Raw genomic sequence first — 230686 nt, 5'->3', positions numbered from 1 at the left:
TTACCTCGCGAAAAGGGAAAGTGATTTTTACGAGTTTGAGTTATGAGTTGCGATTTGAGTGCGAAGAGGATATTGAAAAATTCAAAACGTCAATTGATCTTGCGAAGTTTTTGAAGTTCAAAGGTTCTGGTGGGAAGTATTTCTTTAAATTGATGTTGGGTGAGGTTCATTTTGCGACAAGCCGTAAATACAGTACGGAATTGCTTTTGCAGAAAGGAATAAAGGAAATTGTAACGTATGCGTCAAGGGCCGAAATTTTGGATTTTTCTTCAAATGAAGCGATTTTTGAAGACGAGGCGGTTGAGGAAGAAGAAGAGGTGTAGTAATGCTTGTGTATAATATGAAAAAAAAGTGTCTGCTTTCGCGGACACTTTTTTTTATGTGTTATGCCGATTTTGAAAATCGGCATAAAAAAAAACCATCGCTATGATGGTTTTAAAATTTTTAGAACTTAGGTTCTAATTATTTTTTTACTTCTTCTACTTTAGCAGCAGCAGAATCAACTTTAGCAGCAGCAGAATCAACAGTTGCAGCAGCAGAATCAACAACAGCAGCAGCTGAATCAACAGCAACAGCAGCAGAGTCTACAGCAGGAGCTTCAGCAGCAGCGTCAGCTTTTTTACAAGATACAACAGTTAATACAGCAACAACAGCTAAACTTAAAAATACTTTTTTCATCTTACTTTATTATAAAAGGTTAATTATTAATTCGTGGCAAAGATATAAATTTTTTAATATGTAAAATATTTTTTCACTTTTTTTTTAAAATATTTTCGTTGCTCACGATTATCTTAGTTATCAAAAAACATGCCAAAATACGAAAAAATTATTATATTATTGTATTTTTCGAGGAAATTATTTTTTGTTGCATAATCAGCAAAAAAATAAGGGGTACTTAATCGTTTGCTTGCGGTTTGTTTTGTTTTTTGTGAGATATTCTTCGGGCTGATAAGTTCGAAATTAGCTCTTTTAAGACGGTTTTTGGATTGCAATGACCTCCAAACAGGTTTGTGGTCTTTTAGACTGTTTCTGAAACGATTTGCATAATGCAATTTGTGGCTCCTTCATTATCACGAATAAAAGATTTGCATATTTGGCTTTTTTCTTCAAAATAGTCTTTGTCTGTAAGCAATCGGTCGAAAACCTGCTTTAATTCGTCATTGTTCGAAATAGAAATGCAACCTCCTAATTGTACTAATGAAACGGCTTCAGCGAAATTCGAATAATTCGGTCCAATTAAAATTGGGATTCCGAACGTAGCTGGCTCTAAGGTATTATGGATTCCTGGGTTTCCAAAACCACCTCCAACATAAGCAATCGTTGCGTAGCTATATATTTTGGTCAATAATCCAATTGTATCAACGATAAAAACATTGTAATTTGATAAATCACCAGCTTGATCTTTTTCTGAAAATAAAACGGTCGATTTTGTGATTTGGGTTTTTAAACTCGAAATTTGATCTTCTTTGATGTTGTGAGGCGCAATGATGAATTTTACATTCTCAGAAGCTTGGTTGATATATGCTGCAAGTAAAGTTTCATCTTTTGGCCACGAACTCCCTATGACTATTGTCGGGGTGTTGTTTTTGAATTTCTCAATAAAATCAACGTGATTGTCTCTTTCTAAAATTGCTGCTACACGGTCAAAACGCGTATCGCCAGAAACAATAACATTTTGAAATCCGATAGCTTCAATTTTTTCTTTGGATTTTTCATTTTGAAGAAAGAAATAAGTAAATGCTTTCAGTGCTTTTCTGTAGAAGCCGCCATACCATTTAAAGAACATTTGATTGTCTCTAAAAATACCGGAAATTAGATAAGTAGGTGTTTTGCTTTTTTCTAATTCTTTTAAATAGTTTAGCCAAAATTCGTATTTGATAAAAAATGCGATTTCTGGATGTGCTAATTTTAGAAACTTTTTTGCATTGCTTTTTGTGTCTAAAGGAAGGTAAACAGTAGCATCTGCAACTGTGTTATTTTTACGCACTTCGTATCCAGACGGAGAAAAAAAGGTTACAATAATTTTATGTGAAGGATATTTTTCTTTGATTTTTTCAATTACTGGAAGCCCTTGCTCGTATTCGCCTAAAGAAGCCGAATGAAACCAAATGGTTTTGTCTTCGGGTTTGATTTTTTCTTTTAAAATAGAGAAAACGTCTTTTCGGCCTTCGACAAAAAGCTTAATTTTCGGACTAAATAGCGCAACGATTCTTAAGAAAAATCCTGCTAAGTGCATGGCGAAATTGTATAAAAAAAGCATCTGATAATTTTTGCAGCTAAATTACATTTCTTTCGACTATTTTCATTGGTGTGAAGCTATTAATAACTATTTTTGTTCCTCCTTTTAGAGATTCTGTTAAAAAACAGGTCTTTATTTTAAATGTTATTCAAAATGAAAAAAATACAAATGGTTGACTTAAAAAGTCAATACGAAAAAATAAAATCTACTGTAGATGCTTCAATTCAAGAAGTTTTAGATACAAATACTTATATCAACGGACCTTTAGTTCACCAGTTTCAAAAAAATCTTGAGGATTATTTAGGAGCAAAACATGTTATTCCGTGTGCAAATGGAACAGATGCTTTGCAAATTGCTATGATGGGACTTGGTCTTCAGCCAGGAGATGAGGTAATCACTGCTGATTTTACTTTTGCAGCCACTGTTGAGGTTATTGCTTTATTGCAATTAACTCCGGTATTGGTTGATGTTGATATGGTAAATATGAACATCGACATCGATGCTGTTAAAAAAGCAATTACGCCAAAAACAAAAGCAATTGTTCCAGTACATTTATTCGGTCGCGCTGCCAATATGGATGCGATTATGGAAATTGCGGCCGAACATAATTTGTATGTAATTGAAGATAATGCACAGGCAATTGGTGCTGATTATATTTCTAAATCGGGAGCAAAAACTAAAGTTGGAACTATCGGTCATGTTGCGGCGACTTCTTTCTTTCCATCTAAAAATTTAGGATGTTATGGAGATGGTGGAGCAATTTTTACTAATGACGATAAATTGGCGCACATAATCCGCGGAATTGTAAATCACGGAATGTATGAGCGTTATCACCATGACGTAGTGGGAGTAAATTCTCGTTTAGATAGTATTCAGGCTGGTGTTTTGAATGCAAAACTACCTTTGCTGGATGAATACAACAAAGCACGTCGTTTAGCGGCAACAAAATACAACGCGGCTTTCGCTGGAAATAAACACATTATTACGCCAGATTTTGACGCTAATGAAAATGATCACGTTTTTCATCAATATGTTTTGAGAGTTATTGATGCAGACCGAAATGCTTTAATGCAACATTTATTGGATAAAGGAATTCCTTGTGCAATTTATTACCCGATTCCGCTTCACTCTCAAAAAGCATATTTAGATCCGCGTTATAAAGAGGAGCAATTTCCAGTAACGAATCAATTAGTTCAAGAAGTTATTGCTTTGCCAATGCATACGGAACTTGATGATGAGCAAATTAAATTTATTACGGACAGCGTAATTGAATTTTTGAAATAATAATACAAGCCAAAAAACAACAACAAAACAACCAAATAATGAAAGTATTAGTAACAGGAGGTTTAGGATTTATAGGTTCTCACACTGTAGTCGAATTGCAAAATGAAGGCTTCGAAGTTGTGATTATTGATAATCTTTCAAATTCTTCAGAAGATGTTTTAAAAGGAATTACAGCCATTACAGGCAAAACGCCTTTGTTTGAAAAATTAGATTTAAGAGAAAAAGCGTCAGTTCGTGATTTCTTTAAAAAACATAATGATGTTACGGGAGTAATTCATTTTGCTGCTTCAAAAGCTGTTGGAGAAAGTGTTGAACAGCCTTTATTGTACTATGAAAACAATATCAGCAGTTTAGTTTATCTTTTGCAAGAATTGCAGCAAAAACCAGAAGCTAGTTTTATTTTTAGCTCTTCTTGCACGGTTTACGGTCAAGCCGAAAAAATGCCAATTACAGAAGATGCTCCTGTTCAAGCGGCAATGTCTCCTTATGGAAACACAAAGCAAATTGGAGAAGAAATTATTACAGATACGGCTAAAGTGACTAATATCAGCGCTATTTTGTTGCGTTATTTTAATCCGGTTGGAGCACACAAATCTGTAGAAATTGGAGAATTACCTTTAGGAGTTCCGCAAAATCTAGTGCCTTTTATTACACAAACAGGAGTTGGTTTACGCCAAGAATTATCTGTTTTTGGAAATGATTATCCAACGCCAGACGGAACTGCAGTTCGTGATTATATTCATGTTGTCGATTTGGCAAAAGCGCACGTAATTGCTTTGCAACGTTTGTTAAATAAGAAAAATTTAGCAAAAGTCGAAACTTTCAATTTAGGAACTGGAAAAGGAAGTTCTGTTTTAGAAGTCATTCACAGTTTTGAAAAGGTAAGCGATAAAAAATTGCCATACAAGATGATGCCTCGTCGTGAAGGTGATATTACTGAGGCTTACGCAAATACAGATAAGGCAAATAATGTCTTAGGGTGGAAGGCTGAATTAAGTCTTGATGAAGCAATGGCAAGTGCATGGAAATGGGAACAAAAAGTGAGGAGTAAATAATTCGTTACTTTAAAATTATAAAATTTTAAGATCCCAAATTATAGCAATATAGTTTGGGATTTTTTTTAGCTGATAAATTATCATGAAACAAACTTTAGATTATAAATTGATTTTTGCTTTAGCGGCAGTTGGAATTGTTTGGGGAACAACGTTTTTAGGAATTCGTGTTGCAGTGGAAACGATTCCGCCATGGTATGTAACTTCAATTCGTCAAGGTTTGGCGGGTTTGATTATGATGACCATTTTGTTGTTTAAAAAAGAATTAAAATGGATTGGTTGGGGGAATTATAAACAACAGCTTATTCCGTCGGTATTGATGATTGTAATTGCGAATGGCTTTACGACGATTGCAGAGAAAACTGTGCCAAGTGGACTTGCGTCTGTAATAAGTGCCTTGTCTCCAATATTAATTTTTCTTGGAAGCATTTTGGTTGGATTGCAGAAAATGAGCTTTAAGGGATTTGTTGGAGTCTTGATTGGATTTTCTGGAGTCGTTTTTATCTTCAAGGACGGATTAGGGTCATTTTTAGATGCTGACTATAGAGCCGGAATGATGTTTATGGGATTTGCAATTTTAGCTTGGGCCATTGGAACAATTTATACTAAAACGCATGCCAATAAATCAAATAATATTGTGCTTAATTTGTTTTATCAATTTACATCTGCGTCTTGTATTCAGTTGGTTTTGGCATCAATTTTTTCGCCAAATCCAGATTTCAGTTCGTGGACTTCTAGAAGCATTTTAGCGGCTTTGTATTTATCGATTTTTGGATCTGTGATTGCTTTTTTCTGTTACAGTTACGCCTTGAAACATGTTACAGCGGTTCAAGTTTCTATTCTGGCTTATATAAATACGATAATTGCAGTTTTCCTAGGCTGGTTGCTTTTAGACGAAGTCATTACAATTGACTTTTTAATTGCTACGGCACTGATTATTCTTGGTGTTTTTATTGTGAATTACAAAAAGAGGGAAAATAAAGCTTAGATAAAATAATCATTTTTGATTTAATTATTTTTGTAAATTTGTAAGAATAAAAAGTAGGAATTATGGACTCGGACAAAGAAAATAAAAAAGATAATAAGGTTGAAGAACCTGCAACGGAATACGAAATCCAAAAACCGAAAAGGCAAGGTATAGATCGCGAGACCTTTGATTTTGATGCTGAGTTTGCTAAGGGATTAACTCTTGAAGAAGCAAAAGCGGAATCAATTAGAAGAATCCGAGAATGGTGGGGGAAATAGAAGTTGTTTTTACGCCAAAAGTGTTGGGTTTTCTAGATGATTTAGTAATTAAATTATATAAAAAAGAATATTTTGGATTTCTTGAATCTGCAGAAAATTATGTTTTAGTAATGTATAATGCAATTCCAGATAGAATAAAGAAGACAAAGCATAATCAAACACCTAATTCAATTAAATATTTAGGAGCGAATTATATTTTTTATAAAGCTAGTAATAGAACAACTTGGTATATCTTTTTCGAAAAAAGAGAAAAAAATTATTTGATAACAGCGATTGTAAACAACAACTCTACTGAAGTTGGATATCTATAAAACAAAATCCTCATAAACTGTTCAAAGTCTATGAGGATTTTTTATTTATCGAGTCAGTAACTGAAAACTACGACTGAAAACTAATTAAGCATTAGCAGTAGCAGCTTCTTTATCAATTTTATTGATCAATCCAGTTAAAACTTTTCCAGGACCAACTTCAGTAAACAAAGTTGCGCCGTCAGCGATCATTTGCTGAACAGACTGAGTCCATTTTACAGGAGCAGTTAATTGAATGATTAAGTTCTTTTTAATTTCGTTTGCATCAGAAACTGCATTTGCAGTAACGTTTTGATACACGGGACAAATAGGAGTAGAGAATGTAGTCGTTTCAATTGCAGCGGCCAATTCTTCTCTTGCTGGCTCCATCATTGGCGAGTGAAAAGCACCTCCAACAGGTAAAATTAAAGCACGTTTTGCTCCAGCAGCTTTCATTGCCTCACAAGCTTTTTCAACAGCAGTAGTTTCTCCAGAAATTACCAATTGACCTGGGCAGTTGTAGTTTGCAGCAACCACAACACCGTCGATAGAAGCACAAACTTCTTCAACAACATTGTCAGCTAAACCTAAAACCGCAGCCATTGTAGACGGAGTGATTTCGCAAGCTTTTTGCATAGCCAAAGCACGTTGAGAAACCAATTTAAGACCATCTTCAAAAGATAAAGTTCCGTTTGCAACTAAAGCAGAGAATTCTCCTAAAGAGTGTCCTGCAACCATTTCCGGTTTGAAATCTTCTAAAGTTTTAGCTAAAATAACAGAGTGTAAAAATACAGCTGGTTGCGTTACTTTAGTTTCTTTTAGTTCTTCGGCAGTGCCTTCAAACATGATATCTGTAATTCTGAAACCTAATATTTCATTAGCTTTTTCGAATAATTCTTTGGCTAAAGCCGAATTTTCATAAAGGTCTTTACCCATTCCTGTGAATTGTGCACCTTGACCCGGAAATACGAATGCTTTCATTTGTCTAACTTGTTTTTTATTTTTTTTGAAATTGAAAATTAGCTTCAATTGAAAGGCAAAAATAATACTTTTTTATTTCGTATAATCCTTAAACATGTAAATCCATGCTAATCTTGAAAAGCGGAGATTGAAAGAAGTAAGCAAAGTAATCACCACAGCGATAATGGGAATGATTCTCAAATCGAAATTTTTCTCGAAGAAAAACTGTGCAATACAATATGTCGCAATTCCCTGAGCCACTGTTAATCCATAGTTTACATACATTGCTCCAAAGAAGTAGCCAGGTTCTTTTTGGAATTTATAATGGCAGTGACTGCAATATTCATTCATTTTTGGTAAACCAAAATTGAAGAAAATATTTTTGTCTGTAAAAACTTTTCCTTTATGACAAATAGGACATTCGTTGCTTAAAATATGAGTTAATGCGCTTGACATGACTTTATTGTTTTTTGTTTATACAAAGGTAATTCAGAGGTTTATAAAAGTCTTTTTTATATCTTCGCTTATTATAGCACAATAAAGACATTTTGTTTGTTTTTTTGCTTGTATGTGAAACTCGATATAAATGGCACGCGGATGACGCGGGTTAAGCGGATTTCCACGGATAATATAAAAAAATCAGTGCAAATCTGTATAAACCCGTGTCATCCGCGTGCAATAACTCTCATTTCAAATGAAAAAATATCCCATTTATAGTGTTCAGAATTTTAGTTGTAACGATATTCACCGCGATTTTTACGTAAATACTTTTGCAGAGCATTTAAAAAGTCACAGTTTTGTCGAAGAACCACATCGGCATGATTCCTATTTAATGGTCTTTTTTACGAAAGGTTCGGGATTGCATGAAGTCGATTTTGACCAGTTTGAAATTAAAAGAGGAAGCCTTTTTGTGCTGCAACCTGGACAAATGCATCATTGGAATTTATCTGAAGATATCGAAGGTTTTGTGATTATCTTTTCTCAGGAATTGTACAATTTGTACTTCGGACAAAAAAAAATCAACGATTATAATTTTTATCATTCGATTCATAACCGACCAGAAATGGTTTTTGAAGAAAATGAAATTCCGAAAATCCTTCCATATTTCAATTTATTGATTCAAGAAAATAGTCAAAACAACAAATATCAATTAGATAAATTGTTGAACTTGCTTGATTGCATTCACATTGAAGTTACTAGAAAATACAGTGAAACGTATTCGCATCAAACGCATTCGTACAATATCAAAATCAATACATTCGAATCGCTTTTAGAAGAATATTTCAGAACCGAAAAACTGCCTTCCTTTTATGCGGAAAAATTAAATATCACGCTGAAACATTTAAACAGAATCTGCAATGAAATTCTCCAAAAAACAGCAACAGAAGTAATCACAGATCGTGTTGTTTTAGAAATTAAAAGAATGCTGATCGACAAACAACTAGCCGTCAATGAAGTCGCTTTTAAAGTCGGCTACGAAGATTACTCCTATTTCTCTCGATTCTTCAAAAAACAAACTGGAATGTCGCCGACAGAATTTAGAAATACAGTGCGTTGAGTTTTATGGCCACGAATTCACGAATTTTTTATACGCAAAGGTTATAAAAAAATAATTCGTGAATTCGTGGCTAATAAAAAAAGCCCTGCGAGTAAACGCAGAGCTTTTAACCAACCAATTAAATCTAATCTAAAACCAAAAGATTAAGCTTGTTTTACGAATTGTAACTCAATGTTCAATTTTACTTCTTCGCCAACTAAAACTCCACCAGTTTCAAGAGCTGAGTTCCAGTTTAATCCCCAATCTTTACGATTGATTTTTCCTTCTATGCTTAAACCAACTTTAGTATTTCCCCAAGGATCAGTCATGATTCCGCTAAATTCAACTGGGAATTTTACTGTTTTTGAAACACCTTTGATGTCTAGATCTCCAGTTAATTCAAATTCGCCATCATTAATTTTTTTGAAAGCAGAAGATTTGAAAGTTAATTTTGGATGATTCTCAGCATCAAAGAAATCGCCGCTTCTCAAGTGTCCATCACGATCTGCATTTGCAGTGTCGATTGAAGCGATATCCGCAGAAAAACTAAAATCTGCATTGTCAAAGCTTTCTCCTTCTGTGATTGCAGAAGCATCATAAGTTCCAAATTTTCCTGAAACATTAGTAAACATCATGTGTTTAACTTTAAAACCAATTTCTGAGTGAGTTGGGTCAATTGACCATTTTGTAGTTGCCATAATTTTATTTTTTTAAATAATTAATTTGTTTCATTTTGATAGGACAAAGTTACGTTGACAGTTGTCCTGAAGCACTTAACCTAGATTAAGAAATAAAAAATGTGATAATTTTTTGATTATCACATTTGTATAATTGTTTGTTTCTCTGAGCGAAGTCGAAGAGTTATTTAGCATTATTCATATAAAATGTCAGCGCTCCAGACGGACATTTATTTACAGTCGAAATTATTTTCTCAGTTGTAGATTTTTCGGGGGTAATCCATGGTTTTTCTTTCGGGCGGAAAACATCAGGATTGTTTCTAACGCAATTTGTCGAATGAATGCATTTTCCAGATTGCCAGACAATCGTTACTTCTCCGTTTGTATATTCTTTAGTTAAGTTGTCAGGGTTCATGATTTTCAAATTTTAATGATTAGCTTGATTTTACATTCAGACCAATTTTCTTATTTATAAAGTTAGTCTTTCTTTTTTGGTTTTCTGAAAAATAGAGCAAAAAAATAAACGATAACAATCTGAAATTCAGATTGATTATCGTTTATCGAAAAAAAGTATTAACTGTAGTTTGTAAATTAATAATTCATCGGAATGTCCATTAATAAAAATTCAGAATCTGTATTCGCTTTAATGTTTAAAGTATCAGTTCCTGAAATTCCAACCGCGTCACGAGAGTTTAATTCTTGACCGTTGATGGTTACATTTCCTTTTAAAACGAAAGCGTAAACTCCGTTTCCTTCTTTTTTGATTTTATATTCAGTTGTAACTCCAGAATCGAAGTTACCCATATTAAACCAAGCGTCTTGGTGAATCCAAACACCTTCATCATCTGCATTTGGAGATAAAACCTGAGATAATTTGTTATGTCTGTCAGCAACATCCAGAGTAATTTGCTGATAACGTGGCGTAACATTTCTTTTATTTGGAAACAACCAAATCTGCAATAATTTAGTCTGTTGATCTGCATTCGGATTAAACTCACTATGTTGAATTCCAGTTCCTGCGCTCATTACCTGAATATCACCATTTTTAATGATTTCAGTATTTCCCATGCTATCTTTATGAGCCAAATCACCTTCTAACGGAATCGTAATAATTTCCATATTATCATGAGGGTGAGTTCCAAATCCCATTCCGGCAGCAATCGTATCATCGTTCAAAACACGAAGCGCCCCAAACTGAATTCTATCTGGATTGTACCAGCTTGCAAAACTAAAGCTATGATAAGCGTTTAACCATCCGTGATTTGCGTTTCCTCTTGTGTCTGCTTTGTGCAATACTATATTTTCCATGATTTTGTCCTTTTGTTATTTTTATAGTACAAAGATACGGTCATGGTAAAGGAAAAGCACTTAACCTAGATTAAGAAAGATTGTGAGGTTCTGAGATGCTAAGATTCTAAGGTTTTCTTTTTAGATGCAAAGAAACAGAGTGGCAAAGGTTTAAAGGTTGTTTTAAACGTTCCAGAGGAACAAAAGATATTGTAGGGATGGATTTTAATCCATTCTACGCATGCAAAATCGCCAATTTTTGTCATCTCGACGAAGGAGAGATCTCCGCAAGTAGCTCTGTAAAGATTGGTAGTATTACTATAGGAGTTTCTAGTATTCTAATCATTGGTTAGTTTACCGTCGGGATATTTGTAAAATTCAAGATCTAATAGATAAAGACTTGCATTTATTTTTTCACTATCAAGTTCTTCAACTTCTTGATCTCTTAATTTTCCAATTAAAGTATTATTTGGTACTTTTTTAGGATTGATTAAAGAAATTGCATCTTCAAGAATTTTTGCGGTTTTAGTTTTGCCATTTCTTTTTAATGCTTTTAATGTTTCAAAACAATTTTGTCCGCAATTAAAAAAGTATTGATTAAATCCGCCATTATTGACTTCCATTTCTAATTCTTCAATGTTAGCAGTTGGTTTAGAGTTTTTGCTTCTTTCTTTACTAAATGAATTTTGGCTGAAACAACTTAGAGATGTTATTAGAAGAAATAAAATTAATAGATTGGTTTTCATTTAAAATTATTGTGGTAAATACTTATTGTGATTTTAAAAAATAAACTATTTTATTCTAATCAATTTCCCTTTTCCAGTTGTTACATCTAAGTAATTAGCATCATTCCTATCATGCATATAAAACTCAATAGTATCCTTTTGAATTTGATCTATCGGAATAGTTATAACTAAATCCATATTTATGAAATTCTCTAATAGTATTGAATTTTTTCCATAAGAAACCTTTCCTTTAGGGACATATTTGTTGTCAAAAACAAAAATACTATCCTTAAAAGTGATTTTATCTTTTTGGATATATTGATTTTCGTCTTCTATTAAATAATTGTAACGGCCATTAAGTTTGTCTGTTTTCTGATTGAAATTGAAAGAAAGCAGAACTATAAGTAAAGATAAATAATGCATAATATTCTAACTGTATTGATTCATAAACTGCTGTACAACGGCATCTGTATTTTCGTGGCGTTTCTTTTTCTCCAAAACAATCGGCGGAGCGCTTCTTTCTAAACAATCTTGTACGGCGCAGGTTTCGCAAGTTACACCTACAATTCGTTTTACCAAAGGTTTTCCGTCAATGAATTTAAATTTCTTTTTCATTGCCGGATTTATTAGAATTCCAACAGAAATGCTTCTGATGTAATTTTCAGCAAAAGGATCCTTTGTAGCCGATGAAAAAACCAAATATTCGTTGCCACTATTGGCGTAACTCGAAATCTGAGCATCAAAAAAATGAGGTTTATTTTGTCTGATGGCTTCGTCAATGGTTTTTACCGAAACCCATCTTCTGCAATAATGTTCATTCGTTTCGTTGGCGTGCGGTTCCTGCTGATGCGTAATATGTAATTCTTTATTAATTTGATAAAAATCCGATCCAGGACGATGTGATAATCTCAAGAAAAATAAGTTTTTCAATTGAAAATCTTTTGGTAATAAATTGGTCAATCGCTGATAAAAAGATTCTGGCGAAACTTCAAAACTTTCAATTAAAGCGACAAATTCTTCCGGTTTCGGATTTTCGTTTTCTAAAAAAGCATTGATTTTATTGACAACCAATTTTCTTGGCAAAAGTAAAGCGCCAGCAAAATAAGAAGCATAAAAATTATTCAAAACCTGATCAAAATTTTCAAACTTAATCCAGCTGAAAGTCAGCAGACGATCTGAAATTTTCAAATAATTATAAGCGATTTCTTTGGCTAAAATAAAAGCTTTTTGAGGATCGTCTAATTCGGTTGAAAGCAATAAAGTTCTGCTTTTCGGAACATAGATCGAACGTAAATCGTCTAAAGCTTCCTGATCGGTAAAAGCAATTTCTTTTATGTTGTATTCGTATTCTTCTTTTAAAATCGCTTCCAGTTCTTCAATGCTGATTTTCGAATCTAAATTAATCTGAAAGGACTTCGAAAAAGCGATTACTTTTTCTTCTAAATCTTCAAAATAATTGCTGTGCGCTTCCTGATACGATCGTAAAGCAGCAAGAAAAAAACTTTCTCGGCTTAAATTATAATGCTGTGCAATTTCAATAATCGTACTAATAAATGCATTGACTTTTGCCGGAGCATTCGCAATAATATCAATTAAATCAGCTTCCTGAATTCCGAAAAGCTCTAGCGGAATCTCTTTTAAAATTCCAGATTTTAAGATTTCGCCAATCGGAGCGAGATTGTTATCGAGTTTTAAAGACACCATTTGGTCGTAAGTCACGTCCAAATGTTCGCATAAAAGCAAAATTTTATCTGTTTTGGGATATTTTTTTCCCTTTTCAATCTCGTTTAAATACGATTTTGAAAGATTCGTCAGTTTGGCCAAACCAAAAAGTGACAAGTTCTTTTGCGTGCGAACTTGCTTCAACTTTAGCCCAAAAATCAGCTTTATATAGTCTTTTTCGATATCCATAATGTCAAATATAGAAATTCTAAAAACAATCGCAAAATAAATATTTTTTAAATTTAGCGAACGTTCGCTTGTTTTGTAAAAAACTTTTTTATAACATTGTACTGTCGAAACGAATTAATTATGAGTTAGTTATGATTTATTGGTTTTGATAAAATGAAAAAGGATTAAGAAGAAAAACTTTTTAGTCCAATAAAAATTAAAATCTGCAGCTATGAAAAACCAATTAGAGATTACTGAAATGGCTATAGAATTCCTAGCCGACAAAAAGCTTGCTTATCCAAAAATCTGGACCGAAGAAGCGACTGCGTTTATTACCGAATTGCACAAAAAATTCGAATCGCAAAGAAAATTACTGCTTTTGCAAAGAGATCAAAAACAAGTTGCTTTTGATCAGGGCGTCATGCCGGTTTTTACTCCAGAAACAAAAAGCGTCAGAGAAGGTAATTGGACGGCTGGAGAAATTCCGAAAGATTTATTAGACAGAAGGGTAGAAATTACTGGACCAGTTGATCGCAAAATGATTATCAATGCTTTGAATTCGGGTGCGAAAACGTTCATGGCTGATTTTGAAGACAGTACTTCACCAACTTGGAAAAACCTAATGGATGGACAAGTGAATTTAATTGATGCGGTGAACAAAACCATTACATATACCGATTTGGTAAAACAGAAATCATATCACTTAAATCAAAAAATTGCAACATTAATTGTTCGCCCTAGAGGTTTGCATCTTCCTGAAAAACATGTTTTGATTGAAGGAAATGAAGTTTCAGGATCGCTGGTAGATTTTGGTTTGTATGTTTTTCATAATCACAAAAGACTTTTAGAAAATAACTCTGGACCTTATTTCTACATTCCGAAATTGGAACATTATCTGGAAGCAAGATGGTGGAACAGCGTAATTGATTTTACCGAAGATTATTTGAAACTGAAAAGAGGAACGATAAAAGTGACGGTTTTAATTGAAACAATTACGGCAAGTTTTCAATTGGATGAAATCATTTATGAATTGAAAGAACATATTGTGGGCTTGAACTGCGGGCGCTGGGATTATATTTTCTCATACATTAAAAAGTTTAGAAAAAATCCAAAATTCATTGTTCCAGATCGCGATCAGGTAAATATGACTTCGCCTTTTATGAATGCGTATTCAAATCTCGTAATTCAGAGATGTCATAAAAGAGGAATCCATGCAATTGGCGGAATGGCAGCACAAATTCCGATTCGGAATAATGATGAAGCCAATGCAATTGCTTTCGCAAAAGTAAAAACCGATAAAGAACGCGAAGTTCGAAACGGTCACGACGGAACCTGGGTAGCGCATCCAGATTTGGTTCCGCTCGCAAAAGCTGTTTTTGACGAAGGAATGCCAAGCCCAAATCAGATTCATATTAAAAGAGAAAACCGCAAAATAACAGAAGAAGATTTAATTGAACCACCAATTGGCTTGATTACAGAAAATGGTGTTCGAAAAAACATCAATGTTGCGGTTTTATATCTGGCTTCATGGCTGAACGGACAAGGTGCTGCCGCTTTGCATAATTTAATGGAAGATGCTGCCACTGCCGAAATTTCAAGATCGCAGTTGTGGCAATGGCTTCAGAATAAAGTGATTTTGGATAACGGCAGAAAATTAGATTTGGTTTATTATCACGAATTGGCTTTGGATGAATTCCAAAAGATCAAAACAGAATTAGGCGAAGAAAAACACGAAGAACAGCAATTTCCATTAGCAGAAAAGGTATTGGAAAGATTAGTTGTAAATGCAGATTTCGTTGATTTCTTAACGATTCCGTGTTACAAATATCTATAAATCAATTTTTAAACACATAGAAACATAGGTTTTAGTTTTAATAAAAAAGGTAAAAGAAAAACAAGTTTTCACACATAGCTATGTGCATTGAAACTAGTGAAACGCCTTTAATCGCAATCCCGATAGCTATCGGGAATGATTCTATGTGTTAAAATTTAACTCGCGCAGTATTTCAAGTTTCAGTAAAAAACTGAACACTGATCCCGATAGCTATCGGGAGCGACTGTAAACTTACTAACAAACCACTTAACTATACTATTTATGAAAACAACAGAAGACAGAATTCAGGAATTGATTAACGATTGGATTACGAACCCGAGATGGAAAGGAGTGGAGCGTCCTTACACTGCGAGTGAAGTAGTGACGCTTCAGGGATCGTATAAAATTGAGCATTCTATTGCAAAAATGGGTGCAGAGAAATTATGGAGAAAGTTAAAAAGTCAGGATTATGTAGCGGGTTTGGGAGCTTTAACAGGAAATCAGGCGATTCAGGAAGTTGATGCCGGTTTAGAAGCGATTTATTTGAGCGGATGGCAGGTTGCTGCTGATGCAAATTTGGCGGGCGAAATGTATCCAGATCAATCGCTGTATCCTGTAAACAGTGTTCCGATGGTGGTAAAAAAGATCAACAATGCTTTATTGCGTGCCGATCAGATTCAGACTGTAAATAAAATTGAAGATAGAAAAGATTATTTAGTGCCAATTGTGGCTGACGCCGAAGCAGGTTTTGGAGGAAATTTAAATGCTTTCGAATTAATGAAATCAATGATTGAGGCTGGAGCTTCTGGCGTTCATTTTGAAGATCAATTAAGTTCTGCTAAAAAATGCGGACACTTAGGAGGAAAAGTTTTGGTTCCAACACAGGAAGCAATTAACAAATTAATTGCGGCTCGTCTGGCTTCAGATGTTATGGGAGTTCCAACTTTAATTGTTGCGCGAACAGATGCTGATGCAGCTAATTTACTGACAAGCGATGCAGATCCAAGAGATCGTAAATTCTTAACAGGAGAAAAAACTGCTGAAGGTTTCTTCTATGTAAACAACGGAATCGATCAGGGAATTGCAAGAGGTTTGAGTTACGCTCCCTATGCCGATTTGATTTGGATGGAAACCAGCAATCCCGATTTAGATTACGCGAGAAAATTTGCAAAAGCAATGAAAAAAGAATTCCCTGATAAAATGTTGGCGTACAATTGTTCACCTTCTTTCAATTGGGCTGCAAAATTATCAGTTGCCGAAATGGAAACCTTTAGAGAAGATTTAGCTGCAATGGGATATAGTTTCCAATTCATCACTTTGGCAGGATTCCACGCTTTGAATACAAGTATGTTCGAATTGTCAAAAGCCTATAAAGAACGCGGAATGGCAGGTTATTCTGAATTGCAGGAAAGGGAATTCACTCTCCAAAAAAACGGATTTAGAGCTGTAAAACACCAAGCTTTTGTGGGAACTTCTTATTTTGATGCCGTTCAAAACACGGTTATGATAGGGAGATCATCAATAACGGCAATGAAGCATTCTACAGAGGTTGAGCAATTTTAATTTTTTTCCGCCACGAATTCACGAATTTTTGCTTTCAAAGATTGTCAAAAATAATTCGTGAATTCGTCGCGGAAAACTTTATTTCTTCAAAAGGCGAGCTTTCATTTTGCTGAAAAATTCAGGTGTTACACCAATGAAAGATGCGATTTGTTTTTGAGGAACTTTATGAACCAATGTTCCGTATTTTTTAGTGAATTTTTCAAAACGTTCTTCAGCAGGCAAACTTAAGTTGTCCATTAATCTTTGCTGATTCGCAACTAAAGAATTCTCAATTAAAATTCTGAAAAAACGTTCCAATTTCGGAATTTCAAGATACAATTGTTCCTGATTTTCTTTCGATAATGAAACGACTTCTGCTTCTTCCAAAACTTCAATAAAAAGTTGTCCCGGTTTTTGCGAAAAATAACTGTACATGTCGCTCATCCACCAACCCTCGCAGGCAAAAGAAAGAACGTGTTCAACAATATTATCGTTGATATTGAAACTTCTTAAAATGCCAGAATTTACAAAATACGAATGCTTGCAAACTTCGCCAGCATTTAATAAAAGCGTTTTTGTTTTGTAAGTATTTGTTTCTAATTTAGATAAAAAAAGCGCCTGTTCTTCTGGAGTCAGAGAAACGTGTTTGGCAATATTTTCGAGAATTAATGCCATTATTTTTTGTCTTCTATTAAAGTAAATGAAGTTGCTTTAAAACGATTGCCTTCGATTTTTCCCGTAACAGAAGCTTTTCTGATCGCATTGCAAAAACCATCTTTCGCGTGAGCATCACCATGTTGGTCAATTTTTGTTCCGTCAACAAAATAGCTTTTTCCATCAATTCGAACAGCTAAATCACAGCTTTCGCCTTTCATTCCGAATTGGCATTCTCCGCAAGATGCTTCAACGACTGTTGGTTTATCAAATTTCTTTTTGCTTTGTGCTTGTACAGCGATTCCGATAAAAAGGAATGTCGCTAATAATATATTTTTCATGGTTAAGAATTTACAGTTATTAATTTCGCGGTTTCTTTAGCGCGTTCCGTTACTTCGTTAATTGGAGTTGAAAGCGTATCGTGACTTAAAACGACTCCCATTCTTCGGTAAGGTCTTGAAGTTGGTTTTCCGAAAATCCTGAAATCGGTTTTTGGTAAGGCGGCTACTTTTTCGATTCCTGTAAAAGTTGGATTCGTAGAATCTTCTGAAGCTAAAATTACAGCGCTAGCTCCAGCTTTTTCTAAAGTAATTTCGAAAATTGGAAGACTTAAAATTGCTCTTAAGTGCAGTTCGAACTCGTTGAAATTTTGTGTTCCTGCCAAAGTTACCATTCCCGTATCGTGTGGGCGTGGTGAAAGTTCAGAAAAGTAAACGCCTTCATTAGTCAGGAAAAATTCAACACCAAAAAGTCCGGCACCGCCAAGTGCTTCGGTAATTTTTTCGGCCATATCCTGCGCTTCGTATAAATCTTTTTCTGAAACTAAAGCAGGCTGCCAGCTTTCCTGATAATCGCCTCTTTCTTGTCTGTGGCCAATTGGCGAGCAGAATAATGTTGGATTGCCATTTTGAGTAATCGTTAAAAGCGTAATTTCTGAGTGGAAATCTACAAAAGCTTCTACAATCACTTCGATAACGTCGCCACGCGAACCTGCAACAGCATATTGCCAAGCTTTTTCGATATCACTTTCAGATTTAATTGTTGATTGTCCTTTTCCAGAAGAAGACATTAAAGGTTTTACCACACACGGAATTCCAACTTCCTGAACGGCTTTTTGAAGTTCTTCTGCTGATGTCGCGTATTGGTATTTTGCTGTTCGTAATCCGAGTTCTTTTGCGGCTAAATCGCGGATTGCTTTACGATTCATGGTAAAGTTGGCCGCTTTCGCAGAAGGAACAACAGTAATGCCTTGTTTTTCGTAATCGTAAAAACGTTCGGTGCGAATGGCTTCTATTTCGGGAACGATGAAGTCTGGTTTGTGTTTGGCTACGATTCGGTCAAGTGCTTCGCCGTCAAGCATATTAATGACTTCAAACCCATGTGCAACTTGCATTGCTGGTGCATTTTCGTAACTGTCAACTGCGATTATAGTTTGTCCGATTCGTTGTGCAGCGATTACAAATTCTTTGCCTAATTCGCCTGAACCTAGGAGTAGTATTTTCATTTTGGAGTAGTGTATTGTTGAGTAGTAAAAGTAAAGAAAAAGCTTCTTTTAACCGCAAAGTTCGCAAAGATTTACGCGAAGAACGCTAAGTTTTTGTTTTTAAGTTAAAAGTATGCTTGTGAATGGTTCTCTCGCAGATTTTGCAGATTCGGCAGATTTTTTTAAGATGAATTGCCTCCAGCTTTAGCTGGAGGAATGAAGGTTGGAATGTTCAAGGCTTTAGCCGAACTTATTTTTTGGGCTAAAGCCTTGTTGAGGATAATTATTTAACCTCCAGCTAAAGCTGGAGGCAATTCACTCTAAGATTGTGTGTTTTGATTGATTTTAACAATTATTAAACTGCTGAAAAAGACAAGAATCATTAAAATAAATGATAAAAATAAAATCGTGAGTATTGAGAAAATGATTTGATCTAAGAATTGTGAATGTAATGGTGCTGAAATTCCATTAACAAATTTCTCAATAATGTAAATGATGAAAAGCGCTATAATTATTTTTGAACTTACTCCAAAAGAAAATTGAGAACAGGCTTTAAAATAAGAGATTTGATTTAATGAAAAACTGATTTTTTTCGCGGTATTCCAAAAGAGAAACACAATAAATAATGGAAATAGAATTCCCCAAAATATTGGATTCCAAAACATACCAAAATCACATATTTGAATGCATAAATCAATAAAAAAGCTTTTTGAAAAAATAAGAAATGGAAAAAATGAACTCACAAAAAGTCCTGCAATGATTGCGTGTTTCTGAATATTAGTTTTTGATTCCATCGAATTTTTTAGAGTAAATATAAAGAAAATTATTCTTTCGCAGATTTGGCGGATTCGGCAGATTTTGTTCGATTTTAAATTTGATTTTGCAATAAGTAACCACAACGTTTGTCATTTCGACGAAGGAGAAATCTACGCGAGTAGCTCCATACAGAATGGCGCCAATCTTTGTAGAGTTTCTTGCGGAGATTTCTCCTTCGTCGAAATGACAAGACTGCGGAAAAATGTCATAAAAAAAGTTCGCAAAGATTAATTTAAAAATCTTTGCGAACTTTGCGTAATTCTTTGTGCCTTTGCGGTTAAAAAACCTTTGCGGTTTAAAAAAAAATTAATGAAAATGATCTTCTTCAATCTCAAATTCAGCATCTTTTTCCCAGATTTCCATTTCGCAGGGTTTGCAGTTGAATTTTAGTTTGTATTCTAACTCGCCCTGTTTTAAAACCAAAGGTTCTTTTACCTTAACACCAACAATGTCTTTTTGGTGAATCGGACATTTTTTTAATTCGTATTTGATACAATATTTAGTCGTCATTACACGAGATTTTCCTGGATCCCATTGCAATTCGAATGCTTTTTCGATTTCGGTAACACCGTGGCGTTCGTAGAATTTACGAGCAGTTTTGTTCGAAACATTGTACATGAAATCCAGTTTCGTTTCTGGATAAGGATGTGACGTTTTTACCAATTGATGTTCTTCACGTTTGTAATTTGCTAGACGAATTTCTGATAATTGTTCGAAAACATTTCTTCTCATTTCGTTGATTTTAGAAATAGGAAGGAACCAGTTTTGAGAGAACATTACATTAATTTCATCAGCACTGTAAGGTGTGAAACCTGTTTTTGCCAATTGAACTTTAATGTTTTCTTCGATTGATTCGCCAGTTTTAGTCGGCTCTTTTGCGTGCTCTAATTTTACGGTACTTACGTTTCCATCTTCGTCGGTTGCGATTAATTCGAAACCATTTTCGTTTTCGGTAAGCAATAAAGTAGTTCCAATTTTACGGATCGCACTGTCTTCTCTTTCAACAATTTTGATGAAAGCAGTATCGTTGTTACGGTAAATGAAAGTTCCGTCTTTGATTTCTTTTAGAACGTTTGGATACACTTTTCCGTTTTCGGCTTTGTTTACGTAAATTCCGTCGGCTTCGTTGTTTTCGTTGATGAAACAAAGTCCGTCACCGTTATTTAACAATTCGCCGTTTTCAATTTCGTAAGCGTCTCCGATTGTACGGATTAATTTACCAATATATTGCCCTTTTGATTTTGGGCTTTCCCAAGAACCAATACTAGCGTGTCTTTCGTTTACGAAATAATCGGTATAACCACGATTGAAAGTTCTGCTTAAAGTAGAATCGAAAGTATAAGTACATTTTCCAGAAGAAGCTTTAGTGTATTTATCGCTTCCTTCTAAAAAGCTGTCTAATTTTTGGCGTAAATAAGAAACGTTGTTTTTAACGTAAGCTACATCTTTAAGACGTCCTTCGATTTTGAAAGAAACGATTCCCGCTTCGATCAAATTAGGGATTTGATCTGAAACATCTAAATCTTTAATCGAAAGCAAGTGACTGTTTCTGATTAAAGTATCTCCGTTTCCGTCGATTAAGTTGTAAGGTAAACGACAGTTTTGAGCACAAGAACCACGGTTCGCGCTACGTTCTCCATTTGCCACACTCATATAACAGTTTCCACTGAAGGATACACATAATGCTCCAGTTACGAAGAATTCTAGTTCAACATCAGCATGATCGTAGATGGTTTTAATTTGATGCAGGTTTAATTCACGTGCTAAAACCACACGTTTGATTCCGGCATCTTTCAAGAATTTGATTTTATCTGCGTCACGGTTATTGGCTTGTGTGCTGGCGTGAAGTACGATAGGAGGCAAGTCCATTTCCATAATCGCCATATCTTGAATGATCAAGGCATCAACGCCAATATCGTACAATTCCCAAATCATTGCACGACACGTTTCTAATTCGTTGTCGTATAAAATGGTATTCATTACCACAAAAACCTGAGCATTAAATAAGTGCGCATATTTTACTAATGCGGCAACATCTTCAATAGAGTTGTTGGCATTAGAACGTGCTCCAAATTGTGGCGCACCAATATATACTGCATCGGCACCGCTGTTAATAGCTGCCATTCCGCCGATTAAATCTCTTGCTGGAGCTAATATTTCTATTTTCTTCTTCATTTCTAAAACTTTAGCCTTTTGTGGTATTCACGAAAAAAAGTGTGCAAAGGTCTGATAAATTATTTGAGTTTACTAGAGATGAAGCGATTTTTTTGAAATTGTTAACTTAATATGGAATGTTTGAAAACTTATAGATTATTTATCTGACAACCAACTCCAGCGTTTTGCCCAATCCATTAGTATGTCATTTCTCCATTTTAAAATTGTTTTTCCTCCTTGTATTTTACCGTCATATAGGTTTGGATCTGCTTTATCAGTATACCAGTTGTCGCCTAATTTATAGTCAGTATCATGTTTTTTTCCCGGCCATAAATTTTCTACAACAAGCACTCCTTCTTGTGTAGGGAAATCTGGCATGTTTGAAACAAATTTGTAATGCAATATTTCCGCTTGCTTTGGCACGTACTTAATGGCATATTCTCCATTTCCTAAATAGTACCCAGGCCATTTTTGGACTTTGCCTTTAAGGGTGGTCTCCATCCAGAAGCAAGATGAATCAGCGGGGATATTTTTAATAGGGCCTTTCAAATGAAATTCTGTAATGGTACAATACGCCACCGTATCTTTTGTGGTTGTTATTCCATTGAAAACAACTCTTGGGCTTTGACTGAATTTTTCAAAACTGCCACCCCAGCTTTCACGTGTTGGATCATTTGGATTTCCGTCCATCATATAAAGAAGTGTAGGCGTGTCTCCCATTTTGACATTTCCATCATAATAGTTTTTAAAGTCTCTGCCTAAATTGCCTGCATTCTTCATGTATTTATCGTAGTAATCGGTGGTTTTTACGCTATCAGGTTCATTGCTGTTAGAGAAGAAACCATAATAAGAAGAGTTGTTTTCAATAAACCAAAGGTTTGGAAAATGTTCAACGATGTATGCGTAGCTGTTCGCACTCCATTTTTTGTTTGGACCGCCGATCCATACTACTCGTATTTTGCTTTGAATTTCAGGAGCATCATGTAAAGCTTGAGCTAAATCTTCTAGTCCTCCCCAAACCAAAACCCATAAAGGCTGCGTGCTTTCTTTTTTGGCACATTTTATAATCCAGTCAGAACCTTCAGTCGATTTTGTGTAGCCTCTATACGGAGCAGCGCCGTGGCGTCCCTGTTTTGTGATAGAACGTAAATAATCTGGAGAAAGTAATCCTTTTTGATGTTTTTTTAGTTTCGGCAGATCTTTTTCATAAAGATTTATCATATGCAAAATCTCTTCTTTGTTTCCATCTCCAAAAGAGGGTGACGAAACAAGTCCTTCAATGTTGAATAGTTCACTATACATGAATAGGTGAGTGAAGGATTGATTATCATCGGGGTCAGTGCCACCAATGTCACTACTAATTAGAATTCGAGGTTTTGCCGGTACTTTTTGTTGGCCAATTGTATTAGATGAATAAATGAAAAGTAGAGAAAACAAAATACATCTGATCATAATGGACATTTGCTATTAAAGAATTAGAAATAGTATTGAAACTGAAATATAAGATTTATTTTAGTTTTTATAAACAAAAAAACCACCCGATCCTAAGACCGAGCAGTTCTCAAAAAAAAGCATGAATCATCGATCGATTAATTCATTCTCATTTTAATTTGTGACAACGTATTTTGAATACTGTTTAATTGTTTTGAAACGATGTAAATTTGATCGTGTTCAAGATTGTTTTCTTCGAGCGCCATTTTGTATTTTTCGATAGCAGCTTCTTCTCCTGTAACGCAGGCATTAATGATTGCTTTTGTATCACCTCCTGTGAATGATGATTTAATGTCAATCCAAGTTCTATGTAGGGCGCCAAGTGGGCCTCCGCCAGAAGTATCTGTTGATTTTCCGAGTTTATTGATTTGGTCTTGTAATTCTACAATAAACAATGCTCTTTCTCGGGCGTAATCAAGAAAATCGGCTTTTATAGCTAGATTTTCCACATGTTCGGCGGCGTTGGTGTATCCTAATTTACCGTCTTCAAGAATTGAAATTAATCCTTCTAGAGTTTTAATTGTATCTGTCGTGGTTGCATCTGTATGTGTCATGACATATGTTTTTTGAAATTAATATATTACAAAGTTTCAAAATTATAAGATGTTATGTTTTACAGGATTACAACTCTAGTTTTATAATATTCTGGAATGGGAATTTTGAAAATGGTACTTCTCATTTGCCGTTTGGGTTAGGGATAGAAGCGACATCCTTTTGTTTTTTTCTTTAAAAAACAAAAGATATAGCGGATAGCCCGGCCGGAGGCAACCCCATAAAAAAACAGCTTAAAGTATAAAAGTGATGAAACTTTTGAACCTTAAGCCGTTTTAGTAAAACTTAGAATATTGTTATGCAGTCAAAGCTTCTTTGATTCTGCGTAATGCTTCTGTTAAAATGTCGTTGCTTGTTGCGTAAGAGAAACGAATACAGTTTGGATTTCCGAAAGCGTCTCCAGTTACTGTTGCAACGTTTGCCTCAGCTAAAAGATACATCGAAACGTCGTTTGCATCTTTAATTTCGTGACCTTTTAAAGTTTTTCCGAAGAAAGAAGAAACGTCTGGGAATACGTAGAAAGCTCCTTCTGGAACGTTGATTTTTACGCCTGGAATTTCTTTTAATAATCCAACTACTAAATCTCTACGTCCGTGGAAAGCTTCAACCATGTGGTTTAATGCACTTGGATCAGCATCTACAGCTGTGATTGTAGCGCGTTGTGCAACAGAGTTTGCACCAGAAGTTACTTGTCCTTGAATTTTTGTACACGCTTTTGCGATGAATTCTGGAGCTCCAATGTAACCAATTCTGTATCCTGTCATTGCAAATGCTTTTGCAACTCCGTTTACAGTGATTGTTTTTTCTAACATTCCCGGAATAGATCCGATACTGCAGAAAGTTCCTGAGAAATTAATGTGCTCGTAAATTTCATCTGAAACTACGTAAATATTTGGGTGTTTTTCTAAAACTTTAGCTAAAGCTGTTAATTCTTCTCTGCTGTAAACAGATCCAGATGGGTTACATGGAGAAGAAAACCACATCATTTTTGTTTTTGGTGTGATTGCAGCTTCTAATTGTTCTGGTGTCATTTTGAAATCTGTTTCTACAGATGTTGGAACTTCAACAGGAACTCCGCCAGAAAGTTTTACGATTTCGAAATAAGAAACCCAGTATGGTGCTGGTAAAATAACCTCGTCACCATCGTTCAACATTACTTGTGCGATGTTGTATAATGATTGTTTTGCTCCTGTAGAAACTACGATTTGAGTTGGTTTGTACTCTAAATCATTGTCTCTTTTGAATTTTCTGCAAATTGCTTCTCTCAATTCTAAGTAACCTTCTACTGGAGAGTATGTGCTGTAATTTTCGTCTACTGCTTTTTTTACGGCCTCTTTAATGAAGTCTGGAGTGTTAAAGTCTGGTTCACCTAAACTTAAACTGATAATGTCTTTTCCTTGTGCTTTTAATTCTCTTGCCAAAGCAGCCATTGCTAATGTTTGCGAAGTCGCAAGGTTGTTGATTCTGTCCGAAAGAATATGATTCATTATAAAAATTTTGAATGTCCTTAAATTGCTGTGTTGTTTAAGGAAGGTTAATTATTAATAGATTTTTTTTTAGTTTTAAACTGCTAATTCTGGTTTCATTCCCAATTCGCGTAAATGTTTGAAGTGAGCAACAACGGCACTTCGCATTGTTTTGTATTCATAATATGGCAAATTGCATTCTTTTGCTGTTTCCTTTACGATTTTTGCAATTTTGCCATAATGAATGTGGCTTATATTTGGGAAAATATGATGTTCAATTTGATGATTTAATCCTCCTGTGTACCAGTTTACGATGGCGTTTTTAGGAGCAAAATTAGTAGTAGTGTACAATTGGTGAACCGCCCAAGTATTGTCCATTTCTCCTAATTCATTTGGTTCCGGATTTGTTGTATGATCTACAACGTGTGCCAATTGGAAAACAATACTCAAAATTAATCCCGCTGTATAATGCATTACGAAAAAGCCTAAAAGTACTTTCCACCAAGCGATTCCAATTACGATTGGTAAAACAATCCAGATAGAAACATAAATGATTTTGGTAATAATAAGAGTCGTCCAAAGAATTTTTGGGCTTTTTGGCTCTCCATAAGATAATTTTCTTTTCAAATAAGCGCGCATTTGTCTGAAATCTGTTGTCAAAGCCCAGTTGAATGTCAATAATCCGTATAAGAAAACAGAATAATAATGTTGAAAACGGTGAAAACTATGCCATTCTGCATGTTTTGTAAAACGGATAATTCTTCCGGCATCTAGATCTTCATCATGTCCAGGAATGTTAGTATAAGTATGGTGCAATACATTATGTTGTACTTGCCAGTTGTAAACATTTCCAGCCAAAACATAAATGGTACCGCCCATGAATTTATTGATCCAATTTTTATTTGAATAAGAACCGTGGTTTCCGTCATGCATAACGTTCATTCCAACGCCCGCCATTCCAATTCCGATCACGATCGATAAAAGCAACATTACCCAAAAAGGCATGTTTAATGTAAGGATTAAAAAGTATGGTGTTAAAAATACTGCAAAAAGAATAACAGCTTTTAAATGCAGTTTCCAGTTTCCAGTTTTTTGAATGTTATTTTCTTTGAAATAATTGTTTACGCGAGAGTTAAGAGTTCTGAAAAACTTCAAATTGTCTTGTCTTGCAAATATAGGCGCAGGGTTATTCATAATTATTTTAAATAGTTTTCAAAGGTAATTATTATAAATTTTCAATTTGCAAAATTGAGTTAAATATTTCAATCGTAAAGTAGTACTTTTGTTAAAAATTTACAGCAATGGATGAGATATTGAAATATTTTCCTGATTTGACCGATCTTCAAATCAAACAATTTCAACAATTAGACTTTTTATACCACGATTGGAATGAAAAAATCAATGTTATTTCTAGAAAAGACATCGATTCTTTATACACAAAACACATTTTGCATTCGTTAGGAATTGCTAAAGTGATGAAATTTGAGCCGGGTACAACTGTTTTGGATGTTGGAACAGGAGGTGGTTTTCCGGGAATTCCGTTAGCAATTCTTTTTCCTGAAACTCGTTTTTATTTGATTGATGTTATTGCCAAAAAAATAAAAGTAGTTCAAGGCGTTGTTGATGCATTAGAATTAAAAAATGTAAAAGCAGAACAAAAACGTGCTGAATTAGTAAAAGGCGATTTCGATTTTATTGTAAGTCGTGCGGTGACTAATATGCCTGATTTTGTTTCTTGGATTCATGATAAAATTAAAAAACAGCATAAACACACTTTAAAAAACGGAATTTTGTATTTGAAAGGTGGTGATTTGGCAGAAGAATTAAAAGATTTTCCAAATGCAACTTTATACGACTTGGCTGGCTTTTTTGAAGATGAATTTTTTGAAACTAAAAAAGTAGTGCATTTGCCCTTAAAGTTTAAGCCATAATTTTTTATAAAAGAATAATAAACCCGATAATGTTTGCCGCAAAAGCTGTGTTATCGGGTTTTGCATTTTAAATTGAATTATAATTAAGATGCTTTTTCGATTGGATTTAAAAATGGATTTTTTTCATAATCCAGATTTTTAACAAAATTATTGATTGCGTTTTCTGATGCCTCTGCAGAATATTCAAAATCTTTATCAAAGAAAAATTCTCGACATATTAATGGCTCATTTGATGAGTCATAGACCTCTTCATCAGATACTGTATTTGTATCAATAGTATAAGCACAAGGATAAAAATGGCTTAATTCAATAATGATGTCGTTAAACCATTTGTCAAAAACTTTCTTTTTTGGCGTCAAATGACGAACTAATAAAACTAATCCCGTAAGCTCGCTTTGTAAAAAGTAAGAACCTTTTTTATAATGAACATCTATTAATCGGGCGTTCATCAATGCAATCCATATTGGTCCGTTAACGCTTCCAGTTGCAGGAAAATTTAAATCAAGATCAAATTCAATTGGTTTTGTATTTTCCGGATTTAAGGTTGAACACCATAAAGCTTCAATTCTTTCTTGAATGTCATTTGTGGCTTTGCTGTATCCTGAAAAGCGACAAAGCACCCATTCTAATAATGCGGCAGTCAATGCAACCGAAGCTTTATGATTGATGTGTGATAACGCATTTTCTAGATCTTCATTGTCTTCTAAACAATCTAAAAATTGCTCCGTTTTTTTTCTATTCCATTTAAAGTCAATTTTATGACCAATGCTTTTTGATTTTAAAATAATTGATGGTGTATTCAAATTCTTCATACGCTTTTATGAATTTTAAACTTTTCTTTCGATGGATTTTATAACGGAGCAAATGTATAATGATGCCAATCGTTGAATTATTCCTAAAAGTTTTAAAAATGATAAAATAAGGTTTTTTCAATATGCAAGTGATTGAAAAACAGTAATATAAGAAAAAGACTACAAATTAATAAATTGTACTAATGTAAAATCAAAAAGCCGATTCTCATATAGAATCGGCTTTATTTATGTGGTCAGATTTATAGCTTAAACCTGAAACTTTAAACTAATATTAACCTAAGAAAGGGTATCTGTAATCTTCTGGCGTTACAAAAGTTTCTTTGATAGTTCTTGGAGAAGCCCAACGCAATAAGTTCAATGCAGAACCTGCTTTATCATTAGTTCCAGAAGCTCTTGCTCCACCAAACGGCTGCATTCCTACAACAGCTCCGGTTGGCTTGTCATTAATGTAGAAGTTACCAGCAGCGTTTTGTAATTTAGTTGTAGCCACTTCAATAGCATAACGATCTTGGCTAAATACAGCTCCTGTTAAAGCATATTCAGAAGTAGTATCAACTAATTCAAGAGTTTCTTCCCATTTCGCATCTTCGTAAACATAAAGAGTGATAACTGGTCCGAACAACTCAGTTTCCATTGTAGTGTATTTTGGGTTTGTAGTTACAATAACCGTTGGCTCAATAAAGTATCCAACTGATTTATCGTAATTTCCTCCAACGATGATTTCAGCATCAGCATCTTTTTTAGCTTGGTCAATATAGCTAGCTAATTTGTCAAAAGAACCTTCGTGAATAACTGCTGTAATGAAGTTTCCAAAATCTTCTGGAGAACCCATTTTCATAGATTTAACATCAGCAATTAATTGTTCTTTTACAGCTGGCCATAAACTTTGTGGAATATAAGCTCTTGAAGCAGCAGAACATTTTTGTCCTTGGAATTCAAATGCTCCACGAGTAATTCCTGTAGCTACTTGTTTTACGTTTGCACTTGGGTGAGCAATGATGAAATCTTTACCTCCAGTTTCTCCTACGATTCTTGGGTACGTTTTATAATTGTTGATGTTTGCACCAATTTTAGCCCAAATATCTTTAAATACGTGAGTTGATCCTGTAAAGTGAACACCAGCAAAATCGCGGCTCGCTAAAACAGTATCAGTAATCATTAAAGCATCTCCGAAAACTACGTTGATAACGCCGTCTGGAACTCCAGCTTCTTTGAAAACATCAACGATAACTTTTGCAGAAAATACTTGGCTGTCACTTGGTTTCCAAACTACAACGTTACCCATCATAGCAGCACTTGCAGGAAGGTTTGCAGCGATAGCAGTAAAGTTGAATGGAGTAATTGCATAAACAAAACCTTCTAATGGTCTGTACTCTACACGGTTCCAAACAGTAGAATCTGATTTTGGCTGATCGTTGTAGATTTGAGTCATGAACTCAACATTGTAACGTAAGAAGTCGATTAACTCGCAAGAAGAATCGATTTCTGCTTGGTGAATATTTTTTGATTGACCAATCATTGTTGCTGCGTTGATACGAGCTCTGTATGGTCCTGCGATAAGTTCTGCAGCTTTTAAGAAAATAGCAGCACGTTGTTCCCATGCCATGTTTGCCCATGCTTTTCTTGCTTCAAGTGCATTTGCAATTGCTTTTTCGATATGTTGTTTTTCAGCTAAATGATATTTCCCAACAACGTGTTTGTGATTGTGTGGAGCTGTAATGTTTCTTGTATTTCCAGTTCTAATTTCTTCGCTTCCAATATATAAAGGAACGTCAATTTGAGAATTCCACATTGTGGTGTAAGCTGCCTGAACTGCTGCTTTTTCTGGTGAGTTCGGTGCGTAGCTTTTTACTGGCTCGTTTACCGCTTTTGGTACATGAAAGAATCCTTTTAACATGGGATAAATTATTTTTAAAATTACGATTTGTTTAATTTTTTACAAAAGTACAAATGATAATTTGAATTTATCACAATACAATATTAAAAAGTTGTATTTTAATAAATGGATCATTCAAGTTGCAGAATAATTAACATTTTAATTGCAGAAAACCGAAATGATTTACGCAAAAAATAAAGGTTTGCTTGAATTTTATAAATGAAAAGTAATCTAAACTATAAATTAGTTTAATGCAAAAGGAGCACACATTCTAAAAGTAGGAACAATCACTTTGAATGTTTTAGTTGTAGTGAAATTGATCATATTAAAATGACCTTTCATAGCGCCATAAGGAGACGATAATAAACAACCAGAACTGTAAGTGTGATTTTCACCTGGTTTTAAAACCGGTTTTTTTCCAATTACGCCTTCGCCATCAACAATATCTAAATCGTTTAGAGAATCAAAAATTTCCCAGTGGCGAGAAGTCAATTGAACAGAATCTTTACTATGATTTTCAATTGTAACTACATAACTAAAAGCAAAATGAATCTTGTAGTTTTTGAAGTAAGTTCCTTCAAAACTAGTTAAAACTGATATTTTTATGCCTCTTGTTATTTGAGAAACCATACTAAAGTAGTATATATGTGTGCGTTATACGTGCAAAGCTACGAAAAAAAATGATTGAAGTGAAAACGTTAACATTGTTTTAATTTACGATGTTTATTGAGTTTCCGTTTCCTTTTCCGATCACTCTTTGGTAACGATCAGAACTTTCTTTATAATAAACCAAGATGGTGTATTCATTTTCAGTTTGATAGAAATTTCCATCAACCGCATTTTCGTAATCAATGTTTCCTTTTCTGTCTACGGTTCTGTATTGATAGTTCGTGAAGCCTTGCTTGATCATCACTGCTTTTTCAAAGATTGCTTTGTCTGGATTATAATCCATTTTATATTCTGGTGAAAGACTGAAATTATTGAACATTCCCACAATATAGATGTCTTTGTTTAACTGAAAAGCCGGCGCCGAAAGAGTGAAATAAACCCAAGCATAATCGGCTTCGATTTCCATTTTGAATCCGTTGATGTTTTTCACGACAAAATTTCCATTTACGTCTTCATACAGTGTGTAAATTTGGTTGCCTCTTGCGTGATTTGGATATAAATAAGAACTATAAACATCGTTGTTTGAACCCATTCTGGCAACATTATTACTAGCTGCGCGAATATCTTTGTTTTCAAAATACAAAAATTCATTGCCTCCCCAAAACTGCGTTTCTTTGTCGTATTTATAAACCATTTGATTTCCAATGGTATATTGTGGCGGAACATTTTTAATGCTAGTTTTGAAATCACCATTTTGCAATAAAAGCACTTTTATGTTTTGTAAAGGCGTCTGAAAAGTGATATCGTTTGACAAAATAGTAAATTCAAGATTTTGCTTGTAATCAATATTGCTGAGGTTTCGAGTGCGTTTTACCAAACATGCTACAGTTGAATGATTTTCATACAGAACAAATTTTCTTGAAAAAACAACTTCCTTGTCTTCATTTAAGATTTTCAGCATATAATTTCCTGAAATACGCAACTGCGTTGTAAATTGATTCGGAAACGTTAATGTATAATGTGTGTAACCTTGAAGTGTGTTGAATGAATTCGAAAAATCAGTAATTCTTTGATTGTCAAAACCGCGAATGTATTCTGTTTTTGGAATGTCAGACGGAATCCAATTGTAATCGCAATGCACTAATTCAAAATAATAATTGGCTTCGTTGCCAAATAAATCATCAAATTGAAATGAAAATACGGATCCCAATTCAAAAATTGGAACCACATTCGTGTCATTTTGAACAAATGAAGCAGTTTTGATATTATATGGAGGATCTACTTCGTTTTGTACTTCTTGGGCTTTCGCCGAAGTAAAAATTAAAAACAAAAAGAAGCTTATAGATAAAAATTTTGGCATTTGATACTTTGTAAGATTTGTAAATATAACAATTTTATACAACGAAAAATATGCCAATCTATTGGATTTAACTATTAAGAGCCTAAAATGTATTCCAGATTGCCTTCAATTTCATCATTGATATAACTTTCCTCTAAAAGCGAATCCGACAATAATTTTTTGTTTTCCTGCAATTTGATGATTTTTTCCTCAACTGTATTTTTCGAAATAAAACGAATGACGTTTACTTTATTCATTTGCCCGATTCTATGCGCTCGTCCAACGCCTTGTTTTTCTGCGAAAGGATTCCACCACGGATCTAAAAATAAAACATAAGAAGCTTTCGTAATATTTAAACCAACGCCTCCCGCTTTTAATGAAATAAAAAATAACAACGGATTTTCATTTTCCTGAAACTTTTTGACTTCTTGTTCTCTCTTGCTTGCTGGTGTTTCTCCTGTGATTTCACAAAAATCAATTTTGTTTTCTTTGCACCAATCGGTGTAGAAATGCAAATTCGTGACAAACGAACTGAAAATGATTACTTTCTGTTTTGCTTTGACTAAATTTTCCAGATAATTGGTAACTGCAATATATTTTCCAGAATCAATTTCTGAATCGGCATCGACCATTTTCGGGTGATTACTCAATTGACGCAGTTTCATCAAAGTATTGATAATACTGATTTTATCTGGACTTGAATCGGTTTTTAGAAGGAAATTACGAGCTTTAGATTTTTCTTTCTCGTATAATTTCTCCTGTTCTGGATCCATGTCGCAATAATAAACCTGCTCGGTCAATTCGGGCAAATCTTTTAAAACTTGTTCTTTAGTTCGTCTTAAAATATAAGGCTGAATAAGGTTTTTTAATTCAGATAAAACTTCCTCATTTTGCTTTTTCTCAATCGGATTTTTGAAATTTTCCATAAAAAAAGCATAACTGCCCAAAATATCCGGATTGATAAACTGCATTTGCGACCATAAATCGTCAAGCGAATTTTCAATCGGTGTTCCACTTAAAGCAATTTTATGTCCGGTGCTGATTTTATTTATGGCTTTAAAAATCTTAGAATTTTTGTTTTTGATGTATTGACTTTCGTCCAAAATCAAATAACGGAAATCGTATTTTTCTAAAATCGAAATATCGCGATGAATGATGCTGTAACTCGTAAAAATCAAATCAGTTGAATTGATTCTGCTTGTCAACATTTTTCGATCATTTCCCACGTATTGCATTTTCGAAAAGTGAGGCGTGAATTTTCCAGCTTCGTTAAACCAGTTAAAAACCAAAGAAGACGGAAGAACAATTAAAGCTTTTAATGGTTCTCTTTCGATCGTAGTTTCATTGGCAAATAAATCAAAGTTTGTGGTTTTTGTTGTAAAGCCTAATTGTTCCTGAACGGAAACCAAAACAGACAAAGTTTGCAATGTTTTTCCAAGTCCCATATCATCTGCCAAACACGCGCCCATATTAGAATTAAAATGTCCCAAAAGCCATTTTACGCCATCAATTTGGTACGGTCTTAAAGTTGCTTTTATTAAATCTGAACTGGTAAATTCAGCTTTGTAAATTTGGTCTAAATCATTATTAATTTCTGAAATTCCGTCTAAAGCAGTGAAATTGCTTTTACGTAAAAGTAAAGCTCCATTTTCTGTCTTAGCCAATTTCGCCAAAGAACCATATTTGCTAAACCATTCTAACGGAATCAAAAAGTAATTTCCGTCAGGCAATTGAAAAAGTCTTTCTTTGCTTTTGATATTCGGAATGATTTCACTGAAATTGATTTTATAATTGCCAATTGTAATAATGATTTTAATATCAAACCAATCGGCTTTTGTCTCTTTTGCAATCGAAATCGTATTACTTTCAGTTATGATTTCCTTGCTTTCGAGTTTTAAATTTTGAATCGTAAAACCTAGATTTTCCAGTTTTTCTTTGTTGTCAATAATCAATTGAATATTGATATAAGGATCAGTAGTTTCTGCATCTGATTTTAATCCAAACAATTCATTTTTGATTTTTTCTAAACCAATTTCGAGTAATTTTTCTGTATATGAATTTTCATCTGAACTTCTTTTAAACTGAATTATGCGAGGTTCATTAGCAACACTGAAATCGACAAATGAATGTGTTTTTTTAGTTTTGCTGGCATCAAAAACATATCCATTATAATCAAAATAAAGATTTAAATAATAGCAGTTTTTAAAGAAATCAAAAACAGGCTGAATCGTGCAGGAAACAATTTTATCGCGAAGTTCGATTTCGAAACCATTGGCTTCAATGTCGATTTTTTTAGCAATTTCCGGAATGAAATTCTTAAAATAATCATCCACTAATTTTGAAGGAATTTCAATTGATTTTTTCTTCAAAAAAGGCGTCAGTTTTTTACCATTTAGTTCTTTTAATTGCCCTAATTTTTTGTTGACAATTAACCAGCCTGGTTCATCTAAAAGAATATCTACATTATTCTCCATTGGAAGAAATGTAGTTTCGTTTTCTTTTAATGAAAGGGTGTAAGTAATGCCTTCAGCGTGTTTGTCGAATTGAATCTGAGGTTCAAAATCCAACGAATCAATACTTACTCGAGAACGATAAAAATCTTTTTCTGGCCCTAAATTGATGGACAACGGGAATTGTTCTTTTACAATCAGATCGTAAAACGGACCTAAATTAATCTTTAAATGCTGACGAATGGCAAAATCAATTTTAGAATCTTTCTGCAAATCAGCAATGGTTTTGGCGGATTTGATTTTTGCGCCAAATTTTTTGAAAATAAACTCAGGTTTTAAAGATTCACAAATAGTTAGTATCCTTTTGGAATTTGGTTCTAAACTTTCGAAATCAATTCCGAAACTTTCAATAATAGCTTTTGTTGCTTTTTTGTCCAGATATTTGATTTCACTGGTGTTCTCAACAATATATGCGGTTGGGATATAAGCATTCAGATTTTTTTCAAAACTGATGTCAAAACAGAACTGAAATGATTTTGTAGGTTCCAAGGGTTTAGGATTTGGTTAGGCTTGTAATTTGGGATTGGGGCAAAAAAATAAAAGGAGTTTCAAAATAATAATAATTTGAAAACTCCTTTTAAATGAACTTGTATCACTTATTTGGTGAAAAATTAGTTTTCCTGTTTGAAGCAAAGCGGGATAATTTCGCCTTTTGCCAAACAGTATTTTTCAACCAATTCTGGTGCAATTTTGTTAGTGTAATCTTCTTCGATAACAATAAATCCAATGCTTCTTAATTTATCGAAATAATCGCGTCCGTAAACACGCACGTGATCGTATTGTCCGAAGATTTTAGCGCGTTCTTTTTGATCTGTAATCGAATCATCTGCAAAAGTAACTTCGCGAGATAAATCCTGTGGAATTTGCAAAATCGCCATTCCGCCAGGTTTTAAAACTCTGTATAATTCCTGCATTGCTTTAGTGTCATCTGGAATGTGTTCTAAAACGTGATTACATAAAATAACGTCATATTCGTTGTCTTTGAAAGGCAAATTACAGATATCTGCTTTTACATCTGCCAAAGGCGAAAGTAAATCGGTTGTCGTATAATCGAGGTTTTTCTGCTTGCGGAATCTTTTGTAAAAAGCTTGTTCTGGAGCAAAATGCAATACTTTTTTAGGCGCTGTAAAAAAATCAGTCTGATCGTTTAAATACAACCAAAGCAAACGGTGTCTCTCTAAAGAAAGCGTACTTGGTGAAAGTACATTGTTACGTTGTTTTCCGTATCCGTAAGGCAAAAACGATTTAAAGCTTTTTCCGTCAATAGGATCTGTAAATTTATCTCCTCTTAAAGAGAAAGCTAAAATGGGACGCGCTACGTAACTCAAACGAATTAATAATGGACGCGGAATTGTATTAAGTACGAATTTAAAAAGTTTCTTCACTGGTTTGATTCGGGTTGTATTAAAGTACTAATGGGATTTTTCTAAATTCGTCTTCTTCGTTGCTTTCGATTCCTAAAGCTTTGTAGATGTATTGGAAAGTCGATAATAATTCTGGTTTTCCATCCACTAAAGCTACGTCGTGCTCAAAGTGTGCACTAGGTTTTCCGTCAGCAGTTAAAATTGTCCAGCCGTCTTTTAGTTGTTTGATGTTTCTCGTCCCCATGTTGATCATCGGTTCGATTGCGACCACCATTCCTTCAACAAAAAGTTTTCCTCTTCCTTTTTTACCATAATTTGGCATTTCTGGTTCTTCGTGCATTTTCTGCCCAACACCATGTCCTACCAATTCACGAACAACTCCATAACCGTGAGCTTCAGTATATTTTTGAATCGCATTTCCAACATCTTCAACGCGATTTCCAGCTTTAAATTCTCTAATTCCAACGTAAAGAGATTCTTTAGTTACCTGAAGAAGTTTTTTAACTTCTGGCGCAACTTCTCCAATTTCGAAACTGTACGCGTGATCTCCGTGGAAACCATTTTTAAAAGCACCACAGTCAACTGAAATTACGTCACCACTTTTAAGAGGAACATTATTAGGAATCCCGTGAACAACCTGAGCATTTGGGCTCATGCAAAGCGAATTCGGGAAGTCGTACAATCCAAGGAAACTTGGAACCGCACCGTGATCACGAATAAATTCTTCGGCTAATTTGTCAAGATATAATGTAGTAACTCCTTCTTTAATTTCAGAAGCAATCATTCCTAATGTTTTTGATACGATTAAAGCACTTTCGCGCATTAATTCGATTTCCTCTCTAGTTTTTTGGATAATCATATTTTTCCCATTTTCAGTTCGCAAAAGTACAATTTTTATCTCATTTTTTGACTAAAAATTTTTAGCCACGAATTCACGAATTAATACAAATCAAAATTATATAAAATTGAATTCCACCAATTTTAATTTTTACAGATGAAAAAGAGAAAATTCTTGAATTTGTGGCGATTAAACAATCGATAGAGTTAAAGCGTTTCAGAAAAAAGGCTTAAATTAGTAGTAAAAACCGTTGTAATCATGGAAACTATTACAGATAAAGATATAGCTAAAGTAAAAGCGCTGCAGAAAATGAAGCGAAATGCTTTGGGACTTTTGGGTGTTGCAGTGTTGTTGTTTTTAATTGCTATTTATTTTAAAATTCCGATGTTGCAGGCTTTCAGTGAAGCGGCAATGGTAGGTGGAATTGCCGATTGGTTTGCTGTTGTAGCGCTTTTTCGTCATCCAATGGGAATTCCGATTTGGCATACAGCCATTATTCCGACCAAGAAAAATGAAATAGGCGAAAATCTTGGAAATTTTGTTTCTGAAGAATTTCTCGACCGCGAAAAATTAGAAGTTAAATTGGACGAATTCAATTTTGCGACTAAAGCTTCGGATTGGCTTTCACAGGAGGAAAATGCCAATAATATTGCCAATTCGGTTGCAGTGAGCGTTATTCCTGGAATTTTAAGAACCATAAAAGATGAAGATGTAAAGCGATTCATTCAAGTCCAGTTTGCAGCAAAAATTGAAGGGATAAATTTTGGAGAATGGGTGGCATTGGCATTAGAACCTTTGCAAAAAGGAGATTTGAAAAATCAGATGCTGACTAATCTGTTGGAGGTTATGAGTTCTGAATTGACGAATAACAAAGATTTAATCAGACAGAAAGTAAAAGCTTCGACTCCATTTCTGAGTTTCGGATTGGCAGATAAAAGCATTACAGAAGGTGTTTTTAATGGCTTGCAAGATTTTTTGAATGAAGCCAAAAAGCCAGAAAGTGCAGTGCGATTAAAAATTGACGAGTATATTTTTAATTTCTTGGAAAAAGTCAAAAACTCCGAAGAAATGCGAATAAAGATCAATAATATGATTTTGGGCTTTGTTGGCAAAAAAGAAGTTCAGGATTATATCAACGGAATTTGGGATGAAATTAAACTTTCCATTACAAACGATTTAAGCCGTGGTGATGATTCTTCAATAAAAAACAATATTGCAGATTTGATTCAAACTTTTGGAAATGGAATCAAGGAAGATGCCGTAATGATCGATAAAATCAACGGATTTATTAAGAACGATTTATTGGAGATGCTTTTAAATAATAAAAAAGTAATTGGGGATTTGATTTCGTCAACCGTAAAAAGTTGGGATGGAAAAGAAGTTTCTGAAAAATTGGAATTAGAAATCGGTAAAGATCTTCAATATATTAGAATCAACGGAACACTAGTTGGTGGATTTATTGGCCTTGTAATTTATGGTGTTGAGCAGTTGTATCATTTGATATTATTTTGATATAGCTATAAAAATAGTCTCGCAAAGTCGCAGAAGCGCAAAGTTTATAAATTACTTTGCGACTTAGCGTCTTTGCGAGATTTTTTTGAGTTCAATTTAAATGAACTTATATTGCTTATATGGTGTAAACTACAAAAGCGAATGGCAAGTCATAGCATTTGGTTGCTGAACGCCCATCAATTCTAAAATTGTTGGAGCAATATCACCTAAAACGCCATTTTGAATGTTTTTCAATTCTTTGTCTACTAAAATAATTGGCACTGGGTTTGTTGTGTGCGCTGTATTTGGGCTTCCGTCAGGATTGATCATCGTTTCACAGTTTCCGTGATCCGCAATTACGATTGTTGTATAACCATTCGCAAGAGCCGCGTCGATCACTTTTTTCGCGCAAGCGTCAACAGCTTCACAAGCTTTAATTGCAGCTTCCATAATTCCAGTATGGCCAACCATGTCTCCATTTGCGAAGTTCAAACACACGAAATCAACTTCACCTTTGTTCAATTCAGGAACAAGAGCATCAGCTAGTTCGTAAGCGCTCATTTCTGGTTGTAAATCGTAAGTTGCTACTTTTGGCGAGTTTCTCAAGATTCTTGATTCGCCTTCAAAAGGAGTTTCTCTTCCTCCAGAGAAGAAGAACGTTACGTGAGGATATTTCTCAGTTTCAGCAATTCTGATTTGTTTTTTGCCAGCTTTTTCTAAAACTTCACCAAGAGTTTCTGTAATATTATCTTTATTGTAAACTACTTTTACGTTTTGGTACGTTTCATCGTAGTTGGTCAATGTTACATAATATAAGTTTAATTTATGCATGTTTTGCTCGTGGAAATCTTGCTGTGAAAGCGCTTCAGTAAGCTCGCGTCCTCTGTCTGTTCTAAAGTTGAAGAAAATTACAACATCGTCTTCAACAATTGTAGCAAGAGGCTTTTCGTTTTCATCAACAATAACAACAGGCTCAATAAATTCGTCTGTTACATCTTTTGAGTAGCTGTCAAGAACACTTGCAACTGCATTTTTAGAAGGAGTTCCAACTCCGTTAACTACCAGGTCGTATGCTAATTTTACACGCTCCCAACGTTTGTCACGATCCATTGCGTAGTAACGTCCAACGATTGAAGCGATTTTAACTGGAGTGTTTTTAATATGATCTTCAAGATCTTGAATGTATTTTGCTCCAGATTTAGGATCAACATCACGTCCGTCTGTAAAAGCGTGAACATAAACTTGATCTAAACCATATTCTTGCGAAGCGTCAATTAAGCCGCGTAAGTGAGAAGTATGTGAGTGAACACCTCCGTCAGAAACTAATCCTAAAAAGTGTACTTTTTTATTGTTTGCTTTAGCATAAGTAAATGCATCAACTAAAACTTGCTCTTTTGCAAGCGTTTTGTTTGCTACAGCTAAATTAATTTTGGCTAAATCTTGATAAACAATTCTTCCAGCTCCAAGGTTCATGTGGCCAACTTCACTGTTTCCCATTTGACCTTCTGGCAAACCAACATTCAGACCATCAGTTCTAAGTTGAGCGCTTGGGTAATTTTTGTAAAGACTGTTTATAAAAGGAACATTTGCATTGTCTATTGCAGATACTTTAGGGTCAGGAGATTTTCCCCAACCATCTAAAATCATAAGGATAACTTTCTTGTTCATTACTTTTTGTTTTCTACAAAGATAAGTCATTTCTAAACTTTGCAAGGGAACAGCGATACATTTATATTTAATAAAATGAAGCGTGTCAAAAAATAATAATTTAATTGCAGAAGCCTTTATTTTTTAAAATTAATTCACGCTAAGCTCTCTTTCTGAGCTTATTTTTGACAGCATTGTAGTCAATAAAATATTTGACACTGATTGAAAAAGCATGTTTTAAAGCGTCATTATTAAGTAAAGCAGTTACGTTGTCCTTATATTGTTTATCGATAATGCGCTCAAAATTATCGGCATTGTTGCGATATAGCACCGAAACCTGACTTCCTGGAGCAAACCACCACGAATACGATAAGTCAGCATTCCAGGAATAAAAGCTTGAATTTTTGTTTTCATCATAATCAGGATAAGGCGTTAAAGTGCCATCTTCCTGAAGTTGTAAAATGTCTTTGTTTTCGGCATAAGACCAATATTGCCTTACCGATAAATTAAACGTCATCGTGCTGTTTAAAGCATATTTTCCGCCTAGCGTATTTGAGTAAGTAACAACATTTCTATTGGCAAAAACAATAGTATTTGGAGTTGCTTCATTGTCATCTGCATCAACGCTATCAATGTATCCTTTGTTGTTGTTTTTTCTGAAAAAACTAAAATAATACGTCAGCAATAATTTGTCGTTAAAACGGTATCTTGGTCCAATATCAATTCCATATGAAGTTCGCCCAGGTTCATCTAGAATCGCAATCGACGGATTCAAGTCAATTGCGAATTTGTGATTGTAATTAGTAGAAACGCTTCCCCAAGCTTCAATTTTTCTCGGAATAATCACATATCTATTGTCGGCTCTTGGTTCATAATAATCATGAGATTCCATAGGATAGACTGTTATTCCGCCACCATAATAATTGTTTTTTACGGTTGTCAGGTTTACGTTTGCATTAATGCTGTTATCTTGTAGCAATCCAGATTCCTTGTTGAATTCGGCATACATATTATAATTGATTCTAAAGCTATTGAAAAGCTTTGTTGGGTTTAGAATTCTATAATTTGCATTTCCATAAAAGTTGTAATAATTCGTGTAAAAATTGATTCCGAGGTCATTCGGGTCATAACCTTTGGTCACAAAGTCAGAACCTACACTATAACGGTATTTTCCGCTAGTTTCTGCAAAACCAATTGTTGTAAAAACACCATTTTTATCTTCTTCCATGTTAATATGGCTGTATTTGGCATTTCCATATAAACTGTAAGTATTTGCTTTTGTGTTTAAATCCCAAGCAAGCCCAGTTACGTTGGCATCTCTGTAATGACCATTTCTCGTCACATTGGTATTAATAAAGGTAACTGATGAATTTTTGCGAAAACGCTGATCAAGCACCAAAACATTATAATTAGTCAGAGGCTCGACAATGACACGACGTGTTTCGTTTGAAATCGTGTCTTTTATTGTAGCAAATGTTTTTTCAGTAACAGCATTCAAAACTCCAATTCCCAATCCTTTTTTTGTTCTTCCAGAAACTTTTAATGCATTAATAAGACTAACGTTTTGAACATTTTCAATGATTTCTTCATTGTCATTTAAGTCTGGATCGATGGATGGGCTTCCGCCAATTCTTCTTGAATAAAAAATATTTCCTTTGTTAAACAAGTCGGTCCCTTCAGTAAAAAAAGCGCGATTTTCATTAAACTGCTGTTCAAACGGACTAAGATTCAAAATTCGGTCATCGTATTTTGTTTGTCCAAAATCGGGAATCAAAATAGCATCAAGTGTGAAAGCATCATTAATTCCGTACTTAATGTCCATTCCGCCTTTCATTGTGCCGTACGTTTTTTGGCCGTCTGCTGCATTTAGATAATAAGAAGCATACGGCAAAAAGAACAATCGAGTAGGAGGTTTGATGTTTTCAATTCCCGCCAATTCTCCATTTTGCTGGGTAAATGTTCCTATTTTGGTATCAATTAAATTCCAAGTATATTTTTTTCGTTCGCGTTTTATTTCTCTAAAAAAGTTGATGCCCCAAGTTTGTTTGTTTTCTGCAGAAAAACGAAGCGCAGCATACGGAAGCTTGATTTCTACAATCCAGCCTTTATCGGTAATTCTGGCTTTGCTCAACCAAACAGCATCCCACGAATAGTCTTCTCCAATGGCATCAGTCATAATGCAATCGCCTTGAACATCTGCCGCTGAAACAAAAAACTCAAAATTTTGTTGGCCGTCATTAAAGCCATTGACAAAAACACCAAAAATATCAGCAGTTCCAAAATTATCGCGCTGAGATATTTCTTTTAAAATTTTGGTGGGTTCGTCGTCATACATCATTGCACCAATATAAATGGCGTCATTGTTATAAAGAACTCTAATTTCGGTTTTTTTGGCTTCGGGAATTTGTTTGCCATTGTCAGGTTCAAACATGATAAAATTAGTTGCAATTGGTGCGTTTTCCCAAGCGTCCTCATCCAGTTTTCCATCAATTGAAATGGATTCTGTGGTGGTTTGAGCCTGTAGCGTTTTTTTCTGGCTATGGCACAAAAAACAGGTTAGAAGAAGACTTAAGAAAACTAAATTTTTCATGAATTTTTTAAAATGGTAAAACTAAAATGGTGTTTGATGCAGTAATAGACATTCTTTTGTTTCGAATGTTACAGTTTCAAAGGCCAAAAATACTATTTAATTGTATTTTTTTTAAGAAAAAGTAAGAAAACATTTAGTTTTTTACCGTAAATAAAAATCTTACAAAAACTTTTGTTTTTTGCTTAAAATGCAAAATTTTTACTATTATTCTGTTAAAGTTTCAGTAAAAAAGCACTGTTTCAGCATGTTGCGTTTAAATCGCTATGAATTTTTTATATTTTTGCCCTACCCAAATTTAAATATTAACCTAAAGAAATTCAATGATTTACAAAATTTATCCCCTGTTTGTGTTTTTCCTGTTGTCTTTTGGTAAAGATTCAAAAAGCACTCCCGAAATTAAAACTGCAACAACAAAAAGCATTGCTAAAGTTGAAAAACTTACGGTCGATGCTAAGATTGAAAGTGTGTACAGTAATTTAAATGCAAATCATTTTCAGTTGCCAGAGCTTAAAACTTTTTCTGAAGCTTTGAAAGGATTTTATCTTTTGAAAGAAAAAGGAATAGTGCAAAAAGATATTTTGACTTTGATTGATTTTAGTTTGTCATCAAACATGAAACGTCTTTGGGTAATTGACTTATCGAGTAATACTATTTTGTTTCAGTCGCTAGTAGCGCACGGAAGAAATACTGGTGAAGAATTTGCATCTTCGTTTTCAAATAATAATTCGTCATTTAAAAGTAGTTTAGGATTTTATGCTACTGGCGAAATTTATCAAGGAAAACACGGCACGTCATTACGTCTTGATGGCTTAGAAAAAGGATTTAACAGCAATGCCCGTGAAAGAGGCGTTGTAATGCATGGCGCTGATTATGTGTCAGAATCATTTATAAAAGCACACAAAAGATTAGGCAGAAGCCAAGGTTGTCCTGCAATTCCTTTTGAATTGCGAGATGAAATAATTGAAGCTATTAAAGGAAAATCGTGTTTGTATATTTATCATCCATCAAGAAATTTCTCAATGGAAGAAAAGCTAATTTCTTAATTTAGCATACAAATCCGAATCTAGATTATAAATATCAGCTCTAAAAATGAGCTGATTTTTTTTGCTCCATGCTGTCCAATACCATTGATATAAAGCATATTTTTTGGTGATTTTGATGCTGGTTGTTTTTTTAGAAGCAATTATGGTGTCGATTTTTATCTTCGAAAAACGTACAGAATCTGCCAAAATATGTTCTGCTAATTCAAGCGGATTTTCAACTCGCACACATCCAGAACTTAATGATCGATTGTTTCTTCCGAAATAATTTCGGTGATTCGTATCATGAAGATAAACACTATGGTGATTCGGAAATAAAATTTTCATTACACCAAGTGAATTGTTGTAGCCAGGACTTTGAATGTATCTGTAGTTATGAGGTTTGTTTTCATTCCATTTATTTGGCTCAACTACATTTCCTGAAGTATCATATATCGTTATGTTTTTATTGGCCAAATAATTTCGATTTCGCTTCATGGCCGGTACAACATCTTCTTTTAGAATAGTAGGCGGAACAGTCCAAGTTGGATTAAAAACTACTGTTCTTAACGTCGAAGTGATTATAGGTGTTTTTCTTTTGCTTGTGCCCACAACAATATTTCTCACCAAGGTTGTGTCTTGATTTTCAACCACATTTAAGCTGTAATCGGGAATGTTGATAATGAAATAGTTTTCAGCAAAATCAGTGGTAAACCATCTCCAACGTTCTAAATTGGCAATAATTTGCTGTTTTCTTTTTTCTTTCGAATAATTTAAAGCGCTTATAGTTCCTTGTCCAATTACACCATCGGCGGCCAAACCGTGGCGTTCTTGAAATCTTTTTACAGATTCAAATGTTTTATTATCATATATTTTCGTAAAACTGCTGTCTTTTCCAGTCATGTCGCCCCAAAATAAAAGCCTTTTTTTGATGTTGATTAAAGCATTGTTTGTGTCTTTTACTGTGATTTTTTCCAATGATTCGATGGTGCCAATGTTATCATCCGGAAAAGTATTAATGATTTCAAGCGCTTTTAAAAGCTCTTTGTAAGTTTCAGATTTTGGTTGGATATTATCGACAATGCTGTCTAATTTGTTTTTGTTGAAGGCTTTAATCAGCACATCGTTTACATCAAGAACTTTTTCATCCAGATCCCAATCAGTATAGATTGTTTTAGGATCTAGTTTTCCTTTGAAAAGATGATTCAGGTATTTTTCAAAATTATAGGTCAGCAAAATATCATAAGTTGCCAAATCAGTATCGCTTAGTGAACTAATTCTTTTTTCGAATTTTAGCAATTGCGAAGCTTTATAATCTTCTGGTTCTAAACCTAGTTTGTCGGCGTTTTCCAGTTGTGATAAGACATAAGTTCGTTTTTTAAGATTGCCCCAAACAGTTTTATTTTCAGATGAATTATAAAACTGTTTAAGGGTCTCACTTTTGTAAGCGCCAATTACAGCGGTATCAATTTCAACCTTTCTTTCATCAGTAAGTATGATTGCTGGTGCCTTTTTTTTGACAACAGGAATGATTTTTGGTTCTTCTTTTTTGCAACCAAAAAACAAGCATATCACTAAAAGAAAGTAAAGTTTTTTCATTTTATAATTTTTTATACATCAAATAATGTTCTCCAACATCCTTAATGTCAAAAGGTTCTCCTAAAACCTCGTAATTCATTTTTTTGTAAAAGCCAACAGCGGCAGTTCGTGCGTTAAACCAAATCAATTCAACTTTGTTTTGATAGCAGTAATTTTCGCAATGTTTGACAAGAGCTTCTCCAAATCCTTTTTTCTGATGCGTATCTAAAACGGCCATTCCGCGAATCTGAGCTTGATTTTTTGCGGCAAATATAGGGTTGATTTGTGAAAATAATGAAATTATTCCTGTTAAATTTTCATTTTCAAATAAACCAAAATGATGTGTAGTGTCTAAATCATCGCCTTCAAAGATGCAACTTTCAATAGGTTTTCCTGCTCTTAAAACAGGTTGACGAACGGCATAAGTCTCTTTTGATGGGATTTCTTTAATAATAGTCATGATTTTTTTTAATTTTTTTCAATTTATAACTTTTTAATTTTAAATGTGTTATAAATTATTGTTGTTTTTTATTGAATTTTTTTGCCCAAAAGCTTGTTTTGAACTTAACTTTCTTTCTATATTTGCACCACCAATGCGAAAGTAGCTCAGTTGGTAGAGCTCCAGCCTTCCAAGCTGGTTGTCGCGAGTTCGAGCCTCGTCTTTCGCTCTAAAATAAATAATTTTAGATTTTGTTTTTTTAGAAATTAAAATTATTTATATTTGCAGCACAAATGCGAAAGTAGCTCAGTTGGTAGAGCTCCAGCCTTCCAAGCTGGTTGTCGCGAGTTCGAGCCTCGTCTTTCGCTCTTCAAAAGCCTCAAACATTGTTTGAGGCTTTTTTGTTTTTATTCTTTCTTATTTTTTTTGAACCATATAAGTTATATAAGAAAATGTAAGTTGTTTTTTGAAGCTTCATTTAAATGAACTTATATAACTTATATGGTTTTGAAAATTATTTCAGATTGCTCAGATCACTTTCGGTTTCCAACTCTACCGGCGTTTCGTTTCGTTTGAACAAACGTGCTGTCAGATTTCCTTTTAAAGTGACTTTTTCTCCTTTTACTTCTAGCCAGCTTCCTTCTCTTAAGCCCAAAACGGGAATGGAATTGAAAGCATGAAATTCTTTAATTCTAGTTTCGCGCGTTTCGCCCATGTGCTTAGACTGCAAATCTGGATCTAAATAATGCGGATTTAAATTAAAAGGAATTAATCCTAAAGTCTGAAAACTTGGCGGATAAATGATAGGCATATCGTTTGTAGTTTGCATTGACAAACCGCAAATATTGCTTCCGGCGCTTGTTCCTAAATAAGGCGTACCATTTTTTACGGTTTCAGAAAGAAGCTGCATGATGTTATTTTTGTAAAGCTGAGTTACCAGCAAAAATGTATTTCCGCCGCCTGTAAATATTCCTTCTGCATTTTTAATTGCATCTTGCACGTCTTCAAATTCGTGAATTCCTTTTACTGAAATGTTAATAGTTGCGAAAGCCTGTGAAACTTTTTGCGTGTACTCGTCATGCGAAATGCCACTTGGGCGTGCATATGGAATAAATAAAATGCTTTTGCAATTTTTAAAATGAGATTGTAAAGTGGGTAATAAATACTCTAAATAACTGCCTTCGTGTAGAGTAGAAGTGCTGGCAATAATGACGCTTTTCATAATTTTTTAAAATCAGATTCTGTACGCTAAAGATATTAAAAACTCTCTTTTTTGTGAAGATTGCAAAGGTTTAATTAACATATTTTTACCAAGTCCTTAATATTAAATTTTGAACACATTAAGATATTTTTACGGCTTTAAGAATAATTTTAATTTTTTATCATTTTGATTAATAAAATTGCTTGTTTTTTGTTGGTGTTTTGCGGGCAGAATGCCATTTCGCAAGTTGAAGAACGAACGGTCATCAATGGGAAAATTGTTTCCAGCTGTGCCGATATGGAAGGAGTTTATGTAGTTAATGCGCAAACAGAGGCAATGACAATGACAGATGCATCGGGTGGTTTTTCTATTTTTGCAAAAGCGGGAGAAACGCTTGTTTTTTCATCAATACAATTTAAAGAAAAAAGAGTTTTATTGACAGGTGACAATTTTTCAGATCTTAATTTTACTGTAAAATTGAGCATGGTGATGCATCAGCTCCAAGAAGTTGTGGTTCGGAATTATAATGGAATTAATGCAGAGTCGTTAGGAATTGTTCCGTACGGACAAAAAACATATACGCAAGCAGAAAGAAGACTTCGTACGGCAACTGGTTTAGATGCGCAAGCTGGCGGAGAAAATGGTATGGCGGGCGGATCGATTTCTGCAGATCCTTTGCTGAATTTCTTCTCAGGAAGAACAGCAATGCTTAAAAAAGAAGCTGAGGTCGAGAAGAAAGAAGCTTTTATGAAGCTTTTGGAAAAAATGTTTACTTTGGAGCATTTTATAAATGTTTTGAAGATTCCGAGTGAATATGTAAAAGGGTTTGAGTATTATGCGGTCGAGAATGATAAGTTTACAATTATTTTGGACTCAAAAAATAAAACTTCCACAGAGTTTTTATTGGCTGAATTGGCAACAAAATATAAAGAAATGATTGCTAGTGAAATCAAATAATACTTTACATATAATCTTTTTTTTGTTGCTGATGCAGTTTGGCTTTGGTCAAAATTTGGTCAGAAAAGAAATGCTTGGGCAAATTTTAGAGCAGTCGACTTCTGTTGATGGCGTAAATATTGTCAATAATACAACACAAGTTTCTACAATTTCAGATGCAAACGGAATGTTTTCTATTGCCGTAAAAGAAGGCGATGTGCTTGTTTTTTCATCTGTAAATTTAGATCCGTTAAAACATAGAATTACTGCCGAAGATTTGAATTTGGATAAGCTTCTGATTAAAATGACTGCCAAAGAAATTGAATTGAAGGAGGTTGTTGTAAATGAAAATCCATATATCACAACCGAAAACCTCGGAATTGTGCCACATGGGCAAAAAACATACACGCCAGCTGAGAGAAAAGTGTATACTGCAACTTCAACTTCGATAGATAAATTACTCAATAAGATTTCTGGCCGAACTACAATGCTAAAAAAAGAAGTTGCTGTAGAAAAGAAGGAAATGCTTTTCAGAAAATTAGAATATCTTTTTGAAGAGAATTATTATACTGAGCGATTGAAAATTCCTGTAGATGATATTAAAGGATTTCAATTATTTTGTGTGGATGATGCTCAATTTGCCGTATCTTTGAATACAAAGAACAAAACAATGAGTATGTTTTTAATCACAGATTTAGCCAGAAAGTATTTAATAATTCTCGAAAATGAAAAATAAATTAGGAATATTCGTTGTTTGCTTGTTTTGTCAAATTGCATTAGGGCAAAACACTAGGTTGTCACTTCATGGACAAGTGGTAAATTCATCATTAACAATTGAAAGCGGGTATGTAATGAACATTAATGCCAACAGCAGAACGTTTATTGGTTCTGGCGGATTGTTTGATATTTTGGCAAGGCCAAAGGATACTTTGGTTTTTACCGGGATGGCATTTCAGTCTAAAAAAATTGTTTTAACAGAAAAAGATTGCGCTGAAATTTTATTTAAAGTTCAATTGGATTTGGTTAACAACCAATTAAAGGAAGTTGTCGTTCATAAAGATTTAAAAGTAAAAACACTAGGAGTTGGCTCACAATCAATTGTCGATATGCAATTTGAAGATGACAAACAGTCAACGGCAAAAAATACAGCAATGTATTCTGATCAAACTATAAAATACGGAACTGATTTTGTCCGAATCTTTAAAGACGTCAAGAAACTTTTGAAGAAAAAAGAAGATGTAAAAGAAGAGGAAATATCAGATATTGCTTTTGTTGCTTATGCAAAAGATAATTTTAAGCCTGATTTTTTTACTAAAACATTAGGGTTGAAAGAAGACGAAATAGATTTGTTCTTAATGTATTGTTCTAATGATCCGGAATCTAAACGACATGTTGATCCAGATCAAAAATTTGAATTGATCGATTTTCTGATCAATAAGAATAAGGAATTTAAAAAATCGAATGTCACTGAAAAATGAAAAAAAGATTGATTTACCCCTTAATTGGGGTTTTATTTTTATTGCTCTCCGCATTTGCCTTCCATAAGTTTTATATGGGTGTTTTTCAGGTGAATTACGCCGCCGAAAAAAAAATGATTCAAATTACATCTCGAATTTTTGTGGATGATTTGAATAACGGAATAGAAAAGAAATACCATAAAAAAACCTTCATTGGTACTGAAAAAGAAACTCCAGAAGATGTTGAGCTTTTGAAAAAGTATCTTGCTGAGAATTTTACCATGAAAGTTAATGGCCAGCCAAAAGTGATTACATTTTTATCTAAAGAAGTTGAATCTGGAGATGTTTTGGTTTGTTATTCAAGAATAAAAGATATTGATAAATTCAAGACGCTCGAAATTTCAAACACGATTTTAGTGGATTGGAATGCTGAACAGCAAAACATTACACATATTTCAGCGTTTGGTACAAAAAAGAGTGTGCTTTTTACAGAATCTTCAAGGAAAGAAGTGTTAAAGTATTAATGGATGGGTGAAATTATCATTTTAATTGTTATTTTCACACCCTGATAAAATTACCATTAAACTTTTATGAAAAAACTTTCGCTATTATTACTTTTTCCTGCGATGTTGGTTGCTCAGGAAAAAGCAAATACCCCACCTGTTCCAAGGCAACAAGGAAAGTATGACACAAACAAATTCAACCAAATGTATGATTTGTTGGCTACTCCAAATATGTTTCGTACTGCATCTGGAGCACCAGGGCCAGCTTATTACCAGCAACAAGCAGATTATAAAATTGATATCGAACTAGACGATAAAAATTCAAAAATAGCAGGATCTGAGGTTATTACATATTCTAACAATTCACCAGATAGTTTAGAATATTTGTGGATTCAATTAGATCAAAATCAAGCGAGAGCAAATACACAAAGTACTTTAGCGGAAAGCGAAAAAATCAATCAAGTATTGCCTCTTGATGGTTTTTCAAGCAAATATTTGAAAAAAGATCTTGAGCGCGGTTTTAATATCGAGCAAGTAAAAGATGCTAAAGGAAATCCAATGTCGTATACCATCAACGAAACAATGATGCGTATTAATTTGGCGACTCCTTTAAAACCAGGTGAAAAAATCTCTTTAGCTATTAAATGGTGGTACAACATCAATAATTACAGAAAAGAAGGCGGACGTTCTGGTTATGAATTATTCGAAAAAGACGGAAATAAATTATATGTAATTGCGCAGTTCTATCCAAGAATGGCAGTTTATAATGATGTTGAAGGATGGCAAAATATGCAATTCTGGGGAAGTGGGGAATTTGCTCTTCCTTTTGGAAACTTCGACGTAAATATTACAGTTCCTGCTGATCACGTAATTGATGCAACAGGAGAATTGATGAACAGAAGCGAAGTTTTTACTGCAGAACAAGTTAAGCGTTACGAACAAGCTCAAAAATCATTTGACAAGCCTGTTGTAATTGTAACTCAAGCTGAAGCTGAAGCTGCTGAAAAAGGGTTTTCTGAAAAGAAAAAAACTTGGAAATTCAGTGCTAAAAATGTTCGTGATTTCGGAATTGCTTCTTCTAGAAAATTCATTTACGATGCAATGGCTGTAAAATTAGGAGGGAAAGTGGTAATGGCAGAATCTGTTTATCCAAAAGAAGCAAATCCGCTTTGGGGAGAAACTTCAACAATGACAGTTGCACATACTTTAAAAAGCTACTCTTCTCATACATTTGATTATCCTTATCCAAAAGCAGTTTCAGTTTCTGCAGAAGATCAAGGTATGGAATACCCAATGATTTGTTGGAACTTTGGTCGTCCTGACGAAAATGGAGTGACAAGCAAAGAAGTTAAAAACGGAATGATTGGTGTTGTTATCCACGAAGTTGGACACACTTTCTTCCCAATGATTGTAAATTCAGATGAGCGTCAATGGACTTGGATGGATGAAGGTTTAAATTCATTTTTAGAATATTTGGCTGAACAAGAATTAGATCCAAATTTCCCTTCAAGACGTGGACCAGCAAAAAATATCGTTCCTTACATGAGCGGTGATCAAAAGTTTTTAGAGCCAATTATGTCTAACTCTGAAACAATTCAGCAATTTGGTAATAATGCTTACGGAAAACCAGCAACAGGTCTTAATATTTTAAGAGAAGTTGTAATGGGAAGAGAATTGTTTGATTACGCTTTTAGAACGTACGCAAACAGATGGAAATTCAAGCACCCAACTCCAGAAGATTTCTTCAGAACTATGGAAGATGCTTCGGCTGTTGATTTGGATTGGTTTTTCAGAGGATGGTTCTATTCAACTGATTTTGTAGATATCGGAATTAAAGATGTAAAACAATATTATGTTTCTGAAACTCCAACTGCTGATCTAAAAGATGTGAAAGTTAGAAAAGGACGTTTTGGTTTAGACAAAGGACCGTTTGTATATTTAGTTTCTGGAGACAATGCTGAGGTTAGCGCATCAAGCAAAAAAGCGTTAAAAGTTGAAGACGTAAAATTATTATCAGATTATGTGAATCAAACTTTTACAGCAGAAGAAAAAACAAGTTTGAAATCGCCTAAATATTTCTACGAAGTTGAATTCAACAAACCAGGAGGTATGATTATGCCAATCTTAGTTGAAATCACTTATGAAGATGGTTCAAAAGATAATTACCAGTACCCAGCACAAATCTGGAGAAAAAATAATGATACTGCGAAAAAAGTTTATGCAACTTCAAAAGCAATTAAAAGTATCCAAATTGATCCAAAATTGATGACTGCTGATATTGATGTGACCAACAACTCTTGGCCAAAAACAGAAGAAAAATCAAAATTTGATTAAGAATAAACTAAAAAAGACTCTGAAAAGAGTCTTTTTTTTTAAGTAAATTTTAAAACTCTACGCATCAAAATTTAATATCTTTGTGACCACACAAAATTTAAAAAGATATGTTCGGTATAGGAGGAGGAGAATTAGTTTTCATACTGTTTATAGTATTAATGCTTTTTGGTTCAGATAAAGTGCCAGAAATTGCTCGTACGATGGGTAAAGCTATGGCGCAATTAAAAAACGCCACCAATGATATTAAAAGCGAGATTCAAAAAGGAGCTGAAGCAAACGGACTTGATACAAAATCTCTTAATAGTATAACAGGCAATATCAACGCTCAAATCAATGAAGCAAAATCGAATATTTTAGGAGATTCAGGAAATCTTTTAGGGGATTCGGGAAATCTTTTAGGAGATACGGCTAAAGAAATTGATCAAGTAAAAGAAGATATTGATTCGCTTTCGGGACCTATAAAACGTCAAATGTAATATGCTTGAAAAAATACAAGAATTAGACACAAATCTTTTTGTGTATCTTAATGGATTAGGTTCTGAAACATACGATAAATTTTGGCTAATCATTACCAGTCAGTTGAATTGGACGCCTTTTTTCCTTTTGCTGTTCTATCTTATTTTTAAAAAGATAGGAGGAAAACAAACCTTGTATTTATTGCTTTTTATAGCAGTTTTGATTGCTTTTACAGATCAGACCTGCAATTTGTTTAAACATACTTTTGAGCGTCTTCGTCCATGTAATAATCCGGAACTTAAATCATTTATCAGAATCGTTCAGGTTCGACAGTCTTATAGTTTTTTCTCTGGACATGCTGCGAATACAATGGCAGTTGCAACCTTCTTGTTTTTGGTTTTGAAAAAACGTTTCAAGTACTTAGGATTCTTGTTTTTATGGCCTCTGGTTTTTGCTTACAGCCGCATTTATTTAGGTCTTCATTATCCAGGTGATATTCTTGCTGGATATTTCTTTGGTGCTCTTTTCGGATCTCTAATTTATTTAGTTTACCGAAAATTAAAACCGCAATATTTCCCAGAGTAAATTTTTAAAGGTGCTGAGGTACTAAGTTTTTTAATTAAATAATTAATCAATTTTTGAATTGCCTCTAGCTTAGCTGGGTTTTTTATAAAAGCTATATTGAAAAGGCTTTAGCCAAAATACAAAGTATTTGGCTAAAGCCTTTTTATATTAAAAGATAAAAACTTAGAATCTTAGCTTCTCAGCATCTTTAAAGTACCCTTGAAACTGTCAGTCCATCACGAATAGGCAGTAAAACCGTTTCAACACGTGGATCATCTTTCAAAAGTTGGTTGTATTCTAAAAGAACTTTTGTGCTTACATCATTCGGGTGTACTGGCTCTAGGATTTTTCCGCTCCACAAAACATTATCAGATAAAATAATACCGCCTTTGTTCATTTTTGGCACAATCATTTCCCAATAATTCAGATAGTTTTCTTTATCGGCATCAATAAAAACGAGATCAAATTTTACATCCAAAGTTGGTATGATATCAATGGCTTCGCCCAAATGCTGAAAAATCTGCCTTCCCCAAGGCGAGGCATCAAAATATTTTCTTTGAAAATCAACTAATTCTTCTTTGATATCAATAGTGTGTAATTGCCCGTTTTCCTGCATTCCTTCGCAAAGACATAAAGCAGCATAGCCAGTATAAGTTCCAATTTCAAGAATGTTTACAGGGCGAATCAGTTTAGAAAGCATACTCAAAACGCGTCCTTGAAAATGACCGCTCAACATTCTTGGCAAAAGAATTTTTTGATAGGTTTCTTTGTTGAGTTTTGCTAGTAATGCCGGTTCGTTTTCAGAATGTTGTTCGATGTAATCTTCTAATTCTTGTGATATAAAATGCATTTGCAGAGTCTTAATAATTTGAAGCAAAAATACAAAATTATAAACTCAATTTTTGGGAATAAAAAAACCATTCGTTTTAGGCGAATGGTTTTGAGTTTGATTTTTAAATGAAATTATTTTTTCAAAGCTTCATTTACTTCTTTTGCTGTTTTTACAGTTCCGTCTTTTGCTGCTTTCGCTGCATTTTCAACTTTTTCAGCCCCTTTTTTAGTGGCATCTTTTACGTCATCTGCAGCTTTTTTAGTTGCATCTTTCACATCGTCAGCAGCCTTTTTAGTTGCATCCTTAACATCCTGAGCCGCACTTTCAGTTTTGCTTACCGCGCTGTCTTTTACTTCTTCAATATCAGTAGTTAGAGAGTCAACTTTGTTTCCAAGAGTTAATTCGTCATCTGCAGGTTTTGGGTCTTTATTCCCGCATGATTGTACACCGAATGCTAATAAAGCAACAACAGCTAAGCTTAAAATTTGTTTTTTCATAATGAATTGTCTTTTTAGGTTTATTAAAATAATAAAGGTTATATCGTCGAAAACATAAAATTACAAATTTTAAAATTAGTGCGCGCTTTGTAAGATTATTTTTCCTTAAATGTGCAAGACAATTCTTGTGCCAAAATTTTCTATTAGAATGAAAGCCGATTTACTTTATGATTTTTTTAAGTATTTTTTTTCAAATCACTTTGTATTTATTTGATTACCAAAACATTTTCATTTCGTGCAAAATCAGTTAGGGTAATATTGAAAAGAACAGTTATTTCCTTGCCAGCGCGCACTACTCCAAGAGCTGCTGATGGAGGCGTCATTTCAAAATCAGTAAAAGTCATTTTGTTTGTGCCTTGCAGTACAAAAGTGTCGTTGTCATTTGTTGTTGCTCTTACTTGCGTTTTAAAGTCTTTATTTACGCCTGCAATGGTATAAGTTCCAGTGAAAATCCAAGTTGTTTCATTTACTTTTTCAGCTGATTTTAAAGTATATTTTATGTTTTTATGTGTTTTGGTATCTAAACATTCATAAGCGACATCATCCATGCTGGTTTTGCTGCTTTTTATGCTTTCAGCTGGCAATGTAATCGTTAGGTTTTTAATGTCGACAAGTTTTGAATCGGTAATAGTAAAAACAGCGCTTCCGGTACCATCTGAAGATCGCATTACCCAATCATGTATATTAGAAGTTCCTGCAACCTCAAAAGTTGATTTTGTGAGAGAATATCTTTTTTGTGCGTTTGCTTGTAGAGCTAATGTAATTACTACGGCTAATAAAATTGATTTGATCGTTTTCATTTGAATGTGGTATTTAGTTAAACTAGATAGTTTATGATTCCTATCTTTTTCTTGATTCAAAGGTATTGTGAACAAATCGCACAGGAACTGATAAAAATCATGGTTAAGATTTTATTAAAATCATATAATAAAAAGGATTCTCATATCGATATAATTGTTTTTATGATGCAATCAATTGGTTTTTTAAAGATTGTACGGTGGTTTATAACATTAGAAATGAACAAATAACTTAACTTTGCAGCATGCAAATCGAGAAAAAAGACATAAGAGCCTTATCAAAAGAACAATTGCGTGATTTTTTTGTGGCAAATAATGACAAAGCTTTCCGCGGAAATCAAGTTTATGAGTGGCTGTGGAGCAAAGGTGCACATAGTTTTGAAGACATGACGAATGTTGCCAAAACAACGCGCACTATGCTTGAAGAGAATTTTGTAATCAATCACATCAAGGTCGATACCATGCAGCGTAGTAGCGACGGAACGGTTAAAAATGCTGTCCGATTGCATGATGGCTTGGTGGTAGAATCGGTTTTGATTCCGACAGAAACTAGAACTACAGCTTGTGTTTCTAGCCAAGTAGGTTGCAGTTTAGATTGTAATTTTTGTGCCACAGCGAGATTGAAACGCATGAGAAATCTGGAGCCTGGCGAAATCTACGATCAGATTTTGGCAATTGATAAAGAAAGCCGTTTGTATTACAATCATCCGCTTTCGAATATTGTTTTTATGGGAATGGGAGAGCCTTTAATGAATTACAATAATGTCATTAAAGCGATTGATATGGTCACTTCTTCTGAAGGTTTAGGAATGTCACCAAAACGCATTATGGTTTCGACTTCTGGAATTCCGAAAATGATCAAAAAAATGGCCGATGATGACGTGAAATTCAAATTGGCAGTTTCCCTGCATTCTGCAATTGATGAAACGCGTGCGAAGATTATGCCCTTCAGTAAAAATTTCCCTTTGAAGGATTTGCGTGAAGCATTGGAATATTGGTACAGAAAAACAAAAAGCAAAGTCTCATACGAATATGTAGTTTGGAAAGGAATAAACGATGATAAAGCTTCAGTTGATGCATTGGTCAAATTCTGCAAATATGTGCCTTGTAAAGTCAATTTAATTGAATACAATCCTATTGACGATGGAGAATTCCAACAAGCTTCAGAAGAGTCTATTATGGCTTACATAAAAGCGTTGGAAAATATTGGAGTAGTAGTAAAAGTAAGACGCAGCCGCGGAAAAGATATTGACGCTGCTTGTGGACAATTGGCAAATAAAGAAGCTTAATTTTTATATTTCAAAAAACAAAAAAGCATTAAAAACGAGAAATCTTGTTTTTAATGCTTTTTTTTGGGCAAAAAGGATTCTTATTTTTTCAAATCAACTTCTTCTGTTACGCCGTCTTTTGTAATTGTTGCAAGTGTATCACATGTTCCGTCGCCGTAATCAACAACAGCCGTAGCTCCGTTTTTGGTTACAGACAATACTCCTTTTACAGGAACAGATCTTTTGCATGATGCTTTAAATTGTAATGGAGTTGTAATTTCAGCAGAGAAAGTATCTCCGTTAGGGAAAGTAGTTGTACCGCTTCCAGTTACTAAATATGCATTGTCATCCCAGTTGAACCAAGTGTCAAAACCTTCAACTTGTTCTTTAACCAGTGTGCCTTTTCGAGTATAAACGCCTCCGTCATCAAAAGTGATTGTCATATCGATTGCTGCTGTAAAAACAGGATGTGCAGTTGCAAGCAAATCGGTTGCTTTTACAGTTCGCACTATGCTTTTGCTTCCTTGAAGTTTTTTTCCATTGTGATAAAATCCATCAAAAGTATAACTAATTGTTTGTGTGGATGAGGCAAAATCATTGGAGAAAGAAATAACCATTTTTCCTTTTACCGTATTTCCGTTTTCAAGCGTACAGCCGTCTACGCCAAAATCGACAGTTCTTGTCCAGGTGTTATTAGTTAATACTGTTGTTATCGTAGCACAACTCGGAAGGAAATTTTTTACCGGTCCGCTTGGTTTTGAAGTTACGTTTTGTTGTGCGCTAAATTGATCTTCGGCAATATTTGTTACATCATCAATTGAGGCATCAATTTTTGAATTTTTGATGATTTCATCTTTTGTAATTGCCGAAGATGATGATCCGTCATTTGTTTTTTCGTCAGAGTTACAGCTGGCAAAAAAAGATAAAGCGACTAATGTTCCAATAAAGAAAATTTTTGTTTTCATAATAAATTAGTTTTACGTGATTTTAATTAATTGAATTCAAATTAGGCTTTAAATAAATTTGGTGTTTTTTGGTGTGAATTTATATTAGTGTACAAATTGTTGATATACTAACATAAAATTGATAACGTTTTTTTATTTAAAATAGTATATTTGGAATCGAAATGAATATTACTTCCCAAATAAAACAGCCCATTTTTAACGAGATGGAACTTTTTGAAAAAAAGTTCCATGAATCGATGACTTCAAAGGTTGCATTGCTAAACCGAATTACATACTATATCGTAAATCGAAAAGGAAAACAAATGCGCCCAATGTTTGTCTTCTTGACGGCAAAAATGGTTTCTGGAGGGACTGTAAATGAAAGAACTTATAGAGGAGCTTCGGTAATCGAATTGATTCATACCGCAACTTTAGTTCACGATGATGTGGTCGACGACAGTAATCGCCGTCGCGGATTTTTCTCTATCAATGCACTTTGGAAAAACAAAATTGCCGTTTTAGTTGGAGATTATTTGCTTTCAAAAGGATTGTTGTTGTCCATCGATAATGGTGATTTTGATTTACTCCGAATCATTTCTGTAGCCGTTCGCGAAATGAGCGAAGGGGAATTGCTTCAAATCGAAAAAGCCCGAAGACTTGATATTACTGAAGATGTTTATTACGAAATCATTCGAAAGAAAACGGCAACGCTTATCGCAGCGTGTTGTGCGCTTGGCGCGAAAGCTGTAATTGAAGATGATGCTCAGGTTGAAAACATGCGTAAATTCGGTGAATTGATAGGAATGGCTTTTCAAATCAAAGACGATTTATTCGATTATAGCGAAGAAGCCATCGGAAAACCTACCGGAATAGATATTAAAGAGCAAAAAATGACTTTGCCTTTAATTCACGTTTTGAATACTTGCACACCACAAGAAAAAAAGTGGCTGATCAATTCCATCAAAAACCATAACAAAGACAAAAAACGCGTAAAAGAAGTGATTGCCTTTGTAAAAAATAATAATGGTTTGGCTTACGCCGAAAACAAAATGGTCGAGTTTCAGCAGGAAGCACTTTCTTTACTTCAAAACTTCGAAGATTCGGAATACAAAGACGCTTTGACTTTGATGGTGAATTATGTTATTGAAAGAAAAAAATAATTTTTTTAATTAGAGAATTAGAAAATTTGTCAATTAGATGATTGACCAACTATAAAATAAAAAACCTCTTTTAAAATTTTAAAAGAGGTTTTCATTTATAATAAAGCAAATTTTATTCTGCTGGTTCGATTTCTGTTTCAGGTTGTGGCTTTTTCTTAAATTCATCAATTAATCCCAAAAGCATTAATAAGGCAAATACTCCCCAGCCAATTGCCCAATATAAACTACTGTTTGAGGTGTTTTTTTCTTTTTCTAAATCTAATTCGGCTTGAGGATTGTGCAAGTTAAAGTTTGGATCATCTTTTAAATAATAAATTTTTAAAATGTTTGATTTTGGCAAATCAGTGCTAAAAGAATGCTCTCCTTCATATTTGTTTCCCTCCACTTCAAAATGGTATCTGAATTTATAAGTGTTTACCGGTATTCCAGCAATTTTCACCGTAGTTTGTTTGTATTCCGGATATAATTCGGCTTCTGCTGTAGACTTGTCAAAAATCATTTTTTCATAATTGGAAATGGCTTTGTTATCTCCTCCTTTAATGTATTCAGATGTACATTGTTTACAGCATGCAATTGCAACAAGAAGGACTATAATTCCTCCAATTTTGTCTTTTAAGCTCTTCATTTAAATTAGATTTAGGGTTGTTTTTGGTAAATTTTCGAACTTAAATATAATAGTTTTAGTACGTAAATGAATATTAATTTAAATAATTGTTGAAATAACGCTTTTAAGCTTTGCTTGCACATGTTTGCACATATCGAGAAGAATTTTGTTTAAGTTTACATGGAATAAATTCCAAGAGATTCAGCTTGGAATTTAAAATTTGAAAATTTTTGGATTTTTTTTCACTCCCATGCAACCATTTCAAATCGACAATCGTCTATGCTAATAGAAGTCTGTTTCTAAAACCAAAACCGAACGCTTATAAATGAAAATTATTCCGTTACATCAAGAAGAAACCAAAATCATAAAGCTGGCTGTCGAAAACAATCGTCAGGCGCAGCAGCAGATTTATGGCAAGTTTTCTTCAAAAATGTTAAGCGTATGCCGACAATATATAAAGGACATTCAGCTTGCGGAAGATGTAATGATAACTGCTTTCATGAAAGTGTTCACCAATTTAAACAAGTTTGAGCACAAAGGAAGTTTTGAAGGCTGGATCCGCCGAATAATGGTTAATGAATGTATTTCTTATTTAAGAGTTCAGAAAAAAGTAAAGTTTGCCGAAGATGAATTTTTTACAGAAGAAAGTTTCAACGAAATCGACAGTCAATTTACAGTAGAACAGATTCAGTTTTTAATCGACGCTTTGCCAGACGGCTATAAAATGGTTTTCAATTTATATGCAATCGAAGGATACAAACACAATGAAATTGCCAAGATGTTAGGAATTAATGAAGGAACATCAAAATCGCAATTATCGCACGCTAGAAAAATGCTGCAAACACAAATTACTATTTTAAAAAAACAAGATAATGGAACCGAATAATTTTGAAAAGGATTTCCGTGAAAAACTAAATCAGCGTGAAATTGAGCCAAGCAACAAAGCTTGGGATCGATTAGATGCGATGTTGAGTGTTGCAGAAGAGAAGAAAACAATCCAACTGACATCAGAAAAAAAATCGAGTAAAAAATGGTTATACATCGCGGCGAGCGTTGTTGGATTTTTATTGGTTGGAACTTTCTTTTTTAACCAAAAAGAAAATGCAGTTGAAGCGCCTACAAATTCAGTCGTGGTAAAAGATGCTCAAAAAGATTCGGTTGAAAAACCAATTTTAAATAACATAGACGCTTCAAAAACTGAAATTGCAGTTTCAGAAAATCAATCAAAAGAAAGTTTGAATCAAACAGCAAAAATCAATAATCAGAAAGTAGATAAAATCAGTAAAAATGTATCAAATCAAATAGCGGAGTCTTCAATCATCATCAAAAACAATCAAGAAAAACAATCAAACAACAATCAAACTGCAGTTGCCGAAACCTCTAAAAAAGAAAGCGTAGATCAATTATTAGAAACGGCAGAAAATAAAGTGGTAGCTGAAAATTCTGCTAAGCCAAAAGCAAAAATTAAAGTCAATGCAAACGATTTGCTGAATCAAGTCGACGGCGAATTGGAAGAATCCTTTCGAGAAAAAGTAATCACAAAAGTCAATAAAAATTACCAAAGTGTAAAAGTGGCTTTAGCAAACAGAAATCAACAAGAATAAAACAATTAACTATTAATTATCAATTAAAATAATCATCATCAATCACAATCAATTTAAAAAATCAATCATGAAAAATTTTACCATTCATCTCGTAATTTTAATCTTTTTATTTGTCAGCAAGGTTTTCAGTCAGGAGACTTTCGAATCAAAAGCGAAGAAAATTGCCAATAAAATAGAAAAGGTTACTAAAGAAGAAAAAGAAACCTTAAAACAAGAAGTGGAAGCCGTGAACGTGCAATTGTCTGAAGGGAAAATTACACAAGAACAAGCGGATAAACGCAAAAAAGAATTGGCAGAAGCCAGAGCTGTAATTATTGAAGAAAAAGTGACTTTGGCACAAAATGAGCTCAATGATTTGGTACAACAAAAAGTAGACGGAAAACTGAAAGAACAAGATACTACAAAAAAAAGCAAGATTGTTATTTACTGGGATAAAAACGACTGGAACCACAATAAACGCAAGGATTCTATTCGTGGAGAAAAAAGAACTACTTCGCAATTTGTTTTTGCAATGGGTTTGAATAATATGATGGTTGACGGAAAATATCAGGATTCAAATTACAGTTTTATAGGTTCGCATTTTTATGAGTGGGGATTTACATATAATTCAAGATTAATGAAAAATGATAATTTGCTTCATGCGAAATACGGACTTTCATTAATGTACAATAATATTCGCCCGACAGACAACCGTTATTTTGTAGTAAACGGCGACCAGACAAATCTTGAAACCAGCGCTGTAAATTTAACAGAATCACGTTTTAGAAATGTGTATTTGGTAGCGCCAGTCCATTTGGAATTTGATTTTACAAGGCCAACAGTAAAAGATGGAAAAACGTATTTCAAAACACATAAAAGTTTCCGTTTTGGAATTGGAGGTTACGCTGGAATAAACGTAAAATCAAAACAAATTTTGAAATTCGAAGAAGACGATTTGAAATATAAAAGCAAAGCAAAAGGCGAATACAATGTAAATAATTTCATGTATGGCGTGAGTTCATATATTGGATATAGAGAATTAAGCTTGTATGTAAAATACGATTTGAATCCGTTGTTTCAGGACAATTTAGTTAAGGAAAACAATATTTCAATGGGATTGAGATTAGATTTGAATTAAGTATGACTTGAGTTTAGTTAGTAGAAAAAGTGCTTCGAGAGAGGCACTTTTTTTAGTTTAAAAGAACAAATTTCAAGCAGGATTTATGTACTTTTACAGGCTTTCAACTTTAAAAAATAAATTTACGTTTTGATTTCACAAAGTACAATTGATGCTGTTTTTGAAACTGCTCGAGTAGAGGAGGTTATTGGCGATTTTGTTAATTTAAAACGTGCAGGAAGTAATTTCAAAGGATTGAGTCCATTCTCAGATGAGCGTTCGCCATCGTTCATGGTTTCGCCTGCAAAAGGAATATGGAAAGATTTTAGTACAGGAAAAGGTGGGAACTCGGTTAAATTCTTAATGGAGCATTCGCAGTTTACTTATCCAGAAGCCATTCGCTATTTGGCTCGAAAATACAATATTGAAATCGAAGAAACCGAACAGTCAGATGCAGAAAAAGCAATGACGGATGTTCGTGAAAGTATGTATTTGGTTTCGGAATTTGCAAAAGATTATTTTCATAAAACGCTTTTAAATTCGGAAGAAGGAAAAGCGATTGGGCTTTCTTATTTCAAAGAAAGAGGTTTTACAAATGAAACCATCAAAAAATTTAGTTTAGGATATTCGCCAGAAACCTGGGATGCACTGACAAAAGAAGCATTAGGAAAAGGCTACAAACTGGAGTTTTTAGAAAGTACAGGTTTGACCATTCCTCGAGAAGACCGTCCATTTGACCGTTTTAAAGGCCGTGTAATGTTCCCAATTGAAAGTATGTCGGGACGTGTTTTAGGTTTCGGAGGACGTATTTTAACCAATGACAAAAAAGCGGCAAAATACCTGAATTCACCAGAAAGTGATATTTACCATAAAAGTAAAGTTCTCTACGGAATTTTTCAGGCTAAACAATCAATAGCTAAGCAAAACAATTGCTATTTGGTTGAAGGTTATACCGATGTGATTCAGTTCAATCAGTCTGGAATTGAGAATGTTGTAGCTTCTTCGGGAACTGCTTTAACGCCAGATCAAATCAGATTGATTAATCGTCTTACTCGAAATATTACTGTGCTTTTTGACGGTGACGCTGCAGGACTTCGTGCAGCTATTCGTGGAATCGATTTGATTTTGGAAGAAGGGATGAATGTGCGAGTGTGTGCGTTTCCTGATGGAGAAGATCCTGACAGTTTTGCTAGGAAAACGCCGCACGATGAATTAGTAGCTTATCTAGAAAACAATAGCAAGGATTTTATACAGTTTAAAGCTTCGATTTTGATGAATGAAGCTAAAAACGATCCAATCAAGAAAGCCGATTTGATTCGCGACATGGTTGCGAGTATTTCTAAAATACCAGATCGTATTCAGCGTGAAGTATATGTTCAGGAATGTGCCAGAATTATGGATATTTCGGAGCAGGTTTTGGTGAGTACATTGGCACAGCTGATTCAAAAAGATATTGCTGAAGCAAATAAAAAGCAAAAACAAGAGCAAAAACCATTTGAGGTAGTTCGAAACCAAAACCCCAATGCGGGAAGTTTTTCGGGAGGAGATCCAGAAGATCCAAGGACGGGTCCGCCGGAGGGTTACGATTATCCCGGAGATATGGGGTACGAAGAACCATCTCAAAAAGTCGATATTTTATATGGTTTCGAAAGAAAAGTTATTGAGATATTGTTGCTATACGGAAGTGTAGAAGAAGATTTTGAAGATGTTTTCTTGAAAGCTGATGAAGAAGGAAATGTCAAAGAAGTATCGGAAAAACGAAAATATAGAGTTTTTGAAAAAATATATTTGAGTTTACAGGAAGATGAAATCGAACTTTCGAATCAACTGTTTCAAGACATTTTCAAAAATTTGATTAATTTTTTCAATCAAAATGAAGTTTTCAGTTTAGATAAATATTTGATGCATTTGCAACCAGAGTTTGCACAGGAAGTAACCAATATTTTAATGGAAGATGAAAAAGTGGTGATTCACGATTGGGAAGGACAAAATATTTTTCCGAAACATAAAAATGTAACTATTGAACAAAATGTTTCCGATACTATATTTTCATTGCGATGGTTTTTGGTTTCAAAAATCATTCACGATTTGAAAAATTCATTGGTGACTGATCCGCAAGATGACAATTCAGAAGTTTTGTCTATGGTTGTAGATTATTCTAAACTGCTGAATAATTTTTCAAAGAAATTAGGAAGAGTAGTGGTTCCATACCACTAAAAATCAAAAAGCTCTATATTGATAAACAATACAGAGCTTTTTTATTACTGATGATTGCCGAAGCAAATCAACATTAAATTAAATAATTTCTAAAGTCTTGGCTTTGTTTACTAAGTCAACTAAATTAGTTACGTTTAATTTAGTCAATAATCTTAATTTGTAAGTACTGATCGTTTTTTCGTTCAGATTTAAGATTTTAGAAATTTCATTGTTTTTCTTACCGTCACTTAAGTAACGTAAAACTTCAATCTCGCGATTAGAAAGTTTTCTGTACAAACGTTCGCTCTTGCTTTGTTTAGCAATAAGGGCCATGTTTTTGCGAACTGTTTCGTTGATAATAATTTTTCCTTCGTGTACTTTAATAATAGAAAGACCTAATGTTTCAAGTTTTTCTGTTTTGTGTACATACCCTGAAACCCCCGCTTTAATTGCATTTGGAGCATACATTTGTTCAGCGAGGTCACTAAAAATTACAATTTTTGTTTTTGGGAAGTTTTTCAAGATAGATTTAACTTCAAAGATGCTTGAAAGACCTTCTAACTCTAGATCTAGAATTAGGATGTCGATCTCCTTCGTCTGAAGAATGTCTCTAACCATTGAAAAATTGCCTACGTTGGCAACAATTGAAATTTGATCGTGGTCTTTGAAATAAGACTTAACGCCAAAGTGCGTCACAGGATGATTGTCTGCTAGACATACTTTAATCATAATTTTTACCTTTTTAGAATTGTTATCATGTTTTTGGAACGGTAAAATTAATAAATAAATTCTGTAGTTTATAGCTGACAAATGTTAAAACTTTGATTTTAACGTTTTTGGAATCAAACAAACAGGAATTGCTTCCATTTTATGCTTGTTGCTGGTGTTTAATCGTTTATAAATTTCAAAGACTGTTTTTTCTCTTCCATCAAAGTCAAGTGCCGTCTTTCCTGACTCCGCTGCTAACATCGCCCATTCTAGTTCATCATAACTTGCTCCAAGTTGATCTTCATCGGTACGATTATCGCCAAATAATCCGTCTGTTGGTGCCGCTGTTAAAATTGATTGCGGAATTTGCAAAAATTCTCCTAAAGCGTATACATCAGACTTCATCAAATCGGCAATCGGACTCAAATCGACCCCTCCATCTCCGTATTTTGTATAAAATCCTACGCCAAAATCTTCAACTTTATTTCCAGTTCCGGCAACTAAAAGTCCGTGAATTCCAGCCAAATAATATAAAGATGTCATTCTGATACGAGCACGAGTATTTGCTAAAGCAAGATTGACTTTGGCTTCGTTATCAGTTTTTGGGACTGCACTTTTAAAAGCTTCGAAAGTAGCAGTCAGATCAGTTTGCACGCTAGAAACGTTTGGGAATCGGTTTTTTAATTGTTCAATATGTTCTTTTGCTCTTGAAACTTGGCTTTCAGCTTGGTGAATTGGCATTTCAACACATAAAACCTGTAAACTGGTCTGCGCGCATAATGTTGAAGTAACTGCAGAGTCAACTCCGCCAGAAATTCCAATTACAAAACCACTTACTTTTGCGCTTTCAGCATAACTTTTAAGCCACTCTACAATGTGGGCATTTACTTTTTCTGTTTGAATAGTGCTTTTTTTAGCCATAATAGTTCAAGTTTTAAGATGCAGGGATGTATATTTGCACAAATATTTTTAAGTATGTATTTATTTAAATTTATGCAACACAAATCTAATTAAAATAAAATGAAATTATATCGCTTTGCAGTGCTTCTATCTTTGTTTTTTTTGTCTTGTGAACAAAAAAGCAAAGTCGAAAAACAAGTTGAAGAAATTCCAGTAGATATTAAAGTTGAACGTTTTGATAAAGCCTTTTTTGAGGCTAAGCCAGAAGATCTTGGAAAATTAAAAAAACAATATCCATACTTTTTTCCAGCAGGAAATGACGATGCTGTCTGGATTCAAAAAATGCAGGAACCAATTTGGCGTGAAGTATATGCTGAGGTACAAAAAAAATACTCCAATTTTGAGCCAGTACGCGAAGAGTTCAATTCGCTTTTTCAGCATGTAAAATATTATTTTCCTAAAACCAAAACGCCAAAAGTAATTACAGTAATTGGTGAAATGGATTATAATGCCAAAGCAATTTATGCAGATAGTTTAGTTATCGTGGCTTTGGAATTATATTTAGGAAAAGAACATAAGTTTTATGAGTTTCCTGCTTATTTGAAACAAAATTTTGAAGAAAAACAAATCATGCCAGATGTGGTTTCTAGTTTCACGTATAGAAATATTCCGGCTTTTCCAGACAGAAATTTGATTTCGCAGATGATTTTTGAAGGAAAACAGCTTTATGCTAAAGATTTGCTTTTGCCTGAATATACAGATGCTGATAAAATTGGTTACACGCCAGAGCAAATAAAATGGTGCGAAGAGAATGAAGCTTATATGTGGCGTTATTTTCTGGAAAAAGAAATGCTTTACAGTGATGACCCAAAGCTTAACACTCGATTTATTGCGCCAGCACCGTTTTCTAAATTTTATTTAGAGATTGATAACGATTCTCCAGGAAGAGTAGGTGCGTGGCTTGGATGGCAAATTGTGCGTTCGTATATGAAAAATAACAATGTATCTTTGCAAGAATTGCTAAAAGTAAATGCAAAAGAGATTTTCGAGAAGTCAAAATATAAACCTAAGAAATAATGTCAAATACAATAAAATCAGAAATTAAATTCAATATAGAATTAGACGAAAACCGTGTTCCAGAAAGATTGTCTTGGAGCGCACAAGACGGTGGAGTGCAAGATGAAGAAGCAAAAGCAATTATGTTGTCTATTTGGGACAGCAAAGCCAAAGAATCAATGCGTATTGATCTGTGGACTAAAGATATGCCAGTGGACGAAATGAAAATCTTTTTTCACCAAACGTTAGTGGCAATGGCTGATACTTTCAAACGCGCAACTGATGATGAAAAAATGGCTGACACGATGAAGGATTTCTGCGATTACTTTGCAGAGAAACTGGAGTTAACGAAATAAGAAATTCCAATAATAAAAAATTCCAATAATAAAAAATTCCAAATTCCAAATTCCAAATTCCACGGCTTTGGTGGAATTTTTGGATTTCGAGCTAAACCCGACAGGTTTCTAAAACCTGTCGGGTTTGTTGTTTATGATCTCATGAGTCTCCTTTGTCGAAATGATTTGAGGTTGGATTAAAAGAGAAAAATTCCAAATACCAAGTTTAAAATTGGAATTTGGAATTTTTTTATTGTGTATTTTTTAAGTTTTCTATTTTACTGATCTTTTGTCCAAATCTTGGAATATTTTTTTTAAAGATTTGGTCATTAGTTTGTTGGCGCTTTTGTAAAATGCGATATTGTCAATGAGTTTGTCTGATTTTTCAGTTTGCCACATAGGTTCTTCAGCTGATTTTCTTGATACGCCTACTACATTTTGGGAATAAATAATTTGTTGAAGGTTTAAATCGTAGATTTCGACAATTACTGAAGCTTCATTTTTTCCTGTTTCGCTCTCGCTTTGATACAATTCAATTGAGGAGAAATCACTTTTGTTCTTTTTTGTAGAAATATTAATAAAGAAGTCAAATCCGGTGCCGTCTTTAAGTTCTTTTAATCTTGTTTTATTCGGATTTAAAGGGATTTTTCTCGGAACAAGTAATCCGTTGACATCGTGAATATATGATAGGCGTTCACCCAAATTCTTTTTGAAAAACTGAATAGATTCAGTGGTCAATTGATCTTTTGAGTTTTTGGGACAGTCTATTTCATTTAAAAGCCATTTTCCTGATGCAAAATCAACACCAGTTCGCTGAGGGGTTAAAAACATGTACGAAGGCGCATTGCATGAAAAGAAAAGGACAAAAGGCAATAATAGGAAGAGTAATTTTGTTTTCTTTATAAACAATCAGTTAATTCATTCAAAAATAGAAAAAGAAATTCCAATAAAAAAATCCCAAATTCCAATATTACGATTGGAATTTGGGATTTTTTTATTGTGTATTTTAAAATTTGGAATTTAAAATTCGGTATTTATTTTCTAAAATCCCGAGTTGTTTTTAAAAACTTCCTGATTTACTTCGTCTATGTAAGATAAAAGTTCTTCTTTTCCAATTGATTCTGTCGATGAGGTTACGAAATAATGAGGCATTTCGGCCCAGTTGTTTGCATACATTTGCTTTTTGTAAGCCGCGATATGCGAATCAACTTTTGTTCTGCTGATTTTGTCTGCTTTGGTAAAAATAATGCAAAATGGAATTTCGCTTTCGCCCATATATGACATGAATTCAATGTCGATATTTTGAGCTTCATGGCGAATGTCAATTAATACAAAAGCGCAAACAAGCTGTTCTCTGTTTTCAAAATAATCAGTGATGAATTGCTGAAAAACAGATTTCGTTTTTTTAGAAACTTTTGCATATCCATAACCTGGCAAATCGACTAAAAACCAATTGTTGTTGATTTTGAAGTGATTGATCAATTGCGTTTTTCCAGGCCTTGACGATGTTTTTGCTAAGTTTTTATTATTGGTAATCATATTGATCAAAGAGGATTTACCAACATTTGATCGGCCTATAAAAGCGTATTCCGGAAGAAATTCAGCCGGGCATTTTGAAGCATCAGAATTACTGACAATAAATTCGGCGGTATTAATTTTCATGTTTTTTTATTTTTTAAAACCTCCTTAAAATCGAAAGTTAGAATGCTATAATTTTTGCTCAGTAAGCCATTTTTCAAGAATCTCGTTGAATTCATCAGGATGTTCCATCATAGCGGCGTGTCCACATTTGTCAATCCAATACAAAGTTGAATTAGGCAATAATTTATCAAATTCTTCGGCAACATTTGGAGGTGTTACAGAGTCGTTCTTACCCCAAATAATGCAGGTTTCTACAGTCATTTTTGGTAAATCTTTAGCCATATTGTGACGAATTGCGCTTTTGGCAATCGTTAAAGTCTTGATTAATTTGATTCGGTCATTAGCAGTAGCATATACTTCGTCGATAAGCTCTGGAGTAGCGATTGCGGGATCATAAAATACATCCTCAGCTTTCTTTTTGATGTATTCATAATCGCCTCTTCTTGGATAGCTATCACCCATTGCGCTTTCGTAAAGTCCAGAACTTCCGGTAATTACAAGCCCTGCAACTTTTTCAGGATAAAGCTTTGTGTGGTACAATGCGATATGTCCTCCCAATGAATTTCCTAGTAAAATAACTTTGTCGAAACCTTTAAAAGCGATAAAATCTTTTACGTATTTGGCAAAACTTTTTACGTTAGTTTTTAAAATACTCTGCGTGTAGATTGGCAAATCCGGGATTACCACTTTGTATCCTTTCGACGGGAAATATTGCGCTACACCATCAAAATTACTAAGGCCTCCCATTAACCCGTGTAAAATTACGATAGGAGTTCCTTCTCCAGCTTCAAAATAGCTGTATTTGCCTTCTTTTTTGTAGTGTTTATCCATTTAATCTAATGCCAATTTCAATTTCGACAAATATAGGGTTAAATAAATAAAAATGAATTTTTGCTGCCGTTTTTTAACTAGATAATTTATGTAGAATTTATAAATGGCTAAAAATCAGCTTTTAGGGTGGTTTTTTGGGGAAATGCCAAATGTTAAGAAATCGATATAAAAATCATTTTTTTAAGAAAAATAGTGCTTAATTTTTTTGAATGATTAGCGTTATTAAGAAAACGCTAATAATAAGTTAAACTATTGATTTTCTATTGCTTAGTAAAGGTGGTAGAAAAGTGGTTAAACTTATTAACAAAGTGGTATATTGTGGTAAAATGTGGTAATATTTTTTATATTTTTGTCCTATAACATCTTAATTGATTTTTTTTGAACACAATTGTTGGGACATACGAGTGTAAAGTTGATGCTAAAGGAAGGCTTATGATGCCTGCACCTTTGAAAAAGCAATTGGCTTCATCACTTCAAGACGGTTTCGTTTTGAAACGCTCCGTTTTTCAGCCGTGTTTAGAATTGTATCCAATGGAAGAATGGAATTTGATGATGCAAAAAATCAACAAGCTTAATCGCTTTGTGAAAAAAAACAATGATTTCATTCGAAGATTTACTGCTGGAGTTAAAATGGTAGAGATTGATGCATTAGGAAGATTGCTGGTGCCGAAAGATCTGGTTGCTTTTTCAAGTATTTCTAAAGATGTTGTTTTTTCTTCTGCGGTTAATATTGTGGAAATTTGGGATAAAGATTTATACGAAAAATCAATAAGCGGCGAAGATATGGATTTTGCTGATTTAGCCGAGGAGGTAATGGGAAATATTAATGACGACGACAATGGAATATCATAATCCGGTTTTGCTTCATCCAACAGTTGATGGTTTAAATATTAAGCCAGATGGTGTATATGTAGATGTGACCTTTGGTGGTGGCGGACATTCAAAAGAAATTTTGAGACGCTTGGGGCCAAATGGAAAACTGTTTGCTTTTGATCAAGATGAAGATGCACTTGCAAATGCATTGCCAGATGAAAGGTTTACTTTAATTAATGAGAATTTCAGATTTATAAAAAGGTTCTTGCGTTTTCATGGTGTAAGAGGAGTTGATGGAATCTTGGCAGACTTAGGGGTTTCATCACATCAGTTTGATGTTCCTGAGAGAGGTTTTTCAACAAGATTTGATGCCGAGCTTGATATGCGGATGAGTCAAAAAAATGATTTGAGTGCTTATCGGGTGGTTAACGAATATGAAGAACAGGATTTACGTCGTGTTTTTTTTGATTATGGGGAGTTGAAAAACGCACCAGCTTTAGCCAGAACAATCGTTGAAGCTAGAAGAGATTACCCAATCAAAACAACAGACGAGTTGAAGGATATCTTGAAAAAATATCTGCCTGAGAAAGTGAGAAATAAAGTATTGGCTCAGATTTATCAAGCAATCAGAATTGAGGTGAATCAAGAGATGGACGTTCTAAAAGAATTTATTGAGCAATCATTAGAAATTTTGAATCCTGGTGGAAGGCTTTCGGTAATCTCTTATCATTCTTTAGAAGACAGATTGGTAAAAAGATTCATCAAAAACGGAATGTTTGAAGGAGAGCCAGAACGTGATTTTTACGGAAATTTTTCAGTTCCGTTTAAAACTGTCGGAAAACTGATTGTTCCAGATGATGCTGAAATCAAAATCAATAATAGAGCGAGAAGCGCAAAATTGAGAATTGCTGAAAAGATATAATATATATAGGTAGAAATGAAAAGTGGAGTATTTGGCATATTAAAAGCAAGATTCTTGATCAATGACGACGCAATTAAAAACTGGCGTTTCATTGTTTTCATCATTTTGTTGGCCATTTTGATGATTGCAAATACACAGCGATACGAACAAAAGGTTTTTGAAATAGCAAAACTGAATAATGAAGTAAAAGAATTGAGATCAGAATTTGTGGATCGACGTTCAGAATTGATGAAATTAAAAATGGAATCAACGATATCGGATAAAATGCTTGAAAAACAGATTTTTCCATCAACGGTTCCTCCAATAAAAATAGAAGTTAAAAAAGAAGAAGAAAAAAGTTTCTTTAAAAGAATATGGCAGTAGACGATAAACATATATCCTACAGAATTTACCTCGTAGCAGTTTTCATCTTTTTGATGGCAATTGCTATTGTTGTTAAATTGACTAATATTCAATGGGTTCAAGGTGATCATTACAGGCAATTGGCGAAACAGCGAACGGTTAGAAATTTTGTGATTCCGGCAAACAAAGGAAATATTTATTCTGCTGATGGAAGTTTGTTGGCAACATCAATCCCGAATTATGAGATTCGTTTTGATGCAAAAGCGCCAAAAACAGAAACGTTTGAAAAGTATGTAAAACAATTGTCAGATTCATTGGCAACTGTTTTGGATCGACCAGCAGGTTATTACGAACAAGAATTAAGAAGAGCCAGAGCAAATAAAAATCGTTATTATTTAATTGCGAGAAAGCTGAGTTATACTGAATATGTGAAAATTAAAGGTTTTCCATTATTCAATTTAGGCGCTTTTAAAGGCGGAATCATAATTGAGCAAGAAACTGTTAGAAAGCATCCAATTGGAAAAATTGCCGAAAGAACTATTGGTTACGACCGAATCGATCCTGCAACGGGAATTGAAGTTGGAAAAGGAATTGAGTGGGCTTTTAAAAGTTATTTGAACGGAAAAGACGGAAGAATTTTAAAACAAAAAATTGCAAAAGGGCAATGGAAACCTATTCGTGATGTAAACGAAATAGATCCTGTTGATGGTTACGACGTGATTTCAACAATTGACGTATTTATTCAAGATATTGCGCACCATGCTTTGTTGAAACAGCTTGAAGATTATGAGGCAGATCACGGTTGCGTTGTCGTAATGGAAACGGAAACTGGTTATGTAAAAGCGATTTCAAATTTGGGTAGAGGTGAAGATGGAACGTATACTGAAACGACTAACTACGCTGTAGCAGAATCTCATGAGCCGGGATCGACTTTTAAATTGGTTGATTTAATGGCAATTTTGGAAGATAAGGTAGCGGATACAAGTACGGTTTACGACAGCCACGGAGGTCAAGTTAGATACTACGGTCGTCCAGTTAATGATTCGCATCATGGTGGTTACGGCAAAGTTTCACTAGCGCGAGGATTTGAACTTTCATCCAATACAGTAATGGTTCAGGCGGTTTATGATAATTATAAAAGCAATCCGTCAAAATTTGTAGATCATATCAGGAATTTTGGTTTGGATAAACCTTTAGGATTGCATTTTAAAGGAGAAGGAAGACCAATTATTCCGCATCCTGGAGACAAGAGTTGGTCAGGAATTTCGCTTCCATGGATGGCTTTTGGATATTCGGTCGCAGTTACGCCAATGCAGACATTGGCATTTTATAATTCAGTTGCAAATAATGGCGTAATGGTAAGGCCACAATTTGTATCAGAAATCAAAGAATGGAACAAAACAATTAAAAAGTTTGATACAGAAGTAATTAATCCGAAGGTTTGTTCGCAAGAAACTATCAAAAAATTAAAAGCTGTTTTGTTAAATGTGGTTAAAAAAGGAACGGCTTCTAAATTGTATTCGAAAGATTTTTCAATGGCAGGAAAAACAGGAACTGCTCAGATGAATTATGGTGGAAAAGAAGGGAAATCGGCATTGTATTATGCGTCATCTTTCGTTGGATATTTTCCAGCAGACCATCCAAAATATTCTTGTATTGTAGTGGTTCATAAACCAAATACAGCCAAAAATAATTATTACGGAGCAGACGTTGCAGGGCCAGTTTTCAAAAGAATTGCCCAAAAAATATTTACTGATGCGCCTTCAACAAATAAAATAAAACAGTTGGATTCTAAAATTCCAAAACAGGAAATTAGTTATGCCAAGTTTGAAAAAGAATCCAATACAAAAACAAATGTAATTCCGAATTTGAAAGGAATGCCGGGAATGGATGCAATTGCTTTGCTGGAAAATTTAGGTTTGAAAGTAAAAGTAAATGGAATTGGGAAAGTGAAGAATCAATCGATTCAAGCGGGTCAAAATATTAGCAAGAACGCAACAATTGTATTAGAATTATCGTGAAAGTATTAAAAGACATATTATATAAAGTAGCTATTGAATCTGTAAAAGGTTCAACAGATGTTGCTATTGCAAAAATTGAATTTGATTCGCGCAAAGTTGAAACGAATGATATTTTCGTGGCAATTCGCGGTTCGCTTTCTGATGGGCATGATTACATCGAAAAAGCAATTCAGCTTGGAGCAAAAGCAATTATTTGCGATACGTTTCCATCGAATATTGCAAATGATGTGACTTATATTCAGGTAAAAGATACTAATACAGCGTTGGCTTTTATGGCAGCTAATTATTTTGAAGATCCATCTGCAAAATTAAAATTAGTTGGAGTAACGGGGACAAACGGAAAAACAACAATTGCTTCTTTATTGTTTCAATTGTTCAAAAAAGCAGGTTTTAAAGTTGGTTTGCTTTCAACTGTAAAAATTATGGTTGATGAAACAGAATATCCTGCAACTCATACAACGCCAGATTCAATTACAATCAATCATTATTTAAATGAAATGATTGAAGCGGGAGTGACGCATTGTTTTATGGAAGTGAGTTCACACGGAATTCATCAAAAACGTACTGAAGCTTTGCATTTTGTTGGCGGAATTTTTACGAATCTTTCGCACGATCACTTAGATTATCATCCAACTTTTGCTGAATATAGAGATGTGAAAAAATCATTTTTTGATTCGCTTCCAAAATCAGCGTTTGTTTTATCAAATATTGATGATAAAAACGGATCTGTAATGCTTCAAAATACTGTTGCAAAAAAACTGACTTACGCTTTGAAATCTTACGCAGATTATAGAGCACAGATTTTAGAAAGCCAATTATCAGGTTTGTTGTTAAAAATCAATGATAATGAAGTTTGGGTAAAGCTAATCGGTACTTTCAACGCATACAATGTTTTAGCTATTTATGGGACGGCTGTAGAATTAGGAATTGATAGTCTAGAAGCGTTACGATTACTGTCTGATTTAGAAAGTGTTTCGGGTCGTTTTCAATATATTGTTTCTAATGAAAAGATCACTGCGGTTGTGGACTATGCTCACACGCCAGACGCGCTTGAGAATGTTTTGAAAACGATAAATGATATTTGCACAAAAAATGAGCAGTTAATTACTGTTGTAGGTTGTGGCGGAAATAGAGATAAAACAAAAAGGCCAGTGATGGCAAAAAGCGCTTCAGAATTGAGCGATAAAGCAATTTTGACTTCTGATAATCCAAGAAACGAAGATCCGGAAGTGATTTTAGATGAAATGGAAGCAGGAGTTGAGGGGCAGAATTATAAAAAGATTCTAAGAATTACGGACAGAAAACAAGCGATAAAAACCGCTTGTCAATTGGCGCAGCCAAATGATATTATTCTTATTGCAGGAAAAGGACACGAGACATATCAAGAGATAAACGGTGTTCGCCATCATTTTGATGATATGGAAACTGTAAAGGAAATTTTAGAACAATTAGGAAAATAATAATCACTTTTAAGTTCAAATACCACCAGAACGATTGGAATTTGGAGTTTCAAAATTGGAATTAAAAAATAGAAAATATGCTATACTACTTATTTGAATATTTTGACAAAACATTAGATATACCAGGAACTGGAGTGTTTCAGTATATCACTTTCAGATCAGCTTTAGCTTTAATGCTTTCGTTGCTTTTGTCTACGATTTACGGGAAAAGAGTAATCAACTTTTTACGTCGTCAACAAGTAGGTGAAACGGTTCGTGAGCTTGGTCTTCAAGGGCAAAATGAAAAAGCAGGAACTCCAACGATGGGAGGATTGATTATCATTTTTGCAACTCTTGTCCCTGTTTTGTTGTTTGCACGTTTGCATAATATTTATATCGTATTGCTTATTGTTACTACACTTTGGATGGGGACAATTGGTTTTATTGACGATTATATCAAGATATTCAAAAAAGATAAAGAAGGTTTAAAAGGTATTTTTAAAGTAATTGGACAAGTTGGTTTAGGGGTTATCGTAGGTACAGTTTTGTATTTTAATCCTGCAGTAACCGTGAGAACGGATACAGGAAGAACGGATGTTTTTAAAACATCACAAAGTACAACTGTTGTTTTGCCTGCGCCTGTTGAAGAGAAATCAACAGCAACTACAATTCCTTTTGTAAAAAACAATGAATTTGATTATGCTGAATTATTAGCTTGGACAGGTGATGGATATGAAAAATGGGCTTGGTTGATTTTTATTCCAGTTGTAATTTTTATCATCACAGCCGTTTCTAACGGAGCTAATTTGACAGACGGAATCGATGGTCTCGCGGCAGGGACCTCTGCGATATCGGTGCTCGCACTCGGGATATTTACGTTCGTTTCGGGAAATATTATTTTCTCTAATTATTTGAACATTATGTATATCCCAAATTCGGGAGAAATGACCGTTTTCATATCTGCTTTTGTTGGGGCTTTGATTGGATTTCTTTGGTACAATTCTTATCCAGCATCTGTTTTTATGGGAGATACGGGAAGTTTGACAATTGGAGGAATCATCGCAGTTTTAGCAATTGCCGTTCGAAAAGAATTATTGATTCCATTATTATGCGGAATCTTTTTAGTGGAGAATTTCTCAGTGGTTTTACAAGTGAGTTATTTCAAATTTACTAAAAAGAGATACGGTGAAGGACGCAGAATTTTCTTGATGTCACCTCTTCATCATCACTATCAGAAGAAAGGATATCACGAAAGTAAAATTGTGACCAGATTCTGGGTTGTTGCCATCATGTTAGCCATTTTGTCAATTGTTACTTTAAAGTTGAGATAAATGAGATTGGTGGTTTTAGGAGGAGGAGAAAGCGGTGTAGGTACTGCGATCCTTGGGAAGAAAAAAGGATACGACGTTTTTGTATCTGATTTTGGAAAGATAAAAGAGAGTTATAAAGAAGTTCTTATCATTAATAAAATTGCTTGGGAAGAAGAACAGCATACGGAAGATTTAATTCTGAATGCCGATGTAGTAATGAAAAGCCCTGGAATTCCAGAGAAATCGCCAATCGTAAAAAAGCTGATTGCAGCGGGAATAAAAGTGATTTCGGAAATTGAATTTGCTAAGCCATATACAGAAGCGCTTACTGTTGGAATTACGGGAAGTAATGGTAAAACGACCACAACAATGTTGACGTACCACTTATTGAAATCAGCAGGATTGAATGTAGGATTGGGAGGAAATATTGGAAAAAGCTTTGCTTGGCAAGTTGCCGAAAATAAGTTTGATGCATACGTTCTTGAATTAAGCAGTTTTCAGTTGGATGGAATCATAGATTACAGGCCAGATATTGCCATAATTACAAATATCAGCCCAGATCATTTGGATCGATATGAATACAAATATGAAAATTATATCAATTCGAAGTTCAGAATAACAATGAATCAGACAGAAAGCGATTATCTGATTTATGATGCCGATGATGAAGCGAGTACAGAATGGTTAAGAAACAATACAACAAAAGCGAAATTAATTCCTTTCTCATTGACTAAAAATCTTGAAGAAGGAGCTTCTATAAATAACAACAAAATGGAAATAAAGATCAACCAAGAAGAGTTTACAATGGATACAGAACACATTGCGTTAGAAGGAAAACATAATATGAAAAATGCAATGGCAGCAAGCTCTGTAGCAAAATTGATGCAGATTAGAAATGCAACAATTCGTGAAAGTCTATCTAATTTCCAAGGTGTTGAACACCGTTTAGAAAAAGTATTAAAAATTCAGAATGTACAATATATCAACGATTCAAAAGCAACAAATGTAAACGCTACTTTCTTTGCTTTAGACAGTATGAATGTTCCAACAGTTTGGATCGTAGGTGGAGTTGACAAAGGAAATGATTACAACGAATTAATGTCATTAGTTCGTGAGAAAGTAAAAGCAATTATTTGTTTAGGAATCGATAACAGAAAAATTATCGAAGCTTTCGGAAACGTTGTTGACATTATGGTTGAGGTTAACAATATGAACGACGCAGTAAAAACTGCTCAAAGATTAACAGAAAAAGGTGACGCTGTTTTATTGTCTCCAGCTTGTGCAAGTTTCGATTTATTCGAAAACTACGAAGACAGAGGAAAGCAATTTAAACAAGCGGTTCACAACTTGTAAAAATAGTTTTAAGTTTCAAGTTTCACGTTTAGGTGGAACTTGAAACGTGAAACAAGAAAAACTTGAAACTAAAAACATGAAGGAATTAGTCAACAAATTAAAAGGAGATAGAGTAATATGGTCATTCGTGGCTTTATTAGCGCTGTTTTCGTTTATGCCTGTTTTTAGTGCGAGTAGTAATTTAGCATACATTGGTCACGGAACAGGAAATACGCTGGGTTATTTGGTAAAACATTTAGCGCACGTTTGTATTGGTTTCTTGATTATTTATTGGGTTCACAGAGTTCCATATCACTATTTTAGAGCTATTTCTAAAATTGCTTTGCCAGTAGTTTGGATTTTGTTGCTTTACACATTGTTGAAAGGAACGGTTATTGCCGGAGCAAATGCGAGTCGTTGGATACAGGTTCCTTTCATCGGAATTACGTTTCAGACTTCGACTTTGGCGGCTATCGTGCTGTTTATTTTCGTTGCCCGATATTTATCAAAAACTAAAGAAGAAAATGAGCCTTTTCAGGTGTCATTTATTCAGCTTTGGATTCCGGTTTTTATAACATTGGTATTGATTTTGCCAGCGAACTTTTCGACTACAGCGTTGATTTTTGCAATGGTTTTGATGTTGACGTTCATTGGGAAATATCCCTTAAAGCATATTGGAATTATTATTGGTTCGGGAGTTGCGATGTTGGCATTTTTCCTTTTGGTAGCAAAAGCTTTTCCAGATTCACGATTCTTTAGCAGGGTTTCGACTTGGGAAAGCCGTATCATGAACTTTACCACGGATAAGCCTGATGAAGATGATTATCAAATCGAGAAAGCAAAAATTGCAATTGCATCGGGAAGACTTGGCGGATTAGGGCCTGGGAAAAGTGTTCAGAAAAACTTCCTGCCACAATCTTCTTCCGATTTTATTTATGCCATTATTGTTGAAGAGTACGGATTAGTTGGTGGGGTTGCAATCGTGATTTTGTATTTGTTGCTTTTGTTCCGATTTGTAATCGCATCACATAAAGCCAATACACTGTTTGGAAAACTTGTCGTCGTTGGTCTCGGTTTCCCGATGATATTTCAAGCGATGATTAACATGGCAGTTGCAGTAGAATTATTGCCAGTTACAGGACAGACATTACCATTGATAAGTTCAGGAGGTAGTTCGATTTGGATGACGTGTTTAGGGCTTGGAATTATCATCAGCGTTACAAGGAAAGAGGAAGAAATTGCTGAAGAAAAAGAAGAGAAGGCAAGAAGAAAAGAAGCACTTCAAAGATTAATCGATAAAGAATTGTCTGAAGAAGATTTGCCAGCAGATGAAGTTTATGAAGAAGAACCAATGTATTCTATTGAAGATAATTCAAGAAATCCAATGAATGCGGTTTTAAATAGATAAGATTAAAATATAAGAATTTTTTAAAAAGTTGTAATTTTTAGAACGATGACAAAGTATAAATTCATACTTAGCGGAGGAGGAACAGGAGGTCATATTTATCCTGCAATTGCGATTGCAAATGAATTAAAATTACAATTCCCTGATGCCGAATTTCTTTTTGTTGGAGCCAAAGACAAAATGGAGATGCAAAAAGTGCCTCAGGCTGGTTATGAAATAAAAGGTCTTTGGATTGCGGGATTACAACGCAAATTGACTTTGCAAAATATGATGTTTCCTCTAAAATTGGCAACAAGCTTATTAGAGTCAAGAAGAATCATTAAAAAATTCAAGCCAAATGTAGTGATCGGAACCGGCGGATTTGCTAGCGGACCATTATTACAAGCGGCAGGATCGGCGGGGATTCCAACTGTTATACAGGAACAGAATTCTTTTCCGGGAATAACAAATAAATTGTTGAGCAAAAAAGCAAATGCTATTTGTGTTGCTTATGATAATTTGGAGCGTTTTTTTCCGGCAGATAAAATTGTTTTGACGGGAAATCCAGTGCGTCAGGATTTAATCGATATCAACAGCAAACGCGACGAAGCAATTGCGTTTTACAGTTTAGATCCAAACAAAAAAACATTGTTGGTTTTAGGCGGAAGTTTAGGAGCAAGAAGAATCAATCAGTTAATTGAAAAAGAACTGCAAAATTTTCTTTCACAAGATGTTCAGATTATATGGCAATGTGGAAAATTATATTTTGAAGATTATAAAAAATACAATCAGCAAAACGTACGAGTTGTTGATTTCATTGAAAGAATGGATTTTGTTTACGCCGCAGCCGATGTGATTATTTCAAGAGCTGGCGCGTCATCAGTATCAGAATTATGTATTGTTGGAAAACCAGTAATATTTATTCCGTCGCCAAATGTGGCCGAAGATCATCAAACAAAAAATGCTCAAGCAATTGTAGATGCGAAAGGTGCAATTTTGTTGAGGGAATCTGAATTGGATGGGGAATTCAGTATTGTTTTTGAAGCGTTACTGAAAGATGAAGGAAAACAAAAACAGTTGAGTGATAACATTAAAAAACTTGCAAAACCGAAGGCAACACAAGATATTGTGGCTGAGATTGTGAAGTTAATTAAATAGGCTGTAAGCCGTAAGCAATAAGCTTTAAGCTTATTGTTTTGAAAAAAAACCGCAGTAGTCAGCTTTAAGCCTAAAGCGTACTGCCTAAAGCAAAAAAAAAATGAATTTAAATCAAATACAAAACGTTTATTTTATAGGTATCGGAGGCATCGGAATGAGTGCTCTGGCTCGTTATTTCAAATATATTGGAAAACAGGTTTCAGGTTACGACAAAACGCCATCAATGCTTACAAGTGAATTGATTGAAAGCGGCATTGATATTCATTTTGAAGACAATATTAATTTGATTCCTGCTGATTATTTTGTTGAAAATACATTGGTGATTTTTACTCCAGCAGTACCAAAATCACATTCAGAGTGGAATTATTTTATTGAAAGAAATTATGAAATTAAAAAACGTGCCGAGGTTTTAGGAATTATTACTAAAGACACTTTTAGTTTCGCTGTTGCCGGAACACACGGAAAAACAACAACATCGAGTATTCTAGGTCATATTTTATATGAAAGTGGTGCTGATGTTACGGCGTTTGTGGGCGGAATTGTAGAAAATTATAATTCAAATTTAATTGGAACCGGAAAAACGGTAACAGTTGTTGAAGCAGATGAATTTGATAGATCGTTCTTGCATTTGCATCCAAATATTGCGTGCGTAACCTCTATGGATGCAGACCATTTGGATATTTATGGAACGAGCGATGCGATTCAAGACTCTTTTAGAGAATTTGCCTCAAAAGTAGAAGATAAAAATCATCTTTTTATCACCAAAGAATTGCCTTTAGAGGGCGTTCAATGCGCGATAAATGAAGATGCTGTATATAAGGCGTATAATGTTCGAATTGAAGATGGAAGCTATGTTTTTGATGTTCAAACTCCATCAGAAATAATAAAAGATCTTCATTTTGGATTGCCTGGTAAACACAATTTGATGAATGGATTGATGGCTATTGCGATGGCTAAAACGTACGGCACCCCGACCGACTCTATCGCAAAAGCCATTGCTTCATTCAGAGGGATCAGAAGACGTTTTTCTTATCAGATAAAATCAGATAAGTTAGTTTATATAGATGATTATGCACATCATCCAACAGAAATAAATGCTGTTCATCAAGCAGTTAGGGAGTTGTATCCGGGCAAAAAAGTTTTGGCTATTTTCCAACCGCATTTGTTTAGCAGAACGAAAGATTTTGTGGATGGATTTGCAGAAAGCTTGTCTCAGTTTGACGAAGTATTTTTAATGGATATTTATCCTGCAAGAGAACTTCCGATGGAAGGTGTAACTTCAGAGTGGCTTTTGGGCAAAATGACAAATTCGAACAAAAAAATTGTTGCAAAAGAAGATTTATTGGCAAAAATCAAAGCCAATGATGCACCAATAATTGTAACAATAGGAGCAGGTGATATTGGAGAAATGGTACCATCAATTAAAGAGATGCTAAATGAAAATATTTAATTGGACAAATATTAGATTAGTACTTATTTTCGGACTAGTTCTTTTTCTATATTCCTTCGCGCAACACCGAAATGGAGATAGAAAATTGAAAAAATCTGTGGTTGTTTTTGTAGGAGAAAATGCTCTTTTTGTCAAAGCAGAAACGGTTAATAAATTGTTGATAGAAAATAAAAGAGACGCTTCCAGTATTAGAAAAGATGAAGTAGATTTGAATAAGATAGAAAAAACCCTTGATTCGCAAGACATGATTGAGAAGTCAGATGTTTTTGTAAGTATCGACGGTGTTCTAAAAGCGGTAGTAAAACAGAAGACACCAATAGCAAGGATTCTTGATGGTGACCGATCTTTTTATATTGACTATGAGGGTGGTAAAATGCCCTTGTCAGACAATTTTACGGCGCGAGTTCCTCTTGTTTCAGGGGCAATAAATGAAAAAAATAACGAAGATTTAGCTGCTTTATTTCGCACAATTTATGACGATGCGTTTTTGAAAAAAAACATCATTGCAATACAAATTATGCCTAATGGCAGCCTAAAAATGTTTAATCGAAATTATGATTACTTCATAGATTTCGGTAGAACGATGAATGTTGATAAGAAATTTAGAAACTATAAAGCGTTTTTTCAAAAAGCAGTTTTAGATAGTTCGTTATACAAATACAATAAGATTGACCTTAGGTTTACGGAACAAGTAGTTTGCACAAAATAATAGAAAATGGAAAAAGATAACATTGCAGTAGGTCTAGATATTGGAACGACAAAGATAGTTGCCATGATAGGCAAGAAGAACGAGTATGGCAAATTGGAAATTTTGGGTATTGGAAAATCCAAAAGTCTAGGAGTTGCGAGAGGAGTTGTAAACAACATCACGCAAACTATTCAATCAATCCAGCAAGCAATACTTGAAGCAGAAAACAATTCAGGTTATAAAATAAAAGATGTAGTTGTTGGTATTGCCGGTCAACACATCAGAAGTATTCAACATACAGATTACATCAGCCGCAGTAATCCGGAGGAAGTAATTGGCGAAAAAGATATTCAGCTTTTAATTGATCAGGTAAATAAATTGGCAATGTTGCCAGGTGAAGAAATCATTCACGTTTTGCCTCAAGAATTCAAAATCGACGGACAATCTGAGATTAAAGAACCAATCGGAATGTACGGCGGAAGATTGGAATCTAGTTTTCACGTTGTAGTTGGACAGGCATCTTCAATCAGAAATGTGGGAAGATGTATTCAGAGTTCAGGAATCGAATTGTCTGGATTGACATTAGAGCCATTGGCTTCGGCAGATGCAGTTTTAAGTCAAGAAGAAAAAGAAGCCGGTGTTGCATTGATTGACATCGGAGGTGGAACGACAGATTTAGCCATTTTCAAAGATGGAATCATTCGCCACACTGCTGTAATCCCTTTTGGAGGAAATGTAATTACAGATGATATTAAAGAAGGCTGTTCGATTATCGAAAAACAAGCTGAACTTTTAAAAATAAAATTCGGATCGGCTTGGCCAGGAGAAAATAAAGACAACGAAATTGTTTCTATTCCAGGTTTAAGAGGACGAGAGCCAAAAGAGATTTCGCTTAAAAATTTATCAAAAATCATCCATGCACGTGTGGTGGAAATTATTGAGCAGGTTTTTGCAGAAATCAAAGCTTACGGACACGAAGATCCACGCAAAAAATTGATTGCCGGAATCGTTTTGACAGGAGGAGGCGCTCAATTGAAACATATAAAGCAATTAGTAGAGTATATTACTGGAATGGACACCAGAATTGGATATCCAAACGAGCATTTAGCAGGAAACTCCAGTGAAGAAATTTCGAGCCCATTGTTTGCAACAGCTGTTGGTTTAGTAATGAACAGCATCGAAAACAGTACACAAAGTGCTGTTAGAATGGAAATTGTAAATGAACAGCCGAAAATTGTATACAGAAATGCACCACCGCCAGTTCAACAACGATACGAAGTAGAAGAAAACTACGTTGAAAGAGTAGAAACTATTGAAGAGCCTAGAGAAACAGTTAGGGCAAACAAGGTGGAAGCAGAATCTACAGAAACAAAAATTAGAAGATCATTTTTTGACAGATATGTCGATAAAATCAAAGATTTTTTAGACAACGCTGAGTAATATAATAAACGAAAAGGATTACTTTTTGCCCCAAGTCAAGAAGTAAAAAATGTACTAAATAAGAATTAAAAACCAAAAAGATGATGAGCAACTCAGAATTTGGAAGTATTTCATTTGATTTACCAAAAAACCAATCAAATGTAATCAAAGTAATAGGTGTAGGTGGAGGAGGTAGCAATGCTATCAACCATATGTTTAAACAAGGTATTAAAGGCGTTGATTTCATCGTTTGTAATACTGATCAGCAAGCGCTTCAAAATAGTTCAGTGCCTAACAAGATTCAGTTAGGTATGAATTTGACTGAAGGTCTTGGTGCAGGAGCAAATCCTGATGTAGGACAGCAGTCTGCTATTGAAAGTATTGCCGATATCGAAAAAATGTTGGATCGCAATACTAAAATGGTATTTATTACTGCTGGTATGGGTGGTGGTACAGGTACAGGTGCCGCTCCAGTTATCGCACAATTAGCAAAAGAAAGAGAAATCTTAACAGTAGGTATCGTGACGATTCCGTTTCAATTTGAAGGGAAAGTTCGTCAGGAGCAAGCGCTTTTAGGAATCGAAAAATTACGCAAACAAGTTGACTCTTTGATCGTAATTAACAATAATAAATTAAGAGAAGTTTATGGAAATCTTGGTTTCAAAGCTGGATTCTCAAAAGCTGACGAAGTTTTGGCAACTGCCTCAAGAGGTATTGCTGAAGTAATTACGCACCACTATACTCAAAATATCGATTTACGCGATGCTAAAACAGTTTTGGCAAACAGCGGAACTGCGATTATGGGATCTGCGGTGTCTGAAGGTGAAAACAGAGCAAAAGATGCTATTGTATCTGCACTGGATTCTCCATTGTTGAATGACAATAAAATTACAGGAGCCAAAAACGTATTGTTGCTTATCGTTTCTGGATCTAATGAAATAACGCTTGATGAGATTGGAGAAATCAACGATCACATTCAGGCAGAGGCTGGTTACAATGCAAATATTATCATGGGAGTTGGTGAAGACGAAGCTCTTGGTGAGGCTATTGCTGTAACTATTATTGCGACTGGTTTTGATGTTGAACAACAAAACGAAATCGTTAATACAGAGCCAAAGAAAATTATTCACACGTTAGAAGATGAACAAAGAAGCGTTCACAATTTAACAAACAAACCGCTTGCATCTTTTGATTTGAATGCAGAAACACCTATTGCAAAATCTGAAGATAAAGTTGTTTTTGATCTAATGGAAGATACGGTTGCTCCCGTAGTTCAAACTCCAGTTGCTCCGGTAACACCACCAACAATCAATCAAGAAGAATTGGTAGTGATGTCTGAGTTTATCAAGAATCTTGATGTAACTTTTGAAATCGTTTCGCCAATTACAGATATCGATTTTAAAATTTCTACTCCAGAAGTGCCAGCTTACCAAGAAGTAAAACCGGTACAGCAAAGAACTTTTGAAAAAGAAGAACAAACGACTTTTTCATTTGATTTGCCACTTTTTAGAAGTGAGCCTGAGGTGAAAAAAGAACCAGTTGCAGAGCAAGAGACTAAAATTATGTTTGAGTTGACAAACGAAACTCGTAACATTAAGGTAAATGATCCAGTTTCATTTGTTCCGGTAACTGAACTTTCTGATAACGGAATCATCAAATATTCTCTAGAAGAATATATGGAAGTGGAAAATGATTTAATGGCGTCTAAACCAGTTGAAAAAGTGGTTGAAGATACTGTGCCAGAAGAATTGAACATTACTTTGAAACCAAGAGTTGATTTTGCTAGTCAAGCAGATTATACAACAACGGCTGAAGTTTCTCCAATGGAATTGACAATTGAAGAAACATTGCGTTTGCGTGCTGAAGAGAGAAGAAAGAAACTAAAAGAATTTAATTATAAATTCCACAATAATGTTTCAAGAATTGATGAGTTGGAAAAAGAGCCAGCTTACAAAAGATTAGGAATCGATTTGTCAAATTCTCAATCTAGCAACACTAATTCTAGAATTTCTGTTGGAACAGACAGCAACAACGATTTGCAATTGCGTTCAAATAATTCATTTTTGCACGACAACGTAGATTAGTTTTCAAAATCTTAATATAAGGATGACCCGAAAATTGGATTTAATTTTCGGGTTATTTTTTTTATCTTCGCACAGAATTTAGAAATTTGACTTCCTAAACAGATTTTTAGAGTGAATCTTAATTTCGGTTCGAACGGAGTCGAGAACAAATTCCAAATTAATACAACAATTAATAGGCTTTGGCTTATTTTAAATAAAACATAAACATGAGTTTACAAACACAAATCATGGACGAAATCAAAACGGCCATGAAAGCAAAAGATACTGTAGCTTTAGAAGCTTTAAGAGCTGTTAAATCTGAATTATTATTAGCTTCAACTGCTTCTGGATCTAAAGAAGATTTATCTGAAGATGATGAAATTAAATTACTTCAAAGATTGGTTAAAACTCGTAAAGAAAGCGCAAGAATCTTTACAGAGCAAAACCGTCCTGATTTAGCTGAACCAGAATTGGCTCAAGTAGCAGTAATCGAGAAGTTTTTACCAGCTCAATTAAGCGAAGAAGAAGTAGAAGCTGTAGTAGCAAAAATCATTGCTGAAACAGGCGCTTCTGGAATTGCTTCAATGGGTAAAGTAATGGGATTAGCATCTGCTCAATTAGGCGGAACTGCTGAAGGGAAAACCATTTCTACAATTGTGAAGAAATTACTTTCGTAATAAATTCCAATATTGGAAATTCCAAATTTCAAATTGGAAACTCAATAAAAAAATTCCAAATTCCAAGTTTAAAATTAGAATTTGGAATTTAAAAAATTGAAATTTTAAATCATGACCTCGTAGTTCAACTGGATAGAATATCAGATTTCGGCTCTGAGGGTTGGGGGTTCGAACCCCTCCGGGGTCACTATAAAAAAAATGAAAGCCTGCAAAGTGTATACTTTGCAGGCTTTTTTTGGTTCGAAAATTATTATCTAAAATTTTATTTTTTTGCAATATCAATGTTTACGGCAAATTTTGGTTCGAATGCCGTCAAGTCTCCAAATTTCTAATTATTTGCATATTGAAGATAAAGTTATTAAGTTCACTTTATCAAATAATAGTCTGCTAGATTGATTTGACATAAACTGACTCTGTTTCACAATAAAAAGTAAATGCAAAAAGAATATTCTACAAACTTAACATATCACTATAATTCCTATTTTGGAATTGTTGGAAAAAAAATGAAATGGGAAATAGGTCCTACATGGAAAACCCATCCTGAGTTCTTCGTTTTAGAATTTACTCCAAATAAAGTTCACAACATGTGGACATATTGTAGTGTTGGAATGTCAGCTGATTTAATAGATGATAACTTAATTGAGTTAGTTATTTATTCTCCCAGACAAGATAACTCTTTGGTTGAATTATTGACTGTTCATGCCTCTCATCATCATAGACTGACACCTTTTAATATTCACCATACCTCTAATATTGGAAGACCTTGGCTTGAAAATTCTATCTGTGACCATGCATTTATTTCGTTACCTTATCATGATGGAGAGAATCTAGAAATTTTTCAATTTGAAAAAAAGGTAATTCATTGCTATTGGCTTATTCCAATTACACAAATGGAAAGAGATTATAAAATTGAGCATGGTTGTGAGGCATTAGAAGAATTGTTCGAGGAGAAACAACTGGATTATTTAAATCCATTAAGAAAATCCTTAGTTTAAAAGATTATAATCAGAAATTTTAAATAAAAAAAAATTATGCTATTTGGACTATTTAAAAGTTTAGATGAAAAAGTTAGAGAAGATAAAGAAAACTTGATTTCTAAGTTAAAATCTTCTGATGCAAAGACTCTAATTATTGAAATGGGAAGCAAAAATTTTATTTCAAATAATATCATTAAAAAGCAGAAACGAGACCAATCTCTTGGAAGTGAAGATTATTCTAGTTGGTTTGCTTACAGGATTTCGGATGAATTAAGTGACCCATCCTTAAAGCCAGAACTTATCGAATTACTTAAAGACAAAGATTTTTTTCAATATAAACAATACGTTTTAAGATGTTTAAGCAGTTTGTGCGTAAACTGTAAAGATTATGAACTTTTTGACTTTTTGATTTCAGAACTCGAAAAAACTGACAAAGAAGAAGTAATTACAACCGTTTTAAGCAGACTGAATGAATTAAGAAAACCAGCCACGCTCAATATTGATTATCTTAAACAATTACTATTAACGGGAACTTATCAGAATAGGATTGATGCACTTAATGCCTTAAAAAACTCAGAACATAAAGATTTAGAAGAGATTTTAATATTAAAACTGAAGACTAGTGATCAGCATACTAAATGTATGATTTGTGCAACCCTTAGATCTACTGGAACAACAAAATCATTAGAAACGTTGAAGGCAGAATTTAAAAGAACAAGAAGCAATGATTTAAAATATTTCATTGAAAGTGCAATAGATGAAATAAATGAGCGAGAAAATAGTAGAATCTAAACATTTAAGTACCAACCAAAATCTTTAAATCTTCTAACAAAAGGTTCGAATTCTGTACCGTAAAGGTCACTAAAAAAGCCTATTTCGTTTTGAAATAGGCTTTTTTTTATGTTTTGTCTCGTCCATTTTTTTAACAAAGAGAACTAAATAAATTTATCTTATTTTTTTTACTAGACTTAATACAACTGTTTTATTTTTCCATCTTTTACAATATACAACCCATCTTCACACATGATATATACATTAAATTTGGTTTTTTTAATATTTGCAAACCAGCCAGGGAGTTTATATTGTTTCAATATTTTATCATCTATTAACTGCCCGTAATATCCATATTGCATCCCAGTTTTCCCATCTGTTCCATTTCCTGAAATATGCACAATGTTGTCTTTTTGAAGAATTTCACTAACTTCACTGCATAAATCTAGATAAGCTAATGTGTCAGTTTTAGTTTTATTTTTTTTGTAGAGCTTCAAATTATCACTTACACCATATGGATAATTAACTACATCTCTTCTATATTCCGTTTCTGGTATCGTTTTTACATATACCCAATCTTTCATATAATCAGTCCCTTGAAATTTGTAGACTTTATTTTCATATGTACGAATACAAAGCTGCTCCTTTGGATTTGAAATTATTTCCATTGGAAAAAAAATTCTAGTATCAAAAGTTATTGTTTCCCAAGAATTTCCAAAATCTTTTGAAATATGCATTCGAGAATAATCCGATTCGTGAATTCCTATCCAACTATCAATTCCAACAAGAATCTTTTTGTCAGTAAAAGTTATATCCTTAAACATCAATGATGTTTTAATATTTTTCCAAGTTTTTGCGCCATTTATCGAATACATTAATTCAAAATACCTACAGGCAATAACAGAGTCTTTTGAAATATCAATAATATTATTGACATACCTATTTTCCTTTTTTGAAAGTTTAGCAGTTGTATCCCCTATAGTTTTTACTATATCAGTTGTACTTTTAAAAGTTTCTTTTTTAACTTCCAGTTCATTTATTGCGTTCTTTTTACAACTAATTGCAAAAAACAAAATAACTAAATATACCCTATATTGTCTTTTCATAAAAAAACAGTTAACCTATTTATATAGCTAATATATCACTATTTTAAAAGATAAAACTAATAAACATTATTCAAGATTTTTAAATCTTCTCGTAAACGGTTCGAATTCTGTACCGTCAAGGTCACTATGAAATTGAAAAGCCTGAGAATTTATATTCTCAGGCTTTTTTATTGATTAAAAAAATCATATTTCCATTAAAACTATTGCCCAAATCCATTGTAGTTGCTTTTATGTGTTCAGACTTTCATTTAGTTATCTCTCAATTTTCGTCAATTTAATACTATCTGTGACGCTTCTAAATCCATGTAAATATTCATTTTTTATATGATATTTTGTGGAATCGGTTGTCAAATAATACTCGTTACCTTTTGTAATAAATTTGCCATCCAAAAAACTAGTTGATGAACCTGGATTTACACTTTCACTAATGCTAAAAGTATTTTCTAGTTTCCAATGTGTTATTTCAAATACTGTATCTTTGATACTAAATGTCCAACTTTCAGCTATTTTTTTTGTGTGTCTCTCAATTCCATTTTTAAATAAGAAATACATTAAGACAGCAGAAATGATAGAGTTAATTACAAAAATCTTCGAATACTCTTTTTTGATAAAATATAGAAGAAAAGCAATAACAAGGTTTATTATGATTACTGCCGGAACGACTAGTATTATTGCTATGGAAATACTCTGATCTGGGTCGTTTTCTTTTACCCAAAACCAAATAACGATAAAGTCAATTATCGTTAGCAATAGTATTTTTATAAATAACTTCATTTTTCTTTTTTAAAAGTCAATGTTTACAAATAATTTCGGTTCGAACCCTGCCATATATTTCCAATTTCTGAAATTATATTTTTGTTTATCCTGTAGGGAGATGCAAAATCTTGTTTTAATTTTAAAAATAAATTTGAATAGAGGAAGTTTTATTTTAAATCTCACCTCTCTTATTATTCGATATTTTCAATTTGTCCACTTTTATATAGTTTGTTAATTATTACTTGTAACTCTTGCCATTCTATATTTTTTGCTTCGTTTTTATACCTTTCAGTTGATCGCATAAAAGACCAAAGAAACCAAGCATTGATATGGCCAAATTCTGGAGGGTTACTTAAAACAACTTCGACTGTTTGTTGATGTTTTTTGTTGTAAAAGCGACATTCTCCACCATGAAAACAATAATTCCAACGTTCTGATAGTTTTCCTTTTCTTGGAATATTTTTATTACTTCGAGATATTAATTGGGTATAATCATCTATTTTATTTATGTCAAGATCAAATTTTTTTCCAAGTTCAAACATTAAATTTTTCCCTTGAATTCGATAATCAACAATGGCTTGTTTTATGATATTAGAATCAACTTTGGTTGTGTTGAAAAAGTTTTTAAACCAATTTTGTATCATTTTAAAATAAGTTGTTCGATTTCCATTTTTTGAGAAAAAGTCGGGTATAAGTTGCATGTATGCAATTTTAAGATTCTCAAAAATAAGATTTTACTTTATTTTCATCCATTCAAATTTCCCTTGTTGTTCTACAATAATGCTTATGACTTTTCCATTTGTAATTTTGAACTCGCATTTAATATCAAGGAGATTTTTTAGTTGAAATTGTGTTTCAGATTGAAAAATTAGCGGAAAAGAACCCTGTCCTGAGATATTAGCGCTTAAACCATCCTTTACCTTTGTAATAGTAATGGTTCTTTTGGGCTCAGAAGTCAAACTATAAACTCCGATGTAGGTTTTTAAAACATCGTCATTCAAAATGGTTTCTTTTTGCAATGATTTTCTCAATAGAATTTCAGGAACTTTTATTGAAAGTTCATCCCTTGGTGCATTTTCAGAATTGAAAAGTAATACAATGTAAAGTTGTTGATCCGGAAAATAGGCTTCGTAGGTAAGGAAACCGTTTTTAGCGCCTCCATGATCAATTCTTTTCAGGCCATTTATTTCGGTAATATTCCATCCAAATCCGTAGTTTGTTGATGTTCCATCTTTAAGTTTAAAAGGGGTAAAAGCCAAATCCAGTAATTCCTTTTTTAGAATTTTATAAGATAAAAGACCAGCTTGCCATTTTTGTAAATCTATTGATGTGGAAAGCAAACCACCAGCAGCATAACCAATAGTTGCGCTCCAAAATTCAACTTTTCCGTATTGATCTCCAGCTTTAAAATATCCAGATGAGCGATTATTTATAATTTTTTCATCGCTGTCATAATATGTATCTGTCATTTCCAATGGAATAAAAATATTTTCAGATAAATATTCTGAGTAAGTTTTGCCGCTGACTTTCTCAATTATGTATCCTAAAAGAATATAATCGGAATTGCAATAGGCATATTTTGTTCCTGGCTCATATTCCAAAGGAATGTTCTTGAAAATGTTTATCAATTCACTCGGTGTATAATCAAGTCTTTCGCCATATTTCTGTCCTGTATCGACATGTAGATAGTCTTTTAGACCAGACGTATGAGATAATAAATTTTCGATTAAAATATTGTTTGCAGGAAAATCTGGAATGTATTTTTGGACATTATCGGTCAATGCAATTTTTCGCTGGCTTACTAACTGAAGAATGGAAATTGCGGTGAATTGTTTGGTAATAGAAGCTAAGCTGAAGACAGTTTGTGGCTTTGCTGGTACATTTAATTCTAGGTTTGCACTACCAAATGCCTTTTCGTAAATTATTTTCCCATTTTGCGATACAAGTACAGAGCAACCTGGCGTTTTAGAAGAAAAATGCGATGTGAAAAGTTGATCCAGTTCTTTTTCTGATTGGAAATTTTGACAATAACTGTTTAGGCACAAGAAAAAGAAAACAGTCTGAGTGAATAATCGTTTCATTTTTGTTTCGTTTTTTGCGTTTAACACTTTGTAGATGTCTCTAAATATATTGCAAGAGAAAATCTTTCATATGATTGTTTCAAAAATGTTATGAATAAACAAGTTACTTTCTAAACTCATTTTTATTTAAGATTGTTTCTTAGAATTCTTAAACAAAATAAAAATCGAAAAGAAAAATACAGCAAGGTAAACAAATGCTAAGGCTGGCTTCTCAAATTTTAATGTTTCAAAGTCGAATTGCTTAAACAATACGACCCCCAAAATGATTGCGATAATCGAAAAAGTAAATCGTAATGCACCTTTATTTTCCATGTTTAAATGTTTTAGTAGAAATTAAAATTCTTTTCTGGTTATAAAGCTAATATAATGAAATATTTAATTCTGTTTTTATATTTTAGCAAAGTAGAGAATATTGAAGTTTCTGATCCCCAAATCAATTTTAAAATATGCTTGCATTCTTTTTTATCGGAATTTTGATTGCTCTTGCTTTGCTAGTAATTGTATTCAGAATTATTGAACCTATTTATTTATTGATATTCAACAAGCCCCTGTACTTGTTTTGGTATCCAATTTTGCAACATATCGATCCGAAAGATAAAACCATCTTAGGACGAGAATTTCCGTATTATTTAAATTTATCGGACAAAAAGAAAAGGTATTTTGAGCACCGTGTGAAATGTTTTATCAAACATTATAAGTTTGAAGGCAAAGACATTGAAGTTACACAGGAAATGAAAGTAATTATTGCGGGGACTTATGTAATGTTGACTTTTGGAATGCGGAATTATCTGCTAGAATTGTTTGAAAATATTATTATTTACCCAACATCCTATTATTCGAGAATTAATGACGCTTATCATAAAGGAGAATATAATCCGAGGATGAAAGCGGTTGTTTTTTCTTGGGAAGATTTCCATAGCGGACATTCAACAAAAGATAATATTAATTTGGGATTACACGAGTTTGCGCATGTTTTGCATTTTTATTCCCGAAAAAGCTCAGATCCAGGCGCAGTTATTTTCTATGATGAATTTAGCGAAATAGAAAAATATTTCGATGACGAATATTTGTCTAATATGCTTAAGGAAAGACATTATTTTAGAGATTATGCTTATACCAATAAGTTTGAGTTTCTGGCCGTAATTCTAGAGCATTTTTTTGAAACTCCGGAAATTTTTAAAAAAGAATTTCCAGAGCTGTTTGAACGTGTCAGATTAATGATTAATTACAAAGAAATATAGAAGCTTTATTTCTTTGAAAAAATATTCTCTACAACCCAAGCCGGGCCAATTAGTAAAAACTGCAGATCTTTTAAGAAAGAAGGTTTTTTGCCTTCGATATTATGACCATAAAATTGTCCAATCCAAGCGATTACAAATACGCCAATTGAAAACATCCATAAAGGCACAAACTGACCGATGTAATAATTTAAAACCAAACAAATACCCGAGAAAATGGCAATTTTAACCGCCATGGTAATTGATAATCTAATATAAAAAACAAGAACAAAAAGTAAAATTACAAAAGCCCAGTTTTCGATTATAGGCATTTTTAAATTTAAAGAATTTGAGATAATTCCGCTTGGAATACTCATTAGCAGACCAACAATCGAAAAGAAAATTGCCGGTACGCAAACGTAATGTATTGCTTTGTTTTTTGGGTTTTGATGACTTACGGCATATTCAGCAAACCATTGATCTAATGTTCTCATTTTTTGTGGTTTTAATAGTTAGTTGACGTAAATCTAATGAAATTTCTTTTTGCTTTTTCGTTTGGTAATTGTAGAAAGGAATTTCTCTCGCAGATTCTGCACATTTAACGGATTTTCTTTTTTAGATTAAAATCTGCTACATCTACAAAATCGACGTGAAATCAAATTTAGATTTTTTGAGGAACGTTATACTCAAAAACATTATCCCATAATTCATCAATTGTAATGAGTGATTCCCTAACTGGAAGAACAGTCCATTTTCCGTTATTTTCAATACCAAGACCAATGCTTTTTAATTTAAATAAAGCATCATTGACATCAAAATCCAAATCGGTTTTTAATTGAGTTTTAAACCAAGATTCAATCTCATCATCAAGCTCTTTGGCGGTTAGCGGTTTGTCGCTTTTGTATAAAAATGAATATGCCAAAATAGTTTCTTTCATAACTTCTTCTTCAGAAGAATTTAAGAGCGAATAAAATGCACCACTGTTATTTCCGAGATTCTTGAAGTACAAGCTATCAGAAAGCAATTTAGAATAGCGGATTTTTTTGTTTATAAAATTATTGTATTGACGAAAACAATATGCAGCTAAAATTCCCAATGCAATCAAACCTTGATTTAATGAAGTTTTACTGTTTAATAGATCTATAGTTTCGCCTGTTTCATAAGCATTAGACATGTTGATTAAAGCAGGAATTACTTTGGCGCTTAACAATGAAATTCCACCAAAGATCCCTGGAACCCACAATAACATTTTATCCTTGATTGACATTCTCGGAATTGCATTTGGGAAAATCGTTTCAAGATCATTTTTTGGAACACGCTTAAAGATTTTCAATGCAATCGAACCGGGATCAATTGGCATTTTGCCTAATTTGACTTTCTTTTTGTTTAGAAAATCTTCGTCGCTGTAGTTCAAATAAACCAAGACACGATCGTAATATTCAATTTCGATTTCTTTTTTCCAAAAGAAATATTTTTTGATTTTTTCCTTTGCTTTATGATGCCCACGTGCATAAAGTTCGAAATCTTTGAAAGCGTTGAAATCAATAGAGAGATTCAATCCAATTAAATCAGAATCGTTGAATGCCTCATCCAGTGCTTTCTGATCAATTTTGTAATAATTCCCGCGTTCTAAAACCTGAAGTAGTGTTTCTTTGAATACCGAAAAATCAATTTTACCAATAAATTGCTTACGCTCTTTTTTGCTTAAATCTGGATCAAACAGAGCATAGTTTTGTTTTAAATTCTTGTTGAGATTAAAAGATTCGTAATGATAATAGTGTTCGATAATGTCAAACAATTTTTTTAAATCAGTTTCTTCTTCAGCGTTTTTAGCAAAAGCAGCGATTTGCTGTTCCAATAAAAAATCTTTGTTGAACGGAATATAATGTTCTAAGGTCATGTTGATTTCTGGGCTTTTATGCGTGGCATTTACAGAACACAAAAATACTGCCTGAAATTCGATTTCTAAAAAGTTTTTTAGTGATTTTACTTTTTGAATTGTAAAGTTTTAAGTTTTTTTTCTCGCAGATTCAGCAGATTAGAAAAATTGTAAAGTATTAAAATATTTTTATTAGAAAAATCCGCTACAGTTGCTTGAATCTTTGGGAATATTTAACAACATCAAAATAGTTGAAATAAAAAAGTGAGATTTAAATCGGTTCCAGCGATTTAAGATCCCACTTAAAAGTTCCAAAAAAAAGTGACAAAATTTACCTGATTTCTTTATCAGAAATCTTATTCTACAAGAATAAATGATTAGGCAAGTTTAATATAAAATAAAATTGTGACGATGCGTATTTATACCTGTTTTTGTGATTGAACGTAAAGTATTAGTCATTGAATTGATTTTTGATAGTGAATAGCATTAAAAATCAAATCCCGAAAAGATAGGTCTTTCAGGATTTGAATCTCAAAATAACATTCATTCATATTTTAAATTATTCGATATAAAATAGAATTCTTTTGGCTCTGTTAAATCGCACTATATCTAGTTTAATGTTTTTTTTATAAGATGCGAAACAATGTCGCGATGTGCTTTCTCCATCAATAAATAGTCTTTCTTTATATTGTCTGCTTTAATTCCTTGTACAGTACCTTTTACGCACTGTCTAATATAATATTTTGAGACTCCATATTTTAAAAACAAAGCCTCTAGTATAGTAGAATTGTAGGAATTATAGTTTTTTGTCTTACTTTTGTCCATTGTTTAGTTTGTTTTAAATAGTGAAACAAATATAGATGATAATTTTCAACAAAAACAATTATTTTGAAAATAATTTCGTACAAAAATGAGTGCAGTTCTAGATAATATAAAATGTTTGGCTGATAATGAAGGGATTGGAATTACAAAGCTAGAAGAAAAAATTGGTGCTAGCAAAGGTGTCTTATCGCGTGCTATTGCTAAAAATAGCGATATTCAAGTAAAATGGATCAGTAAAATTGTTGAAATATATCCACAATATAGCTGTGAATGGTTGATAAGAAATGAAGGCCCTATGTTAAGACGAACTGCAAATTTACAATCTGAAACTACAAATCAAGATTTTTCATCACATTATAAAGATCTCGCTGATTCCCGAAAGGAAACCATCGAAAGTCTGAAAAAAGAAATCTTGTATTTAGAAGATAAGGTTGCCGTTTATAAGAAAAAAGAAGAATAATCTCATTTGACATTAATTCTTAGTCTTTTTTTTCATTAAATAATAATAGACATTTGAGTCTCCTTCCGTCAAAATGTTTGCACTTACAAAATCATATCCATTTGCAGACATGAAATTTAGAGCGTCAATGATTGAGTTGAAAATTAAAACTTGTCCGTTTTCATCTTTGATGCGCGAAATCTCGGCATTGTTCGAAAGAAGTTTTGTTTTTTGCCCGATGTCGATTGAAATATTCAATTTTGAAGTCATAAATCGGGAAGTTCCAATAATCTGTAAATAATCAACATTAAGTTCTTTAATCGGAATGCCGTTTATGGTTTGTCCAAAACTTGCCAAGCTGCATGATAAAGCGAAAAAAAGTAGTAGTTTGTTCATTTTCTTTAAATTAAGATTAACATGTTTGTTAATCTCAAAAAAGATGCCGATTTGTAAACTAAATCTGTAATTCTAACCAATTAGTACATTTTGATAAAAAAAAGCTGCAAATTAAGATTACAGCTTTTTGGAAATTCTTTTTGTGTTTAATTAATTGGCTATATAAACATTATCTTGGTTAATTTTAATCTTATTTTCAGGTTTTTTGTACCATTCGGCAAAAGTATTGTATGCGTCTTCATTTTCAGATTTCCAATCGTTGAATTCAGTTTCGGCACCCAATTGAAAAAGATATCGGCTGTAAATATCCAAAAAGTCAAGATCAAGCAACTTTTTTTGATATTCTAACAACACGTTAGGATATTTTTTGAAATCTTTTTTAAAATAAAGCTTGATGAACTCTGTTCTTATCCTAGCGAGAGAATTCAGATTAATTTCATTTTGCCCCACAGTAGCCAATATAAAGTTGCTGCCGAAATAACTGCAAAAAGGAAGTTTCGTTCCTTTATCATTTATGGTATTTGCATCGATTACAATATTGCAAAGATCAATTTTAGTGTTATTACCATTAAAAGTTATGCTGTTTTTATAAGTTTCATAAAGCTTTTTACTCATGTTTTGTGTACGTTTTGTTGTTCGTTCTAAATTCATGAAAATTTCGCCATATAGTAAGCCGGTAAGTTTATCATTTGAGTTTAAATATAAAAGTGCAGCTCGGTAATAATTAGAAGGATACATAGGATCGACTTCGATTCCTTTTTCGAAATAAGAAATAGCATTTCCATATTTTTCTTGTCCCTCCATAACGACTCCTTTTTCTAAGTATAATCGTCCTGCATTTGGGAATTTTTTTAAGCCTTCGTCATAAACACGTATCGCTTTTTCAGGCTGTCCGACATAATCATAAGCATTTCCCAATAATTGGTAATAATCAGCTTGCAGTCCGTTGTAGTTTTTGATTTTTTCAAGTTGATTTACAGCGTTTTGATATTCTTTTTTGTAGGTATAAGCTAATGCGATTTCGTATGGATAAGCATGATCTGTAGGATCTACTTTTTCACATTCTTTTAGCATTGCAATACTTTCGTCATATTGGCCAGCATCCATAAGTTTTACAGCGGTGTAGATTTCTTGGCATTTGAATTCTTTCTTTTGAGCCTGTAAGTTTAAAACAAAACAAAATAAACTGAATGTTAAAAGATGTTTTTTCATTTTTAAAGGTTAGTGGTTAGTTAAACAAATATGGATATTTTCTGCGTCTTATTTTTACGGAAAAACATAATTTTTTTGTTTGACTTTTTTTTTGAAGAGAAAAATAATTTTAGAATGTAAACTCTTATAGAGATTTAATTCTTTACAAGATTTTTTTTATTATTTGAATACAGAAAAAATCGAAAGAATTTACTTAGATAAAAATTTCAATTCTGAAAGTTTTTACTTAATTTTAAGATTATAATACTACATCATTCTTTTTAAGAAAAAGAGAAATAAAACTGGCCCCATGATAGTTGAAGTTTTCAAAACAAATGTGCAGAAAGAAGCCGACAAAAACTACGTTGTTGCCGTAATACAATCTCAATTCCCAAATTATAAAATTAACTTTGATTTAGAAGACTGCGATAAAATATTGCGAGTTGAAGGCGTTGACGTGGAATTTGACAATATTATCGATTATGTGAATTGTTTGGGGTATACTTGCGTGAGGTTGGAGTAGATTTTATTTCAAGCTTTGAATCAGTTTTTTTGTTTTGTTCTCTCATAAATTTCTAATTTCTTTATAAAGCAGTACAATTTAATTATGTGATTAGAATGTTTAGAAGTCTCTTTTAATTTTTTATTTTCTCTATTTTCAGTTTGATTAAATCAGGTGTTTATACTTATTTTTACAGGATTTTTTTTTACTTAATTTCGAGCCGTAAATAGTAATTTTATGTTTATTCGACCAAAAAACTTTTAGTTAATTTATTATGGGGAAAACTAATATAACAACAGCTTTTAATGCCAGAGAAGAACGAATTTCGGCTAAAATTATTGAAATTCTCGGAACCGACCAATATTTTGATTCAAAATCAGAATTGTACACCATTGATGAAGGAACTCTTAAAGGTTTTTTTCCTAGAGAAGCAAGCCTAAAAACGATCGCTGATATAACTTCAAGGTCATCTTTATTTAATTATGAAGAAGGAAGTATTGCTTTGAATCAAACTATACCTGTCTTAATTACTTATACAATTCAGGGAGCTTCTTCCTTGCAAATTAATGGCGCTAATGCTGGTATTAATGGAGAAAATACAATACCTACAAAATTGATGCTACCTAATTATAGATTCGAAATATCCGTGAAAACACCAACTCCTCTAGGGCCTTGGACGTTTTCGGTTTCGGAAATCCAAATGCCATATGGTAAACCACGCAAGATGTCTCCCGCAATTATACAAGGTAGTGGTACTGCTATTAGTGTGTTAATTTATACTGTTTAAACTACTTAAAGATGAATTACAAATTGTTTATCATTAGAGCGATTGTTGTATGTTTTATGCTAGCAGGAGTTTCTCGTTTGAATGCTCAAACATTAGGCCAGGATGCGGATGGCTATAGTAGTATTGTTGTTCCGGCAGCGGCTTTTAACTTAGATATTAGTAATAATACCTCTGCTGTTTTTACCTTAAATAAAGAGTTTTCAAAAATAGTTGAAAAAAGTATTCCAAAATCTATTTTAGAATGTTGGCCAAGTGATGAAATAAAGATTGATGAGTCAAAAAGCCAAAAAGTTAAAAATTGTATGTCAGAGATCTTAAAATCAAGATTTAGGGAAAGCAGTTGGTTATGGGGTGCAGAAATTAAAGGTGGTATAAAAGACGGAATAGGAACGTTGTTTTCTGGAGAAAAAGTGGCCTCTTCTGCAACAGTTGGAGGATTGATTGGATGGAAAAAAACATGGCCTTCTTTAAAAAATGATGGTATTGATAAAATATATGTGGCTTTTGAAGGAGATGACCAATCTAAAAAAATAAGCAAAATTAAGGCCGAGATCACCAAAGAATTGCTTACGACTGTACTCAATCAAACAGGAGCGAACAGAAGTTTGCTTGATATTGATACTACAAAGATAAAACCTGATGATTATGTTCAATTTTATGAGAATGCAATCCAAACTCTTGATCTTTTTAAAGAAGAAGAAATAAAAAATCTAGAAAAAAAAAATCTAGAAATAAAAAGTAAGTATTTGGAATCGATTACATATTTAGATGGACTGATTGACGGTGGTTTAGAAGAAATAAAAATTTATTTTGAACAGAAAGATTTTATTGATGAGCTGGAAAATCTTAAAAAACAATTTTCGATAGAGGAAAATGCTACTAAAAAGGAAAAAATTGCAAAGCAGATTGCTAAAGTAAAAATAAACATAAGTAATAATGAAAAGTGGTATGGAACAAGAGAGGCTTTAAGAAATCAAATCTATAAAGATTGTTTTATTGTTGCTAAAGAAAAAATTGAAATTGTTTACCCTGGCTATTCGTTTACCGAACCATTTGATAAAGCAAATTGGGACAACGTTTCTGAAAAAGTAAAGAAAGATCTGGAAAAAACCACAGCTGAAGTAGCTTATCTTAACGGAGCTCATACAAAAACTGTAACAAAAGAAATTACGACTCTTAAGGGTATTTTTAACAAATTAGTAGAGGAGTACAAATCGCAAAAAGAGGTAAATAAAAAGTTAGATGCCCTTAATACAACAATTGCAAAAAACATTTCTTTAAATTCTTTTCTTTTATATTTAAGACCCAGCGTTAAAGGAGATTCGTACAAATATGATTTGGCTAATGATAGTACTTCAGTTGCAGACAGATTTGTAGATCGCACATTTAATGGCTATACTATTGAAATTGGCAGTACTTATAATTTTCGTAAATATCATTTTATGGGACTAAGCACTAGTGTAAATTATACTAATAATATAAGTGCATTAACCACTACGACCTATAAATTAGAGAAACAAGACACGTCAATCACAGATGGTGAATTTACAACTTCTGAAGAAATTAAAGCTTTATCTGGAGCTTTTGATTCTTATATGCGATATGATTTTAATTTCGATTATGTTTATTTAATGCCTATGAAAGAAAGTTCAGATAGTGAAAAAACAAGTGCCATATATTTATCTATCAATCCTTATTTAAGGCACCGAATCTATGACAAAAGTGATACGCTAAAAAACAATACAATTTTCGGGCTCGGACTACATGCCTATAATAGCAGCGATAATAAATTAATGGGAGGTCTTTTTGTACAAACTACTGATTTATTTGGAGTCCATGCAGGAGATGATAGCTCTTTAGGAAAAAGAATTGTTTTTGGTATTATAGCAAAATATAGCATAACTGGGCTTAAACTAGAAAAAAACTAAAAAATAGATCTTCTAAAAAGACTCCTATACGAAGAAGTTGAAAAATCATGGTTTTAAAATAAAAAAGCTGTAAAACCTAAATTTTACAGCTTTTCGGGTATTATTTTTTACCTTTGCGCCCTATGAAAAAAGCGTTCCAACTCTTCGATTTTACTCAAAAAGTCAATTATAAAAATGAAATATTAGCCGGTTTAACCGTTGCTATGACGATGATTCCAGAATCGTTATCGTTTGCGATTTTGGCTGGTTTTCCGCCGTTGGTTGGTTTATATGCGGCGTTTATTGCGGGATTGGTAACGGCAATTTTTGGAGGAAGACCCGGAATGATTTCAGGTGGAGCAGGAGCAACCGTTATTGTTTTGATCGCTTTGATGAAATCTCACGGAATTGAATACGTCTTTGCGGCCGTTGCGCTCGGCGGTGTCGTTCAAATCTGTATCGGACTTTTTAAGCTTGGAAAATTTATTCGGTTAGTGCCTCAGCCTGTTATGTTTGGTTTTGTAAATGGTTTGGCAGTTGTGATTTTCATGTCGCAATTGGAACAATTTAAAACAATAATAAACGGACAAGTTTCATGGCTTCAAGGAACGCCTTTGTATATCATGCTTGGTTTAGTGGCATTAACTATTGCGATTGTTTTGGTTTTTCCTAAAATTACAAAAGCAGTTCCGGCTTCTTTGGTTGCTATAATGGTGGTTTTTGCTTTGGTGATTGTTTTTAATATTGAAACCAAAACGGTTGAAGATATTGCCTCAGTTCAAGGAGGATTTCCGCCGTTTCATATTCCGAATATTCCGCTTTCTTTTGAAACTTTAAAAATCATTTTTCCTTATTCTGTGATTGTTGCGGCAGTCGGTTTGACCGAAGGTTTGCTGACACTGAATTTAGTTGATGAAATCACCGGAACTCGCGGAAACAGTAATCGTGAGTGTATTGCACAAGGAAGTTCAAACATTTTAAATGGCTTTTTTTACGGAATGGGAGGTTGTCCAATGATTGCTCAAACATTAGTAAACTTGGGAGCGGGATCACGCGCGCGACTTTCAGGGATTATTGCTTCCTTGACCATTTTGGTGATTATTCTTTTCGGTGCTCCTGTAATTGGAAAATTACCAATGGCGGCTTTGGTAGGAGTAATGATGATGGTTGCCATTACAACTTTTGAATGGGCGAGTTTCAGAATTATCAATAAAATGCCAAAACATGATATTTTCGTTGGAATTCTGGTGGCGGTAATTACAATTCTGCTTCACAATTTGGCTTTGGCGGTATTGATTGGCGTTATAATTTCAGCTTTGGTTTTTGCTTGGGAAAGTGCCAAAAGAATCCGTGCAAGGAATTATATTGACGAAAACGGAATAAAACATTATGAAATTTATGGTCCGTTATTCTTTGGTTCAACCACTACTTTTTTGGAGAAATTCGATATTCAAAATGACCCTAATCATGTTATTATAGATTTTAAAGAAAGTCGGGTTTCTGACATGTCTGCGATTGAGGCTCTAAATAATCTGACCAAAAAATACAATCAAACCAATAAAATTGTCGAACTAAAACATTTAAGTGAAGACTGCCGACAATTGTTGAAAAATGCCGATGCAGTTATCAATGTTAATGTAATTGAAGATCCAACCTACAAAGTGGTGTCTTAATTAAATTAGATAATGTGGCAATTAGTCAATTAGAAAATTGTTGAATATATTTAAACCCGACAGGTTTGGCTATCCTAAGTTTTTTATAAAATGCTGTTCAATCCCGAAAGATTTTGTGATTGCACAGCATGCTGATTGAATACTTAAAAGTTCAGGAAAATAAATTGCAAGATCATTCAGAGTGCACGCACTTTAAAAAGCAAGCAGATATTTTTAAACCATAAAACTAACTCCTAGATTTCTATTATTAAAACGATTCATAAATTCATTATAAAAGAATTTATCATCTACTATTTTAAAGCCTTTTTCTAGATATTCTTTATTTATGTATCCAACTAAGCTCCTCCAATCGAGCACAATGTCCTCATTAGTATTTATCCATTTAAAATAATGAGATAAATAACTAAATATATACAGATAGTCTTCTTTTTTACTAAGTTCTATCAAAGAATCGGTAATGGCTTCTTTTTTAAGAATACCATTGTCGATTAAAACATAAAAAATTGAAAAAAGACTTACAACACATGTATCTTCATAAGGCATATTATAATTATTTGGCCGAACATACCCGAAAGTACTATATTCTTTATCTCCTTTTATCACGTTTATTAGATGACCATCTTTAATGTGTTGATTAATACCATTAAATAATTTTGTTTCCCTATTTATGTAGCTATCTTTAAATCTAAATTCTGGCGAATTCCTCGATGAGAAATCTAAATATTTATTTAAAATTGATTCCATTTTATCTATTTTAATTTAACATATTTTATTTGACTAAATCTGTTTTTTAAAACCTGTCGGGTTTATTTTTTTAGAAGAAAATGAGAATTATCAAATTTGCAAATTGCCACATTTTCTAATTGTTTACTTCAACAGGGATTTTTTTAACTTCGGATATTAAATATCCGTCGTCAGTAAAACCTTCGATAAAGACCTGTATTTCTTTTTGTTTATTCTTAGGAATTTTAATTTAAAAGTCTGAATGATTGATTAGCTCAATGTTTGGTGACCAGTTCAGAGTGCCGAAATAATTAAATTCATTCTGATCTTCAATTGCTGCAGTTTTGTAAGTGAAATTTTTTGCAAAACCTTTTGTCACGATTAATGAGGTATGTTTTACTTTGAAATGCTCATTTTTCTGATTCTTGTTCATGAAAATTTTAATTGTGCCATGTCCTCTTAAAGCTGTAATGTCAGAGCTTCCAATCCTATCAATGTATATTTCATCTATTTGATCTAACGTGAGATAGTAAAGATCGTTAAAATCAAAAAGCAAAAAATTGTCAAGATATACATTTGGAGGAGTCGCTGTGGTATAAGAGCCAGGTGCCCAACCTTGATAAGCATCTCTATTATCTATGATATATACGTTATTTTTTTTGGGATCGATACCTGTCTTATAGCCATTTGCAGATAGAAAACTTAGTAAGGTTCGGTGTGCTTTGCCATCAATTTTAAAGGCTTTCGCCATATGGCTTGCTTCTGCTTTATGAATGAAAACTTCTTTTTTCGCAGTGTTTTTTACTTCTACTTCTTTTAATACAGCAACTTTCGTTTTTGGCGGCGGGAAATTAAAAACATTTTCAGGAGATTTTATTGCAGGACAAACTTTTTTATCGAATGATGGCCCTAAAACAAATCGCGGTTCATCTCTGGCAATCCTCGCTTCAATTTTGGTCGTTAAAGTGTTATTTTTTTCATTGTTCATTTGTATAGCTAAAACAGTCGAATCCTGAACAAAAAAATGTTCAAATTTAAAATCATTATTCTGATCGATATCAGTTTCCTCAAATACATTGCTTTTTAATGCAAGGAGAGAAATTTTGTTTTTAGCATTTGGTTTTTGTTCTCTTTCGACTTTTCCATTTATGGTAACTCCTTTTTCAAATTCGTAATTGATTTTTGGTGGTCCTGTCTTAATATTTTCCCATAAGTATTTGCCTTTGCTTTGCGTAGCTAGTAAGAGCTCAATATCTTGTTTTCTGGTTTTATTGTCAGGATTAAAATAAAAATAAGTCTCACTTACCGGTTTGTCCAAATAGGCATTTAAATAAAAAGTGCCCAAAATTGATTTTTTCTGATTGAGGCAGATACTTTTTTCAGGAAGTATGCTGATGCTTAAATGTGTTTTTTGTAGGTCTGTTTTTCCTGATAATATAATACTGTCGTTAACTGTTGTGATCGTTTGAATTGTGTTTAACGGATTTGCATCTTCTTCAATATAGGTCAGCTTTTCAGTAATTTCATTCAAATCTTCATCTAATACTCTAATAGTATGAATGCCGTTTGATAAAAGGCTTTTGTCGAAGAAAATGGGTTGTTCGATTCTGTTATTGTCGAAGGTTGCCTCTTGTTGCACCGAATTTCCATTTTGCTGAATGAGCACAATAAATTTCTTATTTTGAATGGCTTGCAGTCCTTTTTTATTTGTCTTTAAAACAACAAGTAAATTGTTTTTAGCGGGATACTCTTTTTCGGTTAAGATTAATCCAGTTTCTGCAATTTTGCCTAATGGTTGCGTTATTTTTAATTTGTCGGTATTTATTTTGAGCGTATATTTTTCGTTTAATTTCGCTTTTAAATAAAAAACACCATTGGTATGAAAGTTTGTAATTTCATTTGATTTGGAGTCTAAAATAACACCATCTGCTATTTCAATCCCTTTTTTATTGCAGTCCGTAATCTGGATTCCGATTTTATTGACAATATCACTTAGTATAATTCCTCCTTCGGGAAATAAGCTTATTTCTGCTGTTCCCCAATTCGGTTCTTTGGTTTCAAAAACATATGGACAGTTTTTGTCAATAATTTCAATGGTTTGATTAAAAGAATCATCTTCCTTGAAATTATTCATCCAGTTGGTATAAAAATGGAAATGATATTTACCAGGTTCAATTTTTTCATTTAAATGAATGCCACCTGAAAAAATACCGTCTTGTGCAAAAAGTAATTGTTTTTGAATGATTTGGCTTTCATTATTGTAAACTACCAATTGAACATTTGTAGTGGCAACGTTTGGGATATTGTAGTTTTTGCTAAGAATATATCCTTTGAAGGCAATATCTTCAGTATTGGTGAAAATATTTTTATTGAATTGTACATGGATAATCTCTCGATCTTCTGAAAAATAATCTGCAAGGTATTTGGTGATTTTGTCTTGATTGCTAATTGCCTGTGAGTAGGATTGTATACAGAAAAGAAAGTTAAAAAACCGAATGATTAATTTCATACAAAAAATATTAGGAATAGTTTTAATTGCCATACAGCTATAAAATTAATTGTAGTACTGATCTTTAATAATCAAAAAAACAGAAGTTTTTGAAAGTTATATGATTAGTGAATTTTCAACTCTATTTTGCAACCCCAAAAGTTTTTTTTTAACCTATCGGATTTATTTTTTAGAAGAAAAAAGAGAATTATCTAATTGGCAAATTGACACATTACCTAATTGTTTACTCCCACAGGAATTCTTTTAACTTCTGAAATCAAATGTCCTTCATCTGTAAAACCTTCGATCAAAACCTGTATTTCTTTTTGATGATTCTTTGGAATTTTAATTTCATAGTGGGAATCGTTTAACTCGATGTTGGCAAACCATCCCAAAGTGCCAAAATAATTTAATTCATCTTGATTTTCAAATATGGGCGTTTTATAAATAAAGTCTTTTGCAAAACCTTTTGTCACTATTAGCTTTGCGAATTTTATTTTGACATGATCATTTCTTTTTCCAGGTTTCATGAAAATTTTTATTGTGCCTCGGCCGTTAATTGTAATGTCGGAATTTCCGGTTTTATCAATATAGATTTCATCGACTTGATCCAGAGTGATATAGGAAAGATCAAAGAAATCAAGGAGTAAAAAATTGTCAAGATATACATTTGGAGCTGCTGCTGACTGGCCCATAAAAGACATTCTGTTGTCTCTTATATATATTGAACCATCAATTGAATTATAACCAGTATTATAACCATTTGTAGACAGAAAATTCAATACGGTTCTGAAATCTGTACCATCAAATTTAAAAGCTTTGCTCATAAGACTCATGTCTGCTTCTGCTTTATGAATAAAAACATCTTTTTTGAAAGTGTTTTTAACTGTTACTTCCTTTAAATTCGTTTCTTTTCTTATTGAAGGTTGAAAATTAAAAATAGTGTCAGAAGCTTTTACTGTGGGGCAAACTATTTTTTCAAATGATGTTCCCAAAATAAAACGAGGCTCATTTCGAGCAATTCGAGCTTCTATTTTAGTAGCTAAAGTACTGTTTTTTTCATTGCTCATTTGAAAGGATAAAACGGTCGAATCTTGAACAAAAAAATGTTCAAATTTAAAATCATTGTTCTGGTCTATAGTGGTTTGTTCAAATAGTTTCTTTTTTAATTCAATGAGGAAAATTTTATTTTTTGCATTCGGTTTTAGTTCTCTTTCTACTTTTCCATTTATTGTTACTCCTTTTTCAGATTCGTAACTGATTTTTGGAGGTCCTGCCTTAATGTTTTCCCATAAGTATTTGTTTTTGTTTTGATTCAGCAATAACATTTCGATATCTCGTCTTCGGGTTTTATTATCCGGATTAAAATAAAAATAAGTATCAGCTTCTGGTTTATCTAAATACGCGTTTAGATAAAAAGTGCCTAAAATTGATTTTTTCTGATTGAGGCAGATACTTTTTTCAGGAAGCACATTAATACTTAAATGAGCTTTGTCCACTTCAGCTTCTCCTGATAATATAATGCTGTCGTTAGCCGTTATTTTTGTCGTTAATGTTGTAGATGGGCTTGCGTCTTCTTCAATATAGGTTAATCTTTCTGAGATTTCATTTAAATTTTCGTCCAATACTCTAATCGTATGCACCCCATTTGATAAATATTTTTTGTCGAAATAATAAGGTTGTTCCGTTTTGTTATTGTTGAAGGTAACTTCCTGTTGCATGGAGCTTCCGTTTTGTTGAATAAGGACAATAAATTTTTTATTTTGATAAGATTGAAGCCCTTTTTCATTCGTCTTTAAAACAACAAGTAAATTGTTTTTTGCGGGATTATTTGGAGCACTTACAATAATTCCAGTCTCTGCAATTTTGCCTAATGGTTGCGTTATTTTTAATTTGTCGGTATTTATTTTCAGTGTATATTTTTCATTTAAGTTGGGTCTTAAATAGATAACACCATTTCCCATCTGGTTGGTATGAAAGTTTGTAATTTCATTTGATTTAGAGTCTAAAATAACACCATCTGCTATTTCAATCCCTTTTTTATTGCAGTCGGTAATCTTAATTCCAATTGAATTGACAATATCGCTTAATATAATTCCTCCTTCAGGAAACAAGTTTATTTCAGCCGTTTCCCAATTCGGTTCATTGCGTTCGAAAGAATATGGGCAATTTTTATCCAAAATTTCGATAGTCTGATGAAAAGAATCATCTTCCTTGAAATTATTCATCCAGTTGGTATAAAAATGGAAATGATATTTACCTGGTTCAATTTTTTCATTTAAATGAATGCCACCAGAAAAAATTCCGTCTTGCGCAAAAAGCAATTGTTTTAGAGCAATTTGGCCTTCATTGTTATAAACTATTAATTGAACATTGGTTGTAGCACTATTTGGAGTATTATGATTTTTGCTAAGAATATATCCTTTGAAGGCAACATCTTCATTAGTAGTATAAATATTTTTATTGAATTGTACATGAATTATTTCCCGGTCTTCTGAAAAATAATCAGTAAGGTATTTGGTAATTTTGTCTTGATTGCTAATTGCCTGTGAGTAAGATTGTATACAGAAAAGAAAGCTAAAAAACCCGATGATTAATTTCATACAAAAAAGATTAGGAATAATTTTAATTTCAATAAGCTATAAATTAATTGTAATACTAATCTGTAATTCACAAAAACCGTGCAAATTTTTGTGAGTGATAATTAGATAATTGGTCAATTAGATAATTCTTTGCTTTCGTCAAAAAAAAATAAACCCGACAGGTTTTTAAAAACTGTCGGGTTTAAATATAAAGTATTAAGTCTGTCAAACTGAGTGAAGTCGAAGCCTACGTGCCAGTTAGAGTGCCTTGTGATTTCGCTCAAGGTGAAAATTGTCTAATTATCTAATTGACAAATTTCCTAATTAGCAAGCGTCGATTCTACATCGCTTAATTTTCCGTCGATTTCGCCAATTTGCAAACCTAGAATATGTGCTATTAAAGGATAAACCGAAACATTCTGAAATGTTTTAACTTTTTTGTTTACTTTGAAAGCTGGTCCTTTTGCGTAAAAAATGGCATGCATGTCTTTTTCATTATTGTCGTAACCATGTGTTCCGCCTTTTATTTTTTGAGATTCTTTTGTTACTAAGCTCCATCCTTTATCAGCTTCAATAACAAAATCAAGCGCGCGTGAGTTTGTTCCGTAATGCAATCTTTTAGGAACTTCAGATGATTTCCAAAATTTGATATGTGGCACTTTTTTCAAAGCGCCAGCAATAGAATCTTGATAGCCAGATTTTGCTTGTAAACTCATAATTGGATTTACAACATCTTTGTACCCTAGCCATTCTGGTTTTAAATAATCTAACACAGCCACTTTTTTGTCATTGCTGATATCAGCCATTCCGTGATCTGAAACAATGATTAAATTGATTTGTTTTCCAATAGGCAATTGATCCAATTTTCTAGAAATTTCTCCCATAATTGAATCCATTTTTTGAACCATTTTTTTGTTTTCTGGCGAAAGCGGACCAAAATCATGTCCGGTATGATCAGGTTCGTCGAAATATAAAGTAATGAGATGCGGTCTTTGTTTTTCAGGAAGCTGTAACCATTTCATCACCGTATCGATTCTGGCTTCGTACGGAATTTTATTATCGTACTTTTTGAAATAACTCGGATTTCTTTTGTCAATATCAGAACCAGGCCAGAAGAACGATGCTGTTTTTACACCTTGTTGCTCGGCTAAATTCCAAATCGGATTTCCGCCGTAAAATCTTGAATCATTTTTTGCATCGCTTGACAATGAAAAAGATTGGTTTAAAGAGGTGTCATAAAAAACATTATTAACGATTCCGTGATGATCTGGATAAAGTCCCGTTACAATTGAATAATGATTTGGAAAAGTTTTGCTTGGATAAGAAGGTTTCATTGATTTAGCGTGAACGCCTTCTTTTTCAATTTGTTTTAAATTCGGAAGATTGAATTGCTTTCCATAATCCCAACGAAATCCATCCATAGAAATTAAAACAACATAATTGTCTTTGTTGTTTTGGGCTTGTAAAAAAGTTGTAAGAAGTAAGAATGTAAAAGATAAAAGGTGAGTAGTGAATTTTCTCATTTTGCAATTTTAAATAGAACTGCAAAGGTATTAATAACACATTTTTTAAAGAAAAAGAGAATGTTAAATAAAAAAGTTTGCCACGAATTACACGAATTTCCACTAATTTTTTTGTACTTGATAGGAAAACAATTCGTGGAAATTCGTGAATTCGTGGCAAACAAAAAAAGCGCCAGATAAAAATCCAGCGCTTTTAAGTTTTAAGAAAAGAATGAATTACATCATTCCTGGCATTCCGCCACCCATTGGCATTCCGCCACCAGCGTTTTCTTCTTTAATATCAATTAATGCACATTCTGTAGTTAAGATCATTCCAGAAACAGATGCAGCGTTTTCAAGAGCTACACGAGTTACTTTTTTAGGATCAATAATTCCAGCAGTAAGCATATCTACATATTCATCAGTTTTTGCGTTGTATCCAAAATCTCCTTTTCCTTCAGAAACTTTTGCTACAACAACAGAACCTTCAAGACCAGCGTTTTCAACGATAGTTCTTAATGGAGCTTCAACCGCACGAGAAACAATTTGGATTCCAGTTGCTTCGTCAGCGTTGTCTGCTTTTAAGTCAGCTAAAGCAAGTTTAGCTCTCAATAAAGCAACACCACCACCAGCAACGATTCCTTCTTCAACAGCAGCACGAGTTGCGTGTAAAGCGTCATCAACTCTGTCTTTTTTCTCTTTCATTTCAACTTCAGAAGCTGCACCAACGTAAAGAACTGCAACACCTCCAGCTAATTTAGCTAGACGCTCTTGTAATTTTTCTTTATCGTAATCAGATGTAGTAGTTTCCATCTGACCTTTAATTTGGTTCACACGGTTTTTGATGATATCTGCTTCACCAGCACCGCTTACGATAGTTGTATTGTCTTTATCGATAGAAACTCTTTTTGCGTTTCCTAACATTTCGATAGTTGTATTTTCAAGTGTATAACCTCTTTCTTCAGAAATTACAGTTCCACCAGTTAAGATTGCGATATCTTCTAACATTGCTTTTCTTCTGTCTCCAAAACCTGGAGCTTTTACAGCAGCAATTTTAAGAGCACCTCTTAATTTGTTTACTACTAAAGTAGAAAGTGCTTCACCATCAACATCTTCAGCGATAATCAATAATGGTTTTCCTGATTGTGCAACTGGCTCTAAAACTGGAAGTAATTCTTTTAAAGAAGAAACTTTTTTGTCATATAATAAGATGTATGGAGAGTCTAATTCAACTTCCATTTTCTCTGGATTTGTTACGAAGTAAGGAGAAAGGTATCCTCTGTCAAACTGCATTCCTTCAACAACGTCAACGAAAGTATCAGTTCCTTTAGCCTCTTCAACAGTGATAACTCCTTCTTTTCCAACTTTAGCAAAAGCTGTAGCGATTAATTCACCAATAACATCATCATTGTTAGCAGAAATAGAAGCAATCTGCTGAATTTTATCAGAATCACTTCCAACAACTTTAGCTTGTTTTGCTAAGTCAGCTACGATAGTTTCAACTGCTTTGTCGATCCCACGTTTCAAGTCCATTGGATTTGCACCAGCCGCAACGTTTTTCAAACCTTCTTTTACGATAGCTTGTGCTAAAACTGTAGCCGTAGTTGTTCCATCTCCAGCTAAATCATTGGTTTTAGAAGCAACTTCTTTCACCATTTGCGCACCCATGTTCTCTAATGCGTCTTTTAATTCGATTTCTTTTGCAACAGAAACACCATCTTTAGTAACAGTTGGTCCACCAAATGATTTTCCGATGATTACGTTACGACCTTTTGGTCCAAGAGTTACTTTTACAGCATTTGCCAATGCATCAACACCACGTTTTAAACCGTCACGTGCTTCAATATCAAATTTTATATCTTTTGCCATTTTTTATATTGCTTTAGGCAGTAGGCTTTAAGCTTTAGGCTTTTCTACTGCTGATTAGTATTTGTTTTTATTGCTTTAAGCTTTAGGCAGTAAGCTTTATGCTTTCTTGGAGCCTATAGCTTATTGCTTACAGCTTATTGCTGAGTAAGCAACTTTTTAATTTATAGATTTTGCTTTTGATATTATTAATTTTTTCCAATTGACTTTCTGCAATTTCATTGTTTAGATATTGCAAATCTTTGGCTAAAATCAATAAATATTCTGTTTCATTGGCAGAACCCAAAGCTATGTTGAGAAATTGATTAAATTCTTTGTCACTACTTCTTCCGCAACCTTCACTAATATTATTTGGAATTGATGAAGACGCCCTTCTAATCTGACTTATTAATCCGTATAATTCTTCTTTTGGAAATAAAGAAGTCATTTTATAGATTTCTAAAGTTAAAGAATGACTAAGTTGCCAAATGTCATATTTTTTTAAAATCTCTCATTTCAATTTTGGCTTTAAGCTTTAGGCAATAGGCTATACGCTTTTTTAGGAAAGCTTAAAGCTTATAGCTTACGGCTTATAGCAATTTAGATAATTGCCAAGATGTCGTCTTCGCGCATAATCAAATAATCAGTTCCTTCAAGTTTCAACTCAGTTCCTGCATATTTACCGTAAAGAACAGTATCGCCAACTTTTACAGTCATTGTGTGATCTTTAGTTCCGTTTCCAACTGCAACTACAGTTCCTTTTTGTGGTTTCTCTTTGGCAGTATCTGGAATAAAAATACCTGAGGCAGTTTTAGTTTCAGCTGCAACAGGCTCGATAAGTACGCGGTCTGAAAGCGGTTTAATGTTTAAAGCCATGATTTTATATTTTAATTAAGTTATACGTTTTTTAATGTTCAATAAACTTTCAGAAATTGTGCCATGCTCAATAAACTGACATTATTTCTTAAAAAAAATGCCAGCTTTGACAGGCTGGCATTTTAATTTATATCAAAATTATTATTTAGCTGGAGCTGCTGGTGCAGGAGTTCCTTGAGCTGGAGCTGCTGGCGTAGTTGCAGGAGCTTCTGTTTTTTCAATAATTTTAGATCCAGTATCGTTTAATGAACCTGTAAAGCTTAAGCTTGAAAGAATTACTAAAACGATCAATACAGTAGCTAGTGTCCAAGTACTTTTATCTAAAAAGTCTGTTGTTTTTTGTACACCACCTAACATTTGAGTTCCGCTGATAGTAGAAGATAATCCTCCTCCTTTAGGGTTCTGTACCATAATTACTACGATCAATAGAAAACAAACTATTGTGATTAAAACTAAAAAAATTGAAAATGTGCTCATTACTTAATTATTGTTATTGTTATTTTGTTGTAAAATCTTTATATCCGATATGCGGTCTGCAAAGAAAGTAATTTTTTCTGGATATTTCAAAATTAATATTTCATATGCTTGAATTGCCTTTGTGTATTTTTTTTGTTCCAAATATACTCTGGCTAAAGTCTCTGTCATTAAGTATGAACTGTCGTCTTTATTGATGTCAAGCTGTGCCGAGGCCGTTATTGCAGTTTGCTTTATTGGAGAGATTTTTGGGTTTGCTTCAATGAATCGGTCGATTATGTCGGCTTTTTTCTTCTTCTCTTCTTCTGCTTTTTCTTCTGGATTAACTGTTCCTAAAGTTTGTTCTGCAATCTCAACAGGATTTTTCGTCAGATTATTTTCCATTGGCGCTTCTTTGGTTCTGTCAATAGGTTCAGTTCTTGCTAATTGCAACCATTCTTGAAATGAATGTGTTTCATTTCCTGAAAAATCCAAAGGTTTTCCGATTTCGAGATTCTCTTCTGCAGTTTTTACGGCTTCTGGAATTTCGATTTTTTCTGGTTCTGAAATTGTTTCAGTTTCTGGAGTTGCAATTATAATTTCTGGAATCTCGATTTCTATTGATTCTTCAATTGCTTCAGTTTCTTCAACAGGTATTATTGTTTGCGGAATTTCTATTGTTGTAGGTTCTTCCGATATAGTTTCTTCGGCAATAATTGTTGTTTCTGGAATTGAAACTATTGTTGGTTCTTCAGCCGTTTTAGCTTCTTCAAAAACCACATTTTCTGCTTGTTTTATAGCATTGAAAACCGATTCTTCAATTGGATCAATTCGAACACTCGGAATTTCATCGTCTAATCTATCTTCTAAGAAAGTTCGGCTAATCGGTGTTTTTTCAACAAGTGGAATTTCTTCTTTAAAAGAAATTGCAATTGGTTCTTCACTAACAGATTCAATTGGTTTTTCTTCAACTTTTATTGGTTCTTCAAAAGTAACAGTTGTAGCTTCTTTGATAGAATCTAAAATTGATTTTTCGATTGGATCGATTCTGACTTCGGCAAGTTTCTTTTTTTCTTCGTTCGAAATAATTTCGACATCAAAAACAGTAATATTTAAAAGGTCTCTCAGTTTGCGTTCATAATATGCGCTCTGAATAGGAGTGAATTCTTCCGAAGTAATGAAATCAAACAAAACCGAACGGTCAGTCGTATGTGCAGCCGTAACCTTTAAAGCATAATTATACTTAAAGCTGTTTTGTTTGTAAAGCCCTTTCAATCGCAATGCGCGCGCACTTTGAAAATACGGGAATTCATTCAAAACACTTCCTAATGTTTCGGCCTGTTTTTCTGTAACGGTATCAGGTTTGTTTATTAGGTATGTATAATCGGTTACGTTCATTTTTTTGGTTAATCTTTATAATTGTTTATTCTTTGTTTTTTTGCTTGTTTAATTGATTTCAACAATCAAATTACCATTTTGCCAATGACTCGTTAAAAATATCCTGTGTAATTCTTTCAAAAATAACCTGAATTGCATTGTTTAAAACAGCTCCCGTTGGAAGATCTGTTCCTGCAAAGTCATTATAAAATTCGAATGTTCTTTCAAAATCATCGGTTTCTTTTTTCTTGTTTGAGAAACGAACATTTACACGAATCGTTAAACGGTTTTGTGCTGCGCCAACTTCGCCATTTGCTCCTACAGCAGTTGCCGTCATCGGGCTTATTCTGTAATCTACGATTTCACCTTCATACACTAAATCACCACTATTGCTTACCAAATTCAGATTGGTTTGATTCATAATCAAATCTTGAAGTGCCAATGTAAATTGTCTGTCAATTCCAGGCTCAACCAAATCAGCATTGTTTTGAAAAAAGTTAACCTGAAATGTTTTGGCATCAATATTTCCAGTTCCTGTAAAGTTGTAAACATTGCATCCGCTTAACAAGAACAGACTTAAAAGTGCCAATAAAGAATATATTTTTTTCATAATATTTAAGAGGAAATCCCAATGTTTTAAATCTCAAATTCCAATTCTGTCCAAATATAGGTAATTGGAATTTGGAATTTCAAAATTGTAATTTAATTATTTTATAAATCGAATTGTTTGATTTTGCGGTATAATGTTCTTTCAGAAATACCTAATTCATCGGCTGCTGCTTTGCGCTTTCCTTTATTTTTCTCTAATGATTTTTTGATCATTTCGATTTCCTTTTGTTCCAAACGCAAAATCTCTTCTTCTTCGATCGTTTCAGCAAATAAATAATTGTCTTCTGGAATTTGATAGTTTTCTTCGCGAACCGCTGGAGTTGTCATTACTGCAGTTCTTGGTTCTTCTTCAAAATCTATTTCGCTGTCGTTTTGCTGATTTCCGTAAATCTTCTGAATTAAATTCGGATTGATGTCCTGTACTTTTGACGAACCATTTTTCATCAATTCTAAAGTCAGTTTTTTCAAATCGTTCAAGTCGCTTCTCATATCAAAAAGCACCTTATATAATATGTCTCTTTCTGTACTGAAATCACTTTCTTTTTTGCTGTCGCTAATTACAGAAGGCAAGTTGCTTCCTTCAGCTGGCAAATAAGATTGTAAAGTAGCAAGATTGATGTCGCGATTCGTTTCTAAAACGGAAATTTGTTCCGCCACATTTCGCAACTGACGAATATTTCCGCTCCATCTGAATTTCTGCAAAAGCTGAACCGCATCGTCATCCAGTCTTAAAGGTGGCATTTTGTATTTATGAGCAAAATCGGCCACAAATTTTCTGAACAACAAATGAATGTCGTCATTTCTTTCTCTCAAAGGAGGTAAAGTAATTTCTACAGTACTCAAACGATAGTACAAATCTTCACGGAATTTACCTTTTTCAATAGCATTAAATAAATTCACGTTGGTGGCAGCAACGATACGAACATTCGTTTTCTGAACTTGAGACGAACCTACTTTAATAAATTCACCATTTTCTAAAACACGAAGTAACCTTACTTGAGTTGTCAATGGCAATTCACCAACTTCATCTAGGAAAATTGTTCCGCCGTCTGCCACTTCAAAATAACCTTCACGTGTGCTTGTTGCACCTGTAAAAGCTCCTTTTTCGTGACCAAAAAGTTCACTGTCAATTGTTCCTTCCGGAATCGCTCCGCAGTTTACGGCAATATATTTACCATGCTTTCTGTGTGAAAGCGAATGTATAATTCTTGGAATATTCTCTTTACCAACACCACTTTCCCCGGTTACCATTACTGAAATATCAGTTGGAGCAACCTGAATGGCTTTTTCGATAGCACGATTTAATTTTGGGTCATTACCAATAATCTCAAATCGTTGTTTTATTGCTTGAACTGTTTCCATTTGCGTTTTGTTTCAAGTTTTTTATTTGTTTCAGGTTTCAGGTTTTACCACTTTGACCATAAACTTTAAAAGTTGGCTTATAATTTTGTTTCAAGTTTGAAGTTACAGAAATAACCTGAAACTTGAAACCTGAAACTTCAAACAATTTTAATTCATGCTACTCAAACCAACAGCTTCACCCTTAAGAGTTCCACTAGTACAGCTTGTGATTTTTACGTTTACAAAATCTCCGATTTTATAATTTTCTTTTGGGAAAACAACCGTTATACTTTGAGAGTTTCTTCCAGAAAATTCATCTTTTGATTTCTTAGAAACTTTTTCTACTAAAACTTCCACCGTTTTCCCAACAAATTCCTCGCTTCTAAACCAAGCATGTTTTTGTTGTAAATCAACGATTTCTTGTAATCTTCTGGCTTTGGTTTCTTCTTCAACATCATCTTTCATTTTTCTTCCAGCCAAAGTCCCAGGACGTTCAGAGTACGAATACATATAACCGAAATTATATTTTACGTATTCCATTAAACTCATAGTATCTTGATGATCTTCCTCAGTTTCTGTTGGGAAACCAGCGATCATATCTTGCGAAATTGAAGCATCTGGAACAATTGCTCTGATTTTATCAATCAAAGCCATATATTCTTCGCGAGAATGCAAACGATTCATTTCTTTTAAAATTCTATTACTTCCAGATTGAACTGGCAAGTGAATGTGTTTGCAGATATTTGGGTATTTCGCAATAACATGCAAAATGCTTTCGTGCATATCTTGTGGATTCGAAGTCGAAAAACGAATACGCATTTTAGGAAAACCAACAGCAACCATTTCAAGCAATTGATCAAAATCAACAGCAGTCGCTTTTTCCATTTCAGAAGCGTTTACAAAATCCTTTTTCAGTCCGCCTCCGTACCAAAGGTAACTGTCGACGTTTTGTCCAAGAAGCGTAACTTCTTTATAGCCATTATTCCATAAATCCTGAATTTCATTCATGATGCTTTGCGGTTCACGGCTACGCTCACGTCCACGTGTAAAAGGTACTACGCAGAACGTACACATATTATCGCATCCACGAGTAATCGAAACCAATGCGGTAATTCCGTTGCTCATTAAACGAACAGGCGAAATATCTCCGTAAGTTTCCTCTTTCGATAAAATTACATTGATGGCGTCGCGTCCTTCTTCAACTTCCGCCAATAAATTTGGAAGATCTTTGTAAGCATCTGGACCAACAACAAGGTCAACAATTTTTTCTTCTTCTAAAAACTGACTTTTCAAACGTTCAGCCATACAGCCTAAAACACCCACTTTCATTTTTGGGTTTGTACGTTTAACGGCGTTGTATTTTTCAAGGCGTTTACGAATCGTTTGTTCGGCCTTATCTCGAATTGAACAGGTATTTACCAAAACCAAATCGGCTTCTTCTAAAACTGAAGTGGTATTGTATCCTCCGTCAGATAAAATGGAAGCTACGACCTCACTGTCTGAAAAATTCATTGCACAGCCGTAACTTTCTATAAATAGTTTTTTAGTATTCTCAGGTTTATTTTCTAAAACAAGACTTTCGCCCTGTTTGCTTTCTTCAATAATCTTTTCCATTGTAAAAATTCAAAGTGCAAAGATAGGGTAATTGCGCTTAATGTGACAAGATGGCAGGGAAAGAATTAACAAATTTAATTTGTGATTGGAGTGTACAAATTTGAGGTTATCTGATTTTCTTCATTCTAAAATCTTAAATCGTAAATGAAAATAAAAAGCGATTTCTCGGTCATTATCATTTAAAAATTACACCTATATATATAATAGGAGAGATTACAGATAAATCTGCAATTTTGGGAAACATAATATTAAAATAACTCAAAAATGCATTCATAAGGTTGATATTTAAAAAAAATAAATACTTTTGTTGCAGAAAATAAGAGCAATGGCAAAGAATTTAGTAATAGTGGAGTCACCTGCAAAAGCGAAAACGATCGAGAAATTTCTTGGTAGTGATTTTCAGGTGGAGTCAAGTTATGGTCACATAGCCGACTTACCATCAAAGGAAATAGGAGTAGATGTAGAAAATGGTTTTAAACCAAAATATGAAGTTTCTCCGGATAAAAAAGCCTTGGTAACAAAACTAAAATCACTTTCTAAGAATGCCGAAACGGTTTGGTTAGCGAGCGATGAGGACCGCGAGGGAGAGGCTATTTCATGGCACTTGGCGGAAGAATTAAAGCTAGATACTAAAAAAACCAAACGAATTGTTTTTCATGAGATTACAAAATCTGCGATTCTTAAAGCAATCGAAAATCCAAGAGAAATTGATTATAATTTAGTAAACGCACAGCAGGCACGTCGTGTTCTGGATCGTTTAGTAGGTTACGAATTATCTCCGGTTTTATGGAGAAAAATCAAAGGCGGACTTTCTGCTGGTCGTGTACAGTCGGTTTCTGTACGTTTGATTGTAGAAAGAGAACGCGAAATTCAAAGTTTTAATGCAGTTGCAACGTATTCAATTGTTGCCGAATTTGTAAACGAAGCCGGAAAAGCTTTCAAAGCAAAACTGCCTAAAAACTTCAACACTAAAAAAGAAGCCGAAGATTTCTTAAATCAAAATATCGGATCTAAATACAAGGTAGCAGATTTAGAAACTAAACCTACCAAAAAATCTCCAACAGCGCCTTTTACAACTTCTACGCTTCAACAAGAAGCAGCAAGAAAATTGTATTTGCCAGTTGGAATCACGATGCAGTTAGCACAACGTTTGTACGAGGCGGGACTTATTACTTATATGAGAACCGATTCTGTGAATCTTTCAAGAGAAGCAATGGACGCTGCAGAAGCTGAAATCATTAAATCTTACGGAAAAGAATTCTCTAAACCGAGAGTTTTTGCTAATAAAAATAAAGGAGCGCAAGAAGCGCACGAAGCAATTCGTCCTACTGATATGTCTCGTCATTCAGTAAATATTGATCGTGACCAAGCTCGTTTATACGATTTGATCTGGAAAAGAACTTTGGCTTCGCAAATGAGCGATGCACAGTTGGAAAGAACAAACGTAAAAATCGAAGCCGATAATCACAGTGAAATTTTTACAGCTTCTGGAGAAGTTTTACTTTTTGAAGGTTTCTTGAAAGTGTATTTGGAAGGTCATGATGACGATGAAGAAGAGCAAGAAGGAATGCTTCCAGCTTTAAAAGTAAATGAAAAGTTAGCAAATAACTATATTACAGCCACAGAGCGATATTCAAGACCACCGGCTCGCTACACAGAGGCATCTTTGGTTAAAAAGCTTGAGGAACTTGGAATTGGGCGTCCTTCTACTTATGCGCCAACTATTTCAACAATTATCAATAGAAATTATGTTGAAAAAGGAACTTTGGAAGGTCATGAGCGTAATTATACACAACTTACTTTGCAAAACAGTAAAGTTGGTGAAAAAGTATTAAAAGAAAATACAGGTTCTGATAAAGGAAAATTAGTTCCAACAGATATTGGAACAATCGTGACGGACTTCTTAGTGAAGAATTTTGAAAATATCCTGGATTATAATTTTACTGCAAAAGTAGAGCAGGATTTTGACGAAATTGCCGAAGGAAATATCGATTGGGCTAAGATGATGCAAGATTTTTATAATCACTTTCATCCAAATGTAAAAGAAGTTGAAGCAAATGCTGAACGTGAAAGCGGAGAGAGAATTTTAGGAAAAGATGCTGACGGAAGACAAGTTTCGGTTCGTTTAGGGAAATTTGGGCCAATGGCTCAAATTGGAGAAGCAGATGATGAAGACAAGAAGTTTGCCAGCTTGATGGCTGATCAGAATATTGGAAATATTACACTTGAAGAGGCTTTGAACTTGTTCTTGCTTCCAAAAAGTTTAGGTGAATATAAAGGAGAAGAAGTAGAAGTAAACAATGGTCGTTACGGCCCTTATGTGCGTCACGGAAGCGTTTTTATTTCATTGCCAAGAGGAGAGGATCCGCTTAATGTTTCTAAAGAAAGAGCTCAAGAATTAATTGACGAAAAAGCACTTGCTGATGCGCCAATTGCAGTTTATAAAGGAGAAGCAGTTCAAAAAGGAGTGGGACGTTTTGGACCATTCATAAAATGGAACGGTCTTTTTGTAAATGTGAGCAAAAAATACAATTTCGATAATTTATCGCAAGCTGATGTTGAGGAATTGATTGAAGATAAATTGCAGAAAAACATTGACAAAGTACTACATAACTGGGAAGAAGAAGGAATTGTAGTAGAGAAAGCACGTTGGGGACGTTCTGTAATTCTGAAAGGAAAAATCAAAATTGAATTAAGCAAAGATGTTGATGCGACAAAATTGACATTGGCTCAAGTTCAAGAAATGATTGCAGCAAAAACTCCGGCAAAAAAAGCTCCGGCAAAAAAAACAACAACAGCAAAGAAAGCTCCGGCTAAGAAAACAGCCGCTAAAAAGAAATAATTTAAGCACAATAAATGGAATTTGATTTTCTAGAACCAGTTAACGACGGAATTGTAAATTTTATCAATTCGTTGTCTTCTCAAGAATTGGGCAGTAAAATAGTCTTGCATACCCACGATCAATTTCCTGATATCAGCAAAATAAATATTGCCATTATTGGTGTTTTAGAAGACAGAAGAAACATTAATATGGTGAATGAGGTTAATCTGACTTCGATTCGCAAGAAGCTTTACGGTATGTTTCCGGGAAATTGGGATGCATCTATTGCTGACCTTGGAGATATCTTGGCTGGTGATTCGGTAGATGACACTTATTTTGCGCTTAAAAAAGTGGTAGCTTCTTTAATAAAAAATAAAGTCATTCCTATAGTCCTAGGAGGTTCTCAGGATTTGACCTATGCTTTATATCGTGCATATGATGATTTAGAGCAGATGGTGAATTTGGTTTCAGTAGATAATCGTTTTGATTTTGGGAAGGAAAACGAATCGGTTTCTGCTAATTCTTATCTGACTAAAATCATTATAGATGAGCCGAATAACCTATTTAATTATTGTAATATAGGATATCAGACCTATTATAATTCTCAAGAAGAAATCGATTTGATCGAAAAATTGTTTTTTGATGCTTATAGATTAGGAGAGATTTCAACTAATATTGCATTGGCAGAACCTGTTTTTAGAGATGCCGATTTGGTAAGTATTGATTTAAATTCTGTAAAGTCGTCAGAGTCAGGTAATTTGGTTTCTTTTGAGCCAAATGGTTTCAATGGAAAAGAAATTTGTTCACTGGCTAGATATGCTGGAATCAGTGATAAAGTTTCTGCTTTTGGAGTTTTTAATCATAATAGTACTGTGCATGAATCAGTTTTGATTGCTCAAATTGTATGGTATTTTATAGAGGGGTATCACTATCGTTCGAAAGAATATCCATTTGGAAGCAGAACAAACTATTTGAAATATATTGTTCCTCTAGAAGATGAGGAGCTAATTTTTTACAAAAGCGACAAAACAGAACGCTGGTGGATCGAAATTCCATTTGTTTCAAACGGCAGCAATAAATTGAAAAGAAATACGTTATTACCGTGTTCTTATGATGAATATTTGTGTGCATGCAATCAAGAATTGCCAGAAAGATGGTGGAAAGCACAGCGAAAAAACGCTTTGTAGAAGAAAATTTCAATTAAAATCTTAATTTTTTAGAATTCTAAAAAATTATTTAAGAAATATTAGTAAGAAGTAGATTACATATTATAAAATTTGATGTTTTTGGTCGATTTTTTACGTTAGTTTATCGATGAAATATTTTTTTTTTATTTTATTTAACATTATTTTTGAACGGTAAAATAAAATTCGCAAGTAGTATTGTTTTTTAGATAAATAATAAATACGTTTACGGACTTTTAATAATGAATAGATAATCCAAATTTATATGAAGAAGTTTATTGCATTTGCAGCAATGTTAACACTGGTAATTGGCTGTGGTAAGTCAGGTGACAAAGGTGAATTAGTTGGTGTTACAGGAGGGAAATGGCATCCTGAAAAACCTTATGGAATGACTTTGGTTCCAGGTGGATCTTTTATTATGGGTAAAGCTGATGCAGATTTAGCTAATGTGGAAGATGCTCCAACTAAAACAGTAACGGTTCGTTCATTCTACATGGATGAAACAGAGATCACTAACAGTGAGTACCGTCAATTTGTGGAGTGGGTAAAAGACTCTACGATGAGAGTTCGTTTAGCGATTTTGGCTGACGAAACAGGTCAAAAAGCTACTGGAGACGGTAAAGGGAAAAAAGGTGGCAGTATTGCTGATTATGCATTTAATGATTCAGAGCCAGATAAAATGACGGCTTATGATAAATATATGTATGATAACTACTATAGCGTAGGGACAAAAGATGATCCATATGCTGGTAGAAAATTAAACAAAAAAGTTAAGTTGATTAAGGATACAAAAGCTTATCCAGATGAGTACTATACTGAAGTAATGGATTCATTGTATTTGCCAATTGAAGAGTCTTACAACGGTTTAAGAACAATGGATGTGAATAAATTAAAATTCCGTTATTCTTGGATGGACATTCAAGCAGCTGCAAAAGCTAAAGTTGGAAAAAGAAAAGATTTCGTTAAAACTGAACAAGTTAGCGTTTATCCTGATACAACAGTTTGGATTAAAGATTTCGCTTATTCATATAATGAGCCAATGCACAATGATTATTTCTGGCACAAAGCTTATGGAGATTATCCTGTAGTTGGTGTTACTTGGAAACAAGCAAAAGCTTTCTGTGCTTGGAGAACATTAAATAAAAACAGTTATATTAAATCTAAGAAAAAAGGACGTGACTTAGTAAATGCTTTCAGATTACCTACAGAGGCTGAATGGGAGTATGCAGCAAGAGGAGGTCTAGAATCAGCAACTTACCCTTGGGGTGGTCCTTACACGAAAAGTGATAGAGGATGTTTCATGGCAAACTTCAAACCTAACAGAGGAGATTATGCTGCTGACGAAGCTTTATACACTGTTGAAGCTAAATCTTACGAACCAAATGGTTACGGATTATACAATATGGCAGGAAACGTTGCAGAGTGGACAGATTCAGCTTATAATCCAAATGCATATGAGTATGTTTCTACAATGAACCCTAACGTAATTGATGGAAACAACCAAAGAAAAGTTGTTCGTGGTGGATCTTGGAAAGACGTTGCTTATTTCCTACAAGTAAGTACTCGTGATCACGAATATGCTGATTCAGCTAGAAGTTACATTGGTTTCAGAACTGTACAAGATTACATGGGAACTCAAGTAACTGGAGGCACTAAAAGAAAGTAATTTATAATTTAAATTAAATATAATAACCAAATCGAATCTATTTTAAAATTAAAACCTAAAAAAAAATTATTATGGCATTATTAAGTAAAAAAGCAATGAATTTCGCTTATGGTATGGGAGCGGCAGTAGTAATCGTTGGAGCTTTATTCAAAATTACTCACTTTGAAATTGGACCATTAACAGGAACAGTTATGCTTTCAGTGGGATTATTAACTGAGGCGTTGATCTTTGCGTTGTCTGCTTTTGAACCAGTTGAAGACGAGTTAGATTGGACTCTTGTTTACCCAGAATTAGCTAACGGACAAGCTAGAAAAAAAGAGGCTAAAGCTGAAACTCCAGGTGATGCTCAAGGATTATTATCTCAAAAATTAGATTCATTATTGAAAGAGGCTAAAATTGACGGTGAATTAATGTCAAGCTTAGGTAACTCAATCAAAAACTTCGAAGGAGCTGCAAAAGCAATTTCTCCAACTGTAGATTCAATCGCAGGACAAAAGAAATATGCTGAAGAAATGTCTATGGCTGCTGCACAAATGGAATCATTAAACAGTTTATATAAAGTTCAATTAGAAAGTGCTTCAAGAAATGCACAAGCTAACAGCGAAATTGCTGAAAATGCTGCTAAATTAAAAGAACAAATGGCGTCTATGACTGCTAATATCGCTTCATTAAACAGCGTTTACGGTGGTATGCTTTCTGCAATGAGTAACAAAGGATAATTAGTTTATAACTATTATATTAAATTTATTAATAAGAACTAATTAGAAAAAAATGGCAGGAGGAAAATTAACCCCTAGACAGAAGATGATCAACCTGATGTATCTGGTTTTCATCGCAATGTTAGCAATGAACATGTCCAAAGAAGTTTTATCTGCTTTTGGATTAATGAATGAAAAATTTGAAAGTGCTAATACGTCTTCAGAGCAAACAAATGCAGGTATGTTGATGTCGTTAGATCAGAAAGCAGCTGAAGCAAAAGGAGAATTTGCTACTGCAGCGGTTACGGCTCACAAAGTTGAAGCGGCTTCAAAAGAATTTTATGCATACGTAGGTTCTTTAAAAGCAGATGTTTTAAAAGGTTTTGAAACTGATAAGGAAACTGGTAAATTGCCATACGAGTCAATGGACAAAGGTGACAATATCGACAACTGGTTTACTGGTGACGGTTACACTAAAAAAGGAAATGAAATCATTTCTAAAATTGAAAAATATAAAGCAGATATGAAAGCTGCTTTGTCAGACAAAAAATACGCTGCAATCTTAGCTGAGGTTGAAAAGAAATTTGATCTTTCTGATGTGAAAAACAAAGAAGGTTTGAAAGATAAATACTTAGCTTACCACTTTAAAGGTTTCCCTGCAGTTGCTTCATTAGCTAAACTTTCTGCTTGGCAAAATGACGTTCAAAAAGCTGAATCTGATGTTTACAGTGCTGCTTTAGGAAAAGCTGCGGTTGCTGCTGCTTCTTATAGCAATTACCAAGCAATCGTTGTTTTAGATAAAAATGCTTATTTCCAAGGGGAGAAAGTTACAGGTAAGGTAGTTTTAGGTCGTTATGACGAAAACACTAAACCAACATCTTTCCAAGGTCCTGGTCAAATCGTAAACGGACAAGCTGTTATCTCATTAACTGCTGGAGGAGTTGGAGAACAAAACATTAATGGACAATTTACTTTCTTAGAAGACGGAAAAAACATTCCACTTAAATTCGCTGGAAAGTATGTTGTAGTTCCAAGACCAAACTCTGCTACAATTTCTGCAGACAAAATGAACGTAGTTTATAGAGGTGTTGTTAACCCAATCTCTGTATCTTTTGCTGGTGTTGCTGACAATAAAGTTGTTGCTAGTGCTCCAGGATTAAGTTCAGCTGGTAAACCAGGTAAATATAACATGAGCCCAGGTGCTGGAACTGAAGCTACAATTTCTGTAACAGGTACATTACCAAACGGAGATAAAGTTTCTGATAAGAAAACATTCAGAATTAAAGGTATTCCTGGACCAACAGGTACAATTAGAGGTGAAGTAGGAGTTGTTAAAGGTCCTAAATCTAACTTGGAAATTGCTACTATTGGTGCTAAACTTCAAGATTTTGATTTCGAAGTAGGTTTAGATGTTGTTGGATTTAATTTGAAAATTGCTGGACAACCAACAGTTGTTGTTACAGGTAACAAATTGAATGCTCAATGTAAAACAGTACTTTCTAAAGCTGGAAGAGGAGATCAGGTAACTATTTCTGAGATTAAAACTAAACTTGTTGGAGCTGGTAGTTATTTATTACCAAGAACTGCTCCGGTAATTTATGAAATAAATTAATAAAGTAGGTAAAACTACGTTCAATACCTTATAATAATACCACGATGAAAGTAAGAAATTTTTTAATAGCTATTGTTTCTATCGCTGGAGGTTTGTCTTCTAATGCGCAATCTAATTTGCTTAATGCGAAAACACCTGCTCAAATAGGACTTAAGACTCCTGCGCAACTTATCTCAGATAATGATAAGCCTTTGGCTTACGGTTATGTTGATGATAGAGATATTTTGATGGGGAAAACAACTTGGGAGATTATTGACTTAAATGAAAAAATCAATTTTCCTTTGTATTTTCCTATAGATACTGCCAATATTGGTGCTGATAGACGTTCGCTTTACGACGTTTTGACGAAAGCTATCAAAAAAGGTAAAATAACTGAAGTTTATACAGACAGTTATTTTAATACAAAAAAATCTATGAAAGACATCGAAGGATCATTATCTCGTATTGATACAACAGATGCTGGTAGAGAACTTATCAACCAAAACCCAGACGACTATAAAACACGTGTAGTGAAGAAAAAAGTGGTTACTGGAACTGGTAAAAAGAAAGTGGTTACTTATGTTGATGAAACGGTACCACCTTCAAGAACTGTACCTTCAGAGTATATCTTAAAACAAGATTTGACAGCTCAGGATGTTACACAATACAAAATCAAAGGATATTGGTATTTTGACAAACGTCAAAGTGAATTGAAATATCGTTTACTTGGAATTTGTCCTGTAACTCCAGACGTTTATACGATGAATAGTGATGAGAAAGATTATATTGAGTTGTTTTGGGTTTTCTTCCCTAACTCAAGAGAATCATTGCATGAAGCAAAAGCTTTCAATGACAATAACTCGGCATTGCCTATTTCATTCGATCAAATCTTAAACTCTAGACGTTTTAATGCGGTTGTTTACAAAGAGGAAAACCTTTACGGGGACAGAGCTATCAGTGATTATATGAAAGATAACGCTCAAAACCAATTATTAGAATCTGAAAGAGTAAAAGAAAAGATTCGTAATTTCGAACAAGATATGTGGAACTACTAAGTTGAAACATAACGTTATAAGAAAAACTCTTACTACCTTTGTAGTAAGAGTTTTTTTTTGGAAAAAACTCTTTGACGGTCAATGAAATCGCTATGATTTTTATTTTGTAAGAAAAATTACAATATTTTTTAAAATGTTACGTTTGGTTTCTTATACAATTAATTATGATGAAAGTGAGAAGTTTTTTAATCGTTATGTTTTCTGTTGCAGGAAGTTTAGTTTCCTATGCTCAGCCCAATTTGCTTAATGCAAAAACTGTTTCCCAAATTGGCATCAAGACGCCTGCACAACGTATAGCTGATAATGATAAACCATTAGCTTATGGCTATATTGAAGATCGAGATGTTTTGATGGGAAAAATGACTTGGGAAATTATTGATTTAAATGAAAAAATCAATTTTCCTCTTTATTTTCCTGTAGATACTGCCAATATTGGTGCAGATAGGCGCTCTCTTTATGATGTTTTAACGAAAGCGATCAGAAATGGTAAAATAACTGAAGTGTATTCGGATAGTTATTTTAACACCAAGAAAACTATGAAAGACATAGAAGGTTCGCTTTCTCGTGTTGATACGACTGATGCGGGTAGAGAATTGATTAATCAAAATCCTGACGATTATAGATCTCGTGTTGTAAAGAAAAAGGTTGTTACGGGCACTGGGAAGAAAAAAAGCGTGAGTTACAAAGAAGAAACTATTGGCCCTACACGCACAGTTCCTGCTGAATATATTTTAAAACAAGATTTGACAGCGCAAGATGTTACACAATACAAAATCAAAGGATATTGGTATTTTGACAAGCGTCAAGGTGAATTGAAGTATCGCTTAATTGGTATTTGTCCCGTTACTCCAGATGTCTATACAATGAATAGTGATGAGAAAGATTATATCGAATTATTTTGGGTTTTCTTTCCAGATGCACGAACGGTATTGCATGAAGCAAAGGCTTTTAATGATATAAACTCCGCCGCATCAATTTCGTTTGATCAGATTTTGAATTCGAGACGCTTTAACGCTATTATCTATAAAGAGGAAAATGTGTATGGCGATCGTGAGATTAAAGATTACATGAAAGATAACGCACAGAATCAATTGTTGGAATCTGAAAGAGTAAAAGAAAAGATTCGTAATTTCGAAGAGAATATGTGGAATTATTAAATACCGGAATTAATTTATAAAATAAACTCTTATTATCTTTGTAGTAAGAGTTTTTTTATTTTACCTATATATTGTACAATGCTTGACTATTTGATCGTCGGGGCTGGATTAGCCGGAATTTCTTTTGCCGAAGTGGCCCTTAAAAACAACAAATCTATTTTACTTGTTGATAATAAATCACAGCACTCCTCAAGAGTTGCTGGGGGCTTGTATAATCCTGTCATTTTAAAGCGTTTCAGCGAAGTTTGGAATGCTAAAGAGCAATTGGTTTTTATGAATGATTTTTATGATAGGGTAGAAGATAAATTGAACGAGAAATTCAATTTTAAGATGCCAATCTTGCGAAAATTTTTCTCGATTGAAGAACAGAACAATTGGTTTGCCGCTTCAGATAAAATAAATCTGGCTCCTTTTTTATCTACAAAATTAATTACAGAGAAATTTAACGGAATTGACTCGCCTTACGATTATGGTGAAGTTTTGCATACTGGATATGTTAATACAGCATTATTATTAGATTGTTATCAAAAATATCTGATCGAAAATAATTTATTATTAGAAGAATCTTTTGATTGCAATGACATTGAATTTTTAGAATCGGGAATTCAATACAAAAACATCCAAGCACGTCATATTATTTTTGCAGAAGGTTTTGGAATGCATAAAAATCCGTTTTTTAATTATTTGCCTCTTGACGGTACAAAAGGCGAATTGTTTATTATTAAAGCACCCGATCTGAATTTGGATTTGATTGTAAACACGAGCGTTTTTATATTGCCTTTAGGAGATAATCTATTTAAAGTTGGAGCAACGTACAATTGGTCAGACAAAACCGACGCTCCTACAGAAGAAGGTAAACAAGAACTCTTAGAGCGTATAAGAGAAATTATTACCTGCGATTTTGAGATTGTAAAGCATTTTGGAGGTGTTCGCCCGACAGTGGCAGACAGAAGACCTTTGCTGGGAACTCATGAGGTTCACAAAACCTTGCATATTTTGAACGGATTAGGCACGCGCGGTGTAATGCTTGGACCTGCGATGGCACAAGCTTTATATGATCACATCGAAAATCAAGTTCCTTTAGATAGAGAAGCCGATATAAAACGCTTTCATAAAAGATATTTAAAATCTCTTACTTCTGACCAGCCTTTGGATCATAAGAAATAAACATATTGATATATAAATTTCGGGAAAGCCTAAGTACAAAAGGAAATAAAACTATAAGCGTTATTATAATTGCAATAAACGATTGACTGATACTTGCGCCAAAAAAGACAAAAGAAACGATAAAAGCAGCAATTCCTACGGCAACATTTAGAGCATAACTTACATACATTGCACCATAAAAAAATGAAGGCTCAATTTGATATTTTAAACCGCAATGATGGCAATTTTCATTCATTTTTAGGACTTTGGTCAAATGAAGCGGATTTTTATCCTCATACATGCTTTCATTTTGACATCTTGGACAGCTTCCGGTGAAAATACTGTTTATTTTGGACCCTTTTTTAAACATTTTAACGCTGCTAATTTTTGAAAAAAAATTGTAAAATGAGATTTAGTTTCTGCTGAAACCATCTGAAATAACAAATTTTCAATTTAAGAATAAAGTGTAAATATAGTGATTATGTTTGTCTTTATTAATCTTCGCATCTTCATTAATTTTAGTGGATGCTTTTTGATCTTGTTTTGATCTTAAGGATTAATCTGGCTAGAAATCAAATCGTATTAATTTTAATAGAATTCTTGTTTAATTTGTTGATAAATTTTCTCCTTTTACGGTTTTCCACATTATTAATGGTCTTCTTTTTTGTATTATTGTGGAGATAAATTTTTTAATTTAAAATAATATAATGGCAATAAATTTACAAAAAGGACAAAAAATTGATATTGGATTGTCTCAAATTACTGTTGGTTTAGGATGGGACCCAAATGAGGGAACCGGCCATGATTTTGATTTAGATGCGTCAGCAATTATGATCAATGCCGATAGAAAACTTTTAGGAGAAAGCTATTTTGTTTTTTACAATAATTTATCATCTCCAGATGGAGCTTTGTTGCACACAGGCGACGATCCAACAGGAGGAAATAGCGATGGTGATGATGACGAAGCGATAAAAGTCGATTTAACTAAAATTGAAGAAACGGTAGAAGAGATTCTTTTTGTCGTTACAATTGAAGATTACGAGCGCAGAAAGCAAAATTTTGGGCAAGTTAGAAATTCTTATATCAGAATTGTCGATGATTCTAATGGTCAGGAAATTGCCAAATATGAATTAGGAGAAGACTTTTCCATAGAAACTGGTGTTGAATTTGGAAGATTATACAAAAGAAATGGCAACTGGAGATTTGAAGCTTCAGGAATTGGTTACAGAGCAGATTTGGGCTTCTTTCTAGAGAAATATTATTCAGGAGAAATAATTAAATAAAAGGAACTCTTGAAAATAAATCATGAAAATTATAGTCATTTTTCTTTTGATTTGTGGCTTACGTTAATAAAATCAAATCCAGAGTTTAAGCAAAAAAGGAATTTATTGTTTAAAGACTTTTTTGAGATTCAACACGGAATTGAAAAGGTAAATGAAGTTGTACGATATTATGATGTTTTGTGTAATAATATTAACGAAAAAACAGGATTAAATATAGATACATACGAAATTTATTACTTAATTTTAGGCGCTTTAGACGTTGATTTTGAGAAAAATGGAACAGATCGTTTTAAGGAGTTTTACAATCACACAGAAGAACTGTTTTTAAAATACAAGCCAGTTTTAATTTATTCTGATATTGAAAAAATGTTTAAGGAAGTTACCAATCAAGGTAAATCGATAAATATTCTAAGCAACACAGCATTTATTAAAGGAAAAGTTTTAAGGAAAATATTAGAACATTACAATCTGTCGGAATATTTAAAATTTCAGATTTATTCTGATGAAGTTGGATTTTCGAAACCAAATGCTGAAATTTTTAAATTGGTATTTGATGAAGTTAATAAATATAAAAAAATAAATAAAAAAGATGTTTTGCATATCGGCGATAACAGTATTGCTGATTACAATGGAGCATTAAAATTTGGTTTTGATGCGCATCTATTAAAAATATAAAAGTGAATATAAGCTACAGTTTACATAAAATCGTTGATGAAAATAATTGCCCTTTTAAAGAGGCAGAATACAGCAGATTTAAATTTGGAGATAAATTTTTTGCAGAGAAATTTGCAGAAGACCTCTTCGACGGATTTGTTGCTCAACACAAAGATTTGATTTTATCAGATAGAGACATTGTTATTTTGCCAAGTCCTTATTTGTCTATTCCAACTGCATCCAACTTTTTGTGCTATTATTTTAAAAAAGAGCTAAACAGCTATTTGTTTAAAAATGGAAAAAAAGCTTGTATCGAATCTAAAATTTATAGAAATCAGACTTACGTAACAGATTACGGAAATTTGGATTTTGAGCAAAGAGTAAAATTAATATCGAATGATACCTATTATATCGATCGTAATTTTATTGAAGGCAAACTATGCATTTTTGTAGACGATATTAAAATAACAGGAAGTCATGAGCACACTGTAAACAAAATCTTAGATCAGTATAATGTAAATGGAGACTTTCTATTTGTTTATTATGCCGAATTAGCAAATAAAGAAATTCATCCAAAAATAGAAAACCACTACAATTACTTTGCAGTAAAAAATGTAGAAGACATTGTTTCTGTTGTAAATAGTGAAGATTTTCAATACAATACTAGAATTGTGAAATTTATATTAAGCCTTGATGACAAGCAATTTGCTTACTTGGTATCAAATATTTCTAGGAAAAAGAGTAATGAATTATTTCATCTGGCAATTAGTAATAATTATCATCAGATTTTGGAATATAAAAACAATATTAACGTAATAAAAATAGATTAGATTATGGCTATTAATTTGCAGAAAGGACAAAGAGAAAATATAAACGCACCAAAGTTTACAATTGGTCTTGGATGGGATACAAACAACAGCAGTACAGGTTCTAGTTTTGACCTTGATGCTTCGGCTTTTATTGTTGGTGCGAACGGAAAAATATTATCTGATTCTCATTTTATCTTTTACAATAATCTAAAAGCTCCAGATGAGTCTGTGATTCATACCGGAGACAACTTGACTGGAGACGGAGACGGTGATGATGAGCAAATTAAAATCGATTTGACTAAAATAAATTCTGCTGTAAAAGAAATTTGTATTGTGGTTACAATTCATGATGCACAAAACAGAAGACAGAATTTCGGACAGGTGCGTAATTCATTCATTCGTATTGTAGACGATTCTAATAATACAGAAATGGTGAAATATGAGCTAGAAGAAGATTTCTCTATTGAAACTGCAGTTGAATTTGGAAGAATTTACAATAAAGACGGACAGTGGAAATTTGAGGCAATGGGTGTAGGAATGAAAGGCGGATTAGAAGATTATTTAAATAAATATAACTAAGATATGGCAATTAATTTAGAAAAAGGACAACGTATTAATCTTGAAAAAAGTAACGGCTCAAAATTAGTAAACATCTGTGTAGGTGTAAACTGGGGAGCAATCGAGAAAAAAGGATTTTTTGGAACAAAAAAAGAGCCAGTAGATTTAGATGCAAGCTGTGCTGTTTATGACGACAAGAAAAACCATATTGATTCGGTAAACTTTAGAAAATTAATTTCTAGTGATCGTGCTATCAAACATAGTGGAGATGATTTAACTGGAGACTTAAATGGAGATGACGGGTTAGACAATGAAGTCATTACTTTAGATTTTTCTCAGTTAACACCTTCTGCTAGTTATGTTGGGTTTTTTATAAACAGTTTTAGAGGACAGGATTTTAAAGATATTCCTTTCGCATCTATCAGAATATATGAAGGAACTCCAACTAAAGTATCGCAAGAATTTGCACGTTACGACATTGCAAACGATGCTTCTTTTGCTGGTAATGTTTCTATGGTTTTAGGTGTTTTTTATAAAAGAAACGACGAATGGAAATTTAACGCAGTAGGTGTGCCAACAGCCGATAAAAAATTAGAACAAACTATTGTTACAATTCAACAGAATCATTTATAAAAAATCATGGAAAATCAATTAATTACTCAGGAGAATACTGCTTTGATTGATAAAGATGGGAATGTAAACTTAGCTACAATTACTGAAGCAGAAGTAAATAGTTATAAAAGCATCTCAAATCAATTGAATGAAAATGATGCCAATTCGATTCTGAATTATGGTGCTGAGATTCAAAATTCTATAGCCAAACAAAGTGATAATTTCTTAACGAATGTAAGAACTTATAATTCTGGAGAAGTAGGAGGTTTGATTAATGATTTATTGACTGAATTGAATTATATAGACGTTGATCAATTAAATCAAAGTCCGTTTAAAAGATTCATTTCAAAAATTCCATTGCTTAATAAGTTTATTATTGATGTAAAAAAGTTATTCCAGGAATACGACAGGATTACTGTAAATATTGATAAAATCAGTAATAAAGTAAAAGCTGGAATGATCAATTCTGTGAAAGATAACAGCGCACTTCAAACCATGTTTGATGGGAATGTGAATCTGATCAAAGAAATGGAAAAACACATTATTGCAGGACAAATTCGTTTTAAAGAATTAAACGAAGAACTTGCTGTAATGGAAGCAAATAGTGCTCAATATCAGGATTATCAAATCTCAGATAAGCGAACTTTCATCAATCGTTTAGACAAACGTCTTGCTGATATGAAGATTGTACGTTTTATTATGTTGCAATCTTTGGCGCAAATTAGAGTGGTGCAAAACAACAACACTTCTATTGCTGAAAAAGCACAGTCTATCTTGACTACAACAATGCCAGTTTGGAAAAACCAGCTTACGCTTGCAGTAGCGCTTCAAAGACAAAAGCAAAATATTGAAGTACAAAGAAAAGTTTCTGAAACTACGAATACGATCTTGCAGAAAAATGCTGAAATGCTGAAACAAAATAGTATTGAAGTAGCCAAAGAAAATGAAAATACAGTCGTTTCTCTTGAGACACTGAAGATGACAACAAAATCTTTGATCGATACTTTGACAGAAGTAAAACAAATTCACGAACAAGGTGCAGAAACTAGAAGACAGCTTGATGCCGGTTTACAAAGTCTTGAACAAGAATTGAAAAAAGGCGTTGTAAGCTAAGAATAATAAAAATTGAATGTTTGAAATTAGATAATGCAGGAGGAAGAGGAGAGATATATTGAAATAATAAAAGAGAGTAATAGAAAACTTGTGGTTTTAGAATTGTTATCCAATTTCTTTAATCACAAGGATCTTGTTGGGGTTTTAGTACGAACAAGAATTATTCATAAACTCTTTGAACACAACAGAATTTTAGATATCAATAAATTGGAACTCTTTCATATTCAGTACACTAATAGTTTAATTGATTTGTTTCAAAAGCTAAAGAAATCAAAAGAACAGCAGTATGTTTTAATTTCAGATGAGATTTATATTAACGAAGATATTTTAGCGAAATTAAAGTCTGAAATCGGGGAGACAAAGCTTGCAAAACAACTGCAACTTCATGCACAAAACATGTCGCGAAAGATAGAAGAGCTCTATCAGTTGTTTGTGACAGAAAAAGATGTTTTCTTCAATTGGAATGATTTGTTGACGTTCTCACAAAGTATTCAAGCCGAGTATTACAGAGAAATTACAATTGATCAGTATGAGAAGCTTTCGCAGTTTAACAAAAGTGTATATGAAAATGCATATGCAAGATTTGAAAGAAAGCTTTTAGGACGATTAAATATTCTAGGCTTTAAGATCAAATTTTCGTGTGGACTTGTTTGCAATAATGAGATAATTGAAGTCTATGAATTTAGGGACTCTAATGACAAATTTGTTTTTGTTGCTAATGAAAAAGCATTTTATTTCTTAAATGAAGAAGCAGTTAAAGGAATTGATCTTTCTAAAAATGATTCGTCTAAACAAATCATTATAAAAGGATTGAAAAATAAAAATGCAGAACTAAAAAATGAACTTAGTACCATAAAAACAACACTGCCCGAAAGTGTTCTTGAAGTGCTAAATGAATATTTGGAAAAGATTTCGTCTGTAGATTTTCTGGATGAATTGCAGAATGTCGACGAACAGACTAATATTTTGAAAACAATGTTGAATATTAATATTAATTAAAAAAAATAAAATGGCAATTAACTTAGAAAAAGGACAAAGACAAAGCATCAATGCTCCAAAATTTACTGTTGGGTTAGGATGGGATAGTAATTCAAGTAGCACAGGGTCAAGTTTTGATTTAGACGCTTCGGTTTTTTTAGTTGGTGCAAATGGAAAAATCCCAAATGATAACCATTTTATTTATTACAATAATTTAAAATCTCCAGATCAAGCGGTTACTCACGCTGGTGATAACCTAACAGGAGATGGCGACGGTGATGATGAAAAAATCTACATTGACTTATCTAAAATTTCTCCGGAAGTTCATGAGATCTGTTTTGTAGTTACGATTCATCATGCTGATACAAAAAGACAAAATTTTGGTCAAATAAGAAATTCATTTATCAGAATCTTAGATCAGTCAAATGTTGAGCTAGTTAAGTACGAACTTGATGAAGATTTTTCTATAGAAACTGCGGTTGAATTTGGCCGAATTTATAAAAGAAATGACGAGTGGAAGTTTGAAGCGGTTGGTATTGGAATGAAAGGCGGATTACAAGATTACCTAAATAAATATAACTAATTAAACAACATTTACAAGAATGGCAATTAACTTAACCAAAGGACAAAAAATTGATTTAAGAAAATCAAGCGGAGAAACGTTGACTAATTTTTGTGTTGGCGTAAACTGGGGAGCTATTGAAACAAAAGGTTTTTTAGGATTATCTAAAAATGTAGTTGATATCGACCTAGATTTAAGTTGTATATTAATTGATGATCAAAACAAACTTTGTGATCATTTGTATTCTCCTTTATACAGAGTAGAAGTTTTGCAACAATTTGGTTTGCCAAAAGGTAAATTAGTAAGTGTAGATGGAGGTTTAAGACATACAGGTGATGATCTTCAAGGAGACACTGGAGGAGATGATGGCTTGGATAACGAAATTATCACAGTTGATCTTTCTAAAGTTGATGCTAAAGTAAATCAGATATTTTTCTTTTTGAATAATGCAGGAAAAGAAGATTTCTCTCAAATTCCTTATGCAAAAATCAGAATGTATGAAGGAACTCCAACAAGAGTAGTTTCTGAATTTGCGTCATATAATGTAGCTGCAGACCGTCAATACGTGAACAAACGCTCTATCATTATGGGGAAATTGTATAAACGCAACGGAGAATGGAAATTTAGTGCAATTGGAGATCCAACAGACGATGTGTTTTTAGGACAAACAATCCACAAAATTGTTCAATCTTACCTATAATCAAAAACAGTAATAGACTACGAGTTTCTCAGGTTAGAATTTTGTTGATCAAGCTGAGGAACTTGTATTATTGTACGGTTTCATTTAAAACTAGTTCTATTCTTTATAGCACTTCTGAGACGCCAGTTTATAATATTCCTGTATAAATAATTACATTATGAGAAGACTGCCTGTATATTTACTTTTAGATACATCTGGTTCAATGACTGGTGAACCTATTGAAGCTGTTAAAAATGGCGTACAAATGATGATCAGTTCACTGCGTCAAAATCCGCAAGCCATAGAAACTGCTTTTTTAAGTGTAATTACTTTTGATAGTACTGCGCAGCAAATTATCCCTTTAACCGATTTGGCTTCTTTTCAAATGGTAGATTTAAAAGCGACCGGAGTAACAGCTTTGGGAGATGCTTTAAAATTAACGGCTCAGAAAATAGAAACTGAAGTTGCAAAAACAACAACAGAGCAAAAAGGCGATTGGAAACCATTGGTTTTTATTATGACCGACGGAATCCCGACGGATAATTGGCAAAACGGACTTGCAGAATTCAAAAAAGTAAAAACAGCTTTTACTGTTGCTTGTGCGGCAGGAGGCGGGGCAGACACTAATGTTTTAAAACAAATTACAGACAATGTAGTGAGTTTGGAAAATGCAGACAGTTCTAGTATTGGCAAGTTTTTTCAATGGGTAACAGCTTCAATTGGAGTAACTTCAACAAAAATTGAAGATTTAGGAAAAGAGTTTACAAACTTCAAAGAATTACCTCCGCCACCATCGGAATTAAACATTGTAGTTTAAATTTATTAAAGGCAGAGTTTAGCCATTTTAATGGCTTTTTTCATTGTTTTATTAGTTTAAAAAAAATGATATGAGAAGACTACCAGTATATTTTTTGCTAGATACTTCAGGTTCAATGTACGGGGAACCAATTCAAGCTTTGAATAATGCTTTGAGCGGTATGATTAATACACTTCGTTCTGATGCTCAGGCACTAGATTCTCTTTGGATCAGTATAATAACATATGATAGAGAGGTTAAAGAAATTGTACCATTAACAGAATTGGTTCATTTTCAACTTCCTGAAATAACTTGTCCGCAAAGTGGTCCAACCAATACCGGTGCAGGATTAGATTTCGTAATTCAAAAAGTAAAAGCAGAAGTTATCAGAGGGTCTGCAACCCAAAAAGGCGACTGGAAACCATTGCTTTTTGTTTTTACAGATGGGAAACCTTCAGATATTCAATTTTATAGAGAAAAAATACAAGAAGTTAAAACCTTGGATTTTGGTGCTGTTGTAGGTTGTGCCGCTGGTCATATGGCAAATGATAGTATACTAAAAGAACTTACTGATAATGTAGTTCATTTGGATTCTGCCGATAGTTCGACTTTAAAACAATTTTTTAAATGGGTTTCTGAAACTATCGAACATGGAAATAAAAGTCAAGGAACCGGAGAAAGTGTAACACTGCCACCGCCGCCAAGCGAAATAACGGTTGTGATCTAATTTTAAAATGCTCGATATGCTATTTACATTTTCTAAAGCTTTAATTCATGTGGCAACCGCAATTGATGAAGCTTATCAAGAAGGACAAGAAAATGAACTTGAAAATTTAGAATTAAGTTCTGATCAGATATTAGAAACAATGAACATAGACGACATAACAATGTGTTATGGAACTACGGGAATCGAGAATTTCAATATTAAAAATGTCGGACAGCTTTTAAAACAAAATTATCTTGAAAAAGAATTTGATATACAAGATGTTATTGTGCGTAAAAATTGTGCTTACTTAAAAGTGAAATACGGTATTCCAGTAAGTGGAAGAAATAAATGTTATGGAGCTTGTTTCGCTATAAATTTTATGGAACCTAATAATGGAGTTGCTGTTTACGGATTTCCAACAAAAAACGCTGACGAAAAACAGGCTTTTAAAGACATAGCAAAAGAGCTAATTAAAGCCCTTGTATAATGCATTTTATAACACTATTTATTCAAATTCTAATTGTTGGGTTGTTTTTGTATTCCAAATTATTGCCTTATAAAGACAAATTGAATCCTCAATATAAAACGATTTTCGATTTCTTTAATAGTATATTTTCACCCATATTCAATTTTCTAAAAACATTCATAAAACCGTTTCAGGTTGGAGCGGGATTAGCGGTTGATATGACACAAATAATATTATTGATTATTTTTTTAATGCTACTAAAATTCCTTTAAAATGAGAAGATTACCAATATATTTTTTAATTGATATTTCTGAATCAATGGTTGGAGAACCAATCCAGCAAGTTGAAGAAGGTTTGGCTACTATAATTCAGGCATTAAAAACAGATCCTCATGCTTTAGAAACCGTTTATGTTTCTATAATTGTTTTTGCTGGTCAGCCAAAAACCTTAGTGCCTTTGCAGGAAATAGTGAGTTTTTATCCGCCTAAATTTCCAATTGGAAGCGGTACATCTCTAAGTAAAGGTTTAGGTCATTTAATGTATGAATTAAGAAGTAATATTGTTAAAACAACTTACGAAGTAAAAGGAGATTGGAAACCAATTGTCTTTCTATTTACAGATGGAGTTCCAACAGATGATACACAGGCAGCGATAAACGAATGGAAAAATAACTGGCAAAGAACAGCAAATTTAATAGCGGTTTCATTTGGAAATGAAACAGATACGAAATTGTTAGGTCAGCTTACAGAAAACGTACTTCACTTTAAAAATACGAATGTACAATCGTACAAAGAGTTTTTTAAATGGGTCACAGATTCTATTAAAACAAGTAGTATCAGTGTTGAAAATAATTCATCTGGATTTGAATTGGCAAAATTAGATGGAGAAACGCTTTCTAAAATAGATTTGACAAAAGAAGAGCCGATCAAGCAATATGTAGATGATAATTACGTGGTTTTAAATGGAAAGTGCCAAAATACAAAAAGACCGTACTTAATGAAATATCGAAAAACGATTGCAGAATCAATTTATGCGGGGATTGAATTATCTTCAAAAAATTACAAATTGGTTGGCGCTTATCAAGTTGACAATAATTATTTTGAACTGGCAGATAATACAAATTTTAATACTAAAGTAAATACAGAAGAATTATTCGGTGCTCCAACTTGTCCTTGTTGCGGTAATCAAATTGCTTTTGCAGTTTGTGTTTGTCAAAAAATACATTGTATTGGAGACGAACAAATAAGTACATGTCCGTGGTGTAATAATCAAGGATCTTACGGTTGTGGTGAAGGTGGTTTTGACGTAAATAGAACACAAGGATAATTACGTATGGAGGAGACCAAAAGATATCTTCAGTCTTTTTTATTCCAAAATAAAATCGATATTCCAAAAAGCAAACAATCGCTTTTTGAAGATTTTATTAGCGACGAAATCAATATTACGGCAGTAAAAATAATTAAAGAAAAACAGCAGATGATGATGAAAAATTGGAACTTAATAAATCGAATAGATGATATTACGAATCAATCTGTTTTTCTGCCAAATGGTACAGTAAATAAGGCATACGAAGCGAAAATTGATTTTATTCAATTGGGCTGGGATGATATTATTTCGTACGAAATTCAAAATTTAGAAAATACAGGACTTTCATTTGACAGCGAAAACGAATTGCTTTCAGGAAATCCAAAAATTAGTGGCGATTTAAAAATTAAAATGCTTTTTAAAATTGATAGCGAAGCTGAAGAAACGCCTCTAAACGAAAAAGTATTTACCGTAATTATAAATCCTGATCCGAAATCACTTTGGAAAAATATAGAAAGTGATAAAAATGCGCCTTTTGCAAAAGAAGATAATGTGGCTATTGCGAGTTCATTTTTAGATAAAAAAATTGTTGTTGCTTCAAAACGAGGACGAAGCCATGCCAACGTAGGTTCTTTTAGAGAAGACGATTTTGCATTCAAAAACTTTACTTCAAATGGCTGGAGTGTTTTAGCAGTTTCAGATGGCGCGGGCTCAGCTGCTTTATCGAGAAAAGGTTCAAAATTAGCTTGTGATACCTTGATTGAATACTTTGAAGAAAATCTTGATAAAGAAAATTTAAAAGAATTTGATGAGATTTTATTCAATCATTACAACAAAACAGACTCAGATTCATCTAAAAAAATATCTCATTTTGGATATAATACTTTATTAAAAGCGGCTCATTTTGTTAATCAAAAGATTGAAGAATTTGCAGCTGAAAATAATGAAGAATTGAAAAAATTTCATGCGACTTTAATTTTCGCTTTAGTTAAAAAATATGATTTTGGATATGCCATTCTAACTTTCGGAGTTGGCGATTGTCCAATAGGTTTGTTAAGTAAAGATTTAACTGAAATTACATTGATGAATGTCATTGATGTTGGCGAATTCGGTGGAGGAACTCGTTTTATTACAATTCCTGAAATTTTTCAGAGTGATAAACTTTCATCACGTTTCGGATTTAAATTGGTAGACGATTTCTCTTATTTGATGCTGATGACAGACGGAATTTACGACCCAAAATTTGTGGTTGAAGCCAATCTGGAAAAAATTGAAAAATGGAATGAGTTTCTGTCCGATTTAAAAGGGAATAATGAAGACGGATCTAAGGTTGATTTTGAAAATGAAAATGCAGATATTGCAACACAACTTTCGACTTGGATGGACTTTTGGAGTCCAGGAAATCATGATGACAGAACGCTTGCTATAATTTACTAAACATGAGTACAGTTACAGTAAAATCAATGAACGACGCTACAAAAACGTATCAATTTGTTGATAACGGCGAACCAATGCGTGGTGGTGTGAAAGACGTTTATTTTAGCCCAGACCGAAAATATGTTGTCGCTATTTTTAGAGATAAATTAGATTTCAACCAAAAAGAGAGACTTCAAAAAATAACCAACAAATATTATACTCAAATCCAAAACGGAGAAGCTGGAGATTATTATTTGAATGAAGTTTTCAGATGGCCAACAGATGTTATTGAGCACAATGGTTTAACGGGAATTATTGTACCAGTTTATAAACCAAAATTCTTCTTTAAAAAAGGATATCAGACAAGCGATTTAATTCAGGGAAAAGAAAAAAACGGAAAATGGTTTGCTGGACCAAAATTTAGGAATCCGCATTTTCCATTGCGCGTCGCAACTTCAGAATTAGGAGATTGGCTGAGTTATTTTCAGGTTTGCGTAAATCTTTCCAGAGGTGTAAAAAAAATGCATGCTATGGGATTGGCACATTCTGATTTATCATACAATAATGTTTTAATAGATCCAATAGAAAGATCTGCTTGCATGATCGATTTGGACGGATTAGTTGTTCCAGGATTATTTCCAGCTGAAGTAATTGGAACAGCCGAATTTATTGCGCCAGAAGTGCTTTCAAGCAAGCATTTAGATAAAAATGATCCAAACAGAAAATTGCCAAACAGATTAACAGATCTGCATGCGCTTCCAGTTTTGATCTATATGTTCTTATTGCATAGACATCCTTTAAAAGGCGGAAAAGTACATGATTTAGATACCGAAAAAGACGATTTGTTATCTATGGGGGAAAAAGCGATGTTTATCGAACATCCAACAGATGCAACCAATCGACCAAAAATGAATCAGGTTTCTAAATGGGATTTGCCTTGGGCAGATATTACAAAATTGCCGTATACCATAACAGGACCTTATTTAAAGACCTTGTTTGATAAAGTTTTTGTAGATGGATTACACAACCCGATGCAAAGACCAAATGCGGAAGAATGGGAAATAGCATTGCTTAAAACAACCGATTTAATGCAGAAATGCCACAACCCAACCTGTGAACAAAAATGGTATGTTTTCGATAATACCAATACGCCGAAATGTCCTTTCTGCGGTACGGCACATCAAGGTACGCTTCCTGTTTTAGATCTGTATTATCAGTTTCAGGAAACGACTTGGAAGCCCGAGAATCATCGATTAATGGTTTATAATGACCAATATTTGTTTCAATGGCATGTTAATCGTAATATTGTCAGAAATGAGAAATTAGCGCCACAACATAAAGTTCCAGTTGGCTATTTTACTTTTTTTAATGGTAAATGGGTTTTAGTCAATCAAAAACTAACTTCGCTCAAAGATTTAACCGAAGACAAAGAAATTCCAATAGGTACAATGGTCGAGCTTACGCACGGAAAAAAAATACTGCTTTCTAATGAAGAAGGAGGAAGGGTCATCATGGTAACAATGGCCAATACATAATTTAAAAAATTAACTTAATTAATATCTAAAATGAATCAACACCCAATCTTTTCGGAACATCCCGGTTTAATTGTCGTTTTTGCGGTTGCAGTTGTTATTATGCTGTTGCTAGATTTAGGAATCTTCAACAAAAAAAGCCATGTCGTAACAAACAAAGAAGCTATCACTTGGTCTTTAGTATGGATCAGTTTAGCCATGATTTTTAGTGGTTTAGTATATCACTATGCGGGAGCTGCAAAATTCTATGAGTTTCAATCGGCATATTGGATTGAAAAAGCGCTTTCTGTTGATAATCTTTTTGTATTCATATTAGTGTTTAAGTTTTTTGATGTTGCCAATCAAAACAAACATAAAGTATTGTTTTGGGGAATTATTGGAGCATTGGTTTTAAGAGCAATTTTCATTTTCTCTGGTGCTTTCTTAATCGAATTGACCTATTTGAACAAACTTTTAAGCCTTGCAGGATTTGAAGGATTTAAATATGATATTAACCTAATCATGACAGCTTTCGGATTGTTCTTGGTATATGCAGGTATTAAATCTTGGTCTTCTGGAGACGATGACGATGAGGAAGATTACAACAATACAAGAGGAGCAAGATTAATTAGAAAATTCTTTAATGTAAGCGACAAATATGATGGAGATAAATTCTTCACGTTTGAAAATGGGAAAAAATTAGCAACACCACTTTTAGTAGTTGTAGCCGTAATTGAGTTTACAGATTTATTGTTTGCAGTAGATTCTATTCCTGCGATTTTTGCAATTTCAAATGACCCGTTTATTCTTTATACCTCTAACATTTTTGCCATTTTAGGACTTAGAGCATTGTTCTTCTTATTAGACAACTTTATTCACTTGTTTAGTAAGTTGCAATATGGTTTGGCAATTATCTTGTCATTTATCGGAATAAAAATGATTATTTCTCCATTCTATCATATCGAATCTATGTACTCTTTATTGGCGATTGGAGGCGTGCTTTTAATTTCTGTAGTAGCTTCTATTTTAATGCCAGAAGCTGAAGAAGCAAAAGAAGCTTAAAAGTTTAAATAAATTAAAATGTAAAAAGGATTGAAATTCAATTGAATTTCAATCCTTTTTTTGCTTTAGAATATTGTAAGAGCTATTGTTTTTCAGTTTAAAACTTTCAATTAAAAGTTATACTTTTGCACTTTCAAAATTGTAACAGGCAATTTGCTTATTTACAATGTATTTAATTTCTAGATTTTCAGCAATACATTATGCTTAATATACACAATCTTTCAGTTTCTTTCGGTGGGACATATTTATTTGAAGAAGTTACATTTCGTTTAGGCGCCGGCGACCGCGTAGGTCTTGTTGGTAAAAACGGTGCAGGTAAATCGACAATGCTTAAAATGCTGGCTGGTGACTTCAAGCCAGATTCAGGAGTTATCTCTCAAGAAAAAGATATCAAAATGGGATTTCTTCGTCAGGATATTGATTTTGAACAAGGAAGAACTGTTTTGGAAGAAGCATATGAAGCCTTTACAGAGATTAAAATTGTAGAGAAAAAACTGGAAGAAATAAATCATCAATTGGTCACTAGAACCGATTATGAAAGTGAAGAATACGGACAAATCATTGAAGATTTATCTGATTATACACATCGTTTTGATCTTCTTGGTGGTTACAATTATGTTGGAGATACAGAGAAAATTCTGTTAGGACTTGGGTTTAAAAGAGAAGTTTTCAATAATCAAACGGAAACATTTTCAGGAGGTTGGAGAATGCGTATCGAATTGGCTAAATTATTATTGCAGTCCAATGATGTATTGCTTCTGGATGAGCCTACCAACCACTTAGATATCGAAAGTATCATTTGGTTAGAGAATTTCCTTCGTAATTATCCTGGAGTAGTGGTAATTGTATCGCACGATAAAATGTTCTTGGACAATGTAACAAACAGAACAATCGAAATCTCTTTAGGAAAAGCATACGACTTCAATAAACCGTATACACAATATTTGGAACTGCGTCATGAAATTCGTGAGAAGCAATTAGCAACTCAAAAAAATCAGCAGAAAAAGATTGAAGAAACAGAAAAATTAATCGAGAAATTCCGTGCAAAAGCTTCAAAAGCTTCAATGGCGCAATCGCTCATTAAAAAATTAGATAAAGTAGAAAGAATCGAAGTAGATGAAGATGATAATTCGGTAATGAATATCTCTTTTCCGGTTTCTAAAGAACCAGGAAAAGTGGTTATCGAAGCAGAGCATGTAACGAAAGCTTACGGCGATAAAACGATTCTAAAAGATATTAGTTTATTAGTTGAAAGAGGAAGCAAAATTGCTTTTGTTGGTCAAAACGGACAAGGAAAATCGACTTTCATTAAAGCGCTGGTAAACGAGTTTGAATACGAAGGAAACATCAAATTAGGCCATAATGTTCAACTAGGATATTTTGCTCAAAATCAAGCCGAATATTTAGATGGAGAAATCACTTTGCTTCAAACAATGGAAGATGCAGCAACAGACACAAACCGTATGAAAGTACGTGATATGTTGGGTTCATTTTTGTTCCGTGGTGATGATGTGGAGAAAAAAGTAAAAGTACTTTCTGGAGGTGAACGTAACCGTTTGGCGCTTTGTAAATTGTTGTTGCAACCTATCAACGTTTTGCTGATGGATGAGCCTACGAACCACTTAGATATTAAATCGAAAAACGTTTTGAAAGCGGCACTTCAAAAATTCGGTGGAACTTTATTATTAGTTTCTCACGACAGGGATTTCCTTCAAGGAATGTCGAACATTGTATACGAATTCAAAGATCAAAAAATTAAAGAATATCTTGGAGATATCAACTTCTTCTTGGAGCAACGCAATCTTGAAAATATGCGTGAGGTTGAGAAAAAAGATGTTGTAAAAGTTGCTGCTCCAAAAGAGAAAGAAGTTGCGAAAGTATCTTATGAAGATCAAAAGAAAACAAAAGCGCTTCAAAACAGATTAAGCAAAATCGAAAGCCAGATTCAGCAATTAGAAAAAGACATTCAGCATGATGATAAAGCGTTAGAAACGAATTACGATAAACATATCGAAGATGCTTCGTTTTTCACAGCATATAATAAAAAGAAAGCTGATCTAGACCAATTATTGATTGATTGGGAAGTTGTTCAGGAGGAGATTGATAACTTTAATGCTTAAAAAAGTTTTCAAGTTTCAAGTTTCAAGTTTCAGGTTTTCAAGTTTTTTTAAGCCATATCGACCTTTGTCAAAGTTTCAAACTTTGACAAAGGTTTTTTAGTTAATAAGCATTTTCAAGTTTTTTGGAAACCTGAAAACTGAAACTTGAAACCTGAAATTTGAAACAAAAAACCTTACTCAATAATCCCAATAGATCGAGAATGCTCAATGGCTTGACTGCTTTCTTTAAAATAACAAACCGAAACATCCAACGTTTCTAGGTTTTTCATGATTTTTTTTACTTCTTCTTTCTGAGATTTTCCGGTTTGTCTGATGTAAACCGCAATTACAGTAACTGGAAATATTTTGCAGATTCTCTCGTACAAAACTGGATCATGCTGCGAATCATCTCCCAATAAAATATATTTTAAGTTGGGATAAAACTCCAAAACATGTTTTATCTTTTCAAACTTGTGATCGTGATTGCCACGTCCGCTCATGAAAAAATCCGTGATGCCTCTTTTAATGTCTTTTAGCAAAATAACTGCTCTAGGTAAGTGGTGAATTTTGGTAAACTGAACAATAAAACGGTACAAATTCCATTCGCTGCTTGAGATGTAGAAAAAAGCATTTACCTCTTCTTTGTTTTTTCTCCCTGCCGAGCTTAAAGCTTGATAATGTGCAACAACATCTTTAAAAACTTTTCGGTCGTTTACATTCTTAAACAATAAAATGTAGATTTTTCGGAAGATATTCTGCGTATGCGAAATCAAAAAAGTATCATCAATATCGGAGATAATGCCTAATCTTCCTGTGTGTGGATGTATAAAGCTTCCTTTTGAAGTAATAATTTGAGAGTCATATTTAATGCTGACTTCGTAATTCATCCAGCCAAAATGAGTTTCATTTTCAAGCGGAATACAAAACTTAAAATGCCCGTCATCTAAAGTTTTGGTGTGAATTTCTTGATCGGCATATTTCAAATAAACATCAAAATTTTCGACTGTTTTGATCCGAAATTGGTTGATTATAGACTTTGCATTTTTTAAATTTTTCTTCTGAAAATCATAATCGTACGTTCTTTTGAAAACATGTCCCATTACAATTAATTCTTCTTCATTGGCATAGCCACGATATAATTGTAAGATTGGTTTCATTTATTGCGTATATTTATGAAACTGTAAATTACTTAATTTAATTGGTTTTTAAAGCTAAAATTTTGAAAAAGAACATTCTATTTATTGTAAATCCGATTTCAGGTGATCTTGATAAAAGCAGTTTAATCGAGACTGTCGAAGAATTTGCTTCTATAAATTATTTTAATCTAGAAGTTTATGAAACGTCAGGAAACAATGATTTGGGTAAAATTCAGATGATTTATAATCAATTTCTCCCAGAACGAATTATCGTTGCAGGAGGAGATGGAACAATTAAAATGGTGGCTGAAGCTGTGGAAGATTTTGATGTCATAATTGGAATTTTGCCTGCCGGTTCAGCAAATGGATTAGCTGTCGATTTGAATTTGCCAACAAGAATAGATGAAAACTTGAAAATTGCTTTTATGAATCGTTTTATCGAAATGGATATGATTTGCATCAACGGCAAAAAAAGCATTCATTTAAGCGATCTAGGATTGAATGCCAATTTGGTTAAAAACTATGAACAAAGTGATGTGCGTGGATTTTGGGGATATGCATTGCAGGCTTTTACAACATTAACGGAATCTGAAGAACCTTTTGTAGCTACAATTGATGCCAATAATGAAACCGTTAAACATATCGCGAGAATGATTGTAATCGCCAATTCGCAGAAATATGGGACAGGTGTCATTATTAATCCAAATGGTGCAATGAATGATGGAAAATTTGAACTCGTGATTTTAAAAAATCTTGATTTATTATTAATCGGAAAAATTATTACCGGAAATATGCCAATTGATTCTGATGACGTTGTAATCATCTCGACGGATAAAGCTTCTATCAAAACAGATTATCCAGTGAATTTTCAAATTGACGGCGAATATTGTGGCGCACAAACGGATTTAGACATTTATATTTTGCACAAGCAAATGAAAATCGCCGTTCCTTAAAAACAAAAATTACTTAAACGGATTGCGTTCTTGCCATTCTGTTTTTGGTTCTAAATATTGAAATAATTTTGCGATATTATGATTGATCAAAGCATTGCTGTGTGTAATCAATCCGTACATGTTTAATGGTTTTGCACCAACAGAACTTTTGATTTCGAGTGCCGTTCTGGCAAAAACAACTGCTTCAAAACCATGATTGATTGAGTAAGCAATCATGTCATAAAGCATATTTAGATACAACATTTTTTCGCGTTGCAAATTTTCATCATAACCAAGAAAATACGTATCCATAACGTTTCCGTTTTTGATCAAAGTATTGAATCCGATTAATTTTTCATCCAAAAAATAACCATAGAACAAAAAGTCATCTTTCATGATTTCTTTAAAAAAGCTGAAATGATTTCGCGCTAGAAAAAAGGTATTGAAAGGCGCATTTTTTGCCACATGAAAATACAAATCATAAATAACATCTTCGTACTGTTTAATATCAGACAAAGACATTTTCTTTTTAATGATTCCCTCCGATTTTTTGCGAGCGCGCTTGTATTGGTCTCTATATTTTTTGGATAAAGCATCAATATAACCTTGTTCGTTTTTCCAATTTTCATTGATTTCAAAAATCATATTGGGCTGTGTCGAAAAGGTGTAATTGTTTTTGAATTCCGCTTGAAGTGGTTTGATTTCTTCAGATGTAAAATCTTTTATGCTGGTAATATGAACTTTTTTGCCAGAAGCTTTTAAATCTTTTTTAAGCTGATTGATCGCTTTATGAAGTGTTTTGACTGCTTTTGAAACTACCGCAGTTTTAGAAAAAACAAAAGCATTTTGTCCTGTAAGCATATTATTGCCTACGAATAATACATGCGAAGCAAAGTTTTTGAAAGCAAAATTACGTACAGATGTTTTTAAACATTGATCGCGTTCGCCAAAGGATTCTAGTTTTTCAGCAAATAAAAACTGAGTCAAGGCAATTCCTGCCAGTTTTTCTTCTTCAAAAATCCCAATAAAATGACAAATCATATTGACCGGACAAGAATTTTCCAGTACTTCGAGATATTCTCGTGTCAAAAAAATGTTTTCTGCAGCAAGCGAATTCCATTCGGAAGGGAGCAAAGCCGTTTGATTGTAGATTTGAAAAGAATAAGTTGTATTCAAAAGTGTCTGCTAATTTCTTCAAAATTAGATAATATTTGCCATAACTTACTTGCTTTAAGTTATTATTATGAAAAACCCGTTTGAGTTTTATTTTCAAACGGGTTTTATATGTTTTTGATTTATGCAAATGCACAGATAATGCCACCCATTAGCATAAGTGTCAGCATCCAATAGCCTGCGTGAATGAAGATGTATTTCCAAGATTTTCTTTCAAATAAACCATTGATTCCCACAATCGGGAAAGCAAAGAATAGTCCTGACATGAAGCCATGAAGCGCTCCGTGTTTGAAAGTTCTGTAAGCAGTTCCGTAATCGGCCATGAAAGCGGCAAATGATGGTTTTGCATTGGCCAACATCGGCGGTCCGCCAACCATTCCTACAGCACCAGACTGGTGAATTGTCAAAGCCATTAAAATCATTGTAATCATTAAAGAAAAAATATACGTCAATCCGAAGATTTTAAGCATATTTCCCGATCTAAGTTGTTCTTGAGTGAAATTATTTTCTCTCATCCAGATTGTTCCGAATACTTTTGGGTGGTACCAAATAAATCCAGTTAATAAAGTAACAACAGCTGCTACGAATAAAGCAACAAAGTTAATTTCCATAATATGAGGTTTTTAGATTAGTTGAGTCAAATTTAGTTAAAAAAAAGACTGATTTTACATTTTAATGTTAAGTAGTAAAAAGGTTATTAATTGTATTTTTATTAACACTTTATCGACATTTAGTGCATTATGTCTAGAGAATTATATAATTTTATACCCGTAACAAACCCCCAAATCTGTTATGAAAAGCTTTATTACTTTTTTTTTAGCATTCGCTTTTTCGGTCAGTTCTTTTGCAGATACTGTTTCAGATAAAGAGAAAGAAGCTTTAATAAAATTATATCATGCAACAAATGGCTTGCAATGGAAAACAAAGTGGGATTTATCGCTTTCGGTTTCCACATGGTATGGCGTTCGCGCTGAAAACGGAAAAGTAGTAGCTTTAGATTTGTCAAATAATAACCTGCAAGGCGAATTGCCTTTGGAATTTTTTGATTTGATAAATTTGGTTGAGGTTAATTTTCAGAAGAATAAATTAGAAGGAAATTTGCCAAACAAAATTCAAAATCTCAAAGAGCTTGAAGTTTTAAATGTTTCTGATAATCAATTTTCAGGACAAATTCCGGCAGAAATCTGTGAATTGCAAAAGCTGAAAGACTTGGAGCTTTTTATGAATAAAATTTCCGGAGAACTGCCTACAGATCTTGGAAAATTAAAACAATTAGAAGTTCTTGCATTGTTTAATAATGAAATTCAAGGTTCGCTGCCAAGTTCGATTTATAAAATTTCGAACCTAAAAATATTGCTTTTAAACGGCAATAAATTATCAGGGAATTTGAGCAGAGAAATTGCGAATTTCAGAGCTTTGGAAAACTTAAGCTTGTTTGACAACAGTTTTGAAGGAGAAATTCCTGATGGACTTGGAAAGCTGCAGCATCTTTCTGAAATGAATCTTTCTTATAATAAATTTAAAGGAGGAGTTTCGAGAAAAATTGCGTTATTAGATGCTTTAAATATGACAATGTTTGATGAAAACGGAAATCTGTTTTTATTGGAAATAAATACTGAAAGACAAAAAAATATTACCGAAAATTAATCGTGCTTATGGAATGAATTTTACTCTGAAAAAAGTTGATTAAATATATTTAGTTAATTGCCGAAAACCGTAATTCGTTACGGTTTTTTTTGTTGCTGTTTTTTGCGATTTATTGTATTATTTTTGTGAAAATATTTTAAAAATCTTTTAGTTTTTTTCTTTAACTTTAAAATTAGATTCGGCCGTTTGGCTGAAGCCGGAAAGAGAAAAATAATTAACCTTTTAATGTTAAAATTATGACACTGCAATATCAAGGCGAAGAATACGGAAAACCAACAACATTCACATTGAGAATCATTGGAAACAACTTGTCAAAAAGTAGTTCAAATTATCAAATTGATCTTTTGGTAGGAGATAAGAGATTGCCAACTTTTACAACTGAAATTCACCAAAGTCTTTCTAATTGCTTGAAAGAGATTTATTTGTTTAGAAAACACCACGGAATCAAATTTGATGCGTCTTCAGAGAAAATTGTTTCGCTTTATGTTCCTTATGACAGAGTTTTGTTCAATTACAATAAATACGCATTGTTTAGAACTTAATTTTAAACTGAAATAAAATAAAAAAGACCGTTCATTTGAGCGATCTTTTTTGTTTCGATGGAGCTAAAATTATGGTTTTTGTTTTCTTTTTTCAGTCAAATATTTACGGATTGGCGTATCAATATAAGTCATAACTAGATAAGCGAACCCAATTAAAACTAATGTTCCTGCAGCAACCACTGAATATAGTTTCAAACCAGTAAGCTTATATTCTAGATTATATGAAAAGAATATCCACATAGCGAAATAGTGCGTCATATATAACGGATAAGATATATTTCCGGAAAAAACACAGATTTTTTCTGTTCGTTCTGAAGTTATTGCGCCCGCTCCCAAAGCTACTATAAATGGAAAATAAAACAGTACAATAAGAGGTTCTGTAATGAAATTTATTTCTTGGTTGAATGGATATATAAATGTTGGAAATAAAAGTAATGAAAGGCTGATGAATCCAAGCTTTGATCGAATAATCCATTTGAATCTATAAACTGCCATTCCAGCTAAAAAAGAGTAGGAAATACGTGCAGCACCATGCCAAAAAGTATCACCGCCCCAACCACCAGAAATACCTTTTGCGTGGATGGAAACATAAACTAGTGCAATTCCTGCAATGAAAGTCAATAGCAAAATGATTTTTCGAGACAAACGATATAAAATTGTGCAGTAAAAAATATTAGCAATATATTCCCAAAACAAAGACCAAGCCGGTGCATTCAATCCAAAATTATTGCCAAAACGCTCCTTCATGATTGGAAGCGGAATCATTAAAAGTGAACAAATAAATAGCAGTACTATTTCAGAAAAGCTTCTATTAGCAATATCTCCAAACGGAAAAACGAAATATCCGATAAAGCCTAAAATTGACCCAAAAATTACTAGAGGATGCAATCGTATTAAACGCAGTTTCAAAAATTCGAGAACACCAATTTTTTCCATTCTATCGTCATAGGCGTATGCAATTACAAATCCCGAAAGACAAAAGAAAAAATCGACGGCAAGAAAACTATGCGCAAATAAATTTTTGCTGTAATCAGAAATTGCGATTTCTAGAAAATGGTAAATTACTACTGCAATTGCAGCAACGCCTCTTAGGCCATCAAGAATTTGAAAATGTTGTTTGGGTTTAATTGGCTCAGAATAGTTCATGTAAAGTTGGGTTGTAAATGAATTGGAATTATGTGATTAGTATTTTATAGCTTTTTTTGAATGTTTATTTTCCCATCGCATAAATAATTCCGCCAAGTAAATGCTGTGTAAAAAGCGGGTCACTGTAACTCTCAGGACTATGCCCTAAGGCTGTGTAAAACGCTCTTCCGCCATCATAATCATGATACCATGCGAGAGGATGATTATTGCCGTGTTTGCCACCTTTATACGATGATTCGTCAATTTTGATGAGCACTTTTACAGTGGGATTTAAATATTTGAAATTATACCATTCGTCTTTTCTTTCCCAAATTTCAGGAAGGTGTTTTGTTGATGGATGTTTATGGTCTACTACTATAAGTCTTGCATTTTGAGGCTCGGGATGCCCTTCAAAAATACCGCCGATCATTTTGGTATACCAATCCCAATCGGGTTCACAATTTGTAGCAGAATGAATGCCAACAAAACCATTTCCTTTTTCAATAAATTTCTGCAAAGCCAATTTTTGTTCTTCGCTTAAAACGTGACCAGAAGCGCTCAGAAATATAACGGCTTGATATTGTTTTAAGTTTTTTGAATTAATAGCTAACGAGTCCTCAGTCGCATCTACTGAAAAATTATTTTCTAGTCCTAATTTTTTAATTGCGGCTATTCCTGCCGGAATGCTTTCATGTCTAAAACCATTTGTTTTAGAAAAAATCAATACTTTTTTTGTTTTTCCAGAAATGGTCAGTTCTGTGTTTTTTTGATAAAAAGAGACTAAAAAACAACTCATAAGCACAATTGCAATGCATGAAATTGATTTTTTTATTGAAGGCAAAATATTCATTTTGAAGGTTTTTATTTTTGGGAAGATAGAAAAATAATTAATTTCTGCGAGAAATATTTTGTGTTGAATGTCACAGTAAAATTTGATTTTGAAAAAAAATCTGCAAAGGAAAGAAGCTTCAAGAAAACTTGAAGCTTTTTAAATAACGAACATAAACAGAAATTTAAATTTTACTGATCGTTACGGAGTAACTTCTTAAACTTTAAAAATCAATTTCTTTTTATAGAAAATCCACAAAATAAATGACCAAAAAACAGCGTATAATAATGCATAAGCCAACGATGCATTTAACGGATTTTCGAAACAAGGAACAATTCCGTGATTATAAATATAAGCTTGAAGACCAATTTCTTCTCCAGCAGTTTTTGGATCGGCGACTTTTATCGCACTTAAAGCTCTCGGAATTATCCCAGAAAAGAAAAATACAATCATTGGGTTTACACCCCAAATCAAAAATAATTTGGTCCATTTTTTATATCCTTGAATATCGATAATGTAATACAAAAGTGTTAAGCAAATTGTTGCAATTCCAGCGGTATATAAAACATAAGAACTTGTCCAAAGCGATTTATTGATTGGGAAAAAAATATTCCAAAATAAACCTCCAATTAATAAAGCTGTTCCGGCAATAGTGGTCTTTTTCACAATTTCGATTTTGTCAATTGGCAAGTTTAGAAATTGTCCGATGTACATTCCTAAAATTCCTGTTCCAATGGCTGGCAACGTGCTTAAAATTCCTTCCGGATCCCAAGTTTTAGACGATGCCCATACATGTCCGTTTAAAAGCGTATCATCTATCCAAGCGGCTAAATTGGTTCCTTTATCGAAGTTGGCTGGACCAAATCCGGGAACGGGAACAAAAGCCATCAAAATCCAGTATCCAATTAAAAGTGCTGCTAAAACTAAAAGCTGTGTTTTTAAATTGGTCTTTAAATATAAAATAGAAGTAAAGAAATACACAATTGCAATTCGTTGCAAAACGCCTGGAATTCTGGTGTCTTCAAAATGTTCTAATCCGCTAAAGGATAGAGAAAGTAGTATGATAAAAATTCCGACTGCAAGAATGGTTTTCACTTTCATCGAAAAATTTCCTAAAAGCGCATAAGCAACTGCAAAAGCAATAATCAATCTCACACTTAATAACGGAATTCCTTCTAAACCAAATAAATGAATTCTGCTGAAAACGCTTAAAAACAATCCCAAGCAGAATATTCGAAGCGAACGAACTACAATTTTATTAAAAACACTTCCGTCAAAATGTTTTACAGGCATTGCAAACGGAATTGCAGTTCCCATTATAAAAACGAAAAACGGAAAAACTAAGTCGGTAGGAGTACACCCATGCCATTCAGCGTGTTCTAACGGTGCGTAAATAGAATCCCAACTTCCGGGATTGTTGACAATTGTCATTAAGAAGATGGTAAATCCTCTAAAGACATCAAGTGAGGTTAAACGTTCTTTTGTCATTGGGTTTATTTTTTGGTTGTTAGATTTTTTTAAAGAAGAAAGAAACAAGAGGAAAGATTTTTTATGCTTTCAGATTTCAGATTTCAGATTTTGGAATTTGAGATTTGAAGGTTTATTTCACTATTGCATCTTGAATTATTTGTTGGATTTCTTCTCTGATTTTTCCTTTGGCTAATTTGTTTTCGTCGTTAACTACTTCTGGATACGTTCTGTTAGAAAGAAAAACATATACAATTTCGGTTTCTGGATCGGCCCAAGCCATGTTTCCTGTGAAGCCTGTGTGTCCAAAGCTTGCTTCAGAAACGCAATCGCAAGTTGGTCCTCCTTTGTGCACTCTTTTGTCAAATCCTAAACCTCTCAAAACACCTTGATTTTTGTAATAACAAGTATTAAAAGCATCAAAAGTTTGAGGAGAAAAATATTGAATGCCACCATAATTTCCTTTTTGTAAATACAGCTGCATCATTTTGGCAACATCCATACTATTCGAAAAAATTCCAGCGTGACCCGCAACGCCACCTTCCATCGCCGCCGCCATGTCGTGAACATAACCTTGAATAACTTGATGTCTGAAATAATTATCGATTTCAGTTGGCGCAATATTGCTTTTGTCAAACTTCTCTAGCGGATTGTAAAGCGTATTGGTCATTCCTAACGTGCTGTAGAAATTTTCTTTACTCAAATCTTCCAGTTTTTTATGCGTTTTTTTCTCCAGATATTCTTTTAGAATGATAAATGTAAAATCGCTGTATTTGTATTCTTTTTTAGGAGATACAGGACTTTTTGCTATGATTTTCATAATCGTGTCATGATAATCATTTCGAATGTAAAGGTTCTCAGCCACTTTTGTTGTAAAATTAGGACCTGCTACTTTGCTATAATATTTTTCAGAAGGCTGATTGTTGCTGTCTAAAGTCGCTTTGTAAAACGGAATCCATGCTTGAAGTCCCGCGTAATGATTCAGCAAATCTTTGAAAGTGATGTTTTCTTTGTTGGTTTTAGCAAAATACGGCAACATGTCTTTCAGTTTGGTATCCAGCATTACTTTATTTTTATCGTATAATTGCATCACATTTGGCAGTGTAGAAATCATTTTTGAAATTGAAGCTACATCATACAAATCAGAATTGGTTACCTGTTTTCCATTCTCATAAGTTTGCGCTCCGTATGATTTCTGAAAAATCACATTTCCTTTTCTTGCGACCAAAACCTGCATTCCCGGCGCCATTTTGCCATCAATTGCTTTTTGAGCTACAGCATCAATTTTAGATAAAACAGCAGGATTCATATTTACATTTTCTGGAGCTGTAAAAGCTAAACGATTTAGTTTTTCTGTCGTTAATCCGTCGTTGACATGAAAGGAATCATTAATCGATACAGGCAATTTTCCTTTAGCAGCAATAGCTCCAAAAAGCAATTCTGCAGCAACTACTTGACTAATATCTGAGTTTTGATACGAAACTACTAATCCTTCAATATCGGTAAAATCTGAAATAGATAATAACGAATATGGTTTTGCAAAAACATCTAAAATCACTTTGTTGTGTTTTGCAATTTCTTTCAGCCAAAGCATTTCTTGTAAGGTAAAATCTTGTTTTTCCCAAGCTTTATTTACTTTGTGAAAACTGATAATAACTTTGTCGAATTTTCTCAATTCTTTATTCAGACTGTCAAGATTGGTGTCTTTAACTTCTGTGATTTCAGTGTATTTTTTTAAGGTAGAAACAAAAGTGCTGTTGGTATCTTCACCCAGTTTAACGTAAGCAATTTTTTCACTTAAATCTTTTATAGGAAGAATTTCTTTTTCGTTTTTTAAAACCGTAATTGCATTTTCATATAAAGTATACTGAAGTGCATCCTTATCAGAACTGTTGAGATCCTTTTGTAAGTTAGTCAAATCAGCAGGTTTGTATTTGTTTAAACCCGCTTTGAATTTGTAATGAAGAATTTTTTTAACGGAATGCGCTAAACGCTCTTCGGTAATTTCGCCATTAGCATAAAACGTTTTTAATTTTTCTAAAGCTGCAGGAACATTGTCTGGACAAAGAAAAATGTCATTTCCAGCTTTCAAAACTGCTAATTCAAGATCACCTACAGGTTTGAAATTACTAGCACCTTTCATGCCCAAACCATCTGTAAAAATCAACCCTTCAAAGCCTAATTGTTTTTGAAGTAATTCGGTGACCACATTATAAGAAGCAGAAGAAGGAATGTTTTCTCCAGATTCTAAACTCGGAATGTTGAGGTGAGCAACCATTACAGAGGCTAAACCTTCATCAAAAAGCTGTTTATAGGGATATAATTCGACTTCATTGATTCGCTCTTTGGTCAAAGTAACAGTTGGAAGGGTTTTATGAGAATCAACCGCCGTATCGCCGTGACCTGGAAAATGTTTTCCTGTACATAAAACACCCTGACTTTGAATTCCGCGCATTAAAGCAGCTGCTTTATTGGCTACATTTGTTTTGCTTTCGCCAAAAGAACGATTTCCGATAATTGGATTAAGCGGATTTGTATTGATATCTAAAACAGGAGCGAAGTTAAAATGGATTCCCATTCTTTTGCATTCGCTACCCATATTTTTTCCCACTTTTTCAATTAGTTCTAAATTCTGAATCGCGCCTAAAGTCATGTTCCAAGGATAAGCATAAGTCGAATCTAAACGCATGCTTAAGCCCCATTCGGCGTCAAGGCCAATGAACAATGGGACTTTGGCTTTTGCCTGATATTCATTCGTTAATCTAGCTTGACGAACAGGCCCGCCTTGAAAGAAAATAATACCTCCAACATTGTATTTTGAAACAAGTTCTTTTACTTTATTTACATGAACAGAATCTTTATTGGAATAGGCATTTACAAAGAATAATTGACCTAATTTTTCGTCTAAAGTCATTTTGTTGTAAATACTGTCTGTCCATTGATTTTCAGCATTTGAATCCTCGAGAAATGGTTTTTTTTGTGCTTTAGTTTTTGGGATATAAACTTCTTTATTTTCTGTTGTAATAGGCTTGTTTACTACAGTTGTTGTTTTGCTTTTTTTAGAAACACCACAATTGATGATAAAAAAAAGCATAACTGCAAACAGTCCTATTTTGATAACATAATTTTTCATGAAATGTTTTTTGGCAATTAAAATGAGATTCTTTCTGCTGAGCGTTTACTGGTAATATAAATTCCGAAATAAGTGAGCAATCCGTTTAGTACTATTAATTCATTATCAAAAATATATCCTGCAAATAGCAGTTTTGAGTTTTCATTAATTAAATAAGTGAAAAATGGCGACAATAAACAGATTAATGGTACGAGTTTATCGTTTACATGTCTTGATTTTTGGAACAAACCAAAAGCGTATAATCCTAATAATGGACCATAAGTATAAGAAGCAACTTTAAAGATCATTCCAACAACCGAACTGTCGTTTATGGCATTAAAAATCAGAATGATAAAAAAGACTAAAACAGAAAAACTGATGTGTACCAAATGTCTAATCTTCACTGTGTTTTTCTTGTGACTGTTTTCGGCTTTGTCCATTCCTAAAAAGTCAACGCAGAAAGAAGTTGTTAAGGCGGTCAAGGCAGAATCTGTGGTGGCAAATGTGGCTGCAATAATTCCCAATAAAAATACAATTGCAGGAATTAATGCTAAATGATTTAGGGCAATTTCTGGAAATAATAAATCGGTTCTTGGTTTTCCGGTCACTAAATCTGTTGGAATTGCGATTCCATTTTTGTTTGCATAGATGTATAAAAGCGCACCAACACTTAAAAAGAAAATATTGATTACCACAAAAATTCCTGTAAAAGTGAACATGTTTTTTTGTGCTTCGCCGATGTTTTTACAGCTGAGGTTTTTTTGCATTAAATCTTGATCTAAACCAGTCATGGCAATGGTTACAAACATTCCGCCCAAAATTTGTTTTACGAAATGAAATTTGCTTCCCATAAAGTCATCAAAGAAAAAGATCTTTGAATAATTACTGTTTTTTACTTCTTCAAATGCACTGATGGCACTCAAATCCATTCGGTCACAAATGAAATAAATGGTCAAGAAAACTGAAGTAACTAAAAAGAACGTCTGTAAAGTATCGGTAATAATAATGGTTTTTAAACCGCCTCTGTAAGTGTAGGAGAAAATAAGAAGCAATGAAATCAAAACGGTAAAAGCAAACGGAATATGGTAGTAATCAAAAACAAAACGTTGCAAAACAATAACAACCAAATAAAGTCTGAATGCCGAGCTAATCGTTCTACTAATCAAGAAAATAGAAGCAGCTGTTTTATAACTGAAAACGCCCATTCGATGTTCGATATAACTATAAATCGAAGTCAGATTCATTCTGTAATAGAGTGGCAACAATAGTTTTGTAATCACTATAAAACCCAGTGCATTACCTAAAACAAATTGAAAGTATTTGAATTGCTCACCACTTGCGGCACCAACTTCTCCTGGAACGGAAATAAAAGTCACTCCAGAAAGTGCAGTTCCAATCATTCCGAAAGCTACTAAATACCATTTTGAATTTTTATTGGCAGTAAAAAAAGCTTCGTTTCCGCTGTCTTTCTTGCTCACTCGGTGTGAGATATAGAATAATGTTCCGAAATAAATGATAATTAAGAGAAGGATGGTGCTTGGTGTCATTTTATTTTTTGGTGTTTGATTCTTTTATAAAACTATAAAAGATTTTAAATAGTTTTGGTTTTGCAGTTTTATTTTTGTGCCAATAAAACTGCTCGTACACTTTTGTGTTTGTGCAATAATTCTTCTGCTAAATCATATTCAATAGCAAGTTCTTCCATAATCATTTTGATGCCTCGCTTGACCAATTTTTCGTTTGAAAGTTGCATGTCAACCATTTTGTTGCCTTTTACTTTTCCTAATTTAATCATTACCGAAGTAGAGATCATGTTTAGTGTCAGTTTTTGAGCCGTTCCCGATTTCATTCTAGTGCTTCCAGTTAAGAATTCTGGGCCAACAATTAATTCAATTGGATAATCAGCTTCTTGAGCAATAAGTCCATTGCTGATGCAAGAAATACTTCCCGTTTTTACATTGTGTTCTTTTGCTTTTTTCAAAGCTCCCAAAACGTATGGTGTATTTCCAGAAGCCGCAATTCCGATAATAAAATCTAAGCTTGAAATCTCAAATTTTTCTAAATCTTTCCATGCTTGTTCTGTATCGTCTTCGGCATTTTCAACTGCTTTTCTAATAGCAGTATCGCCGCCAGCAATAATTCCGATAATCATATCATGTGACACACCAAAAGTTGGCGGACATTCTGATGCATCTAAAATTCCGATTCTCCCTGAAGTTCCTGCTCCGATGTAAAATAATCGGCCGCCCAGCTGCATTTTTTTGACAATTGCTTTAACCAGTTTTTCAATTTTAGGAATTTGCTCTTCAATAATATTCGGTACTTTTTTGTCTTCTGTATTAATGTTTGTAAGAAGTTCTTTCACGCTCATTTGATCCAAATCTTTGTACAAAGATTCTTGTTCAGTTTCAGGATTTTTATTTTTCATTTTTCTTTTTTTTTGAATTTTGAAACCAAATTCTTCCGAATAAAGATTTCGTTTTTGTGCATTAATAGTCTCTATTTTATCGAAAAAATAGTAGAATTTGAGTAAATTATTGAATTAAGGGATTATTTGTAAATCAGGTATTTTGTTCGCATTTTTTTGAAAGCTTCAAGGTCTTTCTGCCAAGTTTTTCTAATCTCGATTTCAGAAACACCGCTTTCAATTTGCTGTTGTAATTTTTTTGTTCCCGCAAGCTTCGTAAAAAAAGCGTTGAAGAATTTTGTTTTGTCACTGGTATTTTGATAGGCTTTAATCAGCCATTTTAATTCGAGTTGTTTTAGTTTTGGATATTTCGTTAAATCCTCGCCAAAACATTCTTTTCCGTTGTATAAAGGATCTTTTGCGCCAAAATTTGGTTTTGGCGTAAAACTAAAATTGGTTTTGGTTAGATAAGGTGAACCATAAATTTGAAATTGCGTTTCCGTTCCTCGGCCTACGCTTACATTTGTTCCTTCAAAAAGGCATAAACTCGCATAAAGATTGATCGATTGATCATTTGGCAAATTCGGAGATGGTTTCACCAATAAACTGTAAGGCATATTTCGTTTATAATCCAAACATGGAATGACAGTTAATTTGCATTGCGCACCATCTTTTAGCCATTTTTCTCCGTTTACCATTTGAGCATATTCGCCAATTGTCATTCCATGCAAAAGCGGAATAGGGTGCATGCCTACGAAACTTGTAAATTCTTTTTCTAAAAGCGGGCCGTCAACAATAGAACCATTCGGATTTGGTCTGTCAAAAACAATAAGCGATACGTTATTTTCTGCGCAAGCTTCCATCACATAATGAAGCGAAGAAATATACGTATAGAATCGGGCTCCAACATCTTGCAAATCGAAAATCATCACATCAATTCCGGCTAATTGCGCTGGTTTTGGCTTTTTATTATCGCCATAAAGTGAAATAATCGGCAAACCTGTTTTTTGATCTTTTCCGTCAACAACGTGTTCGCCCGCATCAGCAGTTCCTCTAAATCCATGTTCAGGAGCAAAAATAGTCTGAACGGCAATTTTTTTCTCTAAAAGAAAATCAACTACATGTGTCTTGTCAGATAAAATTCCAGTTTGATTCGTCACAATTCCGACTTTTTTATCTTTTAAAATCGGAAGATATTTTTCGTAATTATCTGCTCCAGTTTTGATTACAGAAGCATTGATTCCAACTGAATTCTTAGTTTGAATTGTTGAAGAATGAGACGGAATACAAAATAGAAATGCCGTAACAAAAACGCTTTTTGCTATAAATTTTATCATTTTAAATACAGTTAATGGTTAAGACAAAAAATGGACAAAATAAAATTAAAAATTTTATCGGGATGTATATGAATGTTTTAGGTAGATTGGGGGAAATCTTAAAACTGATATTGTATAGTCTGAATTATTCAGGTTGAAATTTTATTTTGTCGTTTTGTCTGTCACGATGCGTTTAAAAAAGAGTATTTTTTAAATACTGCCTCCAAAAACACAAAATTTTGGAGGCAGTTTTAGTATTGATTTTTCAGTTTTTACTGAATTACCAGCCAGGATTTTGATTTAATGTTACTCCTTCAGCTGCGTATAAACTGATGTCATTTGTTGGAATTGCACTTAAGTAATTTTTTGGTGAAACAAATAATCTTGATACACCTGCTGCGTAAGGGATTACATATCCGTCTGAATTTACTTTTGTTTTTGAGTTCGTTCCAATCAAAGCGATAATTCTAGCTCCTAAAACAACATCTGGATTAGAATTACTATCTAGATAATCTCCTTTTTTCCAACGCATAAGATCTTCTTTTCTCATGGTTGTCCAGCTCATAAACTCAATTCTGCGTTCACGGCGAATCTCCCAGATAATTGGATTTACAATTCCTGCTTTTAGTTCTAATGCAGTCGTTCTTTGTGGATCATCTATTTGTACACCATTAGCAGAAGCATTTGTACCATCTGTAGTCAAAATAGCGATTCCTGCACGCGTACGAACTTTATTGATAGATAAATTTAGATCGTTGTTGTTAACCGTACCCAATTCTGCACAAGCTTCAGCATAATTCAAATATACTTCACTTAAAGTGAAAACTGGCGCGTCAATTTGGTTTTGTCCAATTGTTGTAACCTCAGTACCTGATGTAGCAGGATTGTTATACAATTGAAACACATAGCCTGTGATAGAAGTTAAACCATTATAAGGTTTGTCAGAATAAGCATAATCAGCTGTACTGAAAGCTTTAGCAAATCTTGGATCTCTGTTAGCAAAAGTATTTGCAATAGTGTTATCACCTAAATATTGCGCATTGCCAGCTTGTTTGATAGGCAATCCGTTTGTAGTTACATAACTTTCCGCTGCAAATTTTGTCAATCCGTTTTGGATAGTAGAGGTGTTTGTATAGGCTTGTACTGAATTTGCTAAAACACCTTTTATGTATCTTTTTGCCAAAATAACTTCAGTATTTCCTAATAGCTCAACTGAGTTGTAAAGTGCTTTCCAATCTGCATTTAGTTTGTATGAATTGTTGTTCATTACAGCTAAAGAAGCATCTTTTGCTTTTTGAAGGTAAGTATTTCCGTTTTGTCCTAAATTGTACTTTCTGTAAGTACCTTCACTTAAACATACGCGGCTCAATAAAGCATAAGCAGTGTACTTGTTTACGGTAATATTACTATCATCAACGTTTAATAACATTGGAATTGCTTCTTCCAAATCTTTAATTACATTGTCTATAACTTCAGCTCTTTTTAAAGCTGGTTTGTATACGTTAGGATCACTTTGTGCTAAATACATATCTGTATAAGGTACATCGCCAAATTGCTGTGCTAAGCGGAAATACGTATGTGCTCTAAAGAATTTTGCAACACCGATATAGTGATTTTTCTTGGCTTGATCCATCGGAACATTCGGCATTCTTTGCAACATAAGATTGCAACGACGAACCAAAGTGTAGTATTCGTTCCAGTTTGTATTCGTTGCATTTGCAGCCGTTGGAAAGTTCGTAAAAACGTTATTAGCTAAATTGTCATCGATTAATCCTGTTGCTGCATGAAAGTAAAAATCAGCAGTGACACCAGCATTGTTTCCGTAACCGTTGAAAGTGTTATAGTTCAGCCAAGAATATGTTTTTACGTTATTTTCTGAAGTCCAAAAATTGTCATCAGTAAACACATCTTCAGGAGGTGTATCCAAAAAATCTGAGCAACTAACCGCTAGACTTGCAAAAGTAAGCAAGGCAACTGATAGTTTTATCCTAGAGTTTATTATTAATTTTCTCATTTTGATTATTTTTTAATTTTTAAATACCTTATTTAGAATGCAATTTGAACACCAAATGACCATGTTTTAGAGTACGGGAAAGTTCTTCCCCATGCTGCTTCAGTTTCATTGATTTCAGGGTCTACTGGCAATTTGCTGCTCTTCCAAGTAACTAAGTTTAATGCTGAAATGTACGGTCTGATTTTGTCAATTCCAGCTTTTTGAGTAATGCTCTTAGGAATTGTATAACCAAGCGTCACTGATTTCAAACGCAAATAAGACATGTCTAATAAATAACGTGATTGTGCAACAAAGTTATTTGATCCTGGTGCATAAGCTCCAAATGCGTTACCAGAATGTCCAGGGTATGGATTAGGGAAATAGGCATCTGTATTTGTTGGTGTCCAGTAATCATTTTGGTTCACATACATCGCATCTGTTCTGTTGTAGAAAGGCAAAACTAAGTCAGAAGATGCCCAATATTGACGTTTACCAACTCCTTGGAAGAAAGCATCAACGTCAAATCCGTATAACGCACTTCCTAAACGAATTCCATATTGATAACGAGGTGTTGTATTACCAATCACTTTTAAATCTCCTGGATTAAGAGCTGTTCCATCTCCTCTTGAGATTACACCGTCTCCGTTTATATCCTTGTACATTACATCTCCAGCACCATATTTAAAAGTACCTGTTCTTACGTTTTTATAGTCAACTCCATTTACAATTAATCCAGTTGCATCAATCTGATCTGTTGATTGAATCAAGCGATCTGTTTCTAATCCCCAGATTTCGCCCAATTTTTGACCTGCATAAAAAGATCCTAAAAGTTTAGAAGAGTTGTTCCATTCTGTTACTTCTGTAGTGTTGTCAGAAAGCGTAAGATCTGCATAAACGGTAATGTTTTGGTTGATTGCTTTGTTAAAGTTAAGTGCTAACTCCCATCCAGTAGTTCTTAAATTTCCTGAGTTTGTATTAGCGGCAGTTTGACCAAATGAACCCGGAAGCGTTTTACCTGGCGCTAACATTCCTTTTGTATCACGTTGGTAATAATCAAAAGTCAAACCTAACATATTAAACACTCTGATATCGATACCAACATCTTGAGTAGTTACTTTTTCCCAAGTTAAATTCGGATCAACATTTGTTGGTTGATTGACAGAAGGCGGTACAGTTGAACCACTTCCTAGCCAAAATGGGTTAGAGCTAGTCATAGTTGGTAAAAAGGCATTAGCTTTAATATTTTGATTTCCGATAGAACCAACAGATCCACGAATTTTCAAATCATTTAACCAGCTTCTAGTGTTTTCCATGAAGCTTTCTTCAGAAATTCTATATCCAACAGAAGCAGAAGGGAAGAATCCCCATTGTTCATCTGTAGGGAATTTTGATGAGCCGTCGTAACGTCCATTTATCTCTAGTAAATATTTTCCTTTGTAATCGTAATTCACACGTGCAAAGAATCCCGCAATTGCATATTGTGATAAACCAGGATTCAAAATATCATTAGATGAAAGAGGTGAAGTAAATTGATCACCGATAGCTAAATTAAATTCTGGTTTGCTTTTATCTAAAAGTGTATTTCTACGAGCATACGTTCTTTCAAAATCATACCATTCTGAGTTCAAACCACCTAATACTTTAAAGTTGTGGCTTTCGGCTAAAGTTTTGCTGTAGTTTGCATAGATGTTTGCTACATTTCTTCTGTAAGAAGATTTAGCTTGTGCAACAAAATCATTTCCACTTTCCATCATTGTAGGTTTTCCTGCAACTAAGTCGGCAGCGCTTGTCCACCAGTCCCAAAGCGGTACTTGACCACCATTCATTTTTAAGCTTGAAAAATTGTTGTTGATGCTGTATTCTCCAATAACATTAAAGTCTTTTGTGATTTGAGCAGTAAGTTTCCCACTAATCCTCATGTCATTTGACTTGCTTTCATTTTGGGATGCATTTGCCATATATCCTGGCGCATGTCTGAAATAAGTACCATTGTATGTACCATAAGGGAAATAAGAACCCCAACGCATATAATATCCAAAATATCCATTACCAGCAGTATCAAGACCACTATTGTAGTAGTTGAAAGGAGAATCATATTCTTGGAAAGTTCCTAATACTTTGAAATCTCCCGTAAGCCAGCTTGCTAATTGTGTTGTAAAGCCAAGATTTAGGTTGAATCTTTGGTTGGTTTCAGTATTGATTTTCATTACACCTTCTTGATTAGCAAGTCCTAACGAAACAATAAATGAGCTTTTGTCGCCTAAAGAACCTTGAGCTGATAAATTGTGAAGTGTTTGTAATGAATTCTTTTTCAACATTTCATCATGTGGATTCCAAATTCTGTAGAAATATTCCTTTCCACCAATCACGTCGAAATCTTCTCCCAAGATCATGTTTTTGTCATTGCTGTTTCTTGTTGCAGCATATTTTTCTTTCCAGTTGATGATACCAGGCAATAATGTTTTGTAGTTCATACCGAAAGATTCTGGATTTGCATTACCAGCTCTAGCTTGTGCATCGATCATTGCAGGAAGCTCTACAGTAGGATCATTAAATTGTACTAAAGAAATTGGGTTGCTTACTGCTACGTTGTTACTGTAAGCGAATCGTACTTTTCCTTTAGCATTTTTACCGCTTTTAGTAGTAATTAATATAACTCCAAATGCGGCACGTGCACCATAAATAGAAGCAGAAGCCGCGTCTTTAAGTACAGACATCGATTCTACATCTTCTGCATTTAACATAGACAAATCACCAGGAACACCATCCACTAAAATAAGTGGTGATCCTGTTGCTACTCCATCTATAATAGTACCAGCTCCACGAATGTTTACATTTGACCCTTTGCTGATATTACCTGAATTGTAAGTAATGTTAAGTCCAGGAGTAGTTCCTTGTAAACCTTTTGTGATATCTGTAATAGGAATACTTCCTAAAGCTTTTTTTACATCTACCTTAGCAACAGCACCTGTAAGATTTGCTTTTTTCTGAGAAGAGAACCCCACTACAACTACTTCGTCCAATTTTGCAGTAGCTGATGCAAGAGAAATGTTCAGTTTTTGTTGTCCTTCAATTTTTACTACCTGAGTTTCAGATCCCATGTAGCTAAAAACAAGAGAACGTCCCGGTGCTACACTGATGCTGAAATTTCCATCAAAATCAGTAGTTGTACCGTTTTTTGTTCCCTCAATCACTACGCTGACTCCCGGTATGGGAAAACCGTCAGCTTTGTTTTTTACAGTTCCAGTAATTGTTTTTGTTTGCCCAAATGTCACTTGAATGAACAAAACCAACAATGAAATAAGGAATAATTTTTTCATAATAATCTGGTTTTTTTTATGGTTGTTGAGCAAATATATTTATTTATTGCATACAAATGCATTTTTTAGTCTTTTATTTCTAATTTTAACTTAAATAACGCAACAAAACGCAATATTTTGTGTTTTAATTAATCGTGATTATTATTTTTTAGCTAAAATTTGCGTACTGTTGCAGATTGAGGTGTGTTTTTAACTATAAATTGAAATATTTGATATATTTGTCCTGAATTTTAACTTTTCTAAAAAATGCTGAAAGCCGAAAGACATAAATATATAATGACTAAGCTTATTGAGGACCAAAAGGTTGTCACAACAGATTTGGCTTTGGCTTTGGATTTATCTGAGGATACAATTCGCCGAGATTTGAACGAACTTGACAGCAAAAAGCTGTTGGAGAAAGTATATGGCGGGGCAGTTCAAGTATCAAAAAAATCGGCCAATGTATTTGATATTTATATTGCGGCAGAAGAAGAAAAAAAGAAAATCGTAACAAAAGCATTGTCTTTACTTCATGACGATCAAGTTATTATTATGAGTGGCGGAAGCACAAATTTGGTTTTTGCAAAGTTGATTCCGGCCAATTTAAAAGCTACAATTTATACCTATAGCCTTCCAATTGCAATGCAATTATCACAGCATCCAAATATTGATTTGATTTTTATTGGAGGAAAAATGCAGAAAAACGCAATGGTGACCATTGGTATGGATGTGATTCAGGTCGTGTCTAAAATTAAGGCCGATATTTGCTTTATTGGAGCGAGCAGTATTAATGTAAAACAGGGCTTGACCGAAATTGGATACGAAATTTCAATTGTTAAAAAAGCAATGATAGAAGCATCTGACAAAGTAGTTTCAATGTTTTCTTCGGATAAATTAAATACTAAAATGCCACATAGCGTATGCGATCTTTCCCAATTGGATACGATAGTCACTAATTTAGATCCTGAAGATGCGAGATTAGAAGAATATAGAAAATCTGGCGTATTTGTGCTTTAACTTTAATTGTTGAAATTTATTTTTGCATGTTTTTGCGTTTTTTAAAATTTATTTTGTTAAATAACGCAAAATAATGTAATGTTTCTCTTTTTTGTATATATATTTGTTAAAGCTAAACCTTTGACATAATATGAATGTTATTACTTCATTATTTTACGGTCTATTGGTTAGGCCAATATTGATTTTCAATATTGTAATAAACAACCAAAAGCAATAGAACCAGTAAAATGCCCGATTCTCAACAATTAAACGAACTGTCAGCTTCATTAGAAGGAAATCTTTTTTATGATGAACTTCATAAAAAAATATATTCGACAGATGCTTCTGCCTACAGAATTACGCCGATTGCGGTGGCAATTCCGAAATCAGAGGAGGATATCGTTAAAATTATTCGTTTTGCCTCTCAAAATAAAGTTTCAATAACACCAAGAACAGCAGGAACCTCCTTAGCAGGACAAACAGTTGGTAACGGAATAATTGTAGATGTTTCAAAACATTTTACTAAAATTGTTTCTTTTGATGCCGAAAAAAAAACCGTGACCGTTCAACCCGGAGTAATTCGCGATGAGCTGAATTTGTTTTTAAAACCGCACGGATTGTTTTTTTCACCAACAACATCAACTACTAATAGATGTATGATTGGCGGAATGGTAGGGAACAATTCCTCAGGAACAACTTCAATTCGCTACGGTGTTACTAGAGATAAAATTGTAGAAATAAAAGCCGTTTTAAGCGACGGAACTCTTGCTGTATTTAAAGATTTAACTTCAGAGGAATTTATTGCCAAAACAAAAGGCGATTCTTTAGAAAGTAAAATTTATAGAACGATTTACGAAGAACTTTCGAACAGAGAAAATCAGGAAGAGATTTTAAGAGAATTTCCAAAACCAGAAATTCACAGACGAAATACGGGTTATGCAATTGATGCTTTGTTGAAATCGGAACTTTTTTCGGGAACAGAAAACACCATCAATTTAGGAAAACTGCTTTGCGGAAGTGAAGGAACTTTGGCATTCACAACAGAAGTTACTTTGAAAGTAGATGATCTTCCGCCAACGAATAATATTATGGTCGTGGCGCATTTTCACACCATTCAAGAAAGTCTTGAAGCTGTTGTGGTTGCGATGAAACATCATTTGTATACTTGCGAAATGATGGACGACACGATTTTAGATTGTACCAAAACCAATAGGGAACAAGCCAAAAATAGATTCTTTATTGTAGGCGAACCAAAAGCTGTTATCATGCTCGAAGTGGGTTCGCACATTAGTATGGAAGATGCCGAATTACAAGCCGATGCATTGATTAAAGATCTTGAAGCTAATAATTTCGGATATGCATTGCCAAAGATTTATGGAGCAGATATTGAAAAAGTAAATGAAGTAAGAAAAGCGGGTCTCGGACTTTTAGGAAGTATCGTGGGAGACGACAAAGCCGCCGATTCTATTGAAGATACGGCCGTAGAATTAAGTGATTTGCCAAATTATATCGCTGATTTTGCTGCCATGATGGAAAGCCACGGACAAAGCGCAATTTATTATGCGCATGCCGGAGCGGGAGAGTTGCATTTGCGCCCTAAAATCAATTTGAAAACAAAAGAAGGTTTACATCAATTCAGAAATATATCTACTGAAGTCGCTCATTTGGTAAAAAAATATAGAGGTTCACTAAGTGGTGAACATGGCGACGGAATTTTGCGTGGTGAATTTTTGCCATTTATGATTGGCGATAAAAACTACGAACTGCTAAAACGAATCAAAAAAGCATTTGATCCTGATACGATTTTGAATGTTGGGAAAATTGTAAATGCTTCTAAAATGGATGAAAATCTTCGTTTCGAAGCAGGACGAGTGGAACCAGATATTAAAACGATTCAAGATTTTTCAGACAGTTTAGGAATTTTGCGTGCTGCCGAAAAATGCAACGGTTCTGGCGATTGCCGAAAAATGCCTTCGGCGGGCGGAACTTTATGTCCGAGTTATCGTGCGACTAGAAATGAAAAAGATACAACGCGCGCACGTGCCAACGCTTTACGCGAATATTTAACGAATTCTGAAAAAGAAAATAAATTCGACCACGAAGAATTATATAAAGTTTTTGAATTGTGTGTAAGTTGCAAAGCTTGTGCAAGCGAATGTCCGAGTAATGTGGATGTAGCGACTTTAAAAGCCGAATTTTTATACCAATATCAAAAGGCAAACGGTTTTTCTTTCCGAAATAAAATATTTGCTTTTAATTCGAAATTGAATGAATTGGGAAGTATTGCGCCTTCTGTTACCAACTGGGCTTCGAATCTTTCTTTCGTTAAAAAAAGAATGGGAATTGCGCCTGAAAGACAAGTGCCATTATTGGCTCCAAAATCGTTTAGAAAATGGTATCAAGTCAACAAAAAACTTTATGAAAACAACTCTTTTCAAAACGGAAGCGTTTATCTTTTTTGTGATGAATTCACCAATTATTATGATGTTTCAGTCGGAATTGATGCTTACGAATTATTGACAAAATTAGGATACAAAGTAATCGTAATGGATCATGAAGAAAGCGGAAGAGCTTTTATTTCAAAAGGTTTTCTAGAAGAAGCACAGGAAATTGCAAATAAAAACATCAATACTTTTAAAAATATAGTTTCTGAAAATACACCTTTAATTGGTCTTGAACCTTCGGCGATTTTGACCTTTAGAGATGAATATCTACGATTGGCGGGAGATAAAGAGAGCGCTGAGAAAGTTGCGAAAAACACTTTTACAATTGAAGAGTTTTTCAAAAGAGAAATTTCAGACGGAAAAATTCACGCAGGTCAATTTTCTGAAAAAGAGAAAAATATAAAGATTCACGGACATTGTCATCAAAAATCATTGAGCAGTGTTGAAGCTTCTTTTGCCATGCTAAATGTTCCAAAAAATAATACGGTTACGATTTACAATTCGGGTTGTTGCGGTATGGCGGGTTCATTTGGTTATGAAAAAGAGCATTACGAAATCAGTATGCAAATGGGAGAAGATACTTTGTTTCCGAAAATCAGAGCAACCGAATCAACAACAGAAATTGCAGCCGCAGGAACAAGTTGCCGTCATCAAATTTTTGACGGAACGAGCAGAAAAGCAATGCATCCGGTCACTATTTTAAAAGATTGTCTAAAATAGCATTTCAAAAAACATCAGTTATGAAAAAATCAATTTACACACTCTTCTTGCTGTTTTTAGTCTGTACAGCGCAAGCTTCAAAAGTTGATACTTTACAGGTCTTCAGTACTTCGATGCAGAAGAATATCAAAACTTGTGTGGTTGTTCCGGACAATTATAAAAAGAGCAAAAAGGCATTTCCTGTTGTGTATCTGCTTCACGGACACAGCGGTAATTATGCTTCATGGGTGAAAGGTTTTAAGGAGCTTGGAAAACAAGTAGATCAATACGGTTTTATTGTAGTTTGTGCTGATGGAAATTATTCAAGCTGGTATTTTGACAGTCCGATCGATCCGAGTTTTAAATATGAAACGTATGTGGTAAAAGAGTTAGTTCCTTTTATTGACAAAAAATACAAAACAATTGCCGATCGCACGGGAAGAGCCATTTCAGGTTTGAGTATGGGCGGGCACGGCGCTTTATATTTGTCGTTCAAACATCAAGATGTATTTGGGGCAGCAGGAAGCATGAGTGGCGGAGTTGATATTCGTCCGTTTCCTAACAATTGGGACATCAAAAAACGTTTGGGAGCCATAACGGAATTTCCTGAAAATTGGAATCAAAACACGGTTACCAATATGCTTGATTTGGTAAAAGACAACAAATTAAAATTGATTATCGATTGTGGCGTTGACGATTTTTTTATGACTGTAAACAGAGAATTGCATGCTAAAATGTTGGCACTAAAAATAAATCACGATTATATCGAGCGCCCAGGCGAACATAATCTTAAATACTGGGAGAATTCTTTAAAATATCAACTTTTGTTTTTTCATGATTTCTTTAATGAAAATGTAAAAACGAAGTAATAGTAAAGTGTATTTCGGTTCTCACACATGATCGGAATACATAAATTTTGGTTGGTTATCCTAACAGGTTTTTTTTAAGCCTGTTAGGTTTTTTTCGCCACAGATTACAGGATTAAAAGATTTTTTTTGCCACAAATTTCACAAATTAAATCTGCTAGATCTGCAATCCCGATAGCTATCGGGAGCGAGAGAAAAACTTTGCGAACATTGCGTAAATCATTGCGCGCTTTGCGGTTAAGTAACACAGTAAATTTCGAAATTAAAACTGTTTAAAATAAACTATTGCTAATAAACTAAAAAAGAACCATGAAACATTTATTTTTCAGAATACTATTGCTATTTGTGATAACGTCTGGATTTTCACAGAACGCAGAGAAAAAAGACATTATAAAATTTGTACAACTTACAGACTTGCACGTTTCTGTGGGAAATGACAATGACTTTTTGTTGCAAAATATCGTAAAAGAAATCAATAATTCAGACAATGAATTTGTTGTGGTAACCGGTGATTTAACCAATCGCGGTGCCGATGACGAATTACAACAAGTGCATTTGATTCTTTCAAAATTAACCAAACCATATTATGTTATTTCGGGTAATCACGAAACAAACTGGAGTGAAAGTGCTGGTTTGACGTATAAGAAAATATTTGGCGAAGATCGCTTTGTGTTTTCAAAAGGAGATTATCTTTTTATTGGATATCCATGCGGACCCTACATGAAAATGGGGGATGGTTTTGTAAAACATGAAGACGTTTTATGGCTAGATAAAACGCTGAAAGATAGTCTTAAAGGAAATAATAAAAAAGTACTCAATTTTGCACATTATCCTATGGACAACAGTGTGAGCAATTATAAAGAAGTGCTTTCTGTTTTGCAAAAATACCCTACTGTTGCCAGTTTTTGTGGCCACGGACATAGCTTGAGAAAATATGATTTTTCTGGCTTGAGTGGCTTAATGGGAACATCTATTACTTCTTTAGATGGCAAAACTCAAAGTTATAACGAATTAATCATCAATAATGATAGTATCAGTATTTATCAAAAAGAAATAGCTAAACCAGGTGTTTTCAAATTTTCAGTCCCGACAAAACCATCAAAAATTGAAATTCCAAAGGATGATTTTCCAGCAGTTACTCCTTTTTTGAAAGATGACGCTTCGATTTACAGCCTTCCTTCATTTGATAAAAAGAATTTTTATTTTGCCAATTCACTTGGTGAAATACAATCCGTAAATTTGAAGGACAAAAAAATAAATTGGAAAACAAAAACAGGAAATGCCATTTATTTTTCACCAATAACTGTAAAAAATAATCTCGTTATTGGAACGATCGAAGGAAAGCTTTTAGGATTTGATTCACAATCGGGAAAACAAAAATGGGATGTTGCTGTTGGCGGTGTTTTAGTAGGTTCTCCAATTGCTGAAAATAACAAGATTTATACAGCGAGTTCGACTGCATTTGTTTCTATTGATGCTTTAAATGGGAAGATAATTTGGAAAAAAGAACTTCCACAATCGTATTCGCAAGGAACGCCTTTGATTCAAGGAGATAAAATCATTTTTGGAGTTTGGGATACGTATATTTATTGTTTGAATAAAAATACGGGCGAATTAATCTGGAAATGGAATAATGGCAACGACAAACAAATTTTATATTCGGCTGGAAATGTGAATATGGTTTCAACAAAAAACCGCCTTTATTTTGTAACGCCACAACGTTTTTTAACTATTTTGGATATTGAAACAGGAAAGACGCTTTTAAGAACTTCGAAGTGGAAAATTAGAGAATCGATGGGCAAAAGCCAGGACGGAAAATGGTTTTATGGCAAAACTATGGATGGATTATTGTTAAGAGTGCCGCTTTCTGATGATCTTGAACTGACAGAAGAAAATGTGGAAAAACAAAGTAAAATTTTGGATTTGAAATTAGGATATGAACACAATCCGGCAGGAATTTTAGAAAAAGACAACAAGATTTATATCGGAAGCCGAAAAGGTGAGGTTATAATCGTTGATGCTGAAAAATTTGAAATCATAAAGCAAATCACTTTAGGAAGTTCAAGTGTAAATGGTTTCACAATCGACGCCCAAGGCAGAGTTTGGACCTCTCTTATTGAAGGCGGAATTTATTTGTTTAATTAATTATTAATGATTTTTTAGCCACAAATTCACGAATTAAATCGGCTACTCTGCCATCCCGATAGCTATCGGGAGCGAGAGAAAAAAGTGACCGATTGAATTACACAAATTAACCCAAAACAATATTATGAAAAGCATAAAAATTATAATTCTAGTTTTGCTGATTCATACCAAAATTTTCAGTCAACAGTCTCCAAAAAGAGAAATGCGCGCGGCTTGGATTTCAACAGTAGAAAATATCGACTGGCCATCGAAACCTGGTTTATCTGACAAAGAAATGAAGGCCGAAATGATCGCCCTTTTGGATAATCTGCGTTCGTATAACTTGAACACTGTAATTTTTCAAATCCGCCCAACTGCCGATGCTTTTTACAAATCGGCGAAAGAACCAGCTTCACATTGGATAACCGGAACTCAAGGCGTTGCGCCGGGTTTTGATCCATTGCAAATGATGATTGATGAAGCAGGAAAACGTGGCATGAACGTGCACGTTTGGCTGAATCCATATCGTGTTCAGAAAGATACGGTTAGAGATGTTCTTTCAAAAAATCACTTATATTTTAAAAGACCAGACCTTTTTCTAACGTACGGAAAAACGAGATATTTTAATCCAGGTTTACAAGAAACCAGAGATTTCGTGTCTTCTGTCGTTGGCGAAATTGTTCGTAAATATGATATTCAGGCGGTGCATATGGACGATTATTTTTATCCGTATAAAATTGTTGGACAAGAATTTCCAGATGAAAAAGCATTCGCTAAAGAACCGCGTCAGTTTAAAGACAAAGACGATTGGCGTAGGGACAATGTTGATTTGATCATCAAGCAAATCAGAGATACCATTATTGCCAATAAACCAGAAGTCGAATTCGGAATTTCGCCTTTTGGTGTTTGGAGAAATATTGCCAAAGATTCTCAGGGTTCAAAAACCGTAGCTGGAGCAACAAATTACGATGATTTGTATGCCAATATTTTAAAATGGCAAAAAGAAAATTGGATCGATTATGTTACGCCTCAAATATATTGGCACATTGGTTTTGACAAAGCAAATTTTGAAGTTTTGGCAAAATGGTGGGCAGAACATAAATACGGTGCAAATGTGTATGTTGGTCATGGTGATTATAAAATTTCAACTTCGGCTAAAGAACCAGAATGGAGAAGTCCGGATCAAATTGTAAAACAAATTGAAATGATTCGTAAACTGCCTCAAATTGAAGGTTCGATGCATTTTACGGCTTCTAATTTTCTGAAAAAAGGAGATACATTAAGAAAACCACTTCTTCAAAAAGAATACAAATACATTGCTTTAACACCAGAAGCAAACAGAATTACAAGATTAAAGCCAGAAGTGCCAACAAATGCAATGCTCGCGAAAAAAGGGAATAATGCAGTTTTGACTTGGAAAGCAGCGATTAACGACAAGAAATATGTGATTTACAGATTTCCAAAAGGAAAAATAACCGATTTCTCAAATCCTGAAAACATCTATTACGTGACAACAGCGCTAAAATTAGAAGTGCCAAATGCTAATTTGGAAAACTACGTTTATGCACTCACTGCTTTGAGTCAGACGCAGACAGAAAGCAGTCCGATAGAATTTACGTCAAAGTAAAAATGTATTTAAGACTTAAAAATCCATAGCAATATGAAGAATATATTGACCAAGATTGCAATTGTTTACCTGATTTTTTTAGGAATAAAAGGTTATTCTCAGGAAAATTCTAATAAATCTTTTGATGTTAAACGAAATGAAGTTTACATCGATTCCATGATGACCAATGCACTTGAAAAAGGCTTTTTTCCCGGAGCACAAATTATTGTTGGAACTGGAGATTCTAATTTAATATCCAAAAATTATGGCTATCATGATTACACAAAAAAGCAAAAGGTAAAATCAGAGGACGTTTTTGACTTGGCTTCGATGTCTAAGGTTTTGGGAGCAACATTAGTAACGATGCGTTTGGTTGGCGACGGCAAATTAAAACTGACAGATCAAGTAGGCGAAATCGTTCCGATGTATAAAAATACTGCAATTTCTGATTTGACCCTTTTTGAATTGTTGGCGCATACTTCTGGATTAACGCCGAGTATCACTTTTTATCAGGCATTGCTTTCTACACCAGATAATTCGCCTTTATTGAGCAATCAAAAATCAGAGCAATATCCTATGCAATTTGATAATATGTTCGTCAACAAAAACATTGTTTATGATTCAAAATATCTTGTTTTTGAACCAAAAGAAAATTGGATTCAGGTTTATAAAAACATGTGGCTGAACCCAGAGTTTTATCCATCGGTTTATGAAAGGATTGCGAAGGCGAATACAAATCCGAGAGGGAAATATTTATACAGCGATTTAAATTTGCTTTTGGTGAAACAAATGATTGAAACTAAAACCGGAAAGAAACTCGATCAGTTTACAAATGAAATTTATACAGAATTAGGCATTTCGAAAATTGGATATAATCCGCTAAAATGGACCTCGATAGATAATGTAATGCCAACTGAAGTGGATAATTTTTTCAGAAAAGATACTGTAAAAGGCTATGTGCATGATGAAGCGGCGGCAATTTTTGGAGGGGTTTCTGGAAACGCAGGTTTATTTGCTAATGCAGAATCGATAGCCGTGATCTGCAAAATGTTGATGAATAATGGGAATTATAAAGGAAAACAAATTCTAAAAGCCAAAGTGGTAAAAGAGTTTACAGAATCGCCACTTGCGAAAGAAGGTATTTATCGCGGTTTAGGTTTTGACAAAAGAAAACCAGACGAATTTTTTACAAAAGATGATTTTGGGCATACTGGTTTTACAGGAACATTTTTCTTTGTGAATCCGAACACAAACCATTTTTTAATTATTCTGACGAATCGCGTAAATCCAACGCGAACAAATAGATTAATGTACAAAGATGATTTTAGCACTAAAATCTGGAGACAAATTAATAAATAGTTTTAGCCACAGATTAAAAGGATTACCGTGATTTTGTTTCACGCAGATTCTGCAGATTTTAGCAGATTTATTTTAAAATTTATTTGCGTTGATCTGCTTAAATCATTTTAAATCTGCGTGAAATATTAATCAGAAGTTTGTAAAAAATAAATTTTTTAAAAAATGAAACAAGCGATTATCAATGCAGTCGTTCACACAGGAAAAGAAATAATCAATAATGGAGTTATTGTTGTTGAAAACGGAGAAATTCTTTCAGTTCAAAAAGAAATTCCAAATGCTATTGAAACGATTGATTTGCATGGAAAAAACATTGCGGCTGGATTTATCGATATTCAAATAAATGGGGGAGAAAGACTTTATTTTAGTCAAACTCCTACTGAAGAAACCATTCAGGATATTTACGATGCTAGTCGTAAATATGGGACAACACAAGTGCTTCCGTGTTTGATATCATCTTCAAACGAAACTATTCTGCAAGGAATTGAAGCTGTTCGCGATTATAGAGCAAAACATAATAATGGCGTAATCGGAATGCATTTAGAAGGACCATTTTTGAATCCGTTGCGAAGAGGTGCGCACAGTATTGATCAAGTTCGAAAACCAACAAACAAAGAGCTTGAAGAAATTATTAAATACGGGAAGGACGTTATAAAAGTTATCACTATTGCACCTGAATGTTTTACTGAAGAACAGCTTGATATGCTGTTGGAAAGCGGTATGGTAATTTCGATCGGACATTCGACTATTTCATATAATGAAGCACAGCCATATTTTGCAAAAGGAATCAATTTGGTTACGCATTTGTTCAATGCAATGACTCAATTTGGACATCGTGAGCCAGGTTTGGTGGGAGCATCTTTCGAAAATGAAAACGTCTTTACGCCCGTTATTTTAGATGGTTCACATTGCGATTATGCGGCGGCGAGATTGGCATATAAATTAAAGCAGGATAAATTCTTTTTGATTAGCGATGCGACATTTTTGGGGCGAAAAGTAACCAATTTTAATTGGGATAATTTTGATGCTCATCTTGAAAATGGTTTTTATAGAAATAAGGACGGCAATTTGGCGGGAGCATCCATTTCCATGTTAGAAGCGGTACAAAATGCCTATAATCATTTGAATGTTTCTGCAGATGAAGCGCTAAAAATGGCCTCTTCGCGTGTTGCAAATGCAATTGGTTTAGGCGATAAATTTGGGAAAATACAAACAGGATTTCCTGCAACTTTTGTCAAATTCAATGATGATTTGTCTGAGATTGAAACCTTTGATTTTTGTAAAGGTTAATTATGAAATAACAAAAGCTTCAGAGAGATCTGAAGCTTTTATTTTTGATCAATAACTTCAAAATAAAGTTCAGGTAAAATTATTTTTATTTCTTCCAAAGCTCCTTCCTTATGCCAATACAGTATAAAATTCACATATACACTTTTTAGTTCGTAGTGTTTTGACTTCATTAATTCAATTTTCTCAATGAATTTCTTTGAGAATTTTAGCACAGATTGCCCGTTAGAATTTAAGCATTCGTAGCCCTCAACATGTAATTTTTCTCCACACGTAAGTTGAGAAATTGGAATTTGTCTGTTAATAAAATAATCTAACCAGACATCTTCGAAAGTGGCATGTCTGGCAATTTTATCAGGTGCAGGATAAATTTCAAAATTGCTTAGTTGTTCAAGATTTTCTGTGGTCAAATGATTGAGATAATGGTCATTTAGATGGATGTTTAGATTTTGTTTAGCTCTGGTCATTGCTACATATAATTGACGCTTAGCTGCATCTGTATCCATATTAAACTTCTCAAGCAAAAGGAATACATTATCAAACTCTTTTCCTTTAGCTTTATGAATCGTAGATACAAAAATAGTTTCGCCATTTTCATTATAAAAATCCTCTAGTTTAGATTCCCGAATTAAAACTTCTAAATCAGATATGTACTTTCTATTTGGATTAGTGGTTTCAAAATCCTTGATGATATTCAGGCAGATTTCTAATTTAGTACTGTTGCGGAAAGTTTCGATCAGTTCTTTTTTAGCTTCATTCCATATTTCATCGCTAATTGTGTAAATATCTGGACCAGAATTTACTTTATTTAATAAAAACCGAATTTCGACAAGGTTATATAAATTAAAACCATCATTAGATTGTATAAGTTTTGCTTTTATGCCATTCTTTAAAAGCAGTCCCGCAACTTTTACAGCTTCATCGTTAGTTTTTGTGATTACACATGTAGTTCCTGAAAGACCTGTGTTAGTAACATCAGCTACAAGAGGAGTGATGAGATTACAGCTCTGATAACTGACAATTTTGATTTTTCCGTTATCGGTTTGATTAGCAATAATCGGTGTTTCTTTTAATCGGTGTTGAATTTGTTTTACAAATTGATTCGAAAAAGCAACCAGATTACTTTTGCTGCGATAATTTTCGACTAATTCATGTTTTACAGCTTTATTGTCGTAAATGAATTGTTCAAGATATTTAGAACTTGCACCTCTAAATTCATAAATATTTTGGTCATCATCTCCGACAGCAATAATCCTCATTTCTTCATTCTGCTCCATGAGTGCATTTATAAGAGCGAACTCTTCTGCATTCATATCCTGTGCTTCGTCAATTACTAAAACAGTTTTGGTAATTTTATTAGCTTCAACATCACCGTTTTTAATTCTTTCAACGGTAATGTTTAGAATATCCGTCGATTTTTCTAAACTACCTATTTTTCCCAAAAGATCAAAACAGTACGAATGAAACGTCTTGATTTCAATAAAATTTGCCGCGTTACCAATCAGGTTTAATAGACGTTTTTTAAATTCAGTAGCCGCAGCTCTTGAAAATGTAAGCATTAATAACTGCTCATGCTTCACGTCTTCCATTAATAGGAGAGAAGCCAGTTTATGGACTAATACCTTTGTTTTGCCACTACCCGGACCGGCGGCGACAACGATATGCTGTGTTTCGTTGTCTTTTATAATTTTTAATTGTGTTGGAGAAAGCTCTCCAAATAACTGTTTGAATTTTGCGGGAGTAATATTTCTCCTAATCTCGTTTTGTCTTTCACTGCCTTTAAAATATTTGTTTAGAAAAGAGTTATAGTTAAGCTGGAAATAATCTTCTACAAATTGAAGTGCATTCTTGTAGTCATTAAGCATTCTTTGAGCGTATTCGCCTATGATATGGATTTGCTGGACTTTATTTTCGTAAAACTGATTGAGCTTTTGATAATCGTCTTTAGTATATCGTTTTTTATTGTCTTGTTCGATTCGTTCAATGGTTAAAGCGTTATAAACAACAAGAAAACCACCTTCTATTTTTATTGCCTCGATTCGTGAAAGATAGAACAGTGTATCTTCAATGTCATAAATATTTATTTCTTTTTTGAAAAGATCTGAGCTGTTATCATAAGCATACTTTAGTTCATGTACAGAAAACTCAACTAAAATTTCATCTTTGTCCGTTTGGCCTTTTGCTTTTTCAGTCATCGTTTTTTCATAAAAGAATTCAACGATAAATGTTGCAAGCTCATGACGTATTTCAAGTTTATCTTTTAATTGCTTTCTACTTTGAAGACAGAGTATAGCAATGTGGTTCTTAAAATGGTCCAGATTTTTTCTTTTAATCCAGTTTTTAATAGACCAAAAGTTTATTATTGTTTTTATTTTATTGGTGTTTACGCCATCACAGCCATTTTTTTCAATCTCCTCATTTAATTCTTTCAAATGAAAAATACTTTCTTCTTCTTTAAAAACAGAAAGTAAAAAGTTTTCGATTTTGTTGTGTAACTCTACGATAGCAAGAGAGCGATTTTTATTTTCTGTATTCTTTATAAAAGCAGTCAAATCCTTGGTGTCGGCCAGAATGTTTTCTTCGCGCAATAAGTTTATCACATTAATTACCTCTTCTTTTACTATGCCTAAATGATCACTAATATAGTCTACTCTTGATTCAGGAGTTTCGTTGCTGGTTTCTTTTCTGCTTTTACTTGAAAAGAGTTTCTTTATGATGCGAACACCTTGTTCTTTTTGATTTTCTTCAAATTTTTTCGAGGCGTTTATTTTTTCAATAGCTTCCAGAGCATTTTCAGATAAAATGCTGCTGGCAAACACCCTTGGCATATTCTGTCCACGTTTTAAATATCCTGCATCTTCTAAAGCTGCTATTGCTGTAGTTACACGTGTTTCTATTTCTCCGATACTATCATCCCAGCCTGCTTTTCGGGCAATTTCCAACGCAGAATTAGATATTTTCGACCGAAATCTTGTGATATCCTTTATCGCTTTCCATACCTGCTGGATTTCTTTTATTGAAAGTTTAGTTTGGTTAAGCAAAATAAAATGTTTGCTAAGATCTTCTTCGTTAAATAACACAAAACAATCGGCAGAAATGTTTTCATCTCTACCTGCACGTCCTGCTTCTTGAACATAATTTTCAAGTGAATCTGATATTTCATAATGAATCACCAAACCGACATCTTTCTTGTCTACTCCCATACCAAATGCTGAAGTAGCTACCATAATTTGTGTGTCGCCATTTAAAAAGGCATTTTGGTTCTCGGTCTTCTCCTTCTTATCCATTTTGCCATGGTATGCTTTTGCATTAAAACCATCTTTTGATAGCTGATCGGCTAGTTTATAAGCTCTGAGTGTTCTGGAGACATAGATAATTGTCGGACAGTTTTTCTCTTCAATTAAATCTCTGACAGTCAAATATTTTTCATCTTCATTTTGCTTTTCAAAAACCTTGTAATGAAGATTGGTTCTTGATGCTTTTGAAGTGAATACTTGAAGATCTAGTGATAGCTTTTCACGAAAATAATCTCGAATGTCTTCAATTACCTTTTGTTTGGCTGTTGCAGTAAAGCAGGATACCGGAATACTTTCTTCGAGATTTTTCTTTTCTTGAATTAATTTTATAAAGTCGCCAATGTATAGATAGTCTACCCTGAAATCTTGTCCCCATGATGAAAAACAGTGTGCTTCATCAATCACAAAACGGGCTGTTTTTCTGCCTAAAATTAGTTTTTCGATAGTTTTTGAGCGGAGCGATTCTGGCGAAATATATAGGATGGAGGCAGAGCCGTCTTCAATCCTTTCAATTGATTTTGCTCTTTCAATTGGATCTAATAATCCGTTGATAGTTACGGCTTCGGTTATTCCGTTTTTTTCGAGGTTATCGACCTGATCTTTCATTAACGACTGAAGTGGAGAAATTATGATCGTTAATCCTTTAGAGTTTTCAGCACTCATAAGCGCCGGAACTTGAAATGTAATTGATTTTCCGCCACCCGTTGGAAATACAGCTAGTACCGATTTGTTATTTACGGCAGCCCTAACAGCTCTTTCTTGAAGGGGTTCTCCGCCATAAGTTCGGTATGAATTAAAACCGAAGAATTTTTTTAAACCTTTGTAGATATCCAGTGCATTGCTGCAGTAGTTGCATCCGGTTAAACAAGGTTTGCTTCGTAGTAACAACATTACACGTTCCACTTCGGGATAGTTTTTAAGAACCCATGGAGGTGTTATAGAATGAACTTTTCTATGAAGTATAAACGAATTAATTAGTGATAAGCAGTAGGCTAATTCAATCGGATTTTCGGATATTATTTTGGTTAAATCTGAATTTTTGCAAATTTCACCTTGAAATTTTAATCTTATCTGCGATTCTGTATCAGACTTTGTATTCTTATAATTTATAAACCGAAAAAAAGCTCCAAATTCTTTTGTACGATTCAAAAGGAGATAAAAAATTTCTTTAAGTGTTTCATCAATCTGCCAAAAAGCGGCGACTTCACTGTTGAATAAATCTTGTGCTTTAATAGAGTCGTTTAATGGATTATTTCTGTCGTCCGTTTGAAGTTTGTCATCTTTTAACAACGAATGGTAAGGTCTTGTTGGAAATAATAAAGGAGAAAGGTATAAAGTATCAATGACATTCAAAGGATTAATGCCAGCGTCAATAATTGCTCGCCCTATATATTTAATGTCATGATTTAAAATGTTATGCCCACACACATATTCGCTGCCTCTCAGGAATTGGGTAAAATCTCCTAAAGATGCGTTATGAAAAGGATTGCCGTTTTCTTTAATTGCACCTATATCAAGGATTCTACCTTTAACCGATTCGATTTCAGTATCTATAAATGTAATTAAACGGGCATTTTTTTGTTCGTCTATCAACATTAAACTCAACAAGATTACGGGTTGGTCTTTTAATAAGATTTAAATATGTAAAAGTTTAAAGGCGAGTATGATACATAGCTAATTTAACATTTAATTTTTAAAATTAAGACACTTTTATTGAAATATGACTTTTATGTTAAATTAGGACATCTCGTGAGACGAGTTTTGGAGTTCAAATAGCAAAAGCTTCAGAGAGATCTGAAGCTTTTGTTTTAATAGTCCTAAGGACACAATTTACAAACCGTTTTGTGCATAGCTTGAAAAAATAAACGTCATTCACATTCTTTTTTCAGTTAAATATTGAAAAGTTGAATTATAACTTCTGGTATTTAATTTATAATGAGAAAGTTATATATTTGAAATAAACGAGTAAAAATGGCAAATGCAAAAGAAGACGTAATATGGATAACCGGTGCTTCATCAGGTATTGGGAAATCGATGGCTTTTGAATGGACAAGATTAGGCTATAAAGTGGTTCTTTCCTCACGACGAAAAGAATTATTGGATCAAGTTGCAGAAGAGATCAGGCTTTCAGATGGAAAAGCATTGGTGGTTGCGTGTGATATAATGCAAGAAACCGCTATTGAAAATGCAGTCCAAGAAATCATTAAGGAATGGGGGCGTCTGGATGTTGTGATCGCTAATGCGGGTTTTGGTGTTTTTGGGAGTATCGAAAAGTTAACTGCCAAGGATTGGAATAGGCAATTGCAAGGTAATGTCACTGGTTTGGCCTTAACAGTAAAATATGCATTACCGCATTTAAAGAAAAACAAAGGCCGAATTGGCTTAGTTGGGAGTGTGGCCGCCTATCTTCCGAATCCGAATGTTGGTGCATATGGGGCTTCAAAAGCGGCGGTAAATTCTATTGGTCAGACTTTACAGGTTGAATTAATGGGGACTGGCGTGAGTTGTACGACTATGCATCCTGGATTTGTAGTTTCAGAAATTGCCCGAATTGACAATGATGGCATTTGGCATCCTGATGAGCCAGATCCTCGGCCATCAAAATTAATGTGGCCAACTGAAAAAGCGGCGAAAGTAATGGTAAGGGCAGTTTTAAACCGAAAAAGGAATTACGTTTTTACTGGTCACGGCAAACTGGCGGTATGGTTGCAAGGATGGTTTCCTGGAGTGATGAGGTCAATTATGTCAAAAGGGCCAAAGCCTGATTCGTGATTTTTACTTTTTTTGACAAATGTTTATGATTTTTGCTTCTCAAATTGATTAAAATAAAAAAGCTCCAGATTTCTCTGAAGCTTTTGTTTTAGTTGCGGGAAGCATTCAAATATCTAACCAGCTAAAACATATAAATAAGCTATGGCCAGGCTAAATAAAAATCAAAACTAAAATGAAAAAGATGATAAAGTGGATTTTACTTGTGGGAATCTTAATTTCACAAAATGGATTTTCACAAGCTTGCGGTGGAGGAATACTAACATTCAATATATATACACTAAATGGAGTAGAAATTGAGGGATTTAATTATGAAATTTTCCCGGTTTCAAAAGAATTATTACAAGAAAAATTTTATAGTAAAGTTGTCAATAAAGTAAATCTAAACAATCCAAATTATTCTATTTTTCAAGAAATTAATGAAGCTGGCGGAATTATTATGCAACAATATGCTAATGAAATAATTGATACAAAAAATAATGAACTAAATAGTACTTTAAAGAAAATGTTGGATTTAAGCAAAATAAATCAAACAGGAAATATAAAATCTTCCTTATCTTTTAAAACATTCGAGCTCGCTAATTTTCCAATTATCTTGAAAATTAGTCATAAAGAAAAAACTATTTATATTTTGGGTAATTATTTTGGTGGTTGTACTAGAGAAGCATCATTGATATGGAATAATGGAAATGGTAAATTGAAGTAGAGATATTAATTAATAGAGGTCGAGCTAATCTGATGTTTGCCTATGTTTTTTAAATAGTTTTCTTTTAATTTTTTATAGAATACGGAAGGAATCTCCGTCAAAAAAGAACTTTCCTGAGTAAACCTTTTTCTTTGTTTGTTCGTCATTGAGGTATCTCCAATATTTATATTCTAAAATATTTGTTTTTGGATCAAATTTTAAGAAATAATCTTTGTTTTTTTCATCTTCAGACATTTTATCTCTAATAACACTTATGCTCTTTAATTTTTCTGATGTAGGTAAATCAGGAAGGACGTACGTTTTTCCAATGCTAATCTTTTCGCTTTTTAATTGTATGAGTGTTGCTATTTTATTTTCATTTAGATCTATTCCACCACCATCAACACCGGTTTGCAAAACTAAATAAGTATCATTTTTTAGTTTCAAAATAGCATCAATAGGAAAAAAATCTGCCTCTAAAGAATTTGGGATTTTCTTGTCAAGATTGAAATGAATAAATGATTTGTAATAGATATTACAATGTGCTCCGCACGATTCGGCTTTGAAAACAAATATTCTGATTTTATGATCAGACGAGTGATAAATTTTTCCATCATCAATAATATCATTTTCGCCAGCTTCCGATTCAGATAAGTAGGTCTTATATTTTTTTAAAATTAAAGGTTCGTTTAGAGTTGCAATTACAACTAGCTGATTTTCCTTTTTTGCATTAAAATCATCGTCTTTTATACCATATCTTAATTTTAATTTTTTTAATTCAGCATAAATAGGGTTTTCCTCGCTGTTGTAAATGTTTTTAGGCAATATTGATAGGATGTAATTGTAGTAAGTTGATTTACTATTTTTAAAATCCAACAGCGTTGTTACTTCATTATCGACAATAAAAGTTCCTTCTTTAAAGTCTAAATGATCCACTTTAAATTTTAATCTTTTGGCTCCTTTTGTTTTAAAAATAAGCTGCATGGTGTCTTTTTCATGCACTATAAACAAATGAACATCATTATAAACAATAGTTTCTGATATTGTATATGTTTTGCTTGGATTATCATAGCGATAGTCTGTTGGCTTGTGCTTGTCAGAGCTATATGTAAATAATTTATATCGGTCATTCATAACTTCTTTTGAAACCTCTTGCGATTTATCATAAAATCTGAAGTGTACTTCTGCCATACGAGAAGGCTGAGTAAATCCATAGTAAGGTAGTAACGACAGAATAAAGATTTTATAAAGATTATGGAAGGTTGATTTCATAATGGATTTCTTAAAAACATCTCTCATTTGCATTTATTTATGAGAACTTCTATAGCTCTTTTGTAGAAAATTTAAGTCATAAAATATCCTCTTATTAATGCTAATATAGAATTATTTTTTCAAGAAAATAATTACCGCTTATAAATACCAAATTTAAATATTACAATCATTCACAGTATAAGAATTTTATATGAATTATGAAGATTTGATTTTGGATTTGAGTTAAGTAGCTGTTTTTTATAAGTTTGAACTTTACGGGACTCGAACAAAATTTTCTTGCAAATACAGGAGTTTAAAAGTTGAAGCAATTGAAACAAGATTTTTAGAACCACAAAAAAAGCCTGAGAATACAGATTCTCAGGCTTTTAATTTTTTTTTAGTAGCGGGAACAGGACTCGAACCTGTGACCTTCGGGTTATGAGCCCGACGAGCTGCCTACTGCTCTATCCCGCGATGTTTCGGGTGCAAAGATAAGCACTAAATACAGTTTTACAAAGAAATTAGTGAAAAATTTGCTTAAAATTAAATTTTAAGTAACTATTTATTAATCAGATCTTTAAATTTGTAAAAAGACAAAATCAGATTTTATAATCCAATAATTCTAAATAAGGATCATTTTCTAAGCCCAATAATTTGCCAAAAGCAGGCTCGGTTTTGTAACCGTTTTGTTTGAGTTTTATAATTTCTTTCCTGAAATTTTCGTCCCTTGATTGCAGGATTTGATATTCGATAATCATATGTCTGTATCCATTTTGATTTTGAGTCGGAATGTTTTGTCCGAAGACTTCAATTTCGAAATCACCTAATCTGAAACTTGCAATCACAGATTCGTGTTGATTTATAATGGTTTCAGTGATTTTGAAATTATTTTTCTCTTTAAAAAGAAAAGTGATTTTTTCGATAAAATGATTTTTATTTTGCCAATAACAAACAATATCTAAATCGCTGTTTTCAATATCAATATTTATTGGAATCGTACCCACTAGAATCGGATCAAATTCTGCCAGAACTTCTAAAACCTTATTTTTTGTCAAGGTTTCATAAGCTTCGGTTTGCCTTTTATTTCCAGACTTTAAATATTCAATATTTTTGAAATCGATCATCGGTTTACTTATCGTAATTTGTTTCTTCTTTGATTTCTTGCTCTAATCTCTTGTTGATGTTGATTTTGGCTTTGGTGAAAACAAAAAGCGTGGTTCTGTATTCACGTGCATATTTGTTGGTGATTTCTCCGCCAATCTTGGCTTTTTCAAAGAACGGACTGCTTTCTGTAATTTCAGTATTGTTTTCATCAAAATCCTTTACTCTGATGAGGTTGGTGTAATAAATATTCAGATTAAACCAATTAACATAATCGGCATTAAAAGAAACAGCTTTGATGCCTTTTTGAGTGTAGTAATTAATGGCGCCTGCCTGGCCATAATTGTCGCAAAGTACTAAAGTGTTTTCAGATTTTGGAAACAAGGCATAAATCGAATCTGTTTTGCGGGCAAGTTCTTTCCATCCCAACATATCGGCAAAATCTTGTGGTAATTGATGATCCTTTCCGTCTTCCCAACGCAACATTCCTAGTTTTTTATATTTTTCTGGTTTTGCAGTTATTTCCTCAGGAGTTTTATTTGGAAACGCAACATTATAAATCGGGATAAAAAGCAAAATCGGAATTATAAGAAAAACGGGTTGTAAAAAACGTTTCCATCCACTTTTTGAAATTTCGCCCAAAAATACAGCGCCAAATGCAATATAAATTGGATACAAACCAATAGCATAATAGGCTTTGGCTTTGAAATAAATAAAGACTAAAAGCGTAAAAATGATTGAAGTAAAAAAGAATCGGAATTGTGCGAAAGGCTTGTAAAAAAGCAAAGCATAAAAGGAGGAAAGTATAACCAAAATTCCTCCAAGGAAAAACAGTATTTGTTCTTTTAAAAACCCAACACGGTCAACATTTACAAGTTGAGTTTCTGCCAATTCTTTCATGTGGTGCACAATCGGAAAATGGTTGTTGAATTGCCATAAAAGATTTGGCAAAATCAAAATGAAGCCTAAAATCAGTGCAAAATAGAATTTCTTTTCGGCAAATATTTTTCTTTGTTTTGAAAGTAATAGAGCAGGCAAGAATCCGATTAAAAGAAAAAGAATGTTGTATTTGTTTAAAAATCCAAAGGCAAAAATTACGGCGCCAACGAAAAGCCATTTTGTTTTTTCGCTTAAGATATATTGAATGACAGCGAAATAAAAAGCAGTCCAGCATAAAATATCTAATGAATTGGGCTGAAAAAGCATGTTGAGTCGCAATAATGATGACAACAAAATACATGTTGCTCCCAAAATCAATGCGTATAAATTTCCTTTTAAAACTTCGATTGTTTTCCAGACAACAACAAGTGTCATTGCACCAAAAAGAGCCGGGAAGAACTTGACCCAAAACACAGAATTTCCAAGTAAAAATATAATATACGAAAACCAAGAAGTCACAGGCGGAACAGACAAATAGCCCCAAGCCAAGTGATGCGCTTGATCTAGGTGCAAATATTCATCACGTTGGAGGTCATATTCTGGTCCTAATAAAACGTACTGTAAAACAAATTTTAAAATGATAAACGCAATTAAAATTACTGTTTTTTTAGTCATGAAGCTTTTGGTTTAGGTTAAGTGTGGTTTTGTTTCAGTTGCATAAAATTATAACGAATATAGGATTTATTTTGATTTGAAAATGCACTTAATACCACTGTTTCAAAATAAAAAAAGCTCCTGATTTCTCATGAGCTTTAAATGAATTTATTCTTCTATTGCGGTTTCAAATTCCATGTGGTCAATGATTTCCTCATCTGGTCTTACAGGTTTTGAGGCCTTCAAGGCATTGAATCTTTCCAGCATTTCGGTTTCTTCTTCTTCACCACTGAAATATGGAAAAACATCCATGATTGGCGATTCAGAAATTGCAGGAATCGAGTATTCGCCCATAGTATTTTTCATTACGTGAATGGTGTTGTCATAGGCTTCTCTAACATCGTTTGCTTGAACGAGCATATACATGTTTGACTTTCTTTCTTTGCCGCTTTCTTCATCATAAGCAATTAAAGAAACTTTTGATTTGAACCAGCGATCAGCATTTTCAAACGGATGAATCTCGGCAAAATTTGCCACTTTTATATTGGTGATTTTAAATTCTTCACTAATATAAGCGGCCATTTCTTCATTAATTCTTTTTTCAGCTTCTGTGTAAGATATTGCATCCACTAAATACGGTTCGGTTAAAACTTTTTGTCCTCCCGTTTCGTCAGTTTTTCTATATTTTACTTTGCATTCGTACCAAATTGCGCTCATTTTCTATCTAATTTTTAAGGATGCCAAAGATAGATTTTACCATGAAAATAGAAGCCAAATTCGGAAATAGATATTCACAATTTGAAATAAGCTTCGATTTATGGATTTTTTTTGTTTAATGTTTGAGTGAAACTTGATTTTTGTGCTGTTTTTGTAAATTAACTTTGTTAATTGTGTAGTTTGTCGTTTATTAATGAAGATGGTGTGTTTTATTTGTTAAAAATAACAAAATATATTAAATTTATTAACTTTTGATTTGCGATTTTTTTGAAGTATTTTAGTACTTTAGCTTAAACAAAATTTAAATTTTGGAAGAAAGTATTTGTTGAAGATAAACTCTAACATTTTAACTATGAATAATATTCAGGATTTAAATATAAAGGAAGAAGTACTGCCTATCTTTGATTATTCATTAAATAGCTTTACTAGAAAAAAGATTCTTAATCTATTGGAAACTTCTTTGTCAGCCGAGGCTCAAGTTGTTGAGAGACAAAATATCCTGAAAGGATTCATTCAGAACAAAGAGGTTTTAAAAAGCTACTCTTATACAGTTTTGTATTTAAATGAAGTGCACTATTTCTTGAACAATTTTAAAGAAGGCGAGTTGAACTGGAAGCGCTTTTTGTTTTTTGGGCCAACTGCAGATGAGATTTTGACGCATAATAAAATCCATCAGTTAATCCTGTTTTTTTATCGCTTAGAATCAACTTGTTTTTCCAGGCTTAATCTTATTCATTTTCCAAAATCGTACCGAAAAGATTTGAACAGAATCTTGTCTTTTCTTTCTTTTTTTGAGCTTAAAAAATATCAATATATAATTAGAGAAAAACAGCTCAAAACCAAACATGTAAAAAAATTATTGGCGAAAATTTCAGTTTTAAAAGAAGAAGGAAGGATTGAGTGCTTTTGGGAAGATTTGTTTTTGTTTGAATCGTATTTGTCTATAAGCAAAGCTATAATTAATCGTGAATTTGTTTTTCCAGTGTTGTCGGAAAAAAGTTTTGTGATAAACGATTTTTATCATCCATTAGTTGAAAATCCTGTTAAAAACAGTTTTAAGGCTGTAAACAATGTGATTGTGTTAAATGGCCCAAATATGTCTGGCAAATCGACATTTCTTAAATCGGTTAGCTTGTGTATTTACTTAGGAAATTTGGGATTTGGAATTCCTGCTTCTGCTGCAGAAATCCCATTTTGTACGGATTTTTCAGTCGGAATAAATAAACGTGACGATATTTTGAACGGTTACAGCCACTTTATGACAGAGGTTATTAATGTCAAAGATGTTGTCTTGAAAGCCGCTGACGGAAAAAGATGTTTTGTTGTTTTCGACGAACTTTTTAGTGGAACCAATGTTGAAGATGCGCTTGAAATTTGTACCAGAACGATAAATGGTGTAAGTCTTTATTCTAATTCCTATTTTTTAATTTCAACGCATATTCAAGAATTGAAAGATGTGACAAGCGAAGCGGTCTCGACATATTATCTGGATTGCGAGCTAATTGATAATATTCCGACTTTTACTTATAAATTGAAAAAAGGCTGGTCAGATATTAAAGTCGGACGTATTTTGTTTGAAAAAGAAGGTTTGAATAAGCTGTTGAAGGTTGGTTGATTTTACTGTATTTTAGAGTTTACTATCTTTAAAAACTCCATTTCGTTATCAATGTAAAGAAGGATGTTTATTGGTTTTTTTTTAATTCCGAATGGAAGATCGATTTCTAGTTTGTCTTTAAGTTTAAGAGAAACATTGTGCGGCTCTAATTTTCCTAGTAGCGCAAATTTGACTAATGAATTGTTTTTTTCGTAGTCGCCTTCAAATTTGTTTATCTTTTCAATTAAATCAATGGGGATTTTTAAAGTGTTGAAAAGTCCGTAGCGAATTATGATTTCTTCGTCTGAAATAAAATGATTTCTGAAAAATATGGCTTTTAAATGCCCGGTGAGATTTATTAATAAATAGATATGAAGAGTGAGGAACGTGATTGCAAAAATTCTATTCCAGGAAATCAATAAATAATGCAAGGTAACAGCTTCGGCTATGGAAACGAACATTAGTCCGAGATATAAAGCTGTTATGCCATTATTTTGGTAGCCGGTAAAATATTTTTTTTCATTATTGTTTTTTTTCCATTTGAAAAAGCAATAATAAAAGGAACAAGCTTCAAAAGCGATCATTTTGCCTAGTCTTTTGAATTTTATCAGTTCTTCCAAAGCGCTTGAAATAAGTGAATGGTCATCATTTTCTTCAGCTCTTTTTAGGCTTAAATTCTTTCTGAAATCGATAATAAATTCTCTTGTCTTGAAAGTTAAATAAAGAAGGAATAAAATATTAAAAAGGATTTTATAGCGAAATGCGGGTTCAAAAAAATTATCTTCCATGGTGAATGCGAAAGGCGTAGTCTTAAAAGCGGAATAGAAAAGAAGCCAAAAGGTAATGTCTGTTCGTTTTTTGCGAATAAGCAAATAATAGGAAGAGGGTAATCCAAATAAGAAAAGAGCAGTTATTATAGAAAGAGAAACTGAATTTTGTAAAAAAGAAAAAGAATGATAAAGAAATATTAGAAAAATTTCCAAGCTAATGAAAATAATAAGCGAGTAGTATTTTTTTATCATTTGGTTGTGCGGTTTGAAAAAGAAACAGGTTTTAATTGTTTGAAATGGGTGTTTAAATTTAGGAAATTGATATTGAAAAGTGGAAGTTCACCTTTTTAAAATGTCGGCAAAAACAACAGCAAAAGATGGTTAAATTTTAATTTCAGTAGCTTCTCCATAACCAGCGAAAATGGCTTTGTTGAAATCAAGTTCACTGTCGTTTATCAAAGTTTGATCTTTTACAATTGCCACATTTACTACCGTTTTGTTTGCTCCCGGTTTTAGCGGTTGTTCTGCAAATCTTCCTCCAACAATAAGGTAGTCGGTTTTTAAAAGCGGTTCTTTGTTCAGTTCTCTATATTCTAAAGTTTGGTGTAGTTTTACTAAATAATATTCGCTTCCGTCTGAGCCATTCAGTCGTTTGATTATTTTTCCTGAAACTTCGCTTGCGTCCTTAGCATAATCTTCTAAACCATTTTCACCGTAAATTGTATTGAGCTTGATGTAAAAAAGGTCGTCTTCATTTGAGGTCGGTGCCACGCTGATTTCTTCTTTAGTTTCTAGAGGTTGTTCTTCTTTTATTTGATTTTCAGTTTTGTTTTGGCATCCAATTAATGATAAAAATAAAGATAGTGCTAATGACAATTTTTTCATGCTGGTTTGTTTGAGGTTGTAGTTTCAAATGTAGTAAAAGTCGGTTGACTTTTTAGATTCTGTTTTTAAAATAATGTTGGAAAAATCTGTGAAAATATAAAGCAAAAAAAACGCCACTTGCTAGAAGTGGCGTTTGTATTTGTTGGAAAGATTCTTAAAAGTTCGTATTTACTTTTTTAGAACGATCGGCAATGTATGAAATCAACCAGATTACTTGTCCTTCTTTTACAAAGTATACTTTCTTTGATTGTAAATTCGGAATGCTTTCTAGGCAAGTTTGCAAAATGTTGTTTGCCGAAATAAGATATTGTTGATCGTAAGTGCTCAAAACTCTTGCAATTTCTTTGTTCGTTTTAGCAAGGTTGGTGAATTTTACGAAATTGTTTTTCAAAATAGCATCGTAATTGATAACATCCTCTAAAGTTAAAGAGATATAATGTTCTTTTGCGTCTTCATTATAATATAATGTTGCAAAAGCCCATACAGCGCCACCAGATAAATAGATTTTGTCTTTTTTAGCCAATGGAGGATTTGCATCCAATAATGCTTTTACTTTTTTGCGCAAAATTGGGTTGAAGTCAAATGATTTTTCTTGGTAAGTTGACATATCATTTGCTTGGTTTGGGTTTACAACCGTTTTTTTAACAGCATCAGTAAGTGTCATTGTGCCGAAATCAAGCTCTAATGGAATGAATTCTAATTTGTCGTCTTGTTCGTCAATGTAGCCTCCTTTTGTAGTTTGAGCGCCAATATCAAGTAGGAACGCATTAGCGAAATCGACTGGAGGCATTGCGCCTTTTACAAGTGTTTTTGCTTCTTCGTTTACGTTTAGTACGTCAAGATTTTTGCTTGTTAGTGTGCTGATTTTGCTTCTTAAAACCTCAACATTGCGAGCTTGTGCAAAAACTGGAGCTGCAACGATAAAAATGTTTTCTTCAAGAAGTTTGAATTCTGTCTTGATTTTTTTTAACTGATCAACAACCGTAACGCTGATTTTGTTGATGTCTTCCTGCGGAAGTTCCCCTTTGTCAGCAATATGTGCGGCAAAATCAATTCTGTCAGTTGCGAAATAAAGGATTTTGTAATCTGCTTTTCTGATGTTGTTTACATCTACAACAGAAACTTTTATTGCTCTTCGGCCAATTTCAATTCCGCCATAAAGACTTTTTTGAGCAAATGAAGTGATGGAAAAAAATAAACTTAGAAGGGTAAAAAATAAAATTTGGGGTTTGTTTTTTGTAAGCATTGTGGATTTTAATTGTTGTTGTAATATAGTTTTAATAAAGACTTTTCAGAAATGATGTGAAAATCATAATTTTAGATTGGAAATAGTAGGTTTCTTAATCAGATTGCAAATTTATGAAAACATTTACTAAATATAAACTCAGTTATAAAGAAAACATATTATTAAATTATTAAGGTCTTGTTTTGAAGGGAATAGCGATTTTTTTATGCTATTTAACGTGTAGAAAAGGCGTTTAGTATAGTGTAGAATAAAAAAAGCTCCAGATTTCTCTGAAGCTTTATTAAGTAGTCCGTGGGGGAATCGAACCCCCCTTACCAGGATGAAAACCTGGCGTCCTAACCGATAGACGAACGGACCTGCTTTGTTATTGCGGGTGCAAAAGTGCAACTATTTTTGGAATACACAAAGGTTTTTTGGAAAAACTTTTTGAATTATTTTAGGAAGGAAACACTTTTGGCAATTTTTAATATGGAATAATCGGAGTTGATGTTAACATATTTATTTGATTAATAATAGGTTGTTTTGTTTGAAACAAAAGGAATAAGGTGGTTTTGTTAAAATGAAAAAAAAACAATAAAATTCAAGCTTTTTTATTTTTGAAAGAATATTCTTGTGTTGTTTTTGCCTGCTTTAGAAAATAGTAAAAGCAAAAAAGCTCAAGATTTCTCTAGAGCTTTTGTAATTATAACTGAAAGTGTCTTTATTTCGACAAATTATTTTATTCCAAGATTCCCGTCAAAGGTGTTAAAGTCGTCACTTCTTTTTGGTTTGACAATCAATAAATGATACAGTTGATTACAGACTGATTTTAATTCGGGAATATTAGCATTGTCTAATGCTCTTGCTCCAAGTTCTATTAATTTGCTATGCTTAGAACTGTCATTAAAATCGCTTGGGTCTTTAAATCGCAACATATAGAAATAATTGATGTAGCTTTCATCCTGATTGACATAGATATTCTCTAAAAGACTTTCCAATTCTTTTTTCTTTTTGCGAATCAAATACTTATTGTTTGATTGAAGAAATTCCTTTTCGTTTTTTGTGATCTTTTCGTATTCTTCCTTTTGGCGCGGCGATCCTTTTTCTAGATAAAAAGTAAAAGTTTCTTTTATGCTGTGGTATTCGTCGAGCTCAAATAATATATGTTTGTGGCGAACAAGATCATCAAATTCCTGAATGTAGATTTTTTTCAATTCATCAATTTGATATTTTTTATCTGTTACTGCATCATCCTTATTTTCCAATGCTTCGTTGTAAAGGATTGTCAACGATTCTTGAGATCTTTTTAATTTGGCTAAATATTCATAATTCTCTTCCTGCTCTTCGCGTCTTATTTCTTCTAAAATGGTGTCTAAAGCATCTTTGATTTCTGCTACTAATTTCTCAATAGAAATTTTTCTTTGGTGCGGATTAAAGACTTCGTTTATTTCCAAATCAAGAGCGCCGATGTAAACATCAATACTAAGGTCGCGCGATTCCGAAACTTTAAAATTCAATTCAATATCCATTCCTTTCAGGAGGTCCTGCTCAAAATTACTGCCACAGATTTCAATATAACCGATAGAAAGATTACTTCCGACCATACTTCCTGCATTGCCTTCAACAACATTTATAATAAGTTTTTGATCGGAGTTTCGTAATATATTTTTAGAACAGGTTTTATAAATAGTCTTTTTTAAGGGCAGAATATCGTTTTTCTTAAAGATAATCTCCATGTGGCTTTTTCCGGTTTCTTCGTCTAATTCCAAGCAAATGTCATTCGGAATTGGCTGTCCCAGGATACTATATAAACCGTTTGTTATTTGAATATTCGGATTGCTGAATATTTGTTTTTGTTGATTGTCGAATAAAAATAATGTGAATTGATTGGTTGTTTTTTCTAACAACGGAACAAATTCAGCTATTTTTTTGTTTGCTTTTAAAAGTCCTGTATCAAAACCTCCATCGGCGCGGGTAATTCTGTAATAACCTTCAAATGATTCTCCCAAAAGAGCAACAATTAGTTCTTCAGAATCTTTAGAATGTGGCTCGTAGATTATTTCAACTTCAATATTGTTTTCTAGTGCAATAGGTTGTTGCGCAATTTCTTCATCAATTAATTCTGAAGGTTTTGAACCTGCATAATATGCTGCGCCAATCATTACGGCAGTTGTAGGATCTAAATTCGTTTCAATGTGAATTTGAGTTCGCTCTTGCAATTGCTGACGTATGTAGGGAATGTAAGTTGTACCGCCCACAAGTATAATGCGCTCAATATCTGAAAATTTCAAGTGATTTTCTGAAATTAATTTTTCAACCAAATGAAACGATTCTTCAAATTTAGGCTTAACAATTGATTCAAATTCTTTTCGGCTGATATCAATATCTAGCGAAATTGAAAGCTCATCAAAATCAATTTCAATGCTTGAAGTTTCTTTTATCGAAAGTTCTTTTTTTGCTTCTTCCGCTTTGTAAAGCAGCTCAAAAAATAGTTTGTTGTAAATCGGGTTTTCTTTAGCAATTATTTTCGACCAAAGATTATTTTCTTGAGTCGCTTTTTCGATTTTAGCACAAATGATTTTCTCTACAAATAATGTGTCTAAATCGACGCCTCCTAAGAAATTATTTCCCTTATGATCAAATACTTTAAGATCGCGTTCGTTAATGTTTACCAAAGCAATATCGAAAGTTCCGCCTCCAAAATCATAAACCAACCATTTTTGATCAGAAGTGATTTCAAGGTTTAAAGAATTAGAATATGCTAAACAAGCTGCGATGGGTTCTTGAAGTAAAACAATTTCTTCAAAACCAGCTTGATAACCTGCTTTTTTGGTAGCGTTGGATTGAATCGTATCAAAAGAAGCCGGAATCGTAATAACCGCAGATTTTAAACTTTCGCCTTGAGCGAAATTGATAAGTTCGTTTAAAACCATTGAAGACAATTCAATCGGGCTGATGTTTTTATCTAGATCTTTGATGAAATAAAGTTCGTCAGATCCCATTTTTCTTTTGAAAGATGAAAATACATTTTCGGCATTTATAACACTATGTTCTCTTGCTTTTTCGCCTATTTGAATGCGTCCTTTACGAAATGAAACTACTGATGGAATTGTATCCTTGAAACCAACAGGATTCTTATAAATACTGATTTTTCCATTATCATATTTTGCAATTCCTGAATTTGTTGTTCCTAAATCAATTCCGATATTGATATTCTTCATAATGCTATATTATTCTACTATAACTACTGCTTTTTGAACGAGTTGTAGCGTGTCGTTTTCTGTTTTGTAAATTGTGGGTCTAATAACTTTGGTTATTTTCTTCGAATTTGAATTAAGAATATTGGCTTCAATTGAGCTGTCTCTTTCATCATAATTTGTTCCAATTGGATTGATGATTTTATATCCTTTTTCTTCTAATTCGCTGTAAATTCTTTTCAGATTACGCTCAAAACCACCGAAGTTTTGTTCTGACGCCTTTTTTTCAATTTCAAACAGTTGGTTTATAATGACATTCATTTTTTAAAATCGGATTTTATGAATTAGCAATTTACAATTTATTTAATACGATATTAATTATCAATATTATTTTTTTATCATTGCTGTACTTAATTTTTTACAAGATGAATATCATTCAGTTGTTTTCTTTATTGGATTTGGAAAGAGATAAAATATTAGAATTTGGCTCTGAAGATTACATCCGAATTGAGAAGAAAATAAATTTCGAAAAAAAGATAAATCCAGAAATAGATGCTAAAACAAGCGAAAATTTAATTTTAGCATTGAAAGAATACAAAGAAGAGTTTTTGTTTGTGCTGTCGAACCGCATTCTCTTCAATTTTTTCACGCACAATGATTTTGCTAGAAATTATTTTTCAAGTTACAATTTGACGGTTTCTGATGAAAAAATGAAGCATTTTATTGCTGCTTTTTTAGCGGATGATTTGTTGTCTTTTTTCAGTTTTAAATTATCAAAAAATTGGTATCATTATTTTGAAGAACTTAGTCTTCTTTTAGATTTAAAAAGATATTTTCCTGAAGACACTATCTATAAAATGAATTTGCTTGTTTTTTCTAAAATTGATTTTGCAATTTCTCAATTAAATACGTTGAAAGGAAATGAAGTTTCAACTATTGTTTATATTAAACATGGATCATTTTATGGTTTATTATCTCATTTTGCAACAATTGACTTAGATCAAAAAATAAGTAATCTATTGTCGTTCGTCAGTGAATTTTATAATAAAAAAAAGAATGACGTTTTTTTTACTCATGTGATCGAATCAATGGTGTTTTATAAAGCCTTTAATGAACGCATAAATGAAGTTTTGATCAAAAATAAAAAAGCTGTATCTGTGAATAAAGGGGATGCAAGCAACGATAAACCACATCCAACATTTACAATAATTATGGCAATAGTTATTGCTTGTATTCCTTTTTTAGTGAGTAAATGTTCCTAAATTTATTTTTTATTTAATCTTTTGCAGAAGCGTTAAAAAGATTATGTTTGTGTTGTAAATTAACATTTAAGAATGAATATAATAGAGTTATTTGAGGAATTAAAAATAGATAAAAACAATGTTCTATTATTTTCATCCGAAGACATTATCCGAACAGAAAAACAAGTAAATGTTGAAAAAAGAATAAATCCGGATATAGACGTTAATGTGGCTAATAATTTGATTTTGGCCTTAAAAGAATATCGACAAGAGCTTTATTTTATAGTTTCAAACCGAATTTTATACAATCTTTTTTCCAAGAAAAATTATTCCCGAAATAATTTTCCTGCTCCTCAAAGAGAATATGATCCTGAAAAAATTAAATCTTTCATGTATCAGTTTCTTAATGATGATTTGGTATTGTTTTTTGATCAAAATTTGTCTCAAAATAAATTTGATTACATCAGTGATATTTTTGATTTCAAAGCCTATTTTCCTGAAGACGCGCTTTTTCAATTGAGTAAAAAGCTAAGTGGTAAAATGGATTCTATATTGGCAAATTTGAGCCAAATTAACTCCGTAAATATGTCGGCAATTCCGTATGCCGAATACAGGAGCTTTTACGTTTTGCTGTCTTATTTCAATTCTATCGAAATGGATAATAAAATCAGAAGTCTTGTAAATATAGCTTCAGGACGTTATAATGCCAATAGACAGTCTAATTTTTATACTACTTGCCTAATCGCAATGGAAGGATATGTTGCTTATGATGCAGATTTAAGAGGTATTTTGGTTAGTAATAGAGAGGTAGTGCTATCTAATATTAAAGACAGCGATTCGTCATCAAGTAGTTCAAGTGGAATATCTGGAAAAACCATATTTTTTATCATACTTGCTGCTTTAAAAATACTGTCATTATTTGCTAGGTGTTCACATTAATTTTAAGAATCTATAAAAAATAAAGCCTCAGATTGCTCTGAAGCTTTATTGGTAATTTTATATTATCTAGTATCAGATTTTTAAGCTGTTAAACAGATCGATAAGTTTTGGATCTGATGGTTTTGGTGCTCTTGGTGTCACAATATTGCCGTTGGGATCGATAAGAATAAATGTTGGGACTCCATGAACACCGTAATCTTTGATGATTTTTGAATTCCATTCATTTTCTGCCAATAATTGAATGCCAACTAATTGCTTTTCAGTCACAAATTTACTCCATTTCGGTTGATCCTTCATAGCATCAATTGAAATACTAACAAATTCAATATTTTTTTCTTTGTATTGTTCTTCGACTTTCTGAAGAAATGGAATTTCCGCGCGACAAGGACTGCACCATGTTGCCCAAAGATCAATGTAAACGTATTTTCCTTTCAGGCTTTCTAAAGTCGTTTTTCCACCTTTTTGATTTTCATAATTGAATGTTGGAGCCGGTTTTCCAGGTTGTGCTGAATTTGCTGCATTATAATTTGTGGTCAACGTTTGTTTGATATTTGGATCGTTTGTAATTGCTGAAAATTCCTGATATACTTTTTCATAATTTGGAATTTCAATACTAATATCGTTTGTTGAGTATTCAATTAATCGATTTTTTATGCTTTGACTTTTTAATGCCTTAATTTTTGGAATTGCATTTCTAGCTGTAACAAAAAAACTGAATTCATCTCCTTTTACATTTTCATAGAATTTTTTCAGTACGATTTCTTGATATTCACTTGAAAATAAGAAATCAGAATCGTTATCCAGATCTATTGTTTCGTCAATCTTCGGGTATGTTTCAGAAACTTTAAAATTATTTAATTGGGCATAATTGTAATGGTCTTTTTCATAGTAAAACAAATGCTTTTGTTCTAAAAAATAAATGCTTCGAGCTTCTTTTTCTTTGAAACCGGCGTCAGTAAATTTTGTTTTGCTGTACAAATTATGGACTGAAGTTTTTATGGACTGAAGTTTTTTCAGGAATTCATTTTCGTCAAGCTTGTAAAGTTCCCAATCTGGAATTGCAGAAGTTATAATCTGTTTTTGAGTTAGATATTGATTTTCGACGTTTCCTTTTCCTGTAAATTTTAAGGTTGGTGCCAAGTTTGAATCATCAGCATTAATTACCAATTTAGAATCTTTGGATAAATATATTGAAAAGTTGTTTCTCGTAGTTTCAATTTTGTAAATGCGATCAGGTTCTAAAGCCAAGTTTTCTGAAAAACTGCCATCTGGTTTTAGCTTGATTTCCTGGTCAAATAATTCTCCTTTAATTCTTATTGTTTTGTTTTCAGTATTTGTGATTTTGCCTGAAATGGTTGTTTTTTCTTCGGGAGTCATGAAGGAATATAAAACAACAGTTAGCAATAAAAGCAAGTTTTTTTTCATCTTTGGTGGTTTAGATAGTGGTCTTTTGGAATTAAAATCTTGTTAAAATTAACAATTAATTTTTTATAAATAAAGTAATAAAATGATATTTGTTACGGGTGGTGAGATTGGATAGTGGCGAAGAAATAAATATGTAAAAACCTTTAAACCAAAATTGAATATATGAAACCATTTTTTTCAGCGATTCTGTTTTTTCTATTGTTTAATGTCTACGCCCAAGATAAAAAAGCCGTGACTTGGATTAATGAAAATGCTATTAAAATTGAAGATGCGAATCCAGATACAAATCTTGCAATATTCAATGACAAAATCCCACAGAAATTTGCTAATGCGAAAATATTTGGATTTGGAGAAGCAACGCATCAAGGGAAAGAATTCTTTGATTTGAAGGCCAAATTCTTTAAATATTTGGTTGAAAACCATGATGTAAAAGTATTTGTAATGGAGGAGTCATACCCAGCCGAAGTTGCAATAAATGAATGGATTAGTGGCGGAAAGGGAAGCATCAAAAGTATTTTTAGCAATTTTAGTATTGGATTTTGGTGTTGTAAAGAGGTGGCAGATCTTTTGGAATGGATGAGAAATTATAATCTTAATAAAAGCAAGGACGAGCAAATTCGCTTTTATGGTATGGATGTGCAGTTTGTGAAAAATGTCAATCAAGAAATTAGAGGTTTAGTAAAAAAATATAATATTCCTGTAAGTGAAGAACTTCTTTTGGAAGTTGATAAATGTGCGGAAAAAAAAGTAGAATATGGTGTGCGTAATGATTGGGCGGACATTCAAAATCCAAAGCTTAACACGGTTGCTGCTATTTTACTTGATTTTAGAAAAAATACTAAAGAAGAGAATATTGATGAGATCAACGCTGCAATTAGAGCTTTGACTTATTTGTTACAATATACAGACTATGTACAACATCCATATAGCAAAGAAAGAGATTTAAAAATGTTTGAAAATGTCAAATGGATAACAGAAAATAAATCAAAAAATGGAAAAGCTTTTATTTGGGCGCATAATGCACATATTGATTTTGACGGATTTGATAATCCGGGCAGATTAAACAATGTCCCTAATCTTGGTAAAAATTTGAAAGAATATTATAAAGATGATTATTATAGTGTAGGATTTGATTTTGGAAAAGGTACGCAGGGTGGATATTTTTCAACAAATGGCGAAAAACCAGGTTGGAAAAAAATTGAATTAAATGAGCCATCATCAGGGACTTACGCCAAAACACTTATTGAAGCAAAAGATGAAATATACTTTATTGATATGTCTAAAGCCTTAGAGGGCTCTTCTTCAGATTTCTTCAAAAAGAAGTCTAAAATAGTATTTGCAGGTGGCGGAGGTTTTAATCCAAAAAATAATTATTTGAGGATAAAAAGGTTTTCAGAAACATATGATGGATTAATCTTTGTAAAAAACATTTCGCTCTCTACTACTAATTTGATTCAGAAATAAGGGTTTGCTCCAGAGAAGTCTGGAGCTTTTGTTTTTTTAGGTCTAAAAGAATATTTGTGAATTGTTTTATTGGCAATTTTTAAATTTTTCTGCTACTGGGAATTCTATAACATCTCTCTGAAATTAAATACGTTACATTTTGATCTCGTTTGTAACTTTAATATGAGTTAAAATATTCATATAAAAACTAAAGTTATGGCAGAAATTAAAATAGAAAAAAAGAAGCGAGTTTGGCCATGGATTGTCGCACTGCTTTTAATAGGGGCATTTGTTTATTACGTTTTTTTGAAAGATGATCAAGCGCAAAGAGAAAATACCATTGAAATTGAAAATGCTTCTGGTGACAGTTTGCAATAATGATAAGCAGAAAATATAAATTGTAAAATTGAGAAGAAACATGGAAAAAGATAAAAATTTATACAGATTAGATGAACTCACAGATTATAAAATAGCTTCAAACTATTCTGATGTAAGAGGATGGAAAATAGTCGACGCAGATAACCGTACCATTGGTAAAATCGATAACCTGTGGGTAAATAAAGATATGCAACGCGTGGTTTATCTGGATGTGAAAGTTGATAAAGCCTTAATTGATGATAGCCGTAATGAGGTGCACGATACAATTGCCTATGATAATGGAAGAGAATTTATGTACAAAGAAGGTGACAGCCATTTGATTGTACCAATTGGATCTGTGAACATTAATAGCGACACAAAAATTGTGATGGCTAACAATATTAGTTACGAAACTTTTAGAAGAACAGGAAGATATAATACACAGAATAATTTTGACAGAAACTATGAAAGAAGTGTATTAAAATCGTATTATGATGATGAAGAGTTTCGATCTGATTCTAAAAATGATGATGACACTTTTTATAGCCGAAGAGAATTCGATAATCGGTAATCAGGTTTACAGCAGGAAATTTTAAAAGGCCAGACATTTAATTATGTCTGGTCTTTTTAATTAGAAACAAAAGTTTTTATATTGATTCATATAATTGTCAATCAGATTAAAAAATCCTTTCAATGATTTATAATCTAAAAATTATAAATTTGAAAATAAAGGTGTATTATATTTAATTAGTTGCATGACTCAAAAATTACTAGAATGAAAAGACTCTTTTTGTCTGTATTATTATATTCATTTCAAATTTATGGACAGAATGCTGATTTTGTAAAAATGATAAATTTGATAATTGAGGAAATTAAGCCTCCTAATTTTAGATATATAAATCTTGAAGAGGAGAATTTAATTGAAAAAGAATTTGATTATAGTATTCAGGATTATCAAAAAAGAGAAATATTAGTTAAAGACTCACTTTTTCCGATTGAATTAATTACAGCACCAAAAAAAGAAAAAAATAGAATAAATTGGAAAAACTTTAAAATTAATAATTGTAAAATATGTTCTGAAAAAGATTGTGAACGTATCGTTACAAATTCAAAATATTTTATTGAAGTAAAAAGCAAATCAAAATATGACAGCATTGTAAATCTAATGATTCCGAATGTTGTTGTCTTACTTATAGATCCTAAATGGGGGAAACATAAAAAGGAATTGGAAATAAAAAAAGCTACTCAAGAAACAGAACGAATAAAGCAAAATATTGAAGATAAACTTTATTATAGTTTTTCAATTCCTGTTTTTTCAGAAAATAAAAAATATTTCAGGATTACAATTTATGAAGATAAAAAAAATAAGGGAGAAGGTAGTACAAAAATATATAAAATTGAAAATGATAAATTAGTAGAGATATTTGAATATAATCGATGGTCAACTTTGAGGACAACTGTAAACTGAAATTTGGTAATCACAGCTACTAAAAAGAAGATTTGAGTATTTTGAAAATAAAAAAAATGAAGAAAATAATTCTAATAGTAATTAGCTTAATATTCGCTTCTTGCGATTTTGTGAAAAAACAAAACAACAGCAGGTTTGATTCGATTTCAGAAAAAGATACTACGTGTTTAAATGATGTTAAAGAGGCGAAAAAGGATATTCAAAAAGGGAAACTAGTTTACTGTTATGTAATGGGAGGCCTTTTGTATCATGGATTACGTTCAGAAAAAGAGCTAACTTCAGTTTTAAAACAAAATAACATTGAATTTAGAGGTACTATAGTTTCTGATATTGTATACAAAGATCAAACACACTGTTATTGTGAGTTTATGGAGGAAAAGATTGTCGAAAAATATGGCAAGAAATTCATTGATTCTTTAAAAGATATTTCAGAAAAGATGTATCTGAAACGTATCGTAAATGATACGATATATTATGCCGACAGTGACAAATACCCGAATTATCCGAACGACAACGATGAACATCAAAATGAGTTTAGCGAAGTATTGCAAAAAGAAATACAAGATAAAATTACTTATCCAAAAGGCTATGTAAACAGAAAAAAAAGTGATGATTCAGCTTTTGTAAATATCCATTTTTACGTTAACAAAAAGGGGGAGGCTAAAATATTAAGTTTCTGGTTTGTATTTGATGTGAAAAGCAATTACGATTTTAAAAGAGATTTAGAAGCAGAAATTAAAAAATATATTAAAACAGAAAATTGGAAACCTGCACAAATAAGAGGAGAAAATGTAAATTCAGACATGATTTTTAGATTTTTTCTAAAATGAAAATAATTGCTCCCAATTGTGAAATTTTAAAAAGCGACAATGACAAAAATACGTTATTCTGAAATTGAAATTGCTGGCGGATTAATTTCTGCTTTAAATTTTGCATTTAAGAAAATGGGATCTGAATTAAGAGTCTCCAACGAAGATGATCCTAATTTTTTTCCTGGAGCTTTCGCCCAAATTGAGAAAAACAATAAGTTATCACAAATTTATATTGCTTCAGAAGAAAAACTTTATTTGCCTGACTTTTGGCGAGATGGGGTTTGTCTTGCCAATGGTGGTGTTAATGATATTGATCTACTTGTTGAATGCATTGATTATTGGCTGAATTCACAAGAAAGTACAAAGCAACTAGCAAATAATTTTTCCTTTGTTACGCCATATAAAAATGCAGCAGTTTTTGATGAAGGAAAAGAAGTTGAATATGCATGGAAATTAATTCTTAACAGCGAGTACAGTAAGGAAATTAGAAGTTTTGTTGAATTGGCAATAAATGACGAAATTTTATCTAAACTTTATCCGTTTACAAGTTTAATGACATTATGTTTTAGTCGTTGTACAGGTTATCCTTATACAGGTGATACGCCAACAATTACTCCAGTTTTTGAAACCGACAGATATCTTGTGAGAAATAGTGACGGTGATGAAATTGGTTCAGGTTCTGCAAGTGAGGCATTAAAAATGGTGCTTTGTAATTTACCCACAGATATTGGTCCTGCAGTAAAAGGAACAGCGGATGACTTGTAAAAAAAACTTGTTCTTGAATGCAATAGATATAAAAAAAACAATAAAATCTTTTTAATAAAAAAGCTCCAGATTTCTCTGAAGCTCTTGTTTCTTAGTAGCATAGCGGAAAGTATTCAAATATCTAATCAAATTTTTGGAGATTATTAAACGATTTTTGCATTAGCATCTTAAGTACAAAAAATATTTTCCATTAAGTTAATTACCCAAATCCGTTATAATTGCTATTAGCTAAAGTTTTTATTTTCTCTTTTCTAATTTAAGTATGACATTTCGATCTTTTGATTGATAATATTTCAATCTAATATAAACGTTTTCATCTATCACGCCTCCTTTTGATTTAGCGTTATTGTATCCAAAGTCAGTTAAGTCAAAATCTGAAAATTCGAATTTTACATTTCTAACTTTAAATCGCTCAGTATCGTGTCCAGATGACGGCATTCCATGAAAGTCAGTCACATAACCTTCTATTGATTTTAATCCATTGTTCAAAATGCTATAAGTTCGGTATATCTTTTTTGTTTGTAGAATGACCAGAAACACAAAAATGATGATTAAAGCATATTTGATTATGTGCGCTTTTGTTGTATCGAAGCTTTTGCTTTGCGATAAAAGATTCTGAATCAAATTTCCTTCTTTATCTTCTTCATTTCGGAGTCTATTAACTACTAGCCAATAAAAAACATAGGTATAATTATGAACCATGATTTTCGTATCACTTCCAAAATTCCAAAATCGTATATTATATCAAATTGCTTCATTAAGCTTGATTTTAAATTTTAACCGCTAGTGCGAGCGTCCAAGTTCGTCAATTCAAAGTTATTAAAGAATAGTCTAAACAAAAAAAAGCTCCAGATTTCTCTGAAGCTTTTGTTTTAGTAGCGGGAACAGGACTCGAACCTGTGACCTTCGGGTTATGAGCCCGACGAGCTGCCTACTGCTCTATCCCGCGATGTTCGGGTGCAAAGATACGCCGATTTTTGAGAATTCCAATGAAAATTTTAAAAAATCTTTTATTTTCCGTATTCAGTTGATATGACTACCTTTGCAAATTAAATATTATGCAAATGTCACATAAAGCAGGTTTTGTAAACATCATCGGGAATCCAAATGTTGGAAAATCAACATTGATGAACGCTTTCGTTGGAGAGCGATTATCAATCATTACATCAAAAGCACAAACTACTCGTCATAGAATTTTAGGAATTGTAAACGGAGAAGATTTTCAATTAGTCTTGTCTGATACGCCTGGAATCATCAAACCCGCGTATGAAATGCAGGAATCGATGATGAACTTTGTAAAATCGGCTTTTGAGGATGCTGATATTTTAATCTACATGGTCGAAATAGGCGAGCAAGATCTTAAAGACGAAGATTTCTTTAAGAAAATCATCTATGCTAAAATTCCGGTTTTATTGCTTTTAAATAAAATCGATAATTCAAACCAAGAACAATTAGAACAGCAAGTTTCTTTCTGGAAAGAAAAAGTGCCAAATGCAGAAATTTTCCCAATTTCAGCTTTGCAGAATTTCAACGTTCCAGAAGTTTTTGGAAGAATTATCGAATTATTGCCAGAATCTCCAGCTTATTACCCAAAAGACCAATTAACAGACAAACCAGAGCGTTTCTTTGTAAACGAAACGATTCGTGAGAAAATCTTATTGAATTACAGCAAAGAGATTCCGTATGCGGTTGAAATCGTGACAGAAGAATTTCATGAAGATGAAAATATTATCAGAATCCGTTCGGTAATTATGGTAGAGCGCGATACGCAAAAAGGAATCATCATTGGGCATAAAGGTGCTGCTTTGAAAAAAGTAGGAACAGATGCTCGTGCTGATTTGGAGAAATTCTTCGGAAAACAAATTCACATTGAACTTTACGTAAAAGTGAACAAAAACTGGAGAAGCAACGCTAATATGTTGAAGCGTTTCGGATATAATCAATAGTTTTAAATTGTTTCAAGTTTCAGGTTTCAAGTTGAATACCGAGCCTAAAACTTGAAATTTTAAACCTGAAACAAAATAAAAACTTAGGTGTTTAGAATCTTAGCGACTTAGTCACTTTTTTAACTACCTTTGCAAAAAATTTGAACAAAGCATTTTGGATTACAAGCGATTAGGTTTTTAAGGAATTAAAACCTAAAATCTGAGATCCAAAATCTAAAATTAAAAAAAATGAGTAATAACATTGTTGCGATAGTAGGAAGACCTAACGTGGGGAAATCAACCCTGTTTAATAGGCTGATACAAAGAAGAGAAGCTATTGTAGATTCAGTATCTGGGGTTACCCGTGATAGAAACTATGGTAAAAGCGAGTGGAACGGAAAAGAGTTTTCTGTCATTGATACAGGTGGATATGTTCGAGGGTCTGATGACGTTTTCGAAGGTGAAATCCGTAAACAGGTAGAGCTTGCTATCGACGAAGCCGATGTTATTATTTTTGTGGTTGATGTTGAAGAAGGAATTACGCCAATGGATGAAACGGTTGCTAAATTGTTGCGCAAAGTAACAAAACCAGTTTTATTGGCCGTAAATAAGGTTGATAACGCAATGCGTGAGAAAGATGCAGTTGAGTTTTATAACCTTGGTTTAGGTGATTATTACACTTTCGCGAGTATTTCTGGAAGTGGAACGGGAGATTTATTGGATGCTTTAATTGAATCTTTCCCAGTAAAACCAGAACCAGTTACGCCAGAAGTTGTTTTGCCTCGTTTTGCTGTAGTTGGTCGTCCAAATGCTGGAAAATCAAGTTTTATCAATGCATTAATTGGGCAGGATCGTTTTATGGTAACCGATATTGCTGGAACAACTCGTGATGCGATTGATACTAAATTTGACCGTTTTGGTTTCGAATTCAACTTAGTTGATACTGCGGGAATTCGTCGTAAAGCAAAAGTAAAAGAAGATTTAGAATTTTATTCTGTAATGCGTTCTGTTAGAGCAATCGAGCATGCAGATATTTGTATATTGGTAATTGACGCAACTCGTGGATTTGAAGGTCAAGACCAAAGTATTTTTTGGTTAGCTGAGAAAAACCGTAAAGGTGTTGTAATCTTGGTAAACAAATGGGATTTAGTTGAAAAAGATACCATGTCAACTCGTGATTACGAAGAGAAAATCAAAAAAGAATTAATGCCATTTACAGATGTGCCAATTCTTTTCGTTTCGGCTTTAACAAAACAACGTTTATTGAAAGCATTAGAAGCTACAGTTCAGGTTTTCGAAAATAGAAAACAAAGAATTCCGACTTCAAAATTCAATGAATATATGTTGAAAGTGATCGAAGCGTATCCGCCACCGGCAACAAAAGGTAAATACGTAAAAATTAAATATTGTATGCAATTACCGACAGAAGTGCCTCAGTTTGTGTTTTTTGCGAATATGCCACAATATGTTAAAGAACCATATAAAAGATATCTTGAAAATAAAATCAGAGAAAATTGGGACTTTTCAGGAGTGCCAATTGATATTTATATCAGAGAAAAATAAAAATAGTAATCCCCGTTTATACGGGGATTTTTTTTGCTCATTTCACAAAAGCAAGCCTAATTGTTAAATATACAATTAAACCTTTAAGAAGCGTTGTGGTCTAAATAGTACTAACTGACCATTTATGACCAAATATTTTTTATATCTGCTGTTTTTTCTTTTTTGCGTTTCTGCCAATGCGCAAAATGATATTATCCTCAAAGGAACCGTTGTTGATCTTAATACACAAGTTCCGCTTGAAATGGCGACCGTATATTTTACAACCGTAAAAGATTCTGCTGTAATTGAATATGCTACGACTGATAAAAACGGCGTTTTTAGAATCAATACCAAAAAAATCAATAAACCTGTTTATTTGAAAGTCAATTACATGGGCTATCAGACTTTTGTTGAAGAGCACAAAGAACTTATCGAAAGCAAGGATTTTGGAAAATTATATTTGGCCGAAAACATAAATGCGCTGGAAAATGTGGTCATCAAAACCGAAGCACCGCCAGTTGCCATTAAGAAAGATACCTTAGAATTTAATGCATCGGCTTTTAAAGTGAGGCCCGATGCGAATGTCGAAAATCTCCTAAAACAATTGCCTGGAGTTGATGTTGACAACGACGGAAAAGTTACTGTAAATGGGCGAGAAGTCACGCAGTTTTTAGTCAACGGAAAAGCTTTTTTTGATAAAGACGGTCAAATGTTATTGAAAAACATGCCGGCTGAAATCATCAAAAAAGTTCAGGTTTCAGATTATAAAACGAAGAAAGAAGAACTGGCAAAACAAGAATCGAGTTCTGATAATTCATCAATTAACTTTACGGTTGATGAAAAGAAAAATAAAGGTTTCTTCGGAAAAGTGTTGGGCGGATATGGTTCTGATGATCGCTATGAGAGCAGTTTGATTATGAATTTCTTCAATAATAATCAGAAAATTAGCGTTTTGGCATCTTCTAATAATATCAATTCAACCGGTTTTTCGATGGATGATGTATTTGATAATATGGGAGGCGGGCGAAATAATAATGCCAACAGAGATAATTCTACAAGCGGAAAAGGTATTATTCAGTCTAATTTGGCTGGTATCAATTATTCAGATGAATGGTTTAAGGATTTCTCGGCTTCTGGAAGTTATAATTTTTCGAATAATATAACCAACAACGATAGCAAAGCCAATCAGTTGAACTTTTTGCCAACAGGAAATATCATAACGGAATCAGATGCGAAAACAAGAACTGAAAACACGGGAAATAAAGCCAATTTTGAGTTCGAATACAAGCTTGATCCAAGCACGCGAATTGTTTTTACGCCAAAATTCAATCAAACGCGAGTAGATAGCGACTCCGATTCGTCAAGCGCTTCTCAAGACGAAAATGGCCAAGCTTTAAATGAAAGTACAGCGTCTTCTCGTCGAGAAAATACGACGACTAATTTTGCCAATACTTTAAATTTCAATAAAGCATTTGAGAAAAAAAATCGTAACCTGAGTTTCGTTTTTGACAATAATAACACAGACGCGATTACGGATGCATTGAACATTTCGGAGACTATTTTTCATCAAGACAATAAGCCAAATGATACACGAAATCAGACGACTAGAAATGATAATGTGAACGATGCATATTCATTAGACATTGAATATACAGAGCCTATTACAGATTCTTTGCGAATTAGATTTGGTTCTGATTTTGATTGGCAAAATGAAATAAAAGATCAAAAAACATTTGATTATGATGCTGATACACAATCGTATTCTCAAATAAATCAATCTTTGACGACTTATACAACTTCAAAACAGAATTCGGTTAGTCCTAAAGTTGGAATTACGCTTCAAAAAAATAAATACACTATAAATCTTGACACCAAAACTTCGATTATTGATTACGATAATCATGCTTTTTATTTAGGAAAACCAACGGATTTGAATCAGAAATATGCTTTGCCTTTTGCGACGGCTCAATTTCGATATAAATTCAGTCGTTCAAAAAATATGACTTTTAAATATGATTATTCGAATACGCTTCCGGCTTCAAGCTTTTTATTGCCAGTTGCTAATTTGAGCAATCCGCTGAATACAATTATCGGAAATCCGAATTTGACGCCAATAGAAAAAAGCAGCGTGAATTTTAGTTTTAGAAATTTTGATTTCCGTACGCGTTCTGGCTACAGCGTGTATGCAAGAGGAGATTATTATACAGATGATATTTCTTCTACTTCATTTTATGATGATAGTGGAAAAAGAACGACAACATATGTGAACATTTCAGACACATACACCTTTACTGTTGGCGGAAATTGGAATCAATCGATCAAGAAAGATGCAAATACATTTCGATATGGTTTGCAGTTGAACGGAACTTACAGTTTTGATAAAGGTTTCACAAATGGAGTTTTGTACAATGCAAAAGGAACTGCCGTAACGCCAAAAGTATATTTGTCATACGAATATGGAGAATTGCTTGTAATTGCACCATCGTATAGCTTGTCATACAATGAAACAAAATATGAAAACTACACGCGTGATGCGACTTCAAATGTGGTACACCGAATTAATTTGCAGACTACGAGTTATTGGCCTTCTAAATTTATTTTCGGAAATGATTTTGGCTACACATACAATTCTAATATTTCGAGTGATTTCAAAAAGGACTTTTATTTATGGAATACCAGTTTGTCTTATGGCTTTTTAGACAAAAAACTATACGCAAAAATTAAGGTATATGATGTTTTGAATCAAAATCAAAGTGCTACAAGAACGATCTCGGCAACTTCAATCCGAGATGAGGAAAATACTGTTTTAAAACGTTATGTCATGTTTTCATTAGCTTACAAAATTGGAAATTTTGCAGGAAATGAAAAAGGCAAGAGACGAGGCCGAGAAAGAGAGGAGTAGGTTTTCTCTTTCTGGAGAGGCGTACTTTTGGTGCGTCTCTTTAAGGCTTTTTTCTTAAGATTCTAAGGTGCTGAGGTTCTGAGGTGCTAAGGTATAGAAAAAGCGTATAATCAAATTTTAATTTGATTATACGCTTTTAATCTTTATTGGAAATGCCCCTTAGCATCTTAGCACCTTAGAACCTCTTATCAATTCTATGATAAATCGTGAAACGAATAATATCTCGGTCATAAAAATCTACGCCACTGGCGCGTCTTTGGAAGTTTTTGATGTAACCCAACTCTAATCCGATGTTGGGGTTGAAATGATAGCGAAGTGCAACGTAAAACCTATTTTGGTCAAAAGTATTCAGTTTGTTGTCTTTTCCAAAATTGAACATGACTTCGTCTGAAATTGTACCTTTTAGACTTCTGCCTTCTTTTTTCCAAAGATCAAAAGTAGACTGCAAGCGGTAACGAAATCTCAAGGCAAATGAAAATTCATCTAACAATTCTGTTTTCGAAGCTTTTTCTATAAAACGTTCTTCGAGCTGAAAACGATTGTGAAAAGTGATTTTGGCAATATCGTTAATCAAAGTAATATCTTGCTGAATGCGATATTCAGGAACAGAGAAATTAGGATCTACGTATGGATTTTGTGTGTTTACGCTAAAAAAAGCAAATCCGCCACCTAATTCGGCAAGTTTGCTGGCACGATAACGTCCCTGAGTTCTAATGACAAAAAGGTTTTCATGAACAGGATTCAAGAATGTGCGATTGTCAAATTCAGAATGAAGAGCCCATTTTTCAGATAGAGGCAAAATATTATAGTAACGAGTCCAGGTCAATGTTTGCTGGTCGATTTTCCTTTCTTGCGCAGATAAATTTGTGCCAATTAAGCCAATTAAAAACAGTAGTTTGAAAAACTTCATCTAATCTCCATAAATTCAGGCTGCGAATATATAGAAATCAGAGTTGATTTTAAGCAGATTAAAATTTGGTTTGAATATAATTTTGTGATTTCAAAGAATAAAAAAACGAGACAAATTTAAAAACTTGCCTCGTTTTAATGATTTAAACTAACTAACTTAACCGCTTACAGTGAATACTTTAACGTAATTCCGTAAGTTCTTTGATCACCAAGAACTCCTGCATATTGTCCTGCGTTACCACCAGCAGGCAATAATTGTTCGTAATAATCTTTATTGAATAAGTTTCGTCCCCAGAAATGAACTGAAAGTCCTTGAGAAGCACGGAAACCTAAACGTGCATTAAAAATAGCATAACCTTGCACGACTAAATATTTTGAAGCCGATGGGCTTGAAGAAAATTCAGAACGAGCATAAGAATCAGCTGCCACAAATATTTTCCCTCTGTTTCCAAAGAATGTTGCATTGTCAGAAAGTTCACCTCCTAAAGATCCTGCCCATCTTGAAGCTCCTGGCAAATCAGTTCCAGAAACATCTTTGTATGCTACTGGAGCACCAGTTTCTTCTAATGGAAGCGGAGCGTTTGTAAATTTCACATATTTACCATCTGTATAAGTTGCAGCGGCGTTTACTGTCAAGTGTGTACTGAATACAAAACTTGCATCTAACTCAGCACCTCTTACACGTACTTTATCAGCATTTGCCAAATAACCGCGGTTTACACCTAATTCAGCTGCTTGAACGTTTGTTTGAAAATCTTTAATATCAGTGTTAAAGAATGTCAAGTTCAAAATTGAATTTTTAAACGGAGAAGTTTTTACTCCAAATTCATAATGATATACTTTTTCAGGTTTGATCACTGCAAGATCAAGCAATGGATTTCCTTTTGCGTCAGATGGAAGTCCGGCAACGTTCACACCAACTGGTTTGTAGCTTTTTGCAAAAGTACCATAAGCGTTGATTTTGTCTGAAACCTTGTAAGTAAGCGTAATATTTCCTGAGAAGTCTGTTTTGTCAGTATTTGAGTCAAATGCTTGATCAGAGTAAACCGATTTTTTCAAAGCAAGCAACGCTGGATCTGTAGTTTGCAAACCTCCGTAAGTGGTACGAGAATAATGCGCATCTTTTTTATCGAAGTTGTACCTCAAACCTGGCAATACGTGAAAACGTTCTGTGATTGCCCAATCAATTTGGCCAAATACTGCAGCACTAGAAGCTCTGATATTTGCATCTGTTTTGATTCCGTATCCTTCAAAAAGTCCTGGAGTTTTCCATAATGGGCTAGTCGTACTTTGAGAGAATCTCCATTGTGCATTTCCAGATTCTTCTGTTCCATCTGTTTGCGAAGTTTGATCAATAAAGAACGCACCTACAACACCGCTTACTTTGCTAGAAAGCTGACCAGCATAACGAACTTCTTGAGTTACTTGTGTCTGTCTGGTTGGATTTTGAGATTTTGCCAATACTTGCAATCCTGTAAAATCTCTGTCATTTGATGGATCCCAGTTCCAGAATCTCCAAGCTGTAGTCGAAGTCAATGTTCCAGGGCCAATTTTTGTGTCAATATTAAGCGAAATACCTCCCATGTCCTGATTAGAGCGCCATGGCGTATCATGATCTATTTTGCGATCAAAAGCATTTAAGCTTGGCAATTGATAATTCAAATCTTTGATAATAGCATCAAATTGACGATAAGCCGCTCTTTGAGTTGGCGCAACACCAGCAACCACCTGTGCGTATCCGTCAGGACGTTGTGTAGTAATATCCGCTGCTAGAATAATATTTGTATTTACAGATGGAGTCCAAAGCAACTGACCTCTTAGTCCTTGATTGTTTAGCGTATTAGTTGGTCTTCCTGTAGCGACATTGTCAACTAAACCATCTCTTTGTGTTCCTGAAAAAGAGATTCTTCCAGCAAGTTTTTTGCTTATAGCTCCAGTAACCGATGCTTTTGCTTGTAAAAAGTTATAATTTCCATAACTAACTTCAAAATCTGCTCCTGTAGAGAAACTTGGTTTTCTAGTCGTAATATTAAAAGCACCTGAAGTCGTGTTTTTTCCGAATAATGAACCTTGTGGTCCACGCAAAACTTCAATTTGCTCAACATCAATAAAATCTAAAGTTGTTGCCGCTGGACGAGCATAATAAACACCGTCAACGTAGAATCCAACTCCAGGATCGATTCCGTCATTTGTTAATCCGAATGGAGAACCTAAACTACGAATGTTGATTCCGGTATTTCTTGGGTTTGAAGAATAAAGCTGTACTGAAGGAACCAATTCTTTGATACGGTTCACGTTGAAAGCTCCCGTTTGTTCTGCTTGTTTTCCTGTAATTACAGAAATTGCAATTGGTACATCTTGAACTTTCTCGATTCTGCGTCGTGAAGAAACCACTACCTCAACAAGCGCGTTTTCTTCATTTAAAACAATTTGCAATGGAGTTGCTGGCAAATCGTCGATTTCAATTTCTGTTGTTTTGTAACCAACGTATTGAATTAAAAGCGTAACAGGAAGTTTTCCCTTTGTATCAATTACAAATTTTCCTGTACCATCTGTAATTGTATTTGAAGTTGTTCCTTTAATAACAACGTTTGCTGCTTCTAATGGCGTGTTTTCAGTGGTTTTAACTACACCTTCGATGTTTTGTGCGAATGAGATTGAAAAAGTTAAAACTGCTAGTATTGTGAGTATATTTTGTATCGAATTTTTCATTTTTATATTAAGTATATATGATTAGTAGAGTTTAAAAATAAATTTTTTTTACCAACACATACACATCATACAAGAACTGCTTTTTACAGTTTTGAACTGAATACCATAATTTGCCTGCGATAGATTTTTTACATCTAATAAACCGAAATGTACTTTCATGAGTTAAAAATTTGTAAATGGTTTGTTAATTATTTTTGGCAAATATATGTATTAATTCTATAGATTTACTAGGAATTAGAAAATATTTTTTTATTTCTTCACTAATGAAGCGATTGTGATGCCTTCCATAGCCTTCAAAGTTTTGTCTCTAATCAGCATCAAACCGTGACGCAGACTGCATTCAGACTCGGTTTTGCAATCGGAGCAAGGCTCGTAAAAATTTAAAGAAGCGCATGGCAAAAGTGCAATTGCACCGTCAAATAATCGGTGAATTTCTGCCAAAGTGATGTCATTTTTTGATTTTATCAGATAATATCCGCCAAATTTTCCTTGCTTGCTGCTCACAAAACGTCCTCGTTTTAGATCTAATAAAATTTGTTCTAAAAACTTTTTAGGAATATTAGCGCCATCAGCAATTTCTATAGTTCTAGAAATGTGATTTTCGTCTTGTTCTGCTAAATAAAGTAAGGCCTTAAGGGCGTATTTTGCTTTATGTGATAACATCTATATTAAATTGTAAAATGTAAATGTATGATTTTTTAAACTTGAAACCTAAAACTTGGAACCTGAAACCAATAAAACTTGAAACAAAGTAATGTTTACCAGCTTCCGCCAGAACCTCCACCAGAGAATCCGCCACCGCCAAAACCTCCACCGAAGCCTCCGCCACCGCCGAAACCACCTCCAGATGATCCGCCGAAACCACCAAAACCTCCTCTTCCGCCACTTCTTCCAAGATTACTCAAAATAATGACATCAAGCAGGCTAGGGCCACCGCCACTGTTGCCTGAATTTCCTCCTCCGCCTCGTTTGTTTCGAGACATTAAAATCAGAACAATAACAACAATTACAATGAAAGGCAAGACAGGGAAGCCTTGTCCTTTGCTTTTTTTGCGTTCTCCTTTATATTTTCCTTTAAAGACATCAAAAAGCGCATCAGCTCCTTTGTCTAAACCTCTGTAATAACTTCCAGCTTTAAATTCGGGAATAATAATGTTTCTGGTAATTTCTCCACCTATACCTGCGGTTAAACGATCTTCGAGTCCGTATCCAGGTGAAATCCAGATTTTTCTTTCGGCTTTAGCCAATAAAATTAAAACCCCATTATCTTCATTCTTTTGTCCAATTCCCCATTCGTGTGCCCATTTTGGAGTAAGAATACCAATATCTTCTCCTTTTAGGCTTTCAATGGTAATAACAACAATTTGGGTTGAGGTTGAATCTGAGTATCGAATTAATTTTTCTTCTAATTGTGTTTTTTCAGAAGCACTTAAAACATTCGCATAGTCGTAAACAGAAGTTTGAAAATCAGGTTTTTTGGGAATATCGAATTGTGCAAAAGTCGCATTGCAGATAAATAACGTGATAAACAAAAGAGTAATTTGAAAAATTCGATTGGAATTTGGAATTTGAGATTTGGAATTTTTCATCATTTATCCTTTTGAAATTTCGTTAGATAATTCGTTTGTGTCATCTTCCTGAGATGGAAAATATTTTTTGAGCTGTTCGCCGGCATTCAAAATACCATCAACAATTCCTTGCTTAAAATTTCCAGCTTTAAAATGATTCGTCATAACGTCTTTGGTGCAATCCCAAAAATCATCAGCAACCAAATCATTAATTCCTTTGTCTCCACAAATCACAAAGTTTTTGTCTTCAACTGCAAAATAAAGCAAAACGCCATTTTGCAATCTAGTTTCATTCATTCGCAATTCATGAAAAACTTCTAAAGCTCGGTCAAAATGAGCTTTAGAAGTTGTTTTTTCTATATGTACTCTAATTTCGCCAGAAGTATTATTTTCAGCCATACGAATAGCTTCAACAATTTCTTGCTCTTCTTCTTTGGTTAAAAAATCTTCTACTTTTGACATCTGATTAATTTTAGAGTTTAGATTGCTGATTTTAGATTTTTTGTCTAAAACCTATTAGAATTTTACTTCAACAGGTTTATCTGCTCCAGTAGAAGCTTCAAAGTATGGTTTTTCTTTGTATTCACTTAAGAACCAATTGTTTGGAATTTTTAAAACATATCCGTTGTAAACTTGAACAGCTTCGTTGAAACGAGTTCTAGCAGTTAAAATTTGGTTTTCAGTACTAGCTAATTCGTCTTGTAATTTCAAGAAATTCTCGTTTGCTTTTAAAGTTGGATATTGCTCAACAGAAACCAATAATTTTGATAATGATGAAGTTACACCACTTTGCGCTTGATTGAATTGCGCTAATTGCTCAGGTGTTACGTTGCTTGGATCTATAGTTACTGAAGTAGCTTTTGCACGAGCTTCGATTACTGCAGTTAAAGTTGATTTTTCAAAATCTGCAGCACCTTTTACAGTGTTTACTAAATTCCCGATAAGATCATTACGTCTTTGGTAAGCCGTTTGAACATTTCCCCATTCTTTATTTACAGCTTGGCTATGTTGCAAAGCAGTGTTTTTAATACCAATCGACCAAAATGCGATAATAGCAATAAGTGCTACAATAATTCCTACAGGGATTAACCACTTTTTCATATTTGTTTTGATTTAAGTTTATTTCAATTTTTAATTACAATTCGTTTTTTATGTCGTTTAATTGTGTTTTTATCGATTCTAATTTACGTATAATTTCGAATTTATCTAATGTTTTCTTTTGTCCCTCTTTCAAATGTATTTTGGCACCTTCTAGCGTAAAACCTCTTTCTTTAACGAGATGATAAATTAACTGCAAATTGGTAACATCTTCGGGTGTGAACATTCTGTTTCCTTTGGCATTTTTTTTTGGTTTCAGAATGTCAAATTCGCTGTCCCAAAAGCGTATCAAAGAGGCATTGACATTAAAAGCTTTGGCAACTTCGCCAATACTGTAATATCTTTTGTCTTTTGAAAGTTCGATATGCATGATTCGTTTTTTTCTATTTTATTCCAAAAATACTATTTTTTGTACTATTAATCTAATGATTGGTTTTCTTGATTTGCCATTTGTGAAATTGCCACATATTCGGCAGCTGAAATATTTCCATAATAGAAATTCAGCGGATTTACGACTTTTCCGTCTTTATGAACTTCATAATGGCAATGCGGACCTTCGGATCTTCCTGTACTTCCCACATAGCCAATGACGTCTCCTCTTTTGACATGCTGTCCTGGTCGGCAATTGTATTTGCTCAAATGCGCATACAAACTTTCATAGCCAAATCCGTGCCGTATTACAACATGATTTCCAAATCCCGAAGCAGCTGCATCAGCTCTCTCAACAACACCGTCGCCAGTCGCATAAACAGGAGCTCCAGTGTTGGCTGTAAAATCCATTCCGTTGTGCATTTTTCTCACTTTCGTGAAAGGATCAATACGGTATCCAAAACCTGAAGCAACTCGTTTTAAACTTTCGTTCTGCACAGGTTGAATTGCTGGAATGGCTAATAATAAATTCTCTTTTGCTCCAGCTAATTTTAAAATCTCATCTAATGATTTAGACTGAATGGCCAATTGCTTTGAAAGCTTGTCAATTCGTTTTGTCGTATTTAAAACCAATTGCGAATTGTTATAGCCTTCCAATTTTTTATATCGCTCAGCATCTCTGAAACCTTCTTTCCGGATCGAATCTGGAATTTCAGTTTTATTAAAATAAATTCTGTAAATATTATTGTCTCTGTCTTCGAGCGATTCGGCAACATCATCAATTTCATCCATTTTTTTATTCAAAATCGCATATTGCAGCTTTAAATTTTCAATTTCGCGAGCCTGCAAACGATCTTTTGGTGTTTCAAAATAGGAGGTATTGATTAAAAGAACAAAAATTAAAAAGCCAAATAGCGCTGAAGCCAACAAAAACAGGAAAGCATAACCAATTTTTGCCCTTTTTCTGGTTTTTATTTTCGTATAAGCCAGATTTTCTGAGTCGTAATAATATTTTACTTTCGCCATATTTTAAAATACCCTATTTTTGCAGCTTGTAAAATAAGTTAGTCGAACAAAATTAAAAAATGTTTCAGTTGTTCGAGACTTTTTTTCAAGAATAAAAGCAATTAGATAATGTGTCAATTTGATAATTAGATAATGTAATAAAAACGAGATTTATTGTTTTGAATTTTAAGTTTTTAATTAAAATTTTCTAATGGTCACATTTTCAGATTGGTTAATTGTCTAATTGACACATTTTCAAATTATCTCATTATAAAACATGAAATCACAAGACGTACGTAAACAATTTTTAGATTTTTTTGAGAGCAAAGGGCATACTATTGTCCCATCAGCTCCTATTGTCCTTAAAGACGATCCAACTTTGATGTTCAATAACTCGGGAATGGCCCAGTTTAAAGAATTTTTCTTAGGGAACGGAACTCCAAAAAGTCCAAGAATAGCCGATACGCAAAAATGTCTTCGTGTTTCTGGAAAACATAATGACCTTGAGGAGGTTGGTATTGATACGTACCACCACACGATGTTTGAAATGTTAGGAAACTGGTCTTTTGGTGATTATTTCAAAAAAGAAGCAATCAACTGGGCTTGGGAATTATTGACTGAGGTTTATAAAATTCCAAAAGAGAATCTTTATGTTTCTGTTTTTGAAGGAAGTAAAGAAGATAATGTTCCGTTTGACCAAGAAGCTTGGGATATCTGGAAAACTTTAATCGATGAAGACCGAATCATTTTAGGAAACAAAAAAGATAATTTCTGGGAAATGGGAGATCAAGGACCATGCGGACCTTGTTCTGAAATTCACGTTGATTTACGTTCGCCAGAAGAAAAAGCTGAAGTTTCAGGAAAAAGTTTAGTGAATAATGATCACCCTCAAGTAGTTGAGATCTGGAATAACGTATTCATGGAATTCAACCGTAAAGCTGATGGTTCTCTAGAAAAACTTCCAGCACAACACGTTGATACCGGAATGGGATTTGAGCGTTTGTGTATGGCGTTGCAAGGAAAAACATCAAACTATGATACTGATGTTTTTATGCCATTAATTAGAGAAATCGAAACAATTACTGGAGCAAAATATACTGTAAAAGCATCAAACGAAGCGGAAGAAAAAGTAAATATTGCAATTCGTGTAGTTGCAGATCACGTTCGTGCGGTAGCTTTTGCTATTGCTGACGGTCAGTTGCCTTCTAACACTGGCGCTGGTTATGTAATTCGTAGAATTTTACGTCGTGCTATTCGTTACGGATTTACTTTCTTAGGAACAAAAGAACCTTTTATTTTCAAATTGGTTGAAACACTAAGCGAGCAAATGGGAGATTCTTTCCCAGAAATCAGAACGCAAAAAGCGCTTTGTTCAAATGTAATTCGTGAAGAAGAAAACTCATTCCTAAAAACATTAGATCAAGGATTGATTCTTTTAGATGCTGTAATTTTAAATAACGTTGGCGATACAATCGATGGTAAAAAAGCTTTCGAATTGTATGATACATATGGATTCCCAATCGATTTAACGGCTTTGATTCTTTCAGAAAAAGGATTGAAATTAGACGAAAAAGGTTTCCAAGAACAATTGCAATTGCAAAAAGAAAGATCTCGTGCGGCTTCAAAAGTAACTGCTGGAGATTGGAACGTAATTATTGAAGATGATATCCAAGAATTTGTTGGTTATGATAGATTATCACAACAAGTTAAGATTACAAAATACCGTAGAGTTGAAAGTGCAAAAGATGGAGAAATCTTCCAATTGGTTTTCAATGCAACTCCATTTTACGGAGAAAGCGGAGGACAAACTGGAGATAAAGGGTATTTAGAAGCTCAAAACGGAGATATTATTTATATCATTGACACCAAAAAAGAAAACAACCAAACGATTCATTTGGCGAAGTCATTGCCTGAGAATCTTACTGGAACCTTCAACGCTGTTGTTGATGCCATTCAAAGAGCTAAAACTTCTTCAAACCACTCGGCTACGCACTTGTTGCACCAAGCTTTGCGTAAGATATTAGGAACGCATATTGAGCAAAAAGGTTCGATGGTAAGAAATGCTTCATTGCGTTTTGACTTTTCTCATTTCTCAAAAGTTACAGATGAGGAATTGTTAGAAGTGGAAAACTTTGTAAACGCAAGGATTCGTGAAAGTTTGCCATTAATCGAAAAAAGAGCTATCCCAAAAGATCAAGCTCTTGAAGATGGCGCAATTGCATTATTTGGAGAAAAATATGGTGATTTAGTTCGTACCATTAAATTCGGAGATTCTGTCGAATTGTGTGGAGGAACTCACGTGGCAAATACATCTGATATCTGGCACTTTAAAATCATTTCTGAAGGAGCTGTTGCAGCTGGAATCAGAAGAATTGAAGCGATTACAAGTGAAGCAGCAAAAGAATATTTTGAGTCTCAAGCAATTTCTTTCAGCGAAATCAAAGAAGTGCTTAAAAATGCTCCAGATCCTGTAAAAGCGATTCAAGCATTGCAAGACGAAAATGCGCAATTGAAAAAACAATTAGAAGCTTTATTAAAAGATAAGGCTAAAAATATGAAAGCTGATTTGGCTAAAGAATTACAGGAAATCAACGGAGTTCGATTCTTAGCTAAACAAGTAGATTTAAACCCTGAAGGAGCAAAAGATTTGGCTTACGAATTGGGTAATGCTTACAACGATTTATTTGTTGTTTTAGCTACAGCTCACGAAGGAAAACCAATGTTGACATGTTATGTTTCGAAAGAAATTGTAGCAAGCAAAAACCTAAATGCTGGACAAGTTGTTCGCGAATTAGGGAAATACATCCAAGGTGGAGGAGGAGGACAGCCTTTCTTCGCAACTGCAGGAGGTAAAAATGTTGACGGAATCGCTGAGGCGCTTTCAAAAGCGGTTGAGTTTGTTAAATAAAGATGCTAAGAATCTGAGTTTCTAAGATTCTAAGTTTTATAATTTGAAAACAAACCCGATAGATTTTTTAATCTGTCGGGTTTTGTTTTTTCTTATTTTATGTTATTTCGTTTAAATGACAAATATTGAAATTGAATTGCGTCCAGCTTTAGCTGGATGAAAAATATAAGTAAATAATAAAGGCTTTAGCCAAACATAACAGTTTGGCTAAAGCCTTTATTTATAATACTTTTTACCCTCCAGCTAAAGCTGGAGGCAATTCAAAAACTTAGCAACTTAGAACCTTAGCATCTTAGTAGCTTAACGAAAATTTATTTTCTTTCCCCAATCTGCTGGCGCCACATTGCGTAATACAATCCTTTTTCAGCAATCAAATCATCATGCTTGCCTTGCTCAATTATTTTGCCTTGTTCCAAAACAAATATTTTGTCAGCATGCATTACAGTTGATAAACGGTGCGCGATTAAAACTGTGATTCGGTTTTTATCGGAAATATTTCGGATTGTAGCATTGATTTCTTCTTCTGTAATTGAATCCAAAGCAGAAGTTGCTTCATCAAAAATCAATAAATTTGGATTTCTTAAAATTGCTCTGGCGATCGACAAGCGCTGTTTTTCACCGCCCGAAACTTTGATACCGCCTTCACCGATTGTGGTGTTTAAACCATCTTCGGCACGTTTTAAAAGCTTCTCACAGCTTGCTCTTTTTAGCGCGTCGTATAAATCTTCGTCGGTTGCATTTGGTTTTACGAATAATAAGTTTTCGCGAATTGTTCCTGAGAATAATTGTGCATCTTGAGTAACAAAACCTAATTGTTTTCTTAAATCCAATAAATCAATTTCGGTTGAATCAATGTCGTTGTATAAAACTTGTCCTTCTGCAGGCGTATATAATCCAACTAATAATTTTACAAGAGTTGTTTTTCCAGAACCAGATGGCCCAACAAATGCAACAGTTTGTCCTTGTTTGATTTCAAAATTGATGTTTTCAACTGCTTTAAATTTTGCCGTTTTATGTTGAAAGCTCACATTTTTAAAAAGTAGTTTTTGGATTGCTCCAACATGTTTTGGACTTTTCGGACGAAATTCTTTAGGCGCGTTTAATAAAACTCTAAAGTTTTCCATCGAAACTTTGGTTTCATTAATCGCAATAATAAAGTTTCCAAGTTCTTGTAGAGGCCCAAAAATGAAGAAAGTAAAAAATACCATAGTCAATAAATCACCTACAATAATTTTTCCTCCAAATAAGAAATAATACAAAGTGAAAACTACACAAGTTCTTAAAAAGTGAACCGTAGTTCCTTGAATAAAACTCAAGCTTCGGATAAAGCGAATTTTCTCTAACTCTAATTGAAGGATTTTAAAAGTATTTAAGTTCAGACGTTTTTCTTCTTGATACGTTAAACCAAGACTTTTTACAAGCTCAATGTTTCTTAAACTTTCTGTTGTTGAACCCGCCAAAGCATTGGTTTGATTCACTATTTTTTTAGAAACAATTTTGATTTTTTTACCCAAATACGAACTTACCAAAGCAATAATTGGTGCTGTAATTAAAAAGATAATTGAAATGCGATAATCGATTCTGGCAACATAAACGATTACGAAAATGAATCCGATGATCGTTTGAAAAATCAAGGATATCGAAAGTGTAATCAGTTTTTCAGAATCCGAGCGAACTTTAGTCAATTTGCTCAAAGTTTCACCGCTTCGTTGATCTTCAAATTCGGCATATGGTAAATCAAGTGATTTTTTGATTCCGTCCGTGTACATTTGTGCGCCGGTTCTTTGAATAACCACATTGGTAAAATAATCCTGAAAGTTTTTGGTAATTCTGGAAACCATTGCGGCTCCAAGAGAGAGACCAAGCCAAAAAGATAATGATTTGATAAAACCGGCTGCATTTCCATCGTATTTGTGTAGTCCAACACCGCAGTCCTGCATTAATTTACCGGTAATAATTGAATCTGATAAACTGAAACAAATGTTTATCGAAGCCATAATCAGCGCAAAAAATAAAAGCATTTTGTGTCTGATTATATAGGAATATAATAATTTCATATGATTTTTAGAAAAGTGGAAGATGCAAAAGTAAGCAATTGTTTTAGTTTGTGAAGTTCATTTTTGTTATTAAAAATGTAATTTTTTGAATAGCAATTATTCTAACTTTGCATAAAACTATTCTAAATGCAATTCAGAACCCAAATCCAAATTTCAAAAAGCAGTAATCCAATCGATTATAACTCGAAAGTGCTTTCCATTGGTTCTTGTTTTGCTGAAAATATGGCGGAGAAATTCGATTATTTTAAATTTCAGAATGAAACCAATCCATTCGGAATTATATTTAATCCGGTTTCGATTGAGAATTTGTTCCGAAGAGTTTGCGAACAGGATTTCTTTGGCGAAAAAGATGTTTTTTTTCATAATGAGCGTTGGCATTCCTTTGAAGTACATTCTGATTTAAGCAATTCAGACCGACAAGAATTGCTAGAAACACTCAACAAAGCGACTTCAGAAACATACAAGCAGTTAAAAGAGGCGACTCATATTATTATCACTTTTGGAACGTCCTGGATTTACAGAAATTTAGAAAAAGATGAAATCGTAGCTAATTGCCATAAAGTGCCTCAAAAGCAGTTTTCAAAAGAATTACTGTCGCCAGAAGTAATTCAGAAAAGCATTCAAAATACAATTGATTTAATTCAGAAAGTAAATCCAGAAATAAAATTCATTTTTACGATTTCACCAGTACGTCACATCAAAGATGGTTTCGTCGAAAATCAATTAAGCAAATCGCATTTATTTACAGCGCTTCACAGCGCTTTAAAAATTTACAATTCACAATTTACAATTCACAATTATTTTCCTTCGTATGAAATCATGATGGACGAACTACGCGATTATCGTTTTTATGCTGAAGATATGCTTCATCCCAACCAGATTGCAATTGATTATATCTGGAAAGTTTTCAGTGAAAATTACATTGCCGAAAACAGTTTTTCGCCCATGAAAGAAGTCGATGAAATTCAAAAAAGTCTTCGTCATCGAAGCTTCAATCCTGATTCAGAACAACACCAAAAATTTTTAGCGAATCTCCAAAAGAAAATTAGCCTTTTAGTAGAAAAAGTACCAGCTATAAAATTCTAATCAAGTTTAAAACATAAAAAGACTTTGCGCTTCTGCGTCTTTGCGAGATTTTTTGCAAAGTGATTTTTTAATAGTTCTCGCAAAGACGCGAAAGCGCAAAGTTTAAAAAAAAATAGAATAAGAATCCTCAGATTTGCCCATTAAACAATAAAATTTTAGAATAATTGCACATAATTGTGTAAATTGTTAGAGTAAAAATTTTACAATTTTGTAAAATCGATAGTTCTGCTTTTTAAAAGCCCAATTTTAATCTAATGTGTTTTATTGACGTATGAATAAAAAATCCGTTCATTTTCTAAAAAAAACACTGCGTGTACTGCTTTGGTGCATGGTTTCTGTAGTTGCGTTATTATTGCTTGTTATTATTTTAATTCAGGTTCCGTCCGTTCAGAATTTCGTTAAGGACAAAGCGGTAACGTATCTTCACAAAAAAATAAAAACCAAAGTTTCTTTAGATCATATTTCGATAAAATTTCCAAAAGATGTAGTGCTGGAAGGTTTTTATTTTGAAGATCAAAAAAAAGATACTTTGCTGGCAGGTAAAAGGTTAGAGCTTGATGTTGATCTTTTTAAACTGGTTAGTAGTGAGCTAGAAATCAATTCGGTTTCCTTGGAAAATACTACAGCAAATATTTCCCGAAACAAAGAAGGCGTTTTCAATTTCGATTATATCATAAAAGCATTCGAATCAAAAGAACCAAAAGTCGAAGATCCTAATAGCAAACCTTTCAAGATTTCGGTTGTAAAAGTCAATTTGGACAAAGTAAAATTCAATTTTAAAGATGATTTTTCGAAGAATGATATTCGCGTAAATCTGACGCATTTTGACACAAAATTCAAGAAATTCGATTTGGATAAAATGGATTTCAATATTCCGAATATCAATTTGAATGGATTAAAAGTCGTCTTGAATCAAGATGTTGTAGAGAAAATTGCCGAAGTTTCAATAAAAACAGTTGATACGATTTCGAAAAGACCTGATTTTAAATTGAAATTAGACAAAATCGCATTGTCAAAAATTGATGTTTTATACGATAACAAAGATTCAAAACTGAATTCGGGCATTCGTTTAGGAAATTTAAATCTTGCCGTAAACGAAATCGATTTGAACAAACAGCTTTTAGATTTCGACACTTTCGAACTTAAAAATCTAAGCGGAAATTTAAGATTAGGCGCCAAAGACAAACAAATTCAAACACCCAATTTAGATACAACAGCCATAAAACAATCAGGTTGGAAAGTCAAATTAAACGAAACCAATATTGAAAATGTTGCTTTCAAATTTGATGATATGCAGTCAAAACCAGTTTCAAAAGGAATTGATTACGCGCATTTGGATTTGGATAAATTCAATTTTAAAGCCGATAAATTGTATTACGGAAATGATACAATTTCTGGAAATATAAAAACATTAACGGTAAACGAAAAAAGCGGATTACAAATTCAAGCCTTAAAAACCGATTTTTTCTACGGGCCAAAAAATGCTTATCTGAACAATTTATATTTAAAAACGCCACAAACGCTGGTGGAGGATAAAATCAAAATTGGATATAAATCGCTTGCGTCGCTTCAAAAAGATCTTGGAAATCTTTCTATTGATGCCAATTTGAAGAAATCTAAAATTGGTTTTAAAGACATTTTGCTTTTTGCGCCAGACTTGCAAAAAACGAATCCGTTTAAAAGTAATCCGAATGCCATTTTATATGTCGACAGCAAAGTAAGCGGAAAAGTGAAAGATTTGGATATTTCCAAGTTTGAAATGAGCGGAATCGGAACCACAAAAGTTTCCCTTTCGGGGAAAATAAAAGGTTTACCTGATGCGCAGAAAGCCTATTACGATTTAAATATTAAAAAACTTTCGAGCACTTCAAAAGATATTTATTCGTTTGTTCCGACGGGAACAATTCCGAAAAATATTCAGCTTCCGTCGCAACTTAATTTACAAGGAAAATTTAAAGGTTCTGTTCAGAATTTCAAAACAAATTTGGATTTGAACAGCAGTTTTGGAAATGCAAAAATCGATGCCTTATTTGATCAACGCGTTAAGAAAAGAGAAAAATACGATGCCACAGTTTATTTATTGGATTTCAATGTGGGTCGATTAATTAAAAATGATTCCATCGGAAAAATTACGCTTAAAGCGAAAGTAAAAGGAACTAGTTTGGATCCTAAAACGGCAAATGCAGTTGTCGATGGATTGGTTCAAAAAGCAGTTTTTAATCGATACACGTATAAAGATTTGGCTTTAAAAGGAAATATTGAAAACGGTTCATTTGCAGTAAGATCTGGAATGAAAGATCCGAATTTGAATTTTGATTTAGTTGCAAGTGGAGATACAAAAGATAAATATCCAAGTGTAAAACTGAAACTGAATCTGGATATTGCCGATTTAGAAAAATTGAATCTTCACGCCGGACCAATGAAACTTCGCGGAAATGTTGATGCCGACATCGCCAATAGTAATCCTGATTTTTTAAACGGAAAAGTATTTCTTTCGAACATTCAAATTTTGCAGGCTGAAGAACCAATTGTTTTAGATTCGGTTCGTGTGATTGCGTTTGCAGATAATACTCGAAATAATATCAAAATTTCATCTCAATTTTTAAAAGCTGAGGTTGATGGAAAATACAAATTAACGACACTGGCGGATGCCGTAAAAAAATCTTTGTCGAAATATATTGATTTAAAAAATCCGAAAGTAAATGCAGAATCAGCGGAACAAAGATTATCATTTACAATTGCGGTTGACAACGACCCGATTTTGTTTAAACTGATTCCGAAATTGACAGGTTTAGAGCCTTTTAAAATTTCTGGAAAATACAATAATGTTGCAGATTCATTGGAAATTAAAGGCTCAATTCCGAGAATCGTTTACGCGGATAATACCATTTCTGACGGAAAAATCAACATAGAAACAAAAGAAAATGCGTTGCAATATTCCGTTTCTGTGGCGACAATCGAAAGCGGTTCTTTGAAAATTCCGTTTACAAGTTTATCTGGAAAAGTCGAAAATAACATTCTGGATTATGCACTTGAAGTAAAAGATGCAAAAGACAAACAGCAGTATTTTGTTGGAGGAGAATTCAAAGCTGAAGATTCAAAAAACATCTTCAAAATTGATGCTGAAAACTTCGTTCTGAATTATGATAAATGGAATATCGATCCAGAAAATGCAATTGAATTTGGTGATAAACGACTTTATATAAATAAATTTTTCCTGAGCAATGACGGAAATGAACTGAAAATTCAGTCAAATGGAAATCAAGATAATGCACCGTTGCAAATTGATTTCGTGAATTTCAAAATTGAAACTATCATGAACATTGTCAAAAAAGACAAATTGTTGATGCAAGGTTTGATTAACGGAAATGCAGTGGTCGAAAATGTCATGACAAAACCCACTTTTACATCGGATTTAAAAGTAGATGATTTCGCTTTTAAAGGCGATAAAGTTGGTGATATCGAAATAAAAGTAGACAATAAAACGGCTAATATTTTGAATGCAAATGTGCAGTTGAGCGATGAAGGAAATGATGTGAATTTGACGGGAGATTATGCGATTGATGCAGGAACTTTCGATTTTGATGTCGCAATAAATAAATTGAATATCAAAAGTATTCAAGGTTTCAGCATGGACAATATTTCTGACGGAAAAGGCTATTTGTCAGGAAATTTCAAAATTCAAGGAACAACTTCTGCTCCAAAAATTAATGGCGAATTGAATTTTAACGATGCTGGTTTTAGAGTGACGCAGTTGAATTCGTATTTTACTACAGATCAGGAAAAAATCACTTTTAATGAAGGCACAATCACATTCGATAAATTTACGCTTCAAGATGAAAATGACAACGAATTATCGCTCGACGGAACAATTCAATCGCCAGATTTTATCAAATATAATTTCGGACTAACAATTGTTGCTGAAGATTTTAGAGCAATTCATTCAAAAGCAACCGACAATGATTTGTTCTACGGTGATTTGTTTTTGGATGCCAAATTAAACGTAAACGGAACGCTTGAAAATCCTGTAATTGGCGGAAATATCAAACTAAATAAAGAAACCAAATTTACAGTTGTTTTACCGCAATCAGATCCTTCAATTGCAGATAGAGAAGGAATTGTGGAATTTGTTGATGAAGACAATCAATATTTGCGACAAACAGCAGAAATAAAGCAAAAACTGAATCAATCAGAATTAATAGGAATGGACGTAAGCGTTGATATTTCGATTGATAAAGAAGCAGAATTGACACTGATTATAGATAAAGGAAACGGCGATTATTTGAATCTGAAAGGTGAAGCGCAATTGACAGGAGGAATCGATCCTTCAGGAAAAACAACTTTGACGGGTAAATATGAATTTTCAGATGGTGCATATGAAATGAATTTCAACATGATCCGAAGAAAATTCAACATTCAAAAAGGAAGTTCGATTACCTGGAACGGCGAACCAACAATGGCGACTTTGGATATTACGGCAATTTATAAAGTGAACACCGCGCCAATAGATTTGCTTGGAAATCAATTAGGTGACAGAACTCAGACAGAAAAAAATATATTTAAACAAAAATTACCGTTTGAGACGCATCTAAAAATGAATGGCGAATTATTAAAGCCAGAAATCACCTTCGATATTGTGCTTCCAGAAGGGAATTATGGAGTTTCTTCTGATGTTGTAGATATGTCTCGTACAAAATTGGAGCAATTGAGACAGGAGCCGGCCGAAATGAACAAACAGGTTTTTGCACTTTTATTATTAAACCGATTTATTGGCGAAAATCCGTTTGCGAGCGAAAGTGG

197 protein-coding genes and 6 tRNA genes (2 of these 203 cut by a window edge) are annotated in these 230686 nt (G+C 33.4%); 104 read left to right on the top strand and 99 right to left on the bottom strand.

The features are described 5' to 3' along the window. Window positions 1-323, top strand: partial view of a DUF1508 domain-containing protein gene (locus AAYQ19_RS17105; RefSeq protein ID WP_343537900.1) — the 3' portion only. Its footprint begins 52 nt before the window's first position; the window shows 323 of its 375 coding nt (coding positions 53-375); its start codon lies off the left edge, out of view; it ends in the stop codon at window positions 321-323. A 139-nt stretch (window positions 324-462) separates the two neighbouring features. On the opposite strand, the gene AAYQ19_RS17100 is transcribed toward AAYQ19_RS17105, so the two are convergent. After that, window positions 463-678: a PG1828 family lipoprotein gene (locus AAYQ19_RS17100; protein WP_109191883.1), complete on the bottom strand. Its 216-nt coding sequence runs from the start codon at window positions 676-678 to the stop codon at window positions 463-465. Window positions 679-1018: 340 nt separating this feature from the next. Continuing rightward, entirely contained in the window at window positions 1019-2260 is a 1242-nt protein-coding gene (locus tag AAYQ19_RS17095; protein ID WP_343537897.1) for a 3-deoxy-D-manno-octulosonic acid transferase, read from the bottom strand. Window positions 2261-2392: 132 nt separating this feature from the next. On the opposite strand from AAYQ19_RS17095, the gene AAYQ19_RS17090 reads away from it, so the two are divergent. The 5 genes from AAYQ19_RS17090 (at window position 2393) to AAYQ19_RS17070 (ending at window position 6131) form a co-directional block, all read left to right on the top strand. Beyond that, complete coding sequence (locus tag AAYQ19_RS17090) at window positions 2393-3523, top strand: DegT/DnrJ/EryC1/StrS family aminotransferase (RefSeq protein WP_343537896.1); 1131 nt, start codon at window positions 2393-2395, stop codon at window positions 3521-3523. Between the two features lie 38 nt (window positions 3524-3561). Beyond that, on the top strand, window positions 3562-4578 hold the full coding sequence (gene galE / locus AAYQ19_RS17085) for a UDP-glucose 4-epimerase GalE (RefSeq protein ID WP_343537895.1): 1017 nt from the start codon (window positions 3562-3564) through the stop codon (window positions 4576-4578). Window positions 4579-4660: 82 nt separating this feature from the next. Next, window positions 4661-5563, top strand: a complete 903-nt coding sequence (locus AAYQ19_RS17080; protein WP_343537894.1) for a DMT family transporter — start codon at window positions 4661-4663, stop codon at window positions 5561-5563. A 62-nt stretch (window positions 5564-5625) separates the two neighbouring features. Further along, a complete protein-coding gene (locus AAYQ19_RS17075) occupies window positions 5626-5820 on the top strand; it encodes a hypothetical protein (RefSeq protein ID WP_343537892.1) in 195 nt (64 codons plus the stop codon). Further along, window positions 5805-6131, top strand: coding sequence for a hypothetical protein (locus tag AAYQ19_RS17070; protein ID WP_343537890.1), 327 nt, complete (start codon window positions 5805-5807; stop codon window positions 6129-6131). The genes AAYQ19_RS17075 and AAYQ19_RS17070 overlap by 16 nt, the downstream gene beginning before the upstream one ends. Before the next feature lie 84 nt (window positions 6132-6215). Here AAYQ19_RS17070 and fabD read toward each other — a convergent pair whose 3' ends face one another. Then, window positions 6216-7088: an ACP S-malonyltransferase gene (fabD, locus tag AAYQ19_RS17065; protein WP_343537888.1), complete on the bottom strand. Its 873-nt coding sequence runs from the start codon at window positions 7086-7088 to the stop codon at window positions 6216-6218. A gap of 72 nt (window positions 7089-7160) precedes the next feature. After that, on the bottom strand, window positions 7161-7523 hold the full coding sequence (locus AAYQ19_RS17060; protein WP_343537886.1) for a DUF983 domain-containing protein: 363 nt from the start codon (window positions 7521-7523) through the stop codon (window positions 7161-7163). A gap of 238 nt (window positions 7524-7761) precedes the next feature. Between AAYQ19_RS17060 and AAYQ19_RS17055 the strand changes: the two genes are divergently transcribed. Beyond that, window positions 7762-8625, top strand: coding sequence for a helix-turn-helix domain-containing protein (locus AAYQ19_RS17055; protein WP_343537885.1), 864 nt, complete (start codon window positions 7762-7764; stop codon window positions 8623-8625). 143 nt (window positions 8626-8768) lie between these two features. On the opposite strand, the gene AAYQ19_RS17050 is transcribed toward AAYQ19_RS17055, so the two are convergent. From AAYQ19_RS17050 to AAYQ19_RS17025, 6 genes are all read right to left on the bottom strand, one after another. Beyond that, on the bottom strand, window positions 8769-9302 hold the full coding sequence (locus tag AAYQ19_RS17050; protein ID WP_343537883.1) for a YceI family protein: 534 nt from the start codon (window positions 9300-9302) through the stop codon (window positions 8769-8771). 163 nt (window positions 9303-9465) lie between these two features. Then, a complete protein-coding gene (locus AAYQ19_RS17045; protein WP_343537881.1) occupies window positions 9466-9696 on the bottom strand; it encodes a (4Fe-4S)-binding protein in 231 nt (76 codons plus the stop codon). 176 nt (window positions 9697-9872) lie between these two features. Continuing rightward, a complete protein-coding gene (locus AAYQ19_RS17040) occupies window positions 9873-10589 on the bottom strand; it encodes a pirin family protein (RefSeq protein WP_343537879.1) in 717 nt (238 codons plus the stop codon). Between the two features lie 317 nt (window positions 10590-10906). Beyond that, window positions 10907-11314, bottom strand: a complete 408-nt coding sequence (locus AAYQ19_RS17035) for a DMP19 family protein (protein WP_343537878.1) — start codon at window positions 11312-11314, stop codon at window positions 10907-10909. Window positions 11315-11359: 45 nt separating this feature from the next. Beyond that, window positions 11360-11716: a hypothetical protein gene (locus tag AAYQ19_RS17030; RefSeq protein WP_343537877.1), complete on the bottom strand. Its 357-nt coding sequence runs from the start codon at window positions 11714-11716 to the stop codon at window positions 11360-11362. Window positions 11717-11722: 6 nt separating this feature from the next. Continuing rightward, a complete protein-coding gene (locus AAYQ19_RS17025; RefSeq protein ID WP_343537876.1) occupies window positions 11723-13204 on the bottom strand; it encodes a helix-turn-helix domain-containing protein in 1482 nt (493 codons plus the stop codon). Window positions 13205-13415: 211 nt separating this feature from the next. Here AAYQ19_RS17025 and aceB point away from each other — a divergent pair, with 211 nt between their 5' ends. Beyond that, entirely contained in the window at window positions 13416-15017 is a 1602-nt protein-coding gene (aceB, locus tag AAYQ19_RS17020) for a malate synthase A (RefSeq protein ID WP_343537875.1), read from the top strand. Between the two features lie 261 nt (window positions 15018-15278). Further along, a complete protein-coding gene (gene aceA / locus AAYQ19_RS17015) occupies window positions 15279-16559 on the top strand; it encodes an isocitrate lyase (RefSeq protein WP_343537873.1) in 1281 nt (426 codons plus the stop codon). 78 nt (window positions 16560-16637) lie between these two features. Here aceA and AAYQ19_RS17010 read toward each other — a convergent pair whose 3' ends face one another. From AAYQ19_RS17010 to AAYQ19_RS16975, 8 genes are all read right to left on the bottom strand, one after another. Further along, window positions 16638-17213 (bottom strand): Crp/Fnr family transcriptional regulator, encoded by a 576-nt coding sequence (locus tag AAYQ19_RS17010; protein ID WP_306159527.1) that lies wholly within the window; start codon window positions 17211-17213, stop codon window positions 16638-16640. Further along, window positions 17213-17533 carry a DUF6370 family protein gene (locus AAYQ19_RS17005; protein WP_343537871.1) on the bottom strand — a complete coding sequence of 107 codons (321 nt, stop codon included), beginning with the start codon at window positions 17531-17533 and terminating at the stop codon, window positions 17213-17215. The genes AAYQ19_RS17010 and AAYQ19_RS17005 overlap by 1 nt, the downstream gene beginning before the upstream one ends. A 2-nt stretch (window positions 17534-17535) precedes the next feature. Beyond that, window positions 17536-18696: a formate-dependent phosphoribosylglycinamide formyltransferase gene (gene purT, locus AAYQ19_RS17000; protein WP_343537870.1), complete on the bottom strand. Its 1161-nt coding sequence runs from the start codon at window positions 18694-18696 to the stop codon at window positions 17536-17538. A gap of 1101 nt (window positions 18697-19797) precedes the next feature. Further along, window positions 19798-21666 (bottom strand): peptidase U32 family protein, encoded by a 1869-nt coding sequence (locus AAYQ19_RS16995; protein ID WP_343537869.1) that lies wholly within the window; start codon window positions 21664-21666, stop codon window positions 19798-19800. A gap of 135 nt (window positions 21667-21801) precedes the next feature. Further along, the gene (locus AAYQ19_RS16990) at window positions 21802-23097 is read right to left on the bottom strand and encodes a nucleoside hydrolase-like domain-containing protein (RefSeq protein ID WP_343537867.1); all 1296 of its coding nucleotides are present in this window, start codon (window positions 23095-23097) and stop codon (window positions 21802-21804) included. Between the two features lie 137 nt (window positions 23098-23234). After that, a complete protein-coding gene (locus AAYQ19_RS16985) occupies window positions 23235-23690 on the bottom strand; it encodes a ferritin-like domain-containing protein (RefSeq protein ID WP_343537865.1) in 456 nt (151 codons plus the stop codon). Between the two features lie 294 nt (window positions 23691-23984). After that, window positions 23985-25175 carry a pyridoxal phosphate-dependent aminotransferase gene (locus AAYQ19_RS16980; protein WP_260672614.1) on the bottom strand — a complete coding sequence of 397 codons (1191 nt, stop codon included), beginning with the start codon at window positions 25173-25175 and terminating at the stop codon, window positions 23985-23987. A gap of 75 nt (window positions 25176-25250) precedes the next feature. Continuing rightward, window positions 25251-26348: a fatty acid desaturase family protein gene (locus AAYQ19_RS16975; RefSeq protein WP_343537863.1), complete on the bottom strand. Its 1098-nt coding sequence runs from the start codon at window positions 26346-26348 to the stop codon at window positions 25251-25253. A gap of 107 nt (window positions 26349-26455) precedes the next feature. Here AAYQ19_RS16975 and rsmG point away from each other — a divergent pair, with 107 nt between their 5' ends. Continuing rightward, the gene (gene rsmG / locus AAYQ19_RS16970; RefSeq protein WP_343537861.1) at window positions 26456-27085 is read left to right on the top strand and encodes a 16S rRNA (guanine(527)-N(7))-methyltransferase RsmG; all 630 of its coding nucleotides are present in this window, start codon (window positions 26456-26458) and stop codon (window positions 27083-27085) included. Window positions 27086-27168: 83 nt separating this feature from the next. On the opposite strand, the gene AAYQ19_RS16965 is transcribed toward rsmG, so the two are convergent. The 7 genes from AAYQ19_RS16965 to map all read right to left on the bottom strand — a co-directional run bounded on the left by AAYQ19_RS16965 (window position 27169) and on the right by map (window position 36454). Beyond that, entirely contained in the window at window positions 27169-27897 is a 729-nt protein-coding gene (locus tag AAYQ19_RS16965; protein WP_343537859.1) for a hypothetical protein, read from the bottom strand. A 271-nt stretch (window positions 27898-28168) separates the two neighbouring features. Continuing rightward, complete coding sequence (pruA, locus tag AAYQ19_RS16960) at window positions 28169-29794, bottom strand: L-glutamate gamma-semialdehyde dehydrogenase (protein ID WP_343537858.1); 1626 nt, start codon at window positions 29792-29794, stop codon at window positions 28169-28171. Window positions 29795-30016: 222 nt separating this feature from the next. After that, window positions 30017-30403, bottom strand: coding sequence for a Co2+/Mg2+ efflux facilitator ApaG/CorD (apaG, locus tag AAYQ19_RS16955; RefSeq protein WP_012023834.1), 387 nt, complete (start codon window positions 30401-30403; stop codon window positions 30017-30019). Between the two features lie 79 nt (window positions 30404-30482). Further along, window positions 30483-31742 carry a type IX secretion system plug protein gene (locus AAYQ19_RS16950; protein WP_343537851.1) on the bottom strand — a complete coding sequence of 420 codons (1260 nt, stop codon included), beginning with the start codon at window positions 31740-31742 and terminating at the stop codon, window positions 30483-30485. A gap of 74 nt (window positions 31743-31816) precedes the next feature. Continuing rightward, window positions 31817-34720 (bottom strand): DEAD/DEAH box helicase, encoded by a 2904-nt coding sequence (locus AAYQ19_RS16945; RefSeq protein WP_343537850.1) that lies wholly within the window; start codon window positions 34718-34720, stop codon window positions 31817-31819. A gap of 122 nt (window positions 34721-34842) precedes the next feature. Further along, window positions 34843-35616, bottom strand: a complete 774-nt coding sequence (locus AAYQ19_RS16940; protein ID WP_343537849.1) for a class I SAM-dependent methyltransferase — start codon at window positions 35614-35616, stop codon at window positions 34843-34845. Window positions 35617-35635: 19 nt separating this feature from the next. Continuing rightward, window positions 35636-36454 (bottom strand): type I methionyl aminopeptidase, encoded by an 819-nt coding sequence (gene map, locus AAYQ19_RS16935; RefSeq protein WP_343537847.1) that lies wholly within the window; start codon window positions 36452-36454, stop codon window positions 35636-35638. Window positions 36455-36691: 237 nt separating this feature from the next. Between map and AAYQ19_RS16930 the strand changes: the two genes are divergently transcribed. Beyond that, window positions 36692-37945: a DUF445 domain-containing protein gene (locus AAYQ19_RS16930; protein WP_343537845.1), complete on the top strand. Its 1254-nt coding sequence runs from the start codon at window positions 36692-36694 to the stop codon at window positions 37943-37945. A 129-nt stretch (window positions 37946-38074) separates the two neighbouring features. Here the strand turns inward: AAYQ19_RS16930 and gpmI are convergent, their stop codons facing one another. Continuing rightward, complete coding sequence (gene gpmI / locus AAYQ19_RS16925; protein WP_343537844.1) at window positions 38075-39592, bottom strand: 2,3-bisphosphoglycerate-independent phosphoglycerate mutase; 1518 nt, start codon at window positions 39590-39592, stop codon at window positions 38075-38077. A 139-nt stretch (window positions 39593-39731) separates the two neighbouring features. Beyond that, on the bottom strand, window positions 39732-42161 hold the full coding sequence (locus AAYQ19_RS16920; protein ID WP_343537843.1) for a DUF5916 domain-containing protein: 2430 nt from the start codon (window positions 42159-42161) through the stop codon (window positions 39732-39734). 320 nt (window positions 42162-42481) lie between these two features. Between AAYQ19_RS16920 and AAYQ19_RS16915 the strand changes: the two genes are divergently transcribed. Beyond that, a complete protein-coding gene (locus AAYQ19_RS16915; RefSeq protein ID WP_343537841.1) occupies window positions 42482-43204 on the top strand; it encodes a murein L,D-transpeptidase catalytic domain family protein in 723 nt (240 codons plus the stop codon). Here AAYQ19_RS16915 and AAYQ19_RS16910 read toward each other — a convergent pair. Both AAYQ19_RS16910 and AAYQ19_RS16905 read right to left on the bottom strand, forming a co-directional pair. Beyond that, a complete protein-coding gene (locus AAYQ19_RS16910; protein WP_343537839.1) occupies window positions 43193-44779 on the bottom strand; it encodes a L,D-transpeptidase family protein in 1587 nt (528 codons plus the stop codon). The genes AAYQ19_RS16915 and AAYQ19_RS16910 overlap by 12 nt on opposite strands. Window position 44780: 1 nt before the next feature. Next, complete coding sequence (locus AAYQ19_RS16905) at window positions 44781-45218, bottom strand: GNAT family N-acetyltransferase (RefSeq protein ID WP_343537838.1); 438 nt, start codon at window positions 45216-45218, stop codon at window positions 44781-44783. Between the two features lie 135 nt (window positions 45219-45353). Here AAYQ19_RS16905 and AAYQ19_RS16900 point away from each other — a divergent pair. After that, window positions 45354-45426, top strand: a tRNA-Gly gene (locus AAYQ19_RS16900). A 66-nt stretch (window positions 45427-45492) separates the two neighbouring features. Then, window positions 45493-45565, top strand: a tRNA-Gly gene (locus tag AAYQ19_RS16895). 146 nt (window positions 45566-45711) lie between these two features. On the opposite strand, the gene pepE is transcribed toward AAYQ19_RS16895, so the two are convergent. Further along, entirely contained in the window at window positions 45712-46419 is a 708-nt protein-coding gene (gene pepE, locus AAYQ19_RS16890) for a dipeptidase PepE (RefSeq protein WP_343537836.1), read from the bottom strand. Between the two features lie 165 nt (window positions 46420-46584). On the opposite strand from pepE, the gene AAYQ19_RS16885 reads away from it, so the two are divergent. The 7 genes from AAYQ19_RS16885 to AAYQ19_RS16855 all read left to right on the top strand — a co-directional run bounded on the left by AAYQ19_RS16885 (window position 46585) and on the right by AAYQ19_RS16855 (window position 52669). Continuing rightward, window positions 46585-47355, top strand: coding sequence for a carboxypeptidase-like regulatory domain-containing protein (locus AAYQ19_RS16885; protein ID WP_343537834.1), 771 nt, complete (start codon window positions 46585-46587; stop codon window positions 47353-47355). Between the two features lie 70 nt (window positions 47356-47425). Beyond that, window positions 47426-48070: a carboxypeptidase-like regulatory domain-containing protein gene (locus AAYQ19_RS16880; protein ID WP_343537832.1), complete on the top strand. Its 645-nt coding sequence runs from the start codon at window positions 47426-47428 to the stop codon at window positions 48068-48070. After that, window positions 48060-48812: a BamP family beta-barrel-assembly machinery protein gene (gene bamP, locus AAYQ19_RS16875; RefSeq protein ID WP_343537830.1), complete on the top strand. Its 753-nt coding sequence runs from the start codon at window positions 48060-48062 to the stop codon at window positions 48810-48812. Before AAYQ19_RS16880 ends, bamP begins: the two co-directional genes overlap by 11 nt. Next, window positions 48809-49315, top strand: a complete 507-nt coding sequence (locus AAYQ19_RS16870) for a DUF6702 family protein (RefSeq protein ID WP_132989385.1) — start codon at window positions 48809-48811, stop codon at window positions 49313-49315. Before bamP ends, AAYQ19_RS16870 begins: the two co-directional genes overlap by 4 nt. A gap of 66 nt (window positions 49316-49381) precedes the next feature. Continuing rightward, window positions 49382-51628 carry a M1 family metallopeptidase gene (locus AAYQ19_RS16865; RefSeq protein ID WP_343537828.1) on the top strand — a complete coding sequence of 749 codons (2247 nt, stop codon included), beginning with the start codon at window positions 49382-49384 and terminating at the stop codon, window positions 51626-51628. A 107-nt stretch (window positions 51629-51735) separates the two neighbouring features. Continuing rightward, entirely contained in the window at window positions 51736-52104 is a 369-nt protein-coding gene (locus tag AAYQ19_RS16860; protein WP_343537826.1) for a Sec-independent protein translocase subunit TatA/TatB, read from the top strand. Window position 52105: 1 nt separating this feature from the next. Beyond that, entirely contained in the window at window positions 52106-52669 is a 564-nt protein-coding gene (locus AAYQ19_RS16855; RefSeq protein WP_343537824.1) for a phosphatase PAP2 family protein, read from the top strand. Between the two features lie 187 nt (window positions 52670-52856). Here the strand turns inward: AAYQ19_RS16855 and AAYQ19_RS16850 are convergent, their stop codons facing one another. From AAYQ19_RS16850 to AAYQ19_RS16840, 3 genes are all read right to left on the bottom strand, one after another. Beyond that, window positions 52857-53498: an O-methyltransferase gene (locus AAYQ19_RS16850; RefSeq protein WP_343537822.1), complete on the bottom strand. Its 642-nt coding sequence runs from the start codon at window positions 53496-53498 to the stop codon at window positions 52857-52859. A gap of 113 nt (window positions 53499-53611) precedes the next feature. Continuing rightward, window positions 53612-53977 carry a hypothetical protein gene (locus AAYQ19_RS16845; RefSeq protein ID WP_343537820.1) on the bottom strand — a complete coding sequence of 122 codons (366 nt, stop codon included), beginning with the start codon at window positions 53975-53977 and terminating at the stop codon, window positions 53612-53614. Between the two features lie 206 nt (window positions 53978-54183). After that, window positions 54184-54777: a YceI family protein gene (locus AAYQ19_RS16840; RefSeq protein ID WP_343537818.1), complete on the bottom strand. Its 594-nt coding sequence runs from the start codon at window positions 54775-54777 to the stop codon at window positions 54184-54186. Between the two features lie 242 nt (window positions 54778-55019). On the opposite strand from AAYQ19_RS16840, the gene rlmN reads away from it, so the two are divergent. Beyond that, entirely contained in the window at window positions 55020-56063 is a 1044-nt protein-coding gene (gene rlmN / locus AAYQ19_RS16835) for a dual-specificity RNA methyltransferase RlmN (RefSeq protein ID WP_343537816.1), read from the top strand. A gap of 80 nt (window positions 56064-56143) precedes the next feature. Here rlmN and AAYQ19_RS16830 read toward each other — a convergent pair whose 3' ends face one another. Beyond that, complete coding sequence (locus AAYQ19_RS16830; RefSeq protein ID WP_343537814.1) at window positions 56144-57007, bottom strand: hypothetical protein; 864 nt, start codon at window positions 57005-57007, stop codon at window positions 56144-56146. 161 nt (window positions 57008-57168) lie between these two features. Here AAYQ19_RS16830 and AAYQ19_RS16825 point away from each other — a divergent pair, with 161 nt between their 5' ends. Further along, window positions 57169-58146, top strand: a complete 978-nt coding sequence (locus tag AAYQ19_RS16825) for a polyprenyl synthetase family protein (RefSeq protein WP_343537813.1) — start codon at window positions 57169-57171, stop codon at window positions 58144-58146. A gap of 112 nt (window positions 58147-58258) precedes the next feature. Here the strand turns inward: AAYQ19_RS16825 and AAYQ19_RS16820 are convergent, their stop codons facing one another. Then, window positions 58259-58771, bottom strand: coding sequence for a hypothetical protein (locus AAYQ19_RS16820; protein WP_343537812.1), 513 nt, complete (start codon window positions 58769-58771; stop codon window positions 58259-58261). A gap of 304 nt (window positions 58772-59075) precedes the next feature. Here AAYQ19_RS16820 and AAYQ19_RS16815 point away from each other — a divergent pair, with 304 nt between their 5' ends. The 4 genes from AAYQ19_RS16815 to dnaG all read left to right on the top strand — a co-directional run bounded on the left by AAYQ19_RS16815 (window position 59076) and on the right by dnaG (window position 63667). Beyond that, window positions 59076-59636, top strand: a complete 561-nt coding sequence (locus AAYQ19_RS16815) for an RNA polymerase sigma factor (protein ID WP_343537811.1) — start codon at window positions 59076-59078, stop codon at window positions 59634-59636. Beyond that, window positions 59623-60354 carry a hypothetical protein gene (locus AAYQ19_RS16810; RefSeq protein ID WP_343537810.1) on the top strand — a complete coding sequence of 244 codons (732 nt, stop codon included), beginning with the start codon at window positions 59623-59625 and terminating at the stop codon, window positions 60352-60354. Before AAYQ19_RS16815 ends, AAYQ19_RS16810 begins: the two co-directional genes overlap by 14 nt. Before the next feature lie 67 nt (window positions 60355-60421). Then, window positions 60422-61471 carry a coiled-coil domain-containing protein gene (locus tag AAYQ19_RS16805; protein WP_343537809.1) on the top strand — a complete coding sequence of 350 codons (1050 nt, stop codon included), beginning with the start codon at window positions 60422-60424 and terminating at the stop codon, window positions 61469-61471. Between the two features lie 129 nt (window positions 61472-61600). Then, window positions 61601-63667 carry a DNA primase gene (dnaG, locus tag AAYQ19_RS16800; RefSeq protein WP_343537808.1) on the top strand — a complete coding sequence of 689 codons (2067 nt, stop codon included), beginning with the start codon at window positions 61601-61603 and terminating at the stop codon, window positions 63665-63667. 78 nt (window positions 63668-63745) lie between these two features. On the opposite strand, the gene AAYQ19_RS16795 is transcribed toward dnaG, so the two are convergent. Together AAYQ19_RS16795 and nadE are read right to left on the bottom strand one after the other, a co-directional pair. Continuing rightward, window positions 63746-64375: a response regulator transcription factor gene (locus tag AAYQ19_RS16795; protein ID WP_026730588.1), complete on the bottom strand. Its 630-nt coding sequence runs from the start codon at window positions 64373-64375 to the stop codon at window positions 63746-63748. 84 nt (window positions 64376-64459) lie between these two features. Continuing rightward, window positions 64460-65275, bottom strand: a complete 816-nt coding sequence (nadE, locus tag AAYQ19_RS16790) for an NAD(+) synthase (RefSeq protein ID WP_343537807.1) — start codon at window positions 65273-65275, stop codon at window positions 64460-64462. Between the two features lie 99 nt (window positions 65276-65374). Here nadE and gldB point away from each other — a divergent pair, with 99 nt between their 5' ends. Together gldB and gldC are read left to right on the top strand one after the other, a co-directional pair. After that, window positions 65375-66331, top strand: a complete 957-nt coding sequence (gene gldB, locus AAYQ19_RS16785) for a gliding motility lipoprotein GldB (RefSeq protein WP_343537806.1) — start codon at window positions 65375-65377, stop codon at window positions 66329-66331. Next, on the top strand, window positions 66331-66666 hold the full coding sequence (gene gldC, locus AAYQ19_RS16780) for a gliding motility protein GldC (protein WP_343537805.1): 336 nt from the start codon (window positions 66331-66333) through the stop codon (window positions 66664-66666). Before gldB ends, gldC begins: the two co-directional genes overlap by 1 nt. Before the next feature lie 252 nt (window positions 66667-66918). On the opposite strand, the gene AAYQ19_RS16775 is transcribed toward gldC, so the two are convergent. The 3 genes from AAYQ19_RS16775 to AAYQ19_RS16765 all read right to left on the bottom strand — a co-directional run bounded on the left by AAYQ19_RS16775 (window position 66919) and on the right by AAYQ19_RS16765 (window position 69117). Beyond that, window positions 66919-67476 carry a hypothetical protein gene (locus AAYQ19_RS16775; protein WP_343537803.1) on the bottom strand — a complete coding sequence of 186 codons (558 nt, stop codon included), beginning with the start codon at window positions 67474-67476 and terminating at the stop codon, window positions 66919-66921. Window positions 67477-67686: 210 nt separating this feature from the next. Beyond that, window positions 67687-68307 (bottom strand): ribosome biogenesis GTP-binding protein YihA/YsxC, encoded by a 621-nt coding sequence (gene yihA, locus AAYQ19_RS16770; RefSeq protein WP_343537801.1) that lies wholly within the window; start codon window positions 68305-68307, stop codon window positions 67687-67689. Window positions 68308-68352: 45 nt separating this feature from the next. Further along, window positions 68353-69117, bottom strand: coding sequence for an alpha/beta fold hydrolase (locus tag AAYQ19_RS16765; protein ID WP_132989404.1), 765 nt, complete (start codon window positions 69115-69117; stop codon window positions 68353-68355). 378 nt (window positions 69118-69495) lie between these two features. Here AAYQ19_RS16765 and AAYQ19_RS16760 point away from each other — a divergent pair, with 378 nt between their 5' ends. From AAYQ19_RS16760 to AAYQ19_RS16680, 17 genes are all read left to right on the top strand, one after another. Next, complete coding sequence (locus AAYQ19_RS16760) at window positions 69496-69969, top strand: division/cell wall cluster transcriptional repressor MraZ (protein WP_026730580.1); 474 nt, start codon at window positions 69496-69498, stop codon at window positions 69967-69969. Further along, on the top strand, window positions 69944-70852 hold the full coding sequence (gene rsmH, locus AAYQ19_RS16755; protein WP_343537800.1) for a 16S rRNA (cytosine(1402)-N(4))-methyltransferase RsmH: 909 nt from the start codon (window positions 69944-69946) through the stop codon (window positions 70850-70852). Before AAYQ19_RS16760 ends, rsmH begins: the two co-directional genes overlap by 26 nt. A 15-nt stretch (window positions 70853-70867) precedes the next feature. Continuing rightward, the gene (locus AAYQ19_RS16750; protein WP_035651754.1) at window positions 70868-71215 is read left to right on the top strand and encodes an FtsL-like putative cell division protein; all 348 of its coding nucleotides are present in this window, start codon (window positions 70868-70870) and stop codon (window positions 71213-71215) included. Beyond that, window positions 71206-73215, top strand: coding sequence for a PASTA domain-containing penicillin-binding protein (locus AAYQ19_RS16745; protein WP_343537798.1), 2010 nt, complete (start codon window positions 71206-71208; stop codon window positions 73213-73215). Before AAYQ19_RS16750 ends, AAYQ19_RS16745 begins: the two co-directional genes overlap by 10 nt. Next, on the top strand, window positions 73212-74675 hold the full coding sequence (locus tag AAYQ19_RS16740; RefSeq protein ID WP_343537797.1) for a UDP-N-acetylmuramoyl-L-alanyl-D-glutamate--2,6-diaminopimelate ligase: 1464 nt from the start codon (window positions 73212-73214) through the stop codon (window positions 74673-74675). Before AAYQ19_RS16745 ends, AAYQ19_RS16740 begins: the two co-directional genes overlap by 4 nt. Before the next feature lie 77 nt (window positions 74676-74752). Continuing rightward, window positions 74753-75985: a phospho-N-acetylmuramoyl-pentapeptide-transferase gene (gene mraY, locus AAYQ19_RS16735; protein ID WP_343537796.1), complete on the top strand. Its 1233-nt coding sequence runs from the start codon at window positions 74753-74755 to the stop codon at window positions 75983-75985. After that, window positions 75986-77317 carry a UDP-N-acetylmuramoyl-L-alanine--D-glutamate ligase gene (gene murD, locus AAYQ19_RS16730; RefSeq protein ID WP_343537795.1) on the top strand — a complete coding sequence of 444 codons (1332 nt, stop codon included), beginning with the start codon at window positions 75986-75988 and terminating at the stop codon, window positions 77315-77317. A gap of 76 nt (window positions 77318-77393) precedes the next feature. Then, a complete protein-coding gene (locus AAYQ19_RS16725; protein WP_343537794.1) occupies window positions 77394-78704 on the top strand; it encodes an FtsW/RodA/SpoVE family cell cycle protein in 1311 nt (436 codons plus the stop codon). 45 nt (window positions 78705-78749) lie between these two features. Beyond that, window positions 78750-79838, top strand: coding sequence for an undecaprenyldiphospho-muramoylpentapeptide beta-N-acetylglucosaminyltransferase (gene murG, locus AAYQ19_RS16720; RefSeq protein WP_343537793.1), 1089 nt, complete (start codon window positions 78750-78752; stop codon window positions 79836-79838). Between the two features lie 100 nt (window positions 79839-79938). Then, complete coding sequence (murC, locus tag AAYQ19_RS16715) at window positions 79939-81288, top strand: UDP-N-acetylmuramate--L-alanine ligase (protein ID WP_343537792.1); 1350 nt, start codon at window positions 79939-79941, stop codon at window positions 81286-81288. Beyond that, window positions 81275-81997, top strand: coding sequence for a cell division protein FtsQ/DivIB (locus tag AAYQ19_RS16710; RefSeq protein WP_343537791.1), 723 nt, complete (start codon window positions 81275-81277; stop codon window positions 81995-81997). Before murC ends, AAYQ19_RS16710 begins: the two co-directional genes overlap by 14 nt. 6 nt (window positions 81998-82003) lie before the next feature. After that, entirely contained in the window at window positions 82004-83416 is a 1413-nt protein-coding gene (gene ftsA / locus AAYQ19_RS16705) for a cell division protein FtsA (protein ID WP_343537790.1), read from the top strand. An 80-nt stretch (window positions 83417-83496) separates the two neighbouring features. Further along, the gene (gene ftsZ, locus AAYQ19_RS16700) at window positions 83497-85479 is read left to right on the top strand and encodes a cell division protein FtsZ (protein WP_343537789.1); all 1983 of its coding nucleotides are present in this window, start codon (window positions 83497-83499) and stop codon (window positions 85477-85479) included. 206 nt (window positions 85480-85685) lie between these two features. Further along, window positions 85686-86135 (top strand): GatB/YqeY domain-containing protein, encoded by a 450-nt coding sequence (locus AAYQ19_RS16695; RefSeq protein ID WP_111422792.1) that lies wholly within the window; start codon window positions 85686-85688, stop codon window positions 86133-86135. Window positions 86136-86248: 113 nt separating this feature from the next. Then, window positions 86249-86322: transfer RNA gene (locus AAYQ19_RS16690), tRNA-Arg, on the top strand. 247 nt (window positions 86323-86569) lie between these two features. Beyond that, window positions 86570-87130, top strand: a complete 561-nt coding sequence (locus AAYQ19_RS16685) for a suppressor of fused domain protein (protein ID WP_343537784.1) — start codon at window positions 86570-86572, stop codon at window positions 87128-87130. 36 nt (window positions 87131-87166) lie between these two features. Continuing rightward, entirely contained in the window at window positions 87167-87904 is a 738-nt protein-coding gene (locus AAYQ19_RS16680; protein WP_343537782.1) for a hypothetical protein, read from the top strand. Between the two features lie 176 nt (window positions 87905-88080). On the opposite strand, the gene AAYQ19_RS16675 is transcribed toward AAYQ19_RS16680, so the two are convergent. The 5 genes from AAYQ19_RS16675 to AAYQ19_RS16655 all read right to left on the bottom strand — a co-directional run bounded on the left by AAYQ19_RS16675 (window position 88081) and on the right by AAYQ19_RS16655 (window position 92138). Continuing rightward, entirely contained in the window at window positions 88081-88989 is a 909-nt protein-coding gene (locus tag AAYQ19_RS16675; RefSeq protein ID WP_343537780.1) for a beta propeller repeat protein, read from the bottom strand. Window positions 88990-89241: 252 nt separating this feature from the next. Then, window positions 89242-89763: a hypothetical protein gene (locus tag AAYQ19_RS16670; RefSeq protein WP_343537779.1), complete on the bottom strand. Its 522-nt coding sequence runs from the start codon at window positions 89761-89763 to the stop codon at window positions 89242-89244. Window positions 89764-89936: 173 nt separating this feature from the next. After that, entirely contained in the window at window positions 89937-90446 is a 510-nt protein-coding gene (locus AAYQ19_RS16665) for a DUF6896 domain-containing protein (RefSeq protein WP_343537777.1), read from the bottom strand. Window positions 90447-90479: 33 nt separating this feature from the next. Further along, window positions 90480-91826, bottom strand: a complete 1347-nt coding sequence (locus tag AAYQ19_RS16660) for a serine hydrolase domain-containing protein (protein WP_343537776.1) — start codon at window positions 91824-91826, stop codon at window positions 90480-90482. 126 nt (window positions 91827-91952) lie between these two features. Beyond that, the gene (locus AAYQ19_RS16655) at window positions 91953-92138 is read right to left on the bottom strand and encodes a hypothetical protein (protein ID WP_343537775.1); all 186 of its coding nucleotides are present in this window, start codon (window positions 92136-92138) and stop codon (window positions 91953-91955) included. 134 nt (window positions 92139-92272) lie between these two features. On the opposite strand from AAYQ19_RS16655, the gene AAYQ19_RS16650 reads away from it, so the two are divergent. Then, window positions 92273-93067 (top strand): zinc-dependent peptidase, encoded by a 795-nt coding sequence (locus AAYQ19_RS16650; RefSeq protein ID WP_343537773.1) that lies wholly within the window; start codon window positions 92273-92275, stop codon window positions 93065-93067. A 5-nt stretch (window positions 93068-93072) separates the two neighbouring features. Here AAYQ19_RS16650 and AAYQ19_RS16645 read toward each other — a convergent pair whose 3' ends face one another. From AAYQ19_RS16645 to AAYQ19_RS16635, 3 genes are all read right to left on the bottom strand, one after another. Beyond that, window positions 93073-93537, bottom strand: a complete 465-nt coding sequence (locus tag AAYQ19_RS16645) for an Mpo1 family 2-hydroxy fatty acid dioxygenase (RefSeq protein ID WP_343537771.1) — start codon at window positions 93535-93537, stop codon at window positions 93073-93075. A 167-nt stretch (window positions 93538-93704) separates the two neighbouring features. Then, entirely contained in the window at window positions 93705-94943 is a 1239-nt protein-coding gene (locus AAYQ19_RS16640; protein WP_343537769.1) for a TMEM143 family protein, read from the bottom strand. A gap of 588 nt (window positions 94944-95531) precedes the next feature. After that, window positions 95532-95747, bottom strand: a complete 216-nt coding sequence (locus tag AAYQ19_RS16635; protein ID WP_343537768.1) for a hypothetical protein — start codon at window positions 95745-95747, stop codon at window positions 95532-95534. 85 nt (window positions 95748-95832) lie between these two features. Here AAYQ19_RS16635 and AAYQ19_RS16630 point away from each other — a divergent pair, with 85 nt between their 5' ends. Further along, window positions 95833-96204: a hypothetical protein gene (locus tag AAYQ19_RS16630; protein ID WP_343537766.1), complete on the top strand. Its 372-nt coding sequence runs from the start codon at window positions 95833-95835 to the stop codon at window positions 96202-96204. A gap of 12 nt (window positions 96205-96216) precedes the next feature. Here the strand turns inward: AAYQ19_RS16630 and AAYQ19_RS16625 are convergent, their stop codons facing one another. Beyond that, window positions 96217-96579 (bottom strand): hypothetical protein, encoded by a 363-nt coding sequence (locus AAYQ19_RS16625; RefSeq protein WP_343537765.1) that lies wholly within the window; start codon window positions 96577-96579, stop codon window positions 96217-96219. Window positions 96580-96729: 150 nt separating this feature from the next. Continuing rightward, a complete protein-coding gene (locus AAYQ19_RS16620; protein ID WP_343537764.1) occupies window positions 96730-97791 on the bottom strand; it encodes a tetratricopeptide repeat protein in 1062 nt (353 codons plus the stop codon). A gap of 289 nt (window positions 97792-98080) precedes the next feature. Between AAYQ19_RS16620 and AAYQ19_RS16615 the strand changes: the two genes are divergently transcribed. From AAYQ19_RS16615 to AAYQ19_RS16600, 4 genes are all read left to right on the top strand, one after another. Further along, window positions 98081-98293 (top strand): hypothetical protein, encoded by a 213-nt coding sequence (locus AAYQ19_RS16615; RefSeq protein WP_343537763.1) that lies wholly within the window; start codon window positions 98081-98083, stop codon window positions 98291-98293. 253 nt (window positions 98294-98546) lie between these two features. Continuing rightward, a complete protein-coding gene (locus tag AAYQ19_RS16610) occupies window positions 98547-99059 on the top strand; it encodes a hypothetical protein (protein ID WP_343537762.1) in 513 nt (170 codons plus the stop codon). A gap of 11 nt (window positions 99060-99070) precedes the next feature. Then, window positions 99071-100987 carry a hypothetical protein gene (locus AAYQ19_RS16605; RefSeq protein WP_343537761.1) on the top strand — a complete coding sequence of 639 codons (1917 nt, stop codon included), beginning with the start codon at window positions 99071-99073 and terminating at the stop codon, window positions 100985-100987. Between the two features lie 122 nt (window positions 100988-101109). Further along, on the top strand, window positions 101110-102639 hold the full coding sequence (locus AAYQ19_RS16600; RefSeq protein ID WP_343537760.1) for a SulP family inorganic anion transporter: 1530 nt from the start codon (window positions 101110-101112) through the stop codon (window positions 102637-102639). A gap of 213 nt (window positions 102640-102852) precedes the next feature. On the opposite strand, the gene AAYQ19_RS16595 is transcribed toward AAYQ19_RS16600, so the two are convergent. The 12 genes from AAYQ19_RS16595 to miaB all read right to left on the bottom strand — a co-directional run bounded on the left by AAYQ19_RS16595 (window position 102853) and on the right by miaB (window position 118049). Beyond that, window positions 102853-103383: a hypothetical protein gene (locus AAYQ19_RS16595; RefSeq protein ID WP_343537759.1), complete on the bottom strand. Its 531-nt coding sequence runs from the start codon at window positions 103381-103383 to the stop codon at window positions 102853-102855. 229 nt (window positions 103384-103612) lie between these two features. Then, on the bottom strand, window positions 103613-105871 hold the full coding sequence (locus tag AAYQ19_RS16590; RefSeq protein WP_343537758.1) for a hypothetical protein: 2259 nt from the start codon (window positions 105869-105871) through the stop codon (window positions 103613-103615). Between the two features lie 215 nt (window positions 105872-106086). Then, the gene (locus AAYQ19_RS16585; RefSeq protein WP_343537756.1) at window positions 106087-108453 is read right to left on the bottom strand and encodes a hypothetical protein; all 2367 of its coding nucleotides are present in this window, start codon (window positions 108451-108453) and stop codon (window positions 106087-106089) included. Window positions 108454-108752: 299 nt separating this feature from the next. Further along, on the bottom strand, window positions 108753-109955 hold the full coding sequence (locus AAYQ19_RS16580; RefSeq protein WP_343537754.1) for an alkaline phosphatase family protein: 1203 nt from the start codon (window positions 109953-109955) through the stop codon (window positions 108753-108755). 216 nt (window positions 109956-110171) lie between these two features. Further along, entirely contained in the window at window positions 110172-111803 is a 1632-nt protein-coding gene (gene groL, locus AAYQ19_RS16575) for a chaperonin GroEL (protein ID WP_343537753.1), read from the bottom strand. 127 nt (window positions 111804-111930) lie between these two features. Further along, a complete protein-coding gene (locus tag AAYQ19_RS16570; protein ID WP_445709701.1) occupies window positions 111931-112227 on the bottom strand; it encodes a four helix bundle protein in 297 nt (98 codons plus the stop codon). A 152-nt stretch (window positions 112228-112379) separates the two neighbouring features. Further along, window positions 112380-112655 (bottom strand): co-chaperone GroES, encoded by a 276-nt coding sequence (locus AAYQ19_RS16565; protein WP_008467105.1) that lies wholly within the window; start codon window positions 112653-112655, stop codon window positions 112380-112382. Window positions 112656-112796: 141 nt separating this feature from the next. Then, entirely contained in the window at window positions 112797-113132 is a 336-nt protein-coding gene (gene secG / locus AAYQ19_RS16560) for a preprotein translocase subunit SecG (RefSeq protein ID WP_343537750.1), read from the bottom strand. A 3-nt stretch (window positions 113133-113135) separates the two neighbouring features. Next, window positions 113136-114506, bottom strand: coding sequence for a tetratricopeptide repeat protein (locus AAYQ19_RS16555; RefSeq protein ID WP_343537748.1), 1371 nt, complete (start codon window positions 114504-114506; stop codon window positions 113136-113138). A 70-nt stretch (window positions 114507-114576) separates the two neighbouring features. Next, complete coding sequence (locus AAYQ19_RS16550) at window positions 114577-115095, bottom strand: LptE family protein (protein ID WP_343537746.1); 519 nt, start codon at window positions 115093-115095, stop codon at window positions 114577-114579. A gap of 101 nt (window positions 115096-115196) precedes the next feature. Then, window positions 115197-116456 carry a sigma-54 interaction domain-containing protein gene (locus AAYQ19_RS16545; RefSeq protein ID WP_343537745.1) on the bottom strand — a complete coding sequence of 420 codons (1260 nt, stop codon included), beginning with the start codon at window positions 116454-116456 and terminating at the stop codon, window positions 115197-115199. Window positions 116457-116603: 147 nt separating this feature from the next. Further along, on the bottom strand, window positions 116604-118049 hold the full coding sequence (gene miaB, locus AAYQ19_RS16540) for a tRNA (N6-isopentenyl adenosine(37)-C2)-methylthiotransferase MiaB (RefSeq protein ID WP_343537744.1): 1446 nt from the start codon (window positions 118047-118049) through the stop codon (window positions 116604-116606). A gap of 325 nt (window positions 118050-118374) precedes the next feature. Here miaB and topA point away from each other — a divergent pair, with 325 nt between their 5' ends. The 8 genes from topA (at window position 118375) to AAYQ19_RS16500 (ending at window position 129388) form a co-directional block, all read left to right on the top strand. After that, window positions 118375-120891: a type I DNA topoisomerase gene (gene topA / locus AAYQ19_RS16535; protein WP_343537743.1), complete on the top strand. Its 2517-nt coding sequence runs from the start codon at window positions 118375-118377 to the stop codon at window positions 120889-120891. 14 nt (window positions 120892-120905) lie between these two features. After that, complete coding sequence (locus AAYQ19_RS16530) at window positions 120906-122057, top strand: formimidoylglutamase (protein WP_343537741.1); 1152 nt, start codon at window positions 120906-120908, stop codon at window positions 122055-122057. A 262-nt stretch (window positions 122058-122319) separates the two neighbouring features. After that, window positions 122320-123720: a T9SS ring complex lipoprotein PorK/GldK gene (porK, locus tag AAYQ19_RS16525; RefSeq protein ID WP_343537739.1), complete on the top strand. Its 1401-nt coding sequence runs from the start codon at window positions 122320-122322 to the stop codon at window positions 123718-123720. Between the two features lie 71 nt (window positions 123721-123791). Beyond that, window positions 123792-124439 carry a type IX secretion system motor protein PorL/GldL gene (porL, locus tag AAYQ19_RS16520; protein WP_343537738.1) on the top strand — a complete coding sequence of 216 codons (648 nt, stop codon included), beginning with the start codon at window positions 123792-123794 and terminating at the stop codon, window positions 124437-124439. Between the two features lie 52 nt (window positions 124440-124491). Next, a complete protein-coding gene (gene porM, locus AAYQ19_RS16515) occupies window positions 124492-126030 on the top strand; it encodes a type IX secretion system motor protein PorM/GldM (protein ID WP_343537737.1) in 1539 nt (512 codons plus the stop codon). A gap of 44 nt (window positions 126031-126074) precedes the next feature. Next, window positions 126075-127064: a type IX secretion system ring subunit PorN/GldN gene (gene porN, locus AAYQ19_RS16510; protein WP_343537735.1), complete on the top strand. Its 990-nt coding sequence runs from the start codon at window positions 126075-126077 to the stop codon at window positions 127062-127064. Between the two features lie 167 nt (window positions 127065-127231). Then, window positions 127232-128221 carry a type IX secretion system ring subunit PorN/GldN gene (gene porN / locus AAYQ19_RS16505; RefSeq protein ID WP_343538078.1) on the top strand — a complete coding sequence of 330 codons (990 nt, stop codon included), beginning with the start codon at window positions 127232-127234 and terminating at the stop codon, window positions 128219-128221. A gap of 78 nt (window positions 128222-128299) precedes the next feature. Further along, entirely contained in the window at window positions 128300-129388 is a 1089-nt protein-coding gene (locus AAYQ19_RS16500) for an NAD(P)/FAD-dependent oxidoreductase (protein WP_343537734.1), read from the top strand. On the opposite strand, the gene AAYQ19_RS16495 is transcribed toward AAYQ19_RS16500, so the two are convergent. Continuing rightward, window positions 129354-129737, bottom strand: coding sequence for a DUF983 domain-containing protein (locus AAYQ19_RS16495; RefSeq protein ID WP_343537732.1), 384 nt, complete (start codon window positions 129735-129737; stop codon window positions 129354-129356). The two genes, AAYQ19_RS16500 and AAYQ19_RS16495, sit on opposite strands and share 35 nt — an antisense overlap. 337 nt (window positions 129738-130074) lie before the next feature. On the opposite strand from AAYQ19_RS16495, the gene AAYQ19_RS16490 reads away from it, so the two are divergent. The 17 genes from AAYQ19_RS16490 to AAYQ19_RS16410 all read left to right on the top strand — a co-directional run bounded on the left by AAYQ19_RS16490 (window position 130075) and on the right by AAYQ19_RS16410 (window position 145997). After that, window positions 130075-130650, top strand: a complete 576-nt coding sequence (locus AAYQ19_RS16490) for a TerD family protein (RefSeq protein WP_343537731.1) — start codon at window positions 130075-130077, stop codon at window positions 130648-130650. Window positions 130651-130659: 9 nt separating this feature from the next. Next, the gene (locus AAYQ19_RS16485; protein ID WP_343537728.1) at window positions 130660-131325 is read left to right on the top strand and encodes an HAD family hydrolase; all 666 of its coding nucleotides are present in this window, start codon (window positions 130660-130662) and stop codon (window positions 131323-131325) included. Between the two features lie 2 nt (window positions 131326-131327). Continuing rightward, window positions 131328-132134, top strand: coding sequence for a phosphoribosyltransferase family protein (locus tag AAYQ19_RS16480; RefSeq protein WP_343537727.1), 807 nt, complete (start codon window positions 131328-131330; stop codon window positions 132132-132134). Window positions 132135-132137: 3 nt separating this feature from the next. Next, window positions 132138-132692 carry a TerD family protein gene (locus tag AAYQ19_RS16475; protein WP_343537725.1) on the top strand — a complete coding sequence of 185 codons (555 nt, stop codon included), beginning with the start codon at window positions 132138-132140 and terminating at the stop codon, window positions 132690-132692. A gap of 3 nt (window positions 132693-132695) precedes the next feature. Next, window positions 132696-133304 carry a TerD family protein gene (locus AAYQ19_RS16470; RefSeq protein ID WP_343537723.1) on the top strand — a complete coding sequence of 203 codons (609 nt, stop codon included), beginning with the start codon at window positions 132696-132698 and terminating at the stop codon, window positions 133302-133304. A 6-nt stretch (window positions 133305-133310) separates the two neighbouring features. Further along, window positions 133311-134396, top strand: coding sequence for a toxic anion resistance protein (locus AAYQ19_RS16465; protein ID WP_343537722.1), 1086 nt, complete (start codon window positions 133311-133313; stop codon window positions 134394-134396). 33 nt (window positions 134397-134429) lie between these two features. After that, complete coding sequence (locus tag AAYQ19_RS16460; RefSeq protein WP_343537720.1) at window positions 134430-135395, top strand: hypothetical protein; 966 nt, start codon at window positions 134430-134432, stop codon at window positions 135393-135395. A gap of 10 nt (window positions 135396-135405) precedes the next feature. Continuing rightward, window positions 135406-135957 carry a TerD family protein gene (locus AAYQ19_RS16455; protein ID WP_343537718.1) on the top strand — a complete coding sequence of 184 codons (552 nt, stop codon included), beginning with the start codon at window positions 135406-135408 and terminating at the stop codon, window positions 135955-135957. Between the two features lie 19 nt (window positions 135958-135976). Next, window positions 135977-136636 (top strand): TerD family protein, encoded by a 660-nt coding sequence (locus AAYQ19_RS16450; RefSeq protein WP_343537717.1) that lies wholly within the window; start codon window positions 135977-135979, stop codon window positions 136634-136636. A gap of 157 nt (window positions 136637-136793) precedes the next feature. Continuing rightward, window positions 136794-137432 carry a vWA domain-containing protein gene (locus AAYQ19_RS16445; RefSeq protein ID WP_343537715.1) on the top strand — a complete coding sequence of 213 codons (639 nt, stop codon included), beginning with the start codon at window positions 136794-136796 and terminating at the stop codon, window positions 137430-137432. A gap of 70 nt (window positions 137433-137502) precedes the next feature. Then, window positions 137503-138138, top strand: coding sequence for a vWA domain-containing protein (locus AAYQ19_RS16440; protein WP_343537713.1), 636 nt, complete (start codon window positions 137503-137505; stop codon window positions 138136-138138). 16 nt (window positions 138139-138154) lie between these two features. Continuing rightward, entirely contained in the window at window positions 138155-138604 is a 450-nt protein-coding gene (locus AAYQ19_RS16435; RefSeq protein ID WP_343537712.1) for a hypothetical protein, read from the top strand. A gap of 252 nt (window positions 138605-138856) precedes the next feature. Continuing rightward, window positions 138857-139909 (top strand): TerY-C metal binding domain-containing protein, encoded by a 1053-nt coding sequence (locus AAYQ19_RS16430; RefSeq protein ID WP_343537711.1) that lies wholly within the window; start codon window positions 138857-138859, stop codon window positions 139907-139909. Between the two features lie 6 nt (window positions 139910-139915). Beyond that, the gene (locus tag AAYQ19_RS16425; protein ID WP_343537710.1) at window positions 139916-141325 is read left to right on the top strand and encodes a PP2C family serine/threonine-protein phosphatase; all 1410 of its coding nucleotides are present in this window, start codon (window positions 139916-139918) and stop codon (window positions 141323-141325) included. A gap of 2 nt (window positions 141326-141327) precedes the next feature. Continuing rightward, a complete protein-coding gene (locus tag AAYQ19_RS16420; protein ID WP_343537708.1) occupies window positions 141328-142839 on the top strand; it encodes a helix-hairpin-helix domain-containing protein in 1512 nt (503 codons plus the stop codon). Window positions 142840-142869: 30 nt separating this feature from the next. Further along, complete coding sequence (locus tag AAYQ19_RS16415) at window positions 142870-143877, top strand: TerC/Alx family metal homeostasis membrane protein (protein ID WP_343537706.1); 1008 nt, start codon at window positions 142870-142872, stop codon at window positions 143875-143877. Between the two features lie 200 nt (window positions 143878-144077). Continuing rightward, the gene (locus AAYQ19_RS16410) at window positions 144078-145997 is read left to right on the top strand and encodes an ABC-F family ATP-binding cassette domain-containing protein (RefSeq protein WP_343537705.1); all 1920 of its coding nucleotides are present in this window, start codon (window positions 144078-144080) and stop codon (window positions 145995-145997) included. Between the two features lie 173 nt (window positions 145998-146170). Here the strand turns inward: AAYQ19_RS16410 and AAYQ19_RS16405 are convergent, their stop codons facing one another. Then, complete coding sequence (locus AAYQ19_RS16405) at window positions 146171-147133, bottom strand: App1 family protein phosphatidate phosphatase (RefSeq protein ID WP_343537703.1); 963 nt, start codon at window positions 147131-147133, stop codon at window positions 146171-146173. Between the two features lie 62 nt (window positions 147134-147195). Between AAYQ19_RS16405 and AAYQ19_RS16400 the strand changes: the two genes are divergently transcribed. After that, window positions 147196-148065: a diacylglycerol/lipid kinase family protein gene (locus AAYQ19_RS16400; protein WP_343537701.1), complete on the top strand. Its 870-nt coding sequence runs from the start codon at window positions 147196-147198 to the stop codon at window positions 148063-148065. A 9-nt stretch (window positions 148066-148074) separates the two neighbouring features. Here AAYQ19_RS16400 and AAYQ19_RS16395 read toward each other — a convergent pair whose 3' ends face one another. Then, window positions 148075-149220 carry a GNAT family protein gene (locus AAYQ19_RS16395; RefSeq protein ID WP_343537700.1) on the bottom strand — a complete coding sequence of 382 codons (1146 nt, stop codon included), beginning with the start codon at window positions 149218-149220 and terminating at the stop codon, window positions 148075-148077. Between the two features lie 119 nt (window positions 149221-149339). Further along, window positions 149340-149828, bottom strand: a complete 489-nt coding sequence (locus AAYQ19_RS16390; protein WP_343537698.1) for a DUF1761 domain-containing protein — start codon at window positions 149826-149828, stop codon at window positions 149340-149342. Window positions 149829-150009: 181 nt separating this feature from the next. On the opposite strand from AAYQ19_RS16390, the gene AAYQ19_RS16385 reads away from it, so the two are divergent. Continuing rightward, window positions 150010-150864, top strand: a complete 855-nt coding sequence (locus AAYQ19_RS16385) for a leucine-rich repeat domain-containing protein (RefSeq protein WP_343537696.1) — start codon at window positions 150010-150012, stop codon at window positions 150862-150864. Window positions 150865-151100: 236 nt separating this feature from the next. Next, entirely contained in the window at window positions 151101-151406 is a 306-nt protein-coding gene (locus tag AAYQ19_RS16380; RefSeq protein WP_343537695.1) for a hypothetical protein, read from the top strand. A 69-nt stretch (window positions 151407-151475) separates the two neighbouring features. Here the strand turns inward: AAYQ19_RS16380 and AAYQ19_RS16375 are convergent, their stop codons facing one another. The 9 genes from AAYQ19_RS16375 to AAYQ19_RS16335 all read right to left on the bottom strand — a co-directional run bounded on the left by AAYQ19_RS16375 (window position 151476) and on the right by AAYQ19_RS16335 (window position 166975). Continuing rightward, window positions 151476-152552, bottom strand: a complete 1077-nt coding sequence (locus AAYQ19_RS16375) for an acyltransferase family protein (protein WP_343537693.1) — start codon at window positions 152550-152552, stop codon at window positions 151476-151478. A gap of 64 nt (window positions 152553-152616) precedes the next feature. After that, the gene (locus AAYQ19_RS16370; protein ID WP_343537692.1) at window positions 152617-153327 is read right to left on the bottom strand and encodes a ThuA domain-containing protein; all 711 of its coding nucleotides are present in this window, start codon (window positions 153325-153327) and stop codon (window positions 152617-152619) included. 249 nt (window positions 153328-153576) lie between these two features. Next, window positions 153577-154848, bottom strand: coding sequence for an acyltransferase family protein (locus tag AAYQ19_RS16365; protein WP_343537691.1), 1272 nt, complete (start codon window positions 154846-154848; stop codon window positions 153577-153579). 112 nt (window positions 154849-154960) lie between these two features. Beyond that, window positions 154961-157960 carry a serine hydrolase domain-containing protein gene (locus tag AAYQ19_RS16360; RefSeq protein ID WP_343537690.1) on the bottom strand — a complete coding sequence of 1000 codons (3000 nt, stop codon included), beginning with the start codon at window positions 157958-157960 and terminating at the stop codon, window positions 154961-154963. Window positions 157961-157977: 17 nt separating this feature from the next. Beyond that, entirely contained in the window at window positions 157978-159486 is a 1509-nt protein-coding gene (locus AAYQ19_RS16355) for a sodium:solute symporter (protein WP_343537688.1), read from the bottom strand. A 68-nt stretch (window positions 159487-159554) separates the two neighbouring features. Next, complete coding sequence (murQ, locus tag AAYQ19_RS16350) at window positions 159555-160367, bottom strand: N-acetylmuramic acid 6-phosphate etherase (RefSeq protein ID WP_343537687.1); 813 nt, start codon at window positions 160365-160367, stop codon at window positions 159555-159557. 122 nt (window positions 160368-160489) lie between these two features. Continuing rightward, window positions 160490-161683, bottom strand: coding sequence for an exo-beta-N-acetylmuramidase NamZ family protein (locus tag AAYQ19_RS16345; RefSeq protein WP_343537685.1), 1194 nt, complete (start codon window positions 161681-161683; stop codon window positions 160490-160492). Window positions 161684-161942: 259 nt separating this feature from the next. Next, window positions 161943-163676: a RagB/SusD family nutrient uptake outer membrane protein gene (locus AAYQ19_RS16340; RefSeq protein WP_343537683.1), complete on the bottom strand. Its 1734-nt coding sequence runs from the start codon at window positions 163674-163676 to the stop codon at window positions 161943-161945. 32 nt (window positions 163677-163708) lie between these two features. Continuing rightward, window positions 163709-166975: a SusC/RagA family TonB-linked outer membrane protein gene (locus tag AAYQ19_RS16335; protein WP_343537681.1), complete on the bottom strand. Its 3267-nt coding sequence runs from the start codon at window positions 166973-166975 to the stop codon at window positions 163709-163711. A 246-nt stretch (window positions 166976-167221) separates the two neighbouring features. Here AAYQ19_RS16335 and AAYQ19_RS16330 point away from each other — a divergent pair, with 246 nt between their 5' ends. From AAYQ19_RS16330 to nagA, 7 genes are all read left to right on the top strand, one after another. Next, window positions 167222-167971, top strand: coding sequence for a DeoR/GlpR family DNA-binding transcription regulator (locus AAYQ19_RS16330; protein WP_343537679.1), 750 nt, complete (start codon window positions 167222-167224; stop codon window positions 167969-167971). Window positions 167972-168198: 227 nt separating this feature from the next. Beyond that, window positions 168199-171114, top strand: a complete 2916-nt coding sequence (locus tag AAYQ19_RS16325) for an FAD-binding and (Fe-S)-binding domain-containing protein (RefSeq protein ID WP_343537677.1) — start codon at window positions 168199-168201, stop codon at window positions 171112-171114. A 20-nt stretch (window positions 171115-171134) separates the two neighbouring features. Then, window positions 171135-171962 (top strand): alpha/beta hydrolase, encoded by an 828-nt coding sequence (locus AAYQ19_RS16320; RefSeq protein WP_343537675.1) that lies wholly within the window; start codon window positions 171135-171137, stop codon window positions 171960-171962. Between the two features lie 306 nt (window positions 171963-172268). Then, window positions 172269-174104, top strand: a complete 1836-nt coding sequence (locus AAYQ19_RS16315; RefSeq protein ID WP_343537674.1) for an outer membrane protein assembly factor BamB family protein — start codon at window positions 172269-172271, stop codon at window positions 174102-174104. A 124-nt stretch (window positions 174105-174228) separates the two neighbouring features. Then, entirely contained in the window at window positions 174229-175710 is a 1482-nt protein-coding gene (locus AAYQ19_RS16310; protein WP_343537672.1) for a glycoside hydrolase family 10-like protein, read from the top strand. 33 nt (window positions 175711-175743) lie between these two features. Further along, on the top strand, window positions 175744-177048 hold the full coding sequence (locus tag AAYQ19_RS16305; RefSeq protein ID WP_343537671.1) for a serine hydrolase domain-containing protein: 1305 nt from the start codon (window positions 175744-175746) through the stop codon (window positions 177046-177048). A 162-nt stretch (window positions 177049-177210) separates the two neighbouring features. Continuing rightward, on the top strand, window positions 177211-178335 hold the full coding sequence (nagA, locus tag AAYQ19_RS16300; RefSeq protein ID WP_343537670.1) for an N-acetylglucosamine-6-phosphate deacetylase: 1125 nt from the start codon (window positions 177211-177213) through the stop codon (window positions 178333-178335). A 38-nt stretch (window positions 178336-178373) separates the two neighbouring features. On the opposite strand, the gene AAYQ19_RS16295 is transcribed toward nagA, so the two are convergent. After that, complete coding sequence (locus tag AAYQ19_RS16295; RefSeq protein WP_343537668.1) at window positions 178374-183224, bottom strand: RecQ family ATP-dependent DNA helicase; 4851 nt, start codon at window positions 183222-183224, stop codon at window positions 178374-178376. A gap of 375 nt (window positions 183225-183599) precedes the next feature. On the opposite strand from AAYQ19_RS16295, the gene AAYQ19_RS16290 reads away from it, so the two are divergent. Next, window positions 183600-184400 (top strand): SDR family NAD(P)-dependent oxidoreductase, encoded by an 801-nt coding sequence (locus tag AAYQ19_RS16290; RefSeq protein WP_343537666.1) that lies wholly within the window; start codon window positions 183600-183602, stop codon window positions 184398-184400. A 172-nt stretch (window positions 184401-184572) separates the two neighbouring features. Then, window positions 184573-185103 carry a hypothetical protein gene (locus tag AAYQ19_RS16285; RefSeq protein ID WP_343537664.1) on the top strand — a complete coding sequence of 177 codons (531 nt, stop codon included), beginning with the start codon at window positions 184573-184575 and terminating at the stop codon, window positions 185101-185103. Window positions 185104-185175: 72 nt separating this feature from the next. Here the strand turns inward: AAYQ19_RS16285 and AAYQ19_RS16280 are convergent, their stop codons facing one another. The 5 genes from AAYQ19_RS16280 to AAYQ19_RS16260 all read right to left on the bottom strand — a co-directional run bounded on the left by AAYQ19_RS16280 (window position 185176) and on the right by AAYQ19_RS16260 (window position 189684). Continuing rightward, a complete protein-coding gene (locus tag AAYQ19_RS16280; protein WP_343537663.1) occupies window positions 185176-186354 on the bottom strand; it encodes a hypothetical protein in 1179 nt (392 codons plus the stop codon). Between the two features lie 380 nt (window positions 186355-186734). Continuing rightward, a tRNA-Met gene (locus tag AAYQ19_RS16275) sits at window positions 186735-186807 on the bottom strand. Window positions 186808-186932: 125 nt separating this feature from the next. Next, on the bottom strand, window positions 186933-187457 hold the full coding sequence (locus tag AAYQ19_RS16270; RefSeq protein ID WP_343537661.1) for a DUF4269 domain-containing protein: 525 nt from the start codon (window positions 187455-187457) through the stop codon (window positions 186933-186935). 4 nt (window positions 187458-187461) lie between these two features. Next, the gene (locus tag AAYQ19_RS16265; RefSeq protein ID WP_343537660.1) at window positions 187462-188988 is read right to left on the bottom strand and encodes a glycosyltransferase family 39 protein; all 1527 of its coding nucleotides are present in this window, start codon (window positions 188986-188988) and stop codon (window positions 187462-187464) included. 147 nt (window positions 188989-189135) lie between these two features. Then, window positions 189136-189684, bottom strand: a complete 549-nt coding sequence (locus AAYQ19_RS16260) for a DUF4494 domain-containing protein (protein ID WP_343537659.1) — start codon at window positions 189682-189684, stop codon at window positions 189136-189138. Between the two features lie 352 nt (window positions 189685-190036). Here AAYQ19_RS16260 and AAYQ19_RS16255 point away from each other — a divergent pair, with 352 nt between their 5' ends. Then, entirely contained in the window at window positions 190037-191299 is a 1263-nt protein-coding gene (locus tag AAYQ19_RS16255; RefSeq protein ID WP_343537658.1) for a MutS-related protein, read from the top strand. Window positions 191300-191301: 2 nt separating this feature from the next. Here the strand turns inward: AAYQ19_RS16255 and AAYQ19_RS16250 are convergent, their stop codons facing one another. From AAYQ19_RS16250 to AAYQ19_RS16225, 6 genes are all read right to left on the bottom strand, one after another. After that, the gene (locus tag AAYQ19_RS16250) at window positions 191302-192066 is read right to left on the bottom strand and encodes a hypothetical protein (RefSeq protein WP_343537657.1); all 765 of its coding nucleotides are present in this window, start codon (window positions 192064-192066) and stop codon (window positions 191302-191304) included. A 363-nt stretch (window positions 192067-192429) separates the two neighbouring features. Further along, entirely contained in the window at window positions 192430-192933 is a 504-nt protein-coding gene (locus tag AAYQ19_RS16245; RefSeq protein WP_343537656.1) for a hypothetical protein, read from the bottom strand. A 154-nt stretch (window positions 192934-193087) separates the two neighbouring features. Next, entirely contained in the window at window positions 193088-194179 is a 1092-nt protein-coding gene (locus AAYQ19_RS16240) for an exopolyphosphatase (RefSeq protein ID WP_343537654.1), read from the bottom strand. 285 nt (window positions 194180-194464) lie between these two features. Beyond that, window positions 194465-194536, bottom strand: a tRNA-Glu gene (locus AAYQ19_RS16235). A 356-nt stretch (window positions 194537-194892) separates the two neighbouring features. Continuing rightward, window positions 194893-197379 (bottom strand): Hsp70 family protein, encoded by a 2487-nt coding sequence (locus AAYQ19_RS16230; protein WP_343537653.1) that lies wholly within the window; start codon window positions 197377-197379, stop codon window positions 194893-194895. 9 nt (window positions 197380-197388) lie between these two features. Beyond that, the gene (locus AAYQ19_RS16225) at window positions 197389-197676 is read right to left on the bottom strand and encodes a hypothetical protein (RefSeq protein ID WP_343537652.1); all 288 of its coding nucleotides are present in this window, start codon (window positions 197674-197676) and stop codon (window positions 197389-197391) included. Window positions 197677-197780: 104 nt separating this feature from the next. On the opposite strand from AAYQ19_RS16225, the gene AAYQ19_RS16220 reads away from it, so the two are divergent. Further along, the gene (locus tag AAYQ19_RS16220; protein WP_343537651.1) at window positions 197781-198617 is read left to right on the top strand and encodes a hypothetical protein; all 837 of its coding nucleotides are present in this window, start codon (window positions 197781-197783) and stop codon (window positions 198615-198617) included. Between the two features lie 72 nt (window positions 198618-198689). After that, window positions 198690-199535, top strand: a complete 846-nt coding sequence (locus AAYQ19_RS16215; protein ID WP_343537650.1) for a hypothetical protein — start codon at window positions 198690-198692, stop codon at window positions 199533-199535. Window positions 199536-199607: 72 nt separating this feature from the next. Here the strand turns inward: AAYQ19_RS16215 and AAYQ19_RS16210 are convergent, their stop codons facing one another. Then, window positions 199608-200960 carry a TlpA family protein disulfide reductase gene (locus tag AAYQ19_RS16210; protein ID WP_343537649.1) on the bottom strand — a complete coding sequence of 451 codons (1353 nt, stop codon included), beginning with the start codon at window positions 200958-200960 and terminating at the stop codon, window positions 199608-199610. Window positions 200961-201122: 162 nt separating this feature from the next. Here AAYQ19_RS16210 and AAYQ19_RS16205 point away from each other — a divergent pair, with 162 nt between their 5' ends. The 6 genes from AAYQ19_RS16205 (at window position 201123) to AAYQ19_RS16180 (ending at window position 205805) form a co-directional block, all read left to right on the top strand. Then, on the top strand, window positions 201123-202424 hold the full coding sequence (locus tag AAYQ19_RS16205) for an erythromycin esterase family protein (protein ID WP_343537648.1): 1302 nt from the start codon (window positions 201123-201125) through the stop codon (window positions 202422-202424). Window positions 202425-202619: 195 nt separating this feature from the next. After that, window positions 202620-202781 (top strand): hypothetical protein, encoded by a 162-nt coding sequence (locus tag AAYQ19_RS16200; RefSeq protein WP_343537647.1) that lies wholly within the window; start codon window positions 202620-202622, stop codon window positions 202779-202781. 40 nt (window positions 202782-202821) lie between these two features. Then, window positions 202822-203331 carry a PRC-barrel domain-containing protein gene (locus AAYQ19_RS16195; RefSeq protein WP_343537645.1) on the top strand — a complete coding sequence of 170 codons (510 nt, stop codon included), beginning with the start codon at window positions 202822-202824 and terminating at the stop codon, window positions 203329-203331. Window positions 203332-203535: 204 nt separating this feature from the next. Next, the gene (locus tag AAYQ19_RS16190; protein ID WP_343537644.1) at window positions 203536-204228 is read left to right on the top strand and encodes a hypothetical protein; all 693 of its coding nucleotides are present in this window, start codon (window positions 203536-203538) and stop codon (window positions 204226-204228) included. A gap of 41 nt (window positions 204229-204269) precedes the next feature. Next, window positions 204270-205058, top strand: a complete 789-nt coding sequence (locus AAYQ19_RS16185; RefSeq protein WP_343537642.1) for a hypothetical protein — start codon at window positions 204270-204272, stop codon at window positions 205056-205058. Between the two features lie 39 nt (window positions 205059-205097). Continuing rightward, entirely contained in the window at window positions 205098-205805 is a 708-nt protein-coding gene (locus AAYQ19_RS16180) for a DUF6193 family natural product biosynthesis protein (RefSeq protein WP_343537640.1), read from the top strand. A 237-nt stretch (window positions 205806-206042) separates the two neighbouring features. On the opposite strand, the gene AAYQ19_RS16175 is transcribed toward AAYQ19_RS16180, so the two are convergent. Both AAYQ19_RS16175 and AAYQ19_RS16170 read right to left on the bottom strand, forming a co-directional pair. Beyond that, entirely contained in the window at window positions 206043-206507 is a 465-nt protein-coding gene (locus AAYQ19_RS16175) for a hypothetical protein (protein ID WP_343537638.1), read from the bottom strand. 174 nt (window positions 206508-206681) lie between these two features. Further along, window positions 206682-206754 (bottom strand) — tRNA-Met (locus AAYQ19_RS16170). A 115-nt stretch (window positions 206755-206869) separates the two neighbouring features. On the opposite strand from AAYQ19_RS16170, the gene era reads away from it, so the two are divergent. The 3 genes from era to AAYQ19_RS16155 all read left to right on the top strand — a co-directional run bounded on the left by era (window position 206870) and on the right by AAYQ19_RS16155 (window position 212174). Beyond that, a complete protein-coding gene (gene era / locus AAYQ19_RS16165) occupies window positions 206870-207751 on the top strand; it encodes a GTPase Era (RefSeq protein WP_343537637.1) in 882 nt (293 codons plus the stop codon). A gap of 228 nt (window positions 207752-207979) precedes the next feature. Continuing rightward, complete coding sequence (der, locus tag AAYQ19_RS16160; RefSeq protein WP_343537636.1) at window positions 207980-209293, top strand: ribosome biogenesis GTPase Der; 1314 nt, start codon at window positions 207980-207982, stop codon at window positions 209291-209293. 124 nt (window positions 209294-209417) lie between these two features. After that, the gene (locus AAYQ19_RS16155; protein WP_343537634.1) at window positions 209418-212174 is read left to right on the top strand and encodes an outer membrane beta-barrel protein; all 2757 of its coding nucleotides are present in this window, start codon (window positions 209418-209420) and stop codon (window positions 212172-212174) included. Between the two features lie 175 nt (window positions 212175-212349). Here the strand turns inward: AAYQ19_RS16155 and AAYQ19_RS16150 are convergent, their stop codons facing one another. The 8 genes from AAYQ19_RS16150 to AAYQ19_RS16115 all read right to left on the bottom strand — a co-directional run bounded on the left by AAYQ19_RS16150 (window position 212350) and on the right by AAYQ19_RS16115 (window position 219856). Next, on the bottom strand, window positions 212350-213084 hold the full coding sequence (locus AAYQ19_RS16150; RefSeq protein WP_343537633.1) for a DUF2490 domain-containing protein: 735 nt from the start codon (window positions 213082-213084) through the stop codon (window positions 212350-212352). Between the two features lie 164 nt (window positions 213085-213248). Beyond that, the gene (locus AAYQ19_RS16145; protein WP_343537632.1) at window positions 213249-215795 is read right to left on the bottom strand and encodes a TonB-dependent receptor; all 2547 of its coding nucleotides are present in this window, start codon (window positions 215793-215795) and stop codon (window positions 213249-213251) included. Between the two features lie 249 nt (window positions 215796-216044). Next, on the bottom strand, window positions 216045-216458 hold the full coding sequence (locus AAYQ19_RS16140) for an RrF2 family transcriptional regulator (protein WP_026730483.1): 414 nt from the start codon (window positions 216456-216458) through the stop codon (window positions 216045-216047). A 95-nt stretch (window positions 216459-216553) separates the two neighbouring features. Next, window positions 216554-217384 carry a TPM domain-containing protein gene (locus AAYQ19_RS16135; RefSeq protein ID WP_343537630.1) on the bottom strand — a complete coding sequence of 277 codons (831 nt, stop codon included), beginning with the start codon at window positions 217382-217384 and terminating at the stop codon, window positions 216554-216556. 3 nt (window positions 217385-217387) lie between these two features. Then, window positions 217388-217825 (bottom strand): TPM domain-containing protein, encoded by a 438-nt coding sequence (locus AAYQ19_RS16130; protein WP_343537628.1) that lies wholly within the window; start codon window positions 217823-217825, stop codon window positions 217388-217390. 54 nt (window positions 217826-217879) lie between these two features. Next, window positions 217880-218464 carry a LemA family protein gene (locus tag AAYQ19_RS16125; protein WP_343537626.1) on the bottom strand — a complete coding sequence of 195 codons (585 nt, stop codon included), beginning with the start codon at window positions 218462-218464 and terminating at the stop codon, window positions 217880-217882. A 34-nt stretch (window positions 218465-218498) separates the two neighbouring features. Continuing rightward, window positions 218499-218831: a MerR family transcriptional regulator gene (locus tag AAYQ19_RS16120; protein ID WP_026730479.1), complete on the bottom strand. Its 333-nt coding sequence runs from the start codon at window positions 218829-218831 to the stop codon at window positions 218499-218501. A gap of 47 nt (window positions 218832-218878) precedes the next feature. Next, a complete protein-coding gene (locus AAYQ19_RS16115) occupies window positions 218879-219856 on the bottom strand; it encodes a peptidoglycan DD-metalloendopeptidase family protein (protein ID WP_343537624.1) in 978 nt (325 codons plus the stop codon). A 256-nt stretch (window positions 219857-220112) separates the two neighbouring features. Between AAYQ19_RS16115 and alaS the strand changes: the two genes are divergently transcribed. Further along, window positions 220113-222743, top strand: coding sequence for an alanine--tRNA ligase (gene alaS, locus AAYQ19_RS16110; protein ID WP_343537623.1), 2631 nt, complete (start codon window positions 220113-220115; stop codon window positions 222741-222743). A 311-nt stretch (window positions 222744-223054) separates the two neighbouring features. Here alaS and AAYQ19_RS16105 read toward each other — a convergent pair whose 3' ends face one another. Continuing rightward, window positions 223055-224800: an ABC transporter ATP-binding protein gene (locus AAYQ19_RS16105; RefSeq protein ID WP_343537621.1), complete on the bottom strand. Its 1746-nt coding sequence runs from the start codon at window positions 224798-224800 to the stop codon at window positions 223055-223057. Window positions 224801-224926: 126 nt separating this feature from the next. Between AAYQ19_RS16105 and AAYQ19_RS16100 the strand changes: the two genes are divergently transcribed. Together AAYQ19_RS16100 and AAYQ19_RS16095 are read left to right on the top strand one after the other, a co-directional pair. Then, entirely contained in the window at window positions 224927-225886 is a 960-nt protein-coding gene (locus AAYQ19_RS16100) for a GSCFA domain-containing protein (RefSeq protein WP_343537619.1), read from the top strand. A 271-nt stretch (window positions 225887-226157) separates the two neighbouring features. After that, window positions 226158-230686: the 5' portion of a translocation/assembly module TamB domain-containing protein gene (locus AAYQ19_RS16095; RefSeq protein ID WP_343537618.1), read on the top strand. 574 nt of this gene lie beyond the right edge of the window; the window shows 4529 of its 5103 coding nt (coding positions 1-4529); its start codon is at window positions 226158-226160; its stop codon lies off the right edge, out of view.

This window comes from Flavobacterium mesophilum (assembly GCF_039581405.1).
Classification (GTDB): domain Bacteria; phylum Bacteroidota; class Bacteroidia; order Flavobacteriales; family Flavobacteriaceae; genus Flavobacterium.
Note: the sequence above shows the minus strand (reverse complement) of the source record. Positions and strands in the feature narration are given on the sequence as shown.

Coding starts and splice junctions, on each gene's coding strand:
- AAYQ19_RS17100 (WP_109191883.1), bottom strand. CDS start 678: ATGAAAAAAGTATTTTTAAGTTTAGCTGTTGTTGCTGTATTAACTGTT.
- AAYQ19_RS17095 (WP_343537897.1), bottom strand. CDS start 2,260: ATGCTTTTTTTATACAATTTCGCCATGCACTTAGCAGGATTTTTCTTA.
- AAYQ19_RS17090 (WP_343537896.1), top strand. CDS start 2,393: ATGAAAAAAATACAAATGGTTGACTTAAAAAGTCAATACGAAAAAATA.
- galE (WP_343537895.1), top strand. CDS start 3,562: ATGAAAGTATTAGTAACAGGAGGTTTAGGATTTATAGGTTCTCACACT.
- AAYQ19_RS17080 (WP_343537894.1), top strand. CDS start 4,661: ATGAAACAAACTTTAGATTATAAATTGATTTTTGCTTTAGCGGCAGTT.
- AAYQ19_RS17075 (WP_343537892.1), top strand. CDS start 5,626: ATGGACTCGGACAAAGAAAATAAAAAAGATAATAAGGTTGAAGAACCT.
- AAYQ19_RS17070 (WP_343537890.1), top strand. CDS start 5,805: ATGGTGGGGGAAATAGAAGTTGTTTTTACGCCAAAAGTGTTGGGTTTT.
- fabD (WP_343537888.1), bottom strand. CDS start 7,088: ATGAAAGCATTCGTATTTCCGGGTCAAGGTGCACAATTCACAGGAATG.
- AAYQ19_RS17060 (WP_343537886.1), bottom strand. CDS start 7,523: ATGTCAAGCGCATTAACTCATATTTTAAGCAACGAATGTCCTATTTGT.
- AAYQ19_RS17055 (WP_343537885.1), top strand. CDS start 7,762: ATGAAAAAATATCCCATTTATAGTGTTCAGAATTTTAGTTGTAACGAT.
- AAYQ19_RS17050 (WP_343537883.1), bottom strand. CDS start 9,302: ATGGCAACTACAAAATGGTCAATTGACCCAACTCACTCAGAAATTGGT.
- AAYQ19_RS17045 (WP_343537881.1), bottom strand. CDS start 9,696: ATGAACCCTGACAACTTAACTAAAGAATATACAAACGGAGAAGTAACG.
- AAYQ19_RS17040 (WP_343537879.1), bottom strand. CDS start 10,589: ATGGAAAATATAGTATTGCACAAAGCAGACACAAGAGGAAACGCAAAT.
- AAYQ19_RS17035 (WP_343537878.1), bottom strand. CDS start 11,314: ATGAAAACCAATCTATTAATTTTATTTCTTCTAATAACATCTCTAAGT.
- AAYQ19_RS17030 (WP_343537877.1), bottom strand. CDS start 11,716: ATGCATTATTTATCTTTACTTATAGTTCTGCTTTCTTTCAATTTCAAT.
- AAYQ19_RS17025 (WP_343537876.1), bottom strand. CDS start 13,204: ATGGATATCGAAAAAGACTATATAAAGCTGATTTTTGGGCTAAAGTTG.
- aceB (WP_343537875.1), top strand. CDS start 13,416: ATGAAAAACCAATTAGAGATTACTGAAATGGCTATAGAATTCCTAGCC.
- aceA (WP_343537873.1), top strand. CDS start 15,279: ATGAAAACAACAGAAGACAGAATTCAGGAATTGATTAACGATTGGATT.
- AAYQ19_RS17010 (WP_306159527.1), bottom strand. CDS start 17,213: ATGGCATTAATTCTCGAAAATATTGCCAAACACGTTTCTCTGACTCCA.
- AAYQ19_RS17005 (WP_343537871.1), bottom strand. CDS start 17,533: ATGAAAAATATATTATTAGCGACATTCCTTTTTATCGGAATCGCTGTA.
- purT (WP_343537870.1), bottom strand. CDS start 18,696: ATGAAAATACTACTCCTAGGTTCAGGCGAATTAGGCAAAGAATTTGTA.
- AAYQ19_RS16995 (WP_343537869.1), bottom strand. CDS start 21,666: ATGAAGAAGAAAATAGAAATATTAGCTCCAGCAAGAGATTTAATCGGC.
- AAYQ19_RS16990 (WP_343537867.1), bottom strand. CDS start 23,097: ATGATCAGATGTATTTTGTTTTCTCTACTTTTCATTTATTCATCTAAT.
- AAYQ19_RS16985 (WP_343537865.1), bottom strand. CDS start 23,690: ATGACACATACAGATGCAACCACGACAGATACAATTAAAACTCTAGAA.
- AAYQ19_RS16980 (WP_260672614.1), bottom strand. CDS start 25,175: ATGAATCATATTCTTTCGGACAGAATCAACAACCTTGCGACTTCGCAA.
- AAYQ19_RS16975 (WP_343537863.1), bottom strand. CDS start 26,348: ATGAATAACCCTGCGCCTATATTTGCAAGACAAGACAATTTGAAGTTT.
- rsmG (WP_343537861.1), top strand. CDS start 26,456: ATGGATGAGATATTGAAATATTTTCCTGATTTGACCGATCTTCAAATC.
- AAYQ19_RS16965 (WP_343537859.1), bottom strand. CDS start 27,897: ATGAAGAATTTGAATACACCATCAATTATTTTAAAATCAAAAAGCATT.
- pruA (WP_343537858.1), bottom strand. CDS start 29,794: ATGTTAAAAGGATTCTTTCATGTACCAAAAGCGGTAAACGAGCCAGTA.
- apaG (WP_012023834.1), bottom strand. CDS start 30,403: ATGGTTTCTCAAATAACAAGAGGCATAAAAATATCAGTTTTAACTAGT.
- AAYQ19_RS16950 (WP_343537851.1), bottom strand. CDS start 31,742: ATGCCAAAATTTTTATCTATAAGCTTCTTTTTGTTTTTAATTTTTACT.
- map (WP_343537847.1), bottom strand. CDS start 36,454: ATGATTATCCAAAAAACTAGAGAGGAAATCGAATTAATGCGCGAAAGT.
- AAYQ19_RS16930 (WP_343537845.1), top strand. CDS start 36,692: ATGGAAACTATTACAGATAAAGATATAGCTAAAGTAAAAGCGCTGCAG.
- gpmI (WP_343537844.1), bottom strand. CDS start 39,592: ATGAACAAGAAAGTTATCCTTATGATTTTAGATGGTTGGGGAAAATCT.
- AAYQ19_RS16920 (WP_343537843.1), bottom strand. CDS start 42,161: ATGAAAAATTTAGTTTTCTTAAGTCTTCTTCTAACCTGTTTTTTGTGC.
- AAYQ19_RS16915 (WP_343537841.1), top strand. CDS start 42,482: ATGATTTACAAAATTTATCCCCTGTTTGTGTTTTTCCTGTTGTCTTTT.
- AAYQ19_RS16910 (WP_343537839.1), bottom strand. CDS start 44,779: ATGAAAAAACTTTACTTTCTTTTAGTGATATGCTTGTTTTTTGGTTGC.
- AAYQ19_RS16905 (WP_343537838.1), bottom strand. CDS start 45,218: ATGACTATTATTAAAGAAATCCCATCAAAAGAGACTTATGCCGTTCGT.
- pepE (WP_343537836.1), bottom strand. CDS start 46,419: ATGAAAAGCGTCATTATTGCCAGCACTTCTACTCTACACGAAGGCAGT.
- AAYQ19_RS16880 (WP_343537832.1), top strand. CDS start 47,426: ATGCTTGGGCAAATTTTAGAGCAGTCGACTTCTGTTGATGGCGTAAAT.
- bamP (WP_343537830.1), top strand. CDS start 48,060: ATGAAAAATAAATTAGGAATATTCGTTGTTTGCTTGTTTTGTCAAATT.
- AAYQ19_RS16870 (WP_132989385.1), top strand. CDS start 48,809: ATGAAAAAAAGATTGATTTACCCCTTAATTGGGGTTTTATTTTTATTG.
- AAYQ19_RS16865 (WP_343537828.1), top strand. CDS start 49,382: ATGAAAAAACTTTCGCTATTATTACTTTTTCCTGCGATGTTGGTTGCT.
- AAYQ19_RS16860 (WP_343537826.1), top strand. CDS start 51,736: ATGTTCGGTATAGGAGGAGGAGAATTAGTTTTCATACTGTTTATAGTA.
- AAYQ19_RS16855 (WP_343537824.1), top strand. CDS start 52,106: ATGCTTGAAAAAATACAAGAATTAGACACAAATCTTTTTGTGTATCTT.
- AAYQ19_RS16850 (WP_343537822.1), bottom strand. CDS start 53,498: ATGCATTTTATATCACAAGAATTAGAAGATTACATCGAACAACATTCT.
- AAYQ19_RS16845 (WP_343537820.1), bottom strand. CDS start 53,977: ATGAAAAAACAAATTTTAAGCTTAGCTGTTGTTGCTTTATTAGCATTC.
- AAYQ19_RS16840 (WP_343537818.1), bottom strand. CDS start 54,777: ATGAAAACGATCAAATCAATTTTATTAGCCGTAGTAATTACATTAGCT.
- rlmN (WP_343537816.1), top strand. CDS start 55,020: ATGCAAATCGAGAAAAAAGACATAAGAGCCTTATCAAAAGAACAATTG.
- AAYQ19_RS16830 (WP_343537814.1), bottom strand. CDS start 57,007: ATGAAAACAAAAATTTTCTTTATTGGAACATTAGTCGCTTTATCTTTT.
- AAYQ19_RS16825 (WP_343537813.1), top strand. CDS start 57,169: ATGAATATTACTTCCCAAATAAAACAGCCCATTTTTAACGAGATGGAA.
- AAYQ19_RS16820 (WP_343537812.1), bottom strand. CDS start 58,771: ATGAAGAGCTTAAAAGACAAAATTGGAGGAATTATAGTCCTTCTTGTT.
- AAYQ19_RS16815 (WP_343537811.1), top strand. CDS start 59,076: ATGAAAATTATTCCGTTACATCAAGAAGAAACCAAAATCATAAAGCTG.
- AAYQ19_RS16810 (WP_343537810.1), top strand. CDS start 59,623: ATGGAACCGAATAATTTTGAAAAGGATTTCCGTGAAAAACTAAATCAG.
- AAYQ19_RS16805 (WP_343537809.1), top strand. CDS start 60,422: ATGAAAAATTTTACCATTCATCTCGTAATTTTAATCTTTTTATTTGTC.
- AAYQ19_RS16795 (WP_026730588.1), bottom strand. CDS start 64,375: ATGATTAAAGTATGTCTAGCAGACAATCATCCTGTGACGCACTTTGGC.
- nadE (WP_343537807.1), bottom strand. CDS start 65,275: ATGGCTAAAAAAAGCACTATTCAAACAGAAAAAGTAAATGCCCACATT.
- gldB (WP_343537806.1), top strand. CDS start 65,375: ATGAAATTATATCGCTTTGCAGTGCTTCTATCTTTGTTTTTTTTGTCT.
- gldC (WP_343537805.1), top strand. CDS start 66,331: ATGTCAAATACAATAAAATCAGAAATTAAATTCAATATAGAATTAGAC.
- AAYQ19_RS16775 (WP_343537803.1), bottom strand. CDS start 67,476: ATGTTTTTAACCCCTCAGCGAACTGGTGTTGATTTTGCATCAGGAAAA.
- yihA (WP_343537801.1), bottom strand. CDS start 68,307: ATGAAAATTAATACCGCCGAATTTATTGTCAGTAATTCTGATGCTTCA.
- AAYQ19_RS16765 (WP_132989404.1), bottom strand. CDS start 69,117: ATGGATAAACACTACAAAAAAGAAGGCAAATACAGCTATTTTGAAGCT.
- rsmH (WP_343537800.1), top strand. CDS start 69,944: ATGACGACGACAATGGAATATCATAATCCGGTTTTGCTTCATCCAACA.
- AAYQ19_RS16750 (WP_035651754.1), top strand. CDS start 70,868: ATGAAAAGTGGAGTATTTGGCATATTAAAAGCAAGATTCTTGATCAAT.
- AAYQ19_RS16745 (WP_343537798.1), top strand. CDS start 71,206: ATGGCAGTAGACGATAAACATATATCCTACAGAATTTACCTCGTAGCA.
- mraY (WP_343537796.1), top strand. CDS start 74,753: ATGCTATACTACTTATTTGAATATTTTGACAAAACATTAGATATACCA.
- murD (WP_343537795.1), top strand. CDS start 75,986: ATGAGATTGGTGGTTTTAGGAGGAGGAGAAAGCGGTGTAGGTACTGCG.
- AAYQ19_RS16725 (WP_343537794.1), top strand. CDS start 77,394: ATGAAGGAATTAGTCAACAAATTAAAAGGAGATAGAGTAATATGGTCA.
- murG (WP_343537793.1), top strand. CDS start 78,750: ATGACAAAGTATAAATTCATACTTAGCGGAGGAGGAACAGGAGGTCAT.
- murC (WP_343537792.1), top strand. CDS start 79,939: ATGAATTTAAATCAAATACAAAACGTTTATTTTATAGGTATCGGAGGC.
- AAYQ19_RS16710 (WP_343537791.1), top strand. CDS start 81,275: ATGAAAATATTTAATTGGACAAATATTAGATTAGTACTTATTTTCGGA.
- ftsA (WP_343537790.1), top strand. CDS start 82,004: ATGGAAAAAGATAACATTGCAGTAGGTCTAGATATTGGAACGACAAAG.
- ftsZ (WP_343537789.1), top strand. CDS start 83,497: ATGATGAGCAACTCAGAATTTGGAAGTATTTCATTTGATTTACCAAAA.
- AAYQ19_RS16695 (WP_111422792.1), top strand. CDS start 85,686: ATGAGTTTACAAACACAAATCATGGACGAAATCAAAACGGCCATGAAA.
- AAYQ19_RS16685 (WP_343537784.1), top strand. CDS start 86,570: ATGCAAAAAGAATATTCTACAAACTTAACATATCACTATAATTCCTAT.
- AAYQ19_RS16680 (WP_343537782.1), top strand. CDS start 87,167: ATGCTATTTGGACTATTTAAAAGTTTAGATGAAAAAGTTAGAGAAGAT.
- AAYQ19_RS16675 (WP_343537780.1), bottom strand. CDS start 88,989: ATGAAAAGACAATATAGGGTATATTTAGTTATTTTGTTTTTTGCAATT.
- AAYQ19_RS16670 (WP_343537779.1), bottom strand. CDS start 89,763: ATGAAGTTATTTATAAAAATACTATTGCTAACGATAATTGACTTTATC.
- AAYQ19_RS16665 (WP_343537777.1), bottom strand. CDS start 90,446: ATGCAACTTATACCCGACTTTTTCTCAAAAAATGGAAATCGAACAACT.
- AAYQ19_RS16660 (WP_343537776.1), bottom strand. CDS start 91,826: ATGAAACGATTATTCACTCAGACTGTTTTCTTTTTCTTGTGCCTAAAC.
- AAYQ19_RS16655 (WP_343537775.1), bottom strand. CDS start 92,138: ATGGAAAATAAAGGTGCATTACGATTTACTTTTTCGATTATCGCAATC.
- AAYQ19_RS16650 (WP_343537773.1), top strand. CDS start 92,273: ATGCTTGCATTCTTTTTTATCGGAATTTTGATTGCTCTTGCTTTGCTA.
- AAYQ19_RS16645 (WP_343537771.1), bottom strand. CDS start 93,537: ATGAGAACATTAGATCAATGGTTTGCTGAATATGCCGTAAGTCATCAA.
- AAYQ19_RS16640 (WP_343537769.1), bottom strand. CDS start 94,943: ATGACCTTAGAACATTATATTCCGTTCAACAAAGATTTTTTATTGGAA.
- AAYQ19_RS16635 (WP_343537768.1), bottom strand. CDS start 95,747: ATGGACAAAAGTAAGACAAAAAACTATAATTCCTACAATTCTACTATA.
- AAYQ19_RS16630 (WP_343537766.1), top strand. CDS start 95,833: ATGAGTGCAGTTCTAGATAATATAAAATGTTTGGCTGATAATGAAGGG.
- AAYQ19_RS16625 (WP_343537765.1), bottom strand. CDS start 96,579: ATGAACAAACTACTACTTTTTTTCGCTTTATCATGCAGCTTGGCAAGT.
- AAYQ19_RS16620 (WP_343537764.1), bottom strand. CDS start 97,791: ATGAAAAAACATCTTTTAACATTCAGTTTATTTTGTTTTGTTTTAAAC.
- AAYQ19_RS16615 (WP_343537763.1), top strand. CDS start 98,081: ATGATAGTTGAAGTTTTCAAAACAAATGTGCAGAAAGAAGCCGACAAA.
- AAYQ19_RS16610 (WP_343537762.1), top strand. CDS start 98,547: ATGGGGAAAACTAATATAACAACAGCTTTTAATGCCAGAGAAGAACGA.
- AAYQ19_RS16605 (WP_343537761.1), top strand. CDS start 99,071: ATGAATTACAAATTGTTTATCATTAGAGCGATTGTTGTATGTTTTATG.
- AAYQ19_RS16600 (WP_343537760.1), top strand. CDS start 101,110: ATGAAAAAAGCGTTCCAACTCTTCGATTTTACTCAAAAAGTCAATTAT.
- AAYQ19_RS16595 (WP_343537759.1), bottom strand. CDS start 103,383: ATGGAATCAATTTTAAATAAATATTTAGATTTCTCATCGAGGAATTCG.
- AAYQ19_RS16590 (WP_343537758.1), bottom strand. CDS start 105,871: ATGAAATTAATCATTCGGTTTTTTAACTTTCTTTTCTGTATACAATCC.
- AAYQ19_RS16585 (WP_343537756.1), bottom strand. CDS start 108,453: ATGAAATTAATCATCGGGTTTTTTAGCTTTCTTTTCTGTATACAATCT.
- AAYQ19_RS16580 (WP_343537754.1), bottom strand. CDS start 109,955: ATGAGAAAATTCACTACTCACCTTTTATCTTTTACATTCTTACTTCTT.
- groL (WP_343537753.1), bottom strand. CDS start 111,803: ATGGCAAAAGATATAAAATTTGATATTGAAGCACGTGACGGTTTAAAA.
- AAYQ19_RS16570 (WP_445709701.1), bottom strand. CDS start 112,227: ATGACTTCTTTATTTCCAAAAGAAGAATTATACGGATTAATAAGTCAG.
- AAYQ19_RS16565 (WP_008467105.1), bottom strand. CDS start 112,655: ATGGCTTTAAACATTAAACCGCTTTCAGACCGCGTACTTATCGAGCCT.
- secG (WP_343537750.1), bottom strand. CDS start 113,132: ATGAGCACATTTTCAATTTTTTTAGTTTTAATCACAATAGTTTGTTTT.
- AAYQ19_RS16555 (WP_343537748.1), bottom strand. CDS start 114,506: ATGAACGTAACCGATTATACATACCTAATAAACAAACCTGATACCGTT.
- AAYQ19_RS16550 (WP_343537746.1), bottom strand. CDS start 115,095: ATGAAAAAAATATATTCTTTATTGGCACTTTTAAGTCTGTTCTTGTTA.
- AAYQ19_RS16545 (WP_343537745.1), bottom strand. CDS start 116,456: ATGGAAACAGTTCAAGCAATAAAACAACGATTTGAGATTATTGGTAAT.
- miaB (WP_343537744.1), bottom strand. CDS start 118,049: ATGGAAAAGATTATTGAAGAAAGCAAACAGGGCGAAAGTCTTGTTTTA.
- topA (WP_343537743.1), top strand. CDS start 118,375: ATGGCAAAGAATTTAGTAATAGTGGAGTCACCTGCAAAAGCGAAAACG.
- AAYQ19_RS16530 (WP_343537741.1), top strand. CDS start 120,906: ATGGAATTTGATTTTCTAGAACCAGTTAACGACGGAATTGTAAATTTT.
- porK (WP_343537739.1), top strand. CDS start 122,320: ATGAAGAAGTTTATTGCATTTGCAGCAATGTTAACACTGGTAATTGGC.
- porL (WP_343537738.1), top strand. CDS start 123,792: ATGGCATTATTAAGTAAAAAAGCAATGAATTTCGCTTATGGTATGGGA.
- porM (WP_343537737.1), top strand. CDS start 124,492: ATGGCAGGAGGAAAATTAACCCCTAGACAGAAGATGATCAACCTGATG.
- porN (WP_343537735.1), top strand. CDS start 126,075: ATGAAAGTAAGAAATTTTTTAATAGCTATTGTTTCTATCGCTGGAGGT.
- porN (WP_343538078.1), top strand. CDS start 127,232: ATGAAAGTGAGAAGTTTTTTAATCGTTATGTTTTCTGTTGCAGGAAGT.
- AAYQ19_RS16500 (WP_343537734.1), top strand. CDS start 128,300: ATGCTTGACTATTTGATCGTCGGGGCTGGATTAGCCGGAATTTCTTTT.
- AAYQ19_RS16495 (WP_343537732.1), bottom strand. CDS start 129,737: ATGTTTAAAAAAGGGTCCAAAATAAACAGTATTTTCACCGGAAGCTGT.
- AAYQ19_RS16490 (WP_343537731.1), top strand. CDS start 130,075: ATGGCAATAAATTTACAAAAAGGACAAAAAATTGATATTGGATTGTCT.
- AAYQ19_RS16475 (WP_343537725.1), top strand. CDS start 132,138: ATGGCTATTAATTTGCAGAAAGGACAAAGAGAAAATATAAACGCACCA.
- AAYQ19_RS16470 (WP_343537723.1), top strand. CDS start 132,696: ATGGCAATTAATTTAGAAAAAGGACAACGTATTAATCTTGAAAAAAGT.
- AAYQ19_RS16465 (WP_343537722.1), top strand. CDS start 133,311: ATGGAAAATCAATTAATTACTCAGGAGAATACTGCTTTGATTGATAAA.
- AAYQ19_RS16460 (WP_343537720.1), top strand. CDS start 134,430: ATGCAGGAGGAAGAGGAGAGATATATTGAAATAATAAAAGAGAGTAAT.
- AAYQ19_RS16455 (WP_343537718.1), top strand. CDS start 135,406: ATGGCAATTAACTTAGAAAAAGGACAAAGACAAAGCATCAATGCTCCA.
- AAYQ19_RS16450 (WP_343537717.1), top strand. CDS start 135,977: ATGGCAATTAACTTAACCAAAGGACAAAAAATTGATTTAAGAAAATCA.
- AAYQ19_RS16445 (WP_343537715.1), top strand. CDS start 136,794: ATGAGAAGACTGCCTGTATATTTACTTTTAGATACATCTGGTTCAATG.
- AAYQ19_RS16440 (WP_343537713.1), top strand. CDS start 137,503: ATGAGAAGACTACCAGTATATTTTTTGCTAGATACTTCAGGTTCAATG.
- AAYQ19_RS16435 (WP_343537712.1), top strand. CDS start 138,155: ATGCTATTTACATTTTCTAAAGCTTTAATTCATGTGGCAACCGCAATT.
- AAYQ19_RS16430 (WP_343537711.1), top strand. CDS start 138,857: ATGAGAAGATTACCAATATATTTTTTAATTGATATTTCTGAATCAATG.
- AAYQ19_RS16425 (WP_343537710.1), top strand. CDS start 139,916: ATGGAGGAGACCAAAAGATATCTTCAGTCTTTTTTATTCCAAAATAAA.
- AAYQ19_RS16420 (WP_343537708.1), top strand. CDS start 141,328: ATGAGTACAGTTACAGTAAAATCAATGAACGACGCTACAAAAACGTAT.
- AAYQ19_RS16415 (WP_343537706.1), top strand. CDS start 142,870: ATGAATCAACACCCAATCTTTTCGGAACATCCCGGTTTAATTGTCGTT.
- AAYQ19_RS16410 (WP_343537705.1), top strand. CDS start 144,078: ATGCTTAATATACACAATCTTTCAGTTTCTTTCGGTGGGACATATTTA.
- AAYQ19_RS16405 (WP_343537703.1), bottom strand. CDS start 147,133: ATGAAACCAATCTTACAATTATATCGTGGCTATGCCAATGAAGAAGAA.
- AAYQ19_RS16390 (WP_343537698.1), bottom strand. CDS start 149,828: ATGGAAATTAACTTTGTTGCTTTATTCGTAGCAGCTGTTGTTACTTTA.
- AAYQ19_RS16385 (WP_343537696.1), top strand. CDS start 150,010: ATGAAAAGCTTTATTACTTTTTTTTTAGCATTCGCTTTTTCGGTCAGT.
- AAYQ19_RS16380 (WP_343537695.1), top strand. CDS start 151,101: ATGACACTGCAATATCAAGGCGAAGAATACGGAAAACCAACAACATTC.
- AAYQ19_RS16375 (WP_343537693.1), bottom strand. CDS start 152,552: ATGAACTATTCTGAGCCAATTAAACCCAAACAACATTTTCAAATTCTT.
- AAYQ19_RS16370 (WP_343537692.1), bottom strand. CDS start 153,327: ATGAGTTGTTTTTTAGTCTCTTTTTATCAAAAAAACACAGAACTGACC.
- AAYQ19_RS16365 (WP_343537691.1), bottom strand. CDS start 154,848: ATGACAAAAGAACGTTTAACCTCACTTGATGTCTTTAGAGGATTTACC.
- AAYQ19_RS16360 (WP_343537690.1), bottom strand. CDS start 157,960: ATGAAAAATTATGTTATCAAAATAGGACTGTTTGCAGTTATGCTTTTT.
- AAYQ19_RS16355 (WP_343537688.1), bottom strand. CDS start 159,486: ATGACACCAAGCACCATCCTTCTCTTAATTATCATTTATTTCGGAACA.
- murQ (WP_343537687.1), bottom strand. CDS start 160,367: ATGAAAAATAAAAATCCTGAAACTGAACAAGAATCTTTGTACAAAGAT.
- AAYQ19_RS16345 (WP_343537685.1), bottom strand. CDS start 161,683: ATGATAAAATTTATAGCAAAAAGCGTTTTTGTTACGGCATTTCTATTT.
- AAYQ19_RS16340 (WP_343537683.1), bottom strand. CDS start 163,676: ATGAGAAAATTAATAATAAACTCTAGGATAAAACTATCAGTTGCCTTG.
- AAYQ19_RS16335 (WP_343537681.1), bottom strand. CDS start 166,975: ATGAAAAAATTATTCCTTATTTCATTGTTGGTTTTGTTCATTCAAGTG.
- AAYQ19_RS16330 (WP_343537679.1), top strand. CDS start 167,222: ATGCTGAAAGCCGAAAGACATAAATATATAATGACTAAGCTTATTGAG.
- AAYQ19_RS16325 (WP_343537677.1), top strand. CDS start 168,199: ATGCCCGATTCTCAACAATTAAACGAACTGTCAGCTTCATTAGAAGGA.
- AAYQ19_RS16320 (WP_343537675.1), top strand. CDS start 171,135: ATGAAAAAATCAATTTACACACTCTTCTTGCTGTTTTTAGTCTGTACA.
- AAYQ19_RS16315 (WP_343537674.1), top strand. CDS start 172,269: ATGAAACATTTATTTTTCAGAATACTATTGCTATTTGTGATAACGTCT.
- AAYQ19_RS16310 (WP_343537672.1), top strand. CDS start 174,229: ATGAAAAGCATAAAAATTATAATTCTAGTTTTGCTGATTCATACCAAA.
- AAYQ19_RS16305 (WP_343537671.1), top strand. CDS start 175,744: ATGAAGAATATATTGACCAAGATTGCAATTGTTTACCTGATTTTTTTA.
- nagA (WP_343537670.1), top strand. CDS start 177,211: ATGAAACAAGCGATTATCAATGCAGTCGTTCACACAGGAAAAGAAATA.
- AAYQ19_RS16295 (WP_343537668.1), bottom strand. CDS start 183,224: ATGTTGATAGACGAACAAAAAAATGCCCGTTTAATTACATTTATAGAT.
- AAYQ19_RS16290 (WP_343537666.1), top strand. CDS start 183,600: ATGGCAAATGCAAAAGAAGACGTAATATGGATAACCGGTGCTTCATCA.
- AAYQ19_RS16285 (WP_343537664.1), top strand. CDS start 184,573: ATGAAAAAGATGATAAAGTGGATTTTACTTGTGGGAATCTTAATTTCA.
- AAYQ19_RS16280 (WP_343537663.1), bottom strand. CDS start 186,354: ATGAAATCAACCTTCCATAATCTTTATAAAATCTTTATTCTGTCGTTA.
- AAYQ19_RS16270 (WP_343537661.1), bottom strand. CDS start 187,457: ATGATCGATTTCAAAAATATTGAATATTTAAAGTCTGGAAATAAAAGG.
- AAYQ19_RS16265 (WP_343537660.1), bottom strand. CDS start 188,988: ATGACTAAAAAAACAGTAATTTTAATTGCGTTTATCATTTTAAAATTT.
- AAYQ19_RS16260 (WP_343537659.1), bottom strand. CDS start 189,684: ATGAGCGCAATTTGGTACGAATGCAAAGTAAAATATAGAAAAACTGAC.
- AAYQ19_RS16255 (WP_343537658.1), top strand. CDS start 190,037: ATGAATAATATTCAGGATTTAAATATAAAGGAAGAAGTACTGCCTATC.
- AAYQ19_RS16250 (WP_343537657.1), bottom strand. CDS start 192,066: ATGGAAGATAATTTTTTTGAACCCGCATTTCGCTATAAAATCCTTTTT.
- AAYQ19_RS16245 (WP_343537656.1), bottom strand. CDS start 192,933: ATGAAAAAATTGTCATTAGCACTATCTTTATTTTTATCATTAATTGGA.
- AAYQ19_RS16240 (WP_343537654.1), bottom strand. CDS start 194,179: ATGCTTACAAAAAACAAACCCCAAATTTTATTTTTTACCCTTCTAAGT.
- AAYQ19_RS16230 (WP_343537653.1), bottom strand. CDS start 197,379: ATGAAGAATATCAATATCGGAATTGATTTAGGAACAACAAATTCAGGA.
- AAYQ19_RS16225 (WP_343537652.1), bottom strand. CDS start 197,676: ATGAATGTCATTATAAACCAACTGTTTGAAATTGAAAAAAAGGCGTCA.
- AAYQ19_RS16220 (WP_343537651.1), top strand. CDS start 197,781: ATGAATATCATTCAGTTGTTTTCTTTATTGGATTTGGAAAGAGATAAA.
- AAYQ19_RS16215 (WP_343537650.1), top strand. CDS start 198,690: ATGAATATAATAGAGTTATTTGAGGAATTAAAAATAGATAAAAACAAT.
- AAYQ19_RS16210 (WP_343537649.1), bottom strand. CDS start 200,960: ATGAAAAAAAACTTGCTTTTATTGCTAACTGTTGTTTTATATTCCTTC.
- AAYQ19_RS16205 (WP_343537648.1), top strand. CDS start 201,123: ATGAAACCATTTTTTTCAGCGATTCTGTTTTTTCTATTGTTTAATGTC.
- AAYQ19_RS16200 (WP_343537647.1), top strand. CDS start 202,620: ATGGCAGAAATTAAAATAGAAAAAAAGAAGCGAGTTTGGCCATGGATT.
- AAYQ19_RS16195 (WP_343537645.1), top strand. CDS start 202,822: ATGGAAAAAGATAAAAATTTATACAGATTAGATGAACTCACAGATTAT.
- AAYQ19_RS16190 (WP_343537644.1), top strand. CDS start 203,536: ATGAAAAGACTCTTTTTGTCTGTATTATTATATTCATTTCAAATTTAT.
- AAYQ19_RS16180 (WP_343537640.1), top strand. CDS start 205,098: ATGACAAAAATACGTTATTCTGAAATTGAAATTGCTGGCGGATTAATT.
- AAYQ19_RS16175 (WP_343537638.1), bottom strand. CDS start 206,507: ATGGTTCATAATTATACCTATGTTTTTTATTGGCTAGTAGTTAATAGA.
- era (WP_343537637.1), top strand. CDS start 206,870: ATGTCACATAAAGCAGGTTTTGTAAACATCATCGGGAATCCAAATGTT.
- der (WP_343537636.1), top strand. CDS start 207,980: ATGAGTAATAACATTGTTGCGATAGTAGGAAGACCTAACGTGGGGAAA.
- AAYQ19_RS16155 (WP_343537634.1), top strand. CDS start 209,418: ATGACCAAATATTTTTTATATCTGCTGTTTTTTCTTTTTTGCGTTTCT.
- AAYQ19_RS16150 (WP_343537633.1), bottom strand. CDS start 213,084: ATGAAGTTTTTCAAACTACTGTTTTTAATTGGCTTAATTGGCACAAAT.
- AAYQ19_RS16145 (WP_343537632.1), bottom strand. CDS start 215,795: ATGAAAAATTCGATACAAAATATACTCACAATACTAGCAGTTTTAACT.
- AAYQ19_RS16140 (WP_026730483.1), bottom strand. CDS start 216,458: ATGTTATCACATAAAGCAAAATACGCCCTTAAGGCCTTACTTTATTTA.
- AAYQ19_RS16135 (WP_343537630.1), bottom strand. CDS start 217,384: ATGAAAAATTCCAAATCTCAAATTCCAAATTCCAATCGAATTTTTCAA.
- AAYQ19_RS16130 (WP_343537628.1), bottom strand. CDS start 217,825: ATGTCAAAAGTAGAAGATTTTTTAACCAAAGAAGAAGAGCAAGAAATT.
- AAYQ19_RS16125 (WP_343537626.1), bottom strand. CDS start 218,464: ATGAAAAAGTGGTTAATCCCTGTAGGAATTATTGTAGCACTTATTGCT.
- AAYQ19_RS16120 (WP_026730479.1), bottom strand. CDS start 218,831: ATGCATATCGAACTTTCAAAAGACAAAAGATATTACAGTATTGGCGAA.
- AAYQ19_RS16115 (WP_343537624.1), bottom strand. CDS start 219,856: ATGGCGAAAGTAAAATATTATTACGACTCAGAAAATCTGGCTTATACG.
- alaS (WP_343537623.1), top strand. CDS start 220,113: ATGAAATCACAAGACGTACGTAAACAATTTTTAGATTTTTTTGAGAGC.
- AAYQ19_RS16105 (WP_343537621.1), bottom strand. CDS start 224,800: ATGAAATTATTATATTCCTATATAATCAGACACAAAATGCTTTTATTT.
- AAYQ19_RS16100 (WP_343537619.1), top strand. CDS start 224,927: ATGCAATTCAGAACCCAAATCCAAATTTCAAAAAGCAGTAATCCAATC.